A 230,686-nucleotide genomic window follows, 5' to 3' on the forward strand; every position below is an offset into this window, starting at 1 on the left:
CAATATTCCCAAAATATAGCGGATATGTGTGTGAAACGCGGTATAATCGCAGTTAACTTTCGTTAATGACAATGAACTTTTCTTAAAAAGTATTATTTGTATCATAGTGTTGCCATTAATCTTTACAGTAAAATTATATATAATTTCCAAACCGGAAAATAAAACAAAAAGGATACATTTGTGCAAAAATTCCGCATTGCCCCCAGCATTCTTTCTGCCGATTTCGCCCGTTTGGGTGAAGAAGTCAGCAAAGTGATCGAGGCCGGAGCAGATTTGATCCATTTCGATGTAATGGATAATCATTATGTGCCCAACCTCACTTTCGGCCCTATGGTTTGTGCGGCATTGAAACCTTATGCCACCGTGCCTGTTGACGTGCATTTGATGGTGGAACCGGTTGACGATTTGATTCAATCGTTTGCCAAAGCCGGTGCAGACATCATTACCTTCCACCCCGAAGCCAGCAAACATATCGACCGCAGCTTGGGTTTGATTAAAGATGCGGGCTGTCAGGCCGGTTTGGTGCTGAATCCGGCCACACCGGTTTATCTGCTTGAGAATGTGTTGGACAAACTGGATATGGTATTGCTGATGTCGGTAAATCCGGGTTTCGGCGGGCAAAGCTTTATCCCGCAAACGCTGGTAAAAATCCGCCAAGTGCGCGATTTGCTGAACATGTATGAAGCGGAAAGCGGCCGCAAAATTGCTTTGGAAGTGGACGGCGGCATCAAAACCGACAATATTGCCGAAGTAGCGCGGGCCGGTGCGGATACTTTTGTAGCCGGTTCGGCCATCTTCGGCCAAGCTGATTACAAAGCAGTTATCGATAACATGAGGGCAGAATTGGCTTCGTTGGAAGTTTAATGTTTTTAAACCAACAATAAATGCGGTTAATGATTGTTTTAGATTAACTGTCTGAGATGTAGGAAATTCTAGCGTTGTTTACACTTTCCGTGTTTTGCATGCAGACCCATTTTGGGATTTTTGAGGGTTGTCAAGAATGCCGAAAGGCACGGCGAAGCCGCATCGTTCTTGAGAATACTCAAAAATCACGAAACCATCATTCCTGCAAAAAACAAAAGCTGTTTGGCATAAAAAGTGTAAATAACCCGACCTTTTCCAACATCCTGAGACCTTTACAAAATCATCAGATGTGGATGCAGTTCAAGGCGTAGCAGCACAGCTAATGCAGAGATATCAATAGATAGACAAACGAGCGGGCAGCGCACAACGCAGAAATGCGCCGCAAATGGGGGTTTTGCAAAGGTCTCGGCCTACATATATAAACATAAAACTATAAAAACTGTGAGGCCGTCTGAAATATTTTCAGACGGCCTCACAATCTTTGTTTAACCTATTTGGCTTTAGCGGTTAACGATGCGATACACTGTTGGTCGCGCGCTTCAAACGCCTGCACGCCGCCGAGCAAATCCAACTGCTCTTGTGGAGAAAGCGAACTGAGCGATTGGATTTGCTTCTCGCTCAATTTCTCCAAAGGTTCGTCCCACATACAAATGCAGTAATTATGGATAACCTGCTCGGATTTTCCTTCCAAACCGGCAGTCTTTAAGTCGGCCTGCCATTTTTCGGAAAACGGCACGTTTTTCACGCACGAATCCACAATCGCCTGTTTGGCTTTGGGTTTGGAAAGCGCACAATTGGACAACAATCCGAATACCGCCAGCAAACTCAACACGATAAACGCCCAAATACGGATGGTGCGTATCTTAGCCCTTGCTTTACGGCGTTGTTCTTCAGGCGTTAAAACCTGATTATCCTTGTTGTCCATGCAGGCTCTCCATGCGGATCATCACCACAGGTTTTTGAACAACTTCCAACGCTTCGATGGCGGCGATGGCGGTTTTGATGTTTTTCTCTACCGTGCTGTGGGTCAGAATCACGATCTCAGCCGAGCCGCCGTCGATTACGCCTTTTTGAATCAAGGCTTCGATAGACACGCCTTCTTTGGCCAGCAGGTTGGCAATTTGCCCCAACACGCCCGGCTCGTCTTTGGCTTGAACGCGCAAATAATAGCTGCTGGTAATCTCATCCATCGTGAGCATGGGCTGGGTTTTCACTTGTGCCGGCTGGAACGCCAAATGAGGCACGCGGTTGTCGGTATCGGCGGTAATCAAGCGGCAAATATCGACAATATCGGCCACCACCGCACTGGCAGTCGGCAACGCACCGGCACCGGCACCGTAATAAAGGGTTTCGCCCACCATATCGGCATCCACGCGCACGGCATTCATCACGCCGTTTACATTGGCCAGCAAACGGCATTCGGGAATCAGGGTAGGATGTACGCGCAGCTCGATGCCTTTATCGGATTTGCGGGTAATGCCCAGCAATTTGATGCGGTAGCCCAGCTCTTCGGCGTATTTGATATCGCGGCTTTCCAGTTTGCTGATACCTTCGAGATAACAGGCATTGAAATTAACCGGCGTACCGAATGCCAACGAACTCATAATGGTAATTTTATGGCCTGCATCATGGCCTTCGATATCGAAAGTCGGGTCGGCTTCCGCATAACCCAGCTCTTGCGCCTGCTTCAACACATCAGCAAACGCACTGCCTTTTTCGCGCATTTCGGTTAGGATGAAATTGCTGGTTCCGTTGATGATGCCTGCAATCGAGCGGATTTTGTTGGCAGACAAACCTTCGCGCAAAGCCTTGATAATCGGAATGCCGCCGGCTACTGCGGCTTCAAACTGCACCATCACGTTTTTTTGCTCGGCCAACGGAAAAATTTCGTTGCCGTATTCGGCCAACAGTTTTTTATTGGCGGTAACGATATGTTTGCCGTTTTCAATGGCTTTCAATACGGCATCTTTGGCGGCGCCGGTACCGCCGAACAACTCGACGACGATATCCACATCGTCGCGCTGAACCAGCTCGAACGGATCTTTAACAAAGGCTGCATCGGGGCACAGTGTGCGGACTTTTTCTTCGCTCGAATCACAAACGGCCGAAATATGCACATCGCGCCCCAAGCGGCGGCTGATTTCTGCGGCGTTGTCCTGCAACACTCGGGCCGTGCCGCTGCCGACCGTACCCAATCCCAAAATTCCGATATAAACAGGCTTCATTATGTCTCCTTAAGCCGTTGTATGTTAGTATTCTGCAAGTAATATTGCTTGAAGCAAAGGCTGTAATCCTACCTGAAATCGCCCGTCTGTGCATCTGAAATTCAGGCTGCGGGCGGCGTACAAACCTTAAGGAAGCGTTATGTTGATTGAAGAAAATACGTTCGGCTCGGAAGCCGCCATCACAGCCTATGCGCCCGGCCGTATCGAAATTAACGGTCAGGCTTATACCGAAGCGGTTATTTTAAAAGAAGATAAAATTGAAAAACCGGCAAAAGCCATGCCGTCTGAACTGACGGCAGACGATTTTTTTCAGACGGCCTCAGAAACGCTGCCCGAAGTGATTTTGGTCGGCACGGGTGAAAAACAAGTGTTTCTGCACCCTAAAATTACTGCCGCGCTTGCTGCCAAAGGTATAGGTTTGGAATCTATGACTACCGCCTCTGCCTGCCGCACTTTTATGATTCTGCAAAGCGAAGGCCGTAAAGTTTGGGCGTGGCTGTGGCCTTAAAAGCACGGGATCATTGCCATCATTGCCGTACCTTATTGTTGCAAACGGTTTTCCAGTTTTTCCAATCTCACGGCCAGCCTTTCCACATCATCGCGCAATGTATCGACTTCTCGCGACCAAACGGCCAACGTTTCCCGATCAGCCACCGGCGATTCGGGTTCGCGGGCAAATTCCCCCAATTGCTCCAGCACGCTCAAACCCATCTTTTTAAACAAATTGCCCGTTTTTTCGGCACGGGTGTTGATGCTTCCTGCCAACGCATCGCCAAACATACGGCTCAAGTCGTCGTGTGCGTGGTAACGCAGGCTGCCGATCAGGGGCAATAAAGCCATGCCCAAGCCGGTATCTCCGCCGATTTCCACATCGCCCACTCCCGGAGTCTGCGCCTGCAAAACCTTTTGAACGGCACTTGGCCGAAAGTTGATTTCGGTATCGGCTTCGGCTGCTGCGGGTTTTAAAAAGCCCTGCCCGTCAAACGTACCCTGAATGTGAAGCCCTGCAACGCGCAGGCTGAGTGTGTTGCCTGCGAAAGCTGCCAGCTCGGCTTGTGTTTCGCGGTTTTGCTGAATCAGATGGTTGATAATGGGAAGAAGGACTGTCATGTTTGTCTTTCGTTATCGAGGCCGTCTGAAATAAAAATATGGTTTTCAGACGGCCTGCACGGTCTCAATTGAAATGTAAACAACTATATCACACGAATATATGTGCAAAATCATCGTATATCGTATCTACGGTTTTGCCGCCGTTTGTGTCTGTCGGGTCATAATCAGGCTCGGGCAGTCCTAGTTTTAAGGCTTCTGCGTGATAAAATTCCCGCTTCGAGGGATGCCTCGGCTCGATAATATTGCGTATACGCACGCCGCCGGGTGTGCATACGGCATGGTGCAAAGCGGCAACGGCAAAATCTTTATGAACCATATTCACGGGCTGCTCCGCCCCTGTGATGCCGCTACGCTTCAACAAGCTGTTCAAAGGGTGGCGGTCGGCCGAATACAGCCCGCCGAACCGCAGAATGTCGATATTGGGAATGCCGCTGTTCAGAAACACTTGCTCGGCTTCCAACACCTTACGGGCGCTGCCGGTTTGCGGGTCGGGCATACTTTGCTCGTTGCAGGCGCGGGCTTTGTCGCCGTAAACACCTGTGCTGCTTGAGTAAATCACATGCCGCACACCGTATTGCACCGCCAGCGCCAACCATTGCCGGAGCATAGGCGCATAATGTTCTGCCGATGAAGGCGGCAGCAGGCAAATCCACACCAGCTTATCTGCCCACTTTTGCCAAAAGGCCGTCTGAAAAATATTCGGATCATTCAAATCGGCAATATTCAGCTCTACGGGCAGATTGATGTCGTCGGATGTCAGCGTTTTTTTCACGGCCGCCACACGGCTGCCTTGCTCAAACAGTTTTTCTGCCAATGCTTTGCCTAAATAGCCCATACCGAGTATGGCGCAATCGGGTGTATTCATGATTTCAGACGGCCTCTTAAGGTAAATGTATCCGTATGCCGGTAAAAACGGCAAGTGCCTTATTGTATAGCAAATAAACTTATTTTTGATACGGGGCGGCCGGCCGCAGGAATACAGGTAACACAAAGGCGCAGCAACGCCGTAGCAGAAATAAAGTTTGTTTGCCATATCAGCTTCCGGCGCGCAAACCGCCGGAAAACATTCTGCAACCGACAAAAGAAAAACGGCATACATTTGCGTATGCCGTTTGCTTTAAGGTGCTCAAAAAGACTGCTGTATTTGGCAGTGGTTTGTGTTTTAGTCCTCTTGCGCCCCGGTTTGCAGATAGTTTGCCAAGCCCATGCCGGCAATCAGTTCCTGCTGTGTTTCCAGCCAGTCGATATGCTCTTCGTTGATGTCTTTCAACTTTTCCAACAACTGACGCGAAACATAATCCTGCTTCTCTTCGCACAAAGCAATGGCCTGAATCAAAGCGGTATGTTTTTCCTGCTCTTTGGTTAAATCGCATTGAATGATTTCTTCAGTATTTTCACCAATCAGCAGCTTGCCCAAATCTTGCAGGTTAGGCAGGCCTTCGAGCAGCAGCACGCGTTCGATAATATCGTCGGCAGCCTTCATTTCTACGATAGATTGCTTATAGAAATGCTCGCCCAGCTCTTCCAAACCCCAATTTTTCAAAATACGGGCATGAAGAAAATATTGGTTGATGGTTACCAGCAGCAAGCCCAAATTTTTGTTCAGCTCGCGGATAACCGCACGATCGCCTTGCATCATGATCTCCTTTCAGACGGCCTGTTGCTTACAGTTGGCTTTGCAGGTAATTTTGAATGCCTACCATATCAATCAGGCGCAATTGTTTTTCCAACCAGTGTGCATGGTCTTCTTCAGTGTCTTTCAACTGTTCCACCAACAGTTCGCGGGTAACGTAATCCTGTTTTTCTTCACACAGTTTGATGCCTTTTTTGAGCGCGGCCTGAACTTCCAATTCTGTGTTCAAATCGGCTTTCAGCATGGCAGGAACATCGGCACCCACATTGATTTTAGACGGAACCATGTTCGGAATACCGCCCAACATTAAAATACGGCGGATAAACGCTTCGGCATGCAGGGTTTCATCTTCCATTTCATGGCCGATGCGTTCGAATAATTTGGTGTAGCCCCATTCGGCATACATGCGCGAGTGGATAAAATACTGGTCGCGCGCAGCCAATTCGCCGGCCAATAATTCGTTCATATAATCAATAACAGCTTTGTCGCCTTGCATGGTGTGTCCTTTCTTGATTCGTCATTTCGGCACCGCCGGATGTCGGGCGCCGTGTGTTTAAGCGAATTGTATGTAAGAACATGCCAATGCACAAATTTTCTATTTAAAATACAAATAATTATCAAAAAGCTATACTGCCCCAAAACAGGTTTTAAAAATTTATTTAATTGTTTATATTCATCTTTTGTTGCTGATAATATTGATAAGCTGTTGCATTAAAAATATTTATTTTCTTTTTTTAACCTTAATTAACCATAAGAAAATCGCACATTCCCGATTTTTATTCACCCTTCAAATCATTTTTGAATTTTTCTTTTGTTTTCATTTATCTAGACGATTGAAATTTTTTAACCCCCTACTCTCGTTCACCTTACATTGATTTGAAATTCTCACAGAAAAATACAATAAGCGTGCTACAATACGCGGTTATTTTTTAGTGATAAGACGTAAACACACCCATGAAACAAATCAGAAATATCGCCATCATCGCCCACGTCGACCACGGCAAAACCACCTTGGTAGACCAGCTCTTGCGCCAATCCGGCACTTTCCGCGCCAACCAGCAGATTGACGAGCGCGTGATGGACAGCAACGATCTCGAAAAAGAACGCGGCATTACCATTCTTGCCAAAAACACCGCCATCGAATACGAAGGCTACCACATCAATATCGTCGATACCCCCGGACACGCCGACTTCGGCGGCGAGGTAGAGCGCGTCTTAGGCATGGTCGATTGCGTGGTATTGCTGGTAGATGCCCAAGAAGGCCCTATGCCGCAAACCCGCTTCGTTACCAAAAAAGCCTTGGCGTTAGGTCTGCGCCCCATTGTTGTGATCAACAAAATCGACAAACCGAGCGCGCGCCCGAGCTGGGTAATCGACCAAACCTTCGAGCTGTTCGACAAACTCGGCGCAACCGACGAGCAATTGGATTTCCCTATTGTGTACGCATCCGGCTTGAGCGGTTTTGCCAAATTGGAAGAAGATGACGAAAGCAGCGACATGCGCCCGCTGTTTGAAACCATTCTCAAGCACACCCCTCCTCCCAGCGGCAATGCCGACGAAACCCTGCAACTGCAAATTTCCCAACTCGACTACGACAACTACACCGGCCGCTTGGGTATCGGCCGCATTTTGAACGGCCGCATCAAACCCGGCCAAGTGGTTGCCGTGATGAACCACGAAAAACAAGTGGCACAAGGCCGCATCAACCAACTGTTGGGCTTTAAAGGCTTGGAGCGCGTACCCTTGCAAGAGGCCGAAGCCGGCGACATCGTGATTATTTCCGGCATTGAAGACATCGGCATCGGCGTTACCATCACCGACAAAGACAACCCCCAAGGTCTGCCCATGTTGAGCGTGGACGAACCTACCCTGACGATGGACTTTATGGTGAACACCTCTCCTCTGGCCGGCACCGAAGGCAAATTCGTTACCTCGCGCCAAATCCGCGACCGCCTGCAAAAAGAATTGCTGACCAACGTCGCCCTGCGCGTGGAAGACACCGAAGATGCCGACGTATTCCGCGTATCCGGCCGCGGCGAACTGCACTTGACCATTCTGTTGGAAAACATGCGCCGCGAAGGTTATGAACTGGCAGTAGGTAAACCGCGCGTAGTGTTCCGCGAAATCGACGGTCAAAAATGCGAGCCGTATGAAAACCTGACCGTTGACGTGCCCGACGACAACCAAGGTGCCGTGATGGAAGAACTCGGCCGCCGCCGCGGTGAACTCACAAATATGGAAAGTGACGGCAACGGCCGCACCCGTTTGGAATACCACATCCCCGCACGCGGCCTGATCGGTTTCCAAGGCGAGTTTATGACCTTAACCCGCGGTGTCGGCCTGATGAGCCACGTTTTCGATGATTACGCACCGGTTAAACCCGATATGCCCGGCCGCCACAACGGCGTTTTGGTTTCTCAAGAACAAGGCGAAGCGGTGGCTTACGCATTGTGGAACTTGGAAGACCGCGGCCGTATGTTCGTATCGCCCGGCGAAAAAATCTATGAAGGCATGATTATCGGCATCCACAGCCGCGACAACGACTTGGTGGTTAACCCCTTAAAAGGTAAAAAACTCACCAACGTGCGCGCCAGCGGCACCGACGAAGCCGTGCGCCTGACCACGCCGATCAAGCTGACTTTGGAAAGTGCGGTCGAGTTTATCGACGACGACGAACTGGTAGAAATCACCCCGCAATCCATCCGCCTGCGCAAGCGTTACCTGCAAGAACACGAACGCCGCAAACACTTCAAAAAATTAGATTAATCTTAAGCATAAAATCTCAAGGCCGTCTGAACACAATGTTTTCAGACGGCCTTTCTTTATGTTTAATACAAGGCTGCAACGCCACAGTAAACAATAAATTGATTGACTATGCGCCTCGAACAGCATCCACATTTGGGCGTTTCGCAAAAGCCTCTATATATTCCGCAAATCTGCCGATAATATTGTGCGTATTCTGTGGATAAGTAAACATGCCGATTGAAACATAAAGAAAATTTCAAACTGCTTAAAAATTAATCACCAACAAGGAAAAGCCCACGGTAAATGTTTATGGTGGTGTGTATGGCCTGTGGATAAAACGCCTAACTGCATTATTTCACACTAAAAAATAAATGTGCTTAAAAATTAGGCAATTTATAAAACCATTGAAGCGGTATAATGAAAAAGATACGGCAGGAAACCACGGTTAAAGCCGGGCGGATTCGTTGTGCATCCAACTTCGGATTGATCACCGCCTGCAACCCGTAATGTTTTTCCGCCATATAACAACAAGCAGCACACAAGGAAGCCGCCATGCATACACTCTCTGCCGAAACCAGGGCGCAAGCCGCGCGTGCCCGTTTGAAGAAAAGCCGCCGTTGGGCCACCGGCCTGCTGCTCGCGGCAGGCGTGCTGTTTGTGGTTTCGGCGTGGTATGTAAGCCGCTACCCCGCGCTGGGCTATGTGAAAGCATTTGCCGAAGCAGCGATGGTAGGCGCGCTGGCCGATTGGTTTGCAGTAACCGCTTTGTTCAGACGGCCTCTCGGATTACCTATTCCGCACACGGCCATTCTGCCCCGTAACCAGCACCGCATTGCCGACGAATTGGGCAGATTTATCGAAAACAACTTTTTGCAGAGCAAGCCCATTGCCCTGCGCGTTTATCAGGCCAAACCGAGCGAAAAGCTGTTGGCACGGTTGGCAGACCCCCAAACGCGCGATTTTTGGCTGCCGTGGCTGGCCAAGCAGATTCCGCCGCTGCTGAATATCGCCAAACCCGACCAAGTATCGCGTTTTCTAAGCCGTTTGTTGGCAGAACAATACAGCGGCGAACGGATCGGCAAAACTTTTTCAGACGGCCTCAAAGCCTTGAAAGCACAAGGTATGCACGAAACGCTGTTTGTCGCCGTACTCAAACAAACACGCCGCTGGCTGCAAAACCCGGAAACCCGCGTACTGCTTGAGCAAAACTTACGCGAATGGGCTGCGCGAATCGAAAGCGATGCGCCCAGCACTTGGGAAAAACTCAAAGCCTCGCTCAAAGGTACGTTAGTCGATAAAGTGGACGGTTGGGTATCGGAAAAAGCACTCGATTGGGCCGACGGCTATCTGGCCGCCGCATTGACAGACCCCGACCACCGCATCCGCGGGGCATTCAACGAGCAATACGACCGCGTTACCGACGCTTTGAGCCGTTCGCGCTTATGGCACAAGCGTTTGGAGCAAGGCAAAATGAAGCTGGCCGATGCGCCTGCGGTTCAGGAAATCCTGATGAAAAGCTGGCAGGGGCTGCAAAAATGGGCGGCCGACGATGTGGAAAAATCCGAATCGTTGTGTTTGATACAGCTTAACAAACTACTCGACCACATGCTTTCCCAAGCCAAACGACACCCACAATTTCTCCGCCGCGCCGACGTGCGCATTTCACTGTTGGTACGCGATTTTGTGATGCGCTACAAAGACAAAGCGGCGCTGTTTGTGTCGGACAAAGTCAAAGCTTGGGACAGCACGCAGATGGTGGAAAAACTGGAATTGAGCGTCGGCCGCGATTTGCAGTTTATCCGCATCAACGGCACGCTGGTCGGAGGATTGGTGGGATTGGTGATTTACAGTGTGTCTCAGTGGCTGTTTTAGAGCCGTTCTCGAAATGGCATCAGGCCGTCTGAATTTTCAGACGGCCTGATGCCATTTCAAGCAGATTTGAATCAACCCAAAGTAACCATTTCAATCTGATCCATACTGCGCCCTAAGAACCGCTCACCGATGGTACGGAAACGCAACGGAATATCGCTCACATAAAAACGGTAATCGGGCTGGGCATTATCGGTGTTGAGCAAGCCCGCCTCCGTTAAGGCTTTTGCCGCAGCTTCCGCCGTAGTCAGCGCAGAATCCACCAAAGTTACCCCGGGCGCTTCTTCGCGCAGCAACGGCTTGAGCAACGGATAATGCGTACACCCCAAAACCAACGTATCGATATCGTCGGCCAGCAACGGCTTCAGATATTCGCGTGCCGTCAAACGGGTTACTTCATGGTCAAGCCAGCCCTCTTCCACCAGCGGAACCAGCAGCGGGCAGGCTTGCGATTGGACGCGGGCTTCGGGATTGCGGCTGTGTATCGCGCGTGCGTAGGCATTGCTGTTAACGGTTGTGCTGGTGGCGATAATGCCGATATGGTTGTTGCGCGTGGTGCGCAACGCAGCTTCGGCACCTGCCGTAATCACGTCCAAAACAGGCATATTGCCCGCCATCGCCCGCACTTTATGCCCGGCTACCGCAGCAATGGTATTGCAGGCGATAACCAATGCTTTCACTTCGTTTTGCAGAAGAAAATCAACAATCTGGGCAGTAAATGCTTCAATTGTGGCGCGGGACTTTACCCCGTAGGGAACACGCGCGGTATCGCCGAAATAAACGATGTTTTCCATCGGCAACCGCTCCATCAGTGCCCGCACGTTGGTCAAGCCGCCCACACCGGAATCGAATACCCCGATGGGTCGTTGTTTGGTATTGTTCATCATATTCTATAAGGCCGTCTGAAACTTTTTTCAGACGGCCTTTTGCTCTTGTTTAACGATAGGGCCGATTGTACACCTTTTCAAACCAGCAGGCATGGCTGCTCAAATCCGGCCTTCCCAACCGGCAGCCTTTCTCACCCTTTTCAATCGGACTGTTCCGAAAAGATTGCTGTTTGCGGTGTACGGTATATGTAAGATGCGTCGTCAAAAGGCTTGTTGGGCATTTTTTAGCTTCTCAAGACTGCCGACAACACGCCCTAATGCAATTTTATCGGTATATAAGGTTCCCAATCCTTTTGAATTAACGCATAATTGGGCTTTGAAAATCTTATTCATTCACATCAAGCGAGATGCTGTTATGGAATTGGCAAAAATCACCCGCTTTCTGCCTGATGAAGAAGCCACGCTGAAACTGGGCGAAAGTTGGGCCGCAAGCATTATGCCGCCGCTGGTGGTTTATCTGCAAGGCGATTTGGGTGCAGGCAAAACCACTTTTACCCGCGGCCTGCTTCGCGGAGCCGGTTATCAAGGTGCCGTGAAAAGCCCCACCTATACCATCGTAGAATCTTACCCTCTTCCGCGCTTTACATTGCTGCACCACTTCGATCTTTACCGTTTCACCACCCCCGAAGAATGGGAAGATGCCGGGTTGGACGATTTATTTGCCGACAACTGCCTCTGCCTGATCGAATGGCCGGAACAAGGCGGTTCGTTCGTGCCGCCGGCCGACCTTACCGTAACACTCCAACATCATGAATCAGGCCGAAATTGCACGATTGAAGCCCACACCGACAAAGGCAGGAAAAGTTTAGAAACATGGTTAAATTAACACGCCGTCAAATTGTCAGCCGCACCGCTGCGGGTTTACTGTTCACGCTTACCCCCATCGGCGCATTGGCCAAAGCTACCGCGCCGCAGTTTGTCGCAGTCCGCATCTGGCCTGCCCGCGCCTACACCCGCATCACGCTGGAATCTTCCCAAGCCATCAAATACAAGCATTTCACTTTGGATAACCCCGCCCGTTTGGTCGTGGATATCGAAGGCGCAACACTCAACAACGTGTTGCAGAGCATGTCGGCCAAAGTACAGAAAAGCGACCCTTATATCCAAAACATCCGCGTGGGGCAAAACACCGCTTCTACGGTGCGCGTAGTAATTGATTTGAAGCAGGCCGCCAATCCGCAGGTATTCACACTCGCGCCGATTGCCAACTTCCGCAACCGTTTGGTAGTGGATTTATATCCTTCCGCCGCAACTGCACTGGCAGCCGAAGCCAACGACCCTCTGATGGCCTTGCTGAACGATTATTCGCAAGGCAAAATCCGCAGCGACGGCACAGGCTCGGGACACACCCCGCCCGTGCGCGAACGCCAACCCGCCATCATCGACACCCCTCCGCCCAGCACGCCTAACCGCCGCGACCGCCGCCCCATTATCGTGCTCGACCCCGGACACGGCGGAGAAGACCCCGGCGCCATCAGCAAGGGCGGTTTGCGCGAAAAAGACGTGGTTCTTTCCATTGCCCGCGCCGCTAAAAAGCGTCTTGAAGGAATGGGTTATAAAACCTACATGACCCGCAACGAAGATGTGTTCATTCCGCTCGGAGTGCGGGTAGCCAAAGCACGCCAACTCAAGGCCGACGTATTTGTGTCGATTCACGCCGACTCTTTTACCAGCCCTACCGCGCGCGGCACCGGCGTTTATGCCTTAAGCACGCGCGGAGCCACCAGTGCCGCCGCTAAATTTTTGGCTCAAACCCAAAACAGTGCCGACTTGATCGGCGGCGTGCAAAAAATGGGCAACCGTAGTGTTGACAACGCTATTCTGGATATGACGCAAACCGTTACCATCAAAGACAGCATGGTGCTGGGGCGTCATGTTTTGAACGAATTGGGCAAGCTCAACAAATTGCACAAAGGCCACGTTGACCAAGCCAACTTTGCCGTGTTGAGAGCGCCTGATATCCCTTCTATTTTGGTAGAAACGGCATTTTTGTCGAACCCGACCGAAGAAAAGCTGCTGGCCAGCCATTCTTTCCGCCAGAAAAGTGCCGAAGCCATTGCCGACGGCATCAAAACCTATCTGGGTAAAGCCGTGTTGGCGCGGCGGTAATACAGCGTAGCTTACAACGTAAGGGGCGGAGATATGTTCCGCCCCTACGATCATCTTACCAAAACCTTCCGGCGACACAATCCGGGCAATGCTTGCAACATCTGCCTTATCCATCACCCTTCAAATCTCAATATCTGCCGCTTGCGCTTAATCCAGCAACAACGCATCGTCCGATACTTTTTCTCCGCGCGTTTGCTCGAACAAATCCAACAAATCCTGCACATCCATGCCTTTGCGCTGCTCGCCCGAAACATCCAACACCACTTTGCCCTGATGCAGCATGACCGTGCGGCTGCCGTGGTCGAGAGCTTGGCGCATGGAATGGGTTACCATCATTGCGGTGAGCTTGTTTTCTGCGATGATTTTATCGGTGAGTTCCAACACAAACGCAGCGGTTTTGGGGTCGAGTGCGGCGGTGTGCTCGTCGAGCAGCAGGATTTTGCTCGGCTGCAAACTGGCCATCAGCAGGCTCACGGCTTGGCGTTGGCCGCCTGAAAGCAGGCCGATGCGGTCGGTTAGGCGGTTTTCGAGGCCGAGTTTTAAAATTGCCAGCTTTTCGCGAAACAGCTCGCGGTTTTCTTTATTGAGCGCAAAGCCTAAACCGCGTTTACCGCCGCGCGAATAAGCCAGCGCCATGTTTTCTTCGATGCTCAAAGCCTCGCATGTGCCGGCCAGCGGGTCTTGAAACACGCGGGCAACCAGATGGGCGCGTTTGTGTGCAGGCAGGCGGGTAACGTCTTGGCCGTCGATGTGGATGCTGCCGCTGTCCACCATCAAATCGCCGCTGATAGCGTTGAGAAAGGTGGACTTACCCGCGCCGTTGCTGCCGATCACGGTTACAAATTCGCCGTCTCGAATGTTTAAGCTCATGCCGCGCATAGCGGGGTTTTCAATCGGTGTGCCGGCGTTGAAAGTGATTTTTAAATTGTCGGCGCGCATCATGATGTCTGTTTCCTTTTAAAAGCCCGTTTCATCATCGGCAAACGCAGGGCAAGCACAACGAGGATGGCGGTAATCAGGTTCAGGTCGGTCGGGCGTACCCCCACACCTTGCAGAAATTCGTTGCCCAAGGCAAAAGCAATCAGCAGGCGGTAAACCAATGCACCTAAAATGGCGGCTAAAGTAATGAAAATAATACGTTTGCTGCCCAACAGGTTCTCACCGATAATCACCGCAGCCAAGCCGATCACAATCGTGCCGATACCGCTGGCCAGATCCGCACTGCCGGTGGTTTGGGCAAACAGTGCGCCGCCCAAGGCGATTAAAGCGTTGGAAATCGCCATGCCCAGCACAATCATTTTAGAAGTGGCCACGCCTTGCGCTTTGGCCATGCGGGCGTTCACACCGGTGGCACGCATGGCCAAGCCGGTTTTGGTGTTGAAAAACCAATCCAGCAGCAATTTGGCCAGCACGACGAAGCCTAAAATAATCAGCGGCTGCACCCAAAACTGGTTGCTGTAATCTTCAGCCACAAACGGAGAAAACACGCTGGGCGCGCCGATCAGCGGCAGGTTGGGCGTGCCGCCCGTAATACGCAGGTTTACCGAATAGAGCGCCACCATCACCAAAATACTGGCCAACAGCGGCAGTATTTTCAGCGATACGTTTAACCAAGCCGTTACCATGCCCGCACACGCACCGGCGGCGGCGGCGGCCAAGCAGGCCAACCACGGGCTGACACCCAAGCCCACGCACACGGCAAATACGACGGCACCCAAAGGAAAACTGCCGTCGGCAGTCAAATCGGGGAAATCAAGGATGCGGAACGAAATCAATACGCCCAACGCCACTAAAGCGTAAATCAGGCCGGCTTCTATTCCGCCAAAGAACGCAATCAAACTCATCTTATGGAAAACTTCCTATTCAACAACATCTGCACCTTCGAAACATGATTTTCAGACGGCCTCAAACCTGTGGCGTCATATCGCTTGGGCTTCGGTTGCTTGGTTTACAGCACATAAACTTTATTTCTGCTACGGCGTTACTGCGCCTTACCGATGCCGTCTGAAAAGCTGCCGCAACCCTTTGCCGAATCACCGCTTTCAACGGTTTCCGTGCCTCGAAGGTATGGAAAACAACCAGCCAACCGAAGGCTGGCTGATTTTATTTATACATTTGAAATGTGAAACCCGATTTATTCCGAAACCTGTTTGGCTTGCTTCATTACGTCTTCCGACAAAGCAATCCCTTGGGCGGCGGCGTTTTTCTTGCTCAAAAACAGATCCAGCGTTTCCATGCGGGCAGAAGGAATCTCTCCGGCTTTTTTACCGGCCAGAATCTGAGCCGTAATGTCGCCGGCTTTTTTACCCAAATCGTAGTAGTTCACGCCCAAAGCCGCTACTGCTCCGCGGGCAACCGAATCGGTGTCGGAAGCGATCAGCGGTTTTTTCATTTCTACCGCCGCTTTGTTCATAGATTCGTAAGAAGACACCACATTGTTGTCTAAAGAAGTGTAAATCAAATCAACTTTTCCGTTCAGGCTGCGGGCGGCCGTGAGCACATCGGAAGAACGCTGGGCGGGAGCCGTTACCAAATTGATGCCTTGCGGCTCAAGTTTGGCCTTCAATTGTTCCAGCACGGTGGTAGAGTTTACTTCGCCGGGGCTGTACACATAACCGACATTTTTTACGGTAGGCACGATTTTTTTCATCAAATCAATTTGCGGCTCCAACGGCAGTTCGTCGGAAATGCCGGTTACGTTGGTATTCGACGCCTCAAAACCCGGAACCAGCTTGGCCGCAACCGGATCGGTTACTGCGGCATAAACCACAGGAATGGTTTTGGTGGCCGCCACCATAGATTGCGCACTCGGCGTTGCAATCGCCACCACAACGTCGGGATTGTCGCCGACAAATTTTTTGGCAATCTGAGCGGCATTAGCGGTGCTGCCTTGCGCGCTTTGGAAATCAATGGTCAGGTTCTTACCTTCTTCGTAGCCTTTGGCTTTCAACTCATCAATCACACCCTTACGCACGGCATCGAGCGCGGGGTGTTCCACAATGGCGGTAATGGCTACTTTTTTGGCGGTCGCATCTGCGGCAGAAGAAGCGGCGGTATTGTTTTTTTGTTCTGCGGGCGAACACGCTGCCAACATCATGGCGGCAAGGGTGCTTAATGCGTATTTGGTTGCAGTTTGGCGTTTCATATTGTCGTTGCTCCTATATAAACGGACTGGCTTAACTGAATTTTTGTAATAATATTTTAATTTTTTTAAAAAAGCATCGCATTAGGCCGCCTGAAAAAGCGATATTGATATTTTTATACCAATTTAAATTTCAATTTTGACGCAATATTTGGCGTTTTCATTCCCGCCCAGCAAACCGCCCGACATAAACCCTGCGCCGCACCGCTTATTTCAGACAAAAATGGTTTTCTTAACCGCAACCGTGCCGATAGCAGAAAACAAACGCCGCCACAACTGTGGGGGTATGTTTTCCGATATACAGTCGGCACATTTTCATGCGTGCGCCCTTTCATCTTGTAAGGATGAAATATAAACGAGGCCGTCTGAAACCATGTTTTCAGACGGCCTTCAGACCTGAGACCTTTGTTCCGGCTAAATCGTAACCCCAAATAAGCTAGTCAATTGATTTTTCGGCGTAACGCCCGGCCATCGCCTTATACACCATATTTTCGTATTTCAACACGTCGTAGCGTCGGCTCAACACCGTTTGTGCCGAGCTGTGCTCGGTGTTCAAGGCTTCCAGCCAGTCTTTCAACTCGTCTTTTCCGTATTGGTAGCGCACTTGGTAATAACGGCTGTTTTTTTGATCAAGCGCGTATTGCTTGTGCGCGTTTTCCAGCAGCGTTAGCGCATGGCCGTATTTCTGATAATGCCCCAACACTTCGTTCAACGCAGCGGTGAGTGTCTGCTCGAAATTCAGGCGGGCTTGATTGAAATTGGCTTCGGCAGTTTTGTCTTGCCATTTCAGGGTATTCCAATCCAGAAAAGGCAGGTTGAGCTTAACCGACCCACCTAAAAACGGCACGTCGAACAGGGTGCGGGCTTTGTCGGATGAAGTGCTGATGCTTGCGCCTATGGTGATGGCGGGATACCAGCTCCGTTTTTGGGCATCAACGCTTTTCACGGCAGATTGCAGGCGGTATTCGGCTGCGCGCAAATCGGGGCGGTTAGCCAGCGTTGCCACGGGCACGTTTAAATCGACACCGCGCGCGGCTTGCAAACGGTATTCGGCCGGAGCCGCCGCCGCAGCTTCTCCGGGTTTGAGATTCAAAAGGTTGCGCAAGGTTTCTTCAACGGCTTCACGGTTGTTGTGCAGTTGGATCAAGCTGTTTTGGGCGGCCAGCAGAGCCTGTTCCGCGCGGCGGGGCTGTGCGGCATCGGCTTTACCGTGCCTGTATTTGGCAGACGAAATGCGGCTGATTTCACGGTATTGCTTAATGTTTTTTTCGGTAAGGGCAATGGCTTCATTCAAATAGGCGATGTTGAAATAGGCATCGGCCACATTGTTGACCAAGGTCAGGCGGGCGGCGGCCAAATCTTGCTGGGTGGCCTGATATTCCCACACTTGGGCATCGGCTTTGGCATCGAGTTTCTGCCACAAGTCGATTTCGTAACTTAAGCCGAGCTGGCTGCTGAACGAGCGGCTGCTGTTGCTGTTTTTGAGGTTTTTATTGGCAGACGCACCTACCGAGGCGTTAAATGCAGGCACAAGGCCGGCACCGAGAATATTGGCCTGATAAAGGGCTTTGTTGACGTTAATTGCGGCTTTTTTCAAGTCGATATTGTTCGCCAAAGCCTGCGCCACCAGCGCGTTCAGACGGCCGTCTTCATAAAGCTTCCACCAGTCTGCGGCGATATGGTAACGCTGTGCGGCCTCCTCCGCCGGAATAATGCTGCCCGATGTTTGCAGCGTTAAATCGGAGCGGGCGGTGTGGTTGACGGCGCAACCGCCCAAAGAAATGACGATGCCCAAGCTTAAGGCCGTCTGAAACAATCGGTTGGTTTTCATGAATGGTCCTTAGGGTTTTCAGACGGCCTAAAGCGTAGAAGGCCGTCTGAAAACATTAATCGTGTGCCAGCGCGTCTATCGGGTTAAGCTGCGAAGCCCTCTTGGCCGGCATAAAGCCGAACACGACGCCGATAATGGTGGAACAGGTTACGGCGGCCACGATGGAAAGGGTAGAAAAAGTCATGGCGAAATCGGTAACAAAATGGTTGAACACCAAGCTGATGGCAAAGGAAAGCAACACGCCGCTCAATCCGCCGAGCAGGCAAATCAACACCGCTTCTATCAAAAACTGCTGCAAAATGTTCGACTGCCGCGCACCGATGGCCATACGCACACCGATTTCTTTAGTGCGCTCGGTAACAGACACCAGCATGATGTTCATCACGCCTATACCGCCCACGATCAGTGAAATCAATGCAATGCTGGAAATCAGCAACGTCATCGTGCCGGTAGCGCTTTCCACCGTTTGCTTGATGCTGTCGCTGTTTTGCATAAAAAAGTCTTTCACGCCGTGGCGCGAAAGCAGCAGTTCGTCCAAACCTTTTTCGGCGGCTTGGGAATTGACATCGTCTTTGACTTTTACCGTAATGGAATTGATATACCGCTGGCCGCTGATTTGGTTGATTACGGTCGTGTAAGGCGCCCATATTTGCAGGTTGTCGTCGCTGCCGAAACTGCTCGTGTCTTTTTCGGTTACGCCGATGATTCTTAACGGGCGTTTTTTAAACAGGATAACCTTGCCGATGGGGCTTGTGCCGTCTGAAAACAACTTGTTTTTTGTGTTATCGTCAATAACGGCTACCTGATTGTTGTTGGTTACATCGTCGGCATCGTACAGACGGCCTTCCGCAAGTTTGATGCCGCGCACGTCGAAATATTGCTCGCCCGCACCGAAAAGCTGGGCGGTCACGTCGATATTGCGGTAGGTTACCGTGCCGCTCGAAGCAACCATCGGCGTTACGCTGTCTACATAGCTTTGTTTGGAAATGGCATCGGCATCGGCGATGGTAAGGGTGCGGATGCGGAAAGATTGCCGGTCGCCAAACCCTCTGCCCGGCCGGATACTGATGGTGTTGGTGCCGATGGCACTGATGTCTTTGAGGATTTTTTCCTGCGAACCTTTTCCCAAAGCCACTACCGAAACCACCGAAGCAATACCGATGATGATGCCCAGCATGGTCAGCAGCGAGCGCATTTTATGTGCCAAAACCGCCTGCACCGACATCCTGAACGATTCGATAAACTGGTCTTTAAAGAACAGCCACGATGTATTTTCGCGAATGCTGCCCACATTGCTCGGCGGCACTTCGGCATTTTTACTGATGTCGGAAATAATCTCCCCGTCGCGTATTTCGATCACACGGTTGGCATTGGCGGCGATTTTCGGGTCGTGCGTAACCAAAATCACCGTATGCCCCCGGGCGTGCAGAGAATGAATGATTTCCATCACATTGTCGCCCGATTGCGTATCCAACGCGCCAGTGGGTTCGTCGGCCAAAATGATTTCGCCGCCGTTCATCAAAGCGCGTGCGATGCTGACACGTTGCTGCTGGCCGCCCGAAAGCTCGCTGGGCTTATTGTTTTCTTTGCCTTCCAAGCCCAAATCATGCAAAAGCTTATCGGCCCGCCGGCTGCGGTCGGCTTTTTCCAAACCCGCATAAACCGACGGCAAAGCCACGTTATCCCGCGCATTCAACGCACTGAGCAGGTTGTACCGCTGAAAAATAAAACCGAAACGCTTACGGCGCAGCCCGGCCAGTTGGTCTGGCGTCATTTGTGCGGTTTCCACACCGTCGATGGTGTACGAACCCGAACTGGCCGTGTCCAAACACCCCAAAATATTCATCAGCGTTGATTTGCCCGAGCCGGATTGGCCGATAATGGCCACAAAGTCGCCTTTTTCTATGCTGAGGCTGATGTCTTTCAACACATGCACCCGGCTGTCGCCGCTGCCGAAATAGCGGTTGATGCCTTTACATTCGATAAAACCCATGCTCCGCTCCGACTACATCGGCCGCATACGGCCATTACGGCTACCGTTTTTCATATCCGCCGCACCCGATTCGGAGATAATCACTTGCTCTCCTTCTTTTACGCCTTCGGTTATTTCTATATGGGTGCCGTCGCTCAAGCCGGTTTTTACCGTGCGTTCTTCCACTTGGTCTTTATCGCCCAAGATCCGCACGGTTTTTTTACCCGCCTTGGTTTTGACTGCCAAATTAGGCACGCCCAATACCTGCTGCACACGCTTAATCACAATCGTATTTTCGGTGGTCATGCCGATATGGAGCGAGCCGTCTTCGTTCGGCACCAAAGCGCGGGCATAATAATAAATGGCCGTATCGGTGGTGTCTGTGCTGGTGGTGTATGATCCTTGCGACATTTTGGTTAAGCCGGGGTCAACCGTGTCGATAACGGCATCCCGTATATTTTCAGGCTGAGCCAAAATCGTAAAGGTCAGACTTTGCCCTGCTTTAACCTTACCCGCATCACCTTCGGCAATCTGCATTTTGTTCAACATTTTGCTCAAATCGGCCAGCTGAACAATGGTTGGCGTGCTTTGGTTGGCATTCACCGTTTGCCCTTCTTCCACCGGAATAGACACCACCGTTCCGTCCATTGTGGCAACGATGCGCGTGTATCCCAAATCGGCTTCGGCGGTATTAATTGCAATCTGCGTCTGTTTGATCTGGGATTTCAACTCGGCTACCGATGCCGCCGCTGCAGACAGCGCATCTTCGGCATCTTCCAACTCGGCTTTAGACGTGGCGTTTTCGGCCCATAGTGCTTGTTCGCGCCGATATTTTTTTGCGGCGGTTTTATGCTTGATTTCAGCGGATACCAACTGGGCACGGAAGGTATCCAGCTTGGCTTTATGGGTATTGAGGGTATTGATTTGCGTGGTCGAATCGATTTCTGCAATCAATTTGCCTTTTTTGACTGGTTGGCCGATTTTAACGTAGAGCTTTTTAATCTGACCCGATGCTTGGGAACCTACGGTTACCAACTGTGCCGCAGAGATTTCTCCCGTAGCACTCACCGTTTGGTTGATATCCATTTTTGCAACCGGCTGGGTTAAATAATTGATTTTTTCTTCCGGCTTCAAATACATCCAGGCTGAAAAGCCTAACCCCGCAGCAACGGCCAACGCCGTTATCCATTTCACCGCTTTTGCCATAATGCCCCAATCTTTAAAATTATTTTGTTCCATATAAATGAGCAGCGGCCGCAACAGCAGGCCGAACGGAACATAAACCGAGTGAAGTGTACTGAAAAAAAACCGCCCCTCCAAGCACCTATCTTTTTTTCAAACTTATATCCTGTTGTTCTTTAAAGTATTCATGAAGTCATTTTTTACACAATAAGCGCCATGCAACATCAAAAAACTTTTACTGCCGCACACATCTGCACATTCTCAGCATAATTGTTGTTTTACATACTGTTACTCCGTTCAACATCTTTACACTACCATATATCGGATATGACAACCGTCAAACTTATATTCATTTATACTTTTCAGAGAAACAACAATAATTTAGTATGCTTATACTATACATTACGTCTAACCGATTACTGACTCGACCTGCAACATGACCAAACAAAGACAACAAGGCTTTACTCTGATTGAATTAATGATTGTGGTTCTTACGTTAGCCCTTCTTGCCACAATTGCCTATCCGTCATACGAAACGTATGTCCGTCAAACCCGCTTGGAGAATGTGCGTGCCGACCTGCTGGTAAGCGCACAAACCTTAGAACGGCGATACGCGCAGCAACACCGTTTCCCCGCCTCTATATCTTCCGATGCGCTTGAAACCAATCAATATTTCAATATCCGTTATCAAGCGGCAAGCGGCGACGACTTTACCCTTATCGCCGAACCGAATGCCAACAATCCCAATGAAAAACGCCATATGCAGCTCAACGGCAGCGGCATCGTTACCCTTTGCGAAGGCAGAACGGCAACCACCACGGTTTCGAATTCTTCCAATTCCAACGTGAACTGTTACGTGTACAAATAAATACATTCGCCTGCCAAAACGTTAAGATTTACTTTACAGGCCAAACAAACCTTCACATAATCACCCTGGTTATTAGTTTAACAGGGGATTATCGTGCACACACAACGCGGTTTCACGCTGACCGAGCTTCTTTTCACCATTGCCATTCTAGCCGTTTTAGCGGCTATCGCTATTCCCGTTTACCAAAAATACATTAAAAATGGGGCTGAAGTAGATTAGCCCTAAACACCACACCAAAGCCGCAAAGTTTTTAACTGCTGCTTTGGTGTCCCGAAGTTAAAACGAAACTCACATTCTTTCAAGAACAGAGGAAAAGATTTTCGGTCAATTCCGTTGTATTTGCGCAAGACACGTTTCGCCTGATTCCAAAAATTCTCAATGCCGTTGATATGGTTGTGTCGGTCGGCAAACTTTTTGCTGTGATTAATCCTGTGATGGTGAAAACCGCTGACATCCAACACGTCGTAACTGCTCAGGCAGTCCGTATAAACTACGCTATCAGGTGTAATTTTCCTTGTAATAACAGGAAATAAACTTTCCTTTCGGGCATTATTCACTACAACCGTATAAACCTTACCTCCACGTTTAAGGATACCGAAAACCACCACTTTACCTGCTGCTCCCCTACCGCGCTTTCCTTTACGCTTACCGCCGAAATAGCTCTCATCCAATTCTATAGTGCCCTCAAAAACCTGATCTGCTTCCAAAGCCAAATGATGGCTGATAACAAGACGGATTTTACGGTAGAAGAGAATAGCCGTATTGGGCTGAATACCCAAGATATCGGCAGCAGAACGTGCGGTTACCTCCAATACAAAATATTCAAGCAGTTTTCTTTGCAGACTCTTCTTTAACTTACAGTGGGTTATCTTCATTTTGGCAGCCTATCATGACTGCTAATCTACGTCAGCCCCTTAAAAATACCCGCCTTCGCGAAGCTCACACCGCCCTAATAAAAAATGCCCAAATGATGGAGCAATTTTACCAGCAGCACCGTTCGTTTAAATTGAATTCAACAACTTGGCCGCCATTACCCGAAACCGCTACCGGCCATTTCTGTATCCGTCCGCAAGGTGTCGCGCGTGGCGCACACGACGACAAATTTACTTTGAAAGCGGTTGCCTTTGATAAAAACAACGAACCGCGTGTATTAAAAATCAACGAATCTTTGATTGCCATAGTGTGCGAATCCAGCGCCAGCAGCTGCTCGGATGAAAATCATTTTTTCAAAGGCAAGTCCGCCGATAAAGACTGCCGGATTTACAGCAACTAATACAGATATATAGTCAATCCAGTCAGCACTTACTGCGGCGTTACGGCATCTTGTGTTAAAGATTAAGTGATTAACTATATATTCATTCATCTGCCCCAAAATACCAAAAGGCCGTCTGAAATTTTTCAGACGGCCTTTTCAAACTCTTAATCAACGTGTTACCGGTTTATAGCGAATCCGTTTCGGCTTCGCGCCTTCTTCACCCAAACGTCGTTTTTTATCGGCTTCGTATTCCTGATAGTTGCCGTCAAAGAACACCCATTTCGAATCGCCTTCCGCGGCCAAAATATGGGTGGCGATACGGTCGAGGAACCAGCGGTCGTGCGAAATCACCATCACGCTGCCGGCAAATTCCAGCAAAGCATCTTCCAGCGCACGCAGGGTTTCCACGTCTAAGTCGTTCGACGGTTCGTCCAGCAGCAGCACGTTGCCGCCGCTCAACAGGGTTTTCGCCAAATGCAGGCGGCCGCGTTCGCCGCCGGAAAGGTTGCCGGCAATCTTGCTTTGGTCGCTGCCTTTGAAGTTGAAACGGCCCAAGTAAGCGCGGGCGGGGATTTCAAACTGGCCGACTTGCAGAATATCGCGGCCTTCGGCGATGTTGTCGAACACGGTTTTGTCGTTTTGCAAACCTTCGCGGCTTTGGTCAATCAGCGACATTTTCACGGTTTGGCCGATTTTCACTTCGCCGCTGTCCGGCTGCTCTTTGCCTGCAATCATTTTGAACAGGGTCGATTTGCCCGCACCGTTGGGGCCGATGATGCCGACAATCGCGCCGGGCGGCACTTTAAAGCTCAAATCGTCGATTAAGAGTTTGTCGCCGAACGACTTGCCCACGTTCACAAACTCAATCACTTCGTTACCCAAACGCTCGGCCACGGGAATAAAGATTTCCTGCGTTTCATTGCGTTTTTGGTATTCGTAGTTAGACATTTCTTCAAAGCGGGCCAAACGCGCTTTGGATTTGGCTTGGCGGCCTTTGGCATTTTGGCGCACCCATTCTAATTCCTGCTTCATGGCTTTCAGGCGGGCGGCTTCGGTTTTAGCCTCGTTTTCCAAGCGTTTTTCTTTCTGCTCCAGCCAAGAAGAGTAATTGCCTTTCCACGGAATGCCGTGGCCGCGGTCAAGCTCGAGAATCCATTCGGCGGCGTTGTCCAAGAAATAACGGTCGTGGGTAACGGCCACCACGGTGCCGGGGAAGCGCACCAAAAACTGCTCCAGCCACTCCACCGATTCGGCATCCAAGTGGTTGGTCGGCTCGTCCAAAAGCAGCATATCCGGCTTACTCAACAACAGCTTGCACAAGGCCACGCGGCGTTTTTCACCACCGGAAAGATTGCCGATTTTGGCATCCCATTCGGGCAGGCGCAGCGCATCGGCGGCAATTTCCAATTCATGCTCCATACCGCCGCCGCTTGAAGAACCTGCGGCGATAATCGCTTCCAAGCGGCCTTGTTCTTCGGCCAACGCATCAAAATCGGCATCGGGGTCGGCATAGGCGGCATACACTTCTTCCAAACGCTTCTGCGCGGCCGCTACTTCGCCCAAACCGCTTTCCACTTCTTCGCGCACGGTTTTTTCGGGGTCGAGTTCCGGTTCTTGCGGCAGATAGCCGATTTTGATGCCGCTCATCGGCACGGCTTCGCCTTCAAACTCTTTATCCACGCCCGCCATAATGCGCAACACGGTGGATTTGCCCGCGCCGTTCAAACCGAGCAGGCCGATTTTCGCGCCCGGGAAAAACGACAAGGAAATATCTTTGATAATAGTCTTTTGCGGCGGCACCACTTTGCTCACGCGCAGCATGGAATAAACGTATTGGCTCATAATGTTCTCTTTTAACCGTATTGGGAAAAATGTTTTCAGACGGCCTAAACATCATGAAAGGCCGTCTGAATGGAATAACTGAGGCTTTGCTGCTACTGCGGCGGAACCATCGGTTTTTACCCATGATGTAGCTCTGCGCAAAGCCAAATAAAGATGGGCGGTATTCTAACCCCAATCGCTTGTAAAACCTACCTTAATCTCGCGCCCGCTCAATCATCGCTTCGCGCAAGGCATCCAAGCCCAAACTTTCGGTAACGGAAATATTCACCGCCACCGCCCTGCCCTGCGTATCGCGCAGAATACCGGCGGGGCGTTTGTTGTCGGGCAGCAGGTCGATTTTGTTGTACACGATCAGTTGCGGCACTTCATGTGCGCCGATTTCTTCCAGCACAGTGTTTACATCGTCCATCTGCCGCTCGAAATCGGGATGGCTGGCATCAACCACATGCAGCAGCACGTCGGCCAACGCGGTTTCTTCCAAAGTGGCCGAAAATGCCGACACCAGCTTGTGCGGCAAATCGCGCACGAAGCCGACGGTGTCGGTTAGGATAACCGTGGCTTCGGGCGACAGATACAGGCGGCGGGCGGTGGTGTCGAGCGTGGCGAACAGTTGGTCTTTCGCCAACACGTCGGCTTTGGTTAAACGGTTGAACAGGCTGGATTTTCCCGCATTGGTATAGCCCACCAACGCAAAGGTTTTGATGCTGCCCTGCATCCGCGATTTGCGGCGGGTGGCACGCTGTTTCTGCACGTTTTGCAGTTGCCTTTTCAAGGCGGTGATTTTTTGGTTGATTAAGCGGCGGTCGGTTTCGAGCTGGGTTTCGCCCGGGCCTTTCAAACCGATACCGCCTTTCTGGCTTTGCATGTGTCCGTAACCTCGCACCAGCCGCCCGCTTAAGTGATTAAGCTGCGCCAACTCCACTTGCAGTTTACCTTCTTGCGATTGTGCGCGTTTGGCGAAAATCGCCAGAATCAGCCCCACGCGGTCGAGCACGCGGCACTGCAAAACGCGCTCCAAATTGCGCTCCTGCGTCGGTGTCAGTTCGTGGTTGAACACCACTAATTCGATATCGTGCTGCCGCACCAATTCGGCTAACTCTTCGGCCTTGCCCGTGCCGACAAACAGCGCGGTATGGGCTTTGTCGCGCTTGGCGGTTTCGGTACACACCAAATCGCCGCCCGCCGCGCGCACCAAGTCTGCCGCTTCGGCCAAGGCCGTCTGAAAAGCCTGTTCGCGCCATTCGTTGGCACCGGAATAGTCCGCACTCAGCATCACCCCCGCCAGCATCACGCGCTCGGGCTTTTCAAGGGATTTGTCGATTTGAAACAGGGTGGGTTTACTCACGGTTCACGCTCCGTTTAGGAAAGTTTTTCAGACGGCCTCTGCGGGTTTGCTATGTTTCAGCTTTTTTCACACCAACTTGGGCACTTTGTTAAACAGCCGGTAGAAGTTTTCGGTAGTGATTTCAGCGATATGCTCCACCGAATCGCCGCGCAGTTTCGCTACGAATTCGGCAGTATAGCGCACATAAGCCGGCTCGTTGGGCTTGCCGCGTTTAGGCACGGGGGCGAGAAACGGCGCGTCGGTTTCCACCAAAATACGGTCTTGCGGCACATACTTGGCGGCTTCTTGGATATCCGCAGCGTTTTTAAAGGTAACGATACCGGAAAATGAAATATAAAAGCCCAAATCCAGCGCGGCTTTAGCCACTTCTACATTTTCGGTAAAACAATGGATTACCCCGGCATGGGCTTGATGTTCGCGCAGCATGCGCATGGTATCCGCCGCCGCATCGCGGGTGTGGATAACCAACGGCAAACCGCTTTGGTTGGCCGCCTCGATATGGTCGGCAAAACGTTGGTACTGCCAGCCCAAATCGCCTTGGCACCAGTGGTAATCCAAGCCTGTTTCGCCGATGCCCACCACTTTAGGGTGCTTGGCATGTTCCACCAACTCGGCCACGGTAAATTCGGGCGTGTCTTTTTCATCGGGATGAATGCCCACTGTGGCATAAATATGTTCGTGCGCCTCGGCAATCGCCAATACTTCGGAAAAAGTCTGCCTGCTCACGCTGATGGCCAACGCCTGCCTAACTTCTTTTTCGGCCATATTGGCAAACACTTCGGGCAAACGGCCGGCGAGGCCGTCGAAATTCAGATGGCAGTGTGAATCGATTAAATGCATGATGGTTGTTAAACGTATTGAAGAAAAAGGCTGTAAAGATAACATATCGGCGCAACAGATAACAGCTTGCGCCGATATGCGCGCTTCTGCCTGCGTAGCCGTCTGAACAGACTTTATACACGGCAAAACAGATAAAAATGTTACAATACGCGGTTCTTTTTTAAACGGAATTCAGACGGCCTCACCATCATGAGCAAGCACGACAACGACACCATCCGCATCCGCGGCGCACGCACCCATAATCTGAAAAACGTCGATCTCGACATCCCCCGCCACAAGCTCGTGGTGGTAACGGGTTTGTCGGGCAGCGGCAAATCCTCGCTCGCGTTCGACACGCTTTATGCCGAAGGCCAGCGCCGTTATGTGGAAAGCCTTTCGGCCTATGCACGCCAGTTTTTGCAGATGATGGATAAGCCCGATGTCGATTTGATCGAAGGCTTGTCGCCCGCGATTTCGATCGAACAAAAATCCACCAGCCACAACCCACGCTCCACCGTCGGCACCGTAACCGAAATCCACGACTATCTGCGCCTTCTGTATGCCCGCGTCGGCACGCCGCATTGCCCCGAACACGATTTGCCCTTGAGCAGCCAAACCGTGTCGCAAATGGTGGATGCCGTCTTAAAACTGCCCGAAGACACGCGCGTGATGATCCTCGCCCCCGCCGTGCGCGAACGCAAAGGCGAGTTTGTTGATTTCTTTGCCGACTTGCAGGCGCAAGGCTTTGCCCGCGTGCGCGTGGACGGCGAAGTCTATCAGCTCGACGAAGTGCCCAAGCTCGAAAAAAATATCAAGCACAATATCGACGTGGTCATCGACCGTGTAAAAGTGAAAGCCGACATCAAACAGCGGCTGGCCGAAAGTTTTGAAACCGCCCTGCGCCACGGCGGCGAACGTGCGCTGGCATTGGAAATGGACAGCGGCGAAGAACATTGGTTTTCCGCCCAATTCGCCTGCCCCGTGTGTTCATACAGCCTGCCCGAACTCGAACCGCGCCTGTTTTCCTTCAACAACCCCGTCGGTGCCTGCCCTACTTGCGACGGCTTGGGCAATATGAACTTCTTCGACCCCGAGCGCGTGGTCATGCACCCCGAGCTTTCCCTAGCCGCCGGTGCGATTAAAGGCTGGGACAAACGCAACCAGTTTTACTTTCAAATGATTCAATCGCTGGCCGCACATTACGGCTTCGATGTCGATACCCCCTTTGAAGGGCTGCCTGAAAAAGTAAAAAAAGTGATTTTGCACGGCTCCGGCAAAGACGTTATCGACTTCCGCTACCTTTCCGAAAAAGGCACCACCTTCAACCGCAGCCACGCTTTTGAAGGCATCATCCCCAATCTCGAACGCCGTTTCCGCGAAACCGATTCCAACACCGTGCGCGAAGAGTTGCTGCAATATCAAAGCCATAAAGCCTGCCCCAGTTGCGGCGGCGCACGTTTGCGCAAAGAAGCGCGTTATGTTTATGTGGGCAAACAGCCGTTGCACGAAATCTCGGCATGGCCGCTCACCCAAACGCACCAATTCTTTGAAACTCTTGATTTGGAAGGCAACAAAAAGCAGATTGCCGAAAAAATCCTCAAAGAAATCACCGAGCGTTTGGGCTTTCTGATTAACGTCGGCCTCGACTATCTGAACCTCAGCCGCAGCGCCGAAACCCTTTCCGGCGGCGAAGCCCAGCGCATCCGCCTCGCCAGCCAAATCGGCAGCGGCTTAACCGGCGTGATGTACGTTTTGGACGAACCCTCCATCGGCCTGCACCAGCGCGACAACGACCGCCTGCTCGCCACCCTCAAACGCCTGCGCGACCTCGGCAACAGCGTGATCGTGGTCGAACACGACGAAGATGCCATCCGCGAAGCCGATTTCGTGATCGACATGGGCCCCGGCGCGGGCGAACACGGCGGCAACGTTATCATCGCCGACACCCCCGATAAAGTCGCCGCCTGCACCGATTCCGTTACCGGCCAATACCTCAGCGGCAAAAAAGCCATCGCCGTGCCGTCTGAAAGAACGCCTGTCAACCCCGAAAGAATGCTGGTGCTTAAAGGCGCCCGCGGCAATAATCTCAAAAACGTTACCCTCGAACTGCCTTTGGGTTTGATTACCTGCATTACCGGCGTATCCGGCAGCGGCAAATCCACCCTGATTAACGACACCCTCGCCAAAATCACCGCCCGCGAACTCAACCGCGCTCACGAAGAACCCGCGCCCTACGACGACATCACCGGCCTCGAACACCTCGACAAAGTCATCAACGTCGACCAATCCCCCATCGGCCGCACACCCCGCTCCAACCCCGCCACCTACACCGGCCTCTTCACCCCCATCCGCGAACTCTTCGCCGGCGTACCGCTTGCCCGCGAACGCGGCTACAACGTCGGCCGCTTCTCCTTCAACGTCAAAGGCGGCCGCTGCGAAGCCTGCCAAGGCGACGGCGTAATCAAAGTAGAAATGCACTTCCTGCCCGACGTATATGTACCCTGCGAAGTGTGCCACGGCAAACGCTATAACCGCGAAACCCTCGAAGTGCAATACAAAGGCAAAAACATCAGCCAAGTGCTCGACATGACCGTAGAAGAAGCCCGCGAATTCTTCGACGCCGTGCCCACCGTATCCCGCAAACTGCAAACCCTGATGGACGTAGGCCTAGGCTACATCCGCCTCGGCCAATCCGCCACCACCCTCTCCGGCGGCGAAGCCCAGCGCGTCAAACTCGCCCTCGAACTCTCCAAACGTGACACCGGCCGCACCCTCTACATCCTCGACGAACCCACCACCGGCCTGCACTTCGCCGACATTGCCTTACTGCTGGAAGTAATAGGCCGCCTAAAAGGCAAAGGCAACTCGATTGTGATTATCGAGCATAATTTGGATGTGATTAAAACCGCGGATTATATTGTGGACTTGGGGCCGGAAGGGGGAGATGGCGGGGGGAGGATTATTGCTTCAGGTAGCCCGGAAGAAGTGGTTAAGGTTGAGGGGAGTTATACGGGGAAGTATTTGAGGGTAATTTTGAATACTTGATTTAAAAAGATGTAGGTCAGGCATCAATGCCCGACCTACGAAATTGTGAGACAGAAAAGCAGCCTGCACTTCCAAAAAAACGGGGGTAGGCTGCTTTTTACTTCAATCCCTTGGATAGTACCAAGACACTATCCTCATGTTGCTGCATTTGATTTCAAACAAATGGTGCATTTAACGAAATGATTTCCCGTATACTTTGTTAAAATGCTTTCCATATCCCCTTAAAGTGACTAAAATCACTCAATTATAAAAAATTGCGCAATCTCGGTATCTATTATGAAAATTTCCACCCCTCCAAAGTTTGCCCTGTTGCAACAAGAATATGTGCAGCATCTCACCGAAAAAATGACGCAAACCGCCGAGCTGATCAACTCTGCCCAGAACAACCCCAATATGGATATTTCTGATTTTCTTCCTGAAATCAAGGATTATTCCGAATTTTCCGTGACCGATGAGAGCGGAAAATATTTACATTGGGATAAATTCCGTTGGATACACAAGGAAGATACACGGATGAAGTGGAGGGCAGTGAAAGAAAGCCGCAGGAAAATCCAAAAACCGATTGATTTTCCGTTTGAACATCAGTTTTGGTTTTGCATTCCCGATTCCTTGCAGGCACGGCTTCATTTGATTGATAAAAGCTGCGGTAGCAATATTGGCACGTCCAGCTTGGGCGGTTTCGGCAGAAGCGAACAAAACAGATTCCTGCTCAAATCTCTGATTATGGAAGAAGCGATCACATCAGCCCAACTGGAAGGAGCAGCTACCACGCGCAAAGTGGCTAAGGATATGCTCAAATCACAGCGCAAACCCAAAACCAAAGACGAAATCATGATAGTGAACAACTATCACTTGATGAAAAAAGCGGTGGAGTTGAAACATACGCCGTTAAGTATTGAAATAATTTTAGATTTGCACCGTATTGCCACTAGCAACGCCATTGAAAACCGTGCTGAACCCGGACAATTCAGACAGGATGACGAAATCTTTATTGCCGATACCGATGGCAATAGCCTGTATCAACCGCCGCCGTACGGTCAGGTTTATACACTGATGGAGGCAGTATGTACGTTTGCCAACAATACCTATGACGGCGCGGAAAATCCGTTTATCCATCCGGTCGTTCAAGCCATCATCCTACATTTTCTTATCGGCTATATTCACCCGTTCGGCGATGGCAACGGGCGGACGGCGCGGGCTTTGTTTTATTGGTTTATGCTCAAAAACGGCTATTGGCTGTTTGAATACATTTCCATCAGCCGCCTGCTGAAAAACGCGCCCGCACAATATGCTAAATCCTATCTGTATGCGGAAACCGATGATTTGGATTTAACCTATTTCATCTACTACCAATGCGATATTATCAAACGGGCAGTCGTCGATTTGGAAAACTACATTTCCGACAAACAAAAACACCAGCAGCAATTTAAAGCAGCGATTGCCAAATATACCGAAAAGATAGGAAAGCTGAATCAGCGGCAAATCGGTATCCTGCAAAAAGCAGTGGAAGAAAGCGGGAAAATATTTACTGCACAAGAAATTGCAAACCAATACGGAGTTTCTCTGAACACCGCACGCAGCGATTTAAGCAAACTGGGGGAATATAGGTTCCTAGTGCCCTTCAAATCGGGAAATGCTTTGGAATATGTCGCTCCGCAGGATTTATTGGAAAGACTGGGGAGTGGAAACTAACAAGCCGTAGCCTGCATAAAATCTAACTCCCATGCGTAGGGCGCGTGCGGTACGCACGCACGCGTTGTTCGGACTTCTGTTCCAATGCCGTCTGAAAACTTTCTTTTCAGACGGCATTGTTTTGTACATAAATAATGTGGCGTGATTTTAAAATCTTCGCAGCCGATATGCGCTGTTCCATTCAAAACCGCGTGCGTGGCTGCGCCGCACATCCTTGCATGGGTTTTATGTAGGCTACGGCTTGCCAGCCCCTCCGCCTTGTTTTAGAATAGTACTAAATATTAGTGCCATTTTGTTTTTATGAAAAAGAAACACCAAAGAACGTTTGCTTTAATATTCAACCGCCCTGTATCCGGCAGCATTAAATGGGGGGATATTGAAGCCCTGTTTACCGAATTGGGCGCGGAAATACAAGAAAGGGAAGGTAGTCGTGTGGCCGTAATTCTTTTCGGGCAAGTGAAAGTGTTTCATAGGCCGCATCCAAGCCCTGATACGGATAAAGGCGCGGTTGCGAGCGTGCGCAAATGGTTGGAAGAAAACGGAGTAAAGCCATGAACAATGTAATGGAAATCAACGGCCATAAAGCCATTATTCAATACGACCCTGAAACCGAGTTGCTGCGTGGCGAGTTTATCGGCCTCAACGGCGGGGCGGATTTTTACGCCGATAACGTGGCAGACTTGCACAAAGAGGGCGCGGCCAGTTTGGCGGTTTTTCTCGATGTGTGCAAAGAAAAAGGCATTGAGCCGTATAAACGGTATTCAGGCCGCTTTAATGTGCGGGTAAGCCCTGAAACCCATGCAGCCGCGGCAGCGGCGGCGGCAGCGCAAAATATCAGCCTGAATGAATGGGTCAACCGTGCAATCAGCCAATCCGCCCATGCCTGAAAATGATTTTATGCCCGTTTTTCGATTTTCAAGCGAGCTGAAAAGTTAGGTAAAAGGTGGGGAATTTATTTTATTGAAAATTATTTTACCTTTATATTCATTGATTTATTTCATTAAAACCCGTTTTCCATCATGATTTGCCCCGGAATGCGGTTGCGGTGCATGGCGAAGCCCATATCGAGCAGGGCTTGGAAGGTGTCTTTTACCATGGCGGGGTTGCCGCAGATCATAAAGCGGGTGTCGGCGGGGGTGAACTGCATATCGAGTGAGGCGGCGAGTTCGCCGTTTTTTAACAGTTCGGGAAGGCGTTTGCCGAGTGCGCCGTCGGTGGTTTCGCGGGTTACGACGGGTACGAAATGCAGTTTGTGGAAATGCTCTTCAATCAGCGGGTGTTCGGCAAGGGCGGCAATGCGGTCGTTGAAAATCAGTTCGTTGCCGTAAGAAACGGAATGCGCGAGGGCGAGGCGGTCGAAGCGTTGCCAGATTTCGGGTTGTTCCAAAATGGATAAAAACGGTGCGATGCCGGAGCCGGTGCAGAGCATTACCAAATCTTTGCCGTCGGGAAAACGCTCGGGCAACAGAAAGCCGGTGGCGTTTTTGTCGAGCAACACGGTATCGCCTTCTTTCATTTCTGCCAATTTGGCCGACATGGGGCCGCCTTCTATCAATACGGCGAAGTATTCGAGGGTGTCGGCGTATTCGGCGGAAACAACGGAATAGGCGCGCCAGATAAAGCCTTCGCCGTCACGAAAGCCCAGCCGTGAAAACTGGCCTGCGGAAAAGCGGTAGGCTTCGGGGCGGGTGATGGCGAATGTCATTAATTTGGGTGTGTGGTGCTTGATCCATAATACGGTTTCTTGCGTATATTTGGCTTCGGGTGATGCGGCCATGGTGTTTCCGATGTTTCAAATGTTTTCAGACGGCCTGAATTATACCTAAAGGCCGTCTGAAACCATACTGCTTTGCCAAAGTGTGCAAATTAGCCCCGTGTTGCTGCGATTCGGGTAAAATGCGGGCTTTTGATTCCCGTGCATTACACACACATGACCACTCAGAAAACTTCTAAAATGAAATATTGGCTGCTGATTGCGGCCGCCATCGTGCTCGACCAAATAACCAAAGTTGCCGTGTTGCAAAATTTTGAGTTTGCCGAACGCCTGAACGTGATTCCGCATATTTTTGATTTAACGCTGGTATTCAACACCGGCGCGGCGTTCAGCTTTTTGGCGGACGCAGGCGGCTGGCAGAAATACTTTTTCTTGGGGCTGGCCGTGGTCATCAGCTTCTACCTTGCCCGCGGGATTGTGAAAGACGATTTCGGCAAATGGGGCAAGCTCGGGGCGGCTATGGTGATCGGCGGCGCCGTCGGCAACGTTATCGACCGCCTGATTCACGGCCATGTGGTTGATTTTCTGTTGGTTTACTGGCAAAACTGGTATTATCCCGCGTTCAATGTGGCCGACAGCTTTATCTGCGTGGGCGCCGCATTGCTGATACTCGACGGCTTCAAACACAAAAAAGCCGGCGATAAAGAAGAAAAAGCCGCTAAGGCCGTCTGAACATTATTGTGAAGCAAACACCATCATGACGAAAAAAACCATTATTTTGGCCAACCCCCGCGGCTTTTGTGCGGGCGTTGACCGTGCCATCAGCATTGTAGAGCGCGCGCTGGAAGAGTTCGGCGCGCCGATTTATGTGCGCCATGAAGTCGTGCACAACAAATTCGTGGTGGACAATCTGCGCGAAAAAGGCGCGGTGTTCATCGAAGACCTTGCCGACGTGCCGGAAGGCGCAACGCTGATTTATTCCGCCCACGGCGTATCGAAAGCCGTGCAGGATGAAGCGGTTGAGCGCGGTTTTCAGGTGTTTGACGCCACCTGCCCGCTGGTTACGAAAGTGCATAAAGAAGTGGCACGTTTGGATAGCCAAGGCTATCAAATCATCATGATCGGCCATGCCGGCCACCCCGAAGTGGAAGGTACGATGGGGCAGCTGCCCGAAGGCAGTATGCTGCTGGTAGAAACGGTGGACGACGTTGCCAAGCTCGAAGTGCGCGATGCCGAAAAGCTCGCCCATGTGAGCCAAACCACTCTATCGGTGGACGAAACCCGCGACATCATCGAAGCGCTGCAAGCGCGTTTTCCGCACATCCGCAGCCCGCACAAAGAAGACATCTGCTACGCCACCACCAACCGCCAAGAAGCTGTAAAGGATTTGGCGGCAGAATGCGATATCGTAATCGTGGTCGGCTCGCCCAACTCGTCCAACAGCAACCGCTTGCGCGAAGTAGCCGCCCTGCGCGGCGTCGATGCCTATATGGTGGACAACGCAGGCTACTTGCAGCGCGAATGGTTTGAAGGCAAAAACAAAGTAGGCGTAACCGCCGGAGCTTCCGCACCCGAAGTATTGGTGCAGGAAGTGATTGCCGCCATTCAAAGCTGGGGGCACGACACCGTGCGCGAAGGCGAAGGCGTGGAAGAAAGCATTGTGTTTGTTTTGCCCAAGGCTTTGAGAAAAGAGTAAGCCGTTTGCTCTGTGAATTTAAAACAGCGTAGCGCACGCCCTGCCCTACGCTGTTTTTTTAATGGCTTAGGTTGCTTGAGGCCGTCTGAAAAAACCGCCAAACGGGTTTCAGACGGCCTCAAACCTTGGCATAAGTCAGCCGCCATTCCGAGATATTCATACCCAAGAAAACCGTAGGGGCGGATTGCATATCCGCCCGCCGGTAGGGTTTTGTAATGAGCGTCGAATAGGTAACAGCTTGCTTCAATTTGCGGGCAGGGGTTCATGGGTGTGAAATAAATATTTTCTCATTTCAAGCATCGGGCGGATATGCAATCCGCCCCTACGAAATCTGTTTGCGGCTTGAAAAAATTTAGCCCCCAAACCCGCTTTGCGAAGTTCGCACAATTCGCTTTCAGACGGCCTCAAGCAATTTTCATTTTATCCAAAGATACAAACCGCTTTTACTCCCGCATCTCAAGCCTTGCGCCTTGCCGCCATCTTCCGCCCTATCTCTGACAATGCCTGCTGCGGAATCTGCCTGCCCATTTCAAACAACGGTTCTTCCAAAGCCAAATGGGCTTCGTAGGCGGCACAAAAACGCTGAAGCACCACTTCGTCCACGCGATAGGCGCAGTCGGCCTGCAAACAGGCAAATTCTTGCTCTACCGCCGCCCATTTTTGATGCAGGCTTTCGTGCTGGCGTAACAATTCGTTAATATTTTCCTGCGCCTGCGGGCAATATTGCAGCAACAGCGGGAAAAAATCGCTTTCTTCATCTTCATGATGCAGCGGCGCGGCCACATTGAAATATTGGCTGATCTGTTTCACCGCCTGCAACACGGTATCGTTGCGTCCGTGCTGCGCCATGTATTCGGGCAAAACGTCGAGCTGGCTGCAAAAACGCCGCACTTTGCCGTGGCAGGCATACAGCATCTCGATCGGTTCGGCAAATGTTACGCTGCGCGTATCGAAAAGGTTCATATTTCTTCCTTTCATCTGCCCGCATCATAAACCTTTCGAGGCCAAATGTTTAGACTCCGTTCAGAGAATAGACACCCGCACGGTTTTATGCCTGCCGCCCGCCGCACGACAGGGCATTTTGCGCTACAATACGCGCTCGAAACGAATCTTGAAGAAGCAGCATGAAAGAACACAAAGCCCGAAAACGGTTCGGGCAAAATTTTTTACAAGACACGCGCATCATCCGCGACATCGTTAACGCCGTGCGCCCTCAGCCCGATGATACGGTGATCGAAATCGGCCCCGGCTTGGCGGCGATTACCGAGCCTTTGGCGCAGAAACTCAACCGCCTGCATGTGATTGAAATCGACCGCGATATTGTAGGCCGTCTGAAAACCCTGCCTTTTGCCGACAAGCTCGTGATTCACGAAGGCGACGTTTTGCAGTTTGATTTCAACAGCGTGCCGGGCAAGAAAAAAATCGTCGGCAACCTGCCCTACAATATCTCCACGCCGTTGCTGTTCCGCCTGAGCGAAGTGGCCGACGACGTGATCGACATGCACTTTATGCTGCAAAAAGAAGTGGTCGAGCGCATGGTGGCCGAACCGAAAACCAACGACTATGGCCGCCTGGGCGTGATGCTGCAATATTTTTTCGATATGGAAATGCTGATCGACGTGCCGCCCGAATCATTCGACCCCGCGCCGAAAGTCGATTCCGCCGTAGTGCGCATGATTCCGGTGAAACACCGCATCGGCAAAGCCGAAAATTTCGAGCATTTCTCCAAGCTGGTTAAAGCCGCGTTCCACCAGCGCCGCAAAACCATACGCAACAATCTGAAAGACATTGCCACAGATGAAGATTTTCAGGCCGTCGGCATCAACCCGCAAGACCGCGCCGAACACATCGCGCCCGAGCTTTATGTGGCATTGAGCAACCATCTTTCAGCCAAGGCCGTCTGAACACACTGGATTAACAACATAATGATTAAATTTATCAACGTACACAAACATTTCAAAGACTTGCACGTTATCAACGGCGTGAATCTGGAAATCAAAAAAGGCGAAGTGGTGGTGGTTTGCGGCCCTTCGGGCAGCGGCAAATCCACCCTTATCCGCACCGTCAACCAACTCGAAACGATTGAAAGCGGCGAAATCTGGGTGGACGGCATGAACGTGGCCGACCCGAAAACCGATTTGAACAAAGTGCGCGAAGAAGTGGGCTTTGTGTTTCAAAACTTCAACCTGTATCCGCACCTTACCGTGTTAGAAAACATCATTCTTTCGCCGATGAAAGTGAAAAAGCAGAGCCGTGCCCAAGCCGAGAAAAAAGCCGTCGAACTGCTTGAGCGCGTGGGCTTGGCGCACAAAAAAGACGCCATGCCCGGCCAACTTTCGGGCGGCCAGCAGCAGCGTGTAGCCATTGCCCGCGGCTTGGCGATGGAGCCGCGCGTGATGCTGTTTGACGAACCCACTTCCGCCCTCGACCCCGAAATGGTGGGCGAAGTGTTGCGCGTGATGAAAGACTTGGCCAACAGCGGCATGACCATGATGTGCGTTACCCACGAAATGGGCTTTGCCCGCGAAGTGGCCGACCGCGTGATTTTTGTCGATCACGGGCAGATCATCGAAGAAGGAACGCCCGAAGATTTTTTCAAAAACCCCAAACACGAACGCGCCAAGCAATTTTTAAAACAGGTTGAGATGAAATAACAACGGTTCATGTGCTTTTTCAGACGGCCTGCGGCAACAGGCTCGAGGCCGTCTGAACATTGGCTGTAAGAATCGGCACTTTTATCCGTCTGCTGGTATATGGCGGCTGCGGCCGCAATCATCCGATCAGCAACCTGTAAGACACGATATGAAAAAACTACTTTATTTCTTCGCTGCATGGCTGTGCCTCTCAAGCAGCGTGTTCGCCCAAGTGGACGCTTCCAAGCTGCTCCCGCCAGAGCAGGCGTTTATTCCGCAGGTTAACGTAACCGATGCGGGCATCAATGTGCAGTTTGCCGTAGCCGAAGGCTACTATCTCTACCAATCGAAAATCATGGCCGAAACCGATCCCGAAGGTTTGCTGGCCAACCCGCAGTTCAGCCGCGGCGAAGAGAAGGAAGACGAATTCTTCGGCAAACAAACGGTTTACCACCATGCCGCCCAAGTTAACTGGCCTTACACCAAGCCGCAGAACAACTACCGGCTTACCGTCAAATATCAAGGTTGTGCCGAAGTAGGCGTGTGCTATCCCCCTACCGAAACCTCGTTCGACATCAAAGGCAGCGGCCTCTACCAAGCGGACGCCATGCCGCAGGAAGGGAAAAACCGCTTTCTGCAACCGATGCCTGCTTCAGACGGCCCGGTTAGCGCTCCGGCAAAAAGCAGCACCGAAACCAACCGTTTCAAACTTTCTTGGGATACTCTGGGCGCCAATTTATTGGCGTTTTTTGTCGCCGGGCTGGGTTTGAGCTTTACCGCCTGCATGTATCCGCTGCTGCCGATTGTATCGAGCATTGTCGTGGGCGATAAAAACGCCTCTAAAGGCCGCGCATTCGCACTGTCTATGGTTTATGTGCAGGGTTTGGCACTCACCTACACTTTGGTGGGCGTGATTGCAGGGCTGACCGGCGCACTGCTTACCGTATGGCTGCAACAGCCTTGGGTAGTGCTGGCCGCCGCTGCCGTGATGGTGGTGCTGGCCTTATCGATGTTCGGCGTATTCAACCTCCAACTGCCCACCTCCGTGCAGGGTTATTTTCAAAACCAAAGCAATAAATTAAGCGGCGGCAGAATCGCATCGGTATTTGTGATGGGTATGCTTTCCGCGCTGATTGTCGGCCCCTGCGTGGCCCCTCCGCTGGCTTTCGCGCTCGGCTATATCGGCCAAACCGGCGACGCGGCTTTGGGCGGCATCGCACTTTACGCTCTGGCCTTAGGTACGGGCGTTCCGCTGATTGCCATCGGCACGTTCGGCGGCCATATCCTGCCCCGCGCCGGCGGCTGGATGAACGGCATCAAATACGCCTTCGGCTTTATTCTGCTTGCCGTAGCCGTTTATTTGGCCACGCCGTTTATCCCCTATCTGCTGGTAATTGCACTTTACACCTTGCTGATGATTATCCCCGCCGGCCTGCTTTTAGCCGGAATGCGCAAACAGTCGGGCCGTCTGAAAACCTTCTCGCTCGTTTTAGGCTCGCTGTTATTGGCCGGCGGCTCTTGGTTTGCTTATCAGAGCGCCAACCAACAAAGCACCGCCCTGCACCGCTTTCTGACATTGGCTCCCCCTTCCGCCGACACCGCCACCGGTGCGCACGGGCATATTTACACAGATGTGGGCGAACTGAAAACCGCCATGCAGGCAGCCTTACAGCAAAACCCCGGCAAACCCGTGCTGCTCGATTTTTATGCCGATTGGTGTATTTCATGTAAAGAAATGGCGGCCTACACACTTAACCAACCCGAAGTGCAGCAAACCGTCGATATGAACCGCTTCTTCCAAATCGACGTAACCGCCAACACCCCCGAACATCAGGCTCTGTTGAAAGAATACGGCCTGTTCGGCCCGCCGGGTATTTTCGTGATCCGTGCCGACGGCAGCCGCAGCGAAGCCCTGTTGGGTTTTGTCAAACCCGACGCGTTCATCCGCTGGTATCAGGAAAACCGATAAGCCGGATTTTTACAATACTCTCTTAACACTACCGGTAAATACACAGAGGCCGTCTGAAAAATATTTCAGACGGCCTTATATATTGCGCCCCATGTAAGGGGTATAACTTACAAACGTAAAGCCCCTTTAACTTAACCAGCCAAGTGAAAGGGGCTTTCTTATGTGCATGTGGGGTGGTGTTTATTTTGTCATGACATTACCACACCAATAAAAGGTAAAAAATCCATATAAAACAAAAAAATAACGGCCAAAACCGGCGAAAATCAAAAACGCAAAAAAACGCGCAAAAATGAGCATATTTAAATCATTTTTGCGCGTTTTTTGTCACGAAATAAACGGGGAATTATCAAATCCGATTATTTTGCTATGCCGCAACTCCATAAATAGCGTCCGAGGATCTCGAAGTCGTGCGGCTCAGCTTGTGATAGATCCAGTTCTGTTGTCGGGTATATGCCCTTATTGGGGTTGTCGCTGATGATGTTGAAAGAGTTGATATTAAGGCGTTGCAGGCGTTTTACCCGCAACTCTTCCCCTTGCCTGAACAGGTATATGCCCTCGCGGGTGTATTGAGTGACGGCATGCCATAGTACCGTGCCTTGGTCGATCAGGGTTGGGTGCATACTATCGCCATCTACACGCGTACAAAAACAATCGGCAGGCTTTAAACCTAAGTATTTAAAAAAGGAATCTCGAAACCACATAGCCTCGGGGTCGTTATCCCACGGGATTGCCCCATTACCTGCGCTTGCGAATACTTCTTTATAGTATCTTACCGGAACGATATTGCCGCGTTCCTGTTTTTCCGCCCACTTGCTGTAAGACAGGGTAAATTCCGTGCGTTCACGCGGAGCCGGTGCTTCGTTCTCTTTATATATATTACTTTCAGAAGGCAATGTTCCTACCTGCGGGGCTTCTTCAAGGCCGCTTTCAATCAGGTGCAATAAGCCTTTTTCTTCTAATCCATCAACGATATATGCAGGGATTGTGTACAGCTTTTTCATACCGTGCCGCCCTCCCTTACTGGGAATCATTTCAAACTCCCACTTTTCTCGCTCTGCCTTATCAGCTACACCGGGCTTACTACTTGGAAGCTCGGAATTTATACCGAGTTCCTTAGCCTTTTTAGAAATTTCAGTAATTTGCGCGGTATCTAATTTCAAAACAGCCATAAAAAAACAGACCTTTTTTTAACCTTACTACTTTTTGTATAAAGTTGTAAGATTTTCTGAAAAATAAATATTATTTAAAAACAATATTTTGATTAAAAGTAGTAAGTAAAGTAGTAAATAATAGTTGCCTTTAAAATCTTACTACTTTACTATATTAAACATAGCAAAACAGCAGCTTTAAAGGATTATAACTGATTTGCTATTGCTCTTTAACAATTTGGAAAAACGCCGAAAAAACGCAGACAAACGGTCTTTTATGAGAAGGCTGTTTAACAGGCCGTCTGAAATCAATCGGGCGGCCGATTAAGCAGTTTTGAAGTAGTAAAGTTTTGAAATAAAGAAAGGAAAAAATATGCACCCTGAACTTATCAGAGCGCATCTGCGTATCAAGGGCTATACGCTGGAAGATGTGGCAAAAGAAGCCAAAATCGGCTGCTCAACGGTGCGACTAGCCCTAACCAAACCGTCAACCGCCGGAGAAAAGGCAATCGCCAAAATCTTGGAAAAACCTTTGCACGAATTGTGGCCGGAACGGTGGACAAAAGAAGGAAAGCGCATCCGACCGCGCTACGCACATTTATATAAGGAATCGGTAGCATGAAAACGCACTATTCGATAGCCGAATTGCTTGATATGAAGCTGGACAGTTTACCGGCGACAAAAGTCGGCTTAGGCGATAAGGCGAAAAGAGAGAGCTGGCCCTACGTTGAGGTGGCAGGCAAAGGCGGGCGCGGCGGCAAACGCCGCGAGTACACCCCGCCGCCCGAAGTGCTGGAGCAAATCCGGCAACAGCAGACGGCGAAAGTGCTTGCCGAACTGCCGCCGGTACCGACGGTTGCCCAGCCAACCACGGCAGTATCAACAGAGATGCGTTACGACCACACTACCGAAGCCCAGCGCACCCGCGAAGGGGCAAGGCTGGCGGTGTTGAAGGCGGTGGAAAAGCTAATGGAAGAATCGAAAGTCGGCAAAGATGCAGCGATTACGACGCTGCTCACTCAGGCGCGGTTGCCGCAGTTTGGGCATATCGCCAAAACCTTTGCGCTGGCCTTAGACGAGCGCGGCGCAGGCAGTTTGAAGTTGCCGAGCAGCCGTACCATTAAACGCTGGTTTGCAGCGCGGGAACAAAACAGCCTTGCTCCCAAGATTGTGCAAAAAAACATGGAAATACCCTACTGGCTGCCTTTGTTTTTGAAATGTTACCGCCAGCCGCAAAAGCTGACGGTGGTGATGGCCTACGAACTGTTTTGTGCGGTGATGCGCGAAGAATACCCCGACAGGGTGGTTCCGAGCATCCACGCGGTACGGCGGGCGATGGATAAGTGCGGCGCGGTGGCCTTGCAAGACGGCAGAATGGGCAAGCGCGAGCTTAAGAACATCCTGCCGCACAAAACGCGCGACTTCCTCCATTTGAAACCCGCCGACATCTACACCGCCGACGGTCATACATTTGATGCGGAAGTGCTGAATCCGCGCAGCGGCAGACCGTTTAGACCTGAAATTACTACGGTGGTGGACATCCACACCCGCCGATGCGTGGGCTGGAGCGTGGGGCTGGCGGAAAGCAGGCTCACGGTGCTGGAAGCCTTAAGCAATGCGTGTAAGACGGCCATACCCAATATTTGGTATGTCGACTGGGGCAAGGGCTTCGAAAATATCATGATGACCGACGAAGCCACGGGTGTTTTAGGCCGTTTGGGTATCACAATGAGCCACTCAAGAGCCTACAACTCGCAGGCAAAAGGTACTTCGGAGCGCAGCCACAACATTTTTACCAAGGCGGCTAAGTTTTTGCCCACTTATGTGGGCAAGGATATGGACGAAGAAGCCCGCAAGAAGATGTTTAAGTGGAGCCGGCAGGAAATCAAGCTGCAAGGCAAGATTGTGAATGCGCCGGTGATGCTGTGGGACGAGTTTAAAGCCTACGTTGAAGCCGTGATCGATGCCTACAACAATAAGCCGCACCGCTCGCTGCTGAAATTTACCGACCCTGAAACGGGCAAGATGCGGTTTATGACACCTAACGAGATGTGGGCGTTGGGTGTGGCGCAGCACGGCGAACCGATGAAGGTGGAGCCGCAGGAAGAAAGCTGGCTGTTCCGCCCGCAGGAAATGCGCAAGGTATCGCGCGGTCAGGTATCGGTGCTGAATAACACCTATTTCAGCGGCGCATTGGAAGAGCTGCACGGCGATTATGTGCGGGTGGCTTATGACGTTACCGACGCCCAATGGGTGTGGGTGTATGACGATGTAGGCCGCCTGATTTGCAAAGCAGAATGGAACGGTAACGCTACATCTTATATGCCGCAAAGCTTTATTGAGCAGGCAGCAGACAAGCGCACCGACCAACGCCTGAAACGCTTGGAATTGCAGCGCGAAAACATCTTAGCCGAAAAAGGCGTGGCAGGTATCGGGCAACAGGAAACTATGAATATCGGTGGCCTGAACATCAATTTGGAACAAGCGCGGCAGCAGCACGAACAGATGCTGGCGCAGCGGATGCAACAGCAAGAGCCGGAAACGGTGCAGGCGGTGCAAGCCAAAGCGGATACGGGCTGGACGGTTCCCGAAACGCCCGCCGAGCGTTTCGCGCTGTACCAACGGATAAAGGATTCGGACAGCCTGCCCGAGCGGGCGGCGGTTTGGGTGCGGCGTTATCCGAACAGCGCAGAATATAAGTCGTTTATGAACAGACAGGCAGTCAGTTAACAAGAAAGAAAGGGGTAATGATGAAAACCATGAGTACGACACCGAAATGGCTGGCATTACGCATGGCCAAAACGCAAAAACACCGTCGGCTGATGCGCTTTTTTGAGCGCGAAGTGTTGCGACGAACAAGCCGAGCCGCGCAATAAAATGCCAAAAGCGGTTTTTCAGACGGCCTTTAAACCGCCGTTTAAACACAAGTTAAACAGGTAACGAAAATACGGAATTTAAAACCATGAAAATAGCGAATATCAACAACTTATCTTTGGCATCGGTAGCAATGCAGCGTTTGGTGGGGCGAAAAGACGGCCTGCCGGGCTTGGGGGTGCTGTACGGCCCGAGTGGTTTCGGAAAAACCACGGCGATGGTGGCCGTGGCCAACGAAACCCGCGCCTATTATGTGCAACTGCGCAGCGCGTGGGCAAAGAAAACCCTGCTCGAAAAAATCTGCTTTGAAATGGGCATCTCTCCCGCCAAAACCACGGCGGGCTGCCTAGACCAAATCTGCGAACAACTGGCGGCCAGCCAACGCCCGCTGATTTTGGATGAAGCGGATTATTTAGTGACCAAGGCAGGCATGGTGGAACTGGTGCGCGATATATACGAGGGTAGCCAAGCTCCCGTGATGCTGGTAGGCGAAGAGCAGCTGCCTGCGAAGTTGAAGAAATACGAACGCTTCCACAACCGCGTGCTGGCATGGATAGGCGCGCAGCCGGTGAGCATGGCCGATGCGGAGCAGCTGGCGGCGATACATGCGCCGTCAGTCAAAATCAAGCCCGATCTGCTGGCGCATTTGGTGGAGATTTCGCACGGCTCGGTGCGCCGCGTAACGGTCAATTTAGCCAACTTGGAAAGCCAAGCGGACACGCTGGGTTTCGATGAAATCGGGTTGGATGATATTAAAGGCTTGAAGGGTTTTGATTTTTATGTGGGTGAAGCACCCAAACGGGGGATGAAATTATGATTAGCGTGGAATTGAGTAAGCCGCGCAATGTGCGGCAGGCGGTGTGGGATATTTTACGGGGCAACCGCAACCGCTTTTTAACCGTAAACCAAGTGGCGGAAAAAGCGGGCGTGCCATTTCAGACGGCCAATGGCTATATGTACAAACTGTTTAAAGGCGGGTTTATCAAGGCATCTAAAGGCAGCCGTTTTCGGAACAGCTCGGCCTACGCCTTGAAAGACCAAGCTATTGTCCGTGCTGCTCCACATCTAAATAAAGACGGCAGCACAGGGAAAGGCAGCGTAACCGAAGCATTGTGGCGCAGCATTAAGATTTTAAACCGCTTTGGGCTGGATAGCCTGCATACCCATGTCAATATGACACACAGGGTAGGTAAAGCACATGTGAAACAATATCTTACTGCACTAACCCAAGCGGGTTATTTAAGGCAAGCCGCAAACCTTGAATACCTGCTGATTAAAAATACGGGGGCGGAAGCGCCGCAGCTGTTGGCGGTAACGGAGATTTACGACCCTAACCTAGACAAAATCACACTACGGGAAGTACCTGATTATGAATAAACAATACATGAATGATGAATGGTTTGGCATTTTGGAACGTGAAGTCAAGTTGAGCAGCCGCAGAAAAGTAGCGGAAAAAATCGGATACAGCCAAACCACCGTGAGCTTGATACTCAACGGCAAATATGCGGGAAAAACCGATGCGGTCGCACACAAAGTGATGTTGGTGTACACCAATACCGAATGCCCGTTTAAGGAATCGGTGATTACTTTACAAGAGTGCCGCGATTATGCCCATGCGCCCGCACCGACGCACAACCCCGCAAAAATGCAGCATTGGCGGGTGTGCCAAAACTGCCCCAAACGGCCTGAAAAATAGATGAGCCATTGATACGGCTATATATTTTTTGCCTTTTGGTTTTGATAAGTTATTGAAATATAAGGAATATCGAAATGTATGCACAACAAAATTCAAGCGGCGGGCTGTTGGCGGTGGTGCTTCTGATCGTGATTGTTGTTACCGCCCTTACCCAATACGGCTGCGAGCCGCAGCCTGCTGCCGCAATAGGGAAAATAAACACCCTGTTGGAAATGAAAAAAGAGCGTGATGCCCGCGAGGCTGATAAAGCAGCGGAAAAAGTGTACGGCAACATGAGCGACGAAGAAAGAATGAAAGGGGTGGTATATGAGTGAGTATCAAATCTGCGCCCGGTGCGACAAGAGCTTACCCCTACATTGTTTTGACGAATACCAAACCTCTGCCGATAAAAAAGAAGGCACTTGGCGGGCGCGTAAGACCTGCCGAGAGTGCATTAAATATGTATCGCTAAATCATCGCAAACGAAAAGCGGCAGAAGAAAAGCAAGAACTGGCGATAAGCGCGGAAGAAAGAAAAGCCTTGTGCCTGCAAAATTGGGGCTGGTTATATAAAAGGTGGGCAATATGAGTTACCGACGCAGGAATGTTGACTGGCAGGCATACGGGCAGCACCGCAGGCGGCAGCGGATTTATCAGAATCTGTATAGCCCGCACACCAAGCACGGGCGGCTGCAAGCGGCAATCAGGCAAATCAAACAAATCTACGGCGATGACGCCATTATGACTGGGGAACAGTATGAGCAAAAAAATTCAGACGGCCTTATGGCTGATTAGATTGTGGTTGGCGGCCTTCGTGATGTGTTGGTCGGCAGCGGCAGCAGGCGGGTATTTGGGCTGGTTGACGGTGCAAAAACTTATCGGGCAATAATTTTTTTGCCTTGTGAAATTCGTAACCTATTGAAAATAAAGGAAACATAAAAATGAACAGATTGGCAGACGATTTAATTCGCGCGGCGGAAGACACGCAAACGCCGGCGCATTTAAACCTACTTTTAAACGAGGCAGCCTTGTGCATCATGCGCTTGGAAACCCGCGATTTGTACGACCAAAAACGCCTTGAGTGGCTGGAAGATTTAGGCAATTTCGTTGTGGAAAAAAAAGACGGTGAGCATCCGACGGTGACGGTGCAAATGTGCGAAAAAACCTGCTTTGTTGCGATCGCACCGACGGTACGCGAAGCCATCGACTTGGCGTTTGAAGAATGCAGCGGGGTGAGCGTATGCAAGCACGACCCGGAAGCGGCAGAACGGGCAAAGTTTGAAGCGTGGATGTGCCGATTGAATAACGGCGACCGCCTCGCCCGCAATCCTGACGACGGCGGCTATGAAGACGTGAGCATCGATTATGCATGGATTGGCTGGAAAGAGCGGGCAAAGGAGACCGTCTGAAATGAAAGTTTTAGACCCTTGCTGCGGCAGCAAGATGATGTTTTTTGACAAAAAAGACGAGCGCGTGGTGTTTGGGGATGAGCGCCACGAGCAACATCTGCTTAAAGACCGCCACTATTTGCGGAAGCTGGAAATATCCCCCGACGTTAGGTTGGATTTTACCGACCTACCGTTCCCCGATAACACTTTTCCGGTGGTGGTTTTCGACCCGCCGCACCTGATTCATGCGGGCGAGAAATCGTGGTTGGCCAAGAAATACGGCGTATTGGGCGGGCGGTGGCAAGACGATATACGGAAAGGTTTTTCCGAGTGTTTCAGGGTGCTTAAACCTGATGGCTTGCTGATTTTCAAGTGGAACGAAAACCAAATCAGAGTGCGCGAAATACTGGCCTTGACCGACCAAAAGCCACTATTCGGGCATGTGAGCATGAAGCACAAGAAAAACCAAACGCAAACCCATTGGATAACATTTTTAAAGGAAGTGTAAAAATGAAAATCGAAAGACCTACTGAAGAAGATATTAAAGAGGCATCTGGATTACTGCAGGCTTTAAACCTGCTTTCAAGCGGCTATAACCCGTTTCAGACCGACGAAAATGAAGAACCTGCGTGGTTGGAAGACGGAGATAAAAGCAAAGCATTAGACAACATCATCGCCTTATACGACGAATGCGATATCGAATGGCTTTTATTGGCATTAAGCACCGTTATCGCCCCGGGCAACCGGCTGATTGACCCTGACCAAGATGTCTTGGAAAAGCACCCGTCGATTAGGAAAGGCAAGCAAGACAGCCGCCGCATGGATTTCTTGGAAACCGATTTTTTGAAATTCGTTGGGTTGGATGGTTGGCATTTAACGGAACCACACAAGACGTTACGCGAAGCCGTCGATGAGGCTATGGGGGAAATGGCAAAGGAGGCCGACTGAAATGAGTAAAAAAATCCAATTTGCTATCAGTTGTCCCGGGTTGTGCTGCGAATGCGAACACCGCCCACTATTTTCAACATATGCCCCCGACGACTGGGAGCTTATGTCGGAGGAAGAAAAAGAAGAATGGGCGAGGGAAACGTTTTTTGAAGACACGAGCTGGGTTTGGGAGGAGGTGTAAGCATGAACACCAAATGCCCCAACTGCGGCGCAGTCCACAGCCTTGACAGCCTTATCGGCAACGACGGCGCGGGGGATTTGATTCGCGCGGTGTTGGAGTTTGACGCGGCCATCGGTAAAGCGGCGGTGCGCTATGTGGGCTTGTTTCGGCCGGCCAAAAGCCAACTGACCTTTGCCCGCACGGCCAAGCTGCTCGGCGAGCTGCTGCCGGACATCCAAGCCGGGCAAATCAGCCGCGACGGGGTGGTTTACCCCGCCCCGCCGGAAGCGTGGATTTACGGTTTTCAGGCGGCCATTGATGCGCGGGATGTGGGCCGCTTGAAACTGCCGCTTAAATCGCACGGCTATTTATACGAGATTATCAGTAGCTGGCGGCCGCATGAAACAGCGGTGATGCCTGCCGTTGTAGGCGAGCCGACAGTAAAAGCCAAGCCCAGCCAAACCTTAACCGCAGCTGCCGCGCTGCAAGCAACCAAGAAAGGAGGCAAAGCATGAAAGAGTTGCCCGACAGTTTGCACAACGCGGTAGTGGACGGATTAACCCTGCTGCTCGCCCTGCGGCTGCCGGGTACGCCCGCGGCCGATACCGTGCAGGCCACGGCGCAAGCGTGGAGTGTGGCACTGGCGGCGGGCAAGACATGGGACGCGGAGCAGGATATCCCGCGGATTCAGACGGCCTTTGCTGTGTTGGCGGCGCAAACCGACCGCTGGCCAGCACCGCGCGACCTACTGGGCTGCCTGCCGCCCCGCCCTGAGCGGCTGAAACTTGAGCATCGGCACCGGCCGTCTGAAAAGGAAAAAGCCGCCGCACAAGCCGCGCTAGGCAGAATCAACGCAATACTGGCAAAAGCCCCGTGCTCAAACAGAAATTGGATGTACCCACCGCGCAGTCGGTCGGTGGAAGAATGTAAACGTATTTATGCCGCAAGGCAGAAAGGTAATAAATCATGAAAGTTGAAGTTTTAAAACCCGTTGAAGTTGAAGTTTACGCCGTGCGTATCAACGCCTTACTACACGAAGATGCAATGCAAAACTTGCCTGATTTTTTGCTGCAAGACGGCGGAGATTTGGAAATCTTGATTGAGATTGATACAGGCCGCGTTGTCGGGTGGCAGGGTAATGTGCCCGTCCGCATTGCCGATAAGCTAAGAGACAGCGGCACATATACCCTGCTCGACAAAGATATGAACCATATAGCGCAGCTTCAATATGAATATGTGCCCAACCGCTTAATCCCCGGGGAGTACGGCGACTATATCGATCTGAAAATCAATGCCGAAGGCTATGTGAAAAACTGGCCAAAACAGCCGGATGTAAGCGAATTTTTTGAAAACGAATAGTAAACACAGAATGGAAAACGAAATGGCAAGAAAAAAACGCTACAACACCCCCGCCTTCACGGTGGGTATTCAAACCCGCGACGAAGCGGTAGAACACATCAAACGCTACGGCGATTTAAGCCGCGAGGCAACGCGCATGGTAGCCGACCACAACGACACCGTGGCCGAAATGCAGGAAAAGCTCGACGCGCAAATCGCACCGCTTACCGCCGAGATGCAGGCCATCGAAGCAGGCGTGCTGGCATGGGCGACGGCCAACCGCGATATGCTGACCGATAACGGCAAAGTCAAATACTGCAACCTGACTACCGGCACCATCCGCTGGCGTTTCGATCCGCCCAAATGCCAAGTACGCGGCGTGGATGCGGTAATCGCCCTGATGCAGTCGGACGAAAAGTACGCCCGATTCGTCCGAACCAAGCACGAAATCAACAAAGATGCCGTGTTGAATGAAGCTGATTTTTTCACAGCCAACCCCGTGGCGGGATTGAGCATCGTACAAGGTGCGGAGAAATTTGCCATTGAAGTCAACGAACAGGAGGTGGGCTGATGGCTGAAATCACAATCATCATCCGCGATGAAATGCAGAGCGACGGCTTGGCCGGCGTATCAATAAGCTACGAAGGCGATTTTAAGCCGATGCAAAGCGGTGTTACGTTGACCCAAGCACAAATGGCGGCTAACTCTATCAAGGCTTTGATGGACTTTGTGGAGACTAAGCCGGATTTGAGCAAGGTCGTGATTAATTGATTTCTCGGCGGGCATTGCCCGCCTTTTTAAAAGGAAAAACATCATGTGGTTTAAACAATTAACGGCTTACCCGTTGCCGCAAAAACCGGAACAAAAACACTTAGACGAAAGCCTAAGCAATTTCCAATTCACGCCACCTGCCGGCTTGGATTGGTTTAACGAGGGTTTTGCTATCCCTACCCCGTTTGATAATTTTTTTGTTTTTGATGCCAAAGGCCATTACTTAATCAGCCTTAAACGCGAGGAAAAAGTATTGCCCGCAGGCGTGATTAATAATGTGCTGGCTGAAAAAGTCGAGAAAATCCAGCAAGAAGAGGCGCGCATTGTAGGCCGTAGAGAGAAGCAGGGGCTGAAAGAACAGATTACCGATGATCTACTGCCCCGCGCCTTAACCTGTAGCAGCCGTACCCATGCCATCTTAACGGACGGCTGGCTGCTGGTTGACAGTGCCACCCCGAGCAGGGCGGAAAATCTGTTAACCAAGTTGCGCGAGGCATTGGGCGGGCTGGAGGTTAAACTGCCTGCGACCAAACAATCGCCGTCTAGCTTAATGACCGAATGGCTGCTCAACGGCGAAGCACAGGGCGGGTTTGAGTTGGATTGCGACGTTACTTTGATTGGTAATGGCGACGTTGTGCCGCGCATCAAAATCAGCAAAAAAGACATCAATGACTATGATGTGGTGCAACACGCCCGTAACGGATTGCATGTGGCTGAGATGGGCTTGGTGTGGCGCGAGCAGATTGCCTTTATTTTGACGGCAAATCTGACCCTTAAACGCATCCGGTATCTTGATGTATTGCAAGAAAATGCCGAAAGCCAAACCGATAACTCTACTGATCTCGCCTATGCGTCGCAAATCATCATGACGGAATCGTTAACGGCCATGCTTAACGAGCTTGCGGAGCATTTGGGCGGCTGGCAGGAGTAGAGGCCGTCTGAATGGATTACATGCGAAACGCCTACAAAATGCCGTTTTTACGCCCCGGCACGGAAATTGAATATCTCGGCAGGCGCGGGGTGATTACAGGGGCGAAAGGCGGTTATCTGTTGGTAGATTTTGGCGACGGCAAGCCAACCGCCCAACACCCCGAATACAATGTAGCCTATTTTGTGGACGGCGAGCTTGTTAAGGATTTCAGACGGCCTGATTAAACAAACCAATCCCCGCTTTAAACAGCGGGGATTTTTGTTTTTGTGTCGCCTTTTTATATCCGTTTGTTTTATTTTTATGCCGCTTGTTTTAGAATGCACCCGCAGAATAATGTTAAATCGGGGACTATATGAAGAATTATTATGAAATTTTGGGTGTGAATATTACTGCCAATTCTGAAGAAATCCGTAAGGCTATGCAGAAGATGGCGGAAAGCGGCCGGATAAGTTTGTCTGATTTGCAGGTGTGCAAAGAGAATCTGTTGGATGAAGAAGCGCGCAAGGCGTATAACAAAAATCTGTTTATGGAGCAGCCCCAGCTTTTAGAAAAGGTAGCCCTTGAAGCCAACCAAAAATTCAAGGACAAAATACAAGTGGTTGAAGCCGAGAATATCGTTGAACCTAAACAGCAGCCGTCCCAAATGAGCTGGGTACAGATAATCGGCGGCGGCTTTTTGGTTTTGTTTTTTGGAATGATAGTGTTTGGTAAATCTGATAATAAAACGCCAAAGCTGGATGAATGGATTGCACAAGCCGCTTGCGAGAGTGCGGTAAAACAGCTTTTAAAAGCCCCTGCAACAGCAGAATTTGGCGGTTGGGGCAGAAACCGCAACGGCGATGGTACTTATACCATAACCGGTAGCGTGGATGCGCACAATAGCTATGGCGCGATGTTGCGAAGTAGCTTTAATTGTACGGTAAGAGATAAAGGAGACGGCAATACGGGTACGGTAGTGAATTACCTGAAATAGCTTGCGGATGAAAGGCCGTCTTAATCCCCGCCCTAAAAAGCGGGGATTTTTTTACGCCTTTAAAATGACAAATAAAATACAAAATATAGTAGTAAATAATATAAAAAATGATAAAATACTACAACATATAGTATTTTTGAGATGAATCCGTGCAACACGATAACCGTAAAAAGCTGATTGCCAAAATCAAGATTGCCCAAAAGCAGATGGGCATGTCTGATGACGCTTACCGCGATATGCTGGTACGTTTAACCGGTAAAAATTCTTGCGCGCTGATGGATATTGATGAGTTGGAGCGGGTTGTGGCTGAAATGAAAACCAAAGGCTTTACGCCAACCAATAAAAACTACGGCCAGCGGCCAAACAGACGGCAGAGCGCAGACCCGATGATGCGCAAAATCGAAGCCCTGTTGGCCGACGGCGGCCTGCATTGGAATTATGCACACGCGATGGCCAAACGGATGTTTAAGGTTGATCGTGTGGAATGGCTTTCAGACGGAAATATGCACAAGTTGGTGGCGGCGTTGCAGATTGCGGCAAACCGCAAAAAGAAAGAGGCTTGATATGGATAGGCAGGGTGTTATCAATATTATGTGGAGCGTATTGGGCTTTCTGTTTTTGTGCAGTTTTTGTTTATGTGGCGTCCATTACGTTATGCAAAATGATTTCGGGCATTTGGCACGATGTTTGATAGTGGCTTTTATCGCCGCAGTTATTGCCGTGTGCATCAATGTAGCGATATTGGCTTACCCGAAAAAGGGGGAATAAAATGGCTTGGAGCTTGAGTGAAAAAGATTTTGACGACGTGCGTCATCTGCTCCCGGATGGCGCGGTTGATTTGATTCAGGTGGTGGGGGCGGATGCCGCCTACCGCCTGATTAAGCGTTGGGGCGGAACGAGCCTGCCGGTGGGAATGAACAAAACCCGCAACGGTAAAATCCTGCATGCGAAGTTGGCCGAAGAAATCGGCGAGGAAAATGCGCTTAAAATCGGGCGTATTTTCGGGCGGCAGCGGTTTTTGTGGGTGCCGAAGTGCCAAGAAGCCCTGCGCGAGCTGCGCAACCGCCAAATCCGCGCCCGCCTTGACGAGTTAACGATGGGTGGCGGCATCTACTCCATGCCCGAAGCGGTGCGCAAAACCGCCGTCGAATACGATTTGACCGACCGCCAAATATGGTACATAGCCAAGCAGGCCGATATTGAAGCCAGCCCGCAGCCTGCATTGTTTTAAGGCCGCCTGAAAACACCCAGCCCCCGATTTGTTCGGGGGCTTTTTGCTTTGGAATGAAATAGATGAAGCCGTTTTTCAGACGGCCTTTTTTTATGATGAAGCCCTGTAAAACATTTTTTAAACACAGTTTTAAAGGGCTTTTTTTATGAGCGGATTTGATACGGCCATCGAACGCGTACTCGGCCATGAAGGCGGTTATGTAAACGACCCGCGCGATGCGGGCGGCGAAACAAATTGGGGCGTTACCAAAGCGACTGCCCGCGCCAACGGCTACTCAGGCCGAATGCGCGAGATGACGCGCAATCAGGCAAAAGAAATTTACCGCAAGGCGTTTTGGGAACGCTTCGGCTGTGGGGATATGCCTTTTGCCATCGGTTATCAGTATTTTGATGCCTGCGTCAATCACGGGCGCGGTAATGCCGCCCGTTTCTTGCAGCGGGCGTTGGGTGTGGCAGATGACGGCATTATCGGCCCGGTAACGAAAGCGGCCATACGCGCCGCCGATATTTCCGAATTGGTGCGTAAATTCAACGGCCAGCGTTTGTCGTTTTACACCAAATTGAAAGCCTTTGATGCGTTTGGGCGTGGTTGGGTAAACCGCGTGGCCTTAAACCTGCGTCATGCGGTAACGGACGGCTGTGCGCACAAGCTCGCCGACTACGGCGCGAACATCGGCGCATACGTTAAGGCTAACCGTCATTTCACTTCGCTGCATCGAGACTTTTTGAAACATGCCGCCGTGCGGATGATGAATGGGGGGCGTTTCTGATGGGCATTTTCAAAAGGCTTTTTGCAGCGGCCGCCGCCTTTTTGCGCGGGGTTAAAAATACCGAGCCGACCGAAGCCGAAACCGTGCGCACGGCCATGCTGTTGCCGCGTGTGCGTGTGATTGGCGAATACCCCAAGCCAAACTACCGTAAATCGGGCGTTGCCGCTGCCAAGCGTGCGGCGCGTAAGACGCGAAACCGTAAAAAAGGGCGCAAATCATGACAAAAAAAACGCTAATTGCCTTGGCTCATAGCCTTGCATTATCCGCCGTACCGATTGTTGCGCCGCCACCTGTGCGCTTGTGCCGACAGCACCCGAGTATCCGTTACGGCAAATCGGGCGTATCGGCAAACAAACGCACGGCACGCAAGATGAGAAACCGCAGAAAGGCGAAATGATGGCCCTGTTGGATATTTTGAAAAACCCTGCTACGGGCAAGGTATCCCACAGCAAGCTGTGGGCAAACGTAGCCTGCGCGGCGGGTACCTATAAGTTTGTGGTGCTGCCCGACCCGTCGCCGGAGATTTGGGCGGTGTATTTGGGCATTGTCGGCGGCTATGCCGTGGCGCGGGCGATGGTATCGGTAAAACGGCAGGAAGTGGAGGCGGATTATGCAGACGGCGGCCATAAAGAAACTGGTTAAAGGGCTGTTCAAGTGGCTGCCTGAAATCGTTTTTGTGCTGGTTTTGGGCGCGGTGGTCGGTTTGACTTACCACGTCGGCTTTCAGACGGCCTACGCGGAGCAGCAGGCCGTTATCGAAAAAATGAAAACCGATGCCGCGAAGAAAGAGGCGGAAGCGGCCAAAGCCCATGCGGAACAATTGGAAAAAATCCAAGCTCAGGCAGTGGAAATGAACCGCCTCAAAGAGGATATAGAAACCCGCACCGTTACCATGACCAACGAAACCAACCGCCGCAAGGCAGAAAATAAAAAGGCAATCGAAGATGCGATTACTCAAGACCGGAACGAAAACCGCGCTGCTGACGGCGGCGGCCTCGGTACTCACAGCCTGCGCCAATACCGCAAATCCCTCGGCTACGACGGTTAAAACCGTGGAAGTACCGGTGATGCCCGCGCCGCCCGCGGTGCTGATGGTTGCGCCGGTACGCCCCGCCCCGCCTGAAAACGGCTCGGTGCGCGCTTTGCTGGAACACGCCGCCGAATTTGGCGCGTACACGGCAGAGCTGGAAATTCAGAATGCCGGCTGGCGCGAATGGGTGAGGGGCAACTATCAACTTAAAGTTAATAGTTCGAACTTGAAAGAAACGCTTAAAAGTTCGGAGACCGGTAAATGACGACTTATCAGGAATTGGTCAGCCGTGTTTTATCGGTTAAACACGCCAGCCTTGAAATGGGTTTGGCCAAGGCAAGAGAACAGCAGCCGTTTATCGAGCAGGTATCCCGCAAGCTGGATGCAACCAGTTGGGATTACACCGTGCAAATGGATAAGGATTTCGGCGTTACCTTCAACGTTGAGCGTGGCATTGTGGATTTTAAAAACCAGTATCAGGCGGTAAAGCAAGCCTTGGAAGCGCAGTTTGAAGTGGGTTTTTCAGTGGCGGATTGTGCGCCGGTATTGGATGTTTTCTGCCGCCGCAGCGGATACGGCTGCCGCTTGGTTTTTAAGGAGCTGCCATGACGCCGATTGATTTTGAATTTGGCTTTAAAACCTTGTGGGGCTTGGCCACCGCCGCGGGCTGGTTTTGGATTAACGGTATTTCAGGCCGTCTGAAAGAAGCCGAAAAAGACCGAGCGGATTTACGCCGAGAGCTGCACGACGTGAAGTTGGATTACTCCACCAAGGCAGAAGCCCGTGCCGACCGCGACACCATTAACCGCCAGCTAAACCGTATCGAAGACAAATTAGACAAACTCGCCGAAAGAAAGGCGGATAAATCAACATGATGGAAAACAAAGACCCGATTTTAGCGGCACTTGCCCGAATTGAAGAAAAAATCGACAAAACCGCGAAACAGCAGGAAGCCATTAGCGAAGAGCTGGAGAAAATCCATAAAGATACCAAACGCACGGCTGCGGTGGTGGGCGGTGCATCCGGCGCGGCGACGGCAACCATTGTATCTGTTGGCGTTGAGCTAATCCGCCGCATGGCCGGAGGCTGATATGGCGCACCCGCAGGAGACACGCGCCGAAGTGCGACGCCTGTACACGGTTGAGCAGAAAAGCTTGCCCGAAGCCGCGCAAGAAGCAGGCGTACCGTTGGCTACTGCACGCCAATGGAAAGCCCGTGATAAGGCTGCCGGCGAAGATTGGGATAAGCTCAAAACCGCCTACATTATGGCGGGCGGCAAAATGGAAGATGTCAACCGCGCCATCATGGCGAGTTTCTTGGTCCGCTACCAAGAAGCAATGGAGGATGCGGATAAATGGGATGCGCTCGACCCGTTGGAAAAAGTAGATGCGCTTACCCGCTTAAGCGACAGCTACACCAAAACCGTAGCAGCCAACCGCAAAATGCTGCCGGAAATCAGCGAGCTGGCCGTGGCAATGGAAACCATTAAAGGTTTTGGCGACTTTATCCGCGAAAACCGCCCTGCGGTGGCGATGGATTTTATCGAATTAATCGAACTGTTTGCGCCTGAATTGCAGCGGCGCTTCAGTAAGTGAGGCCGTCTGAAATGACAAAAGTCGAATACACGCATAAGGGTTGGTATCTGTTTTGCCCGATTTGGATTGCAAACTGGCAAGACCCTAGCGAAGCCCCTGCGGTTGCGCCCCGCTATAAATTGGAATGGCTGTTTTGGCTGGCAGATCAGTTTTTCTTTGCCATGAGCGCCATGCACGAAATGAAAACGGGCGAGCCGCTGCCGTTTTGTTTCAAAGTTTACCCCGAGCCGCTGAAAAAACCTGTGGTTCATTATTACAAATAGGCCGTCTGAAAGATGCGTTTAAAGTCACCGTTAAAAAGCAAGGAATTTATGCGCGAGCTGGCGGAGTATGCCGGCCAGTTGCGCAGCCTGATTGAGGCGGAAGTTGAGGGATTTTCAACCAAGCCAGCCGATATTCTGCGCCGCCGCCAAGCGGTGTTAGACCCCATTTCAGGTTACGAATACTTTGTAAACAACTACTTCCCGCACTATATCAGCAGCGGCAGTAAATCAGAGCTGCACGAATATCTGTTTGGGCTGTTGCCGAAAGTGGCAGCGGACAAGGAAAGCCGATCAGAGGCGATTGCTGCTCCGCGCGGTGAGGCTAAATCGACGTTGGTTACCCAGCTTTATACGCTTTGGCGGATTGTAACCGGGCAAACGCACTATGCCGTTATTGTGATGGACAGTATCGACCAAGCATACCCAATGCTTGAGACCATCAAGGCGGAGCTCGAATTTAACCCGCGCATTGCCGCCGACTTCCCCGAAGCTGTGGGAGCCGGGCGTGTTTGGCAGGCCGGCACGATTGTAACGGCCAACAGCGTTAAGGTTCAGGTCGCGGGTAGCGGGAAAAAGTTGCGCGGTATGCGCCACGGCCCGTACCGACCCGATTTGTGCATACTCGACGATATCGAGAATGACGAGCAGGTACAAAACCCCGAGCAGCGGAAAAAGCTGCAATCGTGGCTGGAAAAAACCATCGAGCCTTTAGGCGGCGTAGGTAAAAAGTACGACATTATCTATATCGGAACCATCCTGCATCATGACAGTGTGCTTTCACGCACGTTGCAAAACAAGTTTTGGCGCAGCCGCTTGTTTAAAGCCGTGAAACGCTGGCCGGACAATATGGACTTGTGGGAAGAGTGGGAGACTATTTGGCGCAATTACGGCGAAGAGGCTGCCATGCGGTTTTATGCCGACAACAAGGCAGACATGGAAGCCGGCGCGGTTACTTCGTGGGCGGCGCGCGGTATTTTGGAGCTGATGAAAAAGCGCGCCAAAATCGGCCCGCATTCTTTTGCTTGCGAATATCAAAATGACCCCGCCAGCGGCGAAGATTCGCCTTTTGCCGATTATTTAGATGGCTGTTACTTCTCCCATCTGCCGCCCGATGTGGTGATGTATGGCGCGGTTGACCCGTCGTTGGGTAAGAGCAGCCGCAGCCGTGACCCGTCTGCCATTTTGGTGGGTGGCTATCAAAAAAGCACAGGCATTCTGTTTGTAGAAGTGGCGAAAATCAAAAGGCGCGTGCCTGATTTGATTATCGAAGACACGATTAAGCTGCAAAAAGAATACCGCTGCCAAGTGTGGGCGGTAGAAACGGTGCAGTTTCAGGAGTTCTTCAAAGACGAATTGGTAAAACGTTCTGCCCGCGCCGGCTGCCCTGTGCCTGCCCGCGGCATTAAGCCGGCCAGCGATAAGCTGCTGCGCATTGAGAGCCTGCAACCGCATATTGCCAACGGCTTAATCAAGTTTAGGCAGGAGCAGCGCGAATTAATCGAGCAGCTGCGCCATTTCCCTAATTCAGATCATGACGACGGCCCCGATGCCCTGCACATGCTGTGGATGCTCGCCGTGAGCGGTAATAAGGCGGATAAGGCCGTGCCGGTGCATATTCCTGAACCTACGTTCTTTTGATTTAGGCCGTCTGAATCAAACTCTAGTCGGGCAATGCCGTGGATAAGGTTTCAGACGGCCTACCCATTTAAACAGGTGTTTAAACATGTTTGGATTAACCAAAAGTAAAACCAAAACACGCATTGATGCGCTGGTTACGGATACCGCTTACGCGCTGGATAGCTTTATGAGTAGCGCGGAAAGTTCGGACGAGCTGCTCGACCGATTGGGATTGAGCCGCGATCAGGTTTATGCCGCAGTTATTTCGGATGATGAGGTCGAGAGCTGCAAAGAGGATTTGCGCACAGCGATGATGGCGAGCGGATGGCGGCTGTATGGCGACGGCACCGACGATACTCAGCTCGACCGCATTTATCGGGTGGTGCGCAAAAACTTAGCGGCCTTTATCGAACTGGTATTGACTGCCCGTTTAAACGGTTATGCGGTCGGTCGCTATATTTACCGACGTGAAGAAGACGGCCTGATTGTGCTCGACTACATTGCCGACCGCCGCGACGAACTGGATAAATATACCCCGAAACGCGGCGGCGTGTTGGTATATAAGGGAGATAACGGCGAAGAAGTGCTGGATACACAAGTAATGAATCTGCTGCTGGTCAACCGTGCTACGGCGAAAAATCCCGCGGGCGAAATGGCCGTCGCGCGTCTTTTTCCCGCCGTTTCGGTGCGTAAAAACGGATTTTTGTATGCCCACCAATTTATCAAGCGCTATGCCCAGCCCTATATGGTGGGTAAGGTTTCGGGCGATGCCCAAGGCTTTATCGGCAAGCTGTTTTCGTTTGTGTCGGGCGGGGCGATTACCGTTGATAATGAGGACAGTGTGGAGATGCTCACCAATTCGGCCAACGGCGAAGGCTTTGAAAAACTGGAGCGGATGGCAAACGCGCGTATCCAAAAAGCCCTGCTCGGCAGGGTAAAAATATCCGACCTTGCCAACGGCAGCCGCGCGGCACAAGAAACCGAAGAAAATACCCGACAAGACCGTATTGAAGCTTATTTAAGCCTGTTATCCCTAGCTATCCAGCACGCTGTTGATGCGATGGTGGCGGTTAATGCCGTTTGGGGCGTAGAAATCAAGCAAAAAGGCGGCCTGTGGTTTGAATTTATCGAAGAGGCCAAAATTGATAAGGCGCGGGCGGAGCGAGACAAAATTTATGCCGATTCGGGCATGGTGCGCTTTACCGAAGACTATTTCACGCAGGTTTTGGGCTTTGAAAAAGAACACTTTGAAATGGTTGAGCAGCAACCGCAGGCAGGAAAGGCAGCCCTTGCCGTTAAACTTTCAGACGGCCTGAATGGCGGCGAGCCGCCGCTTTTGAAAGCCGACCAAGCCTTGATGCAGCCGAAAATGCGGGCGGTGTTAAACGCATTGCAGGCATCGGAAAGCTATGCCGATTTTGAGGCGGCCTTGAACAAGATGGATTTAAGCGAGGGCGATATGGCGATTATCGACAAGCTGGTCGGCGATAGTGTGCGCGGGTTTTCAGACGGACTTTTGAAATAAGGGGAAGGAGTTTATGGGAAACTGTTATACAGGTTGGCTTGAAGAAGAAGAGAAATTCGATAATTTCCAGCGCAAGGTTGGTGTCAAATTTAAATATGATATAGATATGTCAACAAGAGACCGTTTAATGCAGCTTCATAGGGACACTGGATTAATTGGTGCGCCGTTAGTGGCTAAGGCGATAGGTTCGGGTTTGGATTTTTCAAGAAAATAAAAGATGGATATCAACTTCAACAGTCTGATCGACCGCGCAGCCTTGGGTTATCTGAAAAGCAAAAAGCTGTTACCCGGCTTTAGCCATTTTGATGTGTGGCTGTATGAACACGCCGTGGCGTTTACCGTTGCCAAGATGATGGATAAGGACATGCTGGCAGATGTTCAGACGGCCTTAACCGATGCCATGCAAAACGGTACTACATTTGCCGATTTTAAAAAGCGGTTAAAACCGTATTTAATGGCGCGGGGCTGGTGGGGAGAATCGGTCATGCTTGACCCTGTGGACGGCGTGCCGAAAATGGTGCAGCTCGGCAGCACCCGACGCCTGCGCACCATTTTTCACACCAACCTGCAAACCAGCTATGCAGCCGGACAATGGGCGCGGATTCAGAACCGCAAGGCTGCCCTGCCGTATCTTAAATACATTCCCAGCGCGGCCACGCACAAACGCGACGCGCATAAGCCTTATTACAATCTAATCTTGCCGGTTGAGCATGAGCTGTGGAATACGATATTCCCACCCAACGGCTACGGCTGCCTGTGCGGCGTGCGCCAGCTCACCAAAACGCAAGCCTTGCGCGAACGTGGCGAAGATATTGCCAAAGACCCCGACGGCTTTACCGATGCCCAAAAAGAAGCGCACAGGCAAGGCCGCTTGGAAGACAGCCCGAAAATCCAAACCATAGAATTTACCAATCCGCGCACCGGCCAAACGGTACGCATTCCCGCCGACATTACGCCAAGTTTCGCCCACAATCACGGCGACCGCGTGGGTGCGCTGCAACAGCTTTTCGGCGAACGACACGGGCAAGATGCGCTTGATAAAATGATTGCCGAGCGTGAGGCGTACCTTGATGCCAAGCTGCGGCCTGTCGGTGTGAGCGTTACCAGCTTTGCGGGATTAAAGGCCGATAAAGCCGAAGTTGCCCGCCTGCTGGAAGACAAGGCGCAGAAAAAACAGATGCATCATGAAGCCGAAGCTGCCGACCTGTGGCAGCAGGTATATGGCGTGAAACTGGAGCGTTACGGCTTGCCCAATAAAAATCCGCCTGATTTTTTGGTGGTATCCGAAGGTGCACCCGAAACATGGCCTACATTGGATTTTATGTTTACGGCCGATCTGTCCAATGAGTTCAAGATTAACGGATTTAATACGCACCTTACTAGAATGTGGCCCGATGTCGAAGACAATATCCAAAGACACTTGAAAAAAGCCGATATTGTGCCTTTGGATTTGCGTCCGCTCAATGCACTAAACCGCGCTAAGGTTATTGCCTATGTGGTATCATTGCCGGAAGAACAACGTAATAAAATCACTTTGATATTGGGGGATAAAAAATGAGCGTCCCGTTTGGATTAACCATAAGCAGCGGTAATTGTTTCGATATGAGCCGCGCGGCTGTGGTGGACTTATACGATTATTTGGAGCCGCTTTTTATAGATAATTGGCGCGACGATAATAATGCGGATAAGGATTATGCGGGCTGTTTTGTCGGCATGTTTTACGGCAGCATTATGCCTTTCTCGCACTTGCCCGCGACGGAATACCGTACAGCTTGTGGCTGGGTAGCCGATGCGGTGGATAAGCTGCCATCGCTGCACCCTTATAAAGACGATTTGATGACGGCATTAAGAGCCGACCCCCGGTATAAGGATGGTTAATATTAAAATTGAAAAAACGCGCTTTTTAGCGCGTTTTGCCTTATGGGTAGGCTTACCCCTTACCTTTGATTTATACCCCCTATTAAACCCCCATTAAAATCGCTGCAATCGGCATGCCTGCCATTGCAAGGCAATCTCAAACCGCAGCAACAGATAAAAGCCCCCTTTTTCCGCCCGCCGACAGTAATGAACGGCTGCCAAGCCGTTTTTCCGCAAACCGCCCCTATCATGGCGGCATGAAAACGAAAACCATCCCTCAAACTTTAAATCTGCGCTTGTCTTCCGCCGACGAGGTGTCTATTGCAGCCTTGTCGGGCGAGGAACCGCGCAAGTTTTCCGGTATTGCCAACAGCGGCCGCCCGTTCGGTTTGGGCTCGTGGCAAACGGTTATCGACTTCGACGGCATCAAGCTCAAAGACAAAACCGCCTTTCTTATCGACCACGCAGGCAGCAAGCGCGCGGGCGTGGGTAAGTTATCGGTTACTTCAGACGGCCTGTATGCGGAAGGCACTTTACTGAACAACGAACACGGGCGGGCCGTGGCGGAAGAATCCGGCCAAGGTTTCCCGTGGGAGATGTCGGTTTACGTCCAGTCGGCACGTGTTGAAGAATTGAGCGCGGGTGCGAAAACCAGCGTTAACGGGTATGAAGTGCAAGGCCCTATGCTGATTATGCGCGACTGCACCATCCGCGAAGTGTCGTTTACCGCCGTGGGCGTCGACGGCAATACCCACGCCGTAGCTTTGTCGGAAGACGGCAAGCCGCGGGCATTTGATTATCAACCCAAACAGGAGCATTTGAGCATGACACCTGAAGAGAAGGCGGAATTTGACCAGCTGAAAGCGGATAAAGCCAAGCTGGAGCAAGAAAACGCCGATTTGAAACTCTCCGCGCATAAAGCGCAGATTGATGCCAAGTTGTCGGCAGCCGGTTTTAAAGCCGGAGCGGACGGCAAGTTTAGCGGCGTGGGTGAATCGACCTACAAACTGCTGCTTTCCGCTGATTTGAAAGACGCGGAAGCGGTAATCGCCGACCTGAAGCCCGCCGAGGCGGCCTTGTCGGGCGCGGGTAAGCCGCCGGTGCCGGAGGCGTTGCTGTCCGATGCGCAGCCCGGCAATCAGGCCGAACCGGCAGACGGCGTGAAGCTGTCGGTGGCGACGGGTAAAAGTTCTTTGAACGGAGGTGCGTATGTCTGACGCAAAAATGAAAGCCACCAGCGAAACTTTAGGCCGCGTAATGGGCGATTTCCTGAAATGGGAAGCCACGCCGCTTACCCGCGAGGCGGTAACCGCTTCCAAAGGCACTAAAATCGGCACGTTTGTCGATTATCCGCTGCGTACCGGTAAAAAGCTGTTGGCGTTGACCGACGAGCAAGACGGCAAGGTGCTGGTGCAGCCGCACAACTGCATTATCGATTTGTCGCTGGTTGCTGCCACGGCAGTTAACGCGGCGGCATCGACGGGCGGCAATCTCGACGGCCTGAAAAAAGACGGCGACCCCTACGGCATCGTCTATCAGGGTACGCCTGCCGCTTAAACCCAAACGGTGCAGGCCGTTTCAGACGGCCTAACCCATGTTTATTTTAAAAAGGAAAATCCATGCCTTTATCAAGTGAAAGCAAGTACGGCGTTAAGGCTTTGACCACCGCCATCAACAAAGTGCCGGCCACGCCTACCCAAATCCGCGACTTGGGCATTTTCGAGCCGCAATACCTCCACACCACTTATATCAACGTGGAGTATCAAGAGGGTCGTCTGAGTTTGGTACAAAGCAAAGAGCGCGGCGAATCCGGTCAAGCTATACCGCCTAAAGACCGAGTGATTAAAACGTTCCGGATCCCACATTTGCCTGAAGACGACGTCGTCCGTGCTGACGATGTGCAAAACCTACGCGCATTCGGCACCGACAAAGCCGAAACCGTGGAAAACGTGGTTAACGACAAGATGGCTGACGGCAAGCTCAATCTTGAATTCACCCGCGAGCACCTGATGCTGGGTGCGTTGCAGGGCAAGATTTTGGATGCCGACGGTACCATGCTGTACGACTTATATAAAGAGTTCGGCCTAACCCGCGAAACCGTGGATTGGAAACTCGACACCAAAACCACCGAAGTGGGCGAGTTAATGGATAAAACCATTGCCGGCCTGCGCGCCAAACAGAAAGGCGCGATGGTAACGGGCTGGGTAGCCTTGTGCGGTTTGGACTTTTTAGCCGCACTTAAATACCACGACAAAATCAAGCCACTCTACGAGCGTTACCGCGATGGCGCAGTCTATCGTGAAGGCTCGTTGAACCCGATTGAGTTTGAACACAACGGCATCAAGTTTATCCAATATACCGGCGACTTCGGCGCAAAAGGTGCAAAAATCGCTGCCGACCAAGCGATTTTGCTGCCGGTGGGCCGCAAGCTGTACACCGAGGCATTTGCGCCCGCCGACATGAATGCGACCGTCAACACCCGCGCGCTGCCGTATTACGCCAGCCGCGAGAAGCTCGACCACGACAAAGGCTGGAGCCTGCACATGCAGTCCAACCCGCTGCCGATTGCCTTGCGCCCCGAGCTGCTGGTAACGCTTTCCGTTTAAAAGGCCGTCTGAAATGCTGATTACCCGTGAAGATATGATTTTGCGGTTTTCCGAAAGGGAGATCGCCGCACTTACCGACCATGAATACGGCAAGACCGTAAACGTCGAAGTATTGGAACGGGCAATCGCAGACGCGGAAGCCGAGGCGGGCAGTTATCTGGCCGCCGCCGGTTATAAAAGCCTCGAAGGTGTGGAAACGCCCCGCGTGTTGGTGTTGAAGGTGTGTGACATTGCCCGCTACTACCTGCATGCAGACGGCGATATTGAAATCGTTGAAAAACGCTATAAGGCGGCTATTGAATGGCTCAAATCCTTGGTTAAGGAGCCGCGTCTGTTGGGTTTGGATGCAAGCCGGCCTGCGGGCAAGGCTTCGGACGGCCTGTATGCCGTGATGCCGAACATGGTGGAGCAATGGCATGAAATTAACCGTTGATACCAATCTGCCCGAGCTGCAAGCGCATTTAAATACGCTGTATATCCGTTTAAACGGAGATTTAAAACAGCCCTTGGATGCCGTAGCTGCGCTGCTGGAAAACAGCACCCGCAAGCGTTTTGAAACCAAAACCGCACCCGACGACAGCAAGTGGGCGGATTTATCGCTGTGGACGCTGTATGCCAAAACCGGCAAAAACGGCAAAACGCGCGGCTCGATTTTGGTTGACCGCGGCGACTTGTTGAGGAGCATCACCAGTCACGCCACCGAAAGTATGGCTGAAGTCGGCACCGACCGGGTATATGCCGCCTATCTGCAAACCGGAACCGCCAAAATGCCCGCCCGCCCAATCTTTGGTTTGAGCGAGCAAGACCGCAGCGACATCCGCGAATCGTTGGGTGAGTGGCTGCAAACCATTTGGAGCAAGTAGTTATGGCAAAACTGCCGATGTATCAAAACATGCTCGCCTGCTACCCCGCCATCTTGGAGCGAATGAAGCAAGTGCCGGGCGTGAGCGATGTTTTAGAGGCTGCGGATTTAGAGGCGGTAACGTCAGACCGCAAAATCAAGCCGCAAGACGGTGTGGTTTATGTGGTGTTCGACGGCTTCACACCCGATACGACAGCCGGAAACAAAGGTTTGTTGCGCGAGCGTTTGAGCTTCAGCTTCATTTTGGCCAAACGCCAATACAACCCGAACCGCCTGCAATACGGCGAGGACGGCGTAGGCGAAACCATTACCGCCATCAAGTCGGCATTTCAGGGTTTCGACCCCTGCGGCGACAACGGCCAAAAGCTCACGCTGGAGCCGTTTGCCGCCCGCGCCGCCCTGCCCATTGCCTACCACGAAGGCTTTGCATTTTTCCCGATGCGGTTTGAAACCGCAGTAGCCATTGAATTGAGAAAGGACTGATATGCCTATCAACCGCACCGCCGATCACGGCCTGATTTTTGAGGGCGACGTAAAAGTACGCAACCGCAATATCGCCGATGGCGGCATTTACGATGTGGGTAATACCACGTCATTAACCACCGCATCATCTACCGAAAGCAAAGAGCGCGCCAGCAAGCGCAAAGGCACTTACGGCCAAGCATTGGATAGCTTGGTAACCCAAAAACCGACCGAAGTCGGTTTAAAGCTCGATACTTTTGATAAAGAAAACTTGGCAATGGCCTTGATGGGCGAAGCCGCTGTTATTGCCGCCCGCGCCGAAACCGTAACCGATACCGTGATTCATATCGGCAAAAAAGGTCAGGGCTACAAGTTGCCGCACGAAAACATCGACCCGTCCACAATTAAGGTCAAGAACAAAAGCGACCAAAACGTGGCGGCAGAAAAGGTTGTATTTAATGCCAATGTCGGCTTGATTGAAATTGACCCGTCTGCCGACAACGTGAACGATGATGAAGACATCAAAGTAAGCTACAAAACCCGCGCCGCAGGCGGCTTCAAAATCAGCGCAGGCGCATTGAGCCGATTGGATTTGGAAATTTGGGTTGACGGCAAAAACCGCATCACCGGCGAGGCGGGCGTATTACACATTCCGCACGCTGTGTTGGCTGCCGACGGCGATATCGACTGGTTCGGCGACGACTTCGCGGAAGCCGCCTTTAAAGGCACGGCGGTGCTGTCCGAGGGGCAAACATCAACTTATTACTTCTCCAGCTTTAGCAATTAATCCGTATGTCAATAATAAAGGCCGTCTGTTTTCAGACGGCCTTTTGTTATGGCGTGGCTTAAAAATCCCAACCTTCTCGGCTGATGTATCCATCCCAGCCTTCACGGGCGATATTGTCGTCGTATCCGTCGCGGGCTACCTCATTTCCATCCCAGCCATCTTGTTTTAATTTGAACATCATTTTTCCTTTTTGTGATTGTTTTGTCATGCGTTTGAAAGTGCCACGGCAACGGCGAAAATCAAAAAACCGACCACAACGGCAGCGGCATAAAGCGGCAGCTTGGCGAGTAGAGATGTAGGGTTATCCCCTTTTGCGGCAGCCGGGCGGTATCTGCCTGAATTGGTCAGTAGCCCCGCGCAAAACAACAGCAACAATAATAATTCCATAACATCTCCCGTAATGAACGACGTCCGGTAGTCCGGTGCAGTCTCTTATCAATAATTACGGATTAGCATAACGCAAATATAAAGGTTTATCAATATGGCATCGGCAGAGCTTCAGGCCGGCATCCGCATTACGGCGGGTGTGGACGGCGCGGAACAGATTAAGACGCTGGCAGACGAAATTCAAGCGGCAGGGCTGGATACGGCCAAATTATCTGAAGAGGCGCAGAAACTGCATGAAACATTTACGAAAACGTCGCAACAGCAGGCATTAATCGAGCAGTACAAGGCTTTGGAAAAAGAGCTGGAAGAAACGGGCCGTGCCATGAAGGCCGCCGATACCCTGCTTGACGGGCTGCACGAGAGCATGAAAGACGGGGCAACCGACGAACAAAAAGAGGCGGTGGCAAAGCTGCGTTCGGAAATGGAAAAGCTCGCAAAAAAAGAAACCGAGCTTGCTGAAAAAGTGCGCGACTCCCGCAATGCCATGACTGCGGCGGGCGTGTCGGTTAAAAAACTTGCGGCCGACGAACAGCGGCTGGCAACGGAAGCATCGGCAGCAGCCGTCAAAATGGACAAGCTGGCCGCCGAGGCACAGGAGCTCAAAGCTATTGCCGATGCCCGTATCCAATTGGGGCTTGATACAGACGATAAAGCGCGGCAGGAGATAGAGAAAACCAAGCAGGCTTACGAAACCCTAAAAAACAGCGGCACATTGAGCCATGCTGAACTGGCGCGCGCGGCGGAACTGCAACGCGACAAGGTATATAAAATCGAACGCAGCTTGAGCGACCTGCGCCCGACGTTGGCGGATGTCGCAGACGAGTTGCAGGGCGTAGTTACCAAGGCCGGCGGCTTGGCTTATGTGGGGCGAGAAGCGGTCAAGTTTGAATCTGCAATGGCGGGCGTAAAAAAAGTGGTAGATGGTACGCCCGAGCAAATAGCGGAATTGTCGGGCGAAATCAAACGCATGGCGGGCGAGTTGGGCGTCGTGCCCGAGCAGTTGGCGGAAATTGCCGCACAGGGCGGCCAGTTGGGCGTTGCTTTAGACAGATTGCCCGAGTTTACCGAAATGGCGGCGAAAATGTCGGTGGCGTTCGGTATATCCGCTCAAGAGGCGGGCGATGCGGCGGCTACCATTGCCAACGTATTCCAATTGCCGATTGAAGAAGTGGAGCGGCTGGGCGATGCGGTCAACACTTTGGGGAACAATACCGCCGCCCGCGAGAAAGACATTATTGCAGCTATGACCCGCATCGGCGGTACGGCCAAGCAGTTTGGTTTGGCAGCTGAAGAAGCGGCTGCTTTGTCCGGTGCGTTTATTGCTTTAGGTAAGCCGCCCGAGGTGGCGGCAACAGCCATCAATGCGTTGCTGCAAAAATTGCAGACTGCACAATCGCAGGGCAAGGATTTTCAGACGGCTTTAAGTCAAATAGGCTTGTCGGCGGATGATATGGCGGCAAATATTGCGGCCAACCCGCAAAAAGCCCTAAGCGAGTTTTTGGGTAAACTGCAACAGCTCGACAAACAGAGCCGTGCCTTGGTGCTTTCCGACTTGTTCGGCGCGGAATACAGCGACGATATCGCGCTGTTGGTCGGCTCGCTCGGGGAGTACGAAAAAGCTTTGGGTTTGGTGTCCGACAAGGCGCAAACTTTAGGTGCGATGCAAAACGAATTTGCGGCGGCAATGGATACGGCGGAAGGCCGTCTGAATCAGGCTAAAGCATCTTTTCAGGCGGCGGCCGCTACTATTGGCGAGGCCCTGTTGCCCGCCATTTCTGCCGTTGCTTCGGGAGCCGCGCGTGTGGCTGACACGGTGGGTTCTGTGGCTGAGCAGTTCCCGGTTTTGACCCAGCTTGCGGTTATGTATGCAGGTTTGCGCGTGGGTATGCAAGCGTTGGGAACTGTTGCCCGTTTAACCGGCGCGACATCGGTTAGAAGTATGCTGCAAGCCGAAGTTGGTACCAAGAAATTTTCAACGCAACTGTTGGCGGCAAAAGCCGCCGCTGCGGCATTAAATACCGAATTGGGTAAAACCGCCGCCCGTGATCTTGATATTTTAAAAAATGCGGCGGGAGGATTGAAAGACAAGCTGGCGCAGGCAGCACATGCGGCGGCGGGGATAGGTATTGCATTAAGCACGGGTACGAGTGTCGGCGAATGGGCTTATCAGAGCTTTACGCCGGTGCGCGCGCTCGGCGATGAATTGGGGCGGGCTTTGGCTTATGTGGATGCCATTTTTACCGACCGCACGTTTGATGACGTATCCAAGCATTTTAAAACGTCTGCCCAAGCTGCCCGCGAGTTAGCCGAAGCAGAGAAGGCAGCTGCCAAAGCTAAGGCGGAGCGGGCGGAAGCCGATGCCAAAGCGGCCGCGGCAGAATCTGCCCGCATCACGGCGATGCAACAACAATACCGCAGTTTAAAAACCGAACATGACGCGGTAGCCGCGTCCATGAAGGTGTTGCAATCGGAAGGTTTGGGGAACGGCGAAATTTACGTCCAACTTGCTACGCAGGCAGATGGTTTGCGGGCGGAAATGGAAAAGTTAAACGCCGAGTTAAACAAAGCTGGCGCGGACTTTAAATTTGACACCGGCGCGATTGCCGAAGCAAAAAACGCGCTTAAAGACTTGGGATTGACCGCAGAGCAGGTGTCTAGCGGAATCAGCGAAGAAGCTGCGAAAGGTTTGGCGGCTTTCGACAAGGCAGCAGTACAGTTCGGGCATGACAGCGAGCAGATGGCGCGGATTTTTCAGGCTGCATTATCGAAAATGGACAGCCCCGAAGCCGTTGAAGCCCTGAGAAAACGCTTGGAAGACGTGGGCAAGCAGGCCGGATTGACTGCCGAAGAGATTGCCAAAATCGGCGAGAAAGCCCCCGATGTTGCCGCTAAAGTGTCTGAAGCCTTTGCCAAAATAGGCGTGGATGCCGAAGCCGCCACAACAGGAATCAGCAGTAAAGCCAAAGAAGCGTTTGCCGACTGGCAGGCGGCATCGGCGGCGGCCAAGGACGCAGGCATTGAAGACGCCCGTTTAATCCGCAACGGTTTTGAGCAGATGATGGGCAAACTGCAAAGCCGTGCCGAGTTTGAGGCGTTCCGCGCACAGTTGCAAAAGAGCGGTGATGCTGCGGCGCTGACAAAAGAGCAAATCCAGCGGCTGAACGATGCGGCTAAAGAAGGTGCGGCAGGAGCCAAAACGGCTTATGACGCGATGGCTCAATCCATCAAAACGGCTGCCGCTGCCGCCGATTTAAGCCGCGTAGCGGCAGAGGCTAAGGCCGCATTTGAGGCGGGTACGATTACCGCCGCCCAATATGATCAGGTATTGGTGCAGGTTAAACAGCGCACCGCCGAGCTGGAGGCGCAGTCGGCCAAGGCGGGCGATACGGCGGCTAATGCCCATAACAAAGCGGCCGCAGCTGCCGATAATCATGCACGGGCGGCGCAAGGTGCGGGGAAATCCAACAAAGAGCTTGTCGACGGCATGGGTAAAGTAGCCGGCGCATCTGAATCGGCAACCCGAAAAGTCAACGCCCTGCATCAAGGTATCAGCAGCACCTACGGTGTGGTCAAACTCACGCGCGAAGAGTTTGTGCGCTATAACAATCTGCTGCACGGCCTGACCGAGCAAGGCACGCACTTCTTGCGCAAAGGCTGGCGTGCTTATGCCGACCAATTTTTAAACAGCATCAAAGAAGCCAACCGCGCACAGGAAGAATTAAACGCCGCTATTTCAGACGGCACGGTTAATATGGGCCATCTTATCCGTGCGACCAACGCGGCGGGGGCGGCTGCGGGCAAGCTGGATAAGGCCGGCCTTGCCAACCTGCAAAACTCCATTGAAGCAGCACGTCAAAAGCTGGTGCAGCTGAAAGACGAAGCCACGGATGCCCGTTTGTCGATTGAAGCGGAATTGGCTGCCATCAACGGCGACGAAGAAGCGGGTTATGCCTTGCAGCAGCAGCGCAAATTGGCGGAATTGAGAGCCAAGCAGCAGGCAGCGGACAAAAACGGCCAAAGCGATGTGGCGGGTGAATGGGCGCGGGCGTTGCAGGCGCAGGAAACCCTATATGCCCGTCAAAAAGAGCAGCGACAGCGGGAAAAGGCCGAGGAAGAGCAAAGGCAGCGCGAAGCGGCGGCAATTAACAAGGATGGCGGCAGCCGCTTGAATCTCGGAGATTTGGATAATCTCAAACTTGACGGGCTTGGTGATGCTGCAAGTAGTGTGATTAAACAACTTGAATCAGCCCTAAATGCCCGAGATGCCAAAGTCGTTGAAAAAGCCGGGCAGGAATTGTTAAATCAACTGCAAGCCGGACTCCAGCGTATGAGTTAGGCCGTCTGAAAAAATCCCGATAATCCGACCAAGTGAAGCCCTTATCCCCCGCCCCGTGCGGGGCTTTTTTTATTATATCTTGGAGGAGTTTATAAAATGGCAAACGATTATTGGCAACTAAAGCGCAAGGATACCGGCGCGATTATCCGGCTGCCGCAGGATATGCGTTGGATGGATGAATTTGAGTGGTCGAAAGTGGCGCAGGCCGCGCCGCAGCGTACCCTGTCGGGCGGCTTGGTGATACAGCAGGGCGTTAAGCTCAACGGCAGGCCGGTTACGTTGGGCGGCGATTGGGTGTGGCTCAAGCGCGGCGATCTGCATACCTTAAGAGAATGGAGCGACACGCCCGCGCTGGAAATGGAGCTGACCCATTACGACGGGCGCACCTTCGACGTGGCATTTAGGTTGCACGATGCGGCAATGAACCGCATTGAGCCGGTTCAATACGCCACCCCCGAAACAGACGGCGACAAATACACTGCCGCCATTTTGTTAATGACGATTTAATCAGGTTTTAAAACATGACAAAAACCACGCGATTAACCCAGCAGGATTTGCAGATTTACCCCAGCCAACGCTTGACCGACACGCCCGACGGCGGCGGATTGATGGTCGGAACGCCGTTAACGGGCGAGGATAACGAGATTTTTCCGCCGGTATCCGACGTTGACCGCACGATGGGCAGTTTTGATGCGCGCCTGTTGTATCCGGGTGTGTTGCGGGCGGATGCGGAGCCGCTTTACGGGGCGCACTTTATCATTTCCGAGCCGCCGCAGGCAGATAATGTGTCGTTTTTGGCGTTTAAAGCCCGCAACTACGGCGAAAGCCGCGCCGAAATTATGCCCCGCATCGAAGCATACAGCGTACCCACCGTGGAAAGCCGCATGACCCTGCTTGGTCGACACATGGCCGGCATCCGCATGATTCAGGCGTACCAGCGAGAAGAAGCTCCGCTGCCGAAAGTGGGCGAACGCTACTGCTTGGAAATGCGCGAAACATCGGGCAATAAAAACATCATCCGCTATCAGTATTTTCGTATCGCCGATTTGGAACACGAGGTGCGCACATTTGAAATCCCGCTGCCGGGCGGTGGGGTAAAGGAAATCCAGCGGCGCGTGCTGAAAATGGAGATTTACAACCCTTTATCAGACGACTACAACGGCACCGCCTACCCCGTCGAAGGCTATGCGGGCAACGGCACGGCCATTCTGGAAACGCAGGTTGCCGATTCGGCGACCTACTACGGGGTGCGCCCGTTGGCCGAAGCCCTGAATAAAGGCTCGCTGGAACTGCGGGTGGACAGCATTTATGAAAAGCTGGTGCCGACATCCACGGTAGAAACCCCTTATGCCGACCAGTATCCTGTGGCGGCCGAAGCGTGGGTTCCTGCGGGGGCGGAGCGTGTCATGTTTAAGTCGGAGGGCGCGGTATCCGGCAATATTTGGCTTGAGCATCCCGTTATTCCGGGTACGGTCAAAATACAGGGCTGGCAAGACGATGCTCAAGGCCGTCTGAAAAAAGGCGGCAATATTGTCAACATCGACTACAAGCGCGGCCTGATTGCCGATATGCCGCCGAGTTTTGCTTTAACCGTAACCGCCGTTCCGGGGGCGGTGCAAACTGCTGCCCGAAACTCAACCTATATCGAAATCAAAGACACCAACCAAGGTACGCAATGGGCACCGCTGTTGCAGCCTGCGCCGTTGCGGGGCAGCCTGACCGTATCGTTTATGAGCTTGGGTGTGTGGTACACCCTGCGCGATATGGGCGACGGCATTTTGCGCGACGGCGAAAACAACCCTTGCGGCACGGTAGAGCCGACTGGGTCGGCGGTGGTGTCGTTGCCGACCCTGCCCGATGTCGGTACCAACCTTGTTTTTGCATGGTCGCCTGAATCCGATTACAAAACATTTAAAGCCGATAAAGCGGGCACGGACTCCGTTGCTAAAAGCGTGGAAGGTTGGGCGGTATATCCCAAACAGGCGGCGGGCCGAATCAAGCCCGGTACCTTGAGTATGACGTGGAATGACGGAGAAGAAAAAACCGCTACCGATAACAGCGGCGGCAAGCTTACCGGCCACGCCGAAGGCGATGTGTTTTACGATGCCGGCCGTGTGTGGGTATCGTCGGGTATTAATGCGTCCACCGTGCGTATCAACTGGCAGGAGTACACCGATTTGCCGGTTAAAACCGAGGTACGCGACAGCATGCAGGATACGTTGCGCATTTCAGTTGGAAAAACCGCACCGGGATCGCTGAACATGTTTGTGCGGATGTTGGTATCTGTTGCCGGCACGCAGCGCACCCGTATCAAAATCGGCGAGGGCGGCTTGTTCGGGCGTTACGAATATGACAAAACAGACCATCAATACGATAACCAATCGTTCACGGCTGAAATAAGCGATAGCGGCCAAGGCAGCCTGATGATGAACGGCAAAGTGCTGGCGGGAACCAGTATCAATTATGCTGACGGCTCTATTGTGCTGCCTGCATCTGCCTTTAAAATTCGTGCGTTTGGTTATCAGGATGCGTTGGCCGAAATAGGTTCCGGCGCTAAAAAAATCAATATCCGCGGCCAAGAGTATGAGTTGGATAGTTTTACCGTCAACTTTACCTATGCTTCGGCTACTGTGATGCCGTCTGAAACGGTGCGGGCGGTGGAGCGCACGGAAACCGTGCCGACCATGAGTTTCAACGTGCTGCGCGGCGGTTATGCAGGCAGCCGCGTGGTTACGGATACATGGGCTTTTACGGCGGGCGAAACCAAAATCATCGAGCGCGGCGGCCAGTTGTACAAAAACTGGAGCCATCAAACCGGCACGGGCGATGTTATCGGCAGTATAAATACGCGCACCGGCGAGATTGTGATGTCCGATATTTCGATTAACCTTGCCACCATTAAAATTGTTGCAGGTATCGTCGGGGAGCCGGATACTAAAATCGGTAATTTTGTCGGGCGCACCCCCGCTGCGCCGGTCAAGCCCGAAAGTTTTACCGTGTATGCCACGGAAACAGGCGCAGACGGCCAAGTGCGGACATTGACGGGGCGGTCAAATGCCTTGGGCGAGATTGACGGCGAGCTTAAGGGCAAAATCCACTATGAGACAGGTTTTTTCAGTATTGAGGGCGGGGCATTGTTTTATGCAGACACCCTGCGCTTCAACTGTGTAACCCAAGACAATATCCCGCTGGATTCCAGTATTATCGGCATTGATTCCGTGCGCCTGCCGTCTGACGGCCGTGTGCCGGTGTACCGCAAAGGCGATATGATTGTGATCGGCAACCGCATCAAACAGGATTTGGGCAGCACGTTTACGGGTAATCAAACCGTGCAGCTTGACCGTCAAAACAGCGACCGCATTTGTTTGGTTGATGCCAAGGGCAAGCATGTGTTGGCCGATAAATACAGCTATGATTTGGCTGCCGGCACGATAACGTTTGCCGAGCCGTTGGATTTGTCGGACTACACCTACCCCCTCACGGCGGTACAGGCGTGGGAAGAGGAAAACCGTGTGATGGGTGTGGATATTTCAGGCCGTCTGAAATTGCAGTTTCCCGTAGGGCGAGATTATCCGAAAGAATCGACCTATATATCCAGTGCATTAATCGGCGGAGATTTGCTGGTGCGGGCGACCGAGCCGTTTTCGCAGCAGGCTTGGGATAATGTTTGGGCGGACGAAATCCGCGGCAATCCCGTTTTGTCGCGACTAGATGTCAAAAACTACCCGATTAAGCTCACCAGCAACGGCGCGATTACCGAGCGTTGGCTGCTGCGCTTTACCAGCGACACCCAATACGAGCTGTACGGCGAGCGGCTGGGCTTGATTGCCAAGGGCGATACTTTGGGCGATTTGGCTCCGGTCAACCCCGCCACAGGCAAGCCGTATTTCACGCTCAACCGCTTGGCATTCGGCGGCGGCTGGGGAAGTGGCAACTGTGTGCGCTTTAATACCTACGGCACGCCGACGCCTGTTTGGATTCTGCGGGCGGTGCAACCGACCACGGTTAAGCAGACCGAGCGCGACGGATTTTCCGCCTGCCTGCGCGGTAATACCGTTATCGATGAGTAAGGTATATAATGCGCTTTAACAACTCCCCCTGCTTTGCCGTCGCCCGTGGCGGGTTCACAAGGCAGGGGGCTTTCCGAATAAGGCCGTCTGAAATTATGTTCAGGCGGCCTTTGTTGTGAATGAAGCGGGTCGACAACTTAATCTATTGCGCGCGCGGGAAAATCGGGCATCTAAAACCGATTTTAAAAGGCAGATTAAACCATGTTTAAAACCGAACGTGTGCCGGTTACTTTATTTCAATCGACCGATGAGAGCGCGCCTCAGCTTACCGCATCCGCGGGCAGTCTGAAAACCATTTTGAAAGCCTGTTTGGTAACGGGCTATGGCGACAAGCAGCCGCTGGGCTGGGAATCGGCTCATGAAGACAGCACCTATATTGCCTTCCGCAGCAAACACAACAAAGCCAGCAAGTGTTGGATTTCTGTTGATAACCAATACGAACGTGCGGCGGTGGTAACAGGCTATCATGAGATGTCGGCAAAAAACACCGGAGAAAATCAGTTCGGCGAAGGACTCGTTAAATTGTTTGACAGCCAATCGCAAAATGCTCCGTGGGTGTTGGTAGGACATGAACGCGGCTTTTGCCTGCTGGTAAGGTCGGCATATCAATATAAAGAAAGCTGCTCGCAGATGATTTATTTCGGTGATTTTTCCACTCTTGCACCTGCCGATAACAAGAATTGTATTTTGCTCAAAAGCGGACATCAATTGAGCGATGCGAAATACCTTACTTCGGCTTTCTATGGTGTGGGTGACCAAATCGTAGCTTCCAACTCAAGCCAAATGCCCAGATACCAGAGTGCCCTCGCTGTTTCTGCCGACAAACTGGGGCACGATGTAACGTGTGCGTTTGCTTCTGCTGCTCAGGCATATAGAAATGCAACCTACCCTGATTTCGTATCACAAGGTTTCTCGGCTTTTGAGATTTTTATAGTGGAATATAGATTCGTCAACAACTCAAGCAGATATCATTTGCGTGGCTTGCTCGGCGGTATCATGATGATAAGGGAGAACCTCTCCAATATGACAGATCTTATATTCTTTGACAATATAGATGAGAGCGGAGACCGTTTCATTAAATTCAACACCAACGATCAGTATGTCGGTCGGGATTGCTTCCTGCTCAACTCTACAGCATGGGAAATTTAAACCATGCTGTTTAAGTCCCGTATAGCTATTTACAGGCGGCCGCGTCATGAACAGCCTGTGAAGATGGCGGTTAAGAGCCGTGCTGTTATTTACAGCCGTCCCCGCCATTCTCAGCCTTTATTTGGTGTGGTCAAATCCCGAACGGGAAACCACTACGGCCGCACTCACGGCGGCGGTTTTATTGCCGGGCGCGGCGACGGTATTTTGACCGTAGGAGGCCAGCCCGCCGAGCGGCGCATCCTCTTATTCGAGCGCGAAACGTTTGCGGTAGTGCGCGGGGTGTGGAGCCGACCCGACGGAACTTATCTGCTCGACCGCATTAACCCTGACCGCGACTATTTGGTGCTGGCCCTCGACCATAAAAAACAATACGAGCCGGTTGCCTATGATTTTGTGCGCCCGGCTGTGCCTGAAAGCGGCTAGGCCGTCTGAATAACACACCATGAGCGATACCCGCAGCACTTCCCCCGATGCCTTGCCGTTGCCGTTCGGTTTGCCGATTGCTGCCGACCGTAACGTTGCGGCATTGCCTTTGCCGCTCAAACGGCGGTTGGGCGACGTGCAAGACGGCGGTTCGGTTGCCCCTGATAAAGACCGTGACTACGGTTATAACCCGTGGCGCGACCCTGTGCGGCCGATGGTGTCGGCATCGTTCGGCTTTGTGTTGCCGCCCGTTGCTATGCGTGCGGCCCTGCAAGGCGGTTTTTCAGGTGGCCTGCCCGTAGCGTTGGATTATGCCGGTGTGTATATGGATGCGGTAGATGTGGCCGCCTGTATGCAGGCTGCGGTGCAGGGTATGGCAGCCCTGAAACGCAAGCAAAAAAGCGTGTATGCCCCCGCCGTGCTGTATGCCGGCGAAGCCACAGCCAATATCAGCGGCATGGCGGATTTGAGGCGCGAAACCCGCGCAAATATGTCGGGCGGGGCGTCTTTGGTAAGGTGTGACCGTCAACCGTCGGGCGTGGCCGAAGCATTGCGTAAGTGCGGGCTGCATGATTTTAGGCCGTCTGAAAGCAAGGTGTTTACATTGGATGCTTACGTTTCCGCCCGCGCGCCAACGGCAGCCTGCCGAAAATCGGTAAGCCTGCCCGCCTTGCCCGTGCCGTGCGAGTGGTACGAAATCCCCGCCGAGCCTATGCCGCCGCAACCGCCCGACAATACTTATGTATGCGGCTTGCGCCCGCCGCCCGATAAGATGCCGCTGCGTTTCCGCCGCCGCGTTATCGGGCATGGCTCCGGCAGTATGCCGATACCGTTTACCTGTCATCCCGAACTTAAAACCCCCGTATTAAAGGCTTATATGATAGTCAATACCGTATCCGCATCGTTTGACGATACCCCGCTCACGCTGTTATCGGCATCGTTTACCACCGATATGGGCGGTTATTGTTGGCAGGGTACGGTGACGGTGCCCCCTGATGATTTTGCCCGGCTGGGTATGGATGATCGGGCAAAAGGCCGCGAAGCGGTGATTGCCGTCAATATTAATGGCGGGCTTTTTGTCATATTGGCCGAGGAATACCGAGACAACCGTGCGTTCGGCCAAAAAAGCTACACGGTATCAGGCCGCAGCGTTACCGCCCGTTTGGGCGAGAGTTATGCCGTACAGGCAGGCGGTGTGTTTGATGCGCCTATTTATGCGCGCCAAATTGCCGACACCCAGTTGAAAAACACGGGTATCAGATTAACCGACTGGCGGGCGGCCGATTGGCTGATTCCTGCCGGCATCTACGCATCAACCGATAAAACGCCGATGGCGGTTTTGCAGGAATTGGCGCAGGCGGCAGGGGCGTTTGTCGAAAGCCACCCCGGAAATGCCGAAATCAACATCAAGCCCCGCTGGAAAAAGCCCGCGTGGGAAGTATCTGCCGCGTCGCCTGATGTTTCCATTCCTGCCTCCGTTATTTTGAGTGTCAGCGGCAGCCGCAGCGTTAAACCGCTGGCAGGCGGTGTATTTGTGTATGCCGACCATGCCAAAGGCAAAGGGGCGGACGTTTACCGCAAAACGGGCAACCGTGAGCCGCGAGCCGCAGCCGTTACGGGGCCACTTTATACCGACATCCCCGTGCTTCAGGCGGCGGGTGTGGCGGCATTGAGCGATACGGGTACGCACAAAACCGAAACCGTTACCCTGCCCGTATCCGACAAATATGCCCTGCCGTTGGCGCAATTGGGGCAGATTTGGCAGATACAGGAGCCTGCGGGGTCGTGGCAAGGCGTGGTAACGGGTGTGACGCTGGCCGTCGATATTGAAAACGAAGCCCCGCGTGTATTGCAAACGGTAGTTATTAACCGCTACTTGGATAATTAAGGCGATTTTAAAAATGAACATTTTTGAGCAATTTAATGCCATTTTTAACCGCGAGCAGCGCGGTATTGCCAAAATCACAGGTGATTTGGGCGGCGGCAGCTTTGCCGCCCGTGCGCACGGTGGCGGAAACATCGTTTTAAGCGGTCAGGCGGCGAACGGGCAGAGCGTGTTTTACGACAAGCGTACCAATAAGATTCTCGGGCAGGCTCCCGATTTGCAAATCACCGATATTCCCGTGTAGTGAACGGCCTGTACTCTGATAAGGCCGTCTGAAAACGTAAACTTTCCCCATGAACAAGCCTTTAACCTACAAGCGCGGCGAAACCGTGGAAATCACGCTGCTGTTAGATATTTTGGACGACTACGGCATTTCCGCCCTTTATGGCGTGAATACCCTTGCCCGTATCCGCCCGAAATTCGGCAATGACGCGGCAGCAGCCTTTGCCGTGGATGTGTTTCCCGAGCAAAACCGCGTGTTGTTGACGCTGCCTGCCGAGCAGTCGGCCAAGCTGAAAGAAGGTGCTTATGTTGCCGATGTGGCCTTTACCCGCCTTTCAGACGGCCTTGTGCAGATGAGTGGGGATATAGCCGTCGAAATCATCAAGGGGACGAGCCATGCTGGTTAACTTCCGCGTTTACCGCGGCAATATTGCCCATGCCGAACGGCGGTTCGATGACGATTTATATAAGGTTTGGCTCGCCCAGCCCGAAAACCAAGGCAAAACCTTTGATGACTTTACCGTGTGGCTACAAAGTTTCAGGCCGTCTGAAGAAGAGGCTCCCGATTTTGTCGCCCGCCTGATTTTAGCCATGTCATAAGTGATAAAAATATGAAATTAAGTGAACGTATTAATCAATTCATCGATAAAGTCGGCGAAGTGCTTAAGGGCATTAAGGGCGACATCGGCCATAAATCGGCATTGCAGACCGAGCATAAAGACAGCTTGGTGGGCGCGGTCAACGAGCTTAAAACCCGAATCGACAACGCTTCATCAGGCGGAAATGCCGCCATTAACGACAACGCGCCCGCGTCTGAATCTAGCGTTTACTCCAGTCAAAAAACGCAACAGCTGATTGATGCCGCTAAAAATGATGTAAAACAGGAAGTTAAAACCGAAATCTTAGACGGTGCAGAAGAAGCCTACGATACTCTGAAAGAGGTAGGAAACTATATTAAAGAAGATAAAAGCGGAGCGGCGGCAATGGCCGAGCAAATCGGTAAGCGCTTGCGTATCGACGAATCTCAAGTGTTGTCGCCCGAGCAGAAAACCGCCGTGGAAACCACTTTGAATTTAGGCGATACCGATACCGATTTTGTCGCCCGTTTTGAGCAGGCACTGCAATGACACTTAAGCAACAAATAGAGCGTCTGTGCGACCGCATCGCCGATGAGTTCGAGAAATTGAAACAAAACAGTGCTGTGCCGCCTTACCAAGAATTTCAAGAAGGGTATTACACCCGCCAGCAATTGGAGCAATTTAACGGCGGCAAGCCTTTAGCTAATTCTCGGTTTGTTACTTGCCCTTGGCCAAAGGCATTTCAAGGGCGGCCGTGTGTACAAATAACGCTTGATATTGTCTCGTCTAGTTCAAGAGTTCAATATATTCAAAATATTACAGAGAGTAGTTTCGATGTTGCCACCAACTACGCAGCCGACCTTCGGGGCGTGTGGTTTAGGGCATATGTGAAATAAGGAGGATTGTAATTTAGAGATTTTAATGAGGGGCGGCGACGGGCAGGTGCTGGAACACTTGCCCGCCAGCCAAGCAGACCTAACCTGCATTGACTTCTAGGGCCGCCTTGCCTAGCTAGGCGGCGGAGATTTTACCTTAAACGGAGTGAATGCGACATGGTTAATTATCGCCAATTACGCTGCGTCTGCTGTTTAAAGCTGTTGGCTAAAGGCAGCGGTAGCGTGCAAATTAAGTGTAACCGCTGTAAAACAATCAATACTTTCAATTAATTGGTTAACAGAGTGCCTTGAGCGCCATATTTTAAAATAGAGCATCAAGAATGCCGACGCGAAAGGAAAATATGGATGCACAAGCACCTTCACGACCAACCGTCGGCAGCCTATTTGCAGGCATCGGCGGCTTCGATCTCGGTTTTGAGCAGGCAGGGTTCAAAACGGAATGGCAAGTTGAAATCGCCGATATTCCCCGCGCCGTGCTTGCCGACAGATTCCCGCATGCAAAGCAGTTTACCGATGTCAGGACATGCTTGCCCGACTTATGGCGCACCGATGTCATCATTGGCGGATTCCCCTGCCAAGATGTCAGCACCGCAGGCAAGCGCCGCGGACTTGCGGGCGAGCGCACCGGCCTGTTCTTCGACGCACTCAATATTGTCAACACGCTTAAGCCCCGCTGGGTGGTGCTTGAAAACGTCACGGGGCTGCTCAATTCAAATGATGGCAAAGACTTTCAAACAGTTATCCAGTCCCTTGCCGAATGCGGGTATGTGGGATGCTGGCGAGTGCTTGATGCTCGCTATTTCGGAGTCCCCACAAAACGCCGTCGCGTATTCGTGGTCGCTGGACTGGGAGAGCAGCCACCCATTGAGTTTATGGCTGACGCCGGGCCAACTGACAGACTGGCTGGCAAGGCGGCAGCGGGTAGCCCGTGGGCGGACGCACACCCAACTTTACTTGCAGGCTTCCCCAGCGGGACGAATATCGACATCTCGGGTGCCAATATCTGCCTTGTCGCCGACGGACGGAGTAAGATGGTTGAGCGGGGCAGAACGGTTGCAGATAATGGGCTTCGCAAAGGATTGGATGCGTCCAACTTTGCGGAAGCTCGGGCTGCCGGAAACGCCGTCTGTCCGCAAGTCGCACGTTGGATCGCCGAAAAACTCATCAAAACATTTTGATTAATCAAAAAGGCAGAGTGCCGCGAGCGCCTGCTGTCTATGACACATTACACTAAAGCTCCTCTGCCGTTTGTCGGGCAAAAACGTAACTTTATCAAGCAGTTTAAACAGGTTCTAAACCATATCCCTGCCGACGGGGACGGTTGGACGATAGTGGATGCATTCGGCGGTAGTGGTTTGCTGGCTCATGTTGCCAAACACGTTAAACCAGCAGCCCGCGTCATTTATAACGATTTCGACGGCTATGCCGACCGTTTGCGCCATATTCCCGACACAAACCGTCTGCGCAAGAAGCTTGCAGAATTATTGGCAAGTTATCCGCGCGATAAACATATCGACAAAGCAACTAAGTCTAAGGTCGTTGATGTCATCGAATCATTCGACGGCTATAAAGACTTGGGCTGTCTGCGTTCTTGGCTACTGTTCAGCAGTAATCAGGCCGGTACAATGGCCGAGTTTCTTGGCAAAAATATGTATAACTGTATCCGACAAACCGATTACCCCGATGCCGAATACTATTTGAAAGGATTAGAGATTGTTTCCCAGCCGTTTCAAACCCTGCTGCCCCAATATACATCGCAGCCCGATACCCTGCTCGTACTCGATCCCCCGTATGTATCAACATTACAAGGCATGTATGCCAACCAAAATTACTTCGGCATGGTTGAGTTTTTGCGTCTTATCCACATGGTTCGCCCGCCTTTTGTCTTCTTCAGCAGCACACGCAGCGAGTTTATGGATTATTTGGATTTCATAAAAGAATACCGCCCTGACGATTGGGCGGTATTTGATGGGATGGAGCATGTAAGTTACACAGCAAGCGTCTCTACAAGGGCGAAATATGAAGACAATATGGTTTTTAAATTCTAGTGTGGATGTCGGAAAATTGCGCTGCTTTTGTCACGGCTCGATTACCACCAGTGCATGACAAAAAAAATGCAAACCAATGACAAAACGCGCGCGACCTTACACCGAGATAGGGGCTTTGCTCCCTATCTCGGACTCTTCTATATTTGCTGCCCCTACCTGACTTAAAAATAAAGCCCCAACCCTTGATAATCCTAGTGGGTTGATTACATACCCAAATTTTAAAATTTGGCGTATGATATCTGCAACACAACATAAAAACACAACTGAATACGGTAAACACAAAAAGTAAAAGATCAGGTGTAACAAGAGAGAAATGCGGCCAGGCATTTCGAATCGGATACCGATATTGTTTATTGTTGAGTGGTTTCTCGAAAGAAAGGATGCTGACGAACAGATAGCCTAAGTTGACCAACCGGTTTGGTAATGATGCGCATAGCGCCCGAACAAACTATATGGGTCGGAGGAAAAAACACTCCGGCTCCCCATAACATTTTGTCGAGGAGTGCAGATGATGCCATCCCAAACCCAAACCCAAACCGGATTGTTAATTTTTACCTGCCGTTCCATCTATATGCAGAGAATTGCCGATGCTGTAGAGGACGGCTACGAGTATTACGTCTGCGGTGAAGTGCCGACGGTAAAGCTGCCTGTATTGGTAGATAAATTTACCGTTAACTTCCCCCTACATCACTCGCCCAAACAACGCTACCGTGCGCGTCAGAAAGGTAAAAGCAGCACAAAATTGCTGTGCTACCGTCACGATAAGGAGCCGGATAAAGTCCGGTTTATTTTGCTGCACCGTCGCAATAAAAACAGCGATTTGCCCAAAGGTGAGCAATGGCAGATGGTCACCAACCGCCATACCCGGATTCACAGTAGCGGTTATGAGCTGGTGCGCCTGCCGAATGAACGCAAACCGGACAGCCCCAAGAAACCGTTGAAACCTTACCGGTGGTCGTGGCAGTATACCGGGCAGCGCATGAGCGATTTTGAAGCGGATATAAAACGGGCGGTGGTTCGCAAGTCGGAAGCAGATTATTTGGCGTTGTTCGAAAGACTCTCCCGCACATTAGGCTTCGCAGGTGCGCGACAGCAGGCATTCGGTTTGCTGAAGCGTATGGAAAGTGAATGGTTGAAAACAACCGGCCGGAAACCGCCCCGGCATTTTAATGGCAAGCTGCCTACGGTAAGGCGGTTGAAGAATGAAGGGATTACTTTGGCTGAATTGCAGAAAGAATCTTAAATACCATAAATCAAAATATGCGGCTGGAAGGAGGAAATCCTACCAGCCGTTTTTTCAAGATGTATGGTGCCGTAGCAGTTGTATTCGTAACGCGATACCAACCCGTCGGGCTGGTTGTGCTCGATCATGATATGGTTGCGGTAGGCGAAACCGCGCAGACGTTTGCCGTCGCGGTCATAAACGGCGGTCAAATCGCCGTAGCCGTCGTAGCCGTAGCGCACCAGTTCTCGGCTGTTGAAGGTAACCGAGGTTAGGCGGTTGACGTAAAGGTTGTCGTCTTTGCCGACAAATACGCCGTGTTCGGCAGCGGCATCGAATACTTCGTCGCTGTCGTTTAGGCGGATGGAGGAGAAGTGTAGCTGGAACTGCCTGCCGCTGCTGTCGTAAACGCTGTGCGGCAGTCCGTTGTCGCCGTAGCAAAGGCGGATGTGGTGATGGTTGCGGTTGAGTTGGGCGATGAGCTGGTAAATGCCGTCGCCCTCGTCGACTTCGGCGAACCATAAGCGGGCACCGCCGTCAGGTGAGGCGATTTGGTAGAGGCCGTCTGAAATTTGCGAGAAATAGATTTGCTCGTAAGGATCGAAATAAGCCGATTCCAAACCGTAGGGATCTTCTTCCGCAGATTCAGGTAACGGATCGGCATCTTCTATATCCAAACCGTCTTCATCATCGTCGGCATATTGCGGTTCGTCTTGCTCGTCATCAATATCCGGCAGCGGAATTTCCCGGCCTTGCTCGTCAATATAAAGAAAGCCGTTTGCGCGGCGTTCCAACCGCATCGAGAAAGGCAGCGACCAGCCCTGCCCCAGCCAGCCGTTACCGAGTTGGTCGGAATAGTAGCTGCGTTGCCATACAAATGGCAGCGGCCCGTCAAATGCAAAATCCGCTTCGGTTTCGTCAAACAAGATCTTGATACCGAGAACGGCATTAACCGGAGGGCCGACTGCTGCGGCGACCTTACATGAGATACAGGTTCCCGAACCTGTAACCAACCCGCCGTCAAACCCCGCACCGCTGCCGCCACTGAAACCGCTCACGGTCTTTTTGGTAGGCGGCTTCGGCCCCGGCACACCGGGAATCATTGAGGCTAAAGAAATCACCGTAGAAGCGACATCAACAGCCGCAGATACGGCGGAATCGGGGGAAACAATTGATAAAGCGGTAGAAGCGACATCGGCCACCATCTCGATTACTTCAACGGGGCCGGCGGCATTGGTCAGCGGTTCGGGCGGATTGGCGGAGCCTTGGGACACCATGGCCGGCGCAGAAGGCTGGGGAATGAGAATGCCTATGGTGTTGCCGAAAGATGCCATGACGGTTAATGGTTTGAATTAAATTGGTAAAAGGGGCGAATTGACCGTCTGAAAAATAAGGCGATTATAGCTTTTTTAAGCCAATAAAATCTCTTTGGGCGGTTTTGCTTAGTGCAAGTTGATTCTCTGATATTGAACTACTTTTTTCAGACGGCCTTGAGTGATTTTCTGTTTTATTTCAACTAAATTATAATACTTACTGATTACGACAATAATGTCTCTTTTAGCATATCTTCAAATGATTCGTATAAAATCTCAAAATCCGATGAATCATGATAATAGATAGCAATTTTACCCTCTTCATTCATAATAATAGGGTTTCCAGAGCCATCATCGGATATAGCATAAAATTTATTCATGGACTTCCCATGTAGCTTCAAAAGCTTTTGAAACCCTTGTGTTAGTTCAATAACCGTTTCTTTACCAATAATTATAGGGTTATCAAAAGCATGAACGTCTATTCCTACACATGCTCCTCCAAAAGTTTTAATGAACTCAACATAATCATCATTAAATTTCACATCTAAAATATTTTCAGCATTTTTAATTTCATCATTTTTAGCGGGAGAACCTCTAAAATCTGGATTATCTCGAAAATATTCATGTAATAAATTCATTATTTCTATTCTCATAATTTTATACCTCTTCTTGATAATTCTTTTAATGCTTGGTCATACCAAAACTCTCTCTTCCACTGATTAAATTTCTCTCTATTATCAATACCTCCCTTATTACCTAGCGGATGTAATGCTTTTGAATTTTCACGATGACATCGTTCAGGCATAGCAATAATAGGCCCATCACTTTGTTGCCTATAATGATGAAGAATAATTGTATTTCCTTTTTTATCAACAGGAGATTTACCAAAAGGCCTGTTATTTTCAGGGCTATTTAAAAAAGCAAGACTTTTTACCTGAGAATCTGATAAATGTTGCAATCCTGTATAGCCTGTAACGGATAAAGTTAAACCTGTGGAGCTTGTAAATAATATAGGATTCCTATTTAAGCCAAGTATGTCCAACCAGCTAAAGACATTTGGTGCAAACCAATAAAGGTTATTACCGCCTGCCAACCCAATCGGATCCTGATTCACAAACCGACCACAATCAGGCTCATAGTAGCGGAAGTAGTTGTAATGCAACCCCGTCTCTTCATCACAATACTGGTTTTGCAATCTAAACGGCTGGTGCGCATGCTGATACACCCGCTCGTCTGTTTTCAGACGGCCCCAAGCGGTATATTCGCCGTACCACAGCAGATTACCGAGCTGATCGGTCATTTCGCGCGGGATGCCGATTTGGTCGGTGTGGAAGTAGCTTAGGTATTGTTTGCCGTCTTTGGCGTTGTCGAAGATTTGCGCCAGCGGTTCGTAGCTGTCTTGGTCGGTGTAAATATAGCTGTAGCTGCCGCGGTAGTTATATTCTTGCAGCAGGCGGCTGCCGTCCCATACGAAATGGGTTTGTTTCGGATCCGTGGTGGTTAGGGCACCTTTGTCGGTTCGTTCTTTGCTCAAGCGTCTGCCGAACGGGTCGTAGGCATATTCCCATGTTTGGCTTTCGCCGCTGTTCTTTTTAATCTCGGCCAGTACGAGTTGGTTTTCGCTGTCGTATTGGAACAACTGGCTTTCACCATTGGGCAGTTGGCGGTAAATCATATTGCCCAAGGCATCGTAGGTGTATTCGCTGCCGTTGTATGCTTCGAGGCGGTTGCCTTTGCCGATGTTGCGGCCTTTACGCTTGCGCTCTCCGCCCCCTCCCCGACCCTCCCCCGCCGCTGCGGGAGAGGGGGTATTCAGGCCGTCTGAAACCTTATCCGACAGGATATTGTGCGCAGGGTCGAAAGCGAACTTTTCGCTGTGGCCGGTTTGTTTGTTGACGGCGCTTTCAATCCGCCCGAGTTTGTCGTACACGTAATCCAATACGCCGCTGCGTTGGTCGGCGGTCTGAATCAGGTTGCCGGCTTGGTCGTAGCGGTAGCTTCGGCGCACTGCACCGCCGACCAGGGTATTGAGTTTGCCGTTGTGCTGCAAAGTGCGGTTGGCGGTGGCGGTTTGGCGTTTCAGACGGCCCATCGGGTCGTAGTCGTAGCGGCTGGTTAAAGCGCCTTGGGTTCTTTGGATTTCCTGATGCAGCCGGTCGCGTTCGATGTCGCTGATGACTTCGCCGTCGAGGTTGATTTGGTGCAGGTGGCCGCTGCCGTAGTAGAGGTAGTTGATGCTGCGGCCGTCGGGGAAAACGGTTTGAATACGGTTGCCGAGCGGGTCGTATTGATAGCCTACCGTTGCGCTTTGGCCGTTGTGGACGGTGGTTTCGCTGACGAGCCGGTCGAGTACGTCGTAAACGAGTTCGACGCTGCTGTGGCGGTTGCGGGCTTTAACCAGATTGCCGGTCAGCGGGTCGTAGTCGAAGCGGGTGCGGCGGTAGTGTTTGCCTTCTTCGGCGGGAACGGGGGTGCCGTCGATGCGGCGGCTGGTTTTTTCCACCAGCTGGCCGAGGATATTGCGTTTGAAGCGGTGGATGTGCCAAATTTCGGGGCGGTCGGCTTTGAGGCCGTCTGAAAGGCCGTATTCGGTTTGTTCGGTCAGTTGGCCGGCGGCATCGTAGGCGTAGCCGGTGATTTTGCCGGCAGGATCGTTGACGGCAACCGGCAGGTTTAAAGTGTCGTGGTAGTCGATTTGGGTAATGAGTGAGTTAGCAAGAATTTTTTCAGATGACGTTACTTAACGAGGCCATCTGAAAAAGCAAATGATTACAGGTAACCAATCTTACCCGTATTTATTTTGGTATTTGATAGGTTCGGGTTGTTAAAGAACGAGGTTCAGACAATCTTAATTACCTGATGCTGTCTAAAGCATAAACTTACTTTTTCGTTTTCTTCTTGGGATTTAACTCTTCTTTCCGTTGCTTATAAAACTGCCAGTATTTTTTGTCTCGATAAGAAAATGGTTGATAACGTAATTCATCATAAGCCAATTGAAAATATTTATAGGCATTTTCCATGTCGTCAAGTTCGAAATAAATCACACCCGCATCGCAGAATACACTTGCAGCAGGTTCTGTTTCTCTAGCCTTGAGTGAGAGTAATATCCAATCCAATGCTGTTTTGTAATTACCTTTTTTCTCATAAACCCTAGAAATACCGTTGGCAACGGAAGAAGTTGGCTCAACCCAACTTGTTTTAGGTTCAGGAATTAAATCCCATGCTTTTAATTTGGTAGCTAATTTATCTTCAATGTCTGTCAAATCATTTGATGAACAAATTAGCTCATTAATTTCATTGGCTAAATCTGGATTTTGGTTTTGCAGGTACATCGCTACTCCTTTAAATTTTTATATAGTTAACAACCTTTAGGTACTTTCCCGTTTCTTGGTTTTCGTGGTTTTTTATACCGTGATGTGCTTTTTCCTCCACGTGAACAATTTCCTGGTCCATATTCCAACCTATAATTATCAGAATTTAACATCCAAGCTCTAACAGGTTGTGATTTAGCCCCATGATAACGACCACACCTATTCCAATAGTCCACGGCATCTTCCGGATTATGTCCCATATGTGCGTCCCTTAGAGGATATTCCTTACCGTTTACATCGGTAAATTTTGCATCTGGGTGCTTCTCGTGAATATCGGACGCACTAGTTAGTTTATCAATTTGTTCTTTTGTAATACCGGTAATTAAACCTTCATCGAGCATACGTTTCATCACTGCACGACCTGTCGCAGAAACTTTTGATGGAGTTTTTCCCAAATATTTTAGTCTATTTGTGCTTCTCAAGCCCAAAAAATCATGCCACCCTTGTCCATTTGGAGCAAACCAGTAAAGGTTATCTCCTCCCACTAAACGAATCGGGTCTTGATTAATAAATCGACCAGTATCCGGCTCATAGTAGCGGAAGTAGTTGTAATGCAACCCCGTCTCTTCATCACAATACTGGTTCTGTAACCTAAACGGCTGGTGCGCATGCTGATAAACCCGCTCGTCTTTTTTCAGACGGCCCCAAGCGCTATATTCACCGTACCACAGCAGATTACCGAGCTGGTCAGTCATTTCGCGCGGGATGCCGATTTGGTCGGTGTGGAAGTAGCTTAGGTATTGTTTGCCGTCTTTGGCGTTGTCGAAGATTTGCGCCAGCGGTTCGTAGCTGTCTTGGTCGGTGTAAATATAGCTGTAGCTGCCGCGGTAGTTATATTCTTGCAGCAGGCGGCTGCCGTCCCATACGAAATGGGTTTGTTTCGGATCCGTGGCGGTTAGGGCACCTTTGTCGGTTCGTTCTTTGCTCAAGCGTCTGCCGAACGGGTCGTAGGCATATTCCCACGTTTGGCTTTCGCCGCTGTTCTTTTTGATTTCGGCCAATACGAGTTGGTTCTCGGTATCGTATTGGAACAACTGGCTTTCACCGTTGGACAGCTGGCGGTAAATCATATTGCCCAAGGCATCGTAGGTATATTCGATACCGTTGTATGCTTCGAGGCGGTTGCCTTTGCCGATGTTGCGGCCTTTCAGACGGCCTGTGTGAGGCCTGTCTGAAAGGTGTTCAGACAGGCCTTGGGTGTCTTTGAGGCCGTCTGAAACTTTATCCGACAGGATATTGTGCGCGGGGTCGAAGGCGAACTTTTCGCTGCGGCCGGTTTGTTTGTTGACGGCGCTTTCAATCCGCCCGAGTTTGTCGTACACATAATCCAATACGCCGCTGCGTTGGTCGGCGGTCTGAATCAGGTTGCCGGCTTGGTCGTAGCGGTAGCTTCGGCGCACTGCGCCGCCGACCAGGGTATTGAGTTTGCCGTTGTGCTGCAAGGTGCGGTTGGCGGTGGCGGTTTGGTGTTTCAGACGGCCCATCGGGTCGTAGTCGTAGCGGCTGGTTAAAGCGCCTTGGGTTCTTCGGATTTCCTGATGCAGCCGGTCGCGTTCGATATCGCTGATGACTTCGCCGTCGAGGTTGATTTGGTGCAGGTGGCCGCTGCCGTAGTAGAGGTAGTTGATGCTGCGGCCGTCGGGGAGAACGGTTTGGGTACGGTTGCCGAGCGGGTCGTATTGATAGCCTACCGTTGCGCTTTGGCCGTTGTGCACGGTGGTTTCGCTGACGAGTCGGTCGAGTACGTCGTAAACGAGTTCGACGCTGCTGTGGCGGTTTCTCGCCTTTATCAGGTTGCCGGTCAGCGGATCGTAGTCGAAGCGGGTGCGGCGGTAGTGTTTGCCTTCTTCGGCGGGAACGGGGGTGCCGTCGATGCGGCGGCTGGTTTTTTCCACCAGCTGGCCGAGGATATTGCGTTTGAAGCGGTGGATGTGCCAAATTTCGGGGCGGTCGGCTTTGAGGCCGTCTGAAAGGCCGTATTCGGTTTGTTCGGTCAGTTGGCCGGCGGCATCGTAGGCGTAGCCGGTGATTTTGCCGTCCCAACCGGTTTCTTGAATCAGGTTGTCGGTGTTGTCGTAATCGAGGCGGTAGCTGTCGCCGTTTTCGTTGGTAAGGGTGGTTAATCTGCGGGCTTGGTCGTAGCGGTAGCCGAAGCTATGGCCGAGGGCGTTGGTGCGTTTGACCGGTAAACCGTCTACCGCCAGTTCGTATTCGGTTTTGGCACCGAGGCCGTCGATATGGGCAATCAGACGGTTGATGCGGTCGTATTCGAAACTTTCGCTGCTGCCGTCGGGGTAGTCGGTGCGGATGTGGTTGCCGGCTGCGTCGTAATGGTGGCGGGTGGTATGGCCGAGGGCATCGGTAACGGTTTCGAGGTCGCCGTATTCGGTGTAGCTGAAACGGGTGGCTTGGCCGGAGCAATCGGTATAGCGGATCAGTCGGCCGTCTGAATCGTATTCGAGCTGTTTGGTTTTGCCCAGTGCGTCGGTAATGGTGGCGGGCAGCCATTGTTCGTTGTAGGTGTACCCGGTGCTGTGGCCGGCGGGGTCGGTGATGTGAATCAGGTTGCCGCGCCCGTCGTAGGCGTATTCGGTGATTCTGCCGGCGGGATCGTTGACGGCAACCGGCAGGTTTAAAGTGTCGTGGTAATCGATTTGGGTGCGGCTGCCGTCGGGCGCGGTGATGCTGATCACGTTGCCGAAGGTGTCATAACTGAAACGGGTTTCGCGGCCGAGTTCGTCGCGTTGGACGGTAATCCGCCCCCAGTCGTCACGTTCGCTATCGGTGCGGTGGCCGTCGGCATCGATGTGGTACACCATTTCGTTGTTTTCATCGAAACCGTAGATTTCGACGCGGCCGAGTACGTCGGTAACGCGGGTATGGCCTTGGCGGTAATCGAAATGCCACTCCCGTCCGCTGTTGTTGCTGCTCTTCAATACCTTGCCGTCGGTGTCGTAACGGTCGTATTCGTAACGCGATACCAACCCGTCGGGCTGGTTGTGCTCGATCATGATGTGGTTGCGGTAGGCGAAACCGCGCAGACGTTTGCCGTCGCGGCCGTAAACGGCGGTCAAATCGCCGTAGCCGTCGTAGCCGTAGCGCACCAGTTCGCGGCTGTTGAAGGTAACCGAGGTTAGGCGGTTGACGTAAAGATTGTCGTCTTTGCCGACAAATACGCCGTGTTCGGCAGCGGCATCGAATACTTTGTCGCTGTCGTTTAGGCGGATGGAGGAGAAGTGTAGTTGAAACTGCCTGCCGTTGCTGTCGTAGACGCTGTGCGGCAGTCCGTTGTCGCCGTAGCAAAGGCGGATGTGGTGATGGTTGCGGTCGAGTTGGGCGATGAGCTGGTAAATGCCGTCGCCCTCGTCGACTTCGGCGAACCATAAACGGGCACCGCCATGAGCAAGTTTAAATTGTTAAAGAACAGAAGACCGTCTGAAAAAGATTTTAGCTAGTTTTTTTCAGACGGCCTTGAAAGCTAAGAAATAGGAATGCGTGCGTGCCTAAGGCACACACCCTACCTGCAAAAGAGACATTTTATACAGGCTACGGCTTGCTGAAAGGTTTTGGCTAAGTCTGCGGCTTGTGTTGGGCTTTGCAACGCAATCTATGCTTAGTGCATCTATACAGATTGAAAAACATTAGACAGAATTACGCCCTTCAAGTATCTGTTTTTCGACTTGATTCAATATATTATGCAATAATTCCCTATCTTCTTTAGCAAATTTCCATTTATCCATTTCAGGAACATCTAAGCAACGGTGCAATGCTTGACAGTATAAATTCAATTGTTTTTCAAAATCTGCATTTAGGAAATCTTCGTATTTAATGTACAGACGAAATTCCAAGGTTTTATTTTTCAGGCTACGGCGGATAATTTCCTTATACTCTTCTTCTCTTGGAGAGCTTGGGCCTAAACAAATAGCTATAAATGCCCATTCCCACTCTTCATATTGAGAATTATTGAGTTTAACTCCAGAGATTTGTTGATTTAATAGTGGCTCAACTAATTTCCTGATAATACTAATATGTTCAGCAACAGTAAAATCTGACTCTTGTGATGCCCAAAATTTCATAACTCACTCCAAAACTAATAATCTGATAAATTTAATTTAGGTCTTCTACCATGTTTTTCTTTATAAGCTAATATTTTCTCATGTTGCCATTGATGCATAGCTTTTTTTGTTCCACTTGCTTCAAATACCATCTCTGCATTAATTTCTTCCATATATGCTTTTGTATATCTTAGTGTACCTCTGGTTGTTTCTCCATATTTCAGAATTTCCTCATGATTATCTTTGCTTCTTAATGTATAACCTTGAGTCCTTCTAGTGCACGCATGACTATTGCCGTGCTCGCCTGATTTAGGCTTGCGCTTGCGCTTACGACCACGCTTCTTAGGGCAATTCCCGTCTTTTCTTCTTTTTCCATATCTACATAATCCCCAAACATCTATCCAAGCTTGTGAATTAGGTGCAAACCAGTAAAGATTATCCCCACCCCACAACCCAATCGGATCCTGATTCACAAAACGGCCACAATCAGGCTCGTAATACCGCATCAGGTTGTAATGCAGCCCCGTCTCTTCATCGCAATACTGGTTTTGCAACCTAAACGGCTGGTGCGCATGCTGATAAACCCGCTCGTCTGTTTTCAGACGGCCCCAAGCGGTATATTCGCCGTACCACAGCAGATTGCCGAGCTGGTCGGTCATCTCGCGCGGGATGCCGATTTGGTCGGTGTGGAAGTAGCTTAGGTATTGTTTGCCGTCTTTGGCGTTGTCGAAGATTTGCGCCAGCGGTTCGTAGCTGTCTTGGTCGGTGTAAATATAGCTGTAACTGCCGCGGTAGTTATATTCTTGCAGCAGGCGGCTGCCGTCCCAAACGAAATGGGTTTGCTTCGGCGCGGTAGCGGTTAAGGCGCCTTTATCGGTTCGTTCTTTGCTCAAGCGTCTGCCGAACGGGTCGTAGGCATATTCCCATGTTTGGCTTTCGCCGCTGTTCTTTTTGATTTCGGCCAGTACGAGTTGGTTTTCGGTATCGTATTGGAACAACTGGCTCTCGCCGTCGGGCAGCTGGCGGTAAATCATATTGCCCAAGGCATCGTAGGTGTATTCGGTGCCGTTGTATTCCTCGAGGCGGTTGCCTTTGCCGATGTTGCGGCTTTTCAGACGGCCTGTGTGAGGCCTGTCTGAAAGGTGTTCAGACAGGCCTTTGGTGTCTTTGAGGCCGTCTGAAACTTTGTCCGACAGAATATTGTGTGCGGGGTCGAAGGCGAACTTTTCGCGGCTGCCGGTTTGTTTGTTGACGGCGCTTTCAATCCGCCCGAGTTTGTCGTACACGTAATCCAATACGCCGCTGCGTTGGTCGGCGGTCTGAATCAGGTTGCCGGCTTTGTCGTAGCGGTAGCTTCGGCGCACTGCACCGCCGACCAGGGTATTGAGTTTGCCGTTGTGCTGCAAGGTGCGGTTGGCGGTGGCGGTTTGGTGTTTCAGACGGCCCATCGGGTCGTAATCGTAGCGGCTGGTTAAAGTGCCTTGGGTTCTTTGGATTTCCTGATGCAGTTTATCGCGTTCGATGTCGCTGATGGTTTCGCCGTCAAGGTTGATTTGGTGCAGGTGGCCGCTGCCGTAGTAGAGGTAGTTGATGCTGCGGCCGTCGGGCAGAACGGTTTGAATACGGTTGCCGAGCGGGTCGTATTGATAGCCCACCGTTGCGCTTTGGCCGTTGTGGACGGTGGTTTCGCTGACGAGTTGGTCGAGTACGTCGTAAACGAGTTCGACGCTGCTGTGGCGGTTGCGGGCTTTGACCAGATTGCCGGTCAGCGGGTCGTAGTCGAAGCGGATGCGGCTGTAGTGTTTGCCCTCTTCGGCGGGAACGGGAGCGCCGTCGATGCGGCGGCTGGTTTTTTCTACCAGCTGGCCGAGGATATTGCGTTTGAAGCGGTGGATATGCCAAATTTCGGGGTGGTCGGCGTTTAGGCCGTCCGAAAGGCCGTATTCGGTTTGTTCGGTCAGTTGGCCGGCGGCATCGTAGGCGTAGCCGGTGATTTTGCCGTCCCAGCCGGTTTCTTGAATCAGGTTGTCGGTGTTGTCGTAATCGAGGCGGTAGCTGTCGCCGTTTTCGTTGGTAAGGACGGTTAATCTGCGGGCTTGGTCGTAGCGGTAGCCGAAGCTATGGCCCAGCGCATTGGTGCGTTTGACCGGTAAGCCGTCTACCGCCAGTTCGTATTCGGTTTTGGCACCGAGGCCGTCGATGTGGGCAATCAGACGGTTGATGCGGTCGTATTCGAAAGCCTCATGGCTGCCGTCGGGGTAGTCGCTGCGGATGTGGTTGCCGGCTGCGTCGTAATGATGGCGGGTGGTATGGCCGAGGGCATCGGTAACGGTTTCTAAGTCGCCGTATTCGGTGTAGCTGAAACGGGTGGATTCGCCTGAGCAATCGGTATAGCGGATCAGTCGGCCGTCTGAATCGTATTCGAGCTGTTTGGTTTTGCCCAGTGCGTCGGTAATGGTGGCGGGCAGCCATTGTTCGTTGTAGGTGTACCCGGTGCTGTGGCCGGCGGGGTCGGTGATGTGAATCAGGTTGCCGCGCCCGTCGTAGGCGTATTCGGTGATTCTGCCGGCGGGATCGTTGACGGCAACCGGCAGGTTTAAGCTGTCGTGGTAATCGATTTGGGTGCGGCTGCCGTCGGGCGCGGTGATGCTGATCACGTTGCCGAAGGTGTCATAACTGAAACGGGTTTCGCGGCCGAGTTCGTCGCGTTGGACGGTAATCCGCCCCCAGTCGTCGCGTTCCGTATCGGTACGATGGCCGTCGGCATCGATGTGGTAAATCTCTTCGTAGTTCTCGTCGAAACCGTAAATTTCTTCCCTGCCCAATGCGTCGGTAACGCGGGTGTAGCCCTCGCGGTAGTCGAACGTCCATGCTTCGCCGAGATTGGTATGGCTTTTGAGCACTTTGCCGTTGATGTCGTAACGGTCGTATTCGTAACGCGATACCAATCCGTCGGGCTGGTTGTGCTCGATCATAATATGGTTGCGGTAGGCGAAACCGCGCAGACGTTTACCGTCGCGGCCGTAAACGGCGGTCAAATCGCCGTAGCCGTCGTAGCCGTAGCGCACCAGTTCGCGGCTGTTGAAGGTAACCGAGGTTAGGCGGTTGACGTAAAGATTGTTGTCTTTGCCGACAAATACGCCGTATTCGGCAGCGGCATCGAATACTTCGTCGCTGTCGTTTAGGCGGATGGAGGAGAAATGTAATTGGAACTGCCTGCCGTTGCTGTCGTAAACGCTGTGCGGCAGTCCGTTGTCGCCGTAGCAAAGGCGGATGTGGTGATGGTTGCGGTTGAGTTGGGCAATCAGTTGGTAAATGCCGTCGCCTTCGTCGACTTCGGCGAACCATAAGCGGGCACCGCCGTCAGGTGAGGCGATTTGGTAGAGGCCGTCTGAAATTTGCGAGAAATAGATTTGCTCGTAAGGATCGAAATAAGCCGATTCCAAACCGTAGGGATCTTCTTCCGCAGATTCAGGTAACGGATCGGCATCTTCTATATCCAAACCGTCTTCATCATCGTCGGCATATTGCGGTTCGTCTTGCTCGTCATCAATATCCGGCAGCGGAATTTCCCGGCCTTGTTCGTCAATATAAAGAAAGCCGTTTGCGCGGCGTTCCAAACGCATCGAGAAAGGCAGCGACCAGCCCTGCCCCAGCCAGCCGTTACCGAGTTGGTCGGAATAGTAGCTACGCTGCCATACAAACGGAAGCGGCCCGTCAAATGCAAAATCCGCTTCGGTTTCGTCAAACAAGATCTTGATACCGAGAACGGCATTAACCGGAGGGCCGACTGCGGCGGCCACCTTACAGGCAATACAGGTTCCCGAACCTGTAACCAACCCACCGTCAAACCCCGCACCGCTGCCGCCACTGAAACCGCTCACGGTCTTTTTGGTAGGCGGCTTCGGCCCCGGCACACCGGGAATCATTGAGGCTAAAGAAATCACCGTAGAAGCGACATCAACAGCCGCAGATACGGCGGAATCGGGGGAAACAATTGATAAAGCGGTAGAAGCGACATCGGCCACCATCTCGATTACTTCAACGGGGCCGGCGGCATTGGTCAGCGGTTCGGGCGGATTGGCGGAGCCTTGGGACACCATGGCCGGCGCAGAAGGCTGGGGAATGAGAATGCCTATGGTGTTGCCGAAAGATGCCATGAGATTACTCCGTCAAAATTCCGTTGTTTTTAAAATTAAAAATAGAGCGACCGCAGATTTCTGAAATAAATTTTAAATCGCTTCTGTGCATTTGAACATGCTGCATTGCGTTGACAGCAACCAAAAGCAATCTTAGCTCAGACATCAAAACTCGACATTTGTTCCTTTGAATAAGAATAACTTAGGTAAATGATTAGGCCGTCTGAAAATAAATAGTGTTAATGCACCAATCAAAATTATGGTAAAGTAGCCGAAAAATTAAAAACAAAAATATCTGTAGGGGAATAATCGTCATTTCATCCATATTGTTGGGATTACGATTAATGCTACAAAGAGAAGTCTATTTTTTCGGCAAACTAAGCCAATCTCGCGATTTTATTGTTTCCGATAATCTTCAAGCCGACGATAAACATTTTTGGGACGGCTGGTTTGGCCGTTGCACCAGCCAAGACAGATTAATCCCGTTTACCCGAAAAACATTTGCCGCGCCGCGAATTTGGCTGTTTTGCATCAAACTATCCGACGGTATGGCTTATACGGGCATCACCGCTCTCAGCGCCGACCAAACCGGCAGGCAATATCCTTTCGTATTATTCTGCAAACCCGACTCTCATTCCGACTTATCAGATTCCGTCAGCTTTATTGCTGAAAAAACAGATTTCTTCCGCAACACCTTAAACAACGGCAAGTGTGTTATCGAAAATTGCTTTAACGCCGGCACAAGCCATAGCCCCGTTCTTTTATCCGAACCTTTCCGAAACTATTTATCTCATTCAGGCGATACCGGCAGTTTTTGGCAGGAAAGCGAAAGCGGCCGCCATATAGAACACGAAGGCGAGCTCTCGTGTTCTCTGTTTAATAAATTATTTGGATCGTAAACTGATGAAAACATTTTCCCGATGGGACGAACCTATTTCCGCCGATGCTCCTGAAGGGGTGAATATCGAATACGACAGCCGCTTTCTGGAGCTGCAAAGTGCTGCCGAAGGCAAGCCCGAGCAACAATACGGCGACACCATTATTCCTGCGGAAGAACCGGATTGGGCAACGGTAGAGAAATTATGCAACCAATTACTGGCCGAATCGAAAGACCTGCGCGTCTTGGCTTATTACACGCAAGCTCTCACTGCCAAACATGGGCTTGTCGGATTCTGCGCCGGCTGCGAAGCCGTTAAAGCCAATATTGATTCATATTGGGATTCGGTTTTCCCTAAGCTCGAAGATGAAGACGGTGAATACGACCCGTTTTACCGCATCAATGCGCTCAGTTCTTTTACTACGCTCGACGGCATCGTTAAAGAAATTTTTCCGTCCAAACTGCTGGTAAACGGGCTGACCCAGCAACCGGTTACCGTCAAAGAAGCGGTTTCGGTGTTACAAGGCAATGATCCGCAAAGCTATCCGGGCGGAAAAGACCGGCTGATGCTCGACATCAGGGTAAGTGCCGACACCGGCAAGCCGGAATTGGTGGCTTTGATCCAAGCATTAGGCCATCTGAAAGACATCCAAAATACTTTCTCAACCAAGCTGCAAGACGAGCATTCCCTCAATTTCGAGGTCATTCAAAAGCCGCTCACCCTGATTCATAAAGCCGTCAATTACAACGACGGCAGCACACCGCAGCCGCAACAGGTAGAGCAAACAGACCACACAGCCGAAACTTCTGCCCCAACCGGCACACAAGAGCAAACGGCTTTCCAAGATGCCGATGCGTGGCGCCGTCTGAATATCAAAAACCGCGCCGATGTCGATTTGGCTTTGGAGAAAATCTGCGTCTATTTTGAAACCCTTGAGCCCAGCCACCCTGCCCCGCTGTTTATCCGCAGGGTGCAACGCCTGATGAACATGGATTTCTACGACATCATGAAAGACATCAGTCCGGAAAGCATTGCCAATCTCGAAGTTTTAATCGGCAAGCCGGACGAAGAAACAGGAACTTCCGACGACTGAAACGGTCTAGGATTAATGCACTAAAGTTTGTTGGAAAACAACTTTAACAATTTTAGAGGTTAGCGAAAATGTCACGAAACAAATCATCTGGTCAAAAGTTTATCGCCCGCAACCGGGCACCGCGCGTACAAATCGAGTACGACGTAGAGCTGTATGGTTCTGAGAAAAAAATCGAACTGCCGTTTGTAATGGGCGTGATGGCTGATTTGGTCGGCAAACCTGTCGAACCGCTTCCCGATTTGGCAGAACGCAAGTTTTTGGAAATCGACGTAGATAATTTCGACGAGCGTATGAAAGCCCTCAAACCGCGCGTGGCCTTCAACGTGAAAAACACGCTTACCGGCGAAGGCAATTTGAACGTAGAACTCGAATTTGAAAGCATGGACGATTTCTCACCCGCCGCAGTAGCCAAAAAAGTAGAACCTCTAAACGAGCTTTTGCAAGCGCGCACGGAGCTTTCCAACCTGCTCTCATACATGGACGGCAAGAGCGGTGCGGAGGAATTGATCGGAAAAGTCTTGGGCGACAGCGAGCTGCTGAAAAGCCTTGCGGCCGCACCCAAAGCAACACCCAAAGACGGGCAGTAATTTCGGATGAAAACCAATAAAGCGAGAGTGAATCATGGCTGAAAAGCAATTAGATATCCAAGGGGGCGGCGGCGCGCAAACCGCGTTTGCAGCGAGCGAATTTGAACAGCTGCTGCAAAAAGAATTCAAACCCAAAACCGAAGAAGCCAAAAGTGCCGTAACCAATGCCGTAGCAACATTGGCGCAACAAGCCTTGCAAAATGTCGTTACGATTTCAGACGACACTTATCAAACCATCGAAGCAATCATTGCCGAACTCGACAGAAAACTTTCCGAACAAATCAATCTGATTCTGCACCACGAAGATTTTCAAAAGCTGGAAGGCGAATGGCGCGGTTTGCATCATTTGGTTACCAATACCGAAACCGACACCCTGCTGAAAATCAAAGTATTGCCGATTTCTAAAAAAGAAGTCGCCCGCAACCTGAAGCGCTTTAAAGGCACGGCTTGGGATCAAAGCCCGCTGTTCAAACGCATTTACGAAGAAGAATACGGCCAGTTCGGCGGCGAACCTTTCGGCTGCTTGGTTGGCGACTATTATTTCGACCATTCCGCACCCGATGTGGAAATGCTCAGCAGTCTCGAAAAAATTGCCGCAGCCGCACACTGCCCGTTTATCGCCGGCGCATCGCCCAAACTGATGCAGATGGAATCTTGGCAGGAATTGGCCAATCCGCGCGACTTAAGCAAAATCTTCCAAAACGCCGAATACGCACCGTGGCGCAGCTTGCGTGATTCCGAAGATTCACGCTACATCGGCTTGGCCTTACCGCGTTTCTTGTCGCGCCTGCCTTATGGTGCCGGCACCAATCCTGTGGACGAATTCGATTTTGAAGAAGAAACCGAAGGCGCGGATCACAACAAATACACTTGGGCCAACGCAGCCTATGCGATGGCGGTAAACATCAACCGCTCGTTCAAATACTACGGTTGGTGTACTTCTATCCGCGGCGTGGAATCCGGCGGTATCGTTGAAAACCTGCCCTGTCACACCTTCCCGACCGACGACGGCGGCGTGGACATGAAATGCCCGACAGAAATCGCCATCAGCGACCGTCGCGAAGCCGAGCTGGCAGCATTGGGCTTTATGCCGCTGATCCACCGCAAAAATACCGATTTGGCAGCGTTTATCGGCGCACAATCCCTGCACAAGCCTGCCGAATATTATGATCCCGATGCTACGGCCAATGCCCGTTTGTCCGCCCGCCTGCCTTATCTGTTTGCATGCTGCCGCTTCGCCCACTATCTGAAATGTATCGTGCGCGACAAAGTCGGCTCTTTCCGCGAACGCGAAGACATGGAACGCTGGCTTAACGAATGGATTATGAATTATGTAGACGGCGACCCGATTAACTCTACCCAAGAAACAAAAGCCCGCAAACCGTTGGCGGCGGCGGAAGTAGTGGTTGAAGAAGTGGAAGACAACCCCGGATACTACACTTCCAAATTCTTCCTGCGTCCGCACTACCAACTTGAGGGGCTTACCGTTTCATTGCGCTTGGTTTCCAAACTGCCTTCGGCTAAACAGGAATAGTCGGGTTTGGTTTATTTAGTCGGGCATACTCGTGCCCTGTTGTCTGATCGCTTAAATTTCTTAACAAGGAGAGTAAAACATGGCTATTGATATGTTCATGAAAGTTGAAGGTGTAAACGGCGAATCAAAAGATGCCAACCACAAAGACTGGACCAATATCGAAAGTTTCGACTGGGGTGCCGAACAACCCGGTTCGATGACCAGCGGCGGCGGCGGCGGTGCCGGCAAAGTGAATTTTAACGACTTGACCGTAGTGGCCGCCATCGACAAAGCCGCTCCGACCATTCTGAAAAACTGTGCTACCGGCCAACACTTGAGCAAAGTAGAAATCTCCGTGTGCAAAGCCGGCGGCGAGCAAATCGAATATTCGCGCACCACATTGGAAGACGTTTTGGTAACCGGTGTGAAATTCATCGGCGTACAAGGCAATGACGCGCTGAAAATGCGTTACTCATTCCAAGCTGCCAAAGTGAAAAACCAATATTGGGAACAAACCGATAAAGGTTCCAAAGGCGCCGAAGTTCAGATGGCCTTCAACATCAAAGAAAATAAATCTGCATAATCTTTATGTACGTTTAGTTGGAGAAGCCTGGCTTAAAAGGCGTTTTAAGTCAGGCTTTACATATATACACTTTTCAGACGGCCTCTACCCTTCTTGAAAAGTTGATTCGGGCTTTCGCTCTTACTGCACTTTCTACAAAAATAAACAAGGAGTTGCTGAGATGGATTTGAAAACTAAATTATCGGACATGATTGAACTGGTGCGTTCAAATCCCGACAATCAGGAACACCGTTTGGCATTGATTCAATATCTCTGCCTGTGCGCAAAATGGGATCAGGCGCTGAAACAGATCGGGCAATACCAAAAGCTCTTCCCCAACACCCAAAAGCCCCTGATGCTCTACCTCATTGAAAACATCGAAGCAGAAATGCGCCGCCAAGCCGTTTTAGCGGCACAGCAAAAGCCGAAAACGCTGGAACAGCACGCCGGCAAGCTCGATATTCTGCAAAAACAACTCTCTTTGGTCGCCCATGTGGCAGAACAAAAAGGCGCGGCCCTTGCCGACGGCTATGCCGCTTTATCCGACGACATCGACGAAACACCGGTAAACATTACCTATCTTCTGACAGACAAATCGGTTGCCGATGCATCCGGCAGCTGGATCATAGACGGCGACGTGCGCACCGCTTTCGTTTACGAATACTTCTACCGCGGTCAATACTACTGGCAAACTTGGGGCTCCATCGAAAGCATTTCTTTCAAAGCACCCGCCTCCTTGCTCGACGTGATTTGGAGGCCGTCTGAAATCACATTCAGCCACGGCGAATGCATCCAATGCACCAGCCCCGCCCGCTATGCCGTTTTACCCGAGGCAGAATCGGAATGGTCGGATCTGCTGCTGCAATGCGCGCAAACCGACTGGGTTGAAGCGGCAGACCAGCTTTTCACCGGCATCGGCCAGAAGATGCTGTACACCGACAACCACGATTTCGGCCTGTTGGATATTCGCAGCATTAAATTCGGGCAACACCGTTAAACCCACCCATCCGTCAGCCACGGCAATTAATCATGTCGCCATTCAAAAACCAACTGCTGCCCTCTTTGTTCGACAGACTCACCGACGAAGAGCCGCGCAAAAAAAAAGAAGCACGACCCGATCAGGCCATCAATCTTGACCAATATCGGCAAGCCGTGCTGCGCGATATTCTTTACCTGCTGAACACCTGCAACCTGCAAGCGGAAACCATGGAGCAACACCTGCCCGCAAACGTGCGTTCTTCCACGCTCAACTACGGCATTCCGCCCCTTTCCGGCGTTAATTTTTCCGACATAGAATGGCAGGACGTGGAGCAAAACATCAAGCAAGCCATTCTCGATTTCGAACCGCGGCTCGACAACAAATCGCTGCAAGTGATTGTGAACACCGAAGACGATGACGACGATGCCTTGCACAACAAACTGATTATTGAAATCAAAGGCCATCTGAAACTCAACCCTTATCCAAAAGAATTCCTGCTGCGAACCAGCATGGATATCGAAACCGGGCTGTTTAATTTATTAGAAGGGGGAACGGGCCGTGAATAACAAATTACTGTCTTATTACAATAAAGAACTGGCCTTCCTGAAAGAAATGGGCAGGGAGTTTGCGCTCAAATATCCCAAAGTGGCTTCCCGACTGGCCTTAGATACTTCCGACATTCCCGACCCTTACGTCGAACGGCTGCTGGAAGGCGTGAGCTTTCTCACCGCCCGCACCCAGCTTAAACTGGATGCGGAATATCCCCGTTTCGTGCAAAGAATTTTAGAAGTCGTTTACCCCGACTTCATCAACCAAAAACCGGCGGCAGCCATTGTCAATTTAGAGCCCGCCGGCCAATACAACGCCGATGTTATCAATCTGCTGGAGCGAGGCAGAATATTGAGGTCGCTGCCGATTGACGAATTCAAGGTAAGCTGCCCGTTTTCGGTAACCAAAACCACCGAAATCCTGCCGCTGCGTATAGAAAAAGCCAAATATACCGATTCGCTCGGCTATTTGCCGGGTGCGCTTCCCATGCTCAAACTCTCTTCCGGCAAAAAAGTGCAATCCGCCCTGCGCTTGGATTTTTCGCTCAGCGTGCCCGGGGCGTGTTCGCAAATGCTGCCGGACACATTGCCTGTATTTTTAGGCACGGAGCTTTCCAAGTCGTCTTCTTTGCTGTTCCTGCTGGCTTCCGAATGCGTGGGCGTAGTCTGCCACAGTTATGAAAACCCCAAACAATGGCACTTCCTGCTGCCGTCCAAACCGGAACACAGCGGATTTAGCGAAGACGAAGCCTTGTCTTTCAATCTGGACAAATCGGTCAGCGCGTTTCGGATTCTTCAGGAATATGCGCGGTTGCCGGAAAAATTCCTGTTTATTGCCCAAAAAGATATCAAGCAAGCTGTCCAGCAGGCCGAAAAAGAAGGCCATCTGCCCAAAGTGCCCGAACAGTTGGAAGAAATCGTGAGCGATAAGGGCATCAATAAAAAAATCATCACTTACCGCAAACGCTATTTCAGCCTTTCATTTTTGTTCAGCCACAAAATATCCGAACTGACGGAGCTGGTCGGCGTGGAAGATTTTTCCGTAAACGCCGTGCCGGTTGTGAATCTATTCAGAAAAAAGAGCGCGCGCTTCCCCGTGAACATCCAAGATCGGGAACACCATGTCGTTATCGACCGCACCCAGCCGCTGAATTACGAAGTCCACTCTATCGAGCAGGTAAAAGGCTTCGACACCAACAACCGCCAAACCGTGGTTTTTTCGCCGATGTACAAAGCGCCGGATATGGGTTTGTTTCCCGAAACGCAAACCCAACACGCTTATTTTTCGGCACGGCGGGCAGACAGGATGCCGTCTGAAAACGCCGTTAAAAACGGTTTCCGCTCTTCCTATCTGGGCAGCGAAGTGTTTTTGTCGCTGGCCGACAATAAAGACTACGCCTTCAATTCAGGCATCCAGCACCTTTCCGTCGATGCTTGGTGTACCAGCAGGGATTTACCGCTGATGATGCCGCGTGATGGCGAGTCGGATTTCCTAATCGAAGGCTTTTTGCCGGTCAGCTCGATCAAACTGATTTCTAAACTGACACGGCCTCTTGCGGCGGTGAGCGAAGACAGAACGCTTTGGCCGTTTTTAAACCAATTGAGCCTGAACTATCTGTCGCTGCTGAACACCGACCAAGAAGATGCCCCCGTTACCTTGAAAGAATTATTGATGGTGTTTGTTTCTTCCGAAAACGATTTGCTGAAGAAACAGATTGAATCGATCACGCGGGTGGACACCACCGTCGTGAATAAGGTGGTTCGCCATCACGGCACCGCCGCTCCCGTGCGCGGCATCAAAATCACCGTTACGCTCGACGACGCACAATTGGGCGGCATCCATCCCTTTCTGTTCGGCTCGGTTTTAAACCATTATTTCCGGCGCTTGGTGTCGATCAACTCATTTATACAACTGCAAATCGACACGCTCCAACAAGGGCATGTGGCCACGTGGCCGACCGCGGTTGGAGAAAGGGTGGTCATATGAATCCGGTTAACGTGCAAACGGATTTCGGCGACCCGCTGGACGATGCTTGGGATGAAAAACTCACCGGCTTTTTAAACAAAGTCGCCTCCCAACCGTATAAATATGACTACTTTGCACTCTTGCGCCAGCTTGAGTCGGTTAAGTTTATTACCGGCGGCAAAATGTTGGGCAAAGCCGTCAGCCCGAAAATGGAAAAAATCAGAATCCGCCAAGAGCCTTCACTTATTTTTTCCCCGCGCAACATCCAATCAGTAACGTTATCGCCCCATTATGCGGAAATTTCCATCAACGGCTTCGGTTTGTTCGGCCCTTCCGGCCCCTTGCCCCTGCATTTGACTGAATATGCCTACGAGCGCCAACATCAGCACGGCGACCGCACATGGACGGGCTTTGCCAATATGCTGCAACACCGTTTAGCGGTCTTGTTTTATCGGGCATGGGCCAACGCGCAGAGCATTACTTCTTTAGACAAAAACGCCGACGACCGCTTCGGCAGATACATCGCCAGCTTCAACGGCCTGAATACCCCGCCCATACACAACGAAGGCCTGATTCACGAATTTGCCAAGCGTTATTTTGCCGGTTTGCTGATGAAGCAAAGCCGCTCCGCCGCCAACCTGCAACAGTTGCTCAACCGCTATTTCAAAGCGCCCGTTACCATTCAAACCAATGTCGGATACTGGGTTGAAGTTACCGAGGAAAAAACGCAAATCGGCGCAACGGGCGGCTATACGCTGGGAGAAGGTTTGCTGCTGGGCGACAAACTTTACGATGTTCAAAGCAAATTCCGCATCATCATCGGCCCGCTGACTCTGCCGGCCTACCGGTCGTTTTTTAAAGACGGCACCAACACCGCCCGCCTGCGGGAATGGGTGCGCCTGTTTGCCGCAGACGAATACGAATGGGACATACAGCCCGTTTTGATGCAAAAAGAAGTTCCCCCGATGGATTTGGGCGGGCAAACCCAGCTCGGCTTGTCGACTTGGCTGGGCAATGTTTCCCGCGACGCTGAAGACTTAATCGTCAGCAACCGTTAAACGGCTTTTTTCAGACGGCCTCATCCTGATAAAAGCCTCTTACAAACCGTTTTGGACATGTTGGATTATTTAAGGAAATCTTATGTCAGACATCAGCCGCAGCGTATTATTTGGTAAGTTGAATACTACCTTATACAAAACTCTGGAAAATGCCTACACATTCTGCCGCCTTCGGGAAAACAGCTATGTCGAGCTGGTGCACTGGCTCCATTCCCTGCTGCAAACCGAAAAAACCGACATTTTCTGCCTGATAAACCGTTTCAATTTAGACGAAGCGAAAGTACGCAAAGACGTATTGGCCGCCGTGGAAAAACTGCCTGCCGGTGCCACTGCCGTTATCGATTTTTCCGAACATATCCAAACCCTTGTCGAACAAACTTGGACATACAGCTCGCTGAAATTCGGCACCGACAAAATCCGCACGGCGCATATTTTCTACACCATGCTGCAAAATAAAACTTTGCAGGGCATCTTGGCCAACATTTCATCGGAATTCCTCAAAATCAAACCCGAAACGCTGGCAGACGACATCATCGCCATTACCGCCGGTTCGGAAGAAAATCTCGATGCCGCTAAAAACGCCTTGTCTTCGGAACCTACCGCCACCCATAAAGAAAGCGCGTTGGCCAAATACGGCAGCAACCTTACCGAAAAAGCCAAAAACGGCGAAATAGACCCGCTAACAGGCCGTGATGCCGAAATCAGACAAATCATCGACATCCTGATGCGCCGCCGCCAAAACAATCCGATTCTCACGGGCGAAGCCGGTGTCGGCAAAACCGCCGTGGTCGAAGCATTGGCCTTGCGCTTGGCCGCAGGCGACGTGCCGCCCGGATTGCAAGACGTGCAGTTAATCCTGCTGGACATCGGCCTGCTCAAAGCCGGTGCCAGCATCAGCGGCGAATTTGAATCGCGGCTCAGAGCGGTGATGGACGAAGTCGAATCCAGCCCCACGCCGATTGTGCTGTTTATTGACGAAATCCACACCTTAATCGGTGCGGGCGGTGCAGCCGGCACGGGCGATGCCGCCAACCTGCTCAAACCCGCTTTGGCCCGCGGCAAACTGCGCACCATCGGCGCAACAACATGGGCGGAACACAAAAAATATTTTGAAAAAGACCCCGCCCTCACCCGCCGTTTCCAAGTCGTGCAGGTAGACGAACCCGATGAAGAAAAAGCCGTCAACATGCTCAGAGCGTTGAACGCCTCACTGGAAGAACACCACAATGTGATTATTCTCGACGAAGCGATTCAGGCGGCCGTGAAACTCTCCCACCGCTATATTCCCGCACGCCAACTGCCCGATAAAGCCGTCGGCCTGATCGATACCGCCTGCGCGCGCGTTGCCGTCAGCCAGCACGCCGTACCGGGCAGCATCGAGTATCTGCAAAAAAAATCCGAAGCATTAAAGCTCGAACAAGCCAATCTGGAACGTGAGAAAAAACTCAGTTTCGATTCCGAAGAACGGATGGCGAATATCGGCAAAGAACTGGCTGAAGTTGAAGGCCGTCTGAAAGAATTGGAAGAAAGATGGCAAACAGAAACCGGCTTGGTTACCGAGCTGTTGGCCGTACGCGAACAAATCATGCAGGTGGGGCAAGAAACCGCCGATGATGAAAGCGAGCAGTTGTACGCACACCAAAAAGAACTGGTCGATAAACTGAAAGAACTGCAAGGTATCCAACCGCTGGTGATGCCGTTGGTCAATAGCCGCACGATTGCCGACGTGGTGGCCGACTGGACAGGCATTCCCGTCGGCAAAATGATGAAAGACGAAGTCGAGGCCGTATTGCAACTGGCCGATACTTTAAACAAACGCATCATCGGCCAACGCCACGGCTTGGATGCGATTGCCCGCCGCATTCAAACCTCGCGCGCCAATCTCGACAACCCCGACAAACCCATCGGCGTTTTCATGCTGGCCGGCCCTTCCGGTGTGGGTAAAACCGAAACCGCGCTGGCTCTGGCCGACACCCTGTACGGCGGCGAGCAAAACGTGATTACCATCAACATGAGCGAATATCAGGAAGCGCACACCGTATCCACCCTGAAAGGCGCACCGCCGGGATATGTCGGTTACGGCGAAGGCGGCGTACTGACCGAAGCCGTGCGCCGCAAACCGTATAGCGTTATCCTGCTCGACGAAGTGGAAAAAGCGCACCCCGACGTGCATGAAATCTTTTTCCAAGTATTCGATAAAGGCTGGATGGAAGACGGCGAAGGCCGCTACATCGACTTCAAAAACACCATCATCATCCTCACCACCAACGTCGGTACGGATTTGATTATGGACATGTGCGACGACCCCGACATGCTGCCGACTCCGGAAGGCTTGGCCAAAGCCTTGCGCACGCCCATGCTGAAAGTTTTCCCCGCCGCCCTGCTGGGCCGCATGCAGGTTATCCCCTACTATCCGCTATCCGACGATATGCTCGCGAAAATCGTCGAGTTGCAATTGGGCCGCATCGTGAAACGGATCAAAGACAACCACAACATTGACCTCACTTACTCGCCCGAAGTGCTGAAGCTGATTACCTCGCGCTGCACCGAAATCGAATCGGGCGGCCGCATGATCGATGCGATTCTCACCAATACCGTTCTGCCGCAAATCAGCCGCGAACTGCTCACTTGTGCAACGCAAGGCAAACAGGTTTCGGCGGTGAGCATCGGCGTGAAAGACCATGACTTTATATACAAATATAAATTCAAGAAAAAAGATAATGTTAAGTAAAAAGAAAAAACTAAAATATGTTTAGCCTTTCTAACACTTAATGCTTACAATTTGCACGATGTAAATACAAGTTATCAAACGGCATAATATATAAATGATGAGATTTATTGCATGATAAATAATGTAATAAATTACCAACCAAGATTAGGCACTTAAAATGCATAAAAAATTAATGAAATATACATTATTCTTGGCAATACCTTTAGTATTGAGCGCATGTGCTTCCAATCATAAACCGCCGAAAGAATCCGATGAAAGCGGTGAAAAGATTGATGTCCAAATCCTTGTTTCGCCTGATGTAAATCCCGATTTGGTCGGCCGCCCCTCACCTATCCGCTTGGATTTATATCAATTGTCTTCCGATGGCGAATTTAAGAAAGCAAACTATTTCGAGCTTACCAACAATGCCAAAGAGAATTTAGGCGATAAATTAATCCAGCAAAACCAATTCATGCTGCACCCGGATACGGTTACGATATTGCCGATAAAAATGGATTCCCACCTGAAATATTTAGGTGTGGTAGCCAGTTATCGCGATTTGGATAACAGTCAATGGCAACTGATACTGTTGAAACAGAAAAAACGCTGGTATCAATTCGGCAAACATTATTTCTATTTAAATCTCGGCAAAAACAAATTAAGCCAATTGTCAAAGGCTGAAATGAGAAACATGCTTCAAGAATACAAAGAACGGCACCCCGACAATAAACGCATTAAAGAAAGCGGCAAAGTCCGCAAACACGACAGCGACCTTAGTAAAGGCGTTTTCCGTGAAGAAAAATAAAAAATAATAACTTTAATATTAATCAGATTTAGGTTGAAAACATGGCGATAGAAGCAAAAGTAGTCTGGTCAGAAGGGATATTCATTACCCCCCAGCATTTCCAACAGTTCGAACGTTACATAGAATCCGGTTTACGTCAATTAGCCGTTTCCCGTGAAGGCTATTTTTGGGGATTTTCTTCACTGGTTTTGGATTCAGACGGCCTCAAGCGCGGGGTAATCGGTATTCGTGAGGCTGAAGGCGTTTTTCCCGACGGCTCGGCATTTTTGCTTTCTCAAAAACAACTCGAAAATCTCAGCTTACAAGTTCCTGCCAATATCAAGGACACCAAAATCTGTTTGGCTGTTAACTTGCCCTCTTCTGTAAATAATGAGATTGGCTTTCCGGATCAAGATTCAACTGCCTCCCACCGCTATAAAGCATTTGATAAAACACTTGCAGATACCACCAATACCGAATTAGACGGCCGCCAAGTTACGTTGGCAGAACTTAACCCCATGCTGGTTTTAGAAAGCGATGTTACCAGCGGACAAACTGCCCTCCCCATAGCGATTATCCATTCCAGCTCGGCAGACTTCGAGGTGGTCTTAGACGAATCTTATATCCCGCCCTGTCTCGGCAGCCAAAAGCAACTGCATTTAAAGGCTTATATTTCAGAGATATACGGCCTGCTGATGCAGAAAAGCAATAGCTTGGCCAATGCTGTAAATGATCCCAATACCGGGGGCTCAGTTGAAGTGATGGATTTTATGATGCTGCAAACCATCAACAGATATTTGGCCTATTTACACCATGAAAATGAAGGTGCCCGCCAAACCCATCCGGAACAGTTATTCGTTAATCTGTCGAAGTTGTGTGCCGATTTGATGACTTTCTTACCTGCCCGCAAAGTGGGCGAAATTCCTGTGTATCAGCACAACGACTTGGCCTCATGCTTCGGCAAATTATTTTTCAATCTGCGTAAATCACTTTCTATCGTGCTTGAACAAAGAGCGATCAGAATTCCTCTCGATATGCGCGACGAGGCAACGCACGTTGCGCAAACGCCTGATCAAAGCCTGCTGGATAAAGCTTCATTCGTTCTCGCCATCAAAGCCGATATGCCGAACGAAGCATTGCGCCAAAAAATTCCTAGCGTAGTGAAGATAGGCACTGTGGAAAAAGTAAAAGAATTGGTCGCCTACCACCTGCCCGGAATCAGAGTACACGCCTTATCCGTTGCACCGAGAGAATTGCCCTATCATAGCGGCTATGTTTATTTCGAGTTGGATAAAAAACACGAGATGTGGGACATGTTTGACACTTCTTCAGGCATGGCCTTCCATTTAGCCGGTAATTTTCCGAATTTAGATGTTGAATTTTGGGCAATTAAGTCTTTGAGTTAATTTGGTTTAATTTGGAATTTCATTATGAATAACCAGAATAATGCAGCACATAGCGCAGTAAATATCTACAACCCCTTGATTGAAGCTGCCAAACCCGTTTTTATCTTGGTGAATGCCATGCAGCAAACCACCAGTCAACTGTCTACCGACAGCTTGATTAATAAGTTTTCTCTTTTAATCAATAACTTTGAAGAGAATGCTGAGAAAAACGGAGCGAAATACGATGCTATTCAAGCTGCGAAATACTGCTTGTGTACCTTCGTAGACGAATTGGCCGTCCGTGCAGGCTGGGCAGATGAAACGTGGTCGAAAAACAGCCTGCTGGTGTCTTTTTACGATGAAACATGGGGCGGCGAGCGCTTTTTTGAAATTATTCAAAATTTGAAGCAAGACCCTGATAAAAACATTGATTTATTGGAATTTATGTATTTGTGCCTGCAATTCGGCTACAAAGGCAAATACCAAGTTTTAAACAGCGGCGAGCTGGAAATCGACAAAATCAAAAGAGACTTGCTCGCTTTGATCCACAGCAAACGGCCGGATCAAACCGTTAATCTATTCAAGCATGATCCGATTGTTACCCATACTATCCAGCGGAAACAACGGCTTACCATTCCTTTATGGGTGGTAGGCGTATTAGGCGCTGTTGCTTTGGGAATAGGCTATTTCGCGATGCAATGGTCGCTGGGCGATGACTTCGATACAGCCAGCACAAAGGTAAACAGCCTTAAGCTTCCCGCTGTCGCACCTAAACAGCAAGAAACCAGAAATACCATCCGTCTGCGGCCTTTACTGGAAAACGAAATTGCCAGAAAACTGGTTTCTGTTGAAGATTCTCAAGACAGAAGCACGGTAACCATTTTAGGCGACGGTTTGTTTGAATCCGGTTCCGCACAGATTCAAGACCAATACTACCCCGTTTTGGCAACGGTCGGTCAGGCTTTGGACAGCGTCGAGGGGCAAATTGTCGTTACAGGCTATACCGATGACAAGCCTATCCAAAGTTTGACCTTCCCGTCTAACTGGCATCTTTCTCAAGGTCGGGCTGATGCGGTAAAAGAAATTCTCTTAACTTACGTTAAAAACGGCGGAACGCGTATCCGTTCGGAAGGACGCGGTTCGACCAACCCTGTTGTACCGAATGATACGGTGGAAAACAGAGCCAAAAACCGACGGGTTGAAATCACCCTGTTCACGACCGGCAGCGGCCCCAAATTGGGCAGCGCAGTGGAAGTACAAACCGACGCTCCGACTGCCCAACCGAGCAGCGGTGTCAGTGCAGGTCAATAATCTGAAATTGGATTGATACGGAAAAACAAACATGAAAAAAATTCTTTATTTTCTAGGTTCCCGTTCTTTATGGGTAATGTTGGGTATCGCCGGTCTGATTATATTGGTATGGTTTATCGGCCCGCTGATTTCAATAGGAGAAATCCGTCCTTTAGCGAGCAAATTCGTGCGCTTTGCCGTGTGCGCCGCCATTGTCGGTATCTGGTTCGCTAAAGCCGTATTCCGTCAATACCGCGAGTCGCGCCGGAATGCTGCATTACTTAAAGAAATCAAAGCTGCACAAGAACCCATTTTGAAAAGTGCGAGCGATATCAGCTCTATGAGCCGCCAGTTTGCCGAAATGGACAAAGTGCTGAAAAACGCCAAGTTTTCCAAATCGAAAAACAGCTTATTGGCGAGATTGGAAGAAGGCCAATACCTTTACCAAATGCCGTGGTATGTCGTTTTAGGCGCAGCCGGCTCCGGTAAAACCACAGCTCTGAAACGCTCCGGCCTTAATTTCCCGCTGGAAAGCACTTTGGGAACGTCTGTCAGCGGCTTGGCGGGCACACGGGATTGCGATTGGTTTTTATCTGATGAAATCGTATTGCTGGATACTGCCGGCAGACTGTCTCTACACGACAACCACAGCAATAAAGATTCCAGCGACTGGGAAGAATTTGTATCGTTGCTGAAGCGCTACCGCCCAAAACAACCGATTAACGGTGTATTGGTTACCGTGGGTGTGGATGATTTATTAGGCGGTAAAACCAATATCACGGAAATATCGGCGGAGCTGCGCAAAAGAATCCACGAAATGCATACTAAATTAGGTATTCATTTCCCTGTCTATCTCATGATTACCAAACTGGATTTACTGCATGGCTTTGATAAATTCTTTGCTCATTTAACGGAAGAGCAAAGAAATCAATATTTAGGTATATCTCTGTCTGACACAGAAGGAATGGAAACGCCGATTGCCACCGCATCCAATGCCTTATCGGAGATTGTGGATAAATTGCGCTCGTCTATGTTGGGTACCATCCATCAATTGGAATCTTCTGAAGACAAAGCTGCTGCTTTTGCTTTCCCTGAGGAGTTTGAACGTCTGAACCAAGCCGTGCTTTCCCTCTTTAAAGAGCTATCCAAATCTTCTAAATTTGAGCAACCGATTGCATGGAGAGGTGTTTACTTTTCAAGCGGTACTCAAACCGGGCAGCATCTCAATCCCATCTTGGAAGGTTTGCAAAGCGATTTCCAATTATCAAGAAAATACTTGGATTCGGAGAGAACCGCAGCTCAGACCTCTGATCGCAGCTTCTTCCTGAACAGATTGTTTTCCGACGTTATTCTCAGCGAAGCAAACTTAGCCGGGGAAAATAAATCTTGGTTCGTCAAAAACCAAATGCTGTATTGGCTCGGCGTCGGCGCGATTGCGGCTACCGTAATTACCTGCTTGACCATGATGTTGAACAGCTACTCCAATAACCGTTCCTATTTGGAACAGGTCGGCAGCAAAGCAACGAAATTGGGCATGGATGCAAAAAAATATGCGGATGCGCCCGATTTGCTTAAAGCGGTAACGTTTGCAGAACACGTTAGAGACACCACCAGAAGCAGCGAAATTCCCGATCTCTCGTCCCCTCCCCTCGGCTACCGCATGGGTCTGTATCAAGGCGCTCAAATGGAGGACGTGGGTGAATCTGCCTACCGCAGAATTCTCCAAGACAACGTAATGCCTTTAATCAGCTATAAGCTGGACGAGCTTCTGCGCACAACCAGCGGTTCAGACGGCATCAATGGCTATAACGCTTTAAAAGCCTATCTGATGATGTTTAATAAAGAACATTTCGATGCGGCTTTTATGCAAAACTGGCTGATGTCTAATCTGTCTAAAGCAGAATCTTCAGGCATGAGCGAGCAGCAGAAAAAATCTGTCGAGAAAGCGTTAAACCAAATCCTTTCCAAGCAAAGCATCACGCCCAGCGTACCCTATGACGAAGCATTGGTAGAACGCCGCCGTCAGGAAATTGCCCAAAGGGATATTGCCACCATGGTATTGGAAGATACCGTGAATACGGTTGCCCGCTCAGGAAAAGAAGGGGTGACGCCTGTTTCCTTTTCCAGCATGGGCGGTGTGCAAAGCCACTTGTTGTTCCGTCGGAAAACAGGCGGGGCTTTAAAAGAACCGATTAACTTCATCTATACCAAAGAGGCATACATCACCAAAGTATTACCTGCCATGGTTAAATCTGCGGAACAGTTTTTTAACGAAGATAACTGGGTGCTGGCTAATTACGCCTCTTTAAGCCAAAGCAAGGCTTCCGTTCTTTCCGATGCCCAGAGGCTCTATTTCAGCAACTACATCAGAGTATGGAATCATTATTTAGCCGACTTGTCATTGGTTACGCCGAAATCATCGCGCGAGAGCATTCAGATTGCCAAACTGCTGTCTGAAAAAAATTCACCTTTGGCTAATATCATCAAAGGAATTAGCGATAACACGACGCTAACCATTGATAATCGGGTTACAGAAAGAGCAGGCAGCAAAATTGCCGATTGGTTAAACAGAGCCGGCCTCTCCAAGCTTTTAAGTGCTGAAGGTGAAGCCAATGTGAAAAACGAATTGGCCGCTTTAAAACAGGCAACGCCTGTTGATGATGCTTTTGCAGACTTCCATATACTGACCGAAACCACAAATGATCAGCCTCCCGCCATTAACGGCATTACCGAAGCCATCAACGATTTGTATGTTTATTTGGTTGCCGTTAACGTTGCGGTAGAAAAAGGGGTGGATCTGCCTCCCGACGATCCTTTTGTGAAATACAAGGCCGAAGTAAACCGACTGCCCTCACCTTTCCGCCAAATGCTGGACAATTTTTCTGAGATTATCTTGAAAAATACCGATAAGATTGTTGATGAAAAACTCATGTCTACTTTGGAAAAACAATTGGCCACCTTAACCGACAGTTGCCAAGAAACCCGCCAACAGGGCTACCCTTTCGAAAGAGGGTCTGAAAACAATGTTGCCTTGGAAAGCTTTTCCAACATCTTCGGCCCCAACGGCACTTACAGCAAGTTTACCAACTTATCAGGCGAAGCCGCCGTATTGGCCCGTTCGGACAAACTGGAAACATTAACGGCCAAAAACAGCACATTTAAAGACCGCTTTTCGAAATTGGACGACATAGCGGCTATCCGGCAAGGCTATTTTGATAAGGGTTCGGAAACACCAACGTTTGATTTTTCGGTTAAGGTTTTGATTCTGGATGCTGCCTTGGAAAGCGTGAATATTTCATATGACGGCAAAAGCTATGTATACAGCCACGGGCCTGTTAACCCTGCCACCTTTACTTGGCCGTCTAAAAATGAAAACGCTTTGGCCAAAATAGACGTCTCTTCCCCTCAAATCAACAGCTCAGGCATCAGCGCAACCGGGCCGTGGTCAATCTTCCGCCTGATTGAAAAAGGACAAATTGTCCGCCAAACAGGGAACACCACCGTGGTTGAATACAACATCCAAGGCAAAAACGTTGTGGTTGAATTTACCACTTCTACTGCTTCGAACCCTTTTAATTTAAATAAATTAAGGAATTTTCAGTGCGTTTAAGCGTCTAACAGGGATGTAATCAGGCCGTCTGAAATAATACATTCCGAAATGTTACCGACCCAAACCGGAAAATGATTAAAAATAACGGAATGTTGGTTTTAATGTGAATAAGGAATTTCCCGAAATGAATAGAACAATCGTTGCCCATACACCTTTGGGACCACAACTGTTATTCAAAAAAATGCTGGGAACAGAATCCGTTTCCAACCTTTTTGAATTCAATATCACATTTGTTTCTAAAGATTCCAATTTACAAGGCAAAGATATCATCGGCCAGCCCGTAACGCTGGAAATCGATACCGAAGCGGGCAGCCCGCGCTACCTGAACGGCTTGGTTACCGATTTCGGCTACATCGGCGAAGATGAAGACGAAGAGGGCTACCATGCTTATGCTTGTACCGCCCGCCCGTTTATGTGGTATCTCACTCAAAATGTAGACAGCAGGGTGTTTGTTGATAAATCGGTGTTGGATATCGCCAATGAAGTTTTATCGCCGTTCGGATTCCCATATCAAGTGAAATGCCAAAAAGGGTATCGGACAAGAGGCTTTTGCGTTCAATATCAGGAAACCAGTTTCGATTTCCTAAACCGCTTGTTTGAACAAGAAGGCATTTACTATTATTTTACCCACAGCAACGGCTCGCACGAGTTGGTTATTGCAGACGATGTCGGCATTTTGCAGGCGATTCCTTCTTCCAACATTCCTTATCACTCCCGCCAAACCGCGCCGGGCGCGCCCAGCACCGCTTATATCGACATCTGGGAAGAGCGGGACTCTCTGAAATCCAGCCAGTTTGTTACACAAGAATACAATTATAAAAACGCCAAAGTGCCGATGAAGTCTTCGGATTCCGTCCACGATTTCAGCTCGGTTTCTATGGAACATTATGATTTCTATACCGGCTTCAGCGATGTTTCCGAAGCGCAGAATTACAGCCAAGTACGCAGTGAAGATTTAAAAAGCCAAACCAAAGTCATCACCGGCTCCGGCACGGCGTTGACGATTGCTCCGGGTTATGCATTTACCCTTAGCAGGCACCCGCATTCATCATCCAATACAGAATATACAATTTTGAATGCAAACTACGATTTTGAAGAAGCTGGTTATACTACTGGCACCCGTATCGGCAAATTCAGAATTTCATTCCGCGTATTGCCGAAGTCGTACCAATACCGCCCGCCGCTGAAAACACCCAAACCGAAAGTATTGGGTACGCAGGCTGCAACGGTTACCGGTCCGGCCGGAGAGGAAGTTCATACCAACGAATACGGCGATATTAAAGTCCAATTCCATTGGGACCGCTACGGTAAAATGGATGAGAATAGTTCTAACTGGGTTCGTGTAACGCAAGGCTCGGCCGGTGCAGGATACGGTTCCATCAATACGCCGCGTATCGGCGAAGAAGTGTTGGTCGACTTCATTAACGGCGATGCCGACCGGCCGATCGTATTGGGCCGTCTGTATAACAGCGCGATGTCGCCGCCGTGGGGCTTCCCCGCCGCCGCCAAGCAATCCGGTATTAAGAGTAAAAGTTTCAACTCGCCGCTTTCCAACTTTAACGAGCTGATGTTCAACGATACTGCAGGCTCTGAAATGGTGAATTTTCAGGCGCAGAAGGATTTGACATCGCTGGTTAAAAACAACGAAACCCGCAACGTCAATAACGATCGCACCACCACCATCGGTAACAACGAAACGGTAACAGTGGTAGGAGATAGGACTAAAACCGTCCAAAAAAACGAAACGGCTTCGATTACCCAAAATCGTACTAAATCGGTCGGTCAGGACGAAACGGCGAGCATTACCCAAAACCAAAACATCAGTGTAGGCCAAAACCAAAGCACCAGTGTAGGCCAAAACCAAAGTACCAGCGTGGGTAAGGACCAAAGCGTCAACGTGGCGATGAACTGCAGCCGCTCGGTCGGTCAAAACGAGAATGTAACCATCGGCCAAAGCCAGGCGTTGACGGTGGGGCAGGATCAAAACGTTACTGTCGGCCAAAACCAAGCGTTTACCGTCGGAGCCAACCGCAATAAAACCGTGGTTTCTAACGAAGTCAGCAACATCGGCGGTAACAAGCAGGAAACGGTAAGCCAAAACGGTATGAACAATGTCGGCATCGGCCAGATGACCAATATCGGTGCGGGCTATATGCTGAACGTCGGTGGCGGCTGGATGACCAACGTCGGCGCGGCGGAAATGCACAGTGTCGGCCTGATCATGAGCATCAATGCCGGTATGAACATCGGCCTCAATGCCGGGCGCAACATTACTTTGTCGGCCAATTCCAAAATCACCCTGCAAGTCGGCAATTCCATGATTGTGATGGACAAAAACAAGATTGCGATTGTCAGCAAACAAATCAAAATCGTCGGCACCAAAGAAATAGATATCGCCGGTAAAAAAGTGGACATCAACTAAAACCGAAGAAGAACCGCTATGTTTGAGCTGGAAAACTTTACCTGTTTCCACACACAGCAATTTAAAAACGTCGACCAATTGGATCGAACGTATGATGTTGTAGTAGCCAAAGTCAGCTATGAGTTTGAAATCGACTCGGCAACCGGCAAGACGGAATTACAGTTTGCCCGCACGCAAACGCCGCTCACGTTTGCCGATACCTTTTACGGCGAGCCGTCGCAAACCGCCACCGAGTTGGAAAGCGATTTCTGCCTCTATAAGCCTAAAACGGATTTTGTGATCAATGCGGTAGCCTACGCGCCCGACGATCTGCCCGCCCGGCAATTCGCCGCCTCGGTCAGCATCGGCGATTACCGCAAAACCCTTGCCGTTACGGGAGAGCGCTATTGGATACGCGAAGCCGTGGGCTGGTCTGTCGGCGAACCCTCCCCTATCCTTTCCCTGCCCATCCGCTATGAATTTGCTTTCGGCGGCAGCGAAGTTGAAGACGACCACACAGGCTATCAGGAAAACGCCATCGGCATCGGCTATTATCCGAAATCTTTCCTGCAAAAAAACAGCTTCAAGCGGATGCTGAGAGCCCATCAGATTTACGATCCGGCCAAGCCTGTGCGCGATCCTGCCGAAAAAGCCGCCCCCGAAGGCTTCGGTTTCATGCCGCGCTACTTCGCCCAACGCGCCAAACATACCGGCACCGCCGACGCCCAATGGATTGAAAACCGCGCCCCGCTGCTGCCTGAAGATTTTTCTATGGCGTATTGGAACGGCGCGCATCCCTCGCTGCAACTGCCCCATCTGAAACCCAATCATATTTATGAACTCGGTTTCACCGGCATGGTGCATTCCTTCCAAGCGCCCAACCAGCACTTTACCGTCGAACTGCCGGTAGAAACCGTGTTCGTCCATGCCTATACCGCGGCCAATCAGTCTTTGTGCAAAGATATGGTGCTGGATACCGTGTTTGTGGATGTGGAAAAACGGCGGATTAACTGTAACTACCGAACCTCTTTTGCGGAAGAGCTGGAAATCGCCTCGTGCCAACTCAGGTTTATCGCGCGGCACGAACGGGGAGACCAAATCGCAGCCGCCCAAGCCTGCCGCGATTCGCAAACCGAATTTATCCCCATACCGCCATCACTAACGGCACACGCATAAACCGATTGATTTCCGACCGCAAACCGCTTTAAGCAGATTACCGAAACAGGAGCATATTCATGGCCATCAACAAAATCGCCCGTAAGAGCAGCAAGTTCCGCGTGGTGTTTATGGTGCCCGATTTCTGTTGGCCGCCCCCGCCCGCTCCGCCGCAAGTGCCGCCGATTCCTTTCCCACTGTTCGCCGATTTGGGCGGCGCTAAAACCGTTGCCAAAGACGTTAAAATCAACCGCAAACCCGCCTTCGTCTTCAAAGCCAGTAAAACCAACCGCACTTACGGCGACGAAATCGCCCTGCCCGGCCGCAAAGGGGTGTTGTCGCGCACCGCCACCAAACCGGCCTGGCCGATCATGCATTCTTCTTCGGTTAAAATCCGCAAACGCTATATCGTCCGTGCCGGCGATATGTTCCACATGAACAACAAGTATAAGAAGAAACTGCCGCCCAAGCCGTGTATTTCCTGTAAGGCTGCGGCGGCAGTCGGCCGCCCGGTCAATCCGATTCACGGGTTGAAGTTTCTGGAGAACGAAACCGACTTCGCCTTCGAAGGCTTGATGCCTTTGGTGTGGAACCGCAGTTATTATTCCGACCAAGACGGCACCGGCTGGCTCGGCGAGGGCTGGAGCATACCCGGCAGCCGACGCATCATCCGCGATGCGGCGGGCTTGGCCTATATCGACGATCAGGGGCGGCTGTTCCCATTGCCGGAAGTAGATGAAGACGATGAAGAACCGGTGTTGTTCGAGAGCGAACAAATCTGGTTCAGCAAGAATTCAGACGGCCATTATGTGATTGCGTCGTTAAACGGTTCGGTGTCGTTGCGTTTCGCGCCGCTGGCGGTGTCGGAAGACGATCCGAACGGCGACAACTGTGCCGAACTGCCATTGGTGGCGGTGGAAGATGCCAACGGTAACCATCAGCGCTTTATCTACCACCCGCTCACCGGACTGCCGCAATATATTATCGACGGCAACGGACGGGTGTTCTACCTGCACTTCGGCAATGTGGCCGACGAGAACTCGCCCAAATTGCGCTTGTTGTCGGTATCGCTGCTCGATGCCCTGCCCGCTGTCGGCGCAGCCGCGCAGGTCGGCGCGGCGTTGGTGCGCTACGAATACAGCAGCAGCGGCGATTTGCTGCGCGTTATCGGTCGCGACGGTGTGGTCAAACGCAGTTTCACCTATCAAAACAACCTGATGGTGTCGCACACCGATGCGGCGGGCTTAACCGCCTATTACGAATACAGCCATTACACCCCCACCGGCAAAGTACTGCGCAACTGGACTTCGTTGGGCGAAGAATGGCGTTTCACCTATCACGACGGCTACACCGAGGTAACCGATGTCTTGGGGCGCACCGAACAATACCATTACGACTATAACAACGAGTTGACCAAACGGGTGTTCGCCGACGGCAGTACCAATATCATGGAACGCGACAGCTTGGGCCGTCTGCTCAGCCACACCGACGCAATGGGCCGCGTTACCCGTTACCAATACAGCAACGAAGGCCAAATCGAGACCATCGTCCGCCCCGACGGCGCCATGCTGCATTTCGACTACGACGACAGCTACCGCCTGATCCGCAAAAGCGATGCCGAAGGCCATTACGACAGCTACACCTACGACGAAGCCGGCAATCTGCTCACCCATACCGACCCGCTCAAACACACCACCCGCTTCGAATATGCCGGCAACGGTTTGCTGTTGAGCGTTACCGACCCCAAAGGCAGCACCACCGAATATCACTACGACCATAACAACCAGCCCGACCTGATTACCGACTGCTCCGGCTACCAAACCAAACTGGCCTACACCCCCGAAGGGCAGTTGGCGCGCATCACCGATGCCTTGGGCCAACACACCGAATACCATTACGACGCCAACCGAAACCTCACCCTCGCCCTTTATCCCGACGGCAGCAAAGAAACCTTCCGTTATGATGCTGCCGACCGCCTGACCGCCCATACCGACGGCGAAGGCCACACCACCGCATACGAATACGGCCAAGACGGTCTGCCGACACAGCGTACCAATGCGCTGGGCCACACCTTCGGCTACCACTACGACCAAGCAAGAAGGCTCATCGGCCTCACCAACGAAAACGGCGCCCGCTACCGCTTCGCCTACGACGTGCTCGACCGTTTGGTGGCCGAAAGCGGTTTCGACCATAAACTGACCGCCTACCACTACAACGCCGGTAACGAACTGGTGCAGCAAAACGAATACGGCGACGATGCCTCCGTAGCCGCCAAACTGATGGCGCAATACGGCGGCCAACCCGTTAAAAGCACAGACAGAACACCGCTTTCAGACGGCCTTAAAGATAAAACCCCGCTCAGAATCACCGAGTTCCAACGCGACATCTTAGGCCGTCTGAAACACACCCTTGCCCACGACAACACAGGCAACACTCAGGAAACCGCCTATCATTACGACCTTAACGGCAACCTCGTCCGTGCCGCCAACCGGCACGGCATTACCTGTTTCGACTACAACGCAGGAGGCCAACTTATCGGCCAGCACCAATGGGAGGTACCGACTAAAGAAGAGAACGAGCAAAACGGCCTGCCGGAAACCGACTGGCGTGACCCGCAGTACGATATGCTGTTTTTACCGCAGACCCAAAGTATCCGTTACCATTACGATTTCAACGGCAACCGCACCACCACCGTATTGCCCGACGGCCGCCAGATCAACTACCTGTATTACGGCAGCGGCCACCTGCACCAAATCAACCTCGACGGCGAAGTCGTCAGCGACATCGAACGCGATAAACTGCACCGCGAAATCCAAAGGACACAGGGTGCCTTAACCAGCCGCTACGAATTGGATCCGCTAGGCCGTCTGAAAAAACAGATTGCCGCGCTCGACAGCCTGTCTGAAAGCGGCAAAACAGCCATAGGGGCGGGTTACATACCCGCCCGCATGCACGGCCAAACCGCGGTCAAACGCAGCTACGGCTACGACAAAACCGGTAACCTGCTCCACAGCACCGACCAGCGGACGGGAACGAAACATTTCGAGTACGACAAACTGGGCAGAATTACCCAAGCGGGCAACGAACGCTTCGCCTTCGACCCCGCGCACAATATCCTGTCCACCAACGGCCAAACCGTTTCAGACGGCCTCAACCCCGTTACCGACAACCGCCTGAAACACTACAACGGCATCAGCTATTATTACGACGACCTCGGCAACCTGATTCATAGAGAACTGCCAAACGGCGAGGTGCAGAACTATTTCTACGATTTGCACGACCAACTGGTTAAGGTGGAAATCTTTAAGAAAGACGGCAGTAAAGAAACGTGGGTTTATACTTACGATGCTTTGGGCAGACGGGTAAGCAAAGGCCGTATCAAAACGGAGAGCAGTAACGAAGTTTCAGACAGGCATTCAACAGATCATGCCTGTCTGAAAACAGAGAACAGCAAAGATATTTTAGACAGCGAAATTGCCTTCCTGTGGGACGGCAGCCACTTGTTGCAGGAACAAAATTCAGACGGCCTCTACACTTACATCTACACCGACCAAGATTCTTACGAACCGCTGGCGCAAATCCGTGATTGGACAAACGAAGAAGAAACCGAACAAAGCATCCATTATTTCCACTGCGACCAAATCGGCATACCAAGAGAGATGACCGATAAAAACGGTAATTTGTTGTGGTTCGGGGATTATTACGGTTGGGGTAAGCTGAAGAGCGAAACCAACATAACGGAAACAGCGCATCAGCCGTTTAGGTTACAGAATCAGTATTGCGACCAAGAGACGGGGTTGCATTACAACTTCTTCCGATACTATGAGCCTGATGCGGGTCGGTTTGTTAATCAGGATCCGATTGGGTTGTGGGGTGGAGATAATTTTTATCAGTTTGCATCTAATACTCAAGTATGGATCGACCCATATGGATTAAACCCAGTTAATCGAATTACTGGACAAGCTGTACAAAAGGCAAGCCAATTACCAATAGTCCGTCCTGGTACACGAGGTTGGCAGCAAGCAATAGAAGCTCTTAGAAAAGATGGAAGAGGTGATGTTAGAGTTGCAAACATGGAAGACGCAAAAAAACTGATGAAAGATGCAGAACTGAGGATGGATAGAAGAAAGATGTACACATCTACACCTTATGAAAAAGGGTATGAAGTTCATAAACCTCAACCTGGAAAAGACAGGCAGGGAAATTATTGCAAGGCTAAAGAACGTTGGGAAAAAGGAGAATCGGAAGTAGGAAATGATTTACCCCATATAAAATGGAAAAAGCCTGGCAAGCAAGGACAAGGGCACATATTTTTTGAGGATTAAGTTATGAAAGAATTTATTTATGAAAAAATTATAGATGAAGGTCAAGCTAAAAAAATTATTCGCCGATTAATATATACTTTTTTTAAAGGAAATATTTATAAAAAGAAGATTATGATGGAAGGGAAATTACAAGATAAAACTTTTTTCTCTTTTAAAAGACCTTTTAGTTCTGATGACGGGAAACTAAGTAGTCCTGATGAATTACATAAGATTTTCCCACAAGATGAACTGTATGTACTTAGGCATTATCGCTATAAAGACAATAACGAACCTTTATTTTTAGAGTTAAGCAGCAAGATTCAATTGGACTTGGAAGACGTAGACTCAATAAATTTTTATGAATATTCCTATATTTTTGATAAACAATTTTCATACTGTTTTTTTGTTACTGATTCCACTACGAGCAAAGACGGGAAAAGCATAGCGATATTAAAAAAATATGAGCCTATTTAAATTTTATTCAGTTTTAAATTTACAGGAATTTAATCTTACCCTATAAAGATTTTGTAATTTAAGGTCGTCTGAGAATTTTTCAGACAGCCTTCCCATTTTCTACCCAAACCTGTGCGCGATCCTGCCGAAAAAGCCGCCCCCGAAGGCTTCGGCTTTATGCCGCGCTACTTCGCCCAACGCGCCAAACATACCGGCACCGCCGACGCCCAATGGATTGAAAACCGCGCCCCGCTGCTGCCTGAAGATTTTTCTATGGCGTATTGGAACGGCGCGCATCCCTCGCTGCAACTGCCCCATCTGAAACCCAATCATATTTATGAACTCGGTTTCACCGGCATGGTGCATTCCTTCCAAGCGCCCAACCAGCACTTTACCGTCGAACTGCCGGTAGAAACCGTGTTCGTCCATGCCTATACCGCGGCCAATCAGTCTTTGTGCAAAGATATGGTGCTGGATACCGTGTTTGTGGATGTGGAAAAACGGCGGATTAACTGTAACTACCGAACCTCTTTTGCGGAAGAGCTGGAAATCGCCTCGTGCCAACTCAGGTTTATCGCGCGGCACGAACGGGGAGACCAAATCGCAGCCGCCCAAGCCTGCCGCGATTCGCAAACCGAATTTATCCCCATACCGCCATCACTAACGGCACACGCATAAACCGATTGATTTCCGACCGCAAACCGCTTTAAGCAGATTACCGAAACAGGAGCATATTCATGGCCATCAACAAAATCGCCCGTAAGAGCAGCAAGTTCCGCGTGGTGTTTATGGTGCCCGATTTCTGTTGGCCGCCCCCGCCCGCTCCGCCGCAAGTGCCGCCGATTCCTTTCCCACTGTTCGCCGATTTGGGCGGCGCTAAAACCGTTGCCAAAGACGTTAAAATCAACCGCAAACCCGCCTTCGTCTTCAAAGCCAGTAAAACCAACCGCACTTACGGCGACGAAATCGCCCTGCCCGGCCGCAAAGGGGTGTTGTCGCGCACCGCCACCAAACCGGCCTGGCCGATCATGCATTCTTCTTCGGTTAAAATCCGCAAACGCTATATCGTCCGTGCCGGCGATATGTTCCACATGAACAACAAGTATAAGAAGAAACTGCCGCCCAAGCCGTGTATTTCCTGTAAGGCTGCGGCGGCAGTCGGCCGCCCGGTCAATCCGATTCACGGGTTGAAGTTTCTGGAGAACGAAACCGACTTCGCCTTCGAAGGCTTGATGCCTTTGGTGTGGAACCGCAGTTATTATTCCGACCAAGACGGCACCGGCTGGCTCGGCGAGGGCTGGAGCATACCCGGCAGCCGACGCATCATCCGCGATGCGGCGGGCTTGGCCTATATCGACGATCAGGGGCGGCTGTTCCCATTGCCGGAAGTAGATGAAGACGATGAAGAACCGGTGTTGTTCGAGAGCGAACAAATCTGGTTCAGCAAGAATTCAGACGGCCATTATGTGATTGCGTCGTTAAACGGTTCGGTGTCGTTGCGTTTCGCGCCGCTGGCGGTGTCGGAAGACGATCCGAACGGCGACAACTGTGCCGAACTGCCATTGGTGGCGGTGGAAGATGCCAACGGTAACCATCAGCGCTTTATCTACCACCCGCTCACCGGACTGCCGCAATATATTATCGACGGCAACGGACGGGTGTTCTACCTGCACTTCGGCAATGTGGCCGACGAGAACTCGCCCAAATTGCGCTTGTTGTCGGTATCGCTGCTCGATGCCCTGCCCGCTGTCGGCGCAGCCGCGCAGGTCGGCGCGGCGTTGGTGCGCTACGAATACAGCAGCAGCGGCGATTTGCTGCGCGTTATCGGTCGCGACGGTGTGGTCAAACGCAGTTTCACCTATCAAAACAACCTGATGGTGTCGCACACCGATGCGGCGGGCTTAACCGCCTATTACGAATACAGCCATTACACCCCCACCGGCAAAGTACTGCGCAACTGGACTTCGTTGGGCGAAGAATGGCGTTTCACCTATCACGACGGCTACACCGAGGTAACCGATGTCTTGGGGCGCACCGAACAATACCATTACGACTATAACAACGAGTTGACCAAACGGGTGTTCGCCGACGGCAGTACCAATATCATGGAACGCGACAGCTTGGGCCGTCTGCTCAGCCACACCGACGCAATGGGCCGCGTTACCCGTTACCAATACAGCAACGAAGGCCAAATCGAGACCATCGTCCGCCCCGACGGCGCCATGCTGCATTTCGACTACGACGACAGCTACCGCCTGATCCGCAAAAGCGATGCCGAAGGCCATTACGACAGCTACACCTACGACGAAGCCGGCAATCTGCTCACCCATACCGACCCGCTCAAACACACCACCCGCTTCGAATATGCCGGCAACGGTTTGCTGTTGAGCGTTACCGACCCCAAAGGCAGCACCACCGAATATCACTACGACCATAACAACCAGCCCGACCTGATTACCGACTGCTCCGGCTACCAAACCAAACTGGCCTACACCCCCGAAGGGCAGTTGGCGCGCATCACCGATGCCTTGGGCCAACACACCGAATACCATTACGACGCCAACCGAAACCTCACCCTCGCCCTTTATCCCGACGGCAGCAAAGAAACCTTCCGTTATGATGCTGCCGACCGCCTGACCGCCCATACCGACGGCGAAGGCCACACCACCGCATACGAATACGGCCAAGACGGTCTGCCGACACAGCGTACCAATGCGCTGGGCCACACCTTCGGCTACCACTACGACCAAGCAAGAAGGCTCATCGGCCTCACCAACGAAAACGGCGCCCGCTACCGCTTCGCCTACGACGTGCTCGACCGTTTGGTGGCCGAAAGCGGTTTCGACCATAAACTGACCGCCTACCACTACAACGCCGGTAACGAACTGGTGCAGCAAAACGAATACGGCGACGATGCCTCCGTAGCCGCCAAACTGATGGCGCAATACGGCGGCCAACCCGTTAAAAGCACAGACAGAACACCGCTTTCAGACGGCCTTAAAGATAAAACCCCGCTCAGAATCACCGAGTTCCAACGCGACATCTTAGGCCGTCTGAAACACACCCTTGCCCACGACAACACAGGCAACACTCAGGAAACCGCCTATCATTACGACCTTAACGGCAACCTCGTCCGTGCCGCCAACCGGCACGGCATTACCTGTTTCGACTACAACGCAGGAGGCCAACTTATCGGCCAGCACCAATGGGAGGTACCGACTAAAGAAGAGAACGAGCAAAACGGCCTGCCGGAAACCGACTGGCGTGACCCGCAGTACGATATGCTGTTTTTACCGCAGACCCAAAGTATCCGTTACCATTACGATTTCAACGGCAACCGCACCACCACCGTATTGCCCGACGGCCGCCAGATCAACTACCTGTATTACGGCAGCGGCCACCTGCACCAAATCAACCTCGACGGCGAAGTCGTCAGCGACATCGAACGCGATAAACTGCACCGCGAAATCCAAAGGACACAGGGTGCCTTAACCAGCCGCTACGAATTGGATCCGCTAGGCCGTCTGAAAAAACAGATTGCCGCGCTCGACAGCCTGTCTGAAAGCGGCAAAACAGCCATAGGGGCGGGTTACATACCCGCCCGCATGCACGGCCAAACCGCGGTCAAACGCAGCTACGGCTACGACAAAACCGGTAACCTGCTCCACAGCACCGACCAGCGGACGGGAACGAAACATTTCGAGTACGACAAACTGGGCAGAATTACCCAAGCGGGCAACGAACGCTTCGCCTTCGACCCCGCGCACAATATCCTGTCCACCAACGGCCAAACCGTTTCAGACGGCCTCAACCCCGTTACCGACAACCGCCTGAAACACTACAACGGCATCAGCTATTATTACGACGACCTCGGCAACCTGATTCATAGAGAACTGCCAAACGGCGAGGTGCAGAACTATTTCTACGATTTGCACGACCAACTGGTTAAGGTGGAAATCTTTAAGAAAGACGGCAGTAAAGAAACGTGGGTTTATACTTACGATGCTTTGGGCAGACGGGTAAGCAAAGGCCGTATCAAAACGGAGAGCAGTAACGAAGTTTCAGACAGGCATTCAACAGATCATGCCTGTCTGAAAACAGAGAACAGCAAAGATATTTTAGACAGCGAAATTGCCTTCCTGTGGGACGGCAGCCACTTGTTGCAGGAACAAAATTCAGACGGCCTCTACACTTACATCTACACCGACCAAGATTCTTACGAACCGCTGGCGCAAATCCGTGATTGGACAAACGAAGAAGAAACCGAACAAAGCATCCATTATTTCCACTGCGACCAAATCGGCATACCAAGAGAGATGACCGATAAAAACGGTAATTTGTTGTGGTTCGGGGATTATTACGGTTGGGGTAAGCTGAAGAGCGAAACCAACATAACGGAAACAGCGCATCAGCCGTTTAGGTTACAGAATCAGTATTGCGACCAAGAGACGGGGTTGCATTACAACTTCTTCCGATACTATGAGCCTGATGCGGGTCGGTTTGTTAATCAGGATCCGATTGGGTTGTGGGGTGGAGATAATTTTTATCAGTTTGCATCTAATACTCAAGTATGGATCGACCCATATGGATTAAACCCAGTTAATCGAATTACTGGACAAGCTGTACAAAAGGCAAGCCAATTACCAATAGTCCGTCCTGGTACACGAGGTTGGCAGCAAGCAATAGAAGCTCTTAGAAAAGATGGAAGAGGTGATGTTAGAGTTGCAAACATGGAAGACGCAAAAAAACTGATGAAAGATGCAGAACTGAGGATGGATAGAAGAAAGATGTACACATCTACACCTTATGAAAAAGGGTATGAAGTTCATAAACCTCAACCTGGAAAAGACAGGCAGGGAAATTATTGCAAGGCTAAAGAACGTTGGGAAAAAGGAGAATCGGAAGTAGGAAATGATTTACCCCATATAAAATGGAAAAAGCCTGGCAAGCAAGGACAAGGGCACATATTTTTTGAGGATTAAGTTATGAAAGAATTTATTTATGAAAAAATTATAGATGAAGGTCAAGCTAAAAAAATTATTCGCCGATTAATATATACTTTTTTTAAAGGAAATATTTATAAAAAGAAGATTATGATGGAAGGGAAATTACAAGATAAAACTTTTTTCTCTTTTAAAAGACCTTTTAGTTCTGATGACGGGAAACTAAGTAGTCCTGATGAATTACATAAGATTTTCCCACAAGATGAACTGTATGTACTTAGGCATTATCGCTATAAAGACAATAACGAACCTTTATTTTTAGAGTTAAGCAGCAAGATTCAATTGGACTTGGAAGACGTAGACTCAATAAATTTTTATGAATATTCCTATATTTTTGATAAACAATTTTCATACTGTTTTTTTGTTACTGATTCCACTACGAGCAAAGACGGGAAAAGCATAGCGATATTAAAAAAATATGAGCCTATTTAAATTTTATTCAGTTTTAAATTTACAGGAATTTAATCTTACCCTATAAAGATTTTGTAATTTAAGGTCGTCTGAGAATTTTTCAGACAGCCTTCCCATTTTCTACCCAAACCTGTGCGCGATCCTGCCGAAAAAGCCGCCCCCGAAGGCTTCGGCTTTATGCCGCGCTACTTCGCCCAACGCGCCAAACATACCGGCACCGCCGACGCCCAATGGATTGAAAACCGCGCCCCGCTGCTGCCTGAAGATTTTTCTATGGCGTATTGGAACGGCGCGCATCCCTCGCTGCAACTGCCCCATCTGAAACCCAATCATATTTATGAACTCGGTTTCACCGGCATGGTGCATTCCTTCCAAGCGCCCAACCAGCACTTTACCGTCGAACTGCCGGTAGAAACCGTGTTCGTCCATGCCTATACCGCGGCCAATCAGTCTTTGTGCAAAGATATGGTGCTGGATACCGTGTTTGTGGATGTGGAAAAACGGCGGATTAACTGTAACTACCGAACCTCTTTTGCGGAAGAGCTGGAAATCGCCTCGTGCCAACTCAGGTTTATCGCGCGGCACGAACGGGGAGACCAAATCGCAGCCGCCCAAGCCTGCCGCGATTCGCAAACCGAATTTATCCCCATACCGCCATCACTAACGGCACACGCATAAACCGATTGATTTCCGACCGCAAACCGCTTTAAGCAGATTACCGAAACAGGAGCATATTCATGGCCATCAACAAAATCGCCCGTAAGAGCAGCAAGTTCCGCGTGGTGTTTATGGTGCCCGATTTCTGTTGGCCGCCCCCGCCCGCTCCGCCGCAAGTGCCGCCGATTCCTTTCCCACTGTTCGCCGATTTGGGCGGCGCTAAAACCGTTGCCAAAGACGTTAAAATCAACCGCAAACCCGCCTTCGTCTTCAAAGCCAGTAAAACCAACCGCACTTACGGCGACGAAATCGCCCTGCCCGGCCGCAAAGGGGTGTTGTCGCGCACCGCCACCAAACCGGCCTGGCCGATCATGCATTCTTCTTCGGTTAAAATCCGCAAACGCTATATCGTCCGTGCCGGCGATATGTTCCACATGAACAACAAGTATAAGAAGAAACTGCCGCCCAAGCCGTGTATTTCCTGTAAGGCTGCGGCGGCAGTCGGCCGCCCGGTCAATCCGATTCACGGGTTGAAGTTTCTGGAGAACGAAACCGACTTCGCCTTCGAAGGCTTGATGCCTTTGGTGTGGAACCGCAGTTATTATTCCGACCAAGACGGCACCGGCTGGCTCGGCGAGGGCTGGAGCATACCCGGCAGCCGACGCATCATCCGCGATGCGGCGGGCTTGGCCTATATCGACGATCAGGGGCGGCTGTTCCCATTGCCGGAAGTAGATGAAGACGATGAAGAACCGGTGTTGTTCGAGAGCGAACAAATCTGGTTCAGCAAGAATTCAGACGGCCATTATGTGATTGCGTCGTTAAACGGTTCGGTGTCGTTGCGTTTCGCGCCGCTGGCGGTGTCGGAAGACGATCCGAACGGCGACAACTGTGCCGAACTGCCATTGGTGGCGGTGGAAGATGCCAACGGTAACCATCAGCGCTTTATCTACCACCCGCTCACCGGACTGCCGCAATATATTATCGACGGCAACGGACGGGTGTTCTACCTGCACTTCGGCAATGTGGCCGACGAGAACTCGCCCAAATTGCGCTTGTTGTCGGTATCGCTGCTCGATGCCCTGCCCGCTGTCGGCGCAGCCGCGCAGGTCGGCGCGGCGTTGGTGCGCTACGAATACAGCAGCAGCGGCGATTTGCTGCGCGTTATCGGTCGCGACGGTGTGGTCAAACGCAGTTTCACCTATCAAAACAACCTGATGGTGTCGCACACCGATGCGGCGGGCTTAACCGCCTATTACGAATACAGCCATTACACCCCCACCGGCAAAGTACTGCGCAACTGGACTTCGTTGGGCGAAGAATGGCGTTTCACCTATCACGACGGCTACACCGAGGTAACCGATGTCTTGGGGCGCACCGAACAATACCATTACGACTATAACAACGAGTTGACCAAACGGGTGTTCGCCGACGGCAGTACCAATATCATGGAACGCGACAGCTTGGGCCGTCTGCTCAGCCACACCGACGCAATGGGCCGCGTTACCCGTTACCAATACAGCAACGAAGGCCAAATCGAGACCATCGTCCGCCCCGACGGCGCCATGCTGCATTTCGACTACGACGACAGCTACCGCCTGATCCGCAAAAGCGATGCCGAAGGCCATTACGACAGCTACACCTACGACGAAGCCGGCAATCTGCTCACCCATACCGACCCGCTCAAACACACCACCCGCTTCGAATATGCCGGCAACGGTTTGCTGTTGAGCGTTACCGACCCCAAAGGCAGCACCACCGAATATCACTACGACCATAACAACCAGCCCGACCTGATTACCGACTGCTCCGGCTACCAAACCAAACTGGCCTACACCCCCGAAGGGCAGTTGGCGCGCATCACCGATGCCTTGGGCCAACACACCGAATACCATTACGACGCCAACCGAAACCTCACCCTCGCCCTTTATCCCGACGGCAGCAAAGAAACCTTCCGTTATGATGCTGCCGACCGCCTGACCGCCCATACCGACGGCGAAGGCCACACCACCGCATACGAATACGGCCAAGACGGTCTGCCGACACAGCGTACCAATGCGCTGGGCCACACCTTCGGCTACCACTACGACCAAGCAAGAAGGCTCATCGGCCTCACCAACGAAAACGGCGCCCGCTACCGCTTCGCCTACGACGTGCTCGACCGTTTGGTGGCCGAAAGCGGTTTCGACCATAAACTGACCGCCTACCACTACAACGCCGGTAACGAACTGGTGCAGCAAAACGAATACGGCGACGATGCCTCCGTAGCCGCCAAACTGATGGCGCAATACGGCGGCCAACCCGTTAAAAGCACAGACAGAACACCGCTTTCAGACGGCCTTAAAGATAAAACCCCGCTCAGAATCACCGAGTTCCAACGCGACATCTTAGGCCGTCTGAAACACACCCTTGCCCACGACAACACAGGCAACACTCAGGAAACCGCCTATCATTACGACCTTAACGGCAACCTCGTCCGTGCCGCCAACCGGCACGGCATTACCTGTTTCGACTACAACGCAGGAGGCCAACTTATCGGCCAGCACCAATGGGAGGTACCGACTAAAGAAGAGAACGAGCAAAACGGCCTGCCGGAAACCGACTGGCGTGACCCGCAGTACGATATGCTGTTTTTACCGCAGACCCAAAGTATCCGTTACCATTACGATTTCAACGGCAACCGCACCACCACCGTATTGCCCGACGGCCGCCAGATCAACTACCTGTATTACGGCAGCGGCCACCTGCACCAAATCAACCTCGACGGCGAAGTCGTCAGCGACATCGAACGCGATAAACTGCACCGCGAAATCCAAAGGACACAGGGTGCCTTAACCAGCCGCTACGAATTGGATCCGCTAGGCCGTCTGAAAAAACAGATTGCCGCGCTCGACAGCCTGTCTGAAAGCGGCAAAACAGCCATAGGGGCGGGTTACATACCCGCCCGCATGCACGGCCAAACCGCGGTCAAACGCAGCTACGGCTACGACAAAACCGGTAACCTGCTCCACAGCACCGACCAGCGGACGGGAACGAAACATTTCGAGTACGACAAACTGGGCAGAATTACCCAAGCGGGCAACGAACGCTTCGCCTTCGACCCCGCGCACAATATCCTGTCCACCAACGGCCAAACCGTTTCAGACGGCCTCAACCCCGTTACCGACAACCGCCTGAAACACTACAACGGCATCAGCTATTATTACGACGACCTCGGCAACCTGATTCATAGAGAACTGCCAAACGGCGAGGTGCAGAACTATTTCTACGATTTGCACGACCAACTGGTTAAAGTGGAAATCCAACGCAAAGATGCCGACGGCAATTGGCGCAAAGAAACTTGGGGTTATACCTACGACGCGTTGGGCAGAAGGGTCAGTAAAGGCCGTCTGAAAACGGAGAACGCTAACGAAGTTTCAGACAGGCATTCAACAGACCATGCCTATCTGAAAGCCGAGAACAGTAAAGATATTCTAGACAGCGAAATTACCTTCCTATGGGACGGCAGCCATCTGTTACAGGAACACAATTCAGACGGCAGCGGATTCAAATTTGAAGTGCAACTTTCCACAACAGAAAAAGGCCAGTATGCGGTAGCATACGGCCTTTCCTGCAAGAAAGATTGCATATGAGCTACACACAACTGACCCAAGACGAACGATACCACATCCAATACCTGTCCCGCCACCACAGCATCAGCGAAATCGCCAAACGGCTTAACCGCCATAAAAGCACCATCAGCCGCGAAATCAAACGGCACTGCCCGCAAGGGCAGCAATACAGTGCCGAAAAAGCCCAACAGCAAAGCCGGCTTACCAAGCAGCGCAAAAGAAAGCCCTATAAGCTCCATTCGCAGCTGATCCAACACATCGCTACCCTCATCCGCCGCAAACTCAGCCCCGAGCAAGTGTGCGCCTATTTGCACAAACACCACCAAATCACACTCCACCACAGCACCGTCTATAACTATCTGCGCGACGACAAAAGCAACGGCGGCACTTTGTGGCAGCATCTCAGAATATGCAGCAAATCCTACCGTAAACGCTACGGCAGCACATGGAGCAGAGGCAAAGTACCCGACCGCATAGGCATTGAAAACCGACCCGCCATCGTCGACGAAAAATCCCGTATAGGCGACTGGGAAGCCGACACCATCGTCGGCAAAGATCAGAAAAGCGCATTATTGACACTGGTCGAACGGGTTACCCGCTACACCATTATCTGCAAATTGAAGAACTTCAAAGCCCAAGATACGGCCAATGCCGTCATTCGGGCGCTGAGGGCGCATAAAGACAGGGTGCACACCATCACCATGGATAACGGCAAGGAATTCTACCGCCACACCCGAATAGCCAAAGCATTGGCGGCTGAAACCTATTTCTGCCGTCCTTACCGTTCTTGGGAAAAGGCGCTGAATGAAAACACCAACGGACTCATCCGCCAATACTTCCCCAAACAAACGGATTTCCGCAACATTAGTGAGCGGGAAATACGTAGGGTTCAGGATGAGCTGAACCACCGGCCAAGAAAAACACTTGGCTATGAAACGCCAAGTGTTCTATTCTTGAATCTGTTCCAACCACTACTGCCTGAGTGTTGCACTTGAAATTAGAATCTAAGGGCCTATATACTTACATCTACACCGACCAAGACAGTTATGAACCGCTGGCGCAAATCCGTGATTGGATGGATGCAGAAGGCAAAAACCAACAGCAGACCAACTACTTCCATTGCGACCAAATCGGTATTCCGAGAGAAATGACCGATAAAAACGGTAAACTGCTTTGGTTCGGCGAATACGACGCTTGGGGCAAACTAGTTAAAGAAACCAACGTAACGGGAAGCGCGCACCAGCCGTTCAGGTTGCAGAACCAATATTGCGACAGCGAAATCAGCCTGAGACCTTTGCAAAACCCTCAAAAATCCTCTAAATTCCCACTCACATCAAACTCCGAGAATTTAGAGGATTTTGTTCATGAGCAGCTTTTTACACACCGACGCCCTCAACCACATCGAAAAACATCTCGACCGCTTCCCACTCATCAAACTCGACCGTATTCTTGACCGGACACCCATCGAACAATACCTCACCGGCCGCAAAACCCGCTACGTGCGCGACAACGGCGGCCGTCCCGCCTATCCCCTGTTATCCATGTTCAAAGCCGTCCTGCTCGGCCAATGGCACAGCCTCTCCGACCCTGAACTCGAATACAGCCTCATCACCCGCATCGATTTCCAACTCTTCTGCCGCTTCGACGACTTTTGCATTCCCGACCACAGCACCCTCTGCCGTTTCCGCAACTGGCTGGCGCAAGACAACACCTTGGCCGAACTACTGGATCTGATTAACCGCCAACTGACTGACAAGGGCTTAAAAGTAGAAAAAGCATCCGCCGCCATCGTTGACGCCACCATTATTCAGACGGCCGGCGGCAAACAGCGTCAGGCCATCGAAGTGGATGACGAAGGCGTTGTCTGTGGCGAAACCACCCCCGGCAAAGACCCGGATGCCAGGTGGATCAAAAAAGACGGCCGCTTCCATCTGGGCTACAAACAACACACCCGCACCGATGCGGACGGCTATATCGAGAAACTGCACATCACCCCGGCCAATGCTCATGAGTGCAAACACCTGCTGCAATTACTGGCGGACATCGCAGAAGGCAGCACCGTCTATGCGGATAAAGGCTACGACAGCCGGGAGAACCGACAACATTTGGCAGCGTGCGGCTTGAAAGACGGCATCATGCAAAAAGCACACCGTGGCTGCCCATTAAGCCAAGAGCAGAAAATCCGCAACAGCCGGCTGGCGAAAGTGCGCTATGTGGTGGAACAAAGCTTTGGTACGTTGCACCGCAAATTCCGCTATGGCCGGGCAGCCTATTTTGGGTTGGGCAAAGTGAGAGCGCAAAGCCACCTGAAGGCGATGTGTGTGAACCTGTTGAAGGCGGCCAACAGGATAGGTGTGCCTGTTGCTGCCTGAACAGGCAGGCAGTGCCTCATAATGAGGCACTTTAAGGGGAATTTAGGGGTAGCTTGTCTACTTTTTACGCAAAAAAAGCCGGAACATGATGAAGCATGTTCCGGCTGTTTGTTGGCGTGGGGTTTTGCAAAGGTCTCAGCTTTTTTAAGTTTAAACTAATACGTTCATGATTGTAGTAATGGATGTAATCATTGATCACCGTTGTCAGCTCGGCCACCGATAGCGTACCTTCTTCATGGAAGCTTTCCGTTTTCAATGTGCCGAAGAAACTTTCCATCGGCCATTGTCCCAGCAGTTGCCTTTGCGCGACATACTTTGCACAATCCCGTTCTCAGCCAATTTCGCCCGATAAGCACAGGTGCGATACAGTACGCCTTGGTCGGAATGCAGCAGCGGTGTTGCCCCTTTCAGACGGCCGAATGCGTTATCCAGCATTTGCGTTACCATGTCACCGTTTGCTCTGCGGCTTAAAGAATAAGCCACAATCTCGCGATTGAACACATCCAATATCGGCGATAAGTACAGTTTGCCGTCTGTGCATTTAAACTCGGTCACATCGGTCAACCACTTATCTCGCGATTTGACGGCACTGAATTCACGATTGAGAATGTTTGCCGCAGCCTCCCCTATGGCCTGCGGGCGGCAGGTTCTTTTGCTGCGGACTTTGGCTTTCAACCCCAATAAACCCATAATGCGCCTGGCTTTCTTTTTGTTCCACGACAATACGGCGGCAATCCGCCGTTGGCCGTAGCGGCCTTTGTATTGGCGGTATACTTCGCCCACTGCGGTTTTGGCCGCAGCATCGGGGTCGGGTTTGCCGATAGGGTAATGGAAACTGCTTTTGGGGATGCCGGCACTATGCAGCAGATATTTCAGCAGGTGTTTCGCCCTCAACTTTTGAACGGTTTCGCAGCTTTGGCGGCGTTCTCTTCCTTTTGGGGTGCAGTTCACCTTTTTCTATTGTGGAAAGTTGTATTTCAAATTTGAATCCGCTGGGCAATGATTCTTACCCAGATGAAACACCGCTCATAGGGTTGCTCAATTTTAGACTACAACTGTGGCTCAGTTTTGGAATGGAATTGACATCCAAAGACAGCAGGCTTTGAATTGTATAAGCCAAGTATCAGCAAATTGCTAAAGTAAGCCTTGGTAGCATCAATTATGTTTTACTCATGAACATTTTGCTAATTCGCAAAAGCAAATAGTTGGTCATAACGATGCTTATTTTTTCATAAGGTTGGTTACGGTTGGTAGAGTGTTGGTGTGCCATGAATACAGCTTTCTCTGGCAAAGATCTAATAACCAGACTAAGGTAAGAATGGTATTTGATTTACCAAGGCAACCATACCGAAGTGCCTGACATATTGATAGGTAAATAACTACACATGAGAAAAGCCGGTAATGTTCACCGGCTTTTTATTGGGTACACAATATGGTACATAAAATAAATATAACCTAAAATTATCTATTTTAATCATCAGGTTATAATAAAATTTGGCGGAGTAGGAGGGATTCGAACCCTCGATCCAGGTTTTAGCCCAGATGCACCCTTAGCAGGGGTGTGCCTTCAGCCTCTCAGCCACTACTCCACTCAGAGAAGTCGAAAATATAAAGGTTTCAAAAAATACTGTCAACAGTTTAATACCATATGTTTTTTAACTGATTGAAGTATCATCAAATAAAACCCACTACCTTTCAGTAGTGGGTTTGAATGATTCAAACAAACTGTTACATACGCTCAATCATGGCTTTGCCGAATGCGGAACATGATACTTCATTGGCACCTTCCATCAAGCGGGCAAAGTCGTAGGTTACTTGTTTGTCGCCGATGGCTTTTTCCATGGATTCGATAACCAAATCAGCCGCTTCTTTCCAACCGAGATGGCGCAACATCATTTCGGCGGAGAGAATCAGAGAGCCGGGGTTTACTTTGTCTTGGCCGGCGTATTTGGGCGCAGTACCGTGAGTGGCTTCAAATACAGCGTATTTGTCGGAAATGTTGGCACCCGGAGCGATACCGATACCGCCTACTTGGGCGGCCAGTGCGTCGGAAATGTAGTCGCCGTTCAGGTTCAGAGTAGCGATGACATCATATTCGGCGGGACGCAATACGATTTGCTGGAGGAACGCATCGGCAATCGCATCTTTTACGATGATTTCTTTGCCGGTTTTCGGGTTTTTGAATTTACACCACGGGCCGCCGTCAATCAGTTCTGCGCCGAATTCTTTTTGAGCCAGTTCGTAACCCCAATCACGGAAACCGCCTTCGGTAAACTTCATGATGTTGCCTTTATGAACCAGCGTTACGCTGTCGCGGTCGTTGTCGATCGCGTATTGGATGGCGGCGCGAACCAAACGGGTAGTACCTTCTTTTGAAACGGGCTTGATGCCGATGCCTGATGTTTCAGGGAAGCGGATTTTTTTCACGCCCATTTCGTTTTGCAGGAAGTTGATGATTTTTTTAGCATTGTCGCTTTCAGCTTCCCATTCGATACCGGCGTAGATGTCTTCGGTGTTTTCACGGAAAATCACCATGTCGGTTTTGCTGGGGTCTTTCAGCGGAGAGGGTACGCCGTTAAAGTAGCGCACGGGGCGTACGCATTGGTATAAGTCTAATTCTTGGCGCAAAGCTACGTTTAACGAACGGATGCCGCCGCCTACGGGAGTGGTCATCGGGCCTTTGATAGATACGGAGTATTCTTTCAGGGCTTCCAAGGTTTCTTCGGGCAGCCAAACGTTGTCGCCGTATACCCGGGTGGCTTTTTCACCGGCGTAAACTTCCATCCAATGGATTTTTTTCTCACCACCATAAGCTTTTTCAACGGCAGCATCAATCACAGCTTTCATAACCGGGGTAATGTCTACACCGATGCCGTCGCCTTCGATAAAGGGAATAATCGGATTGTTGGGAATGGCTTGGCCGGGAATGATTTTTTGGCCTTCTGCGGGTACTTTGATATGACTCATGGTGTCTCCTGTTCTGTGGATATTTTTTTCTTTGCGGTTGAAAGGAGGTTTACTTGATTTGCTTTTCGTAAACAGTTTCTAACGCATAATGCCTGCCGATTATGCTTGATTTTTAATGATTACGCTAGTGTTAAGGTAATACTGTCGGAAGGGTTTCTGCGAAAAAAGAATGAGGCCGTCTGAAAATGTGCCATTGCTGATTGTCAGAACAAACGTGAGTAAAAGCGTCAGCTTTAAAAACAAATAACCCGCTGATAAATCAGCGGGTTTTAACATCTGGCGGAGGCGGTGAGATTCGAACTCACGGAGGGCTATCAACCCTCGACGGTTTTCAAGACCGTTGCATTAAACCGCTCTGCCACACCTCCGGTTTATTGTGTTTCAAGATTGGCGGAAGCGGTGAGATTCGAACTCACGGAGGGCTATCAACCCTCGACGGTTTTCAAGACCGTTGCATTAAACCGCTCTGCCACGCTTCCGTTTCTTGAAAACGGGGATATTATCGGAAATCTGCCGCATTGCCAAGTGTTTTGCTTATATTGCAGATTAGTTTTTTGTTTTTATTTAATTTGTTCTTTGCGCAGGAAAACCCATTCTTTCTCGTTTGATGCGGCGGCATTGAACGTATAGCCTTCGTAATCGAAGTTTTTGAGCTGTTCCGGTTCGGTAAGGGCATGCTCGGCTGCGTAGCGCACCATCAGGCCGCGGGCGCGTTTGGCGTAGAAGCTGATGATTTTGTATTGGCCGTTTTTTTCGTCTTTAAACACGGGGGCAATGATATTGGCGTTTAAATTTTTTGTGTCGACGGCTTTGAAGTATTCCTGCGATGCGAGGTTGATCAAAGTGTCGCTGCCTTTTTCGGCAAGGGTTTGGTTGAGGTTGCCGGTGATTTTTCCGCCCCAAAATTCGTAAAGGTTTTTGCCGCGCGAATTGGCGAAAGGAGTGCCCATTTCCAAACGGTAGGGCTGCATCAGGTCGAGCGGGCGCAATACGCCGTATAAACCGGAAAGCAGGCGTACATGGTTTTGCAGGTAATCGACGGCGGTTTCGTTTAGTGATGCGGCATCCAAACCTTCGTATACGTCGCCGTTAAACATATAGACTGCTTGTTTGGCGTTTTCGGGGGTGAACGGGGTGTGCCATACGCTGTTGCGTTCGGCGTTGAGCAGGGCGATTTTGTCGGAAACGTGCATCAGTTCGGCAAGCTGCTGGGGGGCTAGCAGGCGCAGTTCGGCCATCAGTTTTTCTGCTTCTCCGAGCAGGGCGGGTTGTGTGTGCCGTTGGGTAGGTGAAGGGTCTTTTTCGTTGAGATTCTTGGCGGGTGAAAGTACGAACAGCATGGATGTGCCTTTGATAATAGGAAATATTTTCTACTTTAGTGTTTGCCTGCGGATTTGGCAAGGTGGGGGAGATTGGGATATTTTATGGCACTTATGCCGTATATCTTGTTTAGGCCGTCTGAAAAATAATTTTGCCGGAAACCATGTTTCCGGCTTTTTAACGGTTATGCTTCAACGTGAAAACAACAGTTGTTGTGCTTGGTTGCCGTTGCAGCGCAACAGGCGGACGGTGCTTCCTTTACCTGTATCCAAACATAAGCCGTTTAAACTGCTGCGGATGGTTTGGCCGTCGCGGTACCAATTTTGATTGGGTTGGCCGGTGCAGCGTACGGCGGTAAGCGCAGCGGTATTTTTGCGGGTTTGGCTTGAGCCTGCCTGCAAACACAGTCCGTTAACGCGTATATCGTTACCGGCAACGGCAAAGCGTTGGTTTTTTTCTTGAGTACAGGCCGCGGCGGTGAGTGTGTGTTTCGCGCCGTTGTGTTGAAGGCATTTGCCTTTTGCGGTTTTGATGCGGTAGTCGTAGGCTTCGAGACGTGCTTTGTTGGGATTTTTTTTGGCTACCGGTGTGTTGGCGCAACCGCTTAATAAAATGGCAGAAAGCATCAAAAGGGCTGACAGTTTCATGAAGTTTCCTTTTATTGATGTTGTGAGTACAGGGATTCAGACGGCCTTCATACCCAAACATTACAGAAATACCGCAAATAAACTTAACTTGCTGCGTGGTTTCTGTGCCTTAGCAAGTTAAGTTTATTTACTGTAAAAAAGTTTTCGGGCCGTCTGAAAGCATTTAATGGCGACAGCAACGGTATACCGGCTGCACAGGTTGTGCCTCTTGGTAGATAACGGTAGAACCGGGCGGCGCATGAATGGTGATGTTTTTATTAATGGTGGTGTGGTTTTGGGCAGGCAAATCGATTACGGCTGTTGTTCCGTAGGGGGTTTCTGTGTAAATGCAACCGCAGACTATAAACAGGTTTATCACAACAAATGCTTTACGCATATTGATTTCCTTCCAACGGTGTTTATTTCGGGCGAGTGGCTGCCAAATTAACCGAGATGGTTGTTACTTATGTTTGATTTCCCAACACTGGTGGATTTTTTTATTGCGGAAATCTTCCGGCACAGAATGCTTGGAAATGTTTTTAACGGCATAGCGTTCTTCAATGCTTTCGTCCAGTTCGAAGCTGCGCAGGTTGTTTGAAAAATACATCAAGCCGTTTGGAGCAAGCAGTTGCATGGCAGCGTTTATCAATTTGACGTGGTCACGCTGGATGTCGAGGATATCGAGCATTTTTTTGCTGTTGGAGAAACTGGGCGGATCCATCACGATTAAATCGAATTGTCTGCCTTCTTGACAGGCCGTCTGAAGATATTGGAAAACATCGGCACGCACGATTCGGTGTGCGGTTTCATCAATATGGTTCAGCTCAAAATTGCGGCGCGCCCAATCCAAATAAGTGTTGGAAAGATCAACGGTTTCGCTGCTTACCGCGCCGCCTGTGGCTGCATACACGGTAAAGCTGCCGGTGTAGGAAAACAGGTTGAGAAAGCGTTTGCCGCCCGCATGCCCGCCTACTTTTTTGCGGGTGTTTCGGTGGTCGAGAAAGAGGCCAGTGTCGAGATATTTGTCGAGATTAACCCAAAATTTTCTGCCGTTTTCATGCACGATAAAATCTTCGCCCTGCTTTCCGGTTTTTTCGTATTGCTGTATGCCCTTTTGACGTTCCCGGCGTTTGAAATGAATGTTGTCTGCACTGAAGCCGGTGGTAAACGAAACGGCTTCCAGCACTTCTGCCAACCATGCTTCGTATTCTTCGGGCTGCATCAGCCAGCCGGTATCGTATTCCTGAAGATGGATTTGGTCGCCGTAAATATCTATTGCAAAAGGAAATTGGGGGATATCGCGGTCATACATGCGCCATGCTTCGATATTGTTGCGGCGCGCCCATTTCAAATAGTGTTTGATGTTTTTACCCAAACGGTTGGCAAATGAAGTGATGTCGGTCATGGAAAATGCTTTCAGACGGCCTCTTATCGTTTAAGAGAAGATAAATAGTGGAAGTGAAAAGTGAACATTCATGCAAGCACCGGATACGGTGAATAAGCGGGTGAATGATGATTTTAAATGCGGGCTTTCGGGGGTTATTCTACCTTAAAGCGGCCTGTTTCACTTTTGAAAGAAATCAGTATCAGACCTTTGGTCTCAGCGTGTACAAGTCAAAACGGTGAGCCGTAATCGTTAATATGCATGTCAGGCTGTGCGTTGACTGAAAATTCCGCCGTTCCTTGCCAAACACAGGCCAACATATGTTTTTCCAATCTCAGCACCCTGCCCTGCCAACCGCCTTCTTGCTTGGCATGCAAATATCTTTGGCCGTCTGAAGCGAACGCATACCCTACTTTCTGCATGTCGGACGGGAAATTCAGGTTTTCCGCTTTGAGCAAAGATTCTTTTAGTGTCCACAGTTCGTAAAAATCTTCACGCTGCCAGCCTCTCTGCGCCAAATACTCCCGCTCTTGCGGAGAAGCCACCCACTCTGCCAATGCCGGAAAATCGCGAAGGCGCATGTATTCTATGTCCACTCCGGCACGCTCCACACCGTAGCCGGTTAAAACGGCAGCCGAGCCGTGGCTGTGAGAAAGAGACAACACGGGCAAAACGGCCTGTTGTTTCAAATAACGGCTCACCCGCCAATCGGCACGGCGCGTTAAAGAGGGCGTTTGAATCACGCGCTTTTTATCCTGTTCGTCCAAACCTTCTTCACGATACAGGCCGGCACAGCGTGGGGCGGCAAGCAAACAGATCAACTTCGGCTCTTCTATTAGCTTTATCATGATTTAAACCTGCCGGAGCAATAGGGTTATAGGCCGTCTGAAAAACAGTTTTCAGACGGCCTCTGCTTAAATCCGTTAAACGAACCCTTAAGCCGCCCAATGTTTCTTTTTAGACGTTTTGCCGATACCCGGGTTAAAACTGTTGGTCGGATCGAGCTTGCGGTAAAACTGTTTCAATGCGGGCTTGGCTTCATACAGATGGCCGACATTGTGCTCTGCCGGATATTGTGCGCCGCGTTGGTCGAGCAGCTCCAGCATTTGGTGTTCCAAGTCCATGCAGTCATTGCCTTTTTTCACGATATAGTCTTGGTGGAACACATGGCACATGAAATGGCCGTAGTAGAGTTTGTGGCTGATTTTACTGTCGATTTCAGACGGCAGCCGTTCAAACCAATCATCATCATTGCGTCGCAGGGCGATATCGAGGGCAACAATATCTTCCACTTCTTGATCGTGAACGGCACGGTAACGCACGGCGGCAGACGCTACTGCGAAACGGTGCAGCATTGCAGCTTGGGTTTCTTCGGGGCTGCATTCAAAATAAGCGCCCGATTTTTCAGCAAAATAAGTTTTCAAAAACGCCCGCGCTTCTTCAACACCCTCGCCGCCCATTTTCAAAATCAGATGATGCTCGAAACGGCTGCGGTAGTCGCGTAAAGACTGCGGCAAATGTTCGGGCAGATATTTGCTGATAAATTGCAACGCTTTATCGGAAAAATGCGCCGGTAACAGCTTGAACTTCTTGCCCAATCTATCCACTTTCGCTTTAAAACCGAACAACTTGGGCAGTTGGTGTGTGCCGAATTGTTTAATCACCCAAAACGTGTCTTTGCCGTATTCGGCAGCCATATCAAAAGCATCGCGGTGAATGTATTCGCCGGAAACGGGCAGATTTTTGAAACCGCCCAGCACGGCACGGCGGATGTCGGTGAGTTCGGCAGTATCGTTGGTGCCGATATAGAAAACGGCAGTATGTTTTTCCAAAGGAAAGGTGTCCAAACGCACGGCAAACACCATCAGCTTGCCCGCACAGCCCGATGCTTCGTAATGGCGCGCGGGGTCGGCGTTGAAACGGGCGGCGGTAGGTTCGTCCACTTGGCGCACATGATTGCAGTAGGCGTGATCGTGGCCTTTGCCGGCATCGCGGGTAATGTCTTTCTGCTGATAATGGTGGCCTTGCAGATTGGTGAGGATTTCTTCGGGGGTTTCGCCCAAATCAATGCCCAGATGGTTGATTAAATGCAGCTTTCCCTGTTCGTCTATTTGTGCGAACAACGCCATTTCGGTATAAGCAGGTCCGCGTTGTACCAGTGCGCCGCCCGAATTGTTGCACACGCCGCCCAGCACCGATGCGCCGATGCAAGACGAACCGATCACCGAATGCGGTTCACGGCCAAGCGGTTTGAGCAGTAATTCAAGCTGGTTGAGTGTTGCTCCGGGCAGGCACACGACTTGCTCGTTGTTGTTGATGGGGCGGATGATGTCCATGCGCATGGTGTTCACAATCACAATGTCGCGGTCGTAATCGTTGCCGTCGGGCGTAGAACCGCCGGTCAGCCCCGTATTGGCCGCCTGCGTCAGCACAATCACATCGGCTTCCACACAGGCTTGCAGAATTTTCCATTGTTCCAGCAGCGTGCCCGGCCGCACCACCGCCAACGCTTTGCCTTCGCCGAAACGGTAGCCTTGGCGGTAAGGTTCGGTTTTGGCGGGGTCGGTAATGATGTATTGCTGACCGACAATTTCAGTGAGCGTTTGTAATAACCGGGTTGCGTGCATGATGTTCTCTTATATTCAATGGTTATGGTAAAATACGGAGTGTGCGTTTTTTTCATAGATTGGTCAAATATGTATAACAAAACTTCTCCATAACAAAACCGCCCTTTAAATCGTTTCGACTCAAAGGGCGGCTGATAAACGGCAAAACCAATTACTTACAGTTTACGCCTTGAATTTTCGGGGTATCGCCGTTGCCTACTTTAAATACGCACTTGGTTGAAGAGCTGCCCGAAACGGTCAGATTACCGCCGGACAGATTAAGGTTAACCGGCTCTTTCACGCCCATGCTCACGGCAGTAGAAGCAAGCTTTTGTACGTTATCTTGTGTGTAAGATGTGTTATTGGATGCTACTTTGATTTCTTTGGCTGCATAAACATTTGCAGTCGCCAACAAAGCAGCGGCAGCATACAGGGCAAAGAATTTGGTTTTTTTCATGGATGTGTTTCCTTAATAATGGTGCAATACATGCACCGGTGTATGTAGAATAGGGGCAAATGCTTTCTACTGCAAGTTATGGGATTTTTTTTACCGAATAATGTTGTAAACCGATACATTTTCTTCACATTTTTAGCAGCTTAAAGCAACAAACTATTGTTTTTACATTATTCGTTCCATCAAAACATTTCAGACGGCCTCATCCATGCTTCGAGGCCGTCTGAATCATTCTTCACATAAACCTGCTATGTTCATACTTTATTAATTAAAAGGTATATCCGGTTTCCAATTCATCATCGCCTACCAGCTCCACCAATAAAGCATACAGCGGCGCCAAATCATGATAACGGCGGGTGGCGCGGCGCAGGTAATTTAAGAAACGCGGGATTTCGGGGCGGTATTTGTCTTTGCCGTCGCGATAATAAAGCCGTGCGAAGATGCCAGCCACTTTCAGATGGCGTTGAACGCCCATCCATTCGAACCAGCGATAAAATTCGTCGAAATTTTCAGGCACGGGCAAACCGGCCGCGCGCGCTTTTTCCCAATAGCGGATCACCAAATCCAACACAAACTCTTCTTCCCATTCGATAAACGCATCGCGCAGCAGCGATACCAAATCGTAAGAAATCGGGCCGTATAAAGCGTCTTGGAAATCCAGCACGCCGGGGCGGTCTTTTTGCAGCATCAGGTTACGGACGATGAAATCGCGATGCACATACACTTGCGGTTGCGCCAGCAATGGCGGCAGCAAAACGTCCACAGTTTGCTGCCAAAGCTGCTTTTGCTTGAAGTTCAAAGGTTTGCCCAGTTCTTTGGCCACAAACCATTCGGGGAACAGGTTAATTTCGCGCAACATCACTTCGCGGTTATATTCGGGCAATACGCCGGCTTGACTGTTTTTCTGCAAAACAATCAGTTCGTCAATGGCTTCCAGCAGCAAGGCTTTATGGGCGATTTCGCTGGGTTCGTGCTGCATGGCGGTGAGAAACGTGGTATTGCCCAAATCGTTCAACACCATAAAGCCTTTTGCTTCGTCAACATGCCGAACTTGCGGCACGTTAACCATATCAAACAGCTTTTGTACTTTCAAATAAGGCGCCACGCTCATCTTGTCGGGCGGTGCGTCCATACACACAACGGTTTGGCCGTCTGAAAATACGGCACGGAAATAACGGCGGAAATCGGCATCGGCGGCGGCAAATTCCAGATTGAACGCCTGCTGCGGGTAAAGTGCTTCAAGCCAGTTTTTCAGTTCAGATTGTCGTTGCATAGTCGTTTTGTGTTTTTTCAGGTTACAATAGCCGCTATTCTAACTGGCAAAACCGATTTAAGGTGAGACTTTGGTTCGTTTATTTTCATTAAAACCGCTGGCTCTGGCACTGAGTGTCGGCTTCGGAGCAACTGCCGCCGCACAAGCCGCAGACGACTTGTCTCTGGGCAGCACCTGCCTGAACTGCTCGCCGGAAAAATTGCAGAAACACGCTCCTTCACATGCCGATCCTGCGATCAAGCGCAGCGGAGAAGCCCCCTTACCTACCGACTACACCCGCATTACCGCCGATAAAGTTGAAGGCAAAACCAATATAAAGGTTCGGGCCGAAGGCGATGTGATCATCGAACGTAACGATCAGGTGCTCAATGCGCAGTGGGTGGATTACGACCAAACCAATGAAACCGTTACCGCCGGCGACCGTTTTGTGCTGTATCAAAACGGCTCCACCGTCAGCGGCAGCAATCTGCAATACAACCTTTCAGACGGCACCGGCGTTTCCCGTAATGCCCGACTGGAAGCGGAACACGACGGCCGCCGTCTGCAAAGCGTCAGCGAACAGGCGGAAATACAGGGCAACGGCCGCTACAAACTCACCAATACGCGTTTCAACACATGCTCCCCCGGCGATGCCAGCTGGTTTATTAAGGCGCAGAGTATCGAAGCCGACCAAAGCAGCGGTATCGGCGTAGCCAAAAATGCTTCTTTGGTATTCGGCGGCGTGCCCATACTGTACACACCTTGGGTGGATTTCCCGCTCAACGGCAACCGCAAAAGCGGCCTGCTCGTGCCCAACCTGAGCATAGGTTCAGACGGCCTCGAGTTGGATCTCCCCTACTATATGAATCTCGCCCCCAACTACGATGCCACCATTGCACCCGGCTTTATCGCCCGACGCGGCGCACGTTTGGGCGGGCAATTCCGCTACCTGAACGAGCGTTTTGCCGGCACCGCCGAAGGCACTTGGATGCCGGACGACAAAAAAAGCGTGCACAACAACCGCTATCAGGTCAAACTCGACCACCGTCACCGCTTCAACGATCAACTGCGCGGCGGCGTGGAATACCATCAGGTTTCCGACAACGACTACTACCGCGACTTCTACGGCCGCGAAGACATTGCCCGCAATGTCAACCTCAACCGCCAAATCTGGCTGAACTACGACCGCGAATTGTGGGGAGGCCGTCTGAACAGCTATTTGGGCGCACAGAAATACCAAACCCTTGCCAATTCAGACGGCTATAAAGACGAGCCGTACAGCATCATGCCGCGCCTCTCAACCCATTGGGAGCACAATACCGGCAACGCACAAATCAACGTATTCGGCCAGTTTACCCGTTTCGACCACGACACCAAACAATCGGGCAACCGCGTGGTACTCTACCCCGCTGTAAAATGGGACTTCCATAATTCATGGGGTTACATACGCCCCAAAATCGGCGTGCACAGCACTTATTACGATCTCGACAGCGCAGGCGGCCGTTCCGCACGCACCGTTTCACGCACCCTGCCCATTATCAATATCGACAGCGGCATGACCATGGAGCGCAACATTTCCCTCTGGAGCGACCGTTACCTGCAAACCCTGGAACCGCGCCTGTTTTACAACTACATCCCGTCCAAATCGCAAAACGACCTGCCCAACTTCGACACTTCCGAAAACAGCTTCACCTACGCACAGCTGTTCCGTGAAAACCTTTACTCGGGCAACGACCGCATCAATTCGGCCAACAGCATCTCAGCCGCCGTACAAAGCCGCCTGCTCAACCCCGACAACGGTGCCGAGCTTTTCCGCGCGGGTATCGGGCAAAAATTTTATCTGAAAAACGATAACGTGCAGCCCGACGGCAGCATCGGCCGCTACACCCGCAACCGCTCCGACATCGTCGCCTTTGCCAACGGCAACGTAAGCGACAGCGTGCGCATAGATTTGGATGTGCACTACAACCAAAACGAAAAGCGTGCCGAAAGCTATTCCGCCGGCATCCGCTATAATCCGGCACCCGGAAAAACATTAAGTGCCCGCTACAAATACGGGCGCAACGAAAAAATTTACCTGCAAAGCAACGGCGAATACCACTACGACAAACTCAACCAGATAGATTTGGCCGCACAATGGCCGGTTTCCCCCAATCTATACGCCATTGCCCGCTACAACTACGAAATCAAAGCCAAAAAACCGCTTGAAATGCTGGCGGGATTAGAATACAAAAGCGGCTGCGGCTGCTGGAGCGCCAGCATAGTCGGCCAACGCTATGTGACCGGCCTTCACAGCAAGAAAAATGCCGTCTTCTTCAATCTTCAACTGAAAGATTTAAGCAACATCGGCAGCAACCCATTCGAGAAACTCCGCTTGGCCATCCCCGGCTACAGCAAAACCAACGAGGTAGTCAAACCATGAATTTCAAAACCCTGATACTCGCTGCCGCCACCGGCCTGACCCTGCACACCGCCCAAGCAGCCGAAATCAGACAGGTTGACGGTATCGCCGCCGTTGCCGGCAACGAAGTCATTACCCACCGCGACGTGCGCCAAGGCATGGCCGAAGCCCGCAGCTTTCTCGGTAAAAACAATATTTCCGAAAACGAACTGCGCACACAGGTTTTGCAACAACTGATCAATCAATCGCTGATAGTGCAGGCAGGCAAACGCCGTAACATTACCGCAAGCGAAGCCGAAATCGACAACGCACTGGCCGACATCGCCCAATCGCGCAAAACCACCGTTGAAGGCCTGTATGCCCAAAACGCCAAAATCGGCGTGAGCAAAGCCGCCATGCGCCGCAGCATTGCCGACAGCATCATCACCCAAAAAGTACAGCAGCAAGCCGTGATGCAGCACACCCGCGTGAGCGATGCCGAAATAGACGCCTTTCTCCAACGTGCCGCCCAGCAAGGCGTTAACCTGCCCGAAGGCCAGCCGCTGCGCCAATACCGCGCCCAACACATCCTGATTAAAGCCGATAGCGAAAATGCCGTTAAAGCTGCGGAAAGCAGCATCCGCAATATCCACAAACAAGCCCGCAGCGGCATAGATTTTTCCAGCTTGGCCCGCCAATATTCGCAAGACGGCAGCGCAAACAACGGCGGAGATTTGGGCTGGTTTTCAGACGGCCAAATGGTGCCTGAATTTGAAAACGCCGTACACGGTTTAACGCCCGGCCAAATCAGCCGCCCCGTCCGCACCCAGTTCGGCTGGCACATCATCAAACTCACCGATGTGCGGGATGCCGGCACGGCCGAAGAACGCCAACGCGAAGCGGTGCGCCAATACCTTTCCGGCCAAAAAGCGGAACAGGCAACGGCCAATCTTTTGAAAGACCTGCATCAAGGCTCGTATGTAGAAATCCGCTAAGCGGCCCGTCACACAAAGCCTCATATCGAAATACCCGACAGCTGCGACAGCTATCGGGTATTTTTATCTGCCGCCCAACCCGACCGGCCAGCATCAAAACCGCAGCCGAAATCCTTTTATTAACATCAAAACAAAATGTAGCCGCATGTAATTTAACCTTGACTACATCACACTACAACACGGTATAATTCTGCCTGTACGCAAGCCGCCGTTTCAGACGGCCTGTTTCTCCACATACCACTCAAACCACAAAGGAAACCAACATGGGCATTAAGATTGCCATTAACGGTTATGGCCGTATCGGACGTCAGGTATTACGCGCAATCTACGATTACAAATTGGACAAACAACTCGAAGTCGTGGCGGTAAACGCCAGCGGCAGTCTCGAAACCAATGCCCATCTAACCAAATTCGATACCGTACACGGCCGTTTCGATGCCGATGTTTCTCACGATGAAAACCACCTGATTATCAACGGCAAAAAAATCCCCTTCTTCTCCACCCGCAATCCCGCCGAGCTTCCGTGGGAGCTTTTGGGCGTTGACTTGGTGATGGAATGTACCGGCGCATTCACCAGCAAAGCCGCAGCCAAAGTACATTTGGAATCAGGCGCGAAAAAAGTGCTGATTTCCGCACCCGGCGGCGACGATGTAGATGCCACCATCGTGTACGGCGTTAACCACGATGTGCTGACCCCCGAAATGACCGTCGTATCCAACGCATCGTGCACCACCAACTGCTTGGCACCCGTTGCCAAAGCCCTGCACGAAGGCATCGGCATCAACAAAGGTTTGATGACCACCATCCACGCCCTCACCAACGACCAAACCGTTACCGACGTGCGCCATAAAGACTTGCGCCGTGCCCGCAGCGGTGTGGAAAACATGATTCCGACCAAAACCGGTGCCGCCAAAGCCGTGGGCTTGGTATTGCCCGAGCTCAAAGGCCGCTTGGACGGCTTGGCCATCCGCGTGCCGACCGTAAACGTTTCATTGGTTGACTTAAGCTTTGAAGCTGCCCGCGACACCACCGTAGAAGAAATCAACAGCATCCTGAAAGCCGCATCCGAAAACGAAATGAAAGGCGTATTGGGCTACAACACCCTGCCTTTGGTTTCTATGGATTTCAACCACACCACCCAAGCCAGCAACTTCGACAGCACGCTGACCAAAGTAACCGCCGGCAATATGGTAAAAGTATTCTCTTGGTACGATAACGAATGGGGCTTCAGCTGCCAAATGCTCAACACCGCCCGTGCCATGTTCGGTTTGGAAGTAACGCCGTTCAAATAATCTAAAACCCGGCTGTATGACGAGGCCGTCTGAATCATTTTATTCAGACGGCCTCATTTCATCACCCACCCCATTTAAGCCAACATCCGCAATTTTCAGTCTCCATACTTTTCAGACGGCCTTCAGTAATTTCTTTTATAATCCTGCATCTTTGATACGACTTTCCACTTCACCATGCAACGCGTACTCATTCTCCAGCATCCGTCTCTCAACCAATGCAACCTAAACGTTTTAAACGGTCTCAATCTGCCTGAAGCAACACCATCCGGCCGCACCCTGCGGATTCCCGTGGCAGATGATTTCCAAGTCAGCGAAACCCTTTCACACGCGCTTCAAGAGCAGTCTATCGATTATGCCGTGCTGCCCGACATGGCGTTTTCCGACTTGGGCCTGATTGTGAGCGACATGGATTCGACGCTGATTACCATCGAATGCGTGGACGAAATCGCCGCCGGAGTCGGCCTGAAAGAACAAGTTACCGAAATTACCGAGCAAGCCATGCGCGGCGAGTTGGATTTCGAACAATCGCTGCGCCGCCGTGTTGCCCTGCTGGAAGGCTTGGACGAGCAAGTGTTGCAACAAGTGTACGACCACATCTTGCAGCTTTCGCCCGGAGCCGAATACCTGCTGAACGAATGCAAAAAACACGGTGTGAAATTTATGCTCGTTTCGGGCGGTTTCACATTCTTTACCGAACGGCTGCAACAGCGGCTCGGCTTTGAATACCAACACGCCAATGTGCTGGAAATTTCAGACGGCAAGCTCACCGGCAAACTCGTCGGCAAAATCGTCGACGCCCAAACCAAAGCCGATCTGCTGGCCGAATACCGTGCCAAACTCGGCCTGCAACCGCATCAGGTATTGGCCATGGGCGACGGTGCCAACGATATTCCGATGCTGCTTGAAGCCGGTATCGGGATTGCCTACCGTGCCAAGCCCAAAGCACAGGCACATGCCGATGCCTGTATCCGCTTCGGCGGTTTGGAAGCCGTGCGCGGCTGGTTTCGTTAATCGGTATCGTCAATCCGGCAACCATATACAACAAAGCCGTCTGAAAACCTTTTTCAGACGGCTTTGTGTTCACTTGGGGCAGATGCCCGTCAATTTGTTACAGCCAATCCACTTAAGTTGAATAACAAAACCGTCATACCCGGGTCAAGCCCGAATATGACGGATGTCCTATTTTTAAATGGATTGACTATATATCCCGCTTAAGGGTAAGCAATATAGGCATACGCCGAATGATTGTGGATAGATTCGAAGTTTTCACTTTCCACCACAAACCCGCACACGCGGCCGTCGGCAATCAGGCGGGTGGCGACATCGCGCACCATGTCTTCCACAAATTTCGGGTTTTCATACGCCTGCTCGGTAACATATTTTTCGTCGGGGCGTTTGAGCAAACCGTAAAGCTGGCAAGAGGCCTGCGACTCCACACAATCGATTACTTCTTCGATACCGATTTCGCTGCTGCAAGTGAGTGTTACGGTAACATGCGAACGCTGGTTGTGCGCGCCGTATTGGGAAATTTCTTTGGAACACGGGCACAGGCTGGTTACCGGCACCAACACTTTCAGGGTGTGGCTGTATTCGCCGTTTTTGATTTCGCCGGTAAGCGTAACGTCGTAATCCAAAAGCGACTGAATACCGGAAATCGGTGCGGTTTTCTTGCGGAAAAAGGGAAACGACACGCTGATTTTGCCGGAATGCGAATCCAGCAGCGAAACCATTTCTTCCACCAAATGTTTCAAACGCTCGAAGCTCAACGCCTCGGTTTGACGCTCCATCAACGCCACAAAGCGCGACATGTGCGTGCCTTTTTGGTCGGCCGGCAGATATACCGTCATGGTCAAGCGGGCAACGGTGGCCTGCGTGCCTTCGGCGGTGTTGAGGGTAATAGGGAAACGTAAGTCTTTGATGCCGACCTGATTGATCGGCAGATTGCGTAAATCTCGGGTGGACTGCACGTCTGCAATAGCGTTCATGCTGTTAAATTCCTTAAAATCTAATCGGGCTGGGAAGCCCTATGTGTGTGCTGCGGCTCAAAATACAAGGCCGCTACTTTTATAAAATATATCTGCTTCAAACAGGCCGTCTGAAAACAGGCTTCAGACGGCCTGCAAACACTTTTGCCGAATGCCGCCGTCTGCTGCAAATGCGAGATTATATCACTTAGCCCCCTGCCGGGCATTGATTGTTTCTATTTTTAGGATAGTGATAAAATTCCCCATCTTTTTATCTGCTTACCCAACACCATCCGAAAGAGCCAACCATGAAATTCGCCACCGAAGCCATCCACAGCAGCTACGATCCCGACGACCACAACCGCGCGATTATGCCGCCGATTTATCAAAACAGTATGTTTCAGATGAAAGAAATCGGCGAACACATCCCCTTCCGCTATGCCCGCTTGAGCAACCCCACCCGCGAAGTGCTGGAAAACACCGTGGCCGCGCTGGAGCACGGTGCGGCGGGCTTTGCGTTCGGCAGCGGCATGGCCGGCATCGACTGCGTGTACCGCACTTTTCTGCGCCCAGGCGACACCATCGTAGCCGTGAGCGATATTTACGGCGGCAGCTACGATCTGCTGACGGAAGTGTATGCAGAATGGGGCGTGAACGTCGTGTTTGCAGACTTGGCCGATCCCGCCAATCTCGACCGCGCGCTGGCCGAACACGCCAACGTGAAAATGGTTTGGCTGGAAACCCCCTCCAACCCGCTGCTGCGCTTGGTGGATATTCAAACTCTCGCCGCAAAAGCCAAAGCCGCCGGAGCCTTGGTCGGCATCGACAACACCTTTGCCACACCCTATCTGCAAAATCCGCTCGATATGGGCTGCGACATCGTGTTCCACTCCGCCACCAAATACCTGTGCGGCCACTCCGACGTATTAATGGGCGTGGTGGTGGTCAAAACCGAAGAATTGGCGCGGCCGATGCGTAAAACCATGGTCAACACCGGCGGCGTGGCAGGGCCTATGGATTGCGCTTTGGTGCTGCGCGGCATCAAAACACTGGCACTGCGTATGCGCCAACATTGCGAAAACGCTTTGGAACTGGCCAAACGGCTGGAACAACACCCCGCCGTCGACAAAGTGTTTTACCCCGGCCTGCCCTCCCACGAACATCACGAACTGGCGAAAAAGCAGATGCGCGGCTTCGGCGGCGTGGTTACGGTTTGGCTGAAAAACGACAGCAAAGAAGCCGCCAACAGCGTGATTAAAAACATGAAGTTGGTTCAGATGGCCTCCAGCCTCGGCGGCGTAGAAAGCTTGGTAAACCACTGCTACTCGCAATCACACAGCGGCGTGCCGCACGACATCAAAACCGCCGCCGGCATCAAAATCGGCTTATTGCGCTTCTCCGTGGGCGTGGAAGACATCGACGATATTTGGGCAGACATCTCCGCCGCGTTGGATACCACGGTTTAATAACCTGCCGATCTTTATAAAACCTCACATATACATGTAAAGATTGAGGCCGTCTGAAAATTCAGACGGCCTCTTGTTTACTTACGAGGGTATGTGACGCAAGCCACGCACGCGGTTTCCACGCAGTTTTAAAGATTCCGACAACGCGTGCGTGCCGATGGCACACATCCTACACACACAGGCTACGCTTGCTATACTTTGCTGACATCGCCTTGCTGCTAGAAGTCATCGGCCGTCTGAAAGACAAAAGCAATTTGATTGTGATTATTGAGCATAATCTGGATGTGATTAAGACTGCGGATTATATTGTCGACTTGGGGCCGTAAGGGGGCGATGGTGGGGGGGCGGATTATTGCTAAGGGTAGTCCGGAGGAAGTGGTGAAGATTAAAAATAGTTACACTAGAAAATACTTAAAAACCATGTTAGATTTACTTTTCCATAGCTAAAGTCTTAATTTACCTATATAGGAGAAAACTTTATGTCATCAAATAACTCACTAACTACTTTCAATCAACAGTTACCTGATTTGTCTGCTAATACAATTCCTGCAATCAATCAACTTGTTTCTGTACTTGGTTTTCCAAGAGAAGTGTTAGCAAGTGATGATGAGATTAGATACGCATGGAACGACTTACCACGAGAGTTAAGAAATATCCCAGTTCAGAATGTTAACCCCGAGCTTATTGCTCGTATGTGTATTGCGATTAGCTCAGGATTATTTGATGGCGCAATCAATTATATATGGAACGCTGCTATTTTGAGATTGCGCGATAAAGTTAGAACCTTTGGTCTTCCAATCGTCTCTCAGATATTAGAAAAGGATTTTGAAGATAGCGATTTAATAGCATTACAAGATAGCCAGTTATTAGATTTATGCTTGCAATTAAACATTCTTAATGAGGAAGGCGCTCTTTTTTTAGGACAGTGCAGAAACATTCGTAATAATTTTTCTGCGGCTCATCCATCACTTGGTAATTTAAATGATAGAGAATTTATAACTTTCCTAAACCGTTGCATAAAGTATGCTTTAGGTGATTCTTCTTCTCCTAAGGGAGTGAATATTAGTGATTTTATTCAATCAATTAAAAGTGGGCGATTTAATGATGCTCAGCGTGAATTATGGTTTCATAGATTATCTGAAACTCATGAGGCACAGAAACAATTGTTGATTGTTATGGCGCATGGTGTCTATTGTGACCCAAATTCGCAAGAACCTACAAGATTAAATGCCTTAGATATCTGTGATTTATTTAAAGACAGCTTCTCTGCTTCTTTACGATCCGCATTGATTGATAAACACTCTGAATATATTACAAAAGGAGATGAACAAAGGTTAACGGCATCTAGCCAATTTTTTGAAAAATTAGGTTTGCTAGGATTACTTTCAGCTCCGCAACAGCATGCAATTTTTTCTACTGCTATTCAAAGGTTACAAATTGCCCATGATGGAATGAACAACTTTTACAATGAGCCTCCATACGCTGAAAGATTAGCAGAATTGTCTCAAAATACAGCCGTTCCTGAGACAGCTCAAAGTGATTTTGTTGATACGGTTGTTTCTTGCTATTTAGGGAATGGTTATGGAGTTTCATGGGCAGCTATCCCATTTTATGAAAAAATTATCAAGAATTTTTCCCCACAAGAAATTGCACTGATGATTCGTCATACACAAGTAGATACTTCTAGAATTGGAAGAAAAGTTAGCTCTGAAAGAAAGAGATTTGTACAAGCTTTAAAATTGATTGACTCTGCAAGTGTTCCGAATGGTGTTCGCTCTTCATATGAACAGTTTGTGAAATAGCAAGCCATAGCCTGCATAAAACCTAAATCCCATGTGTAGGGTGTGTGCGGTACGCACGCATTGTTCGGGCTTCTGTTCCAATGCCGTCTGAAACTTTCTTTTCAGACGGCATTGTTTTGAACATAAATAATGTGGCGTGATTTTAAAATCTTTGCAGCCGATATGCGCGGTTCCATTCAAAACCGCGTGCGTGGCTGCGCCACACACCCTACCGATAATTTTACGTTTGCTGTTTCAAACGTAGCCAGCCGTAGGTCGGATACTCGTATCCGACAAAACCAATTTAAAGCTGCCTGAAATATTTTTCTTTACAGCACATTCTCTATTTGTCATTTGTCGGATTCAAGAATCCGACCTACATTTGAACAATCTTAGCAAGTGTAACCTACATAAAACCTAGACCCCATGCTTAAGATGTGTGCGGTACGCACACGCTATTCGGGCTTCTGCTCCCATGCCGTCTGAAACGGGCATGGTGGTTCAAACTAAACCTAAACCCAAGCCCTATTCCTTCGCCAAACGGCCATTCTCCATACGCCAAATTTCATCGGCGAGGCTGTCGGCATCGGCTTGGTCGTGGGTAATCAAAATCATCGGCACGCCGCTTTTTTGCTGTAATTGCAGCAATTCGGCGCGGGTGTGCCGGCGCAAATCGGTGTCGAGCGCGGAAAAGGGTTCGTCGAGCAGCAGCAGTTTGGGGCAGGTAATCAAGGTGCGTGCCAATGCGGTGCGCTGTTTTTGGCCGCCTGAAATGTGGTGCGGATAATAATAGGCAACGGTTTCGAGCTGCAACAGTTCCAGCCAATACTGCACGTTTTCAGACGGCCTTTTCGGCGGATTTAACCATCCGCACTTCAAACCGAACGCGATGTTTTGCGCCACCGTTAAATGCGGAAACAGCGCGTAATCCTGAAACATCAGCCCTGCCCTGCGTTCGCGCGCGGGCACATGGCAGCCTTTGTCGAACCACGTTTCTCCGTTTACCCTGATATGGCCTGCATCGGGCTTGAGCAAACCGGCAATCATTTGAAGGGTAAGGCTTTTTCCTGAACCCGACGCGCCGATTAACACCAGCTTTTGTGCATCCGATTGTAAGCGCACGTCCAATTCAAACGACGGCAGTTTTTTGCGGATTTCAATGTCAAACAGCATCATTTCCTCCCGTCGCGTGCGCGGGCAAGATGGCTCACACTCAGCAAAATCACGATGCACACCGCCGAAATCAAAACCACCAAACTGTTTGCCAGCGCATCGTCTCCGGCCTGAACGGCTTCATACACGGCAATCGACAGCGTTTGCGTTTGGCCGGGAATGCTGCCCGCAATCATCAACGTGGCACCGAATTCGCCCAAAGCGCGGGCAAACGCCAGCAGCACGCCGGCGAGAATGCCGCGCCACGCCAAAGGCAGGCTCACGCGGAAAAACACGGCGGCAGCATTCAAACCCGAAATCCGCGCGGCCTGCTCAAGCTGCGGATTCACGCTTTCAAACGCGGCGCGCGCGGGCTTGAACACCAAAGGAAACGTAACCACGGTAGCGGCAATCACCGCCCCTTGCCAAGTGAAAATCAGGTTGATGTTGAACGTGTCTTTCAGCCAGCCGCCCAACGCGCTGTTGCGCCCCAGCAGCACCAGCAGGTAATAGCCCAACACGGTCGGCGGCATCACCATCGGCAGGGTCAGCACGCTGTCGAGCAGGTTGCGCCCGATAAAACGGCTGTGCGCCAAAGCATAGCCTGCGGCGGTGCCGAAGACGATGTTCAGCAAAGTGGCCAGCCCGGCTACTTTCAGAGACAGCAGTAAGGTAACGGATACGGCTTCAGACATGATGGGCGGAGTATTTGAACAGGGGTATCACAATATCGAGGCCGTCTGAACAATGTTTCAGACGGCCTCGCTAGGCGTATTTTAAGGTTTCTGAAAACCGTAACGGTTCAACACCGTTTGGCCCTGAGCCGACAGCACATATTGCACAAACCGTTTGGCTTCGGCCTGTGCCGCGCTTTGTTTGGTAACGGCAATCGGATAAGACACGGGTTTGTCGGTGGGCACTTGTTTCAACACTTTCACTTTGTCTTTCATCAACGCCGCATCGGTGTTGTACACAAAACCGGCATCCACTTCACCGCGCGCCACATAATCGAGCGACTGGCGGACATGCTGGGTGTTGATAATCTTAGGTTGCAGCGTTTGCCACACGCCCGCCTTTTCCAATGCGGCTTTGGCATACCGCCCTACCGGCACGCTGGCGGGATTGCTCACGGCAATGCGCTCGAAGCGGCTGTGGGTGAGATCTTTCAGACTGTTCACGCTTGATTTGCCGGCAACAGGCGCGGCAATCACCAAAGCATTTTTGGCAAAATTGCGGCGGGTTTTCTCATCAATCACGCCTTGCCCGGCGGCCTTATCCATCGTTTCCTGATCGGCAAAGGCCAACACGTCCACCGGTGCGCCCTGCAACACCTGCTGGAGCAGCGTGCCCGAACCGGCGGTGTTGAGCTTGATTTTGCTGTGCGGATACTGTTTTTCGTATTGCGCGGCAATGTCTTTAAACGCATTGCTCAGGCTGGCGGCGGCAGAAACGGTGATTTCTTCGGCCACTGCAAAAGGCGAAGCGGCAACCAACACGGCGGCCGTCAGGCAGCTAAACGGTTTCATCGGGCTTTTCTCACTTTTAGATAATCATGCGGTTATTGTTGTACGCCTTAGGGCATGTTCGTGCCGCGCGGATTCATTCCGCAGGCATGGGCATTATAGGGCATCTGCGGCGGGCAGGATTTAATCCGCCGGTATTAGTTCTTTCGGCCGGCCGGTTCGCCGTCGACACAAGGCTGCACCAACACCCACGGCGCCACCACCACTGCCCACATTTGCTGATTGTCGGCAAGAAAACGGCGCGCCTGTTCTTCGCTAACCAAACCGAACAGGCCGTTTTGCATCAATTTGCCTAATCCTTCGGCATTATCGTCGGCCATCATGCGGGCGGTTTCGATGAGGTCGAGTTCGGCACTCACATACACCGCCGCGCCGCGTGCAAAATGGGTTTGGAGTTCATGCCACGAAATACGGGCGGTTTCGAGATTGAGTTTGTCGTTGAGCAGATGGTCGGGCATTGTCTGTTTTCCGTCGAGATAATAAAGGCGGTATTGTAGCCGATGGCAGGCCGGGCGGGCAGACTGCCCTGCCTTTTTCAGACGGCCCCGCGCATCTCACTGTTTTACAATAATAATGTTATACAGTATCATGCAACGTTTTTCAGTTTTTCAGACGGCCTCGTTGGGCTTTTGCAAGGCTTAAGGCCGTCTGAACCATTTGGCACAACACATGAATTCGATTTTACTGACCGGCCTCTTTCAGCGCCTGCTGCTTGCCCTTGCCGCACTGGCGCTGCTGTGGGGCGTTTATTTTTGGGCGACGGCAACATGAGTATCACGCTAGAAAACCTTACCGTCAGCTACCGCCGCCGCCCTGCGGTACACCATCTGAATGCCGAATTTGCCGAAGGCTGCATGTGCGCCGTTTTCGGCCCCAACGGTGCGGGCAAATCCACGCTGCTCAAAGCCGTGATGGGTCTGCTTAAAACCGACACCGGCTCGGTGCATACGCACGGTTTGGAGAGAAAAGACATCGCCTATCTGCCGCAGCAATCCGACGTTGACCGCAGCCAGCCCATCAGTGTGTTCGAGCTCACGGCTATGGGGCTGTGGTATGAAATCGGCTTTTTCGGGCGCGTGAACGCACAGCAGCGCGAGCGGGTGATGCAGGCTTTGGAACGTGTGGATATGGCCGATTTCGCCCACCGCCAGATTGCCCACCTTTCCAACGGCCAGTTTCAGCGCGTATTGTTTGCGCGCATGTTGGCGCAGAACGCCAAATTCCTGCTGCTCGACGAACCGTTCAACGCCGTGGACGCACGCACTACTTACGCTTTGCTCGACGTTTTGCGCGGCTGCCACCGCGACGGCCAGTCGATTGTGGCGGTGCTGCACGATTATGAACAGGTGCGGGCGTATTTCCCTCAAACCCTGTTGGTTGCCCGCCGCAAAATCGCCCAAGGCGCAACCGAAACGGTGCTTACCGACACTTATCTGCAAGAAGCCAACGCCGCCATGCAGCGGCACGAATCGGAAGAATGGTGCGAAACCGTCTGATTTTCAGGGCGTGCCGTCAACAAGCTGACGGCAACACGCTTGAAAATGCCTTTATTTGACAAAACCGGCATTGCCGCCCCGCTACCGATTGCCCATTGTTACAGGCCGTCTGAAAAAACGCCCTGCCCTGTTTATCTGCCGTTTAAACCTTTTCAGACGGCCTGCAAGTAATCTCATGAATATTTACGAATTATTAATCGAACCCTTTGCCGAATTCGACTTTATGCGCTATGCGCTGGCTTCGATTGTGTGCCTTGCCTTGAGCGCGGCACCCGTCGGCGTATTTTTGGTGATGCGCCGCATGAGCCTGATCGGCGACGCCCTCAGCCACGCGGTTTTGCCCGGTGCGGCAATCGGCTATATGCTGGCCGGCCTCAGTATGCCCGCCATGAGTGCGGGCGGGTTTGCCGCCGGTATGCTGATGGCGCTGCTGGCGGGATTGGTGAGCCGCTTTACCAGCTTGAAAGAAGACGCCAACTTCGCCGCGTTTTACCTCAGCAGCTTGGCCATCGGCGTGATATTGGTCAGCAAAAACGGCAGCAGCGTCGATTTGCTGCACCTGCTGTTCGGCTCCGTGCTGGCCGTGGATTTGCCCGCGCTGCAACTGATTGCCGTGTCGGCAAGCATAACCATTACCGCCTTGGCCGTGATCTACCGCCCGTTGGTTTTGGAAAGCATCGACCCGCTGTTTTTGCAGGCCGTTAACGGCAAAGGCGGGCTGTGGCACATTCTGTTTTTGGTGCTGGTGGTGATGAACTTGGTGGCCGGTTTTCAGGCATTGGGCACGTTGATGTCGGTGGGGTTGATGATGCTGCCGGCGATTTCCGCCCGCCTGTGGGCGAAAAACATGGGCATGCTGCTGTTGCTGTCGGTGCTGACCGCTTTGGCCTGCGGTTTGGGCGGCCTGCTGTTTTCTTACCATGTCGAAATCCCCTCCGGCCCTGCCATCATTTTATGGTGCGGTGCGTTTTACCTGTTTTCGGTAATATTCGGCTGGGAAGGCGGTATCCTGCCCAAGTGGCTGCGCCACAAAAAACACCTCCGCGCTTAAGCATCGGAACTTTTCAGACGGCCTCTTTTCCAAATATCCGGCCGTCTGAAAAAATTTTTCACCTCATTAGAATTGTTACGTTATATCAAAGGAATCGATATGAAACATTGGAAAACCGGCATCATTGCCGCCCTCGTCTCCGGCAGCCTCTACGCCGCCCCCATGCCCGTTGTGACCAGCTTCAGCATTTTGGGCGACGTAACCAAACAAGTCGGCGGCGAACGCGTGAGCGTGCAAAACTTAGTGGGTGCCAACCAAGATTCACACGCCTACCACATCACCAGCGGCGATGTGAAAAAAATCCGCGAAGCCAAATTGGTTCTGCTCAACGGCCTCGGCTTGGAAGGCGGCGACGTGCAACGTGCCGTGAAACAAAGCAAAGTGCCCTACGCCGAAGCCACCGCAGGCATCAAACCCCTTAAAGCCCCCGAAGGCGGCCACCATCACGGCCACGACCACAGCCATGATCACGGCCACCACCATCACGATCACGGCGAATTCGATCCGCACGTCTGGACCGACCCCGTACTGATGCAGACCTACGCCCAAAACGTCGCCAACGCCCTGATCAAAGCCGACCCGCAAGGCAAAACCTACTATCAGCAGCGTTTGAACGCCTATCAAAACGAGCTGAAAAAACTCCATGCCGACGCGCAAAAATCGTTCGCCGCCATTCCGCAGGCGCAGCGTAAAGTGCTGACCGGCCACGACGCTTTTGCCTATATGGGCAAACGCTACAACATCCGCTTTACCGCCCCGCAAGGCGTGAGCACTGCCGCCGAGCCGTCTGCCAAACAAGTGGCTTCCATCATCCGCCAAATCAAACGCGAAGGCATCAAGGCCGTGTTTGCCGAAAACATCAAAGATGCCCGCATGGTTGAACGCATTGCCAAAGAAACCGGCGTGAAAGTGAGCGGCAGGCTCTACTCCGACGCGCTGGGCAACGCGCCTGCCAACACCTACATCGGCATGTACCGCTACAACGTGCGCGTATTAACCGACGCCATGAAATAAAGCGTTTCCTTAAACGCAAACCGTTACGAGGCCGTCTGAAAACCAGCAAAACCGGTTTTCAGACGGCCTCGAACCATCATAAAAGCCCCATTGCAACACCGGCGGCAAACAACCCGAATTGCCAACAATCCGCCCCTTTCGGCAGCGATTTGAGCTAAAATACCGTTCCCAAAAATTGACGACCCCAAGGAACGACCATGTCTGCCATCAGCCTAAAAAAAATCTATTCCGGCAAAGTACGCGATCTTTACGAAATCGACGACAAACGCATGCTTATGGTCGCCTCCGACCGCCTCTCCGCCTTCGACGTCATCCTCGACGACCCCATTCCCGGCAAGGGCGAAATCCTCACCCGCATTTCCAATTTCTGGTTTAACAAACTCGCCCACATCATGCCCAACCACTTCACCGGCGACAGCGTGCGCGACGTATTGCCCGAAGCCGAAGCCAAAAAACTGGAAAACCGCGCCGTCGTCGCCAAAAAACTCACGCCGGTGAAAGTCGAAGCCATCGTGCGCGGCTATCTGGCCGGCAGCGGCTGGAAGGATTATCAGAAAACCGGCACGGTATGCGGCATCAAACTGCCCGAAGGTCTGCAAGAAGCCCAACAGTTGCCCGAAGTGATTTTTACCCCGTCCACCAAAGCCGCCGTCGGCGACCACGACGAAAACATCAGCTTTGAAGAATGCGAAAACATCATCGGCAAAGAACTCGCCGCCGAAGTACGCAGTAAAGCCATTCGGCTTTACACCGAAGCCGCCGAATACGCCAAAACCCGCGGCATCATCATTTGCGACACCAAATTCGAGTTCGGCTTGGATGAAAACGGCACACTCACTCTGATGGACGAAGTGCTGACACCCGATTCCAGTCGTTTCTGGCCTGCCGACCAATACCAAGTCGGCACCAACCCGCCCTCTTTCGACAAACAGTTCGTGCGCGACTGGCTGGAGCAAAGCGGCTGGAACAAACAAGCCCCCGCCCCCAAAGTGCCTGCCGACGTGATCGAAAAAACGGTTGCCAAATATCAGGAAGCGTTGGATTTGCTCACGGCGGAAAAGTAAACCGTAACGGCTGCCGATAAAACGTGAGGCCGTCTGAAAAAATTTTTTCAGACGGCCTCACGTTTTTTAAACCGGCAACGGTGCGGTTACGGCTTTATCGTTTCAATCCATTGGTACCGGCCCGGCGCAAACCGCGATATTACCGCCTGAGCCTTATCCGTATTACTGGTTTTGTTTGATGATCTGCTCAAGCTGCGGCATCGGGCTGTAACCGCTTTGGGTTTTGCCGTTGGGGAACACAATCGCCGGCGTGCCGTGAAAACCGAGCTGCTCGCCCAGCGAAGTGGTTTCTTCCACCGGGTTGTCGCACACTTTCACTTGCGGCGGCATTTTGCCTTCGCGCATCCAAGCCGTCCATGCAGCCGTGCGGTTGGGCTGACACCAAATCTGTTCGGCCTTACGCGCCGCATCAGGGTGCAGGCTGGCCAGCGGCATCATAAAGCTGTAAATCGTGATGTCGTTCATTTTGGTAAATTCGCGTTCCAAACGTTTGCAGAACGGGCAATCGGGGTCGGAAAACACCGCCACTTTCAACGTGCCTTTTCCGCGCACTTCTTTGATGGCCTTATCCAAAGGCAGCGAAGCAAAATCAACCGTGCTCAAATCCGCCATGCGCTCTTCGGTAAGGTCGCGGCGTTTTTCCACGTCAAGCAGGCTGCCTTGCAGAATATACTTGGCCTTATCATCGGTATAGATAATCTGGTTGCCCGATACCACCACTTCATACAGGCCGTTAATCGGTGTTTTATTTACGCTTTGCACCTTCAGCTTTTGCGAAGCGTAAGCTTTTTCAAGGTTGGCGGTAATGGCCGAAGCGGCATTTTCCGATGCAGGCTGTGCATGTTCGGCTTTATTGGAAGGCGTCTGCCCGCAAGCGGCCAAAGGCAGCATAAACGGCAGCATCATGTATATCAGCTTTTGTTTCATAATCTTTCCGTAGTTCCGTGGGTGGCCGCTGTTTTTTCAGACGGCCTCTTTAATAACGCAAGCGGGCATTGTACCAAACTCTTGTGCCGATACCGTTAAATCATGTTTTTGCACCGAAAGAATGATTGTTTTGCACGATAAAGTGATATTTTTGCACCATAACGGCCGGGCGCGCGGTGATTTTTACCACACTTGGCGCACCGCCCGCTTCATGCCACAATGCGGCCATCTCCGAGGAGCTACGCTATGACCCCGATTCTCGCTTTCGACATTGAAACCGTGCCCGACGTAAAAGGCATACGCACGCTTTACGATATGCCCGCCGACGTGCCCGATACCGACGTTGTCATGTTTGCCCAACAAAAACGCCGCGCCCAAACCGGCAGCGACTTTATGCAGCACCACCTGCACCAAGTGGTGGCCATTTCATGCTGTATGCGCTGGGGGCAGGATAAAATCCACGTCGGCACCATAGGCGAAGTCAGCGACGACGAAGAAACCATGATCGCCAAGTTTTTCGACCTTATCGAAACCCACACGCCGCAACTGGTGAGCTGGAACGGCGGCGGTTTCGACCTGCCCGTGCTGCACTACCGCGCCCTCATCCACGGCATACCCGCCGCCCGCTATTGGGACACCGGCGAAGGCGATTTCGGCGACAGCCGCGATTTCAAATGGAACAACTACATCAGCCGCTACCACAACCGCCATTGCGACCTCATGGATCTGCTCGCCCTCTACCAGCCCCGCGCCAGCGTGCCGCTCGACGACATGGCCAAACTGTGCGGCTTTCCCGGCAAACTGGGCATGGACGGCAGCAAAGTGTGGGAAGCTTACCATTCAGGCCGTCTGAAAGACATCCGCGACTATTGCGAAACCGATGCCGCCAACACCTATTTAATGTATCTGCGCTTCCGCATGATGAGCGGCGCACTGGATGCAGACGAATACGAAATGGAAATCAAACGCCTACACAACTACTTAAAATCACAAGCCGCAGAAAAAGCGCACTGGTCGGAATTTTGCGCGGCTTGGAAATAAATCATGCCGTATGCGGATTTAATTAAACATACGGCATGAAACTTTCAAAAACGTATTAGTTTCTCATCATATTTGTTAACATCAGAACCATTTTTCACGCAAACAGTCTTAATAATGCACTGTTTACAGTGCTTATGCGTGTTGTAAGTTGTTCTGATTATTCAATAAAAATATAGGAGAAACTCGATATGTCTGATCCCAAAACATTTACCGGCACGCCCGGTAACGACATCTATTACGTCAACCACATCGACGACAAAATCATCGAACAACCCAACGGAGGCAGAGACCGCGTTTACAGCAGCGTTTCATACAGCCTGCCGAATAATGTCGAAGACCTTTTTCTTTCAGGTAACGCTCACCTACATGGTTCAGGCAACGATTCCGATAACCTGATAAACGGCAACATCGGCAATAACCGTTTAAACGGCAACGGCGGCGATGATGTCTTATACGGCAACAGCGGTAACGATACGCTTTTCGGCGGCAAGGGTAACGACACGCTTTTCGGCGGTGCGCATGACGATACCGTCAACGGCGACGAAGGCAACGATACCTTGTACGGCGGCAGCGGCAGAGACACGCTTCATGGCGGTGCAGGCAACGATGAGCTGTACGGCGGCGCGCACAGCGATACCTACGTTTTCCGTGCCGGCGATGGACACGATACCATCAGAGACTTGGAAGGCACCGACCTTGTGCGTTTCGGCCCCGGCATCAAGCCGGAGCAATTGGTGATTGAAGCCGTGACCAAAGGTGAAGGAACAACCGATTGGGTGATCAAGGTCGACCAAAATTCATCACTAACCATTCCCAGCCAATATTTTGACGACAACACAAAGCTGGCCATCGACTATTTTGTGTTTGATTCCCGTACGCTGAGTGCCAAAGATCTGGCTAATCTGGCAGGCGTTGAGCCGCCTTTCCCTGATAAAAACAAGGGCTTGACCATAAAAGGAGATGATGGCGACAATCGTCTGGCCGGTTCGGATTTAAATGACCAGATATACGGTTTGGGCGGCCAAGATACGCTGATCGGTAATGCCGGCGATGACTACTTGGACGGCGGTACCGGCGCAGACAGTTTAACGGGAGACTTGGGTAACGACACCCTGCATGGCGGCGACGGTAACGATACCCTCAGCGGCGGCCTCGGCAACGATATGCTGTATGGTGATACGGGGGACGATACTTATCTGATTGATCTAACCGAGCAAGGGAAAGACACCATTGTCGATTCATTCGGTATCAATACGGTTAAATTTACCCACATCGAAAACTCATCAGATTTTGATGATTTCGACGTGCATGTTGTCGCCAATCAATCAGGCGACGTTGACTGGGTTATTTCCAGCTATTCAACCGGTCATAGCATAACCATAAAAAACCAGATAAACAGCTCGGGCAAACCTGCTGTCGACAAGTTCATACTCGGTCAAGGCGATAAAACAGTTACTTATACCCACGAGGAATTTATCAACCGTACCGGTTTTACTCAAAAAGGTACCGATGGTGATGATGTGATTCTCGGCAGCGAAGGCAACGACTACTTCAACGGCGGCGCAGGCAACGACCATATTGAAGGCAATCGCGGTTCCGACACTTATTATTTCGGCAGGGGTTCGGGCAAGGATGTAATTTTCGATTTTGGCAAGGTATGGAGACCCCAAGACGATATGCCACCTTTCGAATCTGCCGACAATGCTGTGCGTTTCGGTCCCGGCATTACTCCGCGTGATTTGGAAATTACCCGTATCGAAGGTTATGATGAATCGCTTATCAAAGGAAAAATCGGCGAAACCAACCAAATTCCCGACCTCAGCGGAGATACTTGGGTTATCCGCATCAAGGGTACCGACGATACTTTAACCATTCTCAACCAGCACAACGGTGACGGAGCCGCGATTAATGAGTTTGTTTTCGACAACTATTGGCTCTCTTCGCGCAGGATGGCTGAAATTATGGAATTGGACACCCGTACCCAAACACGGGAAATATATGAGCGCCAAGGATACATCATGCTCAGGCCGAAAGACGGGGATTTGAGTTCAGATGACTGGATTACGTTTGACGAAGTTTCCAAAGGCCGGCTGATAAAATTACCCACTAATTTCCGCGCAGCACCTGATAACTTAGAGCATGTTCCTCTGCATGAGGCTTTGCACGTCAAAGAGTATTATTCGAAATATATGAATGAATCCAGAATAATATTCATTCCGTATCACGGCACACCCGATGCCTATGTGAAATATCACATCACGCCCGATTCGTATTCGGCATATACCACCAAAGATTATCAGCAGATTTTGAAATTCGACGTTCAAGCCGCTCAGAATATGAAAAATTATACTGTTGTCGAAGAAGGTAACAGCCGTATTGTCATCGGCAATGCCGGAGGCCACTTCCAATATAACGGCGACAGCAAAAATGAGTTGGTTTACGCCTCCGGTAGCAAAAACACGATTCACGGTGGCGATGGCGACGATGTGATTATAGGAGAGCGCGGCAGCAAAAACTTCTTATACGGCGGTGAAGGTAATGACCAACTCAGAGGAGGATATTATGGCACCAATGTGCTTGACGGTGGCTCGGGAGACGACACGCTGGTCGGCAGCGAGTACCTGGATACTTTCCTATTCGGCAGAGGAAGCGGGCAAGACACCATTGACGGGTATGATCCGCATTATAAAGGCAATGAGGACACCGTCCGTTTCAGTGACGGGCTGAAGCCGCAAGATTTGACGCTGTCAATCAAGCCGAAGGGCGACGGTGGCACCGACTGGGTAATCGGCATCAAAGGCTCTCAAGACACCCTGACTATCCAATGGCAATCCCGTTCGAATGGCGACAAGAACGTCGAATTTTTTGAATTCGATTCGGGCAAATATACGGCAGATCAATTCCAAGCTTTGGTAACCGGCTCGGCGGCTGTCACGCCGCTTACCGGTGCACACCATAGCGAGGAAGCAGACCGCGTATTGCCGTGGGATACGCTGGGCAGCGACACCGTGCGCGAGGGCGCCGTGAAGGATGTTTTAGCCAAAGTCAATCAAAATGCCCTCGCCTCATTGTTGCGGCTCAACAAAGGTTTTGCGAATCTCGAAGGCTTGCTGGAAAACAACAGCCGTTTTGAAGAAGCGCTCAACAAATTGGCCGATACCCGCAGCTTTGATCTCAAGCCGCTGTTTGCCGATACCGCCGACCACGCACCGGCTTATTCGGGCAACCATGCTGCGATGAACATGCCGGAAGAAACAGCCGGCAATGTAAGCATCATCTAACTACCGCTTGGCCGTATCAACAAAGCCCGAGGCCGTCTGAAAATATTTTCAGACGGCCTCCAATGCTTCAATCTGCCCTTTACTGCTTTTGAGCCAACTGGTCGAACAATCCGCCGTCGGCAAAATATTTTTTCATGATTTCATCCCAAGAGCCGAACACTTGGTTGGGGCTGAAGGTTTCCATTTCGGGAAATTCCGACTTGTGTTTTGCCAGCACTTCGGGATTGCGCGGGCGCAGATAGAGCTTGGCGGCCAATGCTTGCGCCGGTTCGCTCCACAAATATTTCAAATACTCTTCGGCAGCCGCCTGCGAGCCTTTTTTCTCTGCCACGCTGTCCACCACGGCAACGGGGCTTTCCGACAGGATGGTGTAGCTCGGATACACGATTTCAAATTGGTCGGGCGCAAGGTTGCGGCTGACGTGGTTGGCTTCGTTTTCAAAAGTAACCAACACATCGCCGATATTGCGCTGGGTAAATGTGGTGGTGGCCGCACGGCCGCCGTTTTCAAAAACAGGGGTGTTTTTAAGCAGCTTGGCGGTAAACTCTTTGGCTTTGGCTTCATCGCCATTGTTCGCTTTCAAGGCGTAGCCGAACGCGCCGAGAAAAGCATAACGGCCGTTGCCGGTGGTTTTGGGGTTGGCCAGCACGATTTGCAGGTTGTCTTTGGCTAAGTCCGACCAATCGCGAATCTGCTTGGGGTTGCCTTTACGCACCAGAAAAACGGTGGTTCCGGTAAAGGGCACGGCATTATCGGGCAAACGGGTGCGCCAGTCGGATTTCACCAAGCCTTTTTTCTCCAAGAGTTCGATGTCGGAAGTTTGGTTCATGGTTGCCACGTCGGCCTGCAAACCGTTGGCCACGGCCAAAGCCTGTTTGCTGGAACCGCCGTGCGACTGCTGCACGCTGATGTCTGCCCCCGGGTGTTTGGCTTTGTATTCTTGAATAAACAACGGATTGTATTCTTTATAAAAATCACGGGCCACATCGTAAGATACGTTCAAAAGCTTGATACTGCCTGCATCGGCTGCTGCTGCGCTTTCCGACGATGCGGTGGCGGCAGCGGTTTTTTCTTCGGTTTTCGGCGAGCAGGCAGACAATGCCAAAACTGCGCCGAACAATGCGGCAAAAGAAAGAGTGCGGTTTGCGGTCATGATTGGTTCCTGATTGATCATAAAGAATAAACCTACTCTACACAGGCCGTCTGAAAAAGTGAAAGAATGCTTGGTTTTATCCACATACGGTTTGGTTATATAGCCTGCCGGCACACGCATATAGTCAATCCGTGCGTTTGCATAGCGCATCACGTTACAATACAGGCTGATATCTCTGCCGGACTCACAAAAGCGGATGCCGTTCAAGGCATCAAGCTGCGTGCCGCACGCAACCGCCCCTCCCGGCAACGGCACAAGCCGTCGATTTTTTACATCAAACGGTATAGCGTTATGAATGATTTGATCGTATTCAACAAACCCTACGGCGTGATCTGCCAGTTTTCGGCACACGAAAAGCACCCAAGCCTGAAAGACTACATCAACGCCCCCGGTTTTTATCCTGCGGGTCGGCTGGATACCGACAGCGAAGGCTTATTGCTGCTCACCAACAACGGCCGTCTGCAGGCGCAAATAGCCGAACCGAAACACGGAAAGCAGAAAACTTATTGGGCGCAAGTGGAAGGCAGCCCCGACGAAGCAAAATTAAACCTGTTGCGCAACGGCGTGGACTTAGGTGACTTCGTTACCCTCCCCGCGCAAGTGCGCGTGTTGGACGCCGGCGAAACCGACCGCTTGTGGCCGCGCATCCCGCCCATCAGAGAACGCAAAACCGTGCCCGATTTTTGGCTGGAAATCACCATCAGCGAAGGCAAAAACCGCCAAGTGCGCAGAATGACGGCCAAAGCAGGCTATCCCTGCCTGCGTTTGGTGCGGATTGCAGTAGGCCGTCTGAACATATTCGATTTGGGCTTGGAAACCGGCCAATGGCGTTTCAGCTCCACCAAACCTTAAGCTGCCGCAGTATTCGGTATCGCAAATAAAAGACCTTTCAAATAAAAAACCTTCGGATGTGGATTCAGCTCGAGGGGTAACAGCACCAATACATGATATATAGTCAAAAAGCGCCGCAGACGGGGTTTTGCCAAGGTATCAGGCCGTCTGAAAATACCCCTGCAACACGCCGGCGGCCTGCTTCAACAAACCGTAGGCAAGATAAAACATCATTGCCGCAATCAGGCCGTCGAGTATCTGCCACACACGCTCGCGCCGGAATAACGGCAGCAACAGCCTCGCCCCGTAACCCAATCCCACAAACCACAGCGCCGATACCGTTAGCGCACCGCTTAAAAACCACACCTTATCTTGATGGCTCAAAGCCGCCGCACTACCGCCGATCAAAACCACGGTATCAATGTAAACATGCGGATTCAGCAACGTGAGGGCAAGGGTGGTGGCAGCAATTTTCACGGCGGATACATGGTCTTTGCGGTCGGCGCTTACCGACAAATGCCCGCCGCCCCGCCAAGCGCGTTTGGCATTCATCGCACCGTAACACACCAAAAACACCCCGCCCGCCACCGCCAGCCATGCCGCTGCCAACGGGCTGTCGGACAACAGCGCGGAAATACCGAACACCCCTCCGGCCATCAATACGACATCGCACAACCAACACAACGCCACCACCACACCGATATGCTGTTTCAACAACCCCTGCCTCAACACAAACGCATTCTGCGCGCCGATGGCAACAATCAGGCCGCCTGTAATCATCAAACCGTTAAAAAAAGCATTCATCATCCGAACCTATTGGTTTATATATTCAACTTAATTTAATAACATCTCCACAAAGGCGGATATATCATCCGCCTCTCCCGCGAAACAAGGTATTTTTATTTTTAGCCAACCTGCACAGTCCGCTCATGTCAGTGTTTTAACCGATAAAAATACAGATTGAAACTTTTGCAATTATCGTGCCATTGATCGGATTTTGCCATCAAACAGCTTTTCAGACGGCCTCTTCAAACCCCAAAACCTTTTCCCAAACGCGCTCCGTTATTGCAAACGGCAGCCGCCGGTTGTTGCCTTTTTACCCCACCATAAACCCGACTTCACACACCAGCCGTCGCTGCAATCTACCGCCTGTTTAATCTTTCAAATTATGCATGCTAACACTCTGTTTATCCGCATTAAATAAACAGGCAGCACAGGCAAACAATAAAACCATGCAAAACAAAACACTAAAGCAAAACCATCACCATATCTTCTTGCTTCGATAATTTTTATTTATGTCAATTTTGAATGATTATTTCATAATTAATGAATTTTAATAAATAAAAATCAAATTAATCATAAAGTTAAATAAATCAACCCCCGAATTGTAAAGCAATGTATTGCAATAGCTTAAATCTATGCTATTCTGCCCCCAGTGCTGCACATTGCTTATGCGCCCATGTTGCAGTCCACAAACCTTTTAAGGATATAGAAAACACTCAGCGTGTTTCAACATATCCCTGTTTTTCAAAGAAGAAACTTAAAACCGTAAGGAGGAAACCATCATGTCCAATGATAAACATGACGCTGCCGGTTACTGGAAAGCGAATGTCCGACTTATCTTCACCTGCCTGATTGTTTGGGCTATCTGTTCATACGGCTTTGCTATCTGGCTCCGGCCGTTGCTCGCCAGCATTCAAGTAGGCGGTTCCGATTTGGGCTTCTGGTTTGCCCAACAAGGTTCCATTTTGACCTTCATCGCCATCATTTTCTTTTATTCGTGGAGAATGAATAAGATCGATGCAGAGTTTGGCGTTCACGAGGAGTAAGACTATGAGCCAATTTGTCATTAACCTGATTTTCGTGGGCGCATCATTTGCCCTGTATTTCGGTATCGCCATTTGGGCGCGTGCCGGCTCCACGAAAGAATTCTATGTAGCAGGCGGTGGCGTGCATCCCGTACTCAACGGCATGGCAACCGCGGCAGACTGGATGAGTGCCGCATCATTCATCTCTATGGCCGGCCTGCTGGCCATGAACGGATACGGCGCCTCCGCCTACCTGATGGGCTGGACCGGCGGCTATGTATTGCTGGCTTTGCTGCTTGCCCCCTATCTGCGCAAATTCGGTAAATTTACCGTGCCCGACTTCATCGGCGACCGCTTTTACAGCCGCACGGCCCGTTTGGTTGCCGTAGCGTGTTTGATCATCGCATCAACCACTTACGTTATCGGCCAAATGACTGGCGCCGGTGTAGCCTTCTCCCGCTTCTTGGAAGTAAGCAACACCACCGGTCTGCTGATTGCCGCCGTTGTGGTATTGTTCTACGCCGTGTTGGGCGGTATGAAGGGCATTACCTATACGCAAGTGGCTCAATATGTGGTGTTGATTATTGCCTACACCATTCCGGCGGTATTCATTTCCTTCAACTTAACCGGCAACCCGATTCCCCCTATCGGCCTGTTCGGCACCGACACCGCTTCCGGCATGCCGCTGCTGCAAAAACTGGATTTGCTGGTTACCGATTTGGGCTTTAAAGCCTACACCGCCGACGTGCCCAACAAGCTGAACATGTTCCTGTTTACCTTGTCGTTAATGATCGGTACTGCCGGCCTGCCGCACGTCATCATCCGCTTCTTTACCGTTCCGAAAGTATCTGATGCACGTTCTTCTGCCGGTTGGGCTTTGGTGTTCATCGCACTGCTCTACACCACCGCACCCGCAGTAGGCTCAATGGCACGCATCAACTTAATCAACACCGTTTACCCGAACGGCTCGGAACAACAGGCTTTGAGCTATGAAGCACGCCCCCAATGGATGAAAAACTGGGAAACCACCGGCTTGCTGAAGTTTGAAGACAAAAACGGCGACGGTAACATCCAATACTACAACGACAAATCCAAAGAGTTTGAAGCCACGGCTGCCGAACGCGGCTGGAAAGGCAACGAGCTGACTGTAAACAACGACATTCTGGTACTGGCCAACCCTGAAATTGCCAATCTGCCAAGCTGGGTAATCGGCTTGATCGCAGCAGGCGGTTTGGCGGCAGCCCTCTCTACCGCAGCAGGTTTGTTGTTGGCCATCTCTTCAGCCGTATCGCACGACTTGATTAAGAAAACATTGAAACCCGATATTTCCGAAAAAGGCGAATTGATGGCAGCCCGTGTATCGATGACTTTGGCTATCGTTGTCGCTACTTGGTTGGGCATCAACCCTCCCGGATTCGCAGCACAAGTTGTAGCACTCGCCTTCGGTATCGCCGCCGCTTCCATCTTCCCCGCTTTGATGATGGGTATCTTCTCCAAACGCATCAACAGCGCAGGCGCAACGGCAGGTATGTTGGCAGGTTTGATTTCCACCTGTGTGTATATCTTCCTGTACATGGGCTGGTTCTTCATCCCCGGCACCAACACCTTTGAAAACGTTGAAGCCAACTGGTTGTTCGGTATTTCACCCTTATCATTCGGTGCGGTAGGCGCGATGATCAACTTCGCAGTAGCCTTCATTGTCTCTGCCGCAGGTAAGGCTCCGCCGCAAGATGTACAGGATTTGGTAGAAAGCGTGCGTTATCCGCGCGGCGCCGGCCAAGCAGTTGACCACTAAATCTTGTTGAATTTGGGCTTCCTTCGGGAAGCCCGAAATTTTACAATACCGCTTTAAAAACCTTTCCGGCATCCGTTAAACGCATAGGCCGCACCTGCCTGCCGATAATCGGAAACAGGTTGAACAACAAAGAACCACTTGAGAGGAACTCAACATGATTTGGGAATGGATCGCTACTTTATTTGCCGGCTTGGGCGCAGCGGGCATCATACTCGGCTTGAAACTGTTTATTAAAAAGATGCCGAAATGGGCGGTTCCCGCAGGTGCAGGTTTGGGCATGATACTGTTTCAGGTGTATAGCGAATACACATGGTACGGCCACACCCGCTCCCTGCTCCCCCAAGGCACCGAAATCGTTGCCGAAATCCCCGAAACCGCCTTTTACAAACCGTGGAGCTATCTTAAACCGCAAGTGCTGAAATTCGTTGCCGTCGATACCGCCAAAACACTACCCGTAAACGGCGACAACCAAATCATTCAAGCCAACCTATACTTTTTCGAACGGCGCATGAGTGCCAACACTTGGCCGGTGCTGGTTGATTGCGGAAAAAAATTGCAGGCGAATGTCAAACATGTCGAAAACGGCATTCCCCAACCCGACAGCTGGAGCCGAACACCTTATACGGAAAAAATCGCCGAAGCAGTGTGCAAATAGCTGATTACGCAGCCGATAAAACAAACGGCTTGAGACCTTTGCAAAAGCCTATTCCGTAATCGGGCTTTCCATTAAAAAAGCCGTCTGAAAACTTTTCAGACGGCCTTTTGTTCATGAAAACGCTATATCACTCACAGCTTGATTTGCCGGTGCGGTGGTTGATTGCGCCTTTTGAAATCAGCAGAGCCTGCATTTCTTTATGCCCGCGGGTGCAGGCGTAAGAGAGTGCGCTTTGGTTGTACGAACCGGCCGATTTGTTGGTTTGGGTAGTAACCAAGTTCGGGTTTGCACCGAGTGAAAGCAGGTATTTCACCGTTTCGATGCGGTTGTTGCTGGCAGCCACCATCAGCAGCGTTTCGCCGTCGCTTTCTACGGTTTGGTCGTTCAGATCGGTTTTGTCTTTCAGTTTGGCATACACCTTGCGCACGATTTTGGTGTTTTTGCCCAATACAGCGGATTTGAGCACGTTGTACACGTCGCCGCGGTCGGTGGCGTTCAAATCGGCACCTTGGGCGATCAGGTAATCCACCATATCTTCATAGCCGATAAATGCCGCCCAACCGAGCGCGGTTTGGCCCAAGCTGGCTTCGTCTTTGGCTTCGAGATTTTGGCCTTTGGCCACCATTTTTTTCACTTTGGCCAAGTTGCCTTGTTTTACAGCATCAAACCATTCGGCATCGGGGCCTTCGGAAGGTTTGTCGTAGAAAATGCGCCATGAAAGTTTTTTCGGATTGGCGATATCCTGCATTTCGGCCATGCTGTAACGGAATTTGCCTTTGGTTGCGGGCGCGGCCGAAGCGGTAACAGGTAAAACGAACGCAGACGCGAGCAGGGTGGCGGGAATGATGTTTTTGATATTCATAAGATTTCCTTCGATATAGTGGTGTTTTAAGGTGCGGCGGAACAACAAGGCCGTCTGAAACTTTATTCGCGGTTTCAAACGGCCCCGTAAAGCTCACCTGCCGATTATAAGCTATTGGTAAAGGTGCGGGCGATAACGTCGCGCTGCTGTTCGGGCGTGAGCGAGTTGAAACGGACGGCGTAGCCCGATACGCGGATGGTCAGCTGCGGATATTTGTCGGGATTGGCTACGGCATCTTCGAGCGTTTCGCGGGTTAGCACGTTAACGTTTAAGTGTTGGCCGCCTTCTACTTTCGGGCGGGCACGGATATCGACCGGCACTTCTTTGTAGGCCACTTCGCCCAACGCAGACAGGGCTACTACGTCGTCTTCCTGATATTTGCCGCCTTTAACGCACAGGCAACGCACTTCTTGCGTTTCATCGTCGAGCAGCCAGAAAGAATGGAGCAGATCGGCATCGGCACTTTGGGTAATTTGAATGCCTTTAATCATGTGCTTTCCTTTCAATAAGTTGGATAAGTCGGATAGGAGATAAATGTTTGGGTAAAGTCATTTTATACTTCGGGCTTTAAAGGTGCTTGATATAGGTCAAATTACGAAATGCTACATTTTTAAAGCTTTTTGAAGATGTGCAGGGCCATTCTTGATGCATTTGCTAAAACGGTATTTGCTTCTACATTGTTGATAACGCAAAAAGGCCGTCTGAAAACCCGATGCGGATATTCAGACGGCCTGTTGCAAAAACTGACGTGTCAGGCTGCTGTGTTTATGAGCGTACCGATTTTAAAACCCGTTTGGCAAAAATCAATATTCCGGCAATAAATGCAGCCAAGCCCAGCCAAGCGGCAATGCCTTGCCAGTTGTCGAGGTTGAGCGCCAGCGGTGCGTCCGAGCCGCCGCCGGTTACCGAAGCGGCGATGATAAAGGCCATCATCACACCGATCAGGCTTTCGCCCACAATCAAGCCTGCGGCAAACAGCGTGCCGGCGCGTTCGGTTTTTTTCAGACGGCTTTCCGTGTCGTTCGGATAGCGTTTGCGGACGATATTTTTCAGCACCGCCGCCAATACCGCGCCGATGATAATCGGCATATTGATGGAAGGCGGCAGGTAAATGCCCATGCCCACGGCCAAAACCGGCAGGCTTAGTTTGGAAGCGCTGCTTTTCTTCAACACAAAATCCACAATAATCAATGCCACGCCGATGGCAACGCCGGTGAAAATGTATGTCCATTGCAGGTTGTGGGCGAAAATGCCTTGGGCAATGGTGGTCATCAACGTAGCTTGGGGAGCGGCAAGGGCTTGGGATGCGTCCATGCCTTCGCGGGGCATCGCACCGGTGAAGCCGTAAGCCTCATATAGGATTTCCAACACGGGGGCAATCACCACCGCGCCGACGATACAGCCGATAATCAGCGCGATTTGCTGACGCCACGGCGTAGCCTGCACCAAATAACCGGTTTTCAAATCCTGTAGGTTGTCGTTGGAAATCGATGCCACCGAAATCACCGCCGAGCCGCAGAAAAGCGTTAAAGCAAGCATAAAACGGCGCGTTCCCTCATCCGCAAACAATCCCGTAGATTCGCCGATCATCAGCAACACGATGGAAATGGTTAAGATGGAAATAATGCCGATACCCGAAATGGGGCTGGAAGACGAACCTACCAAGCCCGCCATGTAACCGCAGGCTGCCGCCACCAGAAAGCCGATAAGCGAAGTCAGCAGCGTACACACCACCACCAGCAGCCAGCCCAAACCGGCAGGAATGCCGGCATCTTCGATAAAGTGGTAAAAACTGAAAGCCAGCAACACCATCATGCCCAAAGTCCACAATATCATTGATTTGGGCGATAAATCCTGTTCGGTGCGACGGGCGGAAACATCGGCTTTGCCGCTGAAGGCACGGAAAGACAGGCGCATGCCTTCCATCATCGGTTTGAACAGGGTAATCAGCGTCCAAATTGCGGCGATACCGATCGTGCCCGCACCGATAAAGCGCACTTTTTCTTTCCACAGCTGCATACCATAGGCAGCCATTTCCATGTCGGCAGGCTGCGGCACGGCCGATGAAAAATAAGGTACGGCCACACCCCAAGCGATGAAAATACCCACCAAAATGGCGATACCGCCGGTGATGCCCACCAAATAGCCCGCCCCCAACAAGGCCAGAGAAAAACCCATCGGCAGTTGGAAAATGGCATTGCCCGATTTGAACCAATAGCTGGCATGATCGGCCATCACGCGCAAACCGTTGCTGGCAAAACTGAACAATCCGGCCAATACACCGCCCGCAGCAATTTCTTTGATGCCGCTGCCGCCGGAATCTTTTTCTCCGCTGTCGTCGTGCTCGCCGCTGCCGACTTTCAAAATTTCAGCCGCCGCCACGCCTTCCGGATAAGGCAAGTCGCTTTTCACCACCATGGCATAACGCAGCGGAATGGTGAAAATCACCCCCAAAATACCGCCCGCCATACACAGCAGCGAGGTTTGCCAAAAAGGAAATCCGTTCCAGTAGCCCGCCATCAACAGGCCGGGCAGCACGAAAATAATGGTGGAAAGCGTGCCTGCGGCAGAAGCTTGGGTCTGCACCATATTGTTTTCCAAAATATTGCTGTCTTTGGCAAATTTCAGAATGGCCATAGAAATCACGGCCGCCGGAATGGATGAAGCAAAAGTCAGGCCGACCTTCAGGCCGAGATACACGTTGGATGCGGTAAAGATCACCGTAATCAACGCACCCAAAACCATACCGCGCAGGGTAAGCTCACGGTATCCCGCATAGGGGTCGTGATAGTGTGATTGTTGAGTCATTTATGTATTCTCCTTGAGAAAAGGTCTTTTAATATTGTTGGGTAATTTAGGATATGTCAAGAAATGTTGCCTAATTGGAAAGAATGAATGTTAAAGTGTTATCTAATCTAAACCTGCTCAAACACCACCGAACAGGCGGCGGCAAAGCAAGGCCGCAGCCGAAAAACCACTTGCGCCCGGCCGTATATACATGCGTTCAGACGGCCTGCGGTGCTTTTAATCCCGTGCCTACATGGTATAAAATACGCGCCTGTTTTTATAAGGCAAATTGCAGCCCAAACCGCCGAAAGCCTGCCGTTGACCGGCAGGCGGTTTGATTGCGGTGCCGACGCAGAAAAATGATTGAGGCCGTCTGAACGGTTCAGACGGCCTGCCCTACCTGAAAACTTATCCGACACTCCCCTTTTTTAAGGAACACACCATGCCAGCTTACCGCTCCAAAACCTCCACCCACGGCCGCAATATGGCCGGCGCACGCGCTTTATGGCGTGCCACCGGCGTGGCCGAAGAAGATTTCGGCAAACCGATTATCGCCATTGCCAACTCGTTCACCCAATTCGTGCCCGGCCATGTGCATCTGCACAATATGGGCCAGCTTGTGGCGCGCGAAATCGAAAAAGCGGGCGGTTTGGCCAAAGAATTCAACACCATCGCGGTGGACGACGGCATTGCCATGGGCCACAGCGGTATGCTCTACAGCCTGCCCAGCCGCGATTTGATTGCCGATTCGGTGGAATACATGGTGAACGCGCATTGTGCCGATGCGCTGGTGTGCATTTCCAACTGCGACAAAATCACCCCCGGCATGCTGATGGCCGCCATGCGCCTGAACATTCCCACCGTGTTTGTTTCAGGCGGCCCGATGGAAGCGGGCAAGGTGATCGGCGTGGCCAACATCACCGATACCCGCAAGCTCGATTTGGTAGATGCAATGGTGGATGCCGCCAACGATGCCGTATCCGACGAAGAAGTGGCGGCGGTAGAACGCTCTGCCTGCCCGACCTGCGGCTCCTGCTCCGGCATGTTTACCGCCAACTCAATGAACTGCCTCACCGAAGCCTTAGGCTTGTCGCTGCCGGGCAACGGCTCGCTGCTGGCCACCCACGCAGGCCGTAAAGAATTGTTTTTGGAAGCAGGCCGTCTGATTGTGGAAATTACCAAACGCTATTACGAGCAAGACGACGAGAGCGTATTGCCGCGCAGCATCGCCACCAAAGCCGCGTTTGAAAACGCCATGAGTTTGGATGTGGCGATGGGCGGTTCTACCAACACCGTGCTGCATCTGTTGGCCGCTGCCAGCGAAGCGCAAGTGGATTTCAAAATGGCCGACATCGACCGCATCAGCCGCCAAGTGCCGTGTTTGTGCAAAGTCGCCCCTGCCACGCAGAAATACCATATGGAAGACGTACACCGCGCCGGCGGCGTGATGGGCATTTTGGCCGAACTCGACCGCGCCGGCTGCCTGAAAACCGACGTTTCCACCGTTCACGAAAAAACCTTGAAAGACGCGCTGGCGAAATGGGACATCACCAACCCCGCCAACGAAACCGCACATCAGCGCTACAAAGCCGCACCGGGCGGCGTGCGTACCACCGAAGCCTTTTCGCAAAACCGACAATGGCCGTCGCTCGACCTCGACCGCGAAAACGGCTGTATCCGCAGCAAAGCACACGCTTATTCGCAAGACGGCGGCTTGGCGGTGCTGTTCGGCAACATCGCCGAGCGCGGCTGCGTGGTGAAAACCGCCGGTGTGGACGACAGCATTCTCACATTCACCGGCCGCGCGCGCGTGTTTGAAAGCCAAGATTCTGCCGTGGCAGGCATTTTGGACAACCAAATCGTTGCGGGCGACATCGTAATCATCCGCTACGAAGGCCCGAAAGGCGGCCCGGGCATGCAGGAAATGCTGTATCCGACTTCTTACCTGAAATCCAAAGGCTTGGGCAAAGCCTGCGCCCTGCTGACCGACGGCCGTTTTTCAGGCGGCACTTCCGGCTTGAGCATCGGCCACGTTTCGCCCGAAGCGGCGGAAGGCGGTGCCATCGGTTTGGTGAAAGAAGGCGACACCATCGAAATCGACATCCCCAACCGCAGCATCCGTTTGGCCGTTTCCGATGAAGAATTGGCAAACCGCCGCAAAGAGATGGAAAGCCGCGGTGCTAAGGCCTGGAAACCCGAAAACCGCGACCGCCACGTTTCCGCCGCCTTGCGTGCTTATGCTGCCATGACCACTTCCGCCGACACCGGCGCGGTGCGCGACGTTTCACAGGTAGAACGCAAGTAAGCGCACAACGGGTTTGCCCATCAGCAAAGATATCAGGCCGTCTGAACAGATTTCAGGCGGCCTGATTCATGTAGGGCGGGCATCCCTGCCCGCCATCGCGCTTGTAGAGTGAATCAACTTAAAAATAGGACATCCGTCATACTCGGGCTTGACCCGAGTATCTCCTAAATTTGCAGAAACTCAAGATACACAGGGCAATCCCGAACATAACGGTTTATGTTATCAAACTGAAGTGAATTGACTATATACAGCCGATTCGCATCAACCGTTCAATATCATTCAAACGGCTTTCTCTGCCAATACGGTTTAATTGTTTTCAGACGGCCTGCCCGCACCTCTTCTCCCGCGCCCAGTTCAAACACCAGCGCGCCCGACAAATCGGTACGCAACAGCGTAATGCCGTGGGCTTTCACGCGGTTTTGCACCGCTGTGGTGGGGTGTTTGTAAGCATTGGCATAACCGCTCGAAGCCACGGCGTATTGCGGCGAAACCGCGTTCAGAAAACCGCCCGCCGACGAAGTGTCGCTGCCGTGATGCCCCAGCACCAACACTTGGCTGTACAAGCCTTCGCCGTATTTTTCCACCAACGCCAGCTCGCCGCGTTTGCCCAAATCGCCCGTTACCAGCAGCGACTGCCCGCCCGCCAGCACGCGCAGAACGCAACTTTGCTCGTTGTCGTCGGCTGTTTTCGGGTTTTCAGACGGCCTCAAAAACTCAAACACCGCGCCGTCCCATTGCCATTGCCGCTCCCTGCAAAACTCCGCACCCTGATAAAACTCAGGCTGCCCCGCCCAGATTCGGCGCGGCTGTTTCGAGCGGCGGATTTCGGCAAAACCGCCGTCGTGGTCGGCATCGTGATGCGACAGCACCAGTGCGTCCAAACGGCGCACACCGGCGGCATTCAGCGCAGGCAGAATCTGCGCGTTGGCGATGTGCTCCGTGCCGGTATCGAACAACAGGTGATGGTTTTTCGTCTGCATCAACACCGACAAACCCTGCCCCGCATCCCAAACCGTTACTTTCAGACGGCCTTCCACAACAGGCGGCGGGCGGTACAGCACAAACCCCGCCAACACCAGCCACGCAAGCGGTTTCCAGCCCGTGCCGCGCGGCAGCAACACTATCAATACCGCCAGCACCGCCAACGGCAGCAGATAAGGCGGCGAAGCCGCCACCGCATATTCGGGCGCATATTCCGCCACCCACACCAACACGCGCATAGTGTATTCGCCCGCCGCAGCCGCCAGCCATTGCAGCCAGCCAAACGGCAGCAGCGAAGCCAGCAGAGCCAGCGGCACCAGCATCCACGAAAACCACGGAATCGCCAACGCATTCACCAACGGGCTGATGAGCGGCAGCGAAGCAAACATGCTGCCCAAAGCCGCCACCGACAACAGCGACACCGCCCATTGCCCGCGCACCGCCAACAACCAACCGCGCTCGTTCAGACGGCCTGCCGACACCCACAGCAAAGCCCCCACCAAGCCGAACGAGAGCCAAAACCCCGCCCCCAAAACCGCCAACGGGTCAAACAGCAGCACCCAAGCCAGCGCCTGCCACCAACCCGCCCATACCGACGCGCCGCTGCCGCGCCACCAAGCCCACGCCAGCGCACACAGCATCAACACGCTGCGCTGCGTCGGCACCGAAAACCCCGCCAAACCCGCATAAAACAACGCCGCCGCCAAACCCGCCGCCAACATCCACACCCGCGGCCGTTTCGGCACGCGCGGCAGCACACGCAGCAACTGCTTCATCAACCACCCCACCAGCACCGCCACCATACCTACATGCAGGCCGGAAATACTTACCAAATGGTTCAAGCCCAAAGGCCGGAATGCCTGCCAAGATTGTGCGCTCAAAGCCGACTGCTCGCCTATGCTCAAGGCCCGCATCAAACCGAGGGCGTCTGAAAAATCCCGCCCGCCGGTATCGGTTTGCTGCCAACGCAGGCTCACCGCTTCGCGCACACGCAACAGCACACCGGCACGGTTTTCCGGCAACGGCTGCCTTTCCTTGCCGATGCTACCCACCCCGTTGATGCCGTCGGCCAACGCCCACGCCTCACGGTTGAAACCGCGCAGATTAACCTCACCCACCGGCGGCCTAACCCTTGCCTTAACCTGCCAGCGGCTGCCGGCCGACCAATCGCGCAGGCCGTAATCCGACAGCAGCAAACGGTATTCCCGCCCCGCACCATCACTCGCCCGCGCCGTAAAACGCACCCGTTTGTCGTCGCGCTGCGGCAAATCCGCCACTTCTATCGTGAGCGGCACAGAGGCCGTCTGAACCGCAGGCCATTGTTGTTCCAAAGCAGACTGCGTGCGCCAGATGCCGTATAACGCACCGGAAAAAGCGATCAGCAGCCAAGCCGCCGCCCGAAACCGCCACGCCGCTGCAAACAGGCACAGCCATACCGCCGCCAGCACCGTCCAAGACGGTACGGCGGGCAGCGCAAACGAAACAACAACGCCGCTTACCCAAAGCGGCAGCCAGAAACGGGGCATAAAGATGGTTTTTTAAAAAATAATAAAGATAGGTATGATAAAGAAAAATCAGAATATCGTCAGGAAGAATATCGTTGGAAAGATGTGCTGACCGCTATGCCTTTCAGACGGCCTGCCCAACCGCCCCGCCCTCTGTTGCATGAATGCCGATTCAGTATCGGGCAAACCTTGCCTAAACAGGGTCGGTATGCACCAACACATCCGCTTCGGCAAATAAAGCCTTCACTTTTGCCGCCGCCGCTTTGGCAATATCGTGCGATGCCGAGAGCGTCATGTGCGCGTCCAAATCAATATGCAGCTGCACAAAAACCATGCCGCCCGAACGGCGTGTTTTCAAATCATGCACCCCTTGTATCTCGGGCACGGACAACACCGCCGAACGCACCGCTTGCACTTCCTGCGCCGAAAGCGAGTGATCCATCAGCGTGTTAACCGCCTCCCTGCCGATGTCGAACGCACTTTTCAAAATCCATAACGACAACAGCAAGGCAGGCCAGCCGTCTGCCGCATACCAACCGTAGGCAGCCAGCACCAAGCCTGCCAGCACCACCGCATTCGACAACAAATCGGTTACATAATGCAACCTGTCTGCCGCTATCGCCTGTGAAGCCTGCCGCCGCAGCACATACCGCTGAAACAGCACCAAAGCCGAAGTCAGCACCAACGACACCACCATCACGGCAATCCCCCAAGCCGTATGCTGCAAAGGCTCGGGATTCATCAGCCGGTTAAGCGCATTGAGCAGCAAAAATACCGCCGAACCGCCGATAAAGGCCGCTTGCGCCAATGCCGACAAACCTTCGGCCTTGCCGTGCCCGAACGTGTGCTTTTCGTCGGCAGGCCGCAAAGCCAAACGCACGGCAAACAGATTAAGCACGCTGGCCAGCAAATCGGTAAGCGAATCGGTAAAACCGGCCAAAATACTCACCGACCCGCTGAGCAGCCATGCCGAAGCTTTCAACAACACCAGCACAAGCGCCGTTGCAGTAGAAGCATAGGTGGCCGACTTCAACAAGCGTTCGCGGTCGGCAGAAGGGGCGGCAGCAGGTTTCATGGCAGTTTTCTCTTAATAAAAAAGATACGGTCGATCAACTTAAAAATACTACACTCGTCATACCCGGGCTTCACCCGAGTATCGCCTGAATTTGCTGAAAATCAAGATATCCGGGGCAAGCCCGGGTATAACGGCTTCGTTATGAAATTTAAGCGGATTAACTATACGATACGGCCCGATTAAAGCAAAAGCCGTCTGAACGGTTTTCAGACGGCCTGATCTACCGATGGTTCCGGCACGGCAAATATCTGGAAAATTAAGCAGATTAATTGATTTTGTCGATCTGATAGCTGATTTTATCCACTCTGCCGTTTCTGTTGTTGGTAACCAATAAGGTGCGCGGAATAAACACTTGCGCGCCGGGCAGATAATGGCCGTCGAAATCTTGAACGATATCAAGCGTGCCGGCTTCATTGTTCATGGCAAGCCTGCATTGGGCGTGCTGTGCGCCGCCTTTTAATCCGCTATGCAGGGCTTGGGCGGGTTGCAGAGCGCCCAAACGGCATTGCTCTTTTAAGAATATCCGGCCGTTGCTGTCTAACAAAACCGCCGAACTTTGAAAGTCTCCCCCCTGAGTGCTCCATTGCACCGGCGGCGGCGTGATTTCGATGTTTTGAGTAATGAAAGAGCCTTCGTCCATACGCCAACGCAGCTCCCAGTGGTTGAGCAGAATCAGGCTTTTGGCATCGGGGCGGCCTTTAACGGAACTGGTTTTGTTTTTGAGATGGCTGTGCGCCGATGAAAACATTTTTACGTTGGAAAATTTGTCGATTTGGCGGCTGAGTTGGATATTGCCGTCCTGATTGTTTTGCTCGGCAATGCTGTATGTGATTTTTTTAATGCGCTGCTCGGGCTTGCCGATTTCGTAATGGCTTGCCATTACAAGCAGTTGTTTGTCGATATTATCGGCAGCCGATGCTGCCAGCGGCACACCCGATAACAAAAGAGCAAGAAAAATGGTACGCATTTTGAATCATCCTGAATGAATTGTCTGTTCCGCTTTGAGGCCGTCTGAACGTTTTTTCAGACGGCCTCGTGAGCTGTCCGTTCAAAGCGGCGTCTAAAACACCACGGCATCAACCGCTTGAGGCGGCCGGCGCAGGCATATTATCCGTTGCACCGCGGATGGGAATATACCGTAAATCCCGTTAGCTTTCCAATCTGCCGGTCGTCTGAACCCCTCCCCGCTTTTAAGCCCCCGTCGGCACAACCGCCCCGCTTCCAAATGGATTTCGGCATATTGCGTGTATAACCCGAAGCGTTCATGCTTTATAATCTCTTTTTTTATGCCGTCCGAACAACCATGATGAAATGGCTTAAACGCACCAAAACCATCGCCCAAACCGTTTACCGCTTCGGCCTTGCCGAGCTGGTTTCCGGCCATGTCCGCCAAAACTGGCTGAGGGCGGTGTTCGACAAAATACCGCAGTCTGCCGAAACGAAAAACGAACCGCTGCCCGTGCGCTTGCGCTTGGCACTGGAAAACTTGGGGCCGATTTTTGTGAAATTCGGGCAAGTACTTTCCACCCGCCCCGACCTCATTCCTCCCGCTTATGCACAAGAGCTGGCCAAGCTGCAAGACCGTGTGCCGCCTTTTGATGCCGAACTTTCGCGCCACCAGATCGAGGCTTCGCTCGGCCATTCCATCGAAACGCTTTACGCCGAATTTGAAACCCGTCCCGTAGCCAGCGCCTCGATTGCACAAGTTCACAAAGCGCGCCTGCACAGTGGCGAACAGGTGGCGGTAAAAGTATTGCGCCCCAATCTCTTGCCGGTTATCGAACAGGATTTGGCCCTATTGCGCTTCGGTGCCGGTTGGGTGGAACGCCTGTTCGCCGACGGCAAACGCCTGAAGCCGCGCGAAGTGGTGGCTGAATTCGACAAATACCTGCACGACGAACTCGACCTGATGCGCGAGGCGGCCAATGCCAGCCAACTCGGCCGCAACTTTCAAAACAGCAGCATGTTGATCGTGCCGAAAGTGTTTTACGACTATTGCAGCCGCGACGTGCTCACCATCGAATGGATGGACGGCACGCCCGTTGCCGACATTGCCGCGCTCAAAGCCAAAGGCATCGACTTGAAACAGCTTGCCCGCTACGGCGTGGAAATTTTCTTCACCCAAGTGTTCCGCAACGGCTTTTTCCATGCCGATATGCACCCGGGCAATATTCTCGTTGCCGACGACGGCCGTTATATTGCGCTGGATTTCGGCATTGTCGGCAGCCTTACCGACTACGACAAACGCTATCTGGCCATCAACTTTTTAGCGTTTTTCAACCGCGATTACCACCGCGTGGCCACCGCCCACATCGAATCGGGTTGGGTTCCGCCCGATACCCGCGCCGAAGAACTGGAATCGGCCGTGCGCGCGGTGTGCGAACCGATTTTCAACAAACCGCTGTCGCAAATTTCTTTCGGCTTGGTGTTGATGCGCCTGTTTGAAACCAGCCGCCGCTTCAACGTGGAAATCCAGCCCCAGCTTGTGCTGTTGCAAAAAACCCTGTTAAACATCGAAGGCTTGGGCCGCCAACTCGATCCCGATTTGGATTTGTGGGCCACCGCCAAGCCGTTTCTCACCCAATGGATGGCCGAGCAAGTCGGGCCGAAAGCCTTTTTCAACAATCTGAAAAACGAAGCTCCGGATTGGGCGCAAATCCTACCCGCCCTGCCGCGCAAACTGAATATGCTGGTGGACGAAAACCGCCAGCAGGAAATGCGTGATGCCTATATCCATCTGGTGAAAATCCAACAGCGGCAAAGCCTGTGGCTGGCGGTGATAGCGGTTGCTTTGGTATTGACCTTGTTATTCAAATAACCGCCCGAAACCTTTTGCCCGCATATTGTGCAGATATTTCTGCCCGCTCAAAAAAAGAAACCTAATCATCCCAAGCCGCAATCCGGCCTGAAATGATTAGGTTTTTTATGCTGCGGAGCAAGTGTTTCTACAAAACCGCCAACGGATACGCACCGATCACTTTCACAAACGAAGCCCGTTCGGCCAACTGAGCCAAGGCCGTCTGAACGTTCGGGTCGTCTTTATGGCCTTCAATGTCGATAAAGAAAAGGTAATCCCACAATCCCGAACGGCTGGGACGGCTTTCGAATTTGGTCATGGAAATACCCAATTCGGTAAAAGGCTTGAGCAGCGCATTAACCGCACCGGCCTTATTGGGCGTCGATACCACCAGCGAGGTTTTGTCGCGCCCCGTCGGCGTGGTGGTTTGGTGTCCTAACACCAGAAAGCGGGTGGTATTGTTGGGTTCGTCTTCAATACTGTCGGCCACTTTGGTTAAGCGGTAAATCTCGGCAGCGGTTTGCCCGGCGATTGCGGCCACACCTTCCTCTTGCGTTTCGGCAGCCAAGCGCGCGGCTTCGGCATTGCTGGATACGGAAATGCGCACCGCATCGGGAAGGTTGCGGTTCAACCATTCATGGCATTGCGCCAATGCTTGGGCGTGGGCATACACTTTGGTGATGCCGCGGATATCGCTGCCGTTTTTGCGCAACAGGTGGTGGTGGATGCGCAAAACCACTTCTCCGCAGGCTTTCAACGGCGTAACCGACAGTAAATCCAAGGCACGGCCCACGCTGCCTTCGGTCGAATTTTCAACCGGCGTAACCACATAATCGGCCTGACGCGCTTCTACCAAACGGAAACCTTCGTCGATAGTCGTGCAGGCTTGCGTGCGGGCGGCATGACCGAAATGTTTAACCGCCGCCTGTTGGGTAAATGTTCCCGCCGGGCCGAGATAAGTGATGGTTAGCGGACGTTCCACCGCCAAACATTCGCTCATTACTTCGCGAAACAGCCGCGTAACCGCTTCATCGGGCAGCGGCCCTTGGTTTAAATCTTGAATCCGGCGCAAAACCGCGGCTTCCCGTTCCGGCCGGTACACCGTGCCCGTTCCTTTTAATTCTCCAATCGCACGGGCATGTCCGGCGCGCTCGTTGAGCAGGCGCAGAATGGTGGCATCTATTTCATCAATCGCATTGCGGTGCGGCAGCAGTTTATCGTCGGCAGTCATTATTCTTATCCGTATCGGCAAAATGATGGAAAGCTGATTTTAACATTATTCGCCTATAAGTTATCAGGCCGTCTGAAAATAGCGGATCACCGCTGTCGAAATCGTTCGGCGGCAACGCCAACCCATATTTTCAGACGGCCTCAAGCCCGCAACATTCATCACAACATCTTGCCGCCGCGGTTTTCCAACCAAGCATCACGCGAGCACAGCCACAACAGAATAACGCCCATCATCGTACACACCAGCATCATCCCCGCCATAACCAACGCCGTACCGTTGTGCAGCCAAGTCGTAAGCATACCCATAACCGCTCCGATTACCGACTGGCACACCCCCAGCACCGCATTGGCGCTGCCGCCCTCTTTTCGGAAATACTCCATAAAGCATGCTTGGGTGTTGGCGGTAATCAACCCCTGCGTACCTACCGACACCACAACGAATCCCACCAAAAGCCACATATGCGGCAGCTTCAACCACCACACCGATGCAAACATCAAGGCATTGGCAGTAAGTTGCACGGCAATACCCCATTTCAAAATATCCTGAGCATGCGTACCGTTCTTCAAGCGCCATGCCGTAACACGGTTAAACAGCGCCATCGTTATGATGTTCATACCGAAAACCCACGCATAAGCATGTGCCGAAACACCATACAGCTCCATATAAACAAACGATGATTCGGTTAAAAAAACAAACATCGAAGAAAAACTGAAGGCTTGGAAAAACAGATAACCCAAAGCTGGCTTGGTGGACAACACACTTTTATAACGCCCTAACACCACCGGAAAAATACGTCCGTCTATACGGCCGGTTTCTTTCGGCTTCGCCAAACAGATATAAAGCAAACACCACACGGCCGCAGCATAAACGCCTAAAAAAACAAAAATAGCACGCCAACCGCCCAAACTTTTCAAAGCCGCTCCCAGCATCGGTGCCAACAGAGGCGCGGCCATCATGATAATGCCGATCAAGGCAAACATTTGCGCGGCCTGACGGCCCTCGTAATGATCGCGCACCGTCGCCCCCACAACCACCACAGCCATCCCCGCACCAAACGCTTGCAGCAACCTCAGCAGCAGCAATTGTTCCACCGTTTGAACCGCCGCCAACCCGGCAACACTGATTAAATAAACCACCAAACCCAGCAATGCAATGATGCGGCGGCCTTTAATATCCGAAAGCGAACCGCCCACAATCTGCCCCGCTGCCACACCGAACAAAAAAGCGCTCAAACTCTGCTCGATACGGTGGATATCCGCCCCCAAACTCTTCGCCATATCGGGAATCGCGGGCAGATAAGTATCGATAGACAAAGGCATCAGAGCCACCAGCGAAGCCAACAGAAAAGCCATCTGCCTTTCGTTAAGCACAGGAGGAGTCAGGGGCATAACACAATCTTTCCAACAAGAAATCAATATAATAAACCAAGCCACCCGAAGGCGGCTTGGTAGTCGTGCGGCAAATAAATTCACTTGGTTACAGGAGAGCGCACCACGCTTGCACCCGATATCCGCCAACCTCATCGGTTATCGGTAGAAGGGATAACCGCTTCACTCACAAGTGCGGCACGCATGGTTTTTCAATCAATTAGCCGTATGTATTATACAACGCAGCAACATGATGCGTGAAACCGCCTTTAGGAAAGCCTGCTCCAACGCTCAGGAAACAAACCCGGTCAGAAACCTTTGCGGTTATCGCCACGATAGACAAGCGCGGGCGGCATACAAAGCAACCATGCACCGCAAACGGCGTTTTTACAAAAGCCCCAAACAATAAAAAAACCTGCCGCAAATACGGCAGGTTGGTTTTCAAGCAAAGGAACTTGCGAATAAACGGCACACATACAGTTTAATGTCGGCTTAAAGCCTTTGAACCGTTATTCCGAAGCCCCCTGTTTCGCGGCTGTTACTTCACAACACCGCTTGCGGTATTCACACCGGAAGCATCCAACGGAGTAGCCGTTGCTGTGGTTTTATCTGCACTTTTGGTTTTGGCTGCTTTTGAGGCAGATACTTTGGCCTCACCCGGTTTTTTAACGGTTGGTTCGGCCGGAGCAGCAGTTACAGCAGCAGACATCGCAGCCAGCGATACAATTAAAGCAAACTTTTTCATCTGTATATCCTTATAAAATCAATAAAACACCATGTTCGAAAACATGTGCTTGTGAGAAAGAATCGACAAAGAAAAGTTCATCGGGCCGGATGGCAGCCGGTTAAAAAATATTAAGTTGATTCAATGCCATAAAAATAAAACCACTCTGCCGGAAACATCCTTCCGAACCGCCGCCCTTACCGTATGGCTTTTTTTCAGACGGCCTCCCTATTTGGCGTGCAACCCATATTTCATTGATAAAAAACTGCAAACCGTTTCAACATTAAACATCGCTTGGCACAAGCTTCACAGAATTTTTCCCGACGATATCGGCCGATGCAGGGAAGCAATACGAAAAAAATGCCGCTTAAGCGGCAAAAATCTGTTCGGCTCAGGCCGAGTTTCTCGGTTCGGATTCCGATATCAAACATTACGCCGGTCAATGATGCGTGCCGACGCCCACGGTCAGTAGCGCGGCATTTCCGAATCCACCAAAACCGACCAAGCATCAATCCCGCCCTGCAGGTTATACAGTTGCTCGAACCCGGCTTCCGCCAAATACATGGCCGTATGCAGGCTGCGGATGCCGTGATGGCAATACACCACAATCGGCACATCGTCGGGCAACTCGTTATAACGCATGGGAATCAGATTCATCGGAATATGGGTATGGCCGGGTAAAGCACACAAATCCACTTCTTCGTCGGTACGCACATCGAGCAGCACAAACTGCATGCCCTCGTCCAACCATTGCTTTAACTCGATAGGAGAAATTTGCGGAATCATTTTCGGTTCACTTTCCACCCGTTTGCTCTACGGATTTCTTTCGTCTCAAAATAATAAGGCCGTCTGAAAAAGCTTTTTCAGACGGCCTGATCGTCAAGCTTAAAAATTAAATTTTGCAGAAGCCGATAAAGTCGGCGTTTTCAATCCGGGGATATAAGTGTCAAACAGCACTTCTTCACTAAACGAATCGCCGTTGCGCGTAATCAGCAAAGCACGCTGAACCGGTGCTTCACCCACCACCACAACCATGCGTCCGCCGTTACTCAGCTGGTTTTTCAACGCTTCCGGCACTTCGGGCACGGCTCCGCCGATATATACCGCATCAAAAGGCGATTGCCCCGACACGCCCGCCAAACCGTCGCCAACCTGATAAATGATTTTATTGAAACCCAATTTATCCAATACCGCTTTGGCACGTTGCTGCTGCTGTTCGTCAACATCCACGGTAACCACATTGGCACTGAGTTTGCTCAATAAGGCCGCCGCATAACCGGAGCCCGTACCGACTTCCAACACCTTGTCGTCCGCCTTCAAAGCCAGCCCCTGAATCAGGCGGGCCACGATTTTAGGCTCCAACATGCTGCCGCCGTTGGGCAGCGGCAACGTTTTATCCGCATAAGCATAAGCCTGCTGCGATTGGTCAACAAAATATTCGCGCGGAACTTCGCTCAACGCATCCAAAACATCGAAGTCCAACACATCCCAAGGGCGGATTTGTTGCTCTACCATATTGAAACGTGCCTGATCAAAATTCATTCCGTGCTCCGTGATTATTTTATTCGGTGTGGTTAACTGCACTCCCGGCCGCATCGCCCGAGAAAGCATGGTTTATCGACTAAAAATATAAATATACAGCTCAATCAAATACAGCGCATGATTATAATGGTTTTCCCCACAGTATAACAGTATTTTTCAGACGGCCTCAGGCTTGGTTGGCTGCAATCATTTCCGCCAGCCTGCCCAAATAATATTCATCCGTACTGTCGAAACAGGCGGTGGTTTCCGCATCGGCATCCAACACCGCAATCAACCTGCCCGATTGGTTTTTCACCGGCACGACAATTTCCGACTGCGACAAAGACGAACAGGCAATATGATCAGGATGCCGGTTAACGTCTTCCACCACAATCGTCTGCCCCTGCGCCCAAGCCTGACCGCACACGCCCCTGCCGAAAGGAATACGCGTACACGCCAACGGCCCCTGAAACGGCCCGAGTACCAATTCGCGCTTTGTGTCATCTGCAAGATAAAAACCCACCCACAACCAACCGAATGCCGCTTTCAATACCGCAGCAATATTGGCCAAATTCGCAATCAAATCGGTTTCATCCCCAATCAGGCTCTCAATCTGAGGCAGAATTTCCTGATAAATTTCCGCCTTATCCGTACTTTCTATATGAAGCTCGTGCATGTCGTTTGATTCCATACCAATCCATTAAAACAAACAGCATTGTCAGGCCAAGCCGTTTACACGGTCAAGCCTGCCGCCCCCTTACGCAAAATACCAAATAAAATTTCTATAAAATTCAATAAAAACACACATCCTTTTCATTTTCCCTACATATTAAACCGCCACACACCCTGTCAATGTGCGTTAAAATCAAAACATTCTGGAAGTAAATAAAGGACCAAATCATGTGGGATAAAAAATGGGTTATCGGCAACTGGAAAATGAACGGCCGCCTGCAAAACAATAATGCTTTAATGCACCGTTTCCGCATTATGCCCACAGCAGACCGGGTCGTCATCGGCTTGGCCGCTCCCACCGTATATCTGCTCCAGCTGCACAACGCCATGCAGATTGTGCTGAACAACCGCATCCTTACCTGCGCGCAAGATGTCAGCCGCTTTCCCAACAACGGCGCCTACACCGGCGAAGTATCCGCCGACATGATGGCCGACATCGGCGTCGATATCGTATTGATCGGGCACTCCGAACGAAGCCTGTATTTCGGTGAAAAGAACGAAATCCAGCGTCAAAAAATGGTCAACGTATTAAACGTCGGTTTGACTCCCCTTTTGTGTGTCGGCGAAAGTTTGGAAGAGCGCGAAGCAGGCCGCGAACAGGAAATCATCGCCCACCAACTTTCCATTTTAGAAGGGCTCGACACCAAAAACATCGCCGTAGCTTACGAACCCGTGTGGGCAATCGGCACAGGCAAAGTTGCCACAACCGACCAAATTGCCGCCATGCACGCATTTATTCACAAACAAATCTTGTCATTGTGCGGCAACGATGTTAATATTCGCATCCTTTACGGCGGAAGCGTCAACGCAAACAATGCAGCAGACATTTTCGCCGTGCCCTATGTAGACGGCGCATTAGTAGGCGGAGCCTCGTTATCATACGATTCATTTACCGCCATTATCGATGCCGCACAAGATTCGTAAAGATTATGGAAGCTTTTAAAACCGTTATTTGGATTATCAATATCTTCTCCGCCTTGGCAGTTATCGTGCTGGTTTTGATGCAGCATGGCAAAGGCGCAGACGCAGGTGCCACATTCGGTTCTGGAAGCGGTAGCGCACAAGGCGTATTCGGTTCGGGCGGCAATGCCAACTTTTTGAGCCGCAGCACCGCCATAGCAGCAACCATTTTCTTTGCCACCTGCATGGCCATGGTTTACACCAATACCCATAGCAGCAAGCACGGATTGGATTTCAGCACGGTACAGCAAAGCACTCCTGCTCCGGTGCAAACCCTTCCTACTGACAATACACAGCAAACACCTGCATCTCCTGCAAAATAAATACTTGTTTGGTTAACTTTTAGTTAATCCATACAACAAATTTAAATTGAAAAAATTATAAGTTTTATGCCGACATGGTGGAATTGGTAGACACGCTATCTTGAGGGGGTAGTGACCCTAGGTCGTTCGAGTTCAAGTCTCGATGTCGGCACCATCAAAAAAACAGCCCGATTTTCGGGCTGTTTTTTTACATCCCCACTAATATGGTTACTTTAACAACCGGCTTATAAATTTTATCTTTACTTCAACAAGCTATAACAAAAAATGCAGCTTACCGAAACTATTTCTGCTATATTTTTCCCGGCTGCTCTGTTAGTTATTATCGAGGCCGTCTGAATATGGATTATTGTGATTTTTCCAACACGCTACCGAATGATACGGACAATCCGAACAAGCATTACCACGATCATGTTTACGGCTTTCCCGTCTGCAGTGACAACGAGTTATTTGAACGTTTGGTATTGGAAATCAATCAAGCGGGGCTGAACTGGACGTTAATCTTAAAGAAACAAAAAGCTTTTCAGACGGCTTATTCAGGTTTCGATATTTCTGCGGTTGCCGCTTATGACGATGCCGACCGTACCCGCTTATTGAATGATGTGGGTATTATCCGTAACCGTTTGAAAATTGATGCGGCCATTTATAATGCACGGCAGCTGTTAATCTTACGGCAGAAATACGGTTCTTTCCGCAATTGGCTGGATCAGCACCACCCTAGAAGTCTGCCCGAATGGACGAAGCTTTTCAAAAAGCATTTCAAATTTGTCGGCGGGGAAATCGTAAACGAATTTTTGATGAGTACGGGCTATCTGCAAGGTGCTCATAAAGAGAACTGCCCGATTTACAGTAAGGTTTTGGCGCAAAAGCCCAAATGGGCAGAATATGGCAAATAAACCTGTTTTTGATACAAGGCAATAAAGCGCAGTAACGCTGTATCAGAAATAAAGTTTATTTGCTATAAACAAAAAAGCGGCCTGAAAAGCGTTATACTTTCAGGCCGTAAACCAGTTGTGAAACGAAGGGAATAAATCAATAGTCGATACGCGAAGAGAGGATTCTGCCGTTTTTGGCATCCACTACCACGTCGTATTCTTGACCGCCTTTGGTGATCAGCTCGACATCATAATGTGCTCCGCGGTGGCGGCTCATATCGAAATCAACTTCTTTGATAAATGCACCGGGAAATTTTTTCAAAGCGGCATTAGCGGCAGCATCGTGCGTGATGTATTTACCCGGATTTTGCTGCAGGTAGTAATCGTCGCTATCGGCCATAGCAGGTGCGGCGGCAATCATAAAGGCAGAGGCCAACAAAGCAGCGATGGTTTTATTTAATTTCAACATAGTAAGCATCCTTTTCAATGATTTAGTTAATTTAAGCAGGGGAACTCGGCTCCCTATGCTTGGCATTCTAAACAGGTACAGTTAGGTAAAAATTAGCCGGCCAGAAAATTTAACGGGGTGTTGCATGATGCAGAATCAAGGCGATGAGGAAACATTAGCGCGGCAAGTGCCTTTGTTGTTGCGCTTGGCGGTTGCGGTAACCGGGCTTTCTGCTTTTTTACAGGTTTATTCCTTACAAGCCATTTTGCCTTTATTGGTTCGGGATTTGGCGGCAACTGAAGTGCAGGCCGGGCTTTCGGTAGGAGCAACCGTTTTGGGCGTGGCCATGATGTCGCCTTTTATGGGGATGTTGTCGGACGCGGTCGGACGAAAAATATTTATTGTCGGTTCTCTGTTGTTTCTTGCCATACCCACCGCACTTTTGGCCGGCGTGCAGACAATCGAGCAAATGATGTTGCTGCGCTTTTTACAGGGTGTGGCTGTTCCGGGCATTACGGTAGTGCTGATCGCCTACATCGGGGAGGAATTCGACGGCAAAGCAATGACACGGCTGATGTCGCTTTATGTGGCGGGAACGGTATTAGGCGGCTTTCTCGGGCGTTTTATTCTCGGCCATTTAAGCGAAATCATCGGATGGCGCGCAGCGTTTTATGTAATGGCGCTTCTGGCTGTGTTTAGTGCGTTTTTTATCGGCAAACAATTGCCTGCCTCGCAAAAGTTCACAGCCAAGCCGCATTTTCAGACGGCCTTACACACCTTGTCGAATCACCTGAAAAACCGCTATGTGATTGCGGCATGCCTGCTCGGAGCGTGCGTATTGTGCTCGTTGGTGGGCTGCTTTACCTATATAAATCTGTATCTTGCCGAAGCACCCTATTCGCTTGACAGCGGCGGCTTGGCCAATCTTTTTTCCGTATATCTGATCGGCATGGTGATTACGCCTTTGTCGTCCAAACTGATAACCCGTTTCGGCAGCGCCCGCACGATTATGCTGGCCATTGCCGCCTCGGCGGTGGGTGTAGCCGGCACATTATTTGCCCCGCTTCCCGTTATTATTGCCGCGTTGGTTTTGATGTCTTCCGGCGTATTTATTACTCAGGCCGCCACCATCAGCTATATTGCGGCCAACGTGAGGGAAGGCCGCTCGCTTGCCTCCGGATTGTATTACATGGCTTATTACGGCGGCGGCACCCTGGGCGCGTGGCTGTGCGGTTTGGCTTACTCACGATACGGCTGGACGGGCGTAGTGTGCGTTCTGCTGTCGGTTCAGGCTGCGGCCGTAATGGTTACGGTAAAAGGCATGTTGAGGCCGTCTGAAAAGTTTAATTGCTTATAGCCCCCTGATATATTTTCATCACAAAGCAGCAAGCCGCACACGGCACAGGTAGAACGAAACGGATTCTGTCGCCGCGTTACTTTGGCGGCAAAATCGTTCTCTTTAAGCTAAGGCGCGGCAAGAATGTGTTGGGAGACTATAAGCAGTTAAACTTTTCAGACGGCCTTCGGTCAACGATATACGGCTATCAAAAACAGCCCGAAACCTTTCCCATCTGATGTGTATTTCTGTGTTTTTAGACTATCCTGTAACGTCTTAAACAACATGAACAGGCCGGTTATTTTGTGCCGACCATATCTGAACATGCCTTTCACACCATCATAACGTGATGGTAAAGTGCGATTTCTTTTTAATATCTCTGCGAACATCATGAACTTCGATACCATTCTCAGCATTGCCCTCGGCATAGGTTTAGCAGCCGGCACAGGCTTCCGCGTATTTCTTCCTTTATTTGCCCTTAGTGTTTCCGCCTATTTCGGCGTATGGCCGCTCAATGAAAACTGGCAATGGCTGGCCAGCACCAACGCTTTGATTATCTTAGGCATTGCTGCCATTACTGAATCATTAAGCTACCTGATTCCTTTTGTAGACAACCTGCTCGACACCATTGCCGTTCCTCTGGCCGGTTTGGCGGGCACGGCGGTTATGGCATCAACCGCCGCCGATTTAAGCCCGGCGGTTACTTGGGCTTTGGCCATCATTGCAGGCGGCGGTGCTGCGGCGGCGATAAAAGGCACCAATGCCGTTACCCGTGCAGCCAGTACCGCCACTACCGGCGGCTTGGCCAACCCGGTATTTTCAATTATCGAAACAGGCATTGCCGTGGTGATGAGCATATTAAGCCTGTTTGTACCTATTTTGGCAGTATTTGTAGTATTAATGGTGGCATTTTGGCTCTACCGCAAATACACACGCTATCAACGCAACCGTCGGCAGGCGGTCGGTTAGCTCAAACCAATCAAAAGAATGGCAAAGGCCGTCTGAAAAACCTTCTGATGAGTTAAAATAACGCTTTCAGATATTCAGACGGCCTTAAACCATGAGTACGGATACTCAAAAAAACTACATCACCCCCACAGGTTGGCAGGCGTTGAAAGACGAGCTGTACAATCTCGTTAACAAAGAACGCCCCGAAATCGTACAGATTGTCAACTGGGCGGCCGGCAACGGCGACCGTAGTGAAAACGGCGACTACCTTTACGGTAAACGCCGCATGCGCGAAATAGACCGGCGCATCCGCTTTCTAACCAAACGTTTGGAAGCAGCGCATGTGGTTGACCCCGAAACCCGCGAAGCGACGGATCAGGTGTTTTTCGGTGCAACAGTAGAACTTTTGCGCGGCGACGGCAGCGAACAGATTGTGAGAATTGTCGGTATCGATGAAATCGACACAGCAAAAAACAAAATATCGTGGATTTCTCCGCTCGCCCGCTGCTTAATCAAAGCCAGAGAGGGCGACGAAGTGGTGCTGAACGGCCCTGAAGGTCGCGAAGTAATCGAAATACTTTCGGTAGAATATGTGCGGATAGAATAAAGCAGCTAATAAATTCAGCCAACTTAAAAAACAATGTATTCATTATAGTCAATTAACTTATTTTTAATGCAAAGGCGCAACACCGTAGCAAAACTTAAGTGGATTGACTTTATACCTTTTGTATCAATATGCCTGCTGTAATAAAAGATACCCGATAAAAAAACCCGATCTTCAACCGGATCGGGTTTTTTTTAGGGGCTGACGTAGATTAGCAGTCATGATAGGCTGCCAAAATGAAGATAACCCACTGTAAGTTAAAGAAGAGTCTGCAAAGAAAACTGCTTGAATATTTTGTATTGGAAGTAACCGCACGTTCTGCTGCCGATATCTTGGGTATTCAGCCCAATACGGCTATTCTCTTCTACCGTAAAATCCGTCTTGTTATCAGCCGTCATTTGGCTTTGGAAGCAGATCAGGTTTTTGAGGGCGCTATAGAATTGGATGAGAGCTATTTCGGCGGTAAGCGTAAAGGAAAGCGCGGTAGGGGAGCAGCAGGTAAAGTGGTGGTTTTCGGTATCCTTAAACGTGGAGGTAAGGTTTATACGGTTGTAGTGAATAATGCCCGAAAGGAAAGTTTATTTCCTGTTATTACAAGGAAAATTACACCTGATAGCGTAGTTTATACGGACTGCCTGAGCAGTTACGACGTGTTGGATGTCAGCGGTTTTCACCATCACAGGATTAATCACAGCAAAAAGTTTGCCGACCGACACAACCATATCAACGGCATTGAGAATTTTTGGAATCAGGCGAAACGTGTCTTGCGCAAATACAACGGAATCGACCGAAAATCTTTTCCTCTGTTCTTGAAAGAATGTGAGTTTCGTTTTAACTTCGGGACACCAAAGCAGCAGTTAAAAACTTTGCGGCTTTGGTGTGGTGTTTAGGGCTAATCTACTTCAGCCCCTTTTTTTATTGTTCCATTTAAAGCATCAGGCTTTGGCTTTGCCTTTTGAAGAAGACATCAGAACCAAGAATACCAACGGGAAAGCGACAGCAGCAATCCACCAGCCGATACTTCCTGAAATCAATGCTTGGGCAATAAATCCTGCCTGAACCACATAATACAGCATGGGCAACAGAGTTTTACGGATCACTTCACCTTCGCGGTTGAGCAAACCTACCACAGCTGCGGCAGCTACCACGTTATGCACGGAAATCATATTACCTGCCGCACCACCGATGGCTTGCGCTGCTACCACTACCGTAGACAAATCGGCGTTCAATCCAATTTGCTGCGCAGTTGAAAACTGGAAGTAAGAGAACATCATGTTACTGATGGTATTGGAGCCTGCAATAAAAGCACCCAATGCACCGATCCAAGGCGAAACATTCGGCCAAAAGCTTTCAAAAGCATGGGCGGCACTTTGAGCCAAAACCATAGGCATGGCAGGTAGTGCACCGGCCACATCCATATTGGCAGACTGCGAATTGATAAACACTTGAACCATCGGCACTGCAAAGAACAACGCAGGTGCGGCAGCAATCAGTGTTTTACCCGCATCACCCCAGCCGCGTTTGAAATTTTTCATGTCCATTTTGAAAATGAAAATACATGCAATCGCAACCAAAATCAAAATCGTACCGGGAGAGTAGCCGAATTGTACGGAACTGCTGATTTTAGTGCCGAACAGATTAGCCAGCTTGATGGTAGTCAACTCGCCGGTAAGGAAAGATTTAAGCGGAGCTACAACACGGGTCAGCACCAACAATGCTATTACAATCACATAAGGCGAAAATGCACGAAAAACTGAAAATGCGGGTTTGCCGTCATCTCCTTGTTCCGCAGTCAGCGAACCGCTCCAATGCGAATCCCATTTATCGCGCACAGGGAAATCAAATACTTCTTTAGGCACAAACAGGCCGCGTTTGGCTGCGGGCACTACCAGCAGCAAACCTATGAAACCGCCCACCAAAGAAGGGAACTCCGGCCCCATAAAACGGGCAACCAAGAAATAAGGCACGGTAAAGGCCAAGCCTGCAAACAAAGCAAATTTCCATGCTTTCAAACCTTCGACAAAAGAGCGTTTTTCACCGAAGAAGCGGGTTAACATACCGCAAAGAATCAACGGAATCAGGAAACCTACCAAAGCGTGCAGCAGGCCGACGTTACCCGTAATCTGAAATAGGTATTGCTCAACAGTTGCAGGTGCAATAGCAGCAGCTACGTCTGCCTTGTTGCTGATACCTGAGTTAACGCCCAACAGTAACGGCGTGCCAACCGCACCGAACGATACCGGAGTCGACTGAATAATCAATACCGACATAACAGCCGCCATAGCGGGAAAACCCAAAACCAACAATAAGGGGGCAACCACGGCGGAAGGCGTACCGAAGCCGGAAGAACCTTCGATCAGAGAACCGAACAACCAAGCCGCAATGATGACTTGAACGCGGCGGTCGGGGGAAATATCCATAAATCCTTGCCGGATCGACTTTAACGCACCACTTTCTTTCAACGTGTTCAGCATCAAAATGGCACCGAACACAATGTAAAGAATGGTTAAAGCCACAATCACACCGTTTACGGTGGCGGCGGCTACGGTATTAAACGCCGCTCCCCATGCAAACAGTGCCAATGCAGCGGTAACCAAATACGCTGCCAGCATAGATACTTTGGCAGGCAGGCGCATGACGACCAACAGCACAAAGACTGTCAGAATCGGCAGCAATGCCAAAAAAGTATGAAGCATACTCATTTTAAAAGCTCCTCAGATGAGTGTTGTGTGAATGCGGCATTTCTCCCGCCTCTTATCGTTAGACCCGCAGGCTTCAAGCCTCAAGCCGTAGAAAAAACTTTCAGACGGCATCCGCTTAAAGCAGTTATGTTGCATAGCATGAGGGCCGTCTGAAAAATATGCGCTGTTATTGTGCTTGCTGCCGTTCGGCAATCATTTCGTGTAATGTTTTCGCAGCAGGTTTGAGCGGAATGCGGTTTTGCGTCCAACCCATCTGCTTGCTCGGCGTGAGCGAACGGAATTTGGTCGCCGCCCAACCGAAAGCACGGTAAGTTTTGCTGCCGCTGAAAATGCCGTTAAACGTGCGCCATGCAATCTGCTCGCCCAAATTGTGTGAAGCACCCTGCCCTTTAATCGGGTTCGGCACTTTTTCGCCGGGTGACCGTTGTGCTTCGGTACGCAAACGCATCAACAACTCGGTAATCGGAATGCGTACCGGACAGACTTCGGCACAGGCTCCGCACAAAGAAGATGCCGTAGGCAAATCTTTGGTGGATTCCAAGCCCAACAGATGCGGTGAAATAATTTCACCGATGGGGCCGGGATACGTGGTGCCGTAAGCAGCGCCGCCGATGCGGGTATAAACCGGACAATGGTTCATACAGGCACCGCAACGGATACATTGCAGTGTTTGGCGCATCTGTTCGTCGGCATACGCTTGGGTGCGGCCGTTATCCAACAACACCAAATGCATTTCTTGAGGGCCGTCCAACTCGGCGCTGCGGCGCGGGCCGGTAATCATATTGAAATAAGTGGTGATATTCTGACCGATGGCACTGCGCGGCAACAGGCTGTATAACGGCGGAATATCCGATAACTTGGCAACCACTTTTTCAATACCGGTAATGGCAATATGCACGGGCGGCACGGTAGTGGTCAAACGACCGTTGCCTTCGTTTTCTACCAAACACAGCGTGCCGGTTTCGGCTACGGCGAAATTGACGCCGCTCAAACCTACGTCGGCAGTGCGGTAAATATCGCGCAAGGCGCGGCGGGCAATGCCGGTCAGTTCGTCCACGTCGTCGGTAAGCGGGGTATTCAGGTTATTGTGGAACAGTTCGCTTACCTGCTCTTTGGTTTTGTGAATGGCCGGCATCACGATATGCGTGGGCTTCTCTCCGGCCATCTGAACAATGTATTCGCCCAAATCGCTTTCTACGGCGCGCATACCGCGGTCTTCCAAATAATGGTTCAACTCGATTTCTTCGCTGACCATTGATTTGCCCTTAACCATCAGGTTGCCGTTTTTGGCTGCGACGATGCCGTGGATAATTTGACAGGCTTCATCGGGTGTTTCGGCCCAATGTACTTTAACACCCAGCTCGGTCAGCTTGCTCTCGAGCTGCTCCAAAAGCTCGGGCAGGCGCGACAGGGAACGCTGGCGGATGTGCTCACTCAAAGTGCGCAGAGCTTGCAGTTCGTATTCGTCGGACAATACGTTTTTACGTTTTGTCATCAACATATCCATTGCCGTACGCAGGCTTTTTCGCAACGGGGCATCGGCGAGCGCACCAACGGCATTCTGCTTGAAGGTTTCCGGTTTCGGATGGAAGTGTATGGTTTGTGTGTTCATATTGTTAGATATTATTTTTCTACGCCCGCTTTTTCAGACGGCCTGAGCGCGGGGATATTCATTACCCGTCCAAATCAGACGGATCGATGTGCTCGGGCAATACCGCCAGCACGACCATATCGCGGGGGCCGTGGGCTCCGTAAGCCAATGTCAGCTGGATGTCGGCCGTTTTCGAAGGGCCGGAAACCAAAACTACATTGGTAGGCATATTCGCCGCCATATTTTCGCCCTGCATAGCACTGTAAAAATCGTTGTACATTTTGGACGTATCGAACAGGCAGATATGCACCGGCGGTACAAGGCTTTGGCTGCGGGGCTGTTCTTCAGACGGCCACAGCAGCAGCGTACCGGTTTGGGCGATACCGCAGCGGACATCGGTAAAACCGGCATCTATATCGTTGAAGAAGCTGTCTTTCCAATCTTCAATCGGGCGGTCGAAAGCTTTGACTTCGATTCCTGCCGCTTGAACGGCTGCTGCCGCTTCTCTGCCGTGATCGGTTGCCAACGGCAACAAGATATTGCGCAAACCTTTTTCTCGTGCCACGTTAACCAAAGCCTGCTGCCAATCATTGCTGCGCACCCAGTAAATTTCGGTTTTTACCGCACGCATGGTTTTGGCCCAATGTTTCAGACGGCCTTCTTCCGTATCCCAATGGGGCGACATCTCTTCGTAATATTCTGCGGTGTCCGGCTCTTTCATCGGCGATGCGGCAGCCTTACGCAGTTTGGCTAAAATATTGGCGCGTGCGTTACTCATACTTTGCCTCCCGTACGCTCCAATAAAAACGTAGCTATATGTTTGGGTTTGGGCATGCCCGGTTCGTCTTTGGCGATTTTGCCGCCGATGTTCAGCATACAGCCCGCATCGGCACTGATGATTTCAACGGCTTGCGTTTCTTTAAGCGCAGCCACTTTGTCGCTTACCATCGCGCCCGAAATATCGGGATGTTTCACGGAAAACGTACCGCCGAAACCGCAGCATTCGCTCTCATGGCCGTGCACCACTCGCTCAACGTTGGATAATTTATCGACCAGCGCCCAACCGGATACATGCACATTCATTTCACGGCGTGCCGAGCAGGAAGTGTGTACGGCCACTTTTGCCGGCCGGCCTTTGTCTTGCGGTTCATAGCCGATAGACAACAGAAAATGGGTAAATTCGACCACCCTTTCTGAAATTTCATTGGCCTGACGCTCGTAAATGCTGCCTTTAAACAAGGTCGGCCAATGGTGTTTCATCATGCCACCGCAAGAGCCGGAAGGCACAACCACCGGCCACGGCTCGGGAAACAGGCCCAACTGGGCTTTGGCCACCTCAAAAGAATCTTTCGGGTGTCCCGAAGAAAAAGCGGGCTGGCCGCAGCAACTCTGCTCCATCGGGAAATGCACGCGTATGCCCTGCTGTTCAATCAGCGTAATCGCATCCATACCGGCTTGGGGCATGAAAATATCGAGCAGGCAGGTGCCGAAAAAATAAATATCGGTTGGTTTGCCGCCTGAAACGGCGGCATGGGTAGTGTTGTGGTTCATTTTGCTTTGATAGATTTTGCTTTTGATATTTTTGATATTATTTTTGGTTAATTGGTCTGACCAATTTGTTAATTGTTTTCTACTTTACGTAATGCTGTGTAGCCGGTCAAGTAGCTGCAACAAAATAAATGGGTCTCATAGCAGTGAAATTTTAACCGCCGCCAAAAAAGTTTACGGTACAATGCCCTGAGAATACCGCAGAAGATTTTCTGGCCGGTGTCAATTCGATAATAAATAAATGTTTTGAATAAAATCTGAAAATACATAGCTTTTCAGCCCTTCCCAAGCAACCGCCCTCCCAAATGATTCAGGTGTGAAATATGCAGCCGAATACCGCAGCCGTGGTCAGAACGCCCGGAATAGGCGCACAAATCGCTTCTATTTTAGAAGAACGGATTTTACAAAACGTGTATCCAATTGGCAGCAAACTGCCGCCCGAACGCGCCCTTGCCGAAGAGTTCGGTGTATCGCGGCAATCGTTGCGTTCGGCACTGCGTATTTTATCGGCACACGGTATGCTGCATACGCGGCAGGGCGACGGTCATTATGTTTCCAGCCGTGTCGATAAAAATTTCCAATACGGCTGGGAAGATCTGCTGGATAAAAACGAGAATATGGAAAACGAGGTATTAGACTTCCGCCGCCATATCGAAGGAATGCTTGCCGCTTTGGCCGCGCAACGCCGCACCGAAGCTGATTTGATCAGGATGCGCGGATGGCTCGACAAGCTTCGCGAAGCCTACGCGCAAAACAATCTCGATCTGCAATCCGCCGCCGACGTAGGGTTTCATCAAGCGGTTGCCGAAGCCGCTCACAATATCATGTTTACCCGCCTTTCAGACGGCCTACTGCGCCTGTTGACCGGCCAAACCAAACGCAACCTTGCCAATATGTTCGGCGTTCCCGACATCCACAGCCAACTGACCGCACAACATGATGCCATTTATCAAGCCATCAGGCGTCAAGATGCGGCAGGAGCCACTCAAGCCGCCCACCGGCACTTGGATTATGTGCAAAACAGCCTGAGCCGGCAACGCGCGCAGCAGCAGCGTGAAAAGCTGTCTCTTGCCCAAACCGCCGGCGATGCCCGCAAACCTGTTTTCAAATAAACATCTAATACATCGGCAGGCTGAATCCTGCTTGCAAACCATCCGAAGCCGCCAAGCTTTGTTCGAGGCCGTCTGAAATACAGCCAATCAGCACATTGTTAACACAAGGCAGCTAACGGCAGGCAGTAAAGACAAGGCACAGCAACGCAGCGAGTGCAGGCATTAGATAGACAAGCAAGCAGCGCACAATGCACAAATACGCCGCAGACGGCAGTTTTGCAAAGGCTGCATACTTTCAGACGGCCTTAGTATGGTTTTGCCATCATTCACATCCATATTCAAATGCTATGTAATGTAAATATCGCATTTCTGTTTCAAACTCCGCCGCGAATCGTTTAAAATCAAACCTTTTCTCCAAACACCAAGAAAGACTGCCTTATGACCTTCCAGCGCACACTCACCTTGACGCTTACCGCCATTACCGCAGCCGTTCTGACTGCCTGTTCGTCGCACGAGCAACCCGTAGAACCAATCCGCGACGGCTCACGCCCCTCTTCCCGCGCCGCCGAGGCTCCGGCAAAAATCCTGTCGGATTATCAACTCTACCAAAACGCTCTGGCCGCCGCCAAACAAGACGACGATATTCTGCCGCAACAGTTTTTAAACCAAGCCGCCAACAGCGCAATGGCAGAAGAAGTCCGCAACGAATGGCTGAAAAGCTTGGGCCGCCGCGGGGCATGGCAGCAGTTCAACCGGCAATACGCCCAACTCGACAAAGCAGGCCGCTCTCAAGAAGCGCAATGCTACGCAGAACTGAACGGCGGCCGATTCGACGGCTTGGCTGTCGAGCTGGTTAAAGAAATCAAACGTCTGCCACAAGGCTGCACCCGTTTGGTGGAGAACGCCGCATCGGCAGGCCGTCTGAACGATAAAGATGCTTGGCGGCGTGTGCGCGGCCTCATCAGCAACAATCAAATCACAGATGCACGCAATCTTGCCGCCGCACTCGGCAGCCCGTTCGACGGCGACGGACAAGGTGCGCAAGAAGCCCGCTTGATCAGCATTATCGGCAACAGCGCGCAAAAGAACCCTGCTTCGGCCGCCCTGTTGGAAAGCATGTCGGGCAGCTTGACCCGCGAGCAAAGCGGCTATGCTTGGGCGGTGCTGGGACACGTTCAGGCTTTGCGCCAAAACATGTCGACGGCACTCGCCTATTTCAACCGCGCCGACCGCAGCCAGCTGAGTAACGAGCAGTTCGAATGGTATGCCCGCGCCGCCCTGCGCCTGCAACGCTGGAACGAGTTGTCCGGCATCATCGAAAGTATGCCTGCCAAACTGCAAAACGATCCGACCTGGCAATATTGGCTTGCCCGCAGCTATGCCGCACAAGGCGACCGCTCGCGCGCCAACGGGCTGTATGAGAAAGCCGCCGCATCGGGTCGCAACTTCTATGCGGTATTATCGGGCGAAGAACTCGGTCGCCGCGTCAACACGCGCAATAATGTCGGCGAAGCATCGAAAAGCGATGTCAAACAGCTGGCCCGCGACGGTGCCATCGACCGTGCGCTGACTTTGTTTAAAGCCAGCCAAAACGGCGGCGATTGGAAAATGCGCCGCCAAGCTCAGGCAGAATGGCGCTTTGCCACGCGGGGTGCAGATGAAAACTTACTGCTCACCGCCGCACAATTGGCATTCGACCACCAGTTTTACGAAATGGCTATCAACAGTGCCGAACGAACCGATAAAAAACTGAACTACAATCTGCGCTATATCTCGCCGTTTAAAGAAATTACCGCGCGTTATGCGTCTGAAGTCGGCATCGACCCCGCATGGGTGTACGGCCTTATCCGCCAAGAGAGCCGTTTTATGCTCGGCGCACAATCAAGCGTAGGCGCACAAGGCTTAATGCAGGTGATGCCCGCTACCGCCCGTGAAATTGCCGGAAAAATCGGCATCAGCAGCAGCGAACTTTACACCATGAACGGCAATATCCGCATGGGTACATGGTATATGGCCGATGCCAAACGCCGCCTGCAAAACAACGAAGTGATGGCAACTGCGGGCTATAATGCCGGCCCCGGCCGCGCCCGCAACTGGCAATCGTCTGCCCCATTGGAAGGCGCCATTTATGCGGAAACCATTCCGTTCAACGAAACCCGCGACTATGTGAAAAAGGTAATGACCAACGCCACTTATTATGCGAGTCTGTTCAACGAACCGCATACGTCGCTGAAACAGCGTATGGGCACAGTACCCGGCCGCTAATCAAACGGGCACGGTTCGGCAAACTTGAGGCCGTCTGAAAACACGTTTCAGACGGCCTCAAGCCAACAATCACACCTTGCTCTTATCTATATAGTTAATCAACTTAACTATAAACATTCATTGCAGCGGTTTTTTTAGGTCAGCTAAAAGGCGACACGCTTTAAAACAGACAAGGGCCATTATGCTGGGTGCAGCCACCGGAGATATTATCGGTTCCCGTTTTGAGTTCGATAACCATAAAAGTACCGATTTCGAACTGTTCACAGACGACTGCGGTTTTACCGACGATACCGTATGCACGGCTGCCGTAGCCGACTGGGTAGCCGGCGGCTGCCGTAACGACTTGGCCCTGCTTATGCAACAATGGTGCCGCCGCTATCCCGCGCCCCGCGGGGCTTACGGTGCATCGTTCCAACGCTGGATACACCAACACCCTCCGCAACCTTACGGCAGCTGGGGCAACGGCTCTGCCATGCGCGTTTCTGCCGTAGGCTGGGCATTCGACACATTAGAAGAAACCTTAGCCTGCGCCGAAGCCTCCGCCGCCATCACACACAACCACCCCGAAGGCATCAAAGGCGCGCAAGCCGTTGCCGCTGCGATTTTCTGGAGCCGCCACGGCTGCGACAAAGCGTTTATCCGACACAATATCACCAATATGTTCGGCTACCGCCTCAACCGAAGTTGCCGTGATATCCGACCTGACTACACATTTGACGCGAGCTGCGCCGGCAGCGTGCCGCAAGCCTTTGCCGCATTTTTCGACAGCAACCACTTTGAACACGCCGTCCGCTTGGCGGTTTCTTTGGGCGGCGACAGTGATACTTTGGCCGCCATCACCGGCAGCATCGCCGAAGCTTATTACGGCGGCGTTCCTTCCCTTATCCGCGAGCAAACACTCAAGCGGCTGCCGCCCGACATTACCCGTGCCTTATTGAGCGTGCCGATGTAAAACGCAACAGCGCAGAAATACGCCGCAAACGGGGTTTGGCAAACGCCTCAACTTGAGTTTATTTGCTATATAATGCAGGCCGTTTCCCGTTCATCCGCCAAAGGCAAAACCATGATGCCGTTCACTCTGCCCGATACCCGCCCCTACCCCACCGACCCGGTAAAAAACAGCCTGCTGACTTATGCCGGCCAAATCGCCCACAGCACATCATCAGCACAACGCAAACTGTCTTCCGAATCGCTACAGGCCGAAATTTATACGATGTTGCAGCAAAACCATTACCTCGGCCTATCTGTTGCCATGAGCATGGCACCCGACACGGAAAGCTACCTCGCTTTGTTCAACACGTTAGATGATGCGCTCCAAGCCAAATCCGAGAATGAAATCCAATGGTTTGCCCTGCCCGTGGTATTGGTTGCCGGTTGTAATCAGGCGCAAACCCTGCCGCTCGACACCCCTTCGCTGGAACTGTGTGCCTGTTTGGCCGATTATCCCCACCTGCGCGAACTGATTCATGCTACATGGCTGCCCAAACTGGTGCGCTCTTCTGATCTGGCCGCCGTCAACGCAGGGCAATGGTTTGCAGCCAAACAAAACGAAGCCGCCGCACAAGCACTTGCCGCCCAATTTCCGCAAGCCGATTTAGACATCCCGCAAAACCAATCCGTGCACGTTGTTTTTGCATTGGGATATGGCAAGCAAAACATTCAGACGGCCCTTACCCCCAACCTGCGGGATGCCGCCCTGCCCCTGATGCAGGTATGGCAAACCAGCCTGACCCGGCCGGGCTTGACGTTATTTGCCAACCCGTTGGCTCCCGCTTCCCCCCTGCACGCATTGACCGAAGGCAGCCACATGCGCACACGCATGGCCATGGACGTATTTGCCGCCAACGCCATCCGCGCCATCCGCCTGCAAAGCCCGCGCGTCGGCGTGGTTATGGCTGCCCAGCAAGGCGGAAAAATCTTGTTCGGCTTCAATGCCACCGACAGCGTATTCGAATTGGCCAACCAAGTTTTCACTTGGCCGCTCTCCCCTGCCGACCGCATCGAAACCATCCGGCAAAACTTTTTAGACCTGATGGTAGAGTGCCAAGTAGAAAACATACGCCAGCTGCACGATCCCCTGCCCGAAGACACCGAACTGCCTACTTACGCCCAAGCGCTCAAGCTCCCTGGGCATAATCCCTTATTTTCCGAACAGCCTTCATCATGAATACCTACCGAATTCTATTCGTCTGCCTCGGCAACATCTGCCGCTCGCCGATGGCAGAATACGTTTTACGCCACCAAGCCCGTGAAGCCGGCGTGGCCGACCGCATCATCATATCAAGCTCAGGCACATCCGGCTGGCACAACGGCGAAAATATGCACGAAGGCACATTGAAAAAACTCAAGCAGCAAGGTATTGACCCCTCGGGCTTTACCAGCAGCCAAGTTGCACACAGCGATGCCGAACATTACGATTTCATCATCGCCATGGACGACAACAACCTCGCCGAACTCACCCGCCTTTTGGGCAGCAATCCGGAAAAAATCTTCAAACTCACCGACCTGATTCCCGAAAGCGGCTATGATCACGTTCCCGATCCTTGGTACACCGGCGACTTCAACGAAACGTTCCGCTTGGTTTCTTTGGGCAGCCGTGCCCTGCTGAAAAAACTGAATCTAAGCCATTAAAACCGCACGCTTATTTATAGCACATCCACTTGATATGAATAATACAAACGTCATACCCGCACCAACGTGAGTATGACGGACGTGCTATTGTTAAGTGGATTGAATATGTATAGCCAAGCGAGCGTACAATGGACAACGCAGCTGGGAGTTGTGCAAAGGTTTTAGATTATTTATCAAGCATTGATACCATCAAGATTGATACCACCCAACAAACTCGAGGCCGTCTGAAAACAGATTTTCAGACGGCCTCGAGCCATTTGGCGGACACGCAGAGATTGGGTGTTACAAATAAATTCAACTTGCCGCGGCAAGGTATAGCAACGCCCAAGCAAAGTTAAATGTATTGACTATAACGGCTATTGATATAACGGCATTATCGGCCGCCTGATCCGCTTTCCGTTTGAAATACCCGTGGCTACGGTGTTCGGCGTGGCCGGCACAGTGCTGTTTCTCTATTTGCTGATGAGAAAGCCCGCCCATGCCGTCTGAAAACACCCGCCCTGTTTGGATTGCCTCTGCGCTGTTATTGGTATCGTGCCTGCTCTTTCTTACTCTCAACACACACGGCAACTGGGGGTTTGTTTTGCCCCTGCGCGCCGCCAAGCTGGGCGCGTTGCTGCTGGTGGCGTATGCGGTCGGCGTATCGACGCTGCTGTTTCAAACGCTCACCAACAACCCTGTGCTCACTCCTTCGCTGCTGGGCTTCGACTCGCTGTATATTTTTCTGCAAACGCTGCTGGTGGCCGTTTTGGGCGGCACAGGCTACACACATTTGCCCCCACTGGGCAAATTCGGTTTTGAAACGGCGGCCATGATAGGCGGCTCGCTGCTTTTGTTGGGGGTGCTGGTCAAACAAGGCGGGCGCGATTTGGCACGGATGATTTTAATCGGCGTGATTTTCGGCATTCTTTTCCGCAGCCTGTCATCACTGCTGCAACGGCTGATTGATCCCGAAGAGTTTGCCGTGGCTCAAGCCTATACGTTTGCTTCGTTCAATACCGTGAACCAAGACATTCTGATGATCGGCGCAACGGTGGTGCTGGCGGCTTCGTTTTTCATCTGGCGCGAACGCCACCGCCTCGACGTGCATCTGCTGGGGCGCGACCAAGCCGTGAACCTCGGTATCGACTATACCCGCCACACTTTGTGGATATTGGTTTGGGTGGCGGTGCTCACTTCCGTATCGGTTGCTGCGGTCGGCCCGTTCGGCGGCCCCGTCAGCTTTTTCGGCCTGCTGGCGGTGGCGTTGTCCAACCATTTTTCCCACAGCATCCGCCACAGCCTGCGCCTGCCGATGGCTTTTCTTCCCGCCGCTGTGATGCTGATGGCAGGGCAAACTGTATTCGAGCATGTTTTGGGCATGAAGGCGGTATTGAGTGTTGTGGTCGAATTTGCAGGCGGGCTGGTGTTTTTATGGCTGGTGCTGCGGCATAAGAAAACATAAACAAAACCCTTTGCAAACTTATCGTTTAAAGATGCCGTTCAAGGCATGCCAAAACGCAGAAACACGCCGCAAACGGTGTTTGAAAAGGCTGAAATACTGGGTTCAGACGGCATACAAGCATATTTATGCCGTCTGAAAAAACACAACGGCGGCAACCCGCCGCCGCTTTCCGCAATATCAAGTTTATGGATGTTTTATGATTACCATTCAAAACGTCGGCTACCATATCGACGGCAATACGATTCTCAACAACATCAATTTAGCCATCCCTCAAGGCGGTATTACTGCGCTGATCGGCCCCAACGGCGCGGGCAAATCGACGCTGTTGTCGCTGATGGCGCGCCTCAAACCCCTGCAAAGCGGCAATGTGGCCTATAACGGGCACAACCTTGCCGCCACTCCCAACGCCGAGCTGGCCAAAATGCTGTCGATACTCACGCAGGAAAACAGCATCATGAGCCGCATCAGCGTGCGCGACCTGCTGATGTTCGGCCGTTATCCCTATCATCAAGGCAGGCCGTCTGAATACGATAAAACCGTGGTGGAAAATGCCCTGAACGAATTTCAGCTCGAAAGCTTTGCAGGCCGCTACCTAACCGAACTGTCCGGCGGCCAGCGGCAAAGGGCAATGATTGCGATAGTGTTTTGCCAAAGCACCGAATATGTGCTGCTCGACGAACCGCTGAACAATCTCGACATGTATTACGCCCGCAGCCTGATGCAGCTGCTGCGCCGGCTCACACACGAGCATAAGCGCACCACCGTAGTTGTCTTACACGACATCAACCAAGCGGCGGCCTATGCCGACCACGTTGTCGCCATGCAAAACGGCAGCATACTGATGCAGGGGCATCCCAATGAAATTTTTACCGAGGCAAACATCAAAAAACTGTTCGGTATGGATGTGGCCATGCTGGAACACGAAGGCAGAAAACTGGTTGTGCACCATGTATAGTCGATCAACTTATTAAGACCCTGCCAAGCCGCACCCTTATGCCTGCAGCCGTCTGAAAAGCCGGTTCGCACAGCCGAAAATTCATCCCGATTAACCTTGAACCCGCGTTTCGCGCCGCCATTGCGCGAGCAGCTGATGAAGCTGGGCAGCGTGTTCGTGGCCGTTATCAATTGCGTTTTGCAGCAACCGGCAAGCCGTTTCCGCACTTTTCGGCGTGCCGTGTCCGTGGTAATACAGGCAGGCTAAATTATATTGTGCCACGGCATCTCCCTGATTGGCGGCCTGCTCGAACCAATACGCCGCCTGCTCCGGATCGGCATCAACACCCTGCCCGTTGTAATACATCATGCCCAAATTGGTTTGCGCCTTGCGGTGATCCAATTCGGCCGCCTGCAAATAATATTTGCGGGCAAGCATATAGTCTTGCGGACGATCCAAACCGTAATGGCAGGCAAACGCGGTTTGATAAGCCTGATCAGACTTTTGAAACATCAATGCCGCCTGTTTGGCCTCTTCGTATTCGCCCGCACGGGTCAAAGCCGTATCGGCAAGCAGCTTTTGGTGCGCCGCCATATCGCCCAACTCGGCCGCACGGCGGTATTGCCGCAACGCCACTTCGCCGTCGGCATCAATACCCAAGCCGTAACGGAAAATATCGCCGAGCAGGCGCAGTGCTTTCGGGTGGTTGCGGCGGGCGGCGGCAGAGGCATGCTTGCGCGCCTTGGCGTAATCGCGTTCCACAAAACGCCCCGTCAAATACACCTCGGCCAACGCCGCCTGTGCATCGGCATCACCCGCCGCAGCCGCTTTTTCCAGCCAGCCCACAGCATCCGCCTCACCCAATTCCAGCAGCACTTCGCCTAAAGCAGACTGTGCGGGCGGCACATCCTGCAAAGCGGCCGGCGTGAAATGATCCACGGCTTTGCGCAGGTTTTTTTCCACATATTGCCCGTAGCGGTATTGGTTGCCCAACAGCCAATGGGCGGCAACCAAACCCTGCTCTGCCGCACGGGTAAACAACTCGTGCGCGCGCGCCAAATCCGGCTCCGGGCTTTGCTGGTAATATTTGGCAAGATAAAGCTGTGCTTCGGCATGGTCTTGCGCCGCTGCCAGTTCCGCCCAATGCACCGCCTGCGGGTCTTTTTTATCGGCACAATATTCGAGCATTCTCAACTGCGCATGAAGAATACCCTGTTCGGCCAATTGTGCGTAGTCGGAAACTTGCTCTTCAAACGGCTCCCCGTTGGCCGCCCGTATTTGCAGCAGGTTGTAACGGGCATACAGATGGCCTTTATCCGCAGCCTGCTCCAACCAATAACGCGCGGCGGCATAGTCGGGGCGTGCGCCTGCTCCGTTCAACAAACAACCTGCCAATTGGAACGCCGCTTCGGTATGGCCCGCTTGGGCGGCCTCAAGCAGCAACGGAACAGCAGCGGTGCAGTTATCGGGGTTTTGCAGCAATAACTCATGCCCTTGCTGGAATAATGATTCTGGAGTCATTTGGGTCATATTATTTTGCCGATAAGAAAAAATGAAAATTACATTGTATAGCAACAAGCAGATAACATGTTATTTTTAAAGGCATATAGCATAAAAATACCTTTTAAAAACTATGCTTTAAACATAATTTTTCCATGTTATCCATTCATAATGAAGCAGTTAGGATAAACATACCGTTTACTTCTCCAAGCGTTTGAAATCCCGTGGACGGAATCCGAATACGCCCAAAGAAGCGAAATACAGAAAACCGCCCCAAGCCACCAAACCGATTAACTGAGCCGCTCTCTGCCAACCCGGCACCGCCTCCCACCGCAACGACAGGTAAGCCTGAGCCGCCCACAAACCCGCTCCCATAATGATCAAGGCCGCCAAAAGTTTGCACAGGAAAGCCCTCCAACCTGCGCCGGGTTGATAGATTTTATGTTTGCGCAACAAAAAATACAGCAAACCGGCATTCAGGCACGCACCCAAACCGATTGCCAACGCCAAGCCCACATGCTTGAGCGGGCCGATAAACACAAGGTTCATCAACTGCGTGCATACCAGCGTGAAAACAGCTATTTTGACCGGTGTTTTAATGTTTTGACGCGCATAAAAACCGGGAGCCAACACCTTAATCATAATCAAACCCAACAGTCCGAAAGAATAGGCAATCAGAGCATTTTGCGTCATCAGCGCATCGTTCAGGGTAAATTCTTTATACATAAACAGCGTCGCCACCAGTGGAAACGACAACACCGCCAGCCCCACGGCAGCAGGCATCGCCAACAGCATGCACAACCTCAAACCCCAATCGAGCAGCGACGAAAATTCCTGCGGATTACCGCCGGCGGCATGTTTCGATAAAGTAGGCAGCAGAATCGTTCCCAAAGCCGCGCCCAGCACACCGGCCGGCAGTTCCATCAAACGGTCGGCATAATACATCCACGATACGCTGCCCGATTGCAGAAACGAAGCAAAAATCGTGTTAATCACCAACGAAATCTGCGCCACACTCACACCCAAAATAGCCGGCGCCATCTGCTTCATCACCCGGTTGACGGCAGCATCTTTCACATTCAGCTTAGGCAGTTTCAAAAAGCCCAATTTCGCCAGCCACGGCAGCTGGAAACCGAGCTGCAAAAGCCCGCCGAAAAACACCGCCCATGCGAGCGCCATTACGGGAGGATCAAAATAAGGCACGAGAAACAATGCAAAAACAATGAACGACACGTTCAGCAAAGTCGGCGTAACGGCCGGAATACTGAATTTATGGTAAGTATTGAGAATCGAGCTTACAAAAGAAGAAAGGGAAATCAATAAGATATAAGGAAAAGTTACCCTCAGAAGTTCGGCAGAAAGCCGGAACTTATCGGGGTCTTTCGCAAACCCCGGTGCAGAAGCGTAAATCACCCACGGTGCCGCCAAAATGCCGATGGCCGTTACCACCACCAACACAAACGACAGCATCCCCGCCACATGGCGCACAAATTCGCGCGTCGCCTCTTCCGAACGGGTTTGCCGGTATTCGGCCAAAATCGGCACGAAGGCTTGTGCAAATGCCCCTTCTGCAAAAATCCGCCGTAATAAATTCGGCAATTTGAACGCAACGAAAAAAGCATCCGTTGCCATGCCGGCACCGAAAGTGCGCGCAATAATCGTATCGCGAACAAATCCCAACAATCGCGACACCATGGTTAAACTGCCGACTTTCGCCAGCGCACCGAGTAAATTCATGGTTTGATTCTTTAGAAAATAACGTATTGCCGTTATGCCGTCTGAAAAACTTTTCAGACGGCATACCGCCTTTTGTCAGCACGCCCAACTGCAGGCGCTGGAAAGCGGAGCAGCGGCGCATGAAACAGATAAAGAGCCTAACGATATAAAAACCGCAGCGCCGGAACAGACACGGCAGCATACCGCTCAACATATTGACCACCGTCCTGCCCGGCCCGAGCCGCGCCGAATCATCCGGTTGTTCACAACCGCAAAATACTTCTTTCTGCTTAGGCTGCAAAACCCATGATTCCGACAGTGTGTTTAAGACGTTTTCCGGGCTATGTTTTTATTCGGCACGAACCGCTTTGTACTACAAAGCCCATCCAAACGGAAACGGCCGCAAGATAACACGCTTTAACACGGTTTCCGATCATTGCGCCCACTGGTCGGCAACTAAAAACAGCACAGCCGTACCGAAAAGCAACATGCCCCAAAATATTTTTATTATTGATTTTCAAACCGAAAGATATATTTCAGACGGCCTATAATACTTGGCCGTCTGACAATCAGGTTTGATTAAAAACTGAAATGCTTTTGAGCTTACAGCTTGATGCTTGCCCGATCTTCGAGCACTTGATCGATCAAGCCGTATTTTTGCGCTTCTTCCGCCGACATATAATTATCGCGGTCGGTATCGCGCTCCACCTTCTCCAAATCCTGACCGGTATGTTTTGCCAGCAAACGGTTCAATTTCTCTTTCAACTTCAGCAGTTCGCGGGCGTGGATTTCGATATCCGAAGCCTGCCCGCCCAAACCGCCGCTGATCAGAGGCTGGTGAATCATCACACGGCTGTTTGGCAGCGCAAAACGTTTACCCTTCGCACCGGCAGAAAGCAAAAATGCCCCCATGCTGGCTGCCTGCCCCAAACATAAAGTAGATACGTCGGGCTTAATGAAATTCATGGTATCGTAAATCGACATGCCCGCCGTAACCGAACCGCCGGGAGAATTGATATAGAAGAAAATATCTTTATCGGGATTTTCGCTTTCCAAAAACAGCAGCTGAGCCACTACCAAATTGGCCGTGTCGTCATTCACAGGCCCGACCAGAAAAACAATGCGCTCTTTCAGCAGGCGCGAGTAAATATCAAACGCACGCTCGCCTCGGCCGCTTTGTTCGATCACGGTAGGCACTAAATAGCCGTTATGAATATCGGGGATCATCATTACACTCCTTTTCAGGATATTCAGTAAAAAGCACCAAAGCGCGGAAGGCTGCTTCGGTGCTTGTTTGTATTAACCAAAAGTTTCAGACGGCCTTTGAACCTGTTCAACATATCCATTGCGGCAAGGTTTCAATGAAAATGCCCGCCTATGCTGCATCCTGATGCTTGCAGTATATCCAAGCTTGCATACACTTTTCCCAGCATCTGCGGTTTTTACCTCGAAAAACCGCTTACAAACAGACTTTGAACAGACTCTAAACCACAGAAACCTTAAGCCTGTGCGCCCATCACTTCGTCAAACGACAATACTTTCTCGCTCACTTTGGCTTTACCCAACACAAAATCCACTACATTGGCTTCAACCGCCAAAGAAGTCGGGCCTTGCAGGCGTTGTTTGTCGGCAAAATACCAGTCGATCACTTCTTGCGGATCTTCGTAGCTTTCCGCAAAGTCGGTAACCACGGCTTTCACTTGCTCTTCAGTCGGCTCCAGTTTGTGGTCGTCAACCAATTGAGCCAGAATCAAACCTAAAGCCACGCGGCGTTCAGCCTGTTCTTTGAACATATCGGCAGGCAGATCCAAATTGGCTGCATCAGCCATGCCTTGATTGATGAAGTTTTGTTTCATTTCATCGGCCAAACGTGCAGATTCATCGTTTACCAATGCTTTGGGCAACTGGATATCGGTTACTTTCAACAAAGCTTCCATAACCGCATCTTTGGTTTGGCTTTCAGTGCGGCGTGATACTTCGCGCGCCACGTTTTTACGCACTTCTTCACGCATTTTGGCTACGTCGCCGTCTTCGATACCCAAAGCTTTGGCAAACTGTTCGTCCACTTCGGGCAGAGTTGCTTCGGATACGTTTTTCAGGGTAATGGTAAATACGGCGGTTTTACCGGCCACATCTTTACCGTGGTAATCTTCGGGGAAGTTGACTTCCACATCTTTGCTTTCGCCTTCTTTCAAGCCCAATACGCCGGCTTCGAATTCAGGCAGCATTTGACCGTTGCCCAATACGAAAGGATAGTTTTGCGCGCTGCCGCCATCGAATGCCACGCCGTCGATTTTGCCTTCGAAGTCAATAATCACACGGTCGCTGTTTTGCGCTTCGCGCTCTACATGTTTGAAGCTGGTGCGTTGTTTGCGCAGGATTTCAATGGTTTTGTCCACTTCGGCATCGCCCACTTCGGCAGTAACTTTTTCCACTTCCTGAGCGGATAAATCGCCTACTTTAACTTCGGGAAACACTTCGAAAACAGCAGCGATTTTCAGCGCGTCTTTGTCTTCCTGTTCTTCAACATTTTCAAAACGGGGAAAGCCGGCAACTTTCAGGTTTTGGGCTACGGCAACGTCGTAGAATGCTTTTTGAACCATCTCGTTCAACACATCGTTTTGTACGCCGGCACCATACATAGAAGCAACCATTTTCAACGGTGCTTTACCGGGACGGAAACCGTCGATCTTCACGCGACGCTGGGTTTGCTGCAAGCGTTTGTCGGTTTCCGCATTGATTTCGCTCCACGGCAGAGACAACACTACTTTGCGTTCCAGATTTTCCAAATTTTCTACAGTTACGCTCATCGTAAGCCCTTACTATTATTTATAAAATCAGTTTTTCAACACCCGTGCAGGCTTCGGAAGGTATCTACACGGGAAACATTCAGATAAAAATCAGTCGCAAATTATAGCATATATTGAGATGGCTATAAAACAGGTATCCTTGCCTTCCGCCCCGGGGTGTTCGACAGCCGGCATCCGGCCTAATTCCTGCCTAATCGTTCCGCTTTATTATTTGCTCCGTTGCAGTGATTCAACCCAATAAACACAGGAATGTATATCATGAAAAAATTATTTGCCGCCGCTACCGCCGCCTTGACCTTATTTGCTTTCACCGCCCCTGCATCGGCAGCCCAATATATTACGTCCAAACAAGCCGTGGCCGCCGCCAAAGCGAAAGTCAAAGGCCGTGTAACCGATGTTGATTTTGACAGGGATTCGCGACGCCCGCACTACGACGTAGATATTGTTTCGCGCGGTAAAAAGCATGAGTTGAAAGTTGATGCGCGCACCGGAAAAGTTTACTCCAACCGCATAGACTACGACGACTGATTCCAACTGCTCCGCCGTTTAAGCAGCCCGAACGTCCAATAAAATAAGGCAGGCCGTCTGAAAAATTTTCAGACGGCCTGCCTTATTTTATTACGTTATCCAACTAACCTATATTCTTTAAGCATCTAATTCATCGCTCAAATAAACTTTATTACCGGTATCTTGCGGCATGATCAGGTTCATAACCAAAGCCGCCACGCCGCCCATACAGATCGGATTTTGGAAGAGTTCTTTAACCGGCAGCAAGGCAAACACTTCAGGCTTAAAGCTCACACCCAAACCCAAGCCGATAGACGTTGCCGCAATCACCGCTTCACGGCGGTTGATGCCGTTAGTCATGATAATGCGCACACCGGCAATGGCTATCAGGCCGAACATCAACACCATCGCACCGCCGATTACCGGGCTGGGAATAGTGGTAAAGGCACGGCCGACAATCGGAAACAGCCCCAACACCACCAAAATCACGGCAATATATTTACCCACATGGCGCGAAGCTACGCCGGTCATCTGAATCACACCGTTGTTTTGGGCAAAGGTGGTCAGAGGCAGCGAACCGAGTGCCGTTGCAATCACCGAAACCAAACCGTCGGCCAACACCCCGCCGCGCAAACGTTTTTGAAACTCGTCGCCTTCGTAGTCTTCGCCGGACACCATGGCCGTAGCCGTCAAATCGCCCACCGCCTCAAAAATACTCAGCAAATACACCAAACCGGCTACCAAAAACGGCACAAACTGAAAATCGAAACCGTATTTAAACGGCACGGGAACGGTAATCAAAGGCAGATCTTTCAGCACCGAAAAATCAACCATACCCAAAAACAAGGCCACGATATAGCCGGCAATCATACCCACTGCAATACCGCTCATGCGCAACAGCGGGTTTTTCAAGCTGTTGAAAAACAGCACCACCGCCAGCACAAACGCCGCCAGTGCGATATTTTGCCATGCACCGAAAGTATTGTTGCCCATCGCCGCAAAGCCGCCGCCGAATTCGGTAATCGCCACACTGATTAAGCTCAAACCGATCATCATCACAACCACACCGCTCACCGTAGGCGTGATGATTTTTTTCAGGTAGGGCAACAACCAAGCCGAACCCGCCACCAAAAATGCACCGACAAATGCCACACCCAATAAAGCGGATACCATCGCATGTTCGTCCAAGCCCTGCTCTTTCATGCTCAAGCCCAGCGAAATCATCACGCCGACAAATGAAAAGTTAACCGATTGAATCGACAGCAAACCCGAACCGACCGGCCCGAAACGGTTTACCTGCAAATAGGTGCCGATACCTGAGGCCACCATCGCCATCGACACCAAATAAGCCGTCATTTCAGGCGGCAGTTTGAGCGCACCGCCCACGATCAACGCCGGCGTAATCATCGGCACAAAAATCGCCAGCAAGTGGGTAATGGCACTCAATAAAGCATTGGCAAAAGGCGGCTTGTCTTCCAAACGGTAAACCAAGTCGGGCGCGTCTGTTTTCGGGGGCATGGGAGCCATAACACGGATTCCTTATATGTAATCGAACGATAAATTTTGTAAGCGCGGATTGTAAACAATTTCCATCCCTACTTCAATTTCCATCATCTCCACTTGTGCCTCAAAATCAGCTTTTTTCAGCATATAAGCATAACAACCGTTATGAATCAGGACATAAAAACCTTTTCAGACGGCCTCTCAAACCTTTGCAAACCTTTGCAGGCCGTCTGAAATCAGCATTTCACATCAATTCCAAAGTAAGCTACAATCAGCCAACTTTACAGAACGTTTGAGAAATAAAGGTTTTAACATGTTAAAAGGCAGCTTGGTCGCTCTGGTTACACCCATGAATCAGGACGGCAGCGTAAATTTCGACCAACTCAAATCCCTTATCGACTGGCACATTGAAAACGGCACCGATGCCATTGTGGCCGTAGGCACCACAGGCGAAAGTGCCACCCTGCCCGTAGAAGAACATTTGGCCGTGATTGAAGCCACTGTGAAACACGTCAACAAACGCATTCCCGTTGTTGCGGGCACAGGCGCCAACAACACCGTAGAGGCCATCGAGCTTTCCAAAGCCGCCCAACGCTTGGGGGCGGATTACACCCTGTCTGTCGTCCCCTACTACAACAAGCCCTCGCAAGAAGGCATCTACCGCCACTTTAAAGCCATCGCCGAAGCCGCAAGCATTCCCATGATCATCTACAACGTGCCCGGCCGCACCGTCGTCAACATGAGCGACGACACCATTCTGCGTTTGGCAAACATTCCCAATATCGTAGGCGTTAAAGAAGCCAGCGGTGACATCGGCCGGGAAACCGATCTGATCAACCGCGTACCGGAAGGCTTTGCCGTTTATTCCGGCGACGACCCTACCGCCATGGCCTTCATGCTGTGCGGCGGAGACGGCGTCATCAGCGTGGCAGCCAACGTTGCCCCCAAACCCTTCGCCGACATGTGCAAAGCCGCTCTCAAAGGCGACATCCCTGCAGCACGCGCCCTCAACAAACAGCTCGTTCCCGTTTACAACGTTATGTTCTGCGAGCCCAGCCCCGCCGCACCCAAATGGGCCTTGTCCGAATTGGGCAAGTGTAATCCGCATGTACGCCTGCCGATTATTGAACTTTCTTCAGACGGCCAAGACAAAGTACGCAATGCGCTTAAAGAAGCCAATTTGATTTAACCACAGGAATCGCCATATGAACCGAATGAAACCGGTAGCATTAACCCTCGCCCTTATCGGCCTTGCCGCCTGCTCCGGCAACAAAGAACAACCCAAACTCGACTATCAAACCCAAAACCGCAAAGTCGTTAACTTGGAAGTACCGCCCGATCTGACCAACCCCGATCAAGGCAATCTCTATCAAATTCCCGCAGGCACCGGAGCCGTTCGCGCCAGCGACCTTAACCGCAACAAGGCCGTTCAGCAACCCGCCAACCAAGCCGTATTGCAAGGCGTAAAAGGTGTACGCCTCGAGCGCGACGGCAGCCAACGCTGGCTGGTAGTCGAAGGCAAACAGCCTGCCGAAATCTGGCCGCTGCTGAAAGTTTTCTGGCAGGAAAACGGTTTCGACATCAAATCGGAAGAACCCGCCATCGGCCAAATGGAAACCGAATGGGCGGAAAACCGTGCCAAAATTCCGCAAGACAGCCTGCGCCGCCTGTTTGAAAAAGTCGGTCTCGGCGGCATCTATTCCACCAGCGAACGCGACAAATTCATCATCCGTCTCGAACGCGGCAAAAACGGCACCACCGATGTCTTCTTCGCCCACAAAGGCATGAAAGAAGTTTATGGCGACAAAAACAAAGACACCACCATGTGGCAGCCCCGCCCGAACGACCCCAACCTTGAAGCCGCCTTTCTCGCACGCTTCATGCAATATCTCGGCGTAGATGCCGCACAAGCAGAAAATGCTTTAGGTAAAAGCGTTACGCCCGTTGCCCGCAATTCCGGCGACCTAGCCACGCTTGAAGGCAACAGCCTGCTGCTCAACGGCGAACACAACCGCAACTGGCGCCGCACCGCCCTTGCTCTCGACCGTATCGGCCTGACCGTACTCGGTCAAAACATAGAACGCCACGCATTCCTTGTGCAACCTGCCCCGCAGGAAGGCGAAGCCGTTAGCAACAAAAAACCCGGCATTTTCAAGCGTATTTTCGGCAAAGGCAAAAACAGCAATGCCGCCGCAAATACCGCCCAACCCAAATTGATCGTGTACGCCGAACCCGTTGCCAACGGCACCCGCATTCGCCTGCTCAACAAAGACGGCAGCGCATACCAAGGCCGCGAAGCATCCACTTGGTTGAGCCGACTGCATACGGAACTGCGTTAACTTTGTGCAAAGGCCTACAAAAAACAGCCCGCAACAACGGGCTGTTTTTTTGTCTCTACCTTTCAGATTAAGCCGGTTTCTTTATATCGCCAATCAACACATTTTTAATACAAGCCAGCAAGCCGCAAACAGTACAGGTAATACGGAACCGATTCTGTTGCCGCTTTAGCGGCTCACACAATCGCTCTCTTTGGAGCTAAGGCACAGCAACGCCGAGTAAAAGTTAAGCGGATTGGCTATGATCAACTGGAAATATTTGAAAACCCTGATCGGCTCAGATCAGATTCATCACCATTCGTGCAGAATTAACCGAAGCCGTTTTCAAAAATTCGTCAAAACTGATTTCGGCCTGCTCATCCGCCGCATCCGATACCGCGCGCACGGTCACGAAAGGCATATCGAGTTGGAAACAGATTTGGGCAATCGCCGCAGCCTCCATTTCTACCGCCAACACATTGTTGAAATTGCGGCGGATAAAATCCACTTTTTCACTACTGTGGATAAACTGATCGCCGCTGACAATCAATCCTTTATGTACATCTGCACCCTCAAACGCATCCGCAGCCACCGCCGCTTTAGCCACCAACTCACCGTCGCTTTCAAATTCCGCAGGCATTTGGGGAATCTGGCCGGGCACATAGCCGAATGCCGTCACATCCACATCATGATGCGCCACGCGCGTGCCGATAACCACATCCCCTACTTTCAAACCACTGCCGACACCGCCCGCACTACCGGTATTGATCACGTAATCAGGCGAATATTTTCCTACCACTAAAGCAGTTACCGCCGCCGCATTGGCTTTACCGATTCCGCTTAACGCCAACGCCACGCGCTTTCCGTTTAAAAAACCCGAATGCACGGTAAATTTACCGAAATATTCAGTTTGCACATTTTCCATGCTGCTTTTCAGCAATTCGATTTCTTGCTCCATCGCACCGATAACCGCCACCGTACCGCTTGTTTTATGCTCGAACATTCATCTTTCCAATTCAGATAATAAATATCAAAATTATACCTTATATGTATAATTTCTACTAACTCTGTAAAGCACCGCCGACATGCTTAAAATACCACGGCAAACTTGCTATAATCTAGGCCATTTTATCAAATTATCATACAGGCTGAAAAATGGTTGAAAATCCTCTGCCCGCTAAAGAAGAAATCTACTCTTTATTGAAAACATTGAATAAATACAAAGGTTCCGATCTCTTTATCACAGCCAATTTCCCGCCGGCCATGAAGCTCGACGGCAAAATTACCCGCATCAACGACACCCCGCTCACTCCCGAGCGGTGCATGGAAATCGCCTTTTCCATTATGGCCCCCAAACAGATGGATGAGTTCATGAATACCAACGAATGCAACTTCGCCATCAGCCTGCCCGATACCAGCCGCTTCCGTGTAAATGCAATGGTTCAACGCGGTGCAACGGCATTGGTGTTCCGTACCATTACCAGCAACATTCCCAAATTTGAAACCCTCAATCTGCCGCCTGTGCTGAAACAGATCGCCATGCAAAAGCGCGGTTTGGTGATTTTTGTCGGCGGCACCGGTTCGGGCAAGTCCACCTCTTTGGCTTCCATGATCGACTACCGCAACGAAAACAGCCACGATCATATCATCACCATCGAAGACCCGATTGAGTTTGTACACAGCCATAAAAACTGCATCATTACCCAGCGCGAGGTCGGCGTGGATACCGAAAACTGGTTTGCTGCTTTGAAAAACACATTGCGCCAAGCCCCCGATGTTATTTTAATCGGTGAGATCCGCGATCGCGAAACCATGGATTACGCCATTGCCTTCGCCGAAACCGGCCACTTATGTATGGCTACCCTTCACGCCAACAGCACCAACCAAGCGCTCGACCGCATCATCAACTTCTTCCCCGAAGAGCGCCGCACCCAGCTGCTGACCGACCTATCGCTCAACCTGCAAGCCTTTATCTCGCAACGCCTCATCCCGCGCGAAGGCGGCAAAGGCCGTGTGGCTGCCGTAGAAGTGCTGCTCAATTCGCCGCTGATTGCCGAACTGATCCACAACGGCGATGTGCATTCGATTAAAGAAATCATGAAAAAATCACAAAGCCAAGGCATGCAAACCTTCGACCAAGCTTTATACGAATTATACGAAAACGGCCACATCAGCTTTCAAGATGCCATTAAAAATGCCGACTCCGCCCACGACCTGCGCTTGGATATCCAATTGCGCAGCCGCCGCGCTCAAAACGCGGGGCCGGATTTGGAGCTGATTTAACCTGCCAGTTTGGTCAAATACCCGCTAGGCCGTCTGAAAGCAATGTTTCAGACGGCCTCTTGCTTCAAATACAAACAAACATGCAACCGCAGCCGGCATCACTATTTAATGGCAACTCAAAACCGTTCGTCATATAATCAACAGACTAAACTTATTCGGCAAATCCACTGCATATCAAAATGAACAATCAGCCAACCCGACTGCATTACTCCCCTGTGCTATTAAAGCTTTCCATCTGCTGCATGATCATATCCATAGTATTACCCGGCTTCTACACACATTATGAAACTTACTATGGTTTAAAAATCCTGCTAACCGGCTTATTTTTCGGCTGGTTATCTGGCCCCGGAGGGCTGGCTGTTTATGCCAATTTATTTTATATCCGTATTGTTTATAAATTAATAAAAGGCAAAAAATCTCACACCCATCCATTATTGTTTTCAAATATAGCCCTTATATTCTTAGCCGGCTGCACCGCTTTCTTCACTGAAGTCAACTCTTTAGGAAATCCAAAAGAAGTAGTTGCATGGGGCTGGGGAGCGATAATTTGGGGTATCTCCATCATGTTGCTGTATGCTGCCCAACATGTAAACTCTTCTCTCGTTATAAAACAACACACCATCCTTTGGCTTAGTGTATCCGTATTGATTTTGCTGAATGCGGGCATTTTGAAATACAACCTGTGGCAACGTGCCAATAACGACGAAAAAGCGCGCTACTTACGATTTGGTGCGGCATTTAATACAAAACCCCTATCCGGCATCCCCTATATCCCGTTTCCTGAACCGGAGAGCATACCCATCCATGCAAATACCTTATTTGAAATAAAGGGGGAGCTAAACTCAAACGGCAAACTCAATATCTACATTGATGAAAACGGCCATATCCAACGTGAACAAGATTTACCCGACCGTTTCAAATACGGCCAATACATTTGGGAAAATAAACGTTATGGTATTTGGTTTTTAAAACCAAGCTCACAGATCGCCGATTACACCCTACACATCCAACCCGGCACACATCAGGCAGAATTTTCACTTTCCACTCCGATTAAAACCTTGTGGAAAGCACCCGCAATCATTACGGAAGACCCATACTACTCATCAGGCATTTACCCGAACCATGACTCTGCCCTGAGAGATTTATTCATAGATTACAATAACTTATTGCTAAACAACCGACAAGACTCAAGCAAGCAACTCAATCACTATACCAGTGAAACAGCCGGCCTCAGCTGCCCCATTACCCACAACATAAAGGTTATGAATGTACCCGATGTTTTTAAGTGGCAAAATACACTCATGTGGCTTGAGCGGCATTCCGAATCACATGCCAAAATTCAACAATATCAATCATTTTGCTCGCCCAGCTATGCAATATTGCTCCCGCCTGCCAACGATGGATATCCCGACTATACGGAAGAGCCGGAACAAAACCGAACAGTAACCTTAAACGCATTATTATTCAGCCGGCCCGACATGCGCTTCATTGATAGGGTTAGCACTACTGTTACTGTTCCCAAACTATCAGACGGCGCGACATCTACAATAAAATATCTAAAGGTTATACCCCAAGCTGAGAAAGATGCCGAAACCAATGAAACTATTGAATACAGATTCAACATCGAACCCATTATGCCAGAAGAAAATCAATAGTTTCTTGCAATCCGCAGCAACATATACTGCATAACAAAGGCCGTCTGAAAACAAATCTTTCAGACGGCCTCTTCCAACCCAACAACTTGATCAGGCAAAAGGCTGCAATTGCTCGTTGATTGCCGTGCGCGCCAGATTATTCGCATAATTGCACAAAGTGGCCAACGCCACACCCAGTACCACTTCCAAAGCCTGTTGCTCGTTATACCCCGCATCAAAAAACGCCTGCAACTCGGCATCGCCCACATTGCCTTTATTCGCCATCACCGCTTGGGTAAACAAAGCCAAGCGGTTGAGTTTGGGGTCTTCTAACGCCTGCGTGTTGCGTAAAGCCTCAATCGCTTGCGGGTCGAGCAAATTCTTTTTCGTACTCAACGCAGTATGCCCCGCTTTACAGAAACCGCACCCATTCAACACCGCCGCCGTAATCTGCACCACCTCACGCTCGCCTGCGGTCAGGCTGGTGGTAGCATTTAACGCACCCACTTCCTGATACATCGCCAAGGCCGCCGGCGCATTGGCCAACACGCCGATCAGATTCGGCAAAAAGCCGTTGTTTTTCAAAGCCGTTTCCACACGGCCTTTTGCCGCCTCAGGTGCGGATGCCACACTATGCACAGTTAAACGGGCCATACTTTCCTCTCCGGTTTTTCGATTAAAGGGCCATTCTAGCAAGGCTGCCTGAAAGGCTGAAATAACCGTAAGCAATATGAAACAAAGGAAAAATTATATCTTGGCTGCTGTATCTGCTCAGATTGCGGTGCTTAGATTGCGGGTAAGATAAAGCCGTCTGAAAAACTTATGATAAGCATTTTTCAGACGGCCTCCAATTCTTACAGATCAATTGCCGTATCATGGCTGGAGTACGTGGTGTAAGCCACGCACGTGGTTGCAGGAAATCCAAAACACATATGCAAAACTACGTTGGCTCAGGTCTCAAAATATTGTTGCCGTAAATCATGACTTCAGAGCCTTTGGTTTTGTTGTATGCACAGTAGGATAAGAAGTATTCATCTTGACGGTAATTTTGGTAAATAGATTTAATCTCATCACAATTATCATACGAAACAATCCACGGCGTTTCGATTTTACCTAAAGCTTCACAAATCTGTACGTGATCATCATGATTGTAGAAGTTACGGTATAAGCCTTGGCCTTTGATATAGTAGGGTGGGTCGAGATAGATTAATGATGGCTGAGGCAATATCTGGTCGACTTTTCCCAGCAACTCAAGCGCATCAAGGTTATAGACATGAATATTGGCGGCATAATCAGCAATGCGTTTAATCAGGTTGGACAAACGTTCTTTATTAAACCGAGCATCCAATTTGTATGCCCCATTTTGGGCTTTGCCACCGATTACTCCAGCTTTCAAAATACCAGAACGATTGGTGCGATTTAAATAGAAAGTTGCAAAACCATGTTCCAGATCAGAATGGTTTTCAGGATGCTTCAGAATCAGCTTTTGCTTTTCCCATTCTTCAATGGTTAAAGGGACTTGCTGGAGTAGAGCCAAGAAATTACCAGTATTAGTTACAATGGCATGCCAAAAATTATAGATAGCCAAATCTGCATCATTAATATGGATGTCGGAAACATAGCCATTAAAAAGCAAATCTAAAGCCACACCAGCACCACCTGCAAATGGCTCCATGTAATGCCCGCCCTTAAGGTAGTTGGTTTCGATTACTGACTTTACAAAAGGGGCAAAAGCTCCTTTTCCTCCTGGGTAACGTAAAGGAGTTAGGGGTTTAGGATTGCCAGCCATATTTTTATCTGCATTTAAATTTCAAGCTTTGGGTTATTTGATATCGAAAAAAAATTAGCTTCCCGTCAATAACCATCATACTTTCTTTTTTCGCTTAAAAGAGTATGTTTTGGCCAAAGTTCTGGATCTAGCTTATGTAACAAGGCTACCTGACGAAAGCAATGACGTAAGTCTCCGTAGAATTTTTCCATTTCTTTATAATGGTTATCCAACCAAAAATCGAAAACTATTTTAAATTCTTCGAGATTGTCATTAAAAACCTTTTTATTTTCTTCTCGTCTTACTCCCGCAATAGATTCACCCTTTTGATTTAATTGTTTGATTTTTTCTTCAATCGCTGATATTTGTGGCTTGATTGATGTCTTGTAATGGTGCTTGGTTAATGCGTTGTTTAGGGCAACATCGGTATTCCAAAAGTTTTGGTTTTGATACATTTCAAAATTTAGGTCACTAAACAATTCATCGTAATAATCAAAAATCAATTGCTCAGGGCTTTTTTGACCAGGCAATAGAATAATGTTGTGCTTGGTTGCCTTTTGTCCAGTGTTGTCTCCATCCAATACACAAATTGCATTCATGATGTTTTTATCTAAATATTGATCTTTGAAAATCGCTTTCAGCACTGTGCAGCCTATATTAGCCTGTACGAAATGAAATTTATCTCTTAATTGTTTGAAGTACTGGCATCTGCTACTGAAATAGCCGAAAATTGCATCTAAAACTACCCGTGCCTCGTTATCTTCGGTAAATACGGGAATTTTCGACACTGAACTATAGCCTACTTTTTGAATCTCCTGTAAGTGGCGTTCAATTTTATGGATAGATGGATCAGGAAGTAATGATACATGATCATCTTGATGAGTAAGATAATTTAATTTTATATGGTTATGATAAGCGGGGCTTAATGCTTTATCTAATAAATATAGACTATGCGTAGTAAAGAAAATTTGAATTTTGTAGCTTTCTGAATATTCTTTTAGGGTGTTTAGTAGGCGAAGTTGCATAGCAGGATGAAGCGTTGCGTCCATTTCATCAATCAACAATATGGAAGCTGGCTGATCAAGGTTGTGCAAACTGGGTGCTTTTTCGTAGTAATAGCGAAGCAATACTAGATTTTTCAAGATAA

The 230,686-nt window shown here is 51.1% G+C and carries 217 protein-coding genes, 4 tRNA genes and 5 pseudogenes (1 of these 226 only partly in view); 147 read left to right on the forward strand and 79 right to left on the reverse strand.

Features of this window, described 5'->3' with window-relative positions:
- The first annotated feature begins 180 nt into the window (after positions 1-180).
- On the forward strand, positions 181-864 hold the full coding sequence (gene rpe, locus LVJ88_RS07075; RefSeq protein WP_054598786.1) for a ribulose-phosphate 3-epimerase: 684 nt from the start codon (positions 181-183) through the stop codon (positions 862-864).
- Between the two features lie 272 nt (positions 865-1,136).
- On the opposite strand, the pseudogene LVJ88_RS07080 reads toward rpe, so the two are convergent.
- From LVJ88_RS07080 to LVJ88_RS07090, 3 genes and pseudogenes are all read right to left on the reverse strand, one after another.
- Positions 1,137-1,264 (reverse strand): annotated as a pseudogene (locus LVJ88_RS07080) (lipoprotein signal peptidase).
- 90 nt (positions 1,265-1,354) lie between these two features.
- Positions 1,355-1,789 carry a hypothetical protein gene (locus LVJ88_RS07085; RefSeq protein WP_085417982.1) on the reverse strand — a complete coding sequence of 145 codons (435 nt, stop codon included), beginning with the start codon at positions 1,787-1,789 and terminating at the stop codon, positions 1,355-1,357.
- The gene (locus LVJ88_RS07090; RefSeq protein WP_054598784.1) at positions 1,773-3,089 is read right to left on the reverse strand and encodes a homoserine dehydrogenase; all 1,317 of its coding nucleotides are present in this window, start codon (positions 3,087-3,089) and stop codon (positions 1,773-1,775) included. The genes LVJ88_RS07085 and LVJ88_RS07090 overlap by 17 nt, the downstream gene beginning before the upstream one ends.
- Before the next feature lie 139 nt (positions 3,090-3,228).
- Between LVJ88_RS07090 and LVJ88_RS07095 the strand changes: the two genes are divergently transcribed.
- On the forward strand, positions 3,229-3,597 hold the full coding sequence (locus tag LVJ88_RS07095) for an Mth938-like domain-containing protein (protein ID WP_085358911.1): 369 nt from the start codon (positions 3,229-3,231) through the stop codon (positions 3,595-3,597).
- Positions 3,598-3,629: 32 nt separating this feature from the next.
- Here LVJ88_RS07095 and LVJ88_RS07100 read toward each other — a convergent pair whose 3' ends face one another.
- From LVJ88_RS07100 to bfr (LVJ88_RS07115), 4 genes are all read right to left on the reverse strand, one after another.
- Positions 3,630-4,199, reverse strand: a complete 570-nt coding sequence (locus LVJ88_RS07100; protein ID WP_085417981.1) for a ubiquinone biosynthesis accessory factor UbiJ — start codon at positions 4,197-4,199, stop codon at positions 3,630-3,632.
- Between the two features lie 88 nt (positions 4,200-4,287).
- Complete coding sequence (locus tag LVJ88_RS07105; protein WP_096777382.1) at positions 4,288-5,064, reverse strand: NAD-dependent epimerase/dehydratase family protein; 777 nt, start codon at positions 5,062-5,064, stop codon at positions 4,288-4,290.
- A gap of 297 nt (positions 5,065-5,361) precedes the next feature.
- Positions 5,362-5,835 carry a bacterioferritin gene (bfr, locus tag LVJ88_RS07110; protein ID WP_054598781.1) on the reverse strand — a complete coding sequence of 158 codons (474 nt, stop codon included), beginning with the start codon at positions 5,833-5,835 and terminating at the stop codon, positions 5,362-5,364.
- A gap of 28 nt (positions 5,836-5,863) precedes the next feature.
- The gene (gene bfr / locus LVJ88_RS07115) at positions 5,864-6,328 is read right to left on the reverse strand and encodes a bacterioferritin (protein WP_054598780.1); all 465 of its coding nucleotides are present in this window, start codon (positions 6,326-6,328) and stop codon (positions 5,864-5,866) included.
- 458 nt (positions 6,329-6,786) lie between these two features.
- On the opposite strand from bfr (LVJ88_RS07115), the gene typA reads away from it, so the two are divergent.
- Both typA and LVJ88_RS07125 read left to right on the forward strand, forming a co-directional pair.
- A complete protein-coding gene (gene typA / locus LVJ88_RS07120) occupies positions 6,787-8,598 on the forward strand; it encodes a translational GTPase TypA (RefSeq protein ID WP_085417980.1) in 1,812 nt (603 codons plus the stop codon).
- A 531-nt stretch (positions 8,599-9,129) separates the two neighbouring features.
- Positions 9,130-10,449, forward strand: coding sequence for a DUF445 domain-containing protein (locus LVJ88_RS07125; RefSeq protein ID WP_085417979.1), 1,320 nt, complete (start codon positions 9,130-9,132; stop codon positions 10,447-10,449).
- A 71-nt stretch (positions 10,450-10,520) separates the two neighbouring features.
- On the opposite strand, the gene murI is transcribed toward LVJ88_RS07125, so the two are convergent.
- Entirely contained in the window at positions 10,521-11,330 is an 810-nt protein-coding gene (gene murI, locus LVJ88_RS07130) for a glutamate racemase (RefSeq protein ID WP_054598849.1), read from the reverse strand.
- Positions 11,331-11,688: 358 nt separating this feature from the next.
- Between murI and tsaE the strand changes: the two genes are divergently transcribed.
- Both tsaE and LVJ88_RS07140 read left to right on the forward strand, forming a co-directional pair.
- Complete coding sequence (tsaE, locus tag LVJ88_RS07135; RefSeq protein ID WP_085358907.1) at positions 11,689-12,159, forward strand: tRNA (adenosine(37)-N6)-threonylcarbamoyltransferase complex ATPase subunit type 1 TsaE; 471 nt, start codon at positions 11,689-11,691, stop codon at positions 12,157-12,159.
- Positions 12,147-13,442 carry an N-acetylmuramoyl-L-alanine amidase gene (locus LVJ88_RS07140; RefSeq protein ID WP_054598776.1) on the forward strand — a complete coding sequence of 432 codons (1,296 nt, stop codon included), beginning with the start codon at positions 12,147-12,149 and terminating at the stop codon, positions 13,440-13,442. Before tsaE ends, LVJ88_RS07140 begins: the two co-directional genes overlap by 13 nt.
- Before the next feature lie 147 nt (positions 13,443-13,589).
- On the opposite strand, the gene LVJ88_RS07145 is transcribed toward LVJ88_RS07140, so the two are convergent.
- From LVJ88_RS07145 to LVJ88_RS07170, 6 genes are all read right to left on the reverse strand, one after another.
- Positions 13,590-14,384 (reverse strand): ABC transporter ATP-binding protein, encoded by a 795-nt coding sequence (locus LVJ88_RS07145; RefSeq protein ID WP_085417978.1) that lies wholly within the window; start codon positions 14,382-14,384, stop codon positions 13,590-13,592.
- Complete coding sequence (locus LVJ88_RS07150; protein ID WP_054598774.1) at positions 14,381-15,286, reverse strand: ABC transporter permease; 906 nt, start codon at positions 15,284-15,286, stop codon at positions 14,381-14,383. The genes LVJ88_RS07145 and LVJ88_RS07150 overlap by 4 nt, the downstream gene beginning before the upstream one ends.
- Before the next feature lie 290 nt (positions 15,287-15,576).
- Positions 15,577-16,587 (reverse strand): ABC transporter substrate-binding protein, encoded by a 1,011-nt coding sequence (locus LVJ88_RS07155; RefSeq protein WP_085417977.1) that lies wholly within the window; start codon positions 16,585-16,587, stop codon positions 15,577-15,579.
- Between the two features lie 433 nt (positions 16,588-17,020).
- Entirely contained in the window at positions 17,021-18,415 is a 1,395-nt protein-coding gene (locus tag LVJ88_RS07160) for a TolC family protein (RefSeq protein ID WP_085417976.1), read from the reverse strand.
- A 55-nt stretch (positions 18,416-18,470) separates the two neighbouring features.
- Positions 18,471-20,408: a MacB family efflux pump subunit gene (locus tag LVJ88_RS07165; protein WP_085417975.1), complete on the reverse strand. Its 1,938-nt coding sequence runs from the start codon at positions 20,406-20,408 to the stop codon at positions 18,471-18,473.
- A gap of 12 nt (positions 20,409-20,420) precedes the next feature.
- Complete coding sequence (locus LVJ88_RS07170) at positions 20,421-21,593, reverse strand: efflux RND transporter periplasmic adaptor subunit (protein ID WP_085418015.1); 1,173 nt, start codon at positions 21,591-21,593, stop codon at positions 20,421-20,423.
- 412 nt (positions 21,594-22,005) lie between these two features.
- Between LVJ88_RS07170 and LVJ88_RS07180 the strand changes: the two genes are divergently transcribed.
- Complete coding sequence (locus LVJ88_RS07180) at positions 22,006-22,437, forward strand: type IV pilin protein (RefSeq protein ID WP_085356429.1); 432 nt, start codon at positions 22,006-22,008, stop codon at positions 22,435-22,437.
- A 93-nt stretch (positions 22,438-22,530) separates the two neighbouring features.
- Positions 22,531-22,656, forward strand: a complete 126-nt coding sequence (locus LVJ88_RS07185; protein ID WP_085417974.1) for a prepilin-type N-terminal cleavage/methylation domain-containing protein — start codon at positions 22,531-22,533, stop codon at positions 22,654-22,656.
- A 2-nt stretch (positions 22,657-22,658) separates the two neighbouring features.
- On the opposite strand, the gene LVJ88_RS07190 is transcribed toward LVJ88_RS07185, so the two are convergent.
- Positions 22,659-23,312, reverse strand: a complete 654-nt coding sequence (locus LVJ88_RS07190) for an IS1595 family transposase (RefSeq protein WP_085417784.1) — start codon at positions 23,310-23,312, stop codon at positions 22,659-22,661.
- Between the two features lie 14 nt (positions 23,313-23,326).
- On the opposite strand from LVJ88_RS07190, the gene LVJ88_RS07195 reads away from it, so the two are divergent.
- Positions 23,327-23,710 (forward strand): type IV pilin protein, encoded by a 384-nt coding sequence (locus LVJ88_RS07195; RefSeq protein WP_085417973.1) that lies wholly within the window; start codon positions 23,327-23,329, stop codon positions 23,708-23,710.
- 150 nt (positions 23,711-23,860) lie between these two features.
- On the opposite strand, the gene ettA is transcribed toward LVJ88_RS07195, so the two are convergent.
- From ettA to LVJ88_RS07210, 3 genes are all read right to left on the reverse strand, one after another.
- Positions 23,861-25,537 carry an energy-dependent translational throttle protein EttA gene (ettA, locus tag LVJ88_RS07200; protein ID WP_096777380.1) on the reverse strand — a complete coding sequence of 559 codons (1,677 nt, stop codon included), beginning with the start codon at positions 25,535-25,537 and terminating at the stop codon, positions 23,861-23,863.
- 190 nt (positions 25,538-25,727) lie between these two features.
- Positions 25,728-26,822: a GTPase HflX gene (hflX, locus tag LVJ88_RS07205; RefSeq protein WP_416171746.1), complete on the reverse strand. Its 1,095-nt coding sequence runs from the start codon at positions 26,820-26,822 to the stop codon at positions 25,728-25,730.
- A gap of 123 nt (positions 26,823-26,945) precedes the next feature.
- Positions 26,946-27,719, reverse strand: a complete 774-nt coding sequence (locus LVJ88_RS07210) for a TatD family hydrolase (RefSeq protein WP_085417971.1) — start codon at positions 27,717-27,719, stop codon at positions 26,946-26,948.
- Between the two features lie 189 nt (positions 27,720-27,908).
- On the opposite strand from LVJ88_RS07210, the gene uvrA reads away from it, so the two are divergent.
- The 4 genes from uvrA to LVJ88_RS07230 all read left to right on the forward strand — a co-directional run bounded on the left by uvrA (position 27,909) and on the right by LVJ88_RS07230 (position 33,322).
- Positions 27,909-30,743 carry an excinuclease ABC subunit UvrA gene (gene uvrA, locus LVJ88_RS07215; protein ID WP_085417970.1) on the forward strand — a complete coding sequence of 945 codons (2,835 nt, stop codon included), beginning with the start codon at positions 27,909-27,911 and terminating at the stop codon, positions 30,741-30,743.
- 276 nt (positions 30,744-31,019) lie between these two features.
- Positions 31,020-32,435, forward strand: a complete 1,416-nt coding sequence (locus tag LVJ88_RS07220; protein ID WP_085417969.1) for a Fic family protein — start codon at positions 31,020-31,022, stop codon at positions 32,433-32,435.
- A 300-nt stretch (positions 32,436-32,735) separates the two neighbouring features.
- Positions 32,736-32,990 carry a type II toxin-antitoxin system HicA family toxin gene (locus LVJ88_RS07225; protein WP_085417968.1) on the forward strand — a complete coding sequence of 85 codons (255 nt, stop codon included), beginning with the start codon at positions 32,736-32,738 and terminating at the stop codon, positions 32,988-32,990.
- Positions 32,987-33,322, forward strand: a complete 336-nt coding sequence (locus tag LVJ88_RS07230; protein ID WP_085360615.1) for a type II toxin-antitoxin system HicB family antitoxin — start codon at positions 32,987-32,989, stop codon at positions 33,320-33,322. Before LVJ88_RS07225 ends, LVJ88_RS07230 begins: the two co-directional genes overlap by 4 nt.
- Before the next feature lie 113 nt (positions 33,323-33,435).
- Here LVJ88_RS07230 and LVJ88_RS07235 read toward each other — a convergent pair whose 3' ends face one another.
- A complete protein-coding gene (locus tag LVJ88_RS07235) occupies positions 33,436-34,212 on the reverse strand; it encodes a ferredoxin--NADP reductase (protein WP_085417967.1) in 777 nt (258 codons plus the stop codon).
- 153 nt (positions 34,213-34,365) lie between these two features.
- Here LVJ88_RS07235 and lspA point away from each other — a divergent pair, with 153 nt between their 5' ends.
- Complete coding sequence (gene lspA / locus LVJ88_RS07240; protein ID WP_085357030.1) at positions 34,366-34,881, forward strand: signal peptidase II; 516 nt, start codon at positions 34,366-34,368, stop codon at positions 34,879-34,881.
- A 25-nt stretch (positions 34,882-34,906) separates the two neighbouring features.
- Positions 34,907-35,845 (forward strand): 4-hydroxy-3-methylbut-2-enyl diphosphate reductase, encoded by a 939-nt coding sequence (ispH, locus tag LVJ88_RS07245; protein ID WP_054598759.1) that lies wholly within the window; start codon positions 34,907-34,909, stop codon positions 35,843-35,845.
- Between the two features lie 456 nt (positions 35,846-36,301).
- On the opposite strand, the gene LVJ88_RS07250 is transcribed toward ispH, so the two are convergent.
- Positions 36,302-36,808, reverse strand: a complete 507-nt coding sequence (locus LVJ88_RS07250) for a hemerythrin domain-containing protein (RefSeq protein WP_085417966.1) — start codon at positions 36,806-36,808, stop codon at positions 36,302-36,304.
- A gap of 161 nt (positions 36,809-36,969) precedes the next feature.
- Here LVJ88_RS07250 and rsmA point away from each other — a divergent pair, with 161 nt between their 5' ends.
- The 3 genes from rsmA (at position 36,970) to dsbD (ending at position 40,447) form a co-directional block, all read left to right on the forward strand.
- Positions 36,970-37,749 (forward strand): 16S rRNA (adenine(1518)-N(6)/adenine(1519)-N(6))-dimethyltransferase RsmA, encoded by a 780-nt coding sequence (gene rsmA, locus LVJ88_RS07255; RefSeq protein ID WP_054598757.1) that lies wholly within the window; start codon positions 36,970-36,972, stop codon positions 37,747-37,749.
- Positions 37,750-37,770: 21 nt separating this feature from the next.
- On the forward strand, positions 37,771-38,499 hold the full coding sequence (locus LVJ88_RS07260) for an amino acid ABC transporter ATP-binding protein (RefSeq protein WP_054598756.1): 729 nt from the start codon (positions 37,771-37,773) through the stop codon (positions 38,497-38,499).
- 148 nt (positions 38,500-38,647) lie between these two features.
- Entirely contained in the window at positions 38,648-40,447 is a 1,800-nt protein-coding gene (gene dsbD, locus LVJ88_RS07265; protein WP_085417965.1) for a protein-disulfide reductase DsbD, read from the forward strand.
- A 356-nt stretch (positions 40,448-40,803) separates the two neighbouring features.
- Here the strand turns inward: dsbD and LVJ88_RS07270 are convergent, their stop codons facing one another.
- Complete coding sequence (locus tag LVJ88_RS07270; RefSeq protein WP_085417964.1) at positions 40,804-41,616, reverse strand: S24 family peptidase; 813 nt, start codon at positions 41,614-41,616, stop codon at positions 40,804-40,806.
- A gap of 352 nt (positions 41,617-41,968) precedes the next feature.
- Between LVJ88_RS07270 and LVJ88_RS07275 the strand changes: the two genes are divergently transcribed.
- From LVJ88_RS07275 to LVJ88_RS07485, 45 genes and pseudogenes are all read left to right on the forward strand, one after another.
- Positions 41,969-42,217: a helix-turn-helix domain-containing protein gene (locus tag LVJ88_RS07275; RefSeq protein ID WP_085417963.1), complete on the forward strand. Its 249-nt coding sequence runs from the start codon at positions 41,969-41,971 to the stop codon at positions 42,215-42,217.
- Complete coding sequence (locus tag LVJ88_RS07280) at positions 42,214-44,325, forward strand: Mu transposase C-terminal domain-containing protein (protein ID WP_085417962.1); 2,112 nt, start codon at positions 42,214-42,216, stop codon at positions 44,323-44,325. Before LVJ88_RS07275 ends, LVJ88_RS07280 begins: the two co-directional genes overlap by 4 nt.
- Positions 44,326-44,342: 17 nt before the next feature.
- A complete protein-coding gene (locus tag LVJ88_RS12555) occupies positions 44,343-44,471 on the forward strand; it encodes a hypothetical protein (RefSeq protein WP_269844465.1) in 129 nt (42 codons plus the stop codon).
- 86 nt (positions 44,472-44,557) lie between these two features.
- Positions 44,558-45,286, forward strand: a complete 729-nt coding sequence (locus LVJ88_RS07285) for an AAA family ATPase (protein ID WP_085417961.1) — start codon at positions 44,558-44,560, stop codon at positions 45,284-45,286.
- The gene (locus LVJ88_RS07290; RefSeq protein ID WP_085417960.1) at positions 45,283-45,846 is read left to right on the forward strand and encodes a hypothetical protein; all 564 of its coding nucleotides are present in this window, start codon (positions 45,283-45,285) and stop codon (positions 45,844-45,846) included. Before LVJ88_RS07285 ends, LVJ88_RS07290 begins: the two co-directional genes overlap by 4 nt.
- Positions 45,839-46,165, forward strand: coding sequence for a helix-turn-helix domain-containing protein (locus tag LVJ88_RS07295; protein WP_228068142.1), 327 nt, complete (start codon positions 45,839-45,841; stop codon positions 46,163-46,165). The genes LVJ88_RS07290 and LVJ88_RS07295 overlap by 8 nt, the downstream gene beginning before the upstream one ends.
- Before the next feature lie 74 nt (positions 46,166-46,239).
- A complete protein-coding gene (locus tag LVJ88_RS07300; protein ID WP_085417959.1) occupies positions 46,240-46,479 on the forward strand; it encodes a hypothetical protein in 240 nt (79 codons plus the stop codon).
- Positions 46,472-46,732: a hypothetical protein gene (locus LVJ88_RS07305; protein ID WP_085417958.1), complete on the forward strand. Its 261-nt coding sequence runs from the start codon at positions 46,472-46,474 to the stop codon at positions 46,730-46,732. The genes LVJ88_RS07300 and LVJ88_RS07305 overlap by 8 nt, the downstream gene beginning before the upstream one ends.
- A gap of 168 nt (positions 46,733-46,900) precedes the next feature.
- On the forward strand, positions 46,901-47,032 hold the full coding sequence (locus LVJ88_RS12560) for a hypothetical protein (protein ID WP_269844464.1): 132 nt from the start codon (positions 46,901-46,903) through the stop codon (positions 47,030-47,032).
- A gap of 52 nt (positions 47,033-47,084) precedes the next feature.
- Entirely contained in the window at positions 47,085-47,552 is a 468-nt protein-coding gene (locus LVJ88_RS07310) for a hypothetical protein (RefSeq protein ID WP_085417956.1), read from the forward strand.
- 1 nt (position 47,553) lies between these two features.
- A complete protein-coding gene (locus LVJ88_RS07315) occupies positions 47,554-48,039 on the forward strand; it encodes a class I SAM-dependent methyltransferase (RefSeq protein WP_198941565.1) in 486 nt (161 codons plus the stop codon).
- Positions 48,040-48,041: 2 nt separating this feature from the next.
- Positions 48,042-48,479 (forward strand): hypothetical protein, encoded by a 438-nt coding sequence (locus tag LVJ88_RS07320; RefSeq protein WP_085417955.1) that lies wholly within the window; start codon positions 48,042-48,044, stop codon positions 48,477-48,479.
- Position 48,480: 1 nt separating this feature from the next.
- Positions 48,481-48,660, forward strand: coding sequence for a hypothetical protein (locus LVJ88_RS07325; protein ID WP_085417954.1), 180 nt, complete (start codon positions 48,481-48,483; stop codon positions 48,658-48,660).
- A gap of 2 nt (positions 48,661-48,662) precedes the next feature.
- Positions 48,663-49,154 (forward strand): hypothetical protein, encoded by a 492-nt coding sequence (locus LVJ88_RS07330; RefSeq protein ID WP_085417953.1) that lies wholly within the window; start codon positions 48,663-48,665, stop codon positions 49,152-49,154.
- A complete protein-coding gene (locus LVJ88_RS07335; protein ID WP_085417952.1) occupies positions 49,151-49,609 on the forward strand; it encodes a hypothetical protein in 459 nt (152 codons plus the stop codon). The genes LVJ88_RS07330 and LVJ88_RS07335 overlap by 4 nt, the downstream gene beginning before the upstream one ends.
- Positions 49,606-49,998 carry a hypothetical protein gene (locus LVJ88_RS07340; RefSeq protein ID WP_085417951.1) on the forward strand — a complete coding sequence of 131 codons (393 nt, stop codon included), beginning with the start codon at positions 49,606-49,608 and terminating at the stop codon, positions 49,996-49,998. The genes LVJ88_RS07335 and LVJ88_RS07340 overlap by 4 nt, the downstream gene beginning before the upstream one ends.
- Positions 49,999-50,020: 22 nt before the next feature.
- Complete coding sequence (locus tag LVJ88_RS07345; RefSeq protein WP_158087931.1) at positions 50,021-50,548, forward strand: host-nuclease inhibitor Gam family protein; 528 nt, start codon at positions 50,021-50,023, stop codon at positions 50,546-50,548.
- Positions 50,548-50,748, forward strand: coding sequence for a hypothetical protein (locus LVJ88_RS07350; RefSeq protein WP_085417949.1), 201 nt, complete (start codon positions 50,548-50,550; stop codon positions 50,746-50,748). The genes LVJ88_RS07345 and LVJ88_RS07350 overlap by 1 nt, the downstream gene beginning before the upstream one ends.
- Positions 50,749-50,791: 43 nt before the next feature.
- Positions 50,792-51,679: a recombination-associated protein RdgC gene (locus LVJ88_RS07355; protein WP_085417948.1), complete on the forward strand. Its 888-nt coding sequence runs from the start codon at positions 50,792-50,794 to the stop codon at positions 51,677-51,679.
- A gap of 11 nt (positions 51,680-51,690) precedes the next feature.
- On the forward strand, positions 51,691-51,903 hold the full coding sequence (locus LVJ88_RS07360) for a hypothetical protein (RefSeq protein WP_085417947.1): 213 nt from the start codon (positions 51,691-51,693) through the stop codon (positions 51,901-51,903).
- 128 nt (positions 51,904-52,031) lie between these two features.
- Positions 52,032-52,652 (forward strand): J domain-containing protein, encoded by a 621-nt coding sequence (locus tag LVJ88_RS07365; RefSeq protein WP_085417946.1) that lies wholly within the window; start codon positions 52,032-52,034, stop codon positions 52,650-52,652.
- A gap of 206 nt (positions 52,653-52,858) precedes the next feature.
- A complete protein-coding gene (locus LVJ88_RS07370; RefSeq protein WP_085418012.1) occupies positions 52,859-53,215 on the forward strand; it encodes a gp16 family protein in 357 nt (118 codons plus the stop codon).
- 206 nt (positions 53,216-53,421) lie between these two features.
- Positions 53,422-53,883: a Mor transcription activator family protein gene (locus tag LVJ88_RS07375; protein WP_085417944.1), complete on the forward strand. Its 462-nt coding sequence runs from the start codon at positions 53,422-53,424 to the stop codon at positions 53,881-53,883.
- A gap of 145 nt (positions 53,884-54,028) precedes the next feature.
- A pseudogene (locus LVJ88_RS07380) lies at positions 54,029-54,517 on the forward strand (glycoside hydrolase family 108 protein); the annotation flags it as partial.
- A 134-nt stretch (positions 54,518-54,651) separates the two neighbouring features.
- Positions 54,652-54,873: a hypothetical protein gene (locus LVJ88_RS07385; RefSeq protein ID WP_085417942.1), complete on the forward strand. Its 222-nt coding sequence runs from the start codon at positions 54,652-54,654 to the stop codon at positions 54,871-54,873.
- A 175-nt stretch (positions 54,874-55,048) separates the two neighbouring features.
- Complete coding sequence (locus tag LVJ88_RS07390) at positions 55,049-55,294, forward strand: hypothetical protein (protein WP_085417940.1); 246 nt, start codon at positions 55,049-55,051, stop codon at positions 55,292-55,294.
- Entirely contained in the window at positions 55,263-55,700 is a 438-nt protein-coding gene (locus tag LVJ88_RS07395; RefSeq protein ID WP_085417939.1) for a hypothetical protein, read from the forward strand. The genes LVJ88_RS07390 and LVJ88_RS07395 overlap by 32 nt, the downstream gene beginning before the upstream one ends.
- A gap of 4 nt (positions 55,701-55,704) precedes the next feature.
- On the forward strand, positions 55,705-55,947 hold the full coding sequence (locus LVJ88_RS07400) for a hypothetical protein (RefSeq protein WP_244694132.1): 243 nt from the start codon (positions 55,705-55,707) through the stop codon (positions 55,945-55,947).
- Positions 55,944-56,291, forward strand: coding sequence for a hypothetical protein (locus LVJ88_RS07405; protein ID WP_085417938.1), 348 nt, complete (start codon positions 55,944-55,946; stop codon positions 56,289-56,291). Before LVJ88_RS07400 ends, LVJ88_RS07405 begins: the two co-directional genes overlap by 4 nt.
- A gap of 5 nt (positions 56,292-56,296) precedes the next feature.
- Positions 56,297-56,557, forward strand: coding sequence for a hypothetical protein (locus tag LVJ88_RS07410; protein ID WP_085364263.1), 261 nt, complete (start codon positions 56,297-56,299; stop codon positions 56,555-56,557).
- Positions 56,554-56,772, forward strand: coding sequence for a hypothetical protein (locus LVJ88_RS07415; RefSeq protein WP_085364230.1), 219 nt, complete (start codon positions 56,554-56,556; stop codon positions 56,770-56,772). Before LVJ88_RS07410 ends, LVJ88_RS07415 begins: the two co-directional genes overlap by 4 nt.
- Position 56,773: 1 nt before the next feature.
- A complete protein-coding gene (locus tag LVJ88_RS07420; protein ID WP_085417937.1) occupies positions 56,774-57,277 on the forward strand; it encodes a DUF1804 family protein in 504 nt (167 codons plus the stop codon).
- A gap of 11 nt (positions 57,278-57,288) precedes the next feature.
- Positions 57,289-57,540: a hypothetical protein gene (locus LVJ88_RS07425; RefSeq protein ID WP_085417936.1), complete on the forward strand. Its 252-nt coding sequence runs from the start codon at positions 57,289-57,291 to the stop codon at positions 57,538-57,540.
- 48 nt (positions 57,541-57,588) lie between these two features.
- Positions 57,589-59,178: a phage terminase large subunit gene (gene terL / locus LVJ88_RS07430; RefSeq protein ID WP_233127509.1), complete on the forward strand. Its 1,590-nt coding sequence runs from the start codon at positions 57,589-57,591 to the stop codon at positions 59,176-59,178.
- An 85-nt stretch (positions 59,179-59,263) separates the two neighbouring features.
- Positions 59,264-60,682 carry a phage portal protein family protein gene (locus LVJ88_RS07435; protein WP_085417934.1) on the forward strand — a complete coding sequence of 473 codons (1,419 nt, stop codon included), beginning with the start codon at positions 59,264-59,266 and terminating at the stop codon, positions 60,680-60,682.
- Between the two features lie 13 nt (positions 60,683-60,695).
- Positions 60,696-60,896 carry a hypothetical protein gene (locus LVJ88_RS07440; protein WP_085417933.1) on the forward strand — a complete coding sequence of 67 codons (201 nt, stop codon included), beginning with the start codon at positions 60,696-60,698 and terminating at the stop codon, positions 60,894-60,896.
- 3 nt (positions 60,897-60,899) lie between these two features.
- On the forward strand, positions 60,900-62,240 hold the full coding sequence (locus LVJ88_RS07445; RefSeq protein ID WP_085417932.1) for a phage minor head protein: 1,341 nt from the start codon (positions 60,900-60,902) through the stop codon (positions 62,238-62,240).
- Positions 62,237-62,560, forward strand: coding sequence for a hypothetical protein (locus LVJ88_RS07450; RefSeq protein WP_143773646.1), 324 nt, complete (start codon positions 62,237-62,239; stop codon positions 62,558-62,560). Before LVJ88_RS07445 ends, LVJ88_RS07450 begins: the two co-directional genes overlap by 4 nt.
- Before the next feature lie 236 nt (positions 62,561-62,796).
- Positions 62,797-63,756 (forward strand): hypothetical protein, encoded by a 960-nt coding sequence (locus tag LVJ88_RS07455; RefSeq protein WP_085417930.1) that lies wholly within the window; start codon positions 62,797-62,799, stop codon positions 63,754-63,756.
- A complete protein-coding gene (locus LVJ88_RS07460; protein ID WP_233127508.1) occupies positions 63,749-64,096 on the forward strand; it encodes an oxaloacetate decarboxylase alpha chain in 348 nt (115 codons plus the stop codon). The genes LVJ88_RS07455 and LVJ88_RS07460 overlap by 8 nt, the downstream gene beginning before the upstream one ends.
- A gap of 62 nt (positions 64,097-64,158) precedes the next feature.
- Positions 64,159-65,145, forward strand: a complete 987-nt coding sequence (locus LVJ88_RS07465) for a major capsid protein (protein ID WP_085417929.1) — start codon at positions 64,159-64,161, stop codon at positions 65,143-65,145.
- A 13-nt stretch (positions 65,146-65,158) separates the two neighbouring features.
- Positions 65,159-65,578 (forward strand): DUF1320 domain-containing protein, encoded by a 420-nt coding sequence (locus tag LVJ88_RS07470; RefSeq protein WP_085417928.1) that lies wholly within the window; start codon positions 65,159-65,161, stop codon positions 65,576-65,578.
- Positions 65,562-66,008 (forward strand): phage virion morphogenesis protein, encoded by a 447-nt coding sequence (locus LVJ88_RS07475; RefSeq protein ID WP_085417927.1) that lies wholly within the window; start codon positions 65,562-65,564, stop codon positions 66,006-66,008. Before LVJ88_RS07470 ends, LVJ88_RS07475 begins: the two co-directional genes overlap by 17 nt.
- 2 nt (positions 66,009-66,010) lie before the next feature.
- Positions 66,011-66,490, forward strand: coding sequence for a phage tail terminator protein (locus LVJ88_RS07480; RefSeq protein ID WP_085417926.1), 480 nt, complete (start codon positions 66,011-66,013; stop codon positions 66,488-66,490).
- A 1-nt stretch (position 66,491) separates the two neighbouring features.
- Positions 66,492-67,256: a phage tail tube protein gene (locus LVJ88_RS07485; RefSeq protein WP_233127507.1), complete on the forward strand. Its 765-nt coding sequence runs from the start codon at positions 66,492-66,494 to the stop codon at positions 67,254-67,256.
- 58 nt (positions 67,257-67,314) lie between these two features.
- Here the strand turns inward: LVJ88_RS07485 and LVJ88_RS07490 are convergent, their stop codons facing one another.
- On the reverse strand, positions 67,315-67,464 hold the full coding sequence (locus tag LVJ88_RS07490) for a hypothetical protein (RefSeq protein ID WP_158087930.1): 150 nt from the start codon (positions 67,462-67,464) through the stop codon (positions 67,315-67,317).
- Complete coding sequence (locus LVJ88_RS07495; protein WP_085417925.1) at positions 67,461-67,643, reverse strand: hypothetical protein; 183 nt, start codon at positions 67,641-67,643, stop codon at positions 67,461-67,463. The genes LVJ88_RS07490 and LVJ88_RS07495 overlap by 4 nt, the downstream gene beginning before the upstream one ends.
- A 94-nt stretch (positions 67,644-67,737) precedes the next feature.
- Here LVJ88_RS07495 and LVJ88_RS07500 point away from each other — a divergent pair, with 94 nt between their 5' ends.
- From LVJ88_RS07500 to LVJ88_RS07570, 15 genes are all read left to right on the forward strand, one after another.
- Complete coding sequence (locus LVJ88_RS07500; RefSeq protein WP_085417924.1) at positions 67,738-71,979, forward strand: phage tail tape measure protein; 4,242 nt, start codon at positions 67,738-67,740, stop codon at positions 71,977-71,979.
- A gap of 96 nt (positions 71,980-72,075) precedes the next feature.
- A complete protein-coding gene (locus LVJ88_RS07505) occupies positions 72,076-72,486 on the forward strand; it encodes a hypothetical protein (RefSeq protein WP_085417923.1) in 411 nt (136 codons plus the stop codon).
- A gap of 14 nt (positions 72,487-72,500) precedes the next feature.
- Positions 72,501-76,049, forward strand: a complete 3,549-nt coding sequence (locus tag LVJ88_RS07510; protein WP_096777379.1) for a hypothetical protein — start codon at positions 72,501-72,503, stop codon at positions 76,047-76,049.
- A gap of 201 nt (positions 76,050-76,250) precedes the next feature.
- A complete protein-coding gene (locus LVJ88_RS07515) occupies positions 76,251-77,198 on the forward strand; it encodes a hypothetical protein (RefSeq protein ID WP_085417922.1) in 948 nt (315 codons plus the stop codon).
- 126 nt (positions 77,199-77,324) lie between these two features.
- Complete coding sequence (locus LVJ88_RS07520) at positions 77,325-77,621, forward strand: hypothetical protein (RefSeq protein WP_085418007.1); 297 nt, start codon at positions 77,325-77,327, stop codon at positions 77,619-77,621.
- Between the two features lie 19 nt (positions 77,622-77,640).
- Positions 77,641-79,509 carry a hypothetical protein gene (locus LVJ88_RS07525; RefSeq protein WP_233127506.1) on the forward strand — a complete coding sequence of 623 codons (1,869 nt, stop codon included), beginning with the start codon at positions 77,641-77,643 and terminating at the stop codon, positions 79,507-79,509.
- Positions 79,510-79,522: 13 nt separating this feature from the next.
- Positions 79,523-79,750 (forward strand): hypothetical protein, encoded by a 228-nt coding sequence (locus tag LVJ88_RS07530; protein WP_085417921.1) that lies wholly within the window; start codon positions 79,523-79,525, stop codon positions 79,748-79,750.
- A 49-nt stretch (positions 79,751-79,799) separates the two neighbouring features.
- Positions 79,800-80,135, forward strand: a complete 336-nt coding sequence (locus tag LVJ88_RS07535; RefSeq protein WP_085417920.1) for a hypothetical protein — start codon at positions 79,800-79,802, stop codon at positions 80,133-80,135.
- Complete coding sequence (locus LVJ88_RS07540; RefSeq protein ID WP_085417919.1) at positions 80,125-80,328, forward strand: hypothetical protein; 204 nt, start codon at positions 80,125-80,127, stop codon at positions 80,326-80,328. The genes LVJ88_RS07535 and LVJ88_RS07540 overlap by 11 nt, the downstream gene beginning before the upstream one ends.
- Positions 80,329-80,339: 11 nt before the next feature.
- Complete coding sequence (locus tag LVJ88_RS07545) at positions 80,340-80,855, forward strand: hypothetical protein (protein WP_085417918.1); 516 nt, start codon at positions 80,340-80,342, stop codon at positions 80,853-80,855.
- Positions 80,852-81,202 carry a hypothetical protein gene (locus LVJ88_RS07550; protein WP_085417917.1) on the forward strand — a complete coding sequence of 117 codons (351 nt, stop codon included), beginning with the start codon at positions 80,852-80,854 and terminating at the stop codon, positions 81,200-81,202. The genes LVJ88_RS07545 and LVJ88_RS07550 overlap by 4 nt, the downstream gene beginning before the upstream one ends.
- A gap of 156 nt (positions 81,203-81,358) precedes the next feature.
- On the forward strand, positions 81,359-81,472 hold the full coding sequence (locus LVJ88_RS07555) for a zinc finger domain-containing protein (RefSeq protein ID WP_085417916.1): 114 nt from the start codon (positions 81,359-81,361) through the stop codon (positions 81,470-81,472).
- A gap of 71 nt (positions 81,473-81,543) precedes the next feature.
- Positions 81,544-82,380 carry a DNA cytosine methyltransferase gene (locus tag LVJ88_RS07560; protein WP_085417915.1) on the forward strand — a complete coding sequence of 279 codons (837 nt, stop codon included), beginning with the start codon at positions 81,544-81,546 and terminating at the stop codon, positions 82,378-82,380.
- A gap of 33 nt (positions 82,381-82,413) precedes the next feature.
- A complete protein-coding gene (locus LVJ88_RS07565) occupies positions 82,414-83,250 on the forward strand; it encodes a DNA adenine methylase (RefSeq protein WP_233127514.1) in 837 nt (278 codons plus the stop codon).
- A 508-nt stretch (positions 83,251-83,758) separates the two neighbouring features.
- Entirely contained in the window at positions 83,759-84,493 is a 735-nt protein-coding gene (locus LVJ88_RS07570; protein WP_244694133.1) for a hypothetical protein, read from the forward strand.
- Here the strand turns inward: LVJ88_RS07570 and LVJ88_RS07575 are convergent.
- From LVJ88_RS07575 to LVJ88_RS12605, 5 genes are all read right to left on the reverse strand, one after another.
- Complete coding sequence (locus LVJ88_RS07575) at positions 84,490-85,806, reverse strand: RHS repeat domain-containing protein (RefSeq protein ID WP_244694134.1); 1,317 nt, start codon at positions 85,804-85,806, stop codon at positions 84,490-84,492. The two genes, LVJ88_RS07570 and LVJ88_RS07575, sit on opposite strands and share 4 nt — an antisense overlap.
- A gap of 203 nt (positions 85,807-86,009) precedes the next feature.
- The gene (locus tag LVJ88_RS07580; RefSeq protein ID WP_198941600.1) at positions 86,010-86,438 is read right to left on the reverse strand and encodes an SMI1/KNR4 family protein; all 429 of its coding nucleotides are present in this window, start codon (positions 86,436-86,438) and stop codon (positions 86,010-86,012) included.
- Positions 86,435-88,288 carry an RHS repeat-associated core domain-containing protein gene (locus LVJ88_RS07585; RefSeq protein ID WP_244694135.1) on the reverse strand — a complete coding sequence of 618 codons (1,854 nt, stop codon included), beginning with the start codon at positions 88,286-88,288 and terminating at the stop codon, positions 86,435-86,437. The genes LVJ88_RS07580 and LVJ88_RS07585 overlap by 4 nt, the downstream gene beginning before the upstream one ends.
- Positions 88,289-88,664: 376 nt before the next feature.
- Entirely contained in the window at positions 88,665-89,117 is a 453-nt protein-coding gene (locus LVJ88_RS07595; RefSeq protein ID WP_085418678.1) for a hypothetical protein, read from the reverse strand.
- 26 nt (positions 89,118-89,143) lie between these two features.
- Positions 89,144-92,260, reverse strand: coding sequence for an RHS repeat-associated core domain-containing protein (locus LVJ88_RS12605; RefSeq protein ID WP_342346016.1), 3,117 nt, complete (start codon positions 92,258-92,260; stop codon positions 89,144-89,146).
- Between the two features lie 138 nt (positions 92,261-92,398).
- Here LVJ88_RS12605 and LVJ88_RS07610 point away from each other — a divergent pair, with 138 nt between their 5' ends.
- Positions 92,399-92,542, forward strand: coding sequence for a hypothetical protein (locus LVJ88_RS07610; RefSeq protein WP_172392950.1), 144 nt, complete (start codon positions 92,399-92,401; stop codon positions 92,540-92,542).
- 255 nt (positions 92,543-92,797) lie between these two features.
- Here the strand turns inward: LVJ88_RS07610 and LVJ88_RS07615 are convergent, their stop codons facing one another.
- The gene (locus LVJ88_RS07615) at positions 92,798-93,232 is read right to left on the reverse strand and encodes an Imm44 family immunity protein (protein WP_085356901.1); all 435 of its coding nucleotides are present in this window, start codon (positions 93,230-93,232) and stop codon (positions 92,798-92,800) included.
- A gap of 14 nt (positions 93,233-93,246) precedes the next feature.
- The gene (locus LVJ88_RS07620) at positions 93,247-97,371 is read right to left on the reverse strand and encodes a DUF6531 domain-containing protein (RefSeq protein ID WP_085418680.1); all 4,125 of its coding nucleotides are present in this window, start codon (positions 97,369-97,371) and stop codon (positions 93,247-93,249) included.
- A gap of 323 nt (positions 97,372-97,694) precedes the next feature.
- Between LVJ88_RS07620 and tagF the strand changes: the two genes are divergently transcribed.
- The 26 genes and pseudogenes from tagF to LVJ88_RS07750 all read left to right on the forward strand — a co-directional run bounded on the left by tagF (position 97,695) and on the right by LVJ88_RS07750 (position 136,680).
- On the forward strand, positions 97,695-98,249 hold the full coding sequence (gene tagF / locus LVJ88_RS07625) for a type VI secretion system-associated protein TagF (RefSeq protein ID WP_085418681.1): 555 nt from the start codon (positions 97,695-97,697) through the stop codon (positions 98,247-98,249).
- A gap of 4 nt (positions 98,250-98,253) precedes the next feature.
- A complete protein-coding gene (gene tssA, locus LVJ88_RS07630) occupies positions 98,254-99,321 on the forward strand; it encodes a type VI secretion system protein TssA (protein WP_085418695.1) in 1,068 nt (355 codons plus the stop codon).
- A gap of 68 nt (positions 99,322-99,389) precedes the next feature.
- Positions 99,390-99,908 (forward strand): type VI secretion system contractile sheath small subunit, encoded by a 519-nt coding sequence (gene tssB / locus LVJ88_RS07635; RefSeq protein WP_085356906.1) that lies wholly within the window; start codon positions 99,390-99,392, stop codon positions 99,906-99,908.
- A gap of 34 nt (positions 99,909-99,942) precedes the next feature.
- Positions 99,943-101,442, forward strand: a complete 1,500-nt coding sequence (gene tssC / locus LVJ88_RS07640) for a type VI secretion system contractile sheath large subunit (RefSeq protein WP_085418682.1) — start codon at positions 99,943-99,945, stop codon at positions 101,440-101,442.
- A 79-nt stretch (positions 101,443-101,521) separates the two neighbouring features.
- Entirely contained in the window at positions 101,522-102,004 is a 483-nt protein-coding gene (locus LVJ88_RS07645) for an Hcp family type VI secretion system effector (protein ID WP_009115598.1), read from the forward strand.
- Between the two features lie 160 nt (positions 102,005-102,164).
- Positions 102,165-102,980 (forward strand): type VI secretion system accessory protein TagJ, encoded by an 816-nt coding sequence (locus LVJ88_RS07650; protein WP_085418683.1) that lies wholly within the window; start codon positions 102,165-102,167, stop codon positions 102,978-102,980.
- Between the two features lie 32 nt (positions 102,981-103,012).
- Entirely contained in the window at positions 103,013-103,528 is a 516-nt protein-coding gene (tssE, locus tag LVJ88_RS07655) for a type VI secretion system baseplate subunit TssE (protein ID WP_085418684.1), read from the forward strand.
- Positions 103,521-105,497 (forward strand): type VI secretion system baseplate subunit TssF, encoded by a 1,977-nt coding sequence (locus LVJ88_RS07660; RefSeq protein WP_085418685.1) that lies wholly within the window; start codon positions 103,521-103,523, stop codon positions 105,495-105,497. The genes tssE and LVJ88_RS07660 overlap by 8 nt, the downstream gene beginning before the upstream one ends.
- Positions 105,494-106,534: a type VI secretion system baseplate subunit TssG gene (gene tssG / locus LVJ88_RS07665; protein WP_085418686.1), complete on the forward strand. Its 1,041-nt coding sequence runs from the start codon at positions 105,494-105,496 to the stop codon at positions 106,532-106,534. Before LVJ88_RS07660 ends, tssG begins: the two co-directional genes overlap by 4 nt.
- 82 nt (positions 106,535-106,616) lie before the next feature.
- Complete coding sequence (gene tssH / locus LVJ88_RS07670; RefSeq protein WP_085418687.1) at positions 106,617-109,265, forward strand: type VI secretion system ATPase TssH; 2,649 nt, start codon at positions 106,617-106,619, stop codon at positions 109,263-109,265.
- A 157-nt stretch (positions 109,266-109,422) separates the two neighbouring features.
- On the forward strand, positions 109,423-110,049 hold the full coding sequence (gene tssJ, locus LVJ88_RS07675) for a type VI secretion system lipoprotein TssJ (protein ID WP_085356913.1): 627 nt from the start codon (positions 109,423-109,425) through the stop codon (positions 110,047-110,049).
- Between the two features lie 41 nt (positions 110,050-110,090).
- Positions 110,091-111,434 carry a type VI secretion system baseplate subunit TssK gene (tssK, locus tag LVJ88_RS07680; protein ID WP_085418688.1) on the forward strand — a complete coding sequence of 448 codons (1,344 nt, stop codon included), beginning with the start codon at positions 110,091-110,093 and terminating at the stop codon, positions 111,432-111,434.
- A 24-nt stretch (positions 111,435-111,458) separates the two neighbouring features.
- Positions 111,459-112,724: a type VI secretion system protein TssL, long form gene (gene tssL, locus LVJ88_RS07685; protein WP_085418689.1), complete on the forward strand. Its 1,266-nt coding sequence runs from the start codon at positions 111,459-111,461 to the stop codon at positions 112,722-112,724.
- A gap of 31 nt (positions 112,725-112,755) precedes the next feature.
- On the forward strand, positions 112,756-116,313 hold the full coding sequence (gene tssM, locus LVJ88_RS07690) for a type VI secretion system membrane subunit TssM (protein WP_085418690.1): 3,558 nt from the start codon (positions 112,756-112,758) through the stop codon (positions 116,311-116,313).
- Between the two features lie 124 nt (positions 116,314-116,437).
- Complete coding sequence (locus tag LVJ88_RS07695; RefSeq protein WP_085418691.1) at positions 116,438-118,735, forward strand: type VI secretion system Vgr family protein; 2,298 nt, start codon at positions 116,438-116,440, stop codon at positions 118,733-118,735.
- 18 nt (positions 118,736-118,753) lie between these two features.
- On the forward strand, positions 118,754-119,890 hold the full coding sequence (locus tag LVJ88_RS07700) for a DUF2169 family type VI secretion system accessory protein (RefSeq protein ID WP_085418692.1): 1,137 nt from the start codon (positions 118,754-118,756) through the stop codon (positions 119,888-119,890).
- 59 nt (positions 119,891-119,949) lie between these two features.
- Positions 119,950-124,194 carry a DUF6531 domain-containing protein gene (locus LVJ88_RS07705; RefSeq protein ID WP_085418693.1) on the forward strand — a complete coding sequence of 1,415 codons (4,245 nt, stop codon included), beginning with the start codon at positions 119,950-119,952 and terminating at the stop codon, positions 124,192-124,194.
- A gap of 3 nt (positions 124,195-124,197) precedes the next feature.
- Positions 124,198-124,647 (forward strand): hypothetical protein, encoded by a 450-nt coding sequence (locus tag LVJ88_RS07710; protein ID WP_085418694.1) that lies wholly within the window; start codon positions 124,198-124,200, stop codon positions 124,645-124,647.
- A 111-nt stretch (positions 124,648-124,758) separates the two neighbouring features.
- Positions 124,759-125,304, forward strand: coding sequence for a DUF2169 domain-containing protein (locus tag LVJ88_RS07715; protein WP_233127615.1), 546 nt, complete (start codon positions 124,759-124,761; stop codon positions 125,302-125,304).
- A gap of 59 nt (positions 125,305-125,363) precedes the next feature.
- Positions 125,364-129,608, forward strand: coding sequence for a DUF6531 domain-containing protein (locus LVJ88_RS07720; protein WP_085418693.1), 4,245 nt, complete (start codon positions 125,364-125,366; stop codon positions 129,606-129,608).
- 3 nt (positions 129,609-129,611) lie between these two features.
- The gene (locus LVJ88_RS07725; protein ID WP_085418694.1) at positions 129,612-130,061 is read left to right on the forward strand and encodes a hypothetical protein; all 450 of its coding nucleotides are present in this window, start codon (positions 129,612-129,614) and stop codon (positions 130,059-130,061) included.
- A 111-nt stretch (positions 130,062-130,172) separates the two neighbouring features.
- Positions 130,173-130,718 (forward strand): DUF2169 domain-containing protein, encoded by a 546-nt coding sequence (locus tag LVJ88_RS07730; RefSeq protein WP_233127615.1) that lies wholly within the window; start codon positions 130,173-130,175, stop codon positions 130,716-130,718.
- Between the two features lie 59 nt (positions 130,719-130,777).
- Complete coding sequence (locus LVJ88_RS07735) at positions 130,778-134,329, forward strand: DUF6531 domain-containing protein (protein ID WP_143773676.1); 3,552 nt, start codon at positions 130,778-130,780, stop codon at positions 134,327-134,329.
- Positions 134,326-135,303, forward strand: coding sequence for an IS30 family transposase (locus LVJ88_RS07740; RefSeq protein WP_085418660.1), 978 nt, complete (start codon positions 134,326-134,328; stop codon positions 135,301-135,303). The genes LVJ88_RS07735 and LVJ88_RS07740 overlap by 4 nt, the downstream gene beginning before the upstream one ends.
- A gap of 11 nt (positions 135,304-135,314) precedes the next feature.
- Positions 135,315-135,596, forward strand: a pseudogene (locus tag LVJ88_RS12650) (RHS domain-containing protein); the annotation flags it as partial.
- Positions 135,597-135,672: 76 nt separating this feature from the next.
- Positions 135,673-136,680 (forward strand): IS5 family transposase, encoded by a 1,008-nt coding sequence (locus tag LVJ88_RS07750; RefSeq protein WP_244694136.1) that lies wholly within the window; start codon positions 135,673-135,675, stop codon positions 136,678-136,680.
- 64 nt (positions 136,681-136,744) lie between these two features.
- On the opposite strand, the gene LVJ88_RS07755 is transcribed toward LVJ88_RS07750, so the two are convergent.
- From LVJ88_RS07755 to amgK, 14 genes are all read right to left on the reverse strand, one after another.
- The gene (locus tag LVJ88_RS07755; RefSeq protein ID WP_085417624.1) at positions 136,745-136,957 is read right to left on the reverse strand and encodes an IS3 family transposase; all 213 of its coding nucleotides are present in this window, start codon (positions 136,955-136,957) and stop codon (positions 136,745-136,747) included.
- Positions 136,933-137,631, reverse strand: coding sequence for an IS3 family transposase (locus LVJ88_RS07760; RefSeq protein WP_244694137.1), 699 nt, complete (start codon positions 137,629-137,631; stop codon positions 136,933-136,935). The genes LVJ88_RS07755 and LVJ88_RS07760 overlap by 25 nt, the downstream gene beginning before the upstream one ends.
- A gap of 544 nt (positions 137,632-138,175) precedes the next feature.
- Positions 138,176-138,269: transfer RNA gene (locus LVJ88_RS07765), tRNA-Ser, on the reverse strand.
- Positions 138,270-138,408: 139 nt separating this feature from the next.
- A complete protein-coding gene (gene icd / locus LVJ88_RS07770) occupies positions 138,409-139,647 on the reverse strand; it encodes an NADP-dependent isocitrate dehydrogenase (protein WP_054598746.1) in 1,239 nt (412 codons plus the stop codon).
- Positions 139,648-139,924: 277 nt separating this feature from the next.
- Positions 139,925-140,015 (reverse strand) — tRNA-Ser (locus tag LVJ88_RS07775).
- A gap of 20 nt (positions 140,016-140,035) precedes the next feature.
- A tRNA-Ser gene (locus LVJ88_RS07780) sits at positions 140,036-140,126 on the reverse strand.
- Between the two features lie 81 nt (positions 140,127-140,207).
- Positions 140,208-140,987 carry a peroxide stress protein YaaA gene (yaaA, locus tag LVJ88_RS07785; protein ID WP_085417626.1) on the reverse strand — a complete coding sequence of 260 codons (780 nt, stop codon included), beginning with the start codon at positions 140,985-140,987 and terminating at the stop codon, positions 140,208-140,210.
- Between the two features lie 171 nt (positions 140,988-141,158).
- Entirely contained in the window at positions 141,159-141,614 is a 456-nt protein-coding gene (locus LVJ88_RS07790; protein ID WP_085355795.1) for a ricin-type beta-trefoil lectin domain protein, read from the reverse strand.
- Positions 141,615-141,777: 163 nt separating this feature from the next.
- Complete coding sequence (locus tag LVJ88_RS07795; protein ID WP_054598743.1) at positions 141,778-141,990, reverse strand: hypothetical protein; 213 nt, start codon at positions 141,988-141,990, stop codon at positions 141,778-141,780.
- 63 nt (positions 141,991-142,053) lie between these two features.
- Positions 142,054-142,998: a class I SAM-dependent methyltransferase gene (locus LVJ88_RS07800; RefSeq protein ID WP_054598742.1), complete on the reverse strand. Its 945-nt coding sequence runs from the start codon at positions 142,996-142,998 to the stop codon at positions 142,054-142,056.
- A 209-nt stretch (positions 142,999-143,207) separates the two neighbouring features.
- On the reverse strand, positions 143,208-143,825 hold the full coding sequence (locus tag LVJ88_RS07805) for a 4'-phosphopantetheinyl transferase family protein (RefSeq protein WP_085417627.1): 618 nt from the start codon (positions 143,823-143,825) through the stop codon (positions 143,208-143,210).
- 87 nt (positions 143,826-143,912) lie between these two features.
- Positions 143,913-145,604 (reverse strand): D-lactate dehydrogenase, encoded by a 1,692-nt coding sequence (dld, locus tag LVJ88_RS07810; RefSeq protein ID WP_085417628.1) that lies wholly within the window; start codon positions 145,602-145,604, stop codon positions 143,913-143,915.
- A gap of 151 nt (positions 145,605-145,755) precedes the next feature.
- Entirely contained in the window at positions 145,756-146,040 is a 285-nt protein-coding gene (locus LVJ88_RS07815) for a hypothetical protein (RefSeq protein ID WP_085358135.1), read from the reverse strand.
- Positions 146,041-146,305: 265 nt separating this feature from the next.
- On the reverse strand, positions 146,306-147,310 hold the full coding sequence (gene amgK, locus LVJ88_RS07820) for an N-acetylmuramate/N-acetylglucosamine kinase AmgK (protein ID WP_085358134.1): 1,005 nt from the start codon (positions 147,308-147,310) through the stop codon (positions 146,306-146,308).
- Between the two features lie 70 nt (positions 147,311-147,380).
- Between amgK and LVJ88_RS07825 the strand changes: the two genes are divergently transcribed.
- The 4 genes from LVJ88_RS07825 to serB all read left to right on the forward strand — a co-directional run bounded on the left by LVJ88_RS07825 (position 147,381) and on the right by serB (position 152,967).
- Positions 147,381-149,711 carry an LPS-assembly protein LptD gene (locus tag LVJ88_RS07825; RefSeq protein WP_085417629.1) on the forward strand — a complete coding sequence of 777 codons (2,331 nt, stop codon included), beginning with the start codon at positions 147,381-147,383 and terminating at the stop codon, positions 149,709-149,711.
- Positions 149,708-150,664, forward strand: coding sequence for a peptidylprolyl isomerase (locus tag LVJ88_RS07830; RefSeq protein WP_085417630.1), 957 nt, complete (start codon positions 149,708-149,710; stop codon positions 150,662-150,664). Before LVJ88_RS07825 ends, LVJ88_RS07830 begins: the two co-directional genes overlap by 4 nt.
- A 263-nt stretch (positions 150,665-150,927) precedes the next feature.
- Entirely contained in the window at positions 150,928-151,956 is a 1,029-nt protein-coding gene (gene gap / locus LVJ88_RS07835) for a type I glyceraldehyde-3-phosphate dehydrogenase (RefSeq protein ID WP_085417631.1), read from the forward strand.
- Between the two features lie 174 nt (positions 151,957-152,130).
- The gene (gene serB, locus LVJ88_RS07840; protein ID WP_085417632.1) at positions 152,131-152,967 is read left to right on the forward strand and encodes a phosphoserine phosphatase SerB; all 837 of its coding nucleotides are present in this window, start codon (positions 152,131-152,133) and stop codon (positions 152,965-152,967) included.
- 200 nt (positions 152,968-153,167) lie between these two features.
- Here the strand turns inward: serB and folE2 are convergent, their stop codons facing one another.
- The gene (folE2, locus tag LVJ88_RS07845) at positions 153,168-153,941 is read right to left on the reverse strand and encodes a GTP cyclohydrolase FolE2 (protein ID WP_054598733.1); all 774 of its coding nucleotides are present in this window, start codon (positions 153,939-153,941) and stop codon (positions 153,168-153,170) included.
- Positions 153,942-154,228: 287 nt separating this feature from the next.
- Between folE2 and LVJ88_RS07850 the strand changes: the two genes are divergently transcribed.
- The 3 genes and pseudogenes from LVJ88_RS07850 (at position 154,229) to LVJ88_RS07860 (ending at position 157,188) form a co-directional block, all read left to right on the forward strand.
- Complete coding sequence (locus tag LVJ88_RS07850) at positions 154,229-155,386, forward strand: trans-sulfuration enzyme family protein (protein WP_085417634.1); 1,158 nt, start codon at positions 154,229-154,231, stop codon at positions 155,384-155,386.
- Positions 155,387-155,577: 191 nt separating this feature from the next.
- Positions 155,578-155,833 (forward strand): annotated as a pseudogene (locus LVJ88_RS07855) (DNA helicase UvrA); the annotation flags it as partial.
- 32 nt (positions 155,834-155,865) lie between these two features.
- Positions 155,866-157,188, forward strand: a complete 1,323-nt coding sequence (locus tag LVJ88_RS07860) for a hypothetical protein (protein WP_198941557.1) — start codon at positions 155,866-155,868, stop codon at positions 157,186-157,188.
- Between the two features lie 504 nt (positions 157,189-157,692).
- Here LVJ88_RS07860 and LVJ88_RS07865 read toward each other — a convergent pair.
- From LVJ88_RS07865 to LVJ88_RS07880, 4 genes are all read right to left on the reverse strand, one after another.
- Positions 157,693-158,340 carry an ABC transporter ATP-binding protein gene (locus LVJ88_RS07865; protein ID WP_085417707.1) on the reverse strand — a complete coding sequence of 216 codons (648 nt, stop codon included), beginning with the start codon at positions 158,338-158,340 and terminating at the stop codon, positions 157,693-157,695.
- Entirely contained in the window at positions 158,340-159,014 is a 675-nt protein-coding gene (gene modB / locus LVJ88_RS07870) for a molybdate ABC transporter permease subunit (protein WP_085417636.1), read from the reverse strand. The genes LVJ88_RS07865 and modB overlap by 1 nt, the downstream gene beginning before the upstream one ends.
- Before the next feature lie 81 nt (positions 159,015-159,095).
- Positions 159,096-159,845 (reverse strand): molybdate ABC transporter substrate-binding protein, encoded by a 750-nt coding sequence (modA, locus tag LVJ88_RS07875; protein ID WP_085417637.1) that lies wholly within the window; start codon positions 159,843-159,845, stop codon positions 159,096-159,098.
- A 134-nt stretch (positions 159,846-159,979) separates the two neighbouring features.
- On the reverse strand, positions 159,980-160,300 hold the full coding sequence (locus LVJ88_RS07880; RefSeq protein WP_085358127.1) for a DUF2288 domain-containing protein: 321 nt from the start codon (positions 160,298-160,300) through the stop codon (positions 159,980-159,982).
- A gap of 309 nt (positions 160,301-160,609) precedes the next feature.
- Here LVJ88_RS07880 and LVJ88_RS07885 point away from each other — a divergent pair, with 309 nt between their 5' ends.
- The 5 genes from LVJ88_RS07885 (at position 160,610) to LVJ88_RS07900 (ending at position 164,467) form a co-directional block, all read left to right on the forward strand.
- Positions 160,610-161,338, forward strand: a complete 729-nt coding sequence (locus tag LVJ88_RS07885) for a metal ABC transporter ATP-binding protein (protein ID WP_198941558.1) — start codon at positions 160,610-160,612, stop codon at positions 161,336-161,338.
- A gap of 45 nt (positions 161,339-161,383) precedes the next feature.
- Positions 161,384-161,509, forward strand: a complete 126-nt coding sequence (locus tag LVJ88_RS12565) for a hypothetical protein (protein WP_269844458.1) — start codon at positions 161,384-161,386, stop codon at positions 161,507-161,509.
- Between the two features lie 4 nt (positions 161,510-161,513).
- Positions 161,514-162,389, forward strand: coding sequence for a metal ABC transporter permease (locus LVJ88_RS07890; RefSeq protein WP_054598725.1), 876 nt, complete (start codon positions 161,514-161,516; stop codon positions 162,387-162,389).
- 99 nt (positions 162,390-162,488) lie between these two features.
- Positions 162,489-163,403 carry a metal ABC transporter solute-binding protein, Zn/Mn family gene (locus tag LVJ88_RS07895; protein WP_085417639.1) on the forward strand — a complete coding sequence of 305 codons (915 nt, stop codon included), beginning with the start codon at positions 162,489-162,491 and terminating at the stop codon, positions 163,401-163,403.
- A 197-nt stretch (positions 163,404-163,600) separates the two neighbouring features.
- Positions 163,601-164,467 (forward strand): phosphoribosylaminoimidazolesuccinocarboxamide synthase, encoded by an 867-nt coding sequence (locus LVJ88_RS07900; protein WP_085417640.1) that lies wholly within the window; start codon positions 163,601-163,603, stop codon positions 164,465-164,467.
- Between the two features lie 162 nt (positions 164,468-164,629).
- Here LVJ88_RS07900 and LVJ88_RS07905 read toward each other — a convergent pair whose 3' ends face one another.
- Positions 164,630-165,394 (reverse strand): DsbC family protein, encoded by a 765-nt coding sequence (locus tag LVJ88_RS07905; protein ID WP_054598722.1) that lies wholly within the window; start codon positions 165,392-165,394, stop codon positions 164,630-164,632.
- Between the two features lie 246 nt (positions 165,395-165,640).
- On the opposite strand from LVJ88_RS07905, the gene LVJ88_RS07910 reads away from it, so the two are divergent.
- Positions 165,641-166,435, forward strand: a complete 795-nt coding sequence (locus tag LVJ88_RS07910; protein WP_085417641.1) for a 3'-5' exonuclease — start codon at positions 165,641-165,643, stop codon at positions 166,433-166,435.
- A 188-nt stretch (positions 166,436-166,623) separates the two neighbouring features.
- Positions 166,624-169,716, forward strand: coding sequence for a calcium-binding protein (locus LVJ88_RS07915; RefSeq protein WP_085417642.1), 3,093 nt, complete (start codon positions 166,624-166,626; stop codon positions 169,714-169,716).
- A 79-nt stretch (positions 169,717-169,795) separates the two neighbouring features.
- Here the strand turns inward: LVJ88_RS07915 and LVJ88_RS07920 are convergent, their stop codons facing one another.
- Positions 169,796-170,869, reverse strand: coding sequence for a sulfate ABC transporter substrate-binding protein (locus LVJ88_RS07920; protein ID WP_085417708.1), 1,074 nt, complete (start codon positions 170,867-170,869; stop codon positions 169,796-169,798).
- A 291-nt stretch (positions 170,870-171,160) separates the two neighbouring features.
- Between LVJ88_RS07920 and LVJ88_RS07925 the strand changes: the two genes are divergently transcribed.
- The gene (locus LVJ88_RS07925; protein WP_054598718.1) at positions 171,161-171,721 is read left to right on the forward strand and encodes a pseudouridine synthase; all 561 of its coding nucleotides are present in this window, start codon (positions 171,161-171,163) and stop codon (positions 171,719-171,721) included.
- 138 nt (positions 171,722-171,859) lie between these two features.
- Here LVJ88_RS07925 and LVJ88_RS07930 read toward each other — a convergent pair whose 3' ends face one another.
- A complete protein-coding gene (locus LVJ88_RS07930) occupies positions 171,860-172,507 on the reverse strand; it encodes a LysE/ArgO family amino acid transporter (RefSeq protein WP_233127501.1) in 648 nt (215 codons plus the stop codon).
- 758 nt (positions 172,508-173,265) lie between these two features.
- Between LVJ88_RS07930 and LVJ88_RS07935 the strand changes: the two genes are divergently transcribed.
- The 3 genes from LVJ88_RS07935 to LVJ88_RS07945 all read left to right on the forward strand — a co-directional run bounded on the left by LVJ88_RS07935 (position 173,266) and on the right by LVJ88_RS07945 (position 175,958).
- Positions 173,266-173,529, forward strand: a complete 264-nt coding sequence (locus tag LVJ88_RS07935) for a DUF4212 domain-containing protein (RefSeq protein WP_085417643.1) — start codon at positions 173,266-173,268, stop codon at positions 173,527-173,529.
- A 4-nt stretch (positions 173,530-173,533) separates the two neighbouring features.
- Positions 173,534-175,303, forward strand: coding sequence for a sodium:solute symporter family protein (locus tag LVJ88_RS07940; protein WP_085417644.1), 1,770 nt, complete (start codon positions 173,534-173,536; stop codon positions 175,301-175,303).
- Positions 175,304-175,457: 154 nt separating this feature from the next.
- Positions 175,458-175,958, forward strand: a complete 501-nt coding sequence (locus tag LVJ88_RS07945) for a hypothetical protein (RefSeq protein ID WP_085358113.1) — start codon at positions 175,458-175,460, stop codon at positions 175,956-175,958.
- Positions 175,959-176,085: 127 nt separating this feature from the next.
- Here LVJ88_RS07945 and LVJ88_RS07950 read toward each other — a convergent pair whose 3' ends face one another.
- The 3 genes from LVJ88_RS07950 to LVJ88_RS07960 all read right to left on the reverse strand — a co-directional run bounded on the left by LVJ88_RS07950 (position 176,086) and on the right by LVJ88_RS07960 (position 179,628).
- Positions 176,086-176,820: an ankyrin repeat domain-containing protein gene (locus tag LVJ88_RS07950; RefSeq protein ID WP_231718078.1), complete on the reverse strand. Its 735-nt coding sequence runs from the start codon at positions 176,818-176,820 to the stop codon at positions 176,086-176,088.
- 104 nt (positions 176,821-176,924) lie between these two features.
- Entirely contained in the window at positions 176,925-177,311 is a 387-nt protein-coding gene (gene grcA / locus LVJ88_RS07955; RefSeq protein WP_054598714.1) for an autonomous glycyl radical cofactor GrcA, read from the reverse strand.
- 274 nt (positions 177,312-177,585) lie between these two features.
- Positions 177,586-179,628 carry an OPT family oligopeptide transporter gene (locus LVJ88_RS07960; protein WP_054598713.1) on the reverse strand — a complete coding sequence of 681 codons (2,043 nt, stop codon included), beginning with the start codon at positions 179,626-179,628 and terminating at the stop codon, positions 177,586-177,588.
- A gap of 421 nt (positions 179,629-180,049) precedes the next feature.
- On the opposite strand from LVJ88_RS07960, the gene ilvD reads away from it, so the two are divergent.
- The gene (gene ilvD, locus LVJ88_RS07965) at positions 180,050-181,912 is read left to right on the forward strand and encodes a dihydroxy-acid dehydratase (protein ID WP_085417645.1); all 1,863 of its coding nucleotides are present in this window, start codon (positions 180,050-180,052) and stop codon (positions 181,910-181,912) included.
- A 275-nt stretch (positions 181,913-182,187) separates the two neighbouring features.
- Here ilvD and LVJ88_RS07970 read toward each other — a convergent pair whose 3' ends face one another.
- The 3 genes from LVJ88_RS07970 to LVJ88_RS07980 all read right to left on the reverse strand — a co-directional run bounded on the left by LVJ88_RS07970 (position 182,188) and on the right by LVJ88_RS07980 (position 186,440).
- Positions 182,188-184,419, reverse strand: coding sequence for a DNA internalization-related competence protein ComEC/Rec2 (locus tag LVJ88_RS07970; protein ID WP_244694138.1), 2,232 nt, complete (start codon positions 184,417-184,419; stop codon positions 182,188-182,190).
- Positions 184,420-184,591: 172 nt separating this feature from the next.
- Positions 184,592-185,473 carry a cation diffusion facilitator family transporter gene (locus tag LVJ88_RS07975; RefSeq protein ID WP_085358107.1) on the reverse strand — a complete coding sequence of 294 codons (882 nt, stop codon included), beginning with the start codon at positions 185,471-185,473 and terminating at the stop codon, positions 184,592-184,594.
- 265 nt (positions 185,474-185,738) lie between these two features.
- Positions 185,739-186,440 carry a hypothetical protein gene (locus tag LVJ88_RS07980; protein WP_085355818.1) on the reverse strand — a complete coding sequence of 234 codons (702 nt, stop codon included), beginning with the start codon at positions 186,438-186,440 and terminating at the stop codon, positions 185,739-185,741.
- A gap of 339 nt (positions 186,441-186,779) precedes the next feature.
- Between LVJ88_RS07980 and ubiB the strand changes: the two genes are divergently transcribed.
- A complete protein-coding gene (gene ubiB / locus LVJ88_RS07985) occupies positions 186,780-188,291 on the forward strand; it encodes a ubiquinone biosynthesis regulatory protein kinase UbiB (RefSeq protein WP_085417709.1) in 1,512 nt (503 codons plus the stop codon).
- Positions 188,292-188,418: 127 nt separating this feature from the next.
- Here the strand turns inward: ubiB and pheA are convergent, their stop codons facing one another.
- From pheA to LVJ88_RS08020, 7 genes are all read right to left on the reverse strand, one after another.
- The gene (pheA, locus tag LVJ88_RS07990; RefSeq protein ID WP_054598708.1) at positions 188,419-189,501 is read right to left on the reverse strand and encodes a prephenate dehydratase; all 1,083 of its coding nucleotides are present in this window, start codon (positions 189,499-189,501) and stop codon (positions 188,419-188,421) included.
- Positions 189,502-189,659: 158 nt separating this feature from the next.
- Positions 189,660-190,889, reverse strand: coding sequence for a multidrug effflux MFS transporter (locus tag LVJ88_RS07995; protein WP_233127502.1), 1,230 nt, complete (start codon positions 190,887-190,889; stop codon positions 189,660-189,662).
- A 199-nt stretch (positions 190,890-191,088) separates the two neighbouring features.
- Complete coding sequence (locus LVJ88_RS08000; RefSeq protein WP_143773638.1) at positions 191,089-191,313, reverse strand: hypothetical protein; 225 nt, start codon at positions 191,311-191,313, stop codon at positions 191,089-191,091.
- Positions 191,314-191,406: 93 nt separating this feature from the next.
- Positions 191,407-191,613: a hypothetical protein gene (locus tag LVJ88_RS08005; protein ID WP_085355820.1), complete on the reverse strand. Its 207-nt coding sequence runs from the start codon at positions 191,611-191,613 to the stop codon at positions 191,407-191,409.
- A gap of 444 nt (positions 191,614-192,057) precedes the next feature.
- Complete coding sequence (locus tag LVJ88_RS08010; protein WP_085355821.1) at positions 192,058-192,378, reverse strand: rhodanese-like domain-containing protein; 321 nt, start codon at positions 192,376-192,378, stop codon at positions 192,058-192,060.
- 99 nt (positions 192,379-192,477) lie between these two features.
- On the reverse strand, positions 192,478-193,134 hold the full coding sequence (locus tag LVJ88_RS08015) for a protein-L-isoaspartate O-methyltransferase family protein (protein WP_085355822.1): 657 nt from the start codon (positions 193,132-193,134) through the stop codon (positions 192,478-192,480).
- A 166-nt stretch (positions 193,135-193,300) separates the two neighbouring features.
- Positions 193,301-193,789: a GAF domain-containing protein gene (locus LVJ88_RS08020; RefSeq protein WP_085417647.1), complete on the reverse strand. Its 489-nt coding sequence runs from the start codon at positions 193,787-193,789 to the stop codon at positions 193,301-193,303.
- Between the two features lie 224 nt (positions 193,790-194,013).
- Here LVJ88_RS08020 and tpiA point away from each other — a divergent pair, with 224 nt between their 5' ends.
- From tpiA to LVJ88_RS08040, 4 genes are all read left to right on the forward strand, one after another.
- Positions 194,014-194,769, forward strand: coding sequence for a triose-phosphate isomerase (tpiA, locus tag LVJ88_RS08025; RefSeq protein WP_054598703.1), 756 nt, complete (start codon positions 194,014-194,016; stop codon positions 194,767-194,769).
- Positions 194,770-194,774: 5 nt separating this feature from the next.
- On the forward strand, positions 194,775-195,128 hold the full coding sequence (gene secG / locus LVJ88_RS08030) for a preprotein translocase subunit SecG (RefSeq protein WP_085355824.1): 354 nt from the start codon (positions 194,775-194,777) through the stop codon (positions 195,126-195,128).
- A gap of 68 nt (positions 195,129-195,196) precedes the next feature.
- Positions 195,197-195,282, forward strand: a tRNA-Leu gene (locus LVJ88_RS08035).
- A gap of 184 nt (positions 195,283-195,466) precedes the next feature.
- Positions 195,467-196,021 carry a DNA-3-methyladenine glycosylase I gene (locus LVJ88_RS08040; RefSeq protein ID WP_085417648.1) on the forward strand — a complete coding sequence of 185 codons (555 nt, stop codon included), beginning with the start codon at positions 195,467-195,469 and terminating at the stop codon, positions 196,019-196,021.
- Between the two features lie 136 nt (positions 196,022-196,157).
- On the opposite strand, the gene LVJ88_RS08045 is transcribed toward LVJ88_RS08040, so the two are convergent.
- The gene (locus LVJ88_RS08045) at positions 196,158-196,469 is read right to left on the reverse strand and encodes a PepSY domain-containing protein (protein WP_054598700.1); all 312 of its coding nucleotides are present in this window, start codon (positions 196,467-196,469) and stop codon (positions 196,158-196,160) included.
- Positions 196,470-196,593: 124 nt separating this feature from the next.
- On the opposite strand from LVJ88_RS08045, the gene LVJ88_RS08050 reads away from it, so the two are divergent.
- The 4 genes from LVJ88_RS08050 to LVJ88_RS08065 all read left to right on the forward strand — a co-directional run bounded on the left by LVJ88_RS08050 (position 196,594) and on the right by LVJ88_RS08065 (position 200,226).
- Positions 196,594-197,805 carry an MFS transporter gene (locus tag LVJ88_RS08050; protein ID WP_085417649.1) on the forward strand — a complete coding sequence of 404 codons (1,212 nt, stop codon included), beginning with the start codon at positions 196,594-196,596 and terminating at the stop codon, positions 197,803-197,805.
- Between the two features lie 369 nt (positions 197,806-198,174).
- Positions 198,175-198,753: a DUF4126 domain-containing protein gene (locus tag LVJ88_RS08055; protein ID WP_085417651.1), complete on the forward strand. Its 579-nt coding sequence runs from the start codon at positions 198,175-198,177 to the stop codon at positions 198,751-198,753.
- Between the two features lie 91 nt (positions 198,754-198,844).
- The gene (greB, locus tag LVJ88_RS08060) at positions 198,845-199,339 is read left to right on the forward strand and encodes a transcription elongation factor GreB (RefSeq protein WP_085355829.1); all 495 of its coding nucleotides are present in this window, start codon (positions 198,845-198,847) and stop codon (positions 199,337-199,339) included.
- Positions 199,340-199,572: 233 nt separating this feature from the next.
- Positions 199,573-200,226, forward strand: a complete 654-nt coding sequence (locus tag LVJ88_RS08065; protein ID WP_244694126.1) for an IS1595 family transposase — start codon at positions 199,573-199,575, stop codon at positions 200,224-200,226.
- Between the two features lie 45 nt (positions 200,227-200,271).
- Here the strand turns inward: LVJ88_RS08065 and LVJ88_RS08070 are convergent, their stop codons facing one another.
- The 4 genes from LVJ88_RS08070 to LVJ88_RS08085 all read right to left on the reverse strand — a co-directional run bounded on the left by LVJ88_RS08070 (position 200,272) and on the right by LVJ88_RS08085 (position 205,180).
- On the reverse strand, positions 200,272-202,038 hold the full coding sequence (locus LVJ88_RS08070; protein ID WP_085417653.1) for an L-lactate permease: 1,767 nt from the start codon (positions 202,036-202,038) through the stop codon (positions 200,272-200,274).
- A 166-nt stretch (positions 202,039-202,204) separates the two neighbouring features.
- Complete coding sequence (locus LVJ88_RS08075) at positions 202,205-203,650, reverse strand: LutB/LldF family L-lactate oxidation iron-sulfur protein (protein ID WP_085355831.1); 1,446 nt, start codon at positions 203,648-203,650, stop codon at positions 202,205-202,207.
- 61 nt (positions 203,651-203,711) lie between these two features.
- Positions 203,712-204,407 carry a LutC/YkgG family protein gene (locus tag LVJ88_RS08080; RefSeq protein WP_085357961.1) on the reverse strand — a complete coding sequence of 232 codons (696 nt, stop codon included), beginning with the start codon at positions 204,405-204,407 and terminating at the stop codon, positions 203,712-203,714.
- A complete protein-coding gene (locus tag LVJ88_RS08085; protein WP_085417654.1) occupies positions 204,404-205,180 on the reverse strand; it encodes a (Fe-S)-binding protein in 777 nt (258 codons plus the stop codon). Before LVJ88_RS08085 ends, LVJ88_RS08080 begins: the two co-directional genes overlap by 4 nt.
- Positions 205,181-205,500: 320 nt before the next feature.
- Between LVJ88_RS08085 and LVJ88_RS08090 the strand changes: the two genes are divergently transcribed.
- From LVJ88_RS08090 to LVJ88_RS08125, 8 genes and pseudogenes are all read left to right on the forward strand, one after another.
- Complete coding sequence (locus LVJ88_RS08090; RefSeq protein WP_085357957.1) at positions 205,501-206,289, forward strand: FadR/GntR family transcriptional regulator; 789 nt, start codon at positions 205,501-205,503, stop codon at positions 206,287-206,289.
- Positions 206,290-206,667: 378 nt separating this feature from the next.
- Positions 206,668-208,494 (forward strand): lytic transglycosylase domain-containing protein, encoded by a 1,827-nt coding sequence (locus tag LVJ88_RS08095; RefSeq protein ID WP_085417655.1) that lies wholly within the window; start codon positions 206,668-206,670, stop codon positions 208,492-208,494.
- A 181-nt stretch (positions 208,495-208,675) separates the two neighbouring features.
- On the forward strand, positions 208,676-209,446 hold the full coding sequence (locus LVJ88_RS08100) for an ADP-ribosylglycohydrolase family protein (RefSeq protein WP_085417656.1): 771 nt from the start codon (positions 208,676-208,678) through the stop codon (positions 209,444-209,446).
- A gap of 111 nt (positions 209,447-209,557) precedes the next feature.
- On the forward strand, positions 209,558-210,661 hold the full coding sequence (locus tag LVJ88_RS08105) for a conjugal transfer protein (RefSeq protein ID WP_085417710.1): 1,104 nt from the start codon (positions 209,558-209,560) through the stop codon (positions 210,659-210,661).
- Positions 210,658-211,125: a low molecular weight protein-tyrosine-phosphatase gene (locus LVJ88_RS08110; RefSeq protein ID WP_085417657.1), complete on the forward strand. Its 468-nt coding sequence runs from the start codon at positions 210,658-210,660 to the stop codon at positions 211,123-211,125. Before LVJ88_RS08105 ends, LVJ88_RS08110 begins: the two co-directional genes overlap by 4 nt.
- Before the next feature lie 372 nt (positions 211,126-211,497).
- Positions 211,498-211,614 (forward strand): annotated as a pseudogene (locus LVJ88_RS08115) (ABC transporter permease); the annotation flags it as partial.
- A complete protein-coding gene (locus tag LVJ88_RS08120; RefSeq protein WP_085417658.1) occupies positions 211,604-212,569 on the forward strand; it encodes an iron chelate uptake ABC transporter family permease subunit in 966 nt (321 codons plus the stop codon). The pseudogene LVJ88_RS08115 and the gene LVJ88_RS08120, both read left to right, overlap by 11 nt.
- Before the next feature lie 196 nt (positions 212,570-212,765).
- The gene (locus LVJ88_RS08125) at positions 212,766-213,524 is read left to right on the forward strand and encodes an iron ABC transporter ATP-binding protein (protein ID WP_085417659.1); all 759 of its coding nucleotides are present in this window, start codon (positions 212,766-212,768) and stop codon (positions 213,522-213,524) included.
- Between the two features lie 90 nt (positions 213,525-213,614).
- Here LVJ88_RS08125 and LVJ88_RS08130 read toward each other — a convergent pair whose 3' ends face one another.
- Together LVJ88_RS08130 and murJ are read right to left on the reverse strand one after the other, a co-directional pair.
- Entirely contained in the window at positions 213,615-215,033 is a 1,419-nt protein-coding gene (locus tag LVJ88_RS08130) for an SEL1-like repeat protein (RefSeq protein ID WP_085417660.1), read from the reverse strand.
- A 168-nt stretch (positions 215,034-215,201) separates the two neighbouring features.
- Positions 215,202-216,740, reverse strand: a complete 1,539-nt coding sequence (gene murJ / locus LVJ88_RS08135) for a murein biosynthesis integral membrane protein MurJ (protein WP_085417661.1) — start codon at positions 216,738-216,740, stop codon at positions 215,202-215,204.
- A 34-nt stretch (positions 216,741-216,774) separates the two neighbouring features.
- Here murJ and LVJ88_RS08140 point away from each other — a divergent pair, with 34 nt between their 5' ends.
- Complete coding sequence (locus tag LVJ88_RS08140; RefSeq protein ID WP_143773639.1) at positions 216,775-217,029, forward strand: hypothetical protein; 255 nt, start codon at positions 216,775-216,777, stop codon at positions 217,027-217,029.
- A gap of 293 nt (positions 217,030-217,322) precedes the next feature.
- Here LVJ88_RS08140 and clpP read toward each other — a convergent pair whose 3' ends face one another.
- Together clpP and tig are read right to left on the reverse strand one after the other, a co-directional pair.
- The gene (gene clpP, locus LVJ88_RS08145; protein WP_054599148.1) at positions 217,323-217,946 is read right to left on the reverse strand and encodes an ATP-dependent Clp endopeptidase proteolytic subunit ClpP; all 624 of its coding nucleotides are present in this window, start codon (positions 217,944-217,946) and stop codon (positions 217,323-217,325) included.
- 272 nt (positions 217,947-218,218) lie between these two features.
- Positions 218,219-219,529, reverse strand: coding sequence for a trigger factor (gene tig / locus LVJ88_RS08150; protein WP_054599083.1), 1,311 nt, complete (start codon positions 219,527-219,529; stop codon positions 218,219-218,221).
- Positions 219,530-219,787: 258 nt separating this feature from the next.
- On the opposite strand from tig, the gene LVJ88_RS08155 reads away from it, so the two are divergent.
- Positions 219,788-220,057 carry a PepSY domain-containing protein gene (locus LVJ88_RS08155; protein ID WP_054599082.1) on the forward strand — a complete coding sequence of 90 codons (270 nt, stop codon included), beginning with the start codon at positions 219,788-219,790 and terminating at the stop codon, positions 220,055-220,057.
- A 117-nt stretch (positions 220,058-220,174) separates the two neighbouring features.
- Here LVJ88_RS08155 and LVJ88_RS08160 read toward each other — a convergent pair whose 3' ends face one another.
- Positions 220,175-221,554, reverse strand: coding sequence for a nucleobase:cation symporter-2 family protein (locus LVJ88_RS08160; RefSeq protein WP_082402958.1), 1,380 nt, complete (start codon positions 221,552-221,554; stop codon positions 220,175-220,177).
- 298 nt (positions 221,555-221,852) lie between these two features.
- On the opposite strand from LVJ88_RS08160, the gene dapA reads away from it, so the two are divergent.
- Positions 221,853-222,728 (forward strand): 4-hydroxy-tetrahydrodipicolinate synthase, encoded by an 876-nt coding sequence (gene dapA, locus LVJ88_RS08165; protein WP_085417663.1) that lies wholly within the window; start codon positions 221,853-221,855, stop codon positions 222,726-222,728.
- Between the two features lie 16 nt (positions 222,729-222,744).
- Positions 222,745-223,878: an outer membrane protein assembly factor BamC gene (gene bamC, locus LVJ88_RS08170; protein WP_085417664.1), complete on the forward strand. Its 1,134-nt coding sequence runs from the start codon at positions 222,745-222,747 to the stop codon at positions 223,876-223,878.
- Between the two features lie 274 nt (positions 223,879-224,152).
- Here the strand turns inward: bamC and LVJ88_RS08175 are convergent, their stop codons facing one another.
- Positions 224,153-224,857 carry a 5'-methylthioadenosine/adenosylhomocysteine nucleosidase gene (locus LVJ88_RS08175; RefSeq protein WP_054599156.1) on the reverse strand — a complete coding sequence of 235 codons (705 nt, stop codon included), beginning with the start codon at positions 224,855-224,857 and terminating at the stop codon, positions 224,153-224,155.
- Between the two features lie 152 nt (positions 224,858-225,009).
- Here LVJ88_RS08175 and LVJ88_RS08180 point away from each other — a divergent pair, with 152 nt between their 5' ends.
- Both LVJ88_RS08180 and LVJ88_RS08185 read left to right on the forward strand, forming a co-directional pair.
- A complete protein-coding gene (locus LVJ88_RS08180; RefSeq protein ID WP_054599157.1) occupies positions 225,010-226,137 on the forward strand; it encodes a PilT/PilU family type 4a pilus ATPase in 1,128 nt (375 codons plus the stop codon).
- Positions 226,138-226,316: 179 nt separating this feature from the next.
- Positions 226,317-227,792, forward strand: a complete 1,476-nt coding sequence (locus LVJ88_RS08185; protein WP_158087925.1) for a hypothetical protein — start codon at positions 226,317-226,319, stop codon at positions 227,790-227,792.
- A 90-nt stretch (positions 227,793-227,882) separates the two neighbouring features.
- On the opposite strand, the gene LVJ88_RS08190 is transcribed toward LVJ88_RS08185, so the two are convergent.
- The 3 genes from LVJ88_RS08190 to LVJ88_RS08200 form a co-directional block, all read right to left on the reverse strand.
- Positions 227,883-228,425 (reverse strand): carboxymuconolactone decarboxylase family protein, encoded by a 543-nt coding sequence (locus LVJ88_RS08190; RefSeq protein ID WP_085417666.1) that lies wholly within the window; start codon positions 228,423-228,425, stop codon positions 227,883-227,885.
- A gap of 286 nt (positions 228,426-228,711) precedes the next feature.
- Positions 228,712-229,560, reverse strand: coding sequence for a DNA adenine methylase (locus LVJ88_RS08195; protein WP_085417667.1), 849 nt, complete (start codon positions 229,558-229,560; stop codon positions 228,712-228,714).
- Between the two features lie 65 nt (positions 229,561-229,625).
- On the reverse strand, positions 229,626-230,686 hold the 3' portion of the coding sequence (locus tag LVJ88_RS08200; protein ID WP_085417668.1) for an AAA family ATPase. 688 nt of this gene lie beyond the right edge of the window; only the last 1,061 of its 1,749 coding nucleotides appear in the window; its start codon lies off the right edge, out of view — the gene reads right to left on this strand; the stop codon is at positions 229,626-229,628.

Source organism: Neisseria dumasiana (assembly GCF_022870885.1).
Classification (GTDB): domain Bacteria; phylum Pseudomonadota; class Gammaproteobacteria; order Burkholderiales; family Neisseriaceae; genus Neisseria; species Neisseria dumasiana.

Bases quoted from the DNA above. Each gene is read 5' to 3' on its own strand.
- tig (WP_054599083.1), bottom strand. From the start codon at position 219,529: ATGAGCGTAACTGTAGAAAATTTGGAAAATCTGGAACGCAAAGTAGTG.
- LVJ88_RS07370 (WP_085418012.1), top strand. From the start codon at position 52,859: ATGGGCATGTCTGATGACGCTTACCGCGATATGCTGGTACGTTTAACC.
- murI (WP_054598849.1), bottom strand. From the start codon at position 11,330: ATGAACAATACCAAACAACGACCCATCGGGGTATTCGATTCCGGTGTG.
- LVJ88_RS07160 (WP_085417976.1), bottom strand. From the start codon at position 18,415: ATGAAAACCAACCGATTGTTTCAGACGGCCTTAAGCTTGGGCATCGTC.
- LVJ88_RS07830 (WP_085417630.1), top strand. From the start codon at position 149,708: ATGAATTTCAAAACCCTGATACTCGCTGCCGCCACCGGCCTGACCCTG.
- secG (WP_085355824.1), top strand. From the start codon at position 194,775: ATGGAAGCTTTTAAAACCGTTATTTGGATTATCAATATCTTCTCCGCC.
- LVJ88_RS07365 (WP_085417946.1), top strand. From the start codon at position 52,032: ATGAAGAATTATTATGAAATTTTGGGTGTGAATATTACTGCCAATTCT.
- LVJ88_RS07800 (WP_054598742.1), bottom strand. From the start codon at position 142,998: ATGACCGACATCACTTCATTTGCCAACCGTTTGGGTAAAAACATCAAA.
- LVJ88_RS07235 (WP_085417967.1), bottom strand. From the start codon at position 34,212: ATGGCCGCATCACCCGAAGCCAAATATACGCAAGAAACCGTATTATGG.
- tpiA (WP_054598703.1), top strand. From the start codon at position 194,014: ATGTGGGATAAAAAATGGGTTATCGGCAACTGGAAAATGAACGGCCGC.
- hflX (WP_416171746.1), bottom strand. From the start codon at position 26,822: ATGCTGGCGGGGGTGATGCTGAGTGCGGACTATTCCGGTGCCAACGAA.
- LVJ88_RS07900 (WP_085417640.1), top strand. From the start codon at position 163,601: ATGTCTGCCATCAGCCTAAAAAAAATCTATTCCGGCAAAGTACGCGAT.
- LVJ88_RS08195 (WP_085417667.1), bottom strand. From the start codon at position 229,560: ATGGCTGGCAATCCTAAACCCCTAACTCCTTTACGTTACCCAGGAGGA.
- greB (WP_085355829.1), top strand. From the start codon at position 198,845: ATGAGTACGGATACTCAAAAAAACTACATCACCCCCACAGGTTGGCAG.
- tssG (WP_085418686.1), top strand. From the start codon at position 105,494: ATGAATCCGGTTAACGTGCAAACGGATTTCGGCGACCCGCTGGACGAT.
- LVJ88_RS07815 (WP_085358135.1), bottom strand. From the start codon at position 146,040: ATGAAAAAAACCAAATTCTTTGCCCTGTATGCTGCCGCTGCTTTGTTG.
- LVJ88_RS07905 (WP_054598722.1), bottom strand. From the start codon at position 165,394: ATGAAACAAAAGCTGATATACATGATGCTGCCGTTTATGCTGCCTTTG.
- LVJ88_RS07330 (WP_085417953.1), top strand. From the start codon at position 48,663: ATGAACACCAAATGCCCCAACTGCGGCGCAGTCCACAGCCTTGACAGC.
- LVJ88_RS07480 (WP_085417926.1), top strand. From the start codon at position 66,011: ATGGCAAAACTGCCGATGTATCAAAACATGCTCGCCTGCTACCCCGCC.
- terL (WP_233127509.1), top strand. From the start codon at position 57,589: ATGCGCGAGCTGGCGGAGTATGCCGGCCAGTTGCGCAGCCTGATTGAG.
- LVJ88_RS07190 (WP_085417784.1), bottom strand. From the start codon at position 23,312: ATGAAGATAACCCACTGTAAGTTAAAGAAGAGTCTGCAAAGAAAACTG.
- LVJ88_RS07275 (WP_085417963.1), top strand. From the start codon at position 41,969: ATGCACCCTGAACTTATCAGAGCGCATCTGCGTATCAAGGGCTATACG.
- clpP (WP_054599148.1), bottom strand. From the start codon at position 217,946: ATGATCCCCGATATTCATAACGGCTATTTAGTGCCTACCGTGATCGAA.
- LVJ88_RS07980 (WP_085355818.1), bottom strand. From the start codon at position 186,440: ATGCGTACCATTTTTCTTGCTCTTTTGTTATCGGGTGTGCCGCTGGCA.
- LVJ88_RS07705 (WP_085418693.1), top strand. From the start codon at position 119,950: ATGGCCATCAACAAAATCGCCCGTAAGAGCAGCAAGTTCCGCGTGGTG.
- LVJ88_RS08140 (WP_143773639.1), top strand. From the start codon at position 216,775: ATGCCGTCTGAAAAACTTTTCAGACGGCATACCGCCTTTTGTCAGCAC.
- LVJ88_RS08130 (WP_085417660.1), bottom strand. From the start codon at position 215,033: ATGACCCAAATGACTCCAGAATCATTATTCCAGCAAGGGCATGAGTTA.
- LVJ88_RS08055 (WP_085417651.1), top strand. From the start codon at position 198,175: ATGAACTTCGATACCATTCTCAGCATTGCCCTCGGCATAGGTTTAGCA.
- LVJ88_RS07490 (WP_158087930.1), bottom strand. From the start codon at position 67,464: ATGACAAAACAATCACAAAAAGGAAAAATGATGTTCAAATTAAAACAA.
- LVJ88_RS07440 (WP_085417933.1), top strand. From the start codon at position 60,696: ATGGGAAACTGTTATACAGGTTGGCTTGAAGAAGAAGAGAAATTCGAT.
- LVJ88_RS07720 (WP_085418693.1), top strand. From the start codon at position 125,364: ATGGCCATCAACAAAATCGCCCGTAAGAGCAGCAAGTTCCGCGTGGTG.
- bamC (WP_085417664.1), top strand. From the start codon at position 222,745: ATGAACCGAATGAAACCGGTAGCATTAACCCTCGCCCTTATCGGCCTT.
- LVJ88_RS07755 (WP_085417624.1), bottom strand. From the start codon at position 136,957: ATGGAAAGTTTCTTCGGCACATTGAAAACGGAAAGCTTCCATGAAGAA.
- dapA (WP_085417663.1), top strand. From the start codon at position 221,853: ATGTTAAAAGGCAGCTTGGTCGCTCTGGTTACACCCATGAATCAGGAC.
- LVJ88_RS07260 (WP_054598756.1), top strand. From the start codon at position 37,771: ATGATTAAATTTATCAACGTACACAAACATTTCAAAGACTTGCACGTT.
- LVJ88_RS07910 (WP_085417641.1), top strand. From the start codon at position 165,641: ATGACCCCGATTCTCGCTTTCGACATTGAAACCGTGCCCGACGTAAAA.
- LVJ88_RS08175 (WP_054599156.1), bottom strand. From the start codon at position 224,857: ATGTTCGAGCATAAAACAAGCGGTACGGTGGCGGTTATCGGTGCGATG.
- LVJ88_RS07105 (WP_096777382.1), bottom strand. From the start codon at position 5,064: ATGAATACACCCGATTGCGCCATACTCGGTATGGGCTATTTAGGCAAA.
- tssC (WP_085418682.1), top strand. From the start codon at position 99,943: ATGGCTGAAAAGCAATTAGATATCCAAGGGGGCGGCGGCGCGCAAACC.
- LVJ88_RS07570 (WP_244694133.1), top strand. From the start codon at position 83,759: ATGATGCCATCCCAAACCCAAACCCAAACCGGATTGTTAATTTTTACC.
- LVJ88_RS07165 (WP_085417975.1), bottom strand. From the start codon at position 20,408: ATGGGTTTTATCGAATGTAAAGGCATCAACCGCTATTTCGGCAGCGGC.
- ubiB (WP_085417709.1), top strand. From the start codon at position 186,780: ATGAAATGGCTTAAACGCACCAAAACCATCGCCCAAACCGTTTACCGC.
- LVJ88_RS07550 (WP_085417917.1), top strand. From the start codon at position 80,852: ATGACACTTAAGCAACAAATAGAGCGTCTGTGCGACCGCATCGCCGAT.
- LVJ88_RS07465 (WP_085417929.1), top strand. From the start codon at position 64,159: ATGCCTTTATCAAGTGAAAGCAAGTACGGCGTTAAGGCTTTGACCACC.
- murJ (WP_085417661.1), bottom strand. From the start codon at position 216,740: ATGAATTTACTCGGTGCGCTGGCGAAAGTCGGCAGTTTAACCATGGTG.
- uvrA (WP_085417970.1), top strand. From the start codon at position 27,909: ATGAGCAAGCACGACAACGACACCATCCGCATCCGCGGCGCACGCACC.
- LVJ88_RS07475 (WP_085417927.1), top strand. From the start codon at position 65,562: ATGAAATTAACCGTTGATACCAATCTGCCCGAGCTGCAAGCGCATTTA.
- ilvD (WP_085417645.1), top strand. From the start codon at position 180,050: ATGCCAGCTTACCGCTCCAAAACCTCCACCCACGGCCGCAATATGGCC.
- LVJ88_RS07880 (WP_085358127.1), bottom strand. From the start codon at position 160,300: ATGCCCGACCATCTGCTCAACGACAAACTCAATCTCGAAACCGCCCGT.
- LVJ88_RS07500 (WP_085417924.1), top strand. From the start codon at position 67,738: ATGGCATCGGCAGAGCTTCAGGCCGGCATCCGCATTACGGCGGGTGTG.
- LVJ88_RS12555 (WP_269844465.1), top strand. From the start codon at position 44,343: ATGATGAAAACCATGAGTACGACACCGAAATGGCTGGCATTACGCATG.
- LVJ88_RS07390 (WP_085417940.1), top strand. From the start codon at position 55,049: ATGGCCCTGTTGGATATTTTGAAAAACCCTGCTACGGGCAAGGTATCC.
- LVJ88_RS07615 (WP_085356901.1), bottom strand. From the start codon at position 93,232: ATGAAATTTTGGGCATCACAAGAGTCAGATTTTACTGTTGCTGAACAT.
- LVJ88_RS07395 (WP_085417939.1), top strand. From the start codon at position 55,263: ATGCAGACGGCGGCCATAAAGAAACTGGTTAAAGGGCTGTTCAAGTGG.
- LVJ88_RS07700 (WP_085418692.1), top strand. From the start codon at position 118,754: ATGTTTGAGCTGGAAAACTTTACCTGTTTCCACACACAGCAATTTAAA.
- LVJ88_RS07335 (WP_085417952.1), top strand. From the start codon at position 49,151: ATGAAAGAGTTGCCCGACAGTTTGCACAACGCGGTAGTGGACGGATTA.
- LVJ88_RS07315 (WP_198941565.1), top strand. From the start codon at position 47,554: ATGAAAGTTTTAGACCCTTGCTGCGGCAGCAAGATGATGTTTTTTGAC.
- LVJ88_RS07095 (WP_085358911.1), top strand. From the start codon at position 3,229: ATGTTGATTGAAGAAAATACGTTCGGCTCGGAAGCCGCCATCACAGCC.
- LVJ88_RS07220 (WP_085417969.1), top strand. From the start codon at position 31,020: ATGAAAATTTCCACCCCTCCAAAGTTTGCCCTGTTGCAACAAGAATAT.
- tssE (WP_085418684.1), top strand. From the start codon at position 103,013: ATGTCGCCATTCAAAAACCAACTGCTGCCCTCTTTGTTCGACAGACTC.
- icd (WP_054598746.1), bottom strand. From the start codon at position 139,647: ATGAGTCATATCAAAGTACCCGCAGAAGGCCAAAAAATCATTCCCGGC.
- LVJ88_RS08070 (WP_085417653.1), bottom strand. From the start codon at position 202,038: ATGAGTATGCTTCATACTTTTTTGGCATTGCTGCCGATTCTGACAGTC.
- lspA (WP_085357030.1), top strand. From the start codon at position 34,366: ATGACCACTCAGAAAACTTCTAAAATGAAATATTGGCTGCTGATTGCG.
- LVJ88_RS07405 (WP_085417938.1), top strand. From the start codon at position 55,944: ATGACGACTTATCAGGAATTGGTCAGCCGTGTTTTATCGGTTAAACAC.
- bfr (WP_054598780.1), bottom strand. From the start codon at position 6,328: ATGCAAGGCGACAAAGCTGTTATTGATTATATGAACGAATTATTGGCC.
- LVJ88_RS08180 (WP_054599157.1), top strand. From the start codon at position 225,010: ATGGTTGAAAATCCTCTGCCCGCTAAAGAAGAAATCTACTCTTTATTG.
- LVJ88_RS07145 (WP_085417978.1), bottom strand. From the start codon at position 14,384: ATGATGCGCGCCGACAATTTAAAAATCACTTTCAACGCCGGCACACCG.
- LVJ88_RS07285 (WP_085417961.1), top strand. From the start codon at position 44,558: ATGAAAATAGCGAATATCAACAACTTATCTTTGGCATCGGTAGCAATG.
- LVJ88_RS07360 (WP_085417947.1), top strand. From the start codon at position 51,691: ATGGATTACATGCGAAACGCCTACAAAATGCCGTTTTTACGCCCCGGC.
- tssJ (WP_085356913.1), top strand. From the start codon at position 109,423: ATGCATAAAAAATTAATGAAATATACATTATTCTTGGCAATACCTTTA.
- LVJ88_RS07425 (WP_085417936.1), top strand. From the start codon at position 57,289: ATGACAAAAGTCGAATACACGCATAAGGGTTGGTATCTGTTTTGCCCG.
- LVJ88_RS07795 (WP_054598743.1), bottom strand. From the start codon at position 141,990: ATGCGTAAAGCATTTGTTGTGATAAACCTGTTTATAGTCTGCGGTTGC.
- LVJ88_RS08190 (WP_085417666.1), bottom strand. From the start codon at position 228,425: ATGGCCCGTTTAACTGTGCATAGTGTGGCATCCGCACCTGAGGCGGCA.
- LVJ88_RS07470 (WP_085417928.1), top strand. From the start codon at position 65,159: ATGCTGATTACCCGTGAAGATATGATTTTGCGGTTTTCCGAAAGGGAG.
- LVJ88_RS07555 (WP_085417916.1), top strand. From the start codon at position 81,359: ATGGTTAATTATCGCCAATTACGCTGCGTCTGCTGTTTAAAGCTGTTG.
- rsmA (WP_054598757.1), top strand. From the start codon at position 36,970: ATGAAAGAACACAAAGCCCGAAAACGGTTCGGGCAAAATTTTTTACAA.
- LVJ88_RS07750 (WP_244694136.1), top strand. From the start codon at position 135,673: ATGAGCAGCTTTTTACACACCGACGCCCTCAACCACATCGAAAAACAT.
- typA (WP_085417980.1), top strand. From the start codon at position 6,787: ATGAAACAAATCAGAAATATCGCCATCATCGCCCACGTCGACCACGGC.
- LVJ88_RS08105 (WP_085417710.1), top strand. From the start codon at position 209,558: ATGATGCCGTTCACTCTGCCCGATACCCGCCCCTACCCCACCGACCCG.
- LVJ88_RS07735 (WP_143773676.1), top strand. From the start codon at position 130,778: ATGGCCATCAACAAAATCGCCCGTAAGAGCAGCAAGTTCCGCGTGGTG.
- LVJ88_RS08080 (WP_085357961.1), bottom strand. From the start codon at position 204,407: ATGAGTAACGCACGCGCCAATATTTTAGCCAAACTGCGTAAGGCTGCC.
- LVJ88_RS07150 (WP_054598774.1), bottom strand. From the start codon at position 15,286: ATGAGTTTGATTGCGTTCTTTGGCGGAATAGAAGCCGGCCTGATTTAC.
- LVJ88_RS07290 (WP_085417960.1), top strand. From the start codon at position 45,283: ATGATTAGCGTGGAATTGAGTAAGCCGCGCAATGTGCGGCAGGCGGTG.
- LVJ88_RS07940 (WP_085417644.1), top strand. From the start codon at position 173,534: ATGAGCCAATTTGTCATTAACCTGATTTTCGTGGGCGCATCATTTGCC.
- LVJ88_RS07445 (WP_085417932.1), top strand. From the start codon at position 60,900: ATGGATATCAACTTCAACAGTCTGATCGACCGCGCAGCCTTGGGTTAT.
- LVJ88_RS07695 (WP_085418691.1), top strand. From the start codon at position 116,438: ATGAATAGAACAATCGTTGCCCATACACCTTTGGGACCACAACTGTTA.
- LVJ88_RS07925 (WP_054598718.1), top strand. From the start codon at position 171,161: ATGAATGATTTGATCGTATTCAACAAACCCTACGGCGTGATCTGCCAG.
- LVJ88_RS07180 (WP_085356429.1), top strand. From the start codon at position 22,006: ATGACCAAACAAAGACAACAAGGCTTTACTCTGATTGAATTAATGATT.
- LVJ88_RS07515 (WP_085417922.1), top strand. From the start codon at position 76,251: ATGTTTAAAACCGAACGTGTGCCGGTTACTTTATTTCAATCGACCGAT.
- LVJ88_RS07915 (WP_085417642.1), top strand. From the start codon at position 166,624: ATGTCTGATCCCAAAACATTTACCGGCACGCCCGGTAACGACATCTAT.
- LVJ88_RS07950 (WP_231718078.1), bottom strand. From the start codon at position 176,820: ATGAATATCAAAAACATCATTCCCGCCACCCTGCTCGCGTCTGCGTTC.
- LVJ88_RS07455 (WP_085417930.1), top strand. From the start codon at position 62,797: ATGAAAACGAAAACCATCCCTCAAACTTTAAATCTGCGCTTGTCTTCC.
- LVJ88_RS07710 (WP_085418694.1), top strand. From the start codon at position 124,198: ATGAAAGAATTTATTTATGAAAAAATTATAGATGAAGGTCAAGCTAAA.
- LVJ88_RS07740 (WP_085418660.1), top strand. From the start codon at position 134,326: ATGAGCTACACACAACTGACCCAAGACGAACGATACCACATCCAATAC.
- LVJ88_RS12565 (WP_269844458.1), top strand. From the start codon at position 161,384: ATGCCTTTATTTGACAAAACCGGCATTGCCGCCCCGCTACCGATTGCC.
- LVJ88_RS08100 (WP_085417656.1), top strand. From the start codon at position 208,676: ATGCTGGGTGCAGCCACCGGAGATATTATCGGTTCCCGTTTTGAGTTC.
- LVJ88_RS07090 (WP_054598784.1), bottom strand. From the start codon at position 3,089: ATGAAGCCTGTTTATATCGGAATTTTGGGATTGGGTACGGTCGGCAGC.
- dld (WP_085417628.1), bottom strand. From the start codon at position 145,604: ATGCACGCAACCCGGTTATTACAAACGCTCACTGAAATTGTCGGTCAG.
- LVJ88_RS07960 (WP_054598713.1), bottom strand. From the start codon at position 179,628: ATGACTCAACAATCACACTATCACGACCCCTATGCGGGATACCGTGAG.
- tssA (WP_085418695.1), top strand. From the start codon at position 98,254: ATGAAAACATTTTCCCGATGGGACGAACCTATTTCCGCCGATGCTCCT.
- LVJ88_RS07230 (WP_085360615.1), top strand. From the start codon at position 32,987: ATGAACAATGTAATGGAAATCAACGGCCATAAAGCCATTATTCAATAC.
- pheA (WP_054598708.1), bottom strand. From the start codon at position 189,501: ATGACTGCCGACGATAAACTGCTGCCGCACCGCAATGCGATTGATGAA.
- LVJ88_RS07320 (WP_085417955.1), top strand. From the start codon at position 48,042: ATGAAAATCGAAAGACCTACTGAAGAAGATATTAAAGAGGCATCTGGA.
- modB (WP_085417636.1), bottom strand. From the start codon at position 159,014: ATGTCTGAAGCCGTATCCGTTACCTTACTGCTGTCTCTGAAAGTAGCC.
- LVJ88_RS08090 (WP_085357957.1), top strand. From the start codon at position 205,501: ATGCAGCCGAATACCGCAGCCGTGGTCAGAACGCCCGGAATAGGCGCA.
- LVJ88_RS07485 (WP_233127507.1), top strand. From the start codon at position 66,492: ATGCCTATCAACCGCACCGCCGATCACGGCCTGATTTTTGAGGGCGAC.
- bfr (WP_054598781.1), bottom strand. From the start codon at position 5,835: ATGCAAGGCGATCGTGCGGTTATCCGCGAGCTGAACAAAAATTTGGGC.
- LVJ88_RS07920 (WP_085417708.1), bottom strand. From the start codon at position 170,869: ATGACCGCAAACCGCACTCTTTCTTTTGCCGCATTGTTCGGCGCAGTT.
- LVJ88_RS07305 (WP_085417958.1), top strand. From the start codon at position 46,472: ATGAGTGAGTATCAAATCTGCGCCCGGTGCGACAAGAGCTTACCCCTA.
- LVJ88_RS07725 (WP_085418694.1), top strand. From the start codon at position 129,612: ATGAAAGAATTTATTTATGAAAAAATTATAGATGAAGGTCAAGCTAAA.
- LVJ88_RS07860 (WP_198941557.1), top strand. From the start codon at position 155,866: ATGTCATCAAATAACTCACTAACTACTTTCAATCAACAGTTACCTGAT.
- LVJ88_RS07280 (WP_085417962.1), top strand. From the start codon at position 42,214: ATGAAAACGCACTATTCGATAGCCGAATTGCTTGATATGAAGCTGGAC.
- LVJ88_RS07930 (WP_233127501.1), bottom strand. From the start codon at position 172,507: ATGATGAATGCTTTTTTTAACGGTTTGATGATTACAGGCGGCCTGATT.
- serB (WP_085417632.1), top strand. From the start codon at position 152,131: ATGCAACGCGTACTCATTCTCCAGCATCCGTCTCTCAACCAATGCAAC.
- LVJ88_RS07495 (WP_085417925.1), bottom strand. From the start codon at position 67,643: ATGGAATTATTATTGTTGCTGTTGTTTTGCGCGGGGCTACTGACCAAT.
- LVJ88_RS07895 (WP_085417639.1), top strand. From the start codon at position 162,489: ATGAAACATTGGAAAACCGGCATCATTGCCGCCCTCGTCTCCGGCAGC.
- LVJ88_RS07945 (WP_085358113.1), top strand. From the start codon at position 175,458: ATGATTTGGGAATGGATCGCTACTTTATTTGCCGGCTTGGGCGCAGCG.
- LVJ88_RS07270 (WP_085417964.1), bottom strand. From the start codon at position 41,616: ATGGCTGTTTTGAAATTAGATACCGCGCAAATTACTGAAATTTCTAAA.
- LVJ88_RS08185 (WP_158087925.1), top strand. From the start codon at position 226,317: ATGAACAATCAGCCAACCCGACTGCATTACTCCCCTGTGCTATTAAAG.
- LVJ88_RS08040 (WP_085417648.1), top strand. From the start codon at position 195,467: ATGGATTATTGTGATTTTTCCAACACGCTACCGAATGATACGGACAAT.
- LVJ88_RS08110 (WP_085417657.1), top strand. From the start codon at position 210,658: ATGAATACCTACCGAATTCTATTCGTCTGCCTCGGCAACATCTGCCGC.
- LVJ88_RS07890 (WP_054598725.1), top strand. From the start codon at position 161,514: ATGAATATTTACGAATTATTAATCGAACCCTTTGCCGAATTCGACTTT.
- LVJ88_RS08155 (WP_054599082.1), top strand. From the start codon at position 219,788: ATGAAAAAATTATTTGCCGCCGCTACCGCCGCCTTGACCTTATTTGCT.
- LVJ88_RS07355 (WP_085417948.1), top strand. From the start codon at position 50,792: ATGTGGTTTAAACAATTAACGGCTTACCCGTTGCCGCAAAAACCGGAA.
- LVJ88_RS07510 (WP_096777379.1), top strand. From the start codon at position 72,501: ATGACAAAAACCACGCGATTAACCCAGCAGGATTTGCAGATTTACCCC.
- LVJ88_RS07375 (WP_085417944.1), top strand. From the start codon at position 53,422: ATGGCTTGGAGCTTGAGTGAAAAAGATTTTGACGACGTGCGTCATCTG.
- LVJ88_RS07250 (WP_085417966.1), bottom strand. From the start codon at position 36,808: ATGAACCTTTTCGATACGCGCAGCGTAACATTTGCCGAACCGATCGAG.
- LVJ88_RS07530 (WP_085417921.1), top strand. From the start codon at position 79,523: ATGAACATTTTTGAGCAATTTAATGCCATTTTTAACCGCGAGCAGCGC.
- LVJ88_RS08085 (WP_085417654.1), bottom strand. From the start codon at position 205,180: ATGAACCACAACACTACCCATGCCGCCGTTTCAGGCGGCAAACCAACC.
- LVJ88_RS07420 (WP_085417937.1), top strand. From the start codon at position 56,774: ATGGCGCACCCGCAGGAGACACGCGCCGAAGTGCGACGCCTGTACACG.
- LVJ88_RS07620 (WP_085418680.1), bottom strand. From the start codon at position 97,371: ATGGCATCTTTCGGCAACACCATAGGCATTCTCATTCCCCAGCCTTCT.
- LVJ88_RS07885 (WP_198941558.1), top strand. From the start codon at position 160,610: ATGAGTATCACGCTAGAAAACCTTACCGTCAGCTACCGCCGCCGCCCT.
- LVJ88_RS07325 (WP_085417954.1), top strand. From the start codon at position 48,481: ATGAGTAAAAAAATCCAATTTGCTATCAGTTGTCCCGGGTTGTGCTGC.
- LVJ88_RS07975 (WP_085358107.1), bottom strand. From the start codon at position 185,473: ATGAAACCTGCTGCCGCCCCTTCTGCCGACCGCGAACGCTTGTTGAAG.
- tagF (WP_085418681.1), top strand. From the start codon at position 97,695: ATGCTACAAAGAGAAGTCTATTTTTTCGGCAAACTAAGCCAATCTCGC.
- LVJ88_RS07595 (WP_085418678.1), bottom strand. From the start codon at position 89,117: ATGTACCTGCAAAACCAAAATCCAGATTTAGCCAATGAAATTAATGAG.
- tsaE (WP_085358907.1), top strand. From the start codon at position 11,689: ATGGAATTGGCAAAAATCACCCGCTTTCTGCCTGATGAAGAAGCCACG.
- LVJ88_RS07295 (WP_228068142.1), top strand. From the start codon at position 45,839: ATGAATAAACAATACATGAATGATGAATGGTTTGGCATTTTGGAACGT.
- LVJ88_RS07575 (WP_244694134.1), bottom strand. From the start codon at position 85,806: ATGGCATCTTTCGGCAACACCATAGGCATTCTCATTCCCCAGCCTTCT.
- LVJ88_RS07935 (WP_085417643.1), top strand. From the start codon at position 173,266: ATGTCCAATGATAAACATGACGCTGCCGGTTACTGGAAAGCGAATGTC.
- LVJ88_RS07540 (WP_085417919.1), top strand. From the start codon at position 80,125: ATGCTGGTTAACTTCCGCGTTTACCGCGGCAATATTGCCCATGCCGAA.
- LVJ88_RS07170 (WP_085418015.1), bottom strand. From the start codon at position 21,593: ATGGCAAAAGCGGTGAAATGGATAACGGCGTTGGCCGTTGCTGCGGGG.
- folE2 (WP_054598733.1), bottom strand. From the start codon at position 153,941: ATGAACGCTATTGCAGACGTGCAGTCCACCCGAGATTTACGCAATCTG.
- LVJ88_RS07970 (WP_244694138.1), bottom strand. From the start codon at position 184,419: ATGCCCCGTTTCTGGCTGCCGCTTTGGGTAAGCGGCGTTGTTGTTTCG.
- LVJ88_RS07385 (WP_085417942.1), top strand. From the start codon at position 54,652: ATGGGCATTTTCAAAAGGCTTTTTGCAGCGGCCGCCGCCTTTTTGCGC.
- amgK (WP_085358134.1), bottom strand. From the start codon at position 147,310: ATGCAACGACAATCTGAACTGAAAAACTGGCTTGAAGCACTTTACCCG.
- LVJ88_RS07350 (WP_085417949.1), top strand. From the start codon at position 50,548: ATGGCTGAAATCACAATCATCATCCGCGATGAAATGCAGAGCGACGGC.
- grcA (WP_054598714.1), bottom strand. From the start codon at position 177,311: ATGATTAAAGGCATTCAAATTACCCAAAGTGCCGATGCCGATCTGCTC.
- tssM (WP_085418690.1), top strand. From the start codon at position 112,756: ATGAAAAAAATTCTTTATTTTCTAGGTTCCCGTTCTTTATGGGTAATG.
- LVJ88_RS08050 (WP_085417649.1), top strand. From the start codon at position 196,594: ATGATGCAGAATCAAGGCGATGAGGAAACATTAGCGCGGCAAGTGCCT.
- LVJ88_RS07340 (WP_085417951.1), top strand. From the start codon at position 49,606: ATGAAAGTTGAAGTTTTAAAACCCGTTGAAGTTGAAGTTTACGCCGTG.
- LVJ88_RS07560 (WP_085417915.1), top strand. From the start codon at position 81,544: ATGGATGCACAAGCACCTTCACGACCAACCGTCGGCAGCCTATTTGCA.
- LVJ88_RS07650 (WP_085418683.1), top strand. From the start codon at position 102,165: ATGGATTTGAAAACTAAATTATCGGACATGATTGAACTGGTGCGTTCA.
- tssB (WP_085356906.1), top strand. From the start codon at position 99,390: ATGTCACGAAACAAATCATCTGGTCAAAAGTTTATCGCCCGCAACCGG.
- LVJ88_RS08005 (WP_085355820.1), bottom strand. From the start codon at position 191,613: ATGAAAAAGTTTGCTTTAATTGTATCGCTGGCTGCGATGTCTGCTGCT.
- LVJ88_RS07210 (WP_085417971.1), bottom strand. From the start codon at position 27,719: ATGCATTTAATCGATTCACACTGCCATCTGAATTTCGACGGCCTCGCC.
- LVJ88_RS07460 (WP_233127508.1), top strand. From the start codon at position 63,749: ATGTCTGACGCAAAAATGAAAGCCACCAGCGAAACTTTAGGCCGCGTA.
- tssK (WP_085418688.1), top strand. From the start codon at position 110,091: ATGGCGATAGAAGCAAAAGTAGTCTGGTCAGAAGGGATATTCATTACC.
- LVJ88_RS07345 (WP_158087931.1), top strand. From the start codon at position 50,021: ATGGCAAGAAAAAAACGCTACAACACCCCCGCCTTCACGGTGGGTATT.
- modA (WP_085417637.1), bottom strand. From the start codon at position 159,845: ATGAAACCGTTTAGCTGCCTGACGGCCGCCGTGTTGGTTGCCGCTTCG.
- LVJ88_RS07155 (WP_085417977.1), bottom strand. From the start codon at position 16,587: ATGAAACGCCAAACTGCAACCAAATACGCATTAAGCACCCTTGCCGCC.
- LVJ88_RS08010 (WP_085355821.1), bottom strand. From the start codon at position 192,378: ATGATTCCGCAAATTTCTCCTATCGAGTTAAAGCAATGGTTGGACGAG.
- tssH (WP_085418687.1), top strand. From the start codon at position 106,617: ATGTCAGACATCAGCCGCAGCGTATTATTTGGTAAGTTGAATACTACC.
- LVJ88_RS07865 (WP_085417707.1), bottom strand. From the start codon at position 158,340: ATGCTGTTTGACATTGAAATCCGCAAAAAACTGCCGTCGTTTGAATTG.
- LVJ88_RS07435 (WP_085417934.1), top strand. From the start codon at position 59,264: ATGTTTGGATTAACCAAAAGTAAAACCAAAACACGCATTGATGCGCTG.
- LVJ88_RS08095 (WP_085417655.1), top strand. From the start codon at position 206,668: ATGACCTTCCAGCGCACACTCACCTTGACGCTTACCGCCATTACCGCA.
- LVJ88_RS07310 (WP_085417956.1), top strand. From the start codon at position 47,085: ATGAACAGATTGGCAGACGATTTAATTCGCGCGGCGGAAGACACGCAA.
- LVJ88_RS07225 (WP_085417968.1), top strand. From the start codon at position 32,736: ATGAAAAAGAAACACCAAAGAACGTTTGCTTTAATATTCAACCGCCCT.
- LVJ88_RS08075 (WP_085355831.1), bottom strand. From the start codon at position 203,650: ATGAACACACAAACCATACACTTCCATCCGAAACCGGAAACCTTCAAG.
- LVJ88_RS07535 (WP_085417920.1), top strand. From the start codon at position 79,800: ATGAACAAGCCTTTAACCTACAAGCGCGGCGAAACCGTGGAAATCACG.
- dsbD (WP_085417965.1), top strand. From the start codon at position 38,648: ATGAAAAAACTACTTTATTTCTTCGCTGCATGGCTGTGCCTCTCAAGC.
- LVJ88_RS07100 (WP_085417981.1), bottom strand. From the start codon at position 4,199: ATGACAGTCCTTCTTCCCATTATCAACCATCTGATTCAGCAAAACCGC.
- LVJ88_RS07790 (WP_085355795.1), bottom strand. From the start codon at position 141,614: ATGAAACTGTCAGCCCTTTTGATGCTTTCTGCCATTTTATTAAGCGGT.
- LVJ88_RS08045 (WP_054598700.1), bottom strand. From the start codon at position 196,469: ATGTTGAAATTAAATAAAACCATCGCTGCTTTGTTGGCCTCTGCCTTT.
- ispH (WP_054598759.1), top strand. From the start codon at position 34,907: ATGACGAAAAAAACCATTATTTTGGCCAACCCCCGCGGCTTTTGTGCG.
- LVJ88_RS08125 (WP_085417659.1), top strand. From the start codon at position 212,766: ATGATTACCATTCAAAACGTCGGCTACCATATCGACGGCAATACGATT.
- LVJ88_RS07085 (WP_085417982.1), bottom strand. From the start codon at position 1,789: ATGGACAACAAGGATAATCAGGTTTTAACGCCTGAAGAACAACGCCGT.
- LVJ88_RS07415 (WP_085364230.1), top strand. From the start codon at position 56,554: ATGATGGAAAACAAAGACCCGATTTTAGCGGCACTTGCCCGAATTGAA.
- LVJ88_RS12560 (WP_269844464.1), top strand. From the start codon at position 46,901: ATGAGCAAAAAAATTCAGACGGCCTTATGGCTGATTAGATTGTGGTTG.
- LVJ88_RS07805 (WP_085417627.1), bottom strand. From the start codon at position 143,825: ATGATAAAGCTAATAGAAGAGCCGAAGTTGATCTGTTTGCTTGCCGCC.
- LVJ88_RS07505 (WP_085417923.1), top strand. From the start codon at position 72,076: ATGGCAAACGATTATTGGCAACTAAAGCGCAAGGATACCGGCGCGATT.
- LVJ88_RS07125 (WP_085417979.1), top strand. From the start codon at position 9,130: ATGCATACACTCTCTGCCGAAACCAGGGCGCAAGCCGCGCGTGCCCGT.
- LVJ88_RS08015 (WP_085355822.1), bottom strand. From the start codon at position 193,134: ATGAATTTTGATCAGGCACGTTTCAATATGGTAGAGCAACAAATCCGC.
- gap (WP_085417631.1), top strand. From the start codon at position 150,928: ATGGGCATTAAGATTGCCATTAACGGTTATGGCCGTATCGGACGTCAG.
- LVJ88_RS08065 (WP_244694126.1), top strand. From the start codon at position 199,573: ATGAAGATAACCCACTGTAAGTTAAAGAAGAGTCTGCAAAGAAAACTG.
- LVJ88_RS08120 (WP_085417658.1), top strand. From the start codon at position 211,604: ATGCCGTCTGAAAACACCCGCCCTGTTTGGATTGCCTCTGCGCTGTTA.
- LVJ88_RS07525 (WP_233127506.1), top strand. From the start codon at position 77,641: ATGAGCGATACCCGCAGCACTTCCCCCGATGCCTTGCCGTTGCCGTTC.
- LVJ88_RS07300 (WP_085417959.1), top strand. From the start codon at position 46,240: ATGTATGCACAACAAAATTCAAGCGGCGGGCTGTTGGCGGTGGTGCTT.
- LVJ88_RS08160 (WP_082402958.1), bottom strand. From the start codon at position 221,554: ATGCCCCCGAAAACAGACGCGCCCGACTTGGTTTACCGTTTGGAAGAC.
- LVJ88_RS07580 (WP_198941600.1), bottom strand. From the start codon at position 86,438: ATGAGAATAGAAATAATGAATTTATTACATGAATATTTTCGAGATAAT.
- LVJ88_RS07995 (WP_233127502.1), bottom strand. From the start codon at position 190,889: ATGCCCCTGACTCCTCCTGTGCTTAACGAAAGGCAGATGGCTTTTCTG.
- LVJ88_RS08020 (WP_085417647.1), bottom strand. From the start codon at position 193,789: ATGCACGAGCTTCATATAGAAAGTACGGATAAGGCGGAAATTTATCAG.
- LVJ88_RS07195 (WP_085417973.1), top strand. From the start codon at position 23,327: ATGACTGCTAATCTACGTCAGCCCCTTAAAAATACCCGCCTTCGCGAA.
- LVJ88_RS07850 (WP_085417634.1), top strand. From the start codon at position 154,229: ATGAAATTCGCCACCGAAGCCATCCACAGCAGCTACGATCCCGACGAC.
- LVJ88_RS07545 (WP_085417918.1), top strand. From the start codon at position 80,340: ATGAAATTAAGTGAACGTATTAATCAATTCATCGATAAAGTCGGCGAA.
- LVJ88_RS07140 (WP_054598776.1), top strand. From the start codon at position 12,147: ATGGTTAAATTAACACGCCGTCAAATTGTCAGCCGCACCGCTGCGGGT.
- tssL (WP_085418689.1), top strand. From the start codon at position 111,459: ATGAATAACCAGAATAATGCAGCACATAGCGCAGTAAATATCTACAAC.
- LVJ88_RS07450 (WP_143773646.1), top strand. From the start codon at position 62,237: ATGAGCGTCCCGTTTGGATTAACCATAAGCAGCGGTAATTGTTTCGAT.
- LVJ88_RS07645 (WP_009115598.1), top strand. From the start codon at position 101,522: ATGGCTATTGATATGTTCATGAAAGTTGAAGGTGTAAACGGCGAATCA.
- yaaA (WP_085417626.1), bottom strand. From the start codon at position 140,987: ATGCTGTTCGTACTTTCACCCGCCAAGAATCTCAACGAAAAAGACCCT.